The 226,885-nt window shown below is 70.5% G+C and carries 194 protein-coding genes and 3 pseudogenes (1 of these 197 only partly in view); 118 read left to right on the plus strand and 79 right to left on the minus strand.

The genetic code is table 11. From position 1 onward, the window contains the following. Positions 1-1,215, minus strand: the 5' portion of a protein-coding gene (locus ACX114_RS02145; RefSeq protein WP_459294198.1) for a hypothetical protein. Its footprint begins 54 nt before the window's first position; the window shows 1,215 of its 1,269 coding nt (coding positions 1-1,215); it begins with the start codon at positions 1,213-1,215; its stop codon lies off the left edge, out of view. Between the two features lie 180 nt (positions 1,216-1,395). On the opposite strand from ACX114_RS02145, the gene ACX114_RS02150 reads away from it, so the two are divergent. Further along, complete coding sequence (locus tag ACX114_RS02150) at positions 1,396-1,602, plus strand: hypothetical protein (RefSeq protein WP_459294200.1); 207 nt, start codon at positions 1,396-1,398, stop codon at positions 1,600-1,602. Between the two features lie 151 nt (positions 1,603-1,753). Here the strand turns inward: ACX114_RS02150 and ACX114_RS02155 are convergent, their stop codons facing one another. The 3 genes from ACX114_RS02155 to ACX114_RS02165 form a co-directional block, all read right to left on the minus strand. Next, the gene (locus ACX114_RS02155) at positions 1,754-2,332 is read right to left on the minus strand and encodes a hypothetical protein (RefSeq protein ID WP_459294202.1); all 579 of its coding nucleotides are present in this window, start codon (positions 2,330-2,332) and stop codon (positions 1,754-1,756) included. A 231-nt stretch (positions 2,333-2,563) separates the two neighbouring features. Beyond that, positions 2,564-3,262 (minus strand): hypothetical protein, encoded by a 699-nt coding sequence (locus ACX114_RS02160; RefSeq protein WP_459294204.1) that lies wholly within the window; start codon positions 3,260-3,262, stop codon positions 2,564-2,566. 80 nt (positions 3,263-3,342) lie between these two features. Then, positions 3,343-5,838 (minus strand): efflux RND transporter permease subunit, encoded by a 2,496-nt coding sequence (locus tag ACX114_RS02165; protein ID WP_459294206.1) that lies wholly within the window; start codon positions 5,836-5,838, stop codon positions 3,343-3,345. Between the two features lie 378 nt (positions 5,839-6,216). Here ACX114_RS02165 and ACX114_RS02170 point away from each other — a divergent pair, with 378 nt between their 5' ends. Together ACX114_RS02170 and ACX114_RS02175 are read left to right on the plus strand one after the other, a co-directional pair. Then, complete coding sequence (locus tag ACX114_RS02170) at positions 6,217-8,706, plus strand: efflux RND transporter permease subunit (protein WP_459294208.1); 2,490 nt, start codon at positions 6,217-6,219, stop codon at positions 8,704-8,706. 197 nt (positions 8,707-8,903) lie between these two features. Continuing rightward, the gene (locus ACX114_RS02175) at positions 8,904-9,560 is read left to right on the plus strand and encodes a sterol desaturase family protein (RefSeq protein ID WP_459294210.1); all 657 of its coding nucleotides are present in this window, start codon (positions 8,904-8,906) and stop codon (positions 9,558-9,560) included. Here ACX114_RS02175 and ACX114_RS02180 read toward each other — a convergent pair. The 6 genes from ACX114_RS02180 to ACX114_RS02205 all read right to left on the minus strand — a co-directional run bounded on the left by ACX114_RS02180 (position 9,487) and on the right by ACX114_RS02205 (position 15,507). Beyond that, entirely contained in the window at positions 9,487-10,068 is a 582-nt protein-coding gene (locus ACX114_RS02180) for a protein-tyrosine phosphatase family protein (protein ID WP_459294212.1), read from the minus strand. The genes ACX114_RS02175 and ACX114_RS02180 overlap by 74 nt on opposite strands. Positions 10,069-10,085: 17 nt before the next feature. Further along, on the minus strand, positions 10,086-11,084 hold the full coding sequence (locus tag ACX114_RS02185) for a hypothetical protein (RefSeq protein WP_459294214.1): 999 nt from the start codon (positions 11,082-11,084) through the stop codon (positions 10,086-10,088). Beyond that, positions 11,074-12,315, minus strand: coding sequence for a GtrA family protein (locus tag ACX114_RS02190; protein WP_459294216.1), 1,242 nt, complete (start codon positions 12,313-12,315; stop codon positions 11,074-11,076). Before ACX114_RS02190 ends, ACX114_RS02185 begins: the two co-directional genes overlap by 11 nt. Beyond that, positions 12,308-13,243 carry a phosphatase PAP2 family protein gene (locus ACX114_RS02195; protein ID WP_459294218.1) on the minus strand — a complete coding sequence of 312 codons (936 nt, stop codon included), beginning with the start codon at positions 13,241-13,243 and terminating at the stop codon, positions 12,308-12,310. Before ACX114_RS02195 ends, ACX114_RS02190 begins: the two co-directional genes overlap by 8 nt. Further along, complete coding sequence (locus tag ACX114_RS02200; protein ID WP_459294220.1) at positions 13,221-14,555, minus strand: inositol-3-phosphate synthase; 1,335 nt, start codon at positions 14,553-14,555, stop codon at positions 13,221-13,223. The genes ACX114_RS02195 and ACX114_RS02200 overlap by 23 nt, the downstream gene beginning before the upstream one ends. A 430-nt stretch (positions 14,556-14,985) precedes the next feature. Beyond that, positions 14,986-15,507: a pyridoxamine 5'-phosphate oxidase family protein gene (locus ACX114_RS02205; protein ID WP_459294222.1), complete on the minus strand. Its 522-nt coding sequence runs from the start codon at positions 15,505-15,507 to the stop codon at positions 14,986-14,988. 167 nt (positions 15,508-15,674) lie between these two features. Between ACX114_RS02205 and ACX114_RS02210 the strand changes: the two genes are divergently transcribed. Next, complete coding sequence (locus ACX114_RS02210) at positions 15,675-16,169, plus strand: hypothetical protein (RefSeq protein ID WP_459294224.1); 495 nt, start codon at positions 15,675-15,677, stop codon at positions 16,167-16,169. On the opposite strand, the gene ACX114_RS02215 is transcribed toward ACX114_RS02210, so the two are convergent. Beyond that, positions 16,170-17,096, minus strand: a complete 927-nt coding sequence (locus ACX114_RS02215; protein WP_459294226.1) for an aldo/keto reductase — start codon at positions 17,094-17,096, stop codon at positions 16,170-16,172. A 125-nt stretch (positions 17,097-17,221) separates the two neighbouring features. Between ACX114_RS02215 and ACX114_RS02220 the strand changes: the two genes are divergently transcribed. The 10 genes from ACX114_RS02220 to ACX114_RS02265 all read left to right on the plus strand — a co-directional run bounded on the left by ACX114_RS02220 (position 17,222) and on the right by ACX114_RS02265 (position 28,014). Further along, the gene (locus tag ACX114_RS02220) at positions 17,222-18,754 is read left to right on the plus strand and encodes a hypothetical protein (RefSeq protein ID WP_459294228.1); all 1,533 of its coding nucleotides are present in this window, start codon (positions 17,222-17,224) and stop codon (positions 18,752-18,754) included. Positions 18,755-18,787: 33 nt separating this feature from the next. Next, positions 18,788-19,630 carry a GIN domain-containing protein gene (locus tag ACX114_RS02225; RefSeq protein ID WP_459294230.1) on the plus strand — a complete coding sequence of 281 codons (843 nt, stop codon included), beginning with the start codon at positions 18,788-18,790 and terminating at the stop codon, positions 19,628-19,630. A 52-nt stretch (positions 19,631-19,682) separates the two neighbouring features. Continuing rightward, the gene (locus ACX114_RS02230) at positions 19,683-20,690 is read left to right on the plus strand and encodes a zinc-dependent alcohol dehydrogenase family protein (protein ID WP_459294232.1); all 1,008 of its coding nucleotides are present in this window, start codon (positions 19,683-19,685) and stop codon (positions 20,688-20,690) included. 78 nt (positions 20,691-20,768) lie between these two features. Then, positions 20,769-21,395 (plus strand): DUF1360 domain-containing protein, encoded by a 627-nt coding sequence (locus tag ACX114_RS02235; protein ID WP_459294234.1) that lies wholly within the window; start codon positions 20,769-20,771, stop codon positions 21,393-21,395. A gap of 545 nt (positions 21,396-21,940) precedes the next feature. Next, positions 21,941-23,359: a DUF2079 domain-containing protein gene (locus tag ACX114_RS02240; RefSeq protein ID WP_459294236.1), complete on the plus strand. Its 1,419-nt coding sequence runs from the start codon at positions 21,941-21,943 to the stop codon at positions 23,357-23,359. 47 nt (positions 23,360-23,406) lie between these two features. After that, positions 23,407-24,816, plus strand: coding sequence for a S41 family peptidase (locus tag ACX114_RS02245; RefSeq protein ID WP_459294238.1), 1,410 nt, complete (start codon positions 23,407-23,409; stop codon positions 24,814-24,816). A 156-nt stretch (positions 24,817-24,972) separates the two neighbouring features. Next, positions 24,973-25,308: an HPF/RaiA family ribosome-associated protein gene (locus ACX114_RS02250; protein ID WP_459294240.1), complete on the plus strand. Its 336-nt coding sequence runs from the start codon at positions 24,973-24,975 to the stop codon at positions 25,306-25,308. 456 nt (positions 25,309-25,764) lie between these two features. After that, on the plus strand, positions 25,765-26,364 hold the full coding sequence (locus ACX114_RS02255) for a RedB protein (protein WP_459294242.1): 600 nt from the start codon (positions 25,765-25,767) through the stop codon (positions 26,362-26,364). Between the two features lie 138 nt (positions 26,365-26,502). Next, positions 26,503-27,588, plus strand: coding sequence for an aldo/keto reductase (locus ACX114_RS02260; RefSeq protein ID WP_459294244.1), 1,086 nt, complete (start codon positions 26,503-26,505; stop codon positions 27,586-27,588). Between the two features lie 66 nt (positions 27,589-27,654). Beyond that, positions 27,655-28,014, plus strand: coding sequence for a type II toxin-antitoxin system Phd/YefM family antitoxin (locus tag ACX114_RS02265; RefSeq protein WP_459294246.1), 360 nt, complete (start codon positions 27,655-27,657; stop codon positions 28,012-28,014). Here ACX114_RS02265 and ACX114_RS02270 read toward each other — a convergent pair. Next, complete coding sequence (locus ACX114_RS02270; protein WP_459294248.1) at positions 27,938-28,210, minus strand: type II toxin-antitoxin system RelE family toxin; 273 nt, start codon at positions 28,208-28,210, stop codon at positions 27,938-27,940. The two genes, ACX114_RS02265 and ACX114_RS02270, sit on opposite strands and share 77 nt — an antisense overlap. A 267-nt stretch (positions 28,211-28,477) precedes the next feature. On the opposite strand from ACX114_RS02270, the gene ACX114_RS02275 reads away from it, so the two are divergent. The 4 genes from ACX114_RS02275 to ACX114_RS02290 are packed head-to-tail and all read left to right on the plus strand — an operon-like array spanning position 28,478 to position 31,379. Then, positions 28,478-30,169 carry an AgmX/PglI C-terminal domain-containing protein gene (locus ACX114_RS02275; RefSeq protein WP_459294250.1) on the plus strand — a complete coding sequence of 564 codons (1,692 nt, stop codon included), beginning with the start codon at positions 28,478-28,480 and terminating at the stop codon, positions 30,167-30,169. Positions 30,170-30,214: 45 nt separating this feature from the next. Beyond that, positions 30,215-30,565, plus strand: a complete 351-nt coding sequence (locus ACX114_RS02280) for an ArsR/SmtB family transcription factor (protein WP_139919859.1) — start codon at positions 30,215-30,217, stop codon at positions 30,563-30,565. Then, complete coding sequence (locus tag ACX114_RS02285; protein ID WP_459294252.1) at positions 30,562-31,050, plus strand: SRPBCC family protein; 489 nt, start codon at positions 30,562-30,564, stop codon at positions 31,048-31,050. The genes ACX114_RS02280 and ACX114_RS02285 overlap by 4 nt, the downstream gene beginning before the upstream one ends. Positions 31,051-31,058: 8 nt before the next feature. Next, a complete protein-coding gene (locus ACX114_RS02290; protein WP_459294254.1) occupies positions 31,059-31,379 on the plus strand; it encodes a hypothetical protein in 321 nt (106 codons plus the stop codon). On the opposite strand, the gene pdxA is transcribed toward ACX114_RS02290, so the two are convergent. The 4 genes from pdxA to ACX114_RS02310 all read right to left on the minus strand — a co-directional run bounded on the left by pdxA (position 31,300) and on the right by ACX114_RS02310 (position 35,569). After that, the gene (gene pdxA, locus ACX114_RS02295; protein WP_459294256.1) at positions 31,300-32,346 is read right to left on the minus strand and encodes a 4-hydroxythreonine-4-phosphate dehydrogenase PdxA; all 1,047 of its coding nucleotides are present in this window, start codon (positions 32,344-32,346) and stop codon (positions 31,300-31,302) included. The genes ACX114_RS02290 and pdxA overlap by 80 nt on opposite strands. Continuing rightward, the gene (locus tag ACX114_RS02300; RefSeq protein ID WP_459294258.1) at positions 32,343-33,314 is read right to left on the minus strand and encodes a peptidylprolyl isomerase; all 972 of its coding nucleotides are present in this window, start codon (positions 33,312-33,314) and stop codon (positions 32,343-32,345) included. The genes pdxA and ACX114_RS02300 overlap by 4 nt, the downstream gene beginning before the upstream one ends. Before the next feature lie 62 nt (positions 33,315-33,376). Beyond that, on the minus strand, positions 33,377-34,372 hold the full coding sequence (locus ACX114_RS02305) for a peptidylprolyl isomerase (RefSeq protein ID WP_459294260.1): 996 nt from the start codon (positions 34,370-34,372) through the stop codon (positions 33,377-33,379). Between the two features lie 177 nt (positions 34,373-34,549). After that, on the minus strand, positions 34,550-35,569 hold the full coding sequence (locus tag ACX114_RS02310) for an alpha/beta fold hydrolase (protein ID WP_459294262.1): 1,020 nt from the start codon (positions 35,567-35,569) through the stop codon (positions 34,550-34,552). A 151-nt stretch (positions 35,570-35,720) separates the two neighbouring features. Here ACX114_RS02310 and ACX114_RS02315 point away from each other — a divergent pair, with 151 nt between their 5' ends. The 3 genes from ACX114_RS02315 to ACX114_RS02325 all read left to right on the plus strand — a co-directional run bounded on the left by ACX114_RS02315 (position 35,721) and on the right by ACX114_RS02325 (position 36,936). Further along, positions 35,721-36,032, plus strand: coding sequence for a CBS domain-containing protein (locus ACX114_RS02315; RefSeq protein WP_459300043.1), 312 nt, complete (start codon positions 35,721-35,723; stop codon positions 36,030-36,032). 70 nt (positions 36,033-36,102) lie between these two features. After that, the gene (locus ACX114_RS02320) at positions 36,103-36,342 is read left to right on the plus strand and encodes a GIY-YIG nuclease family protein (RefSeq protein WP_459300045.1); all 240 of its coding nucleotides are present in this window, start codon (positions 36,103-36,105) and stop codon (positions 36,340-36,342) included. Positions 36,343-36,531: 189 nt separating this feature from the next. After that, positions 36,532-36,936 (plus strand): hypothetical protein, encoded by a 405-nt coding sequence (locus ACX114_RS02325; RefSeq protein WP_459294264.1) that lies wholly within the window; start codon positions 36,532-36,534, stop codon positions 36,934-36,936. Positions 36,937-36,947: 11 nt separating this feature from the next. Here ACX114_RS02325 and ACX114_RS02330 read toward each other — a convergent pair whose 3' ends face one another. Then, entirely contained in the window at positions 36,948-37,253 is a 306-nt protein-coding gene (locus ACX114_RS02330) for a hypothetical protein (RefSeq protein ID WP_459294266.1), read from the minus strand. Between the two features lie 92 nt (positions 37,254-37,345). Here ACX114_RS02330 and ACX114_RS02335 point away from each other — a divergent pair, with 92 nt between their 5' ends. Next, positions 37,346-37,627, plus strand: a complete 282-nt coding sequence (locus tag ACX114_RS02335; protein ID WP_459294268.1) for a hypothetical protein — start codon at positions 37,346-37,348, stop codon at positions 37,625-37,627. A gap of 11 nt (positions 37,628-37,638) precedes the next feature. Then, entirely contained in the window at positions 37,639-38,124 is a 486-nt protein-coding gene (locus ACX114_RS02340; RefSeq protein ID WP_459294270.1) for a hypothetical protein, read from the plus strand. Positions 38,125-38,145: 21 nt separating this feature from the next. Here ACX114_RS02340 and ACX114_RS02345 read toward each other — a convergent pair whose 3' ends face one another. After that, on the minus strand, positions 38,146-38,838 hold the full coding sequence (locus ACX114_RS02345) for a radical SAM protein (protein ID WP_459294272.1): 693 nt from the start codon (positions 38,836-38,838) through the stop codon (positions 38,146-38,148). 44 nt (positions 38,839-38,882) lie between these two features. Then, positions 38,883-39,713 carry an NAD(+) diphosphatase gene (nudC, locus tag ACX114_RS02350; RefSeq protein ID WP_459294274.1) on the minus strand — a complete coding sequence of 277 codons (831 nt, stop codon included), beginning with the start codon at positions 39,711-39,713 and terminating at the stop codon, positions 38,883-38,885. A gap of 93 nt (positions 39,714-39,806) precedes the next feature. Here nudC and ACX114_RS02355 point away from each other — a divergent pair, with 93 nt between their 5' ends. Then, entirely contained in the window at positions 39,807-40,031 is a 225-nt protein-coding gene (locus ACX114_RS02355) for a hypothetical protein (protein WP_459294276.1), read from the plus strand. 8 nt (positions 40,032-40,039) lie between these two features. On the opposite strand, the gene ACX114_RS02360 is transcribed toward ACX114_RS02355, so the two are convergent. Next, positions 40,040-40,504: an FKBP-type peptidyl-prolyl cis-trans isomerase gene (locus ACX114_RS02360; protein WP_459294278.1), complete on the minus strand. Its 465-nt coding sequence runs from the start codon at positions 40,502-40,504 to the stop codon at positions 40,040-40,042. A gap of 132 nt (positions 40,505-40,636) precedes the next feature. Here ACX114_RS02360 and ACX114_RS02365 point away from each other — a divergent pair, with 132 nt between their 5' ends. After that, entirely contained in the window at positions 40,637-41,848 is a 1,212-nt protein-coding gene (locus ACX114_RS02365) for an MFS transporter (protein ID WP_459294280.1), read from the plus strand. 4 nt (positions 41,849-41,852) lie between these two features. Here ACX114_RS02365 and ACX114_RS02370 read toward each other — a convergent pair whose 3' ends face one another. The 3 genes from ACX114_RS02370 to ACX114_RS02380 form a co-directional block, all read right to left on the minus strand. Then, positions 41,853-42,290 (minus strand): GNAT family N-acetyltransferase, encoded by a 438-nt coding sequence (locus ACX114_RS02370; protein WP_459294282.1) that lies wholly within the window; start codon positions 42,288-42,290, stop codon positions 41,853-41,855. Positions 42,291-42,304: 14 nt separating this feature from the next. Then, positions 42,305-45,172: a TonB-dependent receptor domain-containing protein gene (locus ACX114_RS02375; RefSeq protein ID WP_459294284.1), complete on the minus strand. Its 2,868-nt coding sequence runs from the start codon at positions 45,170-45,172 to the stop codon at positions 42,305-42,307. A gap of 85 nt (positions 45,173-45,257) precedes the next feature. After that, positions 45,258-45,701 (minus strand): HIT family protein, encoded by a 444-nt coding sequence (locus ACX114_RS02380; RefSeq protein WP_459294286.1) that lies wholly within the window; start codon positions 45,699-45,701, stop codon positions 45,258-45,260. Positions 45,702-45,853: 152 nt separating this feature from the next. On the opposite strand from ACX114_RS02380, the gene ACX114_RS02385 reads away from it, so the two are divergent. From ACX114_RS02385 to ACX114_RS02425, 9 genes are all read left to right on the plus strand, one after another. After that, positions 45,854-47,521 carry a carboxypeptidase-like regulatory domain-containing protein gene (locus tag ACX114_RS02385; protein WP_459294288.1) on the plus strand — a complete coding sequence of 556 codons (1,668 nt, stop codon included), beginning with the start codon at positions 45,854-45,856 and terminating at the stop codon, positions 47,519-47,521. Between the two features lie 198 nt (positions 47,522-47,719). Then, complete coding sequence (locus ACX114_RS02390) at positions 47,720-49,570, plus strand: Ig-like domain-containing protein (protein ID WP_459294290.1); 1,851 nt, start codon at positions 47,720-47,722, stop codon at positions 49,568-49,570. A gap of 176 nt (positions 49,571-49,746) precedes the next feature. Then, positions 49,747-50,217 (plus strand): response regulator, encoded by a 471-nt coding sequence (locus tag ACX114_RS02395; RefSeq protein WP_014393311.1) that lies wholly within the window; start codon positions 49,747-49,749, stop codon positions 50,215-50,217. 120 nt (positions 50,218-50,337) lie between these two features. Further along, on the plus strand, positions 50,338-54,153 hold the full coding sequence (locus ACX114_RS02400; RefSeq protein WP_459294293.1) for an nSTAND1 domain-containing NTPase: 3,816 nt from the start codon (positions 50,338-50,340) through the stop codon (positions 54,151-54,153). Between the two features lie 186 nt (positions 54,154-54,339). Then, positions 54,340-55,305: an ADYC domain-containing protein gene (locus tag ACX114_RS02405; protein WP_459294295.1), complete on the plus strand. Its 966-nt coding sequence runs from the start codon at positions 54,340-54,342 to the stop codon at positions 55,303-55,305. Between the two features lie 256 nt (positions 55,306-55,561). Beyond that, positions 55,562-57,436, plus strand: a complete 1,875-nt coding sequence (locus ACX114_RS02410; RefSeq protein ID WP_459294297.1) for a hypothetical protein — start codon at positions 55,562-55,564, stop codon at positions 57,434-57,436. 314 nt (positions 57,437-57,750) lie between these two features. Then, entirely contained in the window at positions 57,751-58,971 is a 1,221-nt protein-coding gene (locus ACX114_RS02415) for an efflux RND transporter periplasmic adaptor subunit (RefSeq protein WP_459294299.1), read from the plus strand. Between the two features lie 45 nt (positions 58,972-59,016). Then, positions 59,017-62,202 (plus strand): efflux RND transporter permease subunit, encoded by a 3,186-nt coding sequence (locus tag ACX114_RS02420; RefSeq protein ID WP_459294301.1) that lies wholly within the window; start codon positions 59,017-59,019, stop codon positions 62,200-62,202. A gap of 72 nt (positions 62,203-62,274) precedes the next feature. Next, positions 62,275-64,236, plus strand: coding sequence for a 4-alpha-glucanotransferase (locus tag ACX114_RS02425; RefSeq protein ID WP_459294303.1), 1,962 nt, complete (start codon positions 62,275-62,277; stop codon positions 64,234-64,236). Positions 64,237-64,717: 481 nt separating this feature from the next. Here the strand turns inward: ACX114_RS02425 and ACX114_RS02430 are convergent, their stop codons facing one another. Then, on the minus strand, positions 64,718-65,833 hold the full coding sequence (locus ACX114_RS02430; RefSeq protein WP_459294305.1) for a putative glycolipid-binding domain-containing protein: 1,116 nt from the start codon (positions 65,831-65,833) through the stop codon (positions 64,718-64,720). 50 nt (positions 65,834-65,883) lie between these two features. Here ACX114_RS02430 and ACX114_RS02435 point away from each other — a divergent pair, with 50 nt between their 5' ends. Then, on the plus strand, positions 65,884-66,747 hold the full coding sequence (locus ACX114_RS02435) for a helix-turn-helix domain-containing protein (RefSeq protein ID WP_459294307.1): 864 nt from the start codon (positions 65,884-65,886) through the stop codon (positions 66,745-66,747). Positions 66,748-66,823: 76 nt separating this feature from the next. After that, positions 66,824-67,231 carry a hypothetical protein gene (locus tag ACX114_RS02440; RefSeq protein WP_459294309.1) on the plus strand — a complete coding sequence of 136 codons (408 nt, stop codon included), beginning with the start codon at positions 66,824-66,826 and terminating at the stop codon, positions 67,229-67,231. 16 nt (positions 67,232-67,247) lie between these two features. On the opposite strand, the gene ACX114_RS02445 is transcribed toward ACX114_RS02440, so the two are convergent. Further along, positions 67,248-67,919, minus strand: coding sequence for an AMIN-like domain-containing (lipo)protein (locus ACX114_RS02445; RefSeq protein WP_459294311.1), 672 nt, complete (start codon positions 67,917-67,919; stop codon positions 67,248-67,250). A gap of 162 nt (positions 67,920-68,081) precedes the next feature. Here ACX114_RS02445 and ACX114_RS02450 point away from each other — a divergent pair, with 162 nt between their 5' ends. The 7 genes and pseudogenes from ACX114_RS02450 (at position 68,082) to ACX114_RS02480 (ending at position 81,494) form a co-directional block, all read left to right on the plus strand. Beyond that, positions 68,082-69,377, plus strand: a complete 1,296-nt coding sequence (locus tag ACX114_RS02450) for a pyridoxal phosphate-dependent aminotransferase (protein WP_459294313.1) — start codon at positions 68,082-68,084, stop codon at positions 69,375-69,377. A gap of 68 nt (positions 69,378-69,445) precedes the next feature. Then, on the plus strand, positions 69,446-70,732 hold the full coding sequence (locus ACX114_RS02455) for an NTP/NDP exchange transporter (protein ID WP_459294315.1): 1,287 nt from the start codon (positions 69,446-69,448) through the stop codon (positions 70,730-70,732). After that, positions 70,729-71,895, plus strand: coding sequence for an NAD-dependent epimerase/dehydratase family protein (locus ACX114_RS02460; RefSeq protein WP_459294317.1), 1,167 nt, complete (start codon positions 70,729-70,731; stop codon positions 71,893-71,895). The genes ACX114_RS02455 and ACX114_RS02460 overlap by 4 nt, the downstream gene beginning before the upstream one ends. A gap of 124 nt (positions 71,896-72,019) precedes the next feature. After that, positions 72,020-73,378: an NAD(P)/FAD-dependent oxidoreductase gene (locus ACX114_RS02465; RefSeq protein WP_459300047.1), complete on the plus strand. Its 1,359-nt coding sequence runs from the start codon at positions 72,020-72,022 to the stop codon at positions 73,376-73,378. A gap of 268 nt (positions 73,379-73,646) precedes the next feature. Continuing rightward, positions 73,647-78,720: pseudogene (locus ACX114_RS02470) on the plus strand (DNA topoisomerase 3). A gap of 248 nt (positions 78,721-78,968) precedes the next feature. Then, on the plus strand, positions 78,969-80,363 hold the full coding sequence (locus ACX114_RS02475) for an MBL fold metallo-hydrolase (protein ID WP_459294319.1): 1,395 nt from the start codon (positions 78,969-78,971) through the stop codon (positions 80,361-80,363). Positions 80,364-80,678: 315 nt separating this feature from the next. Continuing rightward, positions 80,679-81,494, plus strand: a complete 816-nt coding sequence (locus ACX114_RS02480; RefSeq protein WP_459294321.1) for a matrixin family metalloprotease — start codon at positions 80,679-80,681, stop codon at positions 81,492-81,494. A gap of 85 nt (positions 81,495-81,579) precedes the next feature. On the opposite strand, the gene ACX114_RS02485 is transcribed toward ACX114_RS02480, so the two are convergent. Further along, positions 81,580-81,957, minus strand: a complete 378-nt coding sequence (locus ACX114_RS02485) for a DUF5335 family protein (RefSeq protein WP_459294323.1) — start codon at positions 81,955-81,957, stop codon at positions 81,580-81,582. Positions 81,958-82,087: 130 nt separating this feature from the next. Continuing rightward, positions 82,088-83,236: an AAA family ATPase gene (locus tag ACX114_RS02490; protein WP_459294325.1), complete on the minus strand. Its 1,149-nt coding sequence runs from the start codon at positions 83,234-83,236 to the stop codon at positions 82,088-82,090. Positions 83,237-83,450: 214 nt separating this feature from the next. Here ACX114_RS02490 and treZ point away from each other — a divergent pair, with 214 nt between their 5' ends. The 4 genes from treZ to ACX114_RS02510 all read left to right on the plus strand — a co-directional run bounded on the left by treZ (position 83,451) and on the right by ACX114_RS02510 (position 88,774). Beyond that, a complete protein-coding gene (gene treZ, locus ACX114_RS02495; RefSeq protein ID WP_459294327.1) occupies positions 83,451-85,295 on the plus strand; it encodes a malto-oligosyltrehalose trehalohydrolase in 1,845 nt (614 codons plus the stop codon). Between the two features lie 150 nt (positions 85,296-85,445). Further along, positions 85,446-86,708, plus strand: a complete 1,263-nt coding sequence (locus ACX114_RS02500) for a discoidin domain-containing protein (RefSeq protein WP_459294329.1) — start codon at positions 85,446-85,448, stop codon at positions 86,706-86,708. A gap of 153 nt (positions 86,709-86,861) precedes the next feature. Continuing rightward, the gene (locus tag ACX114_RS02505) at positions 86,862-88,292 is read left to right on the plus strand and encodes a M20 family metallopeptidase (protein ID WP_459294331.1); all 1,431 of its coding nucleotides are present in this window, start codon (positions 86,862-86,864) and stop codon (positions 88,290-88,292) included. Positions 88,293-88,354: 62 nt separating this feature from the next. Continuing rightward, on the plus strand, positions 88,355-88,774 hold the full coding sequence (locus tag ACX114_RS02510; RefSeq protein WP_459294333.1) for a VOC family protein: 420 nt from the start codon (positions 88,355-88,357) through the stop codon (positions 88,772-88,774). Between the two features lie 138 nt (positions 88,775-88,912). On the opposite strand, the gene ACX114_RS02515 is transcribed toward ACX114_RS02510, so the two are convergent. From ACX114_RS02515 to ACX114_RS02525, 3 genes are all read right to left on the minus strand, one after another. After that, the gene (locus ACX114_RS02515; protein ID WP_459294335.1) at positions 88,913-90,535 is read right to left on the minus strand and encodes a serine/threonine protein kinase; all 1,623 of its coding nucleotides are present in this window, start codon (positions 90,533-90,535) and stop codon (positions 88,913-88,915) included. A gap of 130 nt (positions 90,536-90,665) precedes the next feature. Then, positions 90,666-91,427 (minus strand): ABC transporter permease, encoded by a 762-nt coding sequence (locus tag ACX114_RS02520; protein ID WP_014393340.1) that lies wholly within the window; start codon positions 91,425-91,427, stop codon positions 90,666-90,668. A 27-nt stretch (positions 91,428-91,454) separates the two neighbouring features. After that, on the minus strand, positions 91,455-92,396 hold the full coding sequence (locus ACX114_RS02525) for an ABC transporter ATP-binding protein (RefSeq protein WP_459294336.1): 942 nt from the start codon (positions 92,394-92,396) through the stop codon (positions 91,455-91,457). 190 nt (positions 92,397-92,586) lie between these two features. Between ACX114_RS02525 and ettA the strand changes: the two genes are divergently transcribed. The 3 genes from ettA (at position 92,587) to ACX114_RS02540 (ending at position 95,602) form a co-directional block, all read left to right on the plus strand. Beyond that, positions 92,587-94,266 carry an energy-dependent translational throttle protein EttA gene (gene ettA, locus ACX114_RS02530; RefSeq protein ID WP_459294337.1) on the plus strand — a complete coding sequence of 560 codons (1,680 nt, stop codon included), beginning with the start codon at positions 92,587-92,589 and terminating at the stop codon, positions 94,264-94,266. Positions 94,267-94,453: 187 nt separating this feature from the next. Continuing rightward, positions 94,454-95,275 carry a zinc metalloprotease gene (locus ACX114_RS02535; RefSeq protein ID WP_459294339.1) on the plus strand — a complete coding sequence of 274 codons (822 nt, stop codon included), beginning with the start codon at positions 94,454-94,456 and terminating at the stop codon, positions 95,273-95,275. A gap of 33 nt (positions 95,276-95,308) precedes the next feature. Beyond that, positions 95,309-95,602, plus strand: a complete 294-nt coding sequence (locus ACX114_RS02540; RefSeq protein ID WP_459294341.1) for a hypothetical protein — start codon at positions 95,309-95,311, stop codon at positions 95,600-95,602. Between the two features lie 129 nt (positions 95,603-95,731). Here the strand turns inward: ACX114_RS02540 and ACX114_RS02545 are convergent, their stop codons facing one another. After that, a complete protein-coding gene (locus ACX114_RS02545; protein ID WP_206785754.1) occupies positions 95,732-95,878 on the minus strand; it encodes a hypothetical protein in 147 nt (48 codons plus the stop codon). A gap of 129 nt (positions 95,879-96,007) precedes the next feature. Between ACX114_RS02545 and ACX114_RS02550 the strand changes: the two genes are divergently transcribed. Continuing rightward, positions 96,008-97,168: an ATP-grasp domain-containing protein gene (locus tag ACX114_RS02550; RefSeq protein ID WP_459294343.1), complete on the plus strand. Its 1,161-nt coding sequence runs from the start codon at positions 96,008-96,010 to the stop codon at positions 97,166-97,168. Between the two features lie 15 nt (positions 97,169-97,183). On the opposite strand, the gene ACX114_RS02555 is transcribed toward ACX114_RS02550, so the two are convergent. Continuing rightward, a complete protein-coding gene (locus ACX114_RS02555; protein WP_459294345.1) occupies positions 97,184-97,762 on the minus strand; it encodes a DUF2378 family protein in 579 nt (192 codons plus the stop codon). A 10-nt stretch (positions 97,763-97,772) separates the two neighbouring features. After that, a complete protein-coding gene (locus ACX114_RS02560) occupies positions 97,773-98,546 on the minus strand; it encodes an alpha/beta hydrolase (protein ID WP_459294347.1) in 774 nt (257 codons plus the stop codon). 193 nt (positions 98,547-98,739) lie between these two features. Between ACX114_RS02560 and ACX114_RS02565 the strand changes: the two genes are divergently transcribed. The 3 genes and pseudogenes from ACX114_RS02565 to ACX114_RS02575 form a co-directional block, all read left to right on the plus strand. Continuing rightward, positions 98,740-100,749: a hypothetical protein gene (locus ACX114_RS02565; protein ID WP_459294350.1), complete on the plus strand. Its 2,010-nt coding sequence runs from the start codon at positions 98,740-98,742 to the stop codon at positions 100,747-100,749. A 12-nt stretch (positions 100,750-100,761) separates the two neighbouring features. Further along, positions 100,762-102,456 (plus strand): lamin tail domain-containing protein, encoded by a 1,695-nt coding sequence (locus tag ACX114_RS02570; protein WP_459294352.1) that lies wholly within the window; start codon positions 100,762-100,764, stop codon positions 102,454-102,456. Beyond that, positions 102,453-102,896 (plus strand): annotated as a pseudogene (locus ACX114_RS02575) (thermonuclease family protein); the annotation flags it as partial. The gene ACX114_RS02570 and the pseudogene ACX114_RS02575, both read left to right, overlap by 4 nt. Positions 102,897-102,959: 63 nt before the next feature. Here ACX114_RS02575 and ACX114_RS02580 read toward each other — a convergent pair. Continuing rightward, positions 102,960-103,667: a hypothetical protein gene (locus ACX114_RS02580; RefSeq protein ID WP_459300423.1), complete on the minus strand. Its 708-nt coding sequence runs from the start codon at positions 103,665-103,667 to the stop codon at positions 102,960-102,962. Between the two features lie 396 nt (positions 103,668-104,063). Here ACX114_RS02580 and ACX114_RS02585 point away from each other — a divergent pair, with 396 nt between their 5' ends. After that, positions 104,064-106,328, plus strand: a complete 2,265-nt coding sequence (locus tag ACX114_RS02585; protein WP_459300049.1) for a PAS domain-containing sensor histidine kinase — start codon at positions 104,064-104,066, stop codon at positions 106,326-106,328. Between the two features lie 109 nt (positions 106,329-106,437). Then, positions 106,438-107,256, plus strand: a complete 819-nt coding sequence (locus tag ACX114_RS02590) for a hypothetical protein (RefSeq protein WP_459294354.1) — start codon at positions 106,438-106,440, stop codon at positions 107,254-107,256. 4 nt (positions 107,257-107,260) lie between these two features. On the opposite strand, the gene ACX114_RS02595 is transcribed toward ACX114_RS02590, so the two are convergent. Beyond that, positions 107,261-108,184, minus strand: a complete 924-nt coding sequence (locus ACX114_RS02595; protein ID WP_459294356.1) for a TerC/Alx family metal homeostasis membrane protein — start codon at positions 108,182-108,184, stop codon at positions 107,261-107,263. A 208-nt stretch (positions 108,185-108,392) separates the two neighbouring features. Here ACX114_RS02595 and ACX114_RS02600 point away from each other — a divergent pair, with 208 nt between their 5' ends. From ACX114_RS02600 to ACX114_RS02655, 12 genes are all read left to right on the plus strand, one after another. Continuing rightward, positions 108,393-108,800: an arsenate-mycothiol transferase ArsC gene (locus ACX114_RS02600; RefSeq protein WP_459294358.1), complete on the plus strand. Its 408-nt coding sequence runs from the start codon at positions 108,393-108,395 to the stop codon at positions 108,798-108,800. Positions 108,801-109,046: 246 nt separating this feature from the next. Continuing rightward, entirely contained in the window at positions 109,047-109,952 is a 906-nt protein-coding gene (locus ACX114_RS02605; protein ID WP_459294360.1) for a DUF2135 domain-containing protein, read from the plus strand. A 30-nt stretch (positions 109,953-109,982) separates the two neighbouring features. Then, on the plus strand, positions 109,983-110,795 hold the full coding sequence (locus ACX114_RS02610) for a DUF1175 family protein (protein ID WP_459294362.1): 813 nt from the start codon (positions 109,983-109,985) through the stop codon (positions 110,793-110,795). After that, on the plus strand, positions 110,792-112,402 hold the full coding sequence (locus tag ACX114_RS02615; protein WP_459294364.1) for a hypothetical protein: 1,611 nt from the start codon (positions 110,792-110,794) through the stop codon (positions 112,400-112,402). The genes ACX114_RS02610 and ACX114_RS02615 overlap by 4 nt, the downstream gene beginning before the upstream one ends. Continuing rightward, entirely contained in the window at positions 112,399-117,114 is a 4,716-nt protein-coding gene (locus ACX114_RS02620; RefSeq protein WP_459294366.1) for an alpha-2-macroglobulin family protein, read from the plus strand. The genes ACX114_RS02615 and ACX114_RS02620 overlap by 4 nt, the downstream gene beginning before the upstream one ends. Positions 117,115-117,117: 3 nt before the next feature. Next, positions 117,118-119,367: a hypothetical protein gene (locus ACX114_RS02625; protein WP_459294368.1), complete on the plus strand. Its 2,250-nt coding sequence runs from the start codon at positions 117,118-117,120 to the stop codon at positions 119,365-119,367. 141 nt (positions 119,368-119,508) lie between these two features. Next, positions 119,509-120,540, plus strand: a complete 1,032-nt coding sequence (locus ACX114_RS02630; RefSeq protein ID WP_459294370.1) for a hypothetical protein — start codon at positions 119,509-119,511, stop codon at positions 120,538-120,540. Between the two features lie 130 nt (positions 120,541-120,670). Continuing rightward, positions 120,671-121,354: a DUF4142 domain-containing protein gene (locus ACX114_RS02635; RefSeq protein ID WP_459294372.1), complete on the plus strand. Its 684-nt coding sequence runs from the start codon at positions 120,671-120,673 to the stop codon at positions 121,352-121,354. A gap of 79 nt (positions 121,355-121,433) precedes the next feature. Further along, on the plus strand, positions 121,434-122,405 hold the full coding sequence (locus ACX114_RS02640; RefSeq protein ID WP_459294374.1) for a hypothetical protein: 972 nt from the start codon (positions 121,434-121,436) through the stop codon (positions 122,403-122,405). 15 nt (positions 122,406-122,420) lie between these two features. Continuing rightward, complete coding sequence (locus tag ACX114_RS02645; RefSeq protein ID WP_459300051.1) at positions 122,421-123,170, plus strand: ATP-binding cassette domain-containing protein; 750 nt, start codon at positions 122,421-122,423, stop codon at positions 123,168-123,170. Continuing rightward, the gene (locus ACX114_RS02650) at positions 123,170-124,657 is read left to right on the plus strand and encodes an ABC transporter permease/substrate-binding protein (protein ID WP_459300053.1); all 1,488 of its coding nucleotides are present in this window, start codon (positions 123,170-123,172) and stop codon (positions 124,655-124,657) included. The genes ACX114_RS02645 and ACX114_RS02650 overlap by 1 nt, the downstream gene beginning before the upstream one ends. 31 nt (positions 124,658-124,688) lie before the next feature. After that, the gene (locus ACX114_RS02655) at positions 124,689-125,429 is read left to right on the plus strand and encodes a hypothetical protein (RefSeq protein ID WP_459294376.1); all 741 of its coding nucleotides are present in this window, start codon (positions 124,689-124,691) and stop codon (positions 125,427-125,429) included. 6 nt (positions 125,430-125,435) lie between these two features. On the opposite strand, the gene ACX114_RS02660 is transcribed toward ACX114_RS02655, so the two are convergent. Beyond that, positions 125,436-126,410: a COX15/CtaA family protein gene (locus tag ACX114_RS02660; RefSeq protein ID WP_459294378.1), complete on the minus strand. Its 975-nt coding sequence runs from the start codon at positions 126,408-126,410 to the stop codon at positions 125,436-125,438. Positions 126,411-126,557: 147 nt separating this feature from the next. Here ACX114_RS02660 and ACX114_RS02665 point away from each other — a divergent pair, with 147 nt between their 5' ends. Further along, complete coding sequence (locus ACX114_RS02665; RefSeq protein ID WP_459294380.1) at positions 126,558-127,685, plus strand: hypothetical protein; 1,128 nt, start codon at positions 126,558-126,560, stop codon at positions 127,683-127,685. A 57-nt stretch (positions 127,686-127,742) separates the two neighbouring features. Then, positions 127,743-128,783 carry a pyridoxamine 5'-phosphate oxidase family protein gene (locus tag ACX114_RS02670; RefSeq protein WP_459294382.1) on the plus strand — a complete coding sequence of 347 codons (1,041 nt, stop codon included), beginning with the start codon at positions 127,743-127,745 and terminating at the stop codon, positions 128,781-128,783. A 12-nt stretch (positions 128,784-128,795) separates the two neighbouring features. Here ACX114_RS02670 and ACX114_RS02675 read toward each other — a convergent pair whose 3' ends face one another. Then, entirely contained in the window at positions 128,796-130,202 is a 1,407-nt protein-coding gene (locus tag ACX114_RS02675) for an NAD-dependent succinate-semialdehyde dehydrogenase (protein WP_459294384.1), read from the minus strand. Positions 130,203-130,309: 107 nt separating this feature from the next. Further along, positions 130,310-130,774, minus strand: a complete 465-nt coding sequence (locus tag ACX114_RS02680; RefSeq protein WP_459294386.1) for an SMI1/KNR4 family protein — start codon at positions 130,772-130,774, stop codon at positions 130,310-130,312. A gap of 36 nt (positions 130,775-130,810) precedes the next feature. Between ACX114_RS02680 and ACX114_RS02685 the strand changes: the two genes are divergently transcribed. The 8 genes from ACX114_RS02685 to ACX114_RS02720 all read left to right on the plus strand — a co-directional run bounded on the left by ACX114_RS02685 (position 130,811) and on the right by ACX114_RS02720 (position 140,222). After that, positions 130,811-131,323: a hypothetical protein gene (locus tag ACX114_RS02685; RefSeq protein ID WP_459294388.1), complete on the plus strand. Its 513-nt coding sequence runs from the start codon at positions 130,811-130,813 to the stop codon at positions 131,321-131,323. A 106-nt stretch (positions 131,324-131,429) separates the two neighbouring features. Further along, positions 131,430-131,843 carry an ExbD/TolR family protein gene (locus tag ACX114_RS02690; RefSeq protein WP_459294390.1) on the plus strand — a complete coding sequence of 138 codons (414 nt, stop codon included), beginning with the start codon at positions 131,430-131,432 and terminating at the stop codon, positions 131,841-131,843. An 11-nt stretch (positions 131,844-131,854) separates the two neighbouring features. Continuing rightward, the gene (locus ACX114_RS02695; RefSeq protein WP_459294392.1) at positions 131,855-132,289 is read left to right on the plus strand and encodes an ExbD/TolR family protein; all 435 of its coding nucleotides are present in this window, start codon (positions 131,855-131,857) and stop codon (positions 132,287-132,289) included. Positions 132,290-132,363: 74 nt separating this feature from the next. Beyond that, on the plus strand, positions 132,364-133,092 hold the full coding sequence (locus tag ACX114_RS02700; RefSeq protein ID WP_459294394.1) for a phosphatase PAP2 family protein: 729 nt from the start codon (positions 132,364-132,366) through the stop codon (positions 133,090-133,092). A gap of 115 nt (positions 133,093-133,207) precedes the next feature. Continuing rightward, positions 133,208-134,986 carry a histone deacetylase family protein gene (locus ACX114_RS02705; protein WP_459294396.1) on the plus strand — a complete coding sequence of 593 codons (1,779 nt, stop codon included), beginning with the start codon at positions 133,208-133,210 and terminating at the stop codon, positions 134,984-134,986. Positions 134,987-135,012: 26 nt separating this feature from the next. After that, the gene (locus tag ACX114_RS02710) at positions 135,013-135,681 is read left to right on the plus strand and encodes an acyltransferase (RefSeq protein ID WP_459294398.1); all 669 of its coding nucleotides are present in this window, start codon (positions 135,013-135,015) and stop codon (positions 135,679-135,681) included. Positions 135,682-135,833: 152 nt separating this feature from the next. After that, on the plus strand, positions 135,834-137,930 hold the full coding sequence (locus ACX114_RS02715; RefSeq protein ID WP_459294400.1) for an ATP-binding protein: 2,097 nt from the start codon (positions 135,834-135,836) through the stop codon (positions 137,928-137,930). 207 nt (positions 137,931-138,137) lie between these two features. After that, the gene (locus ACX114_RS02720) at positions 138,138-140,222 is read left to right on the plus strand and encodes a neutral/alkaline ceramidase (protein WP_459294402.1); all 2,085 of its coding nucleotides are present in this window, start codon (positions 138,138-138,140) and stop codon (positions 140,220-140,222) included. Here the strand turns inward: ACX114_RS02720 and ACX114_RS02725 are convergent. Together ACX114_RS02725 and ACX114_RS02730 are read right to left on the minus strand one after the other, a co-directional pair. Beyond that, on the minus strand, positions 140,209-141,408 hold the full coding sequence (locus ACX114_RS02725; RefSeq protein WP_459294404.1) for an aldo/keto reductase: 1,200 nt from the start codon (positions 141,406-141,408) through the stop codon (positions 140,209-140,211). The two genes, ACX114_RS02720 and ACX114_RS02725, sit on opposite strands and share 14 nt — an antisense overlap. Positions 141,409-141,439: 31 nt before the next feature. Continuing rightward, the gene (locus ACX114_RS02730) at positions 141,440-142,276 is read right to left on the minus strand and encodes an SDR family oxidoreductase (RefSeq protein ID WP_459294406.1); all 837 of its coding nucleotides are present in this window, start codon (positions 142,274-142,276) and stop codon (positions 141,440-141,442) included. A 208-nt stretch (positions 142,277-142,484) separates the two neighbouring features. Between ACX114_RS02730 and ACX114_RS02735 the strand changes: the two genes are divergently transcribed. Then, positions 142,485-143,390, plus strand: a complete 906-nt coding sequence (locus ACX114_RS02735; RefSeq protein WP_459294408.1) for a LysR family transcriptional regulator — start codon at positions 142,485-142,487, stop codon at positions 143,388-143,390. Between the two features lie 12 nt (positions 143,391-143,402). On the opposite strand, the gene ACX114_RS02740 is transcribed toward ACX114_RS02735, so the two are convergent. Next, complete coding sequence (locus tag ACX114_RS02740; protein WP_459294410.1) at positions 143,403-144,212, minus strand: cadherin-like beta sandwich domain-containing protein; 810 nt, start codon at positions 144,210-144,212, stop codon at positions 143,403-143,405. Between the two features lie 193 nt (positions 144,213-144,405). Between ACX114_RS02740 and ACX114_RS02745 the strand changes: the two genes are divergently transcribed. Then, on the plus strand, positions 144,406-144,900 hold the full coding sequence (locus tag ACX114_RS02745) for a gluconokinase (RefSeq protein WP_459294412.1): 495 nt from the start codon (positions 144,406-144,408) through the stop codon (positions 144,898-144,900). Positions 144,901-144,903: 3 nt separating this feature from the next. Here ACX114_RS02745 and ACX114_RS02750 read toward each other — a convergent pair whose 3' ends face one another. Next, on the minus strand, positions 144,904-145,530 hold the full coding sequence (locus ACX114_RS02750) for a phenylalanine--tRNA ligase beta subunit-related protein (RefSeq protein ID WP_459294414.1): 627 nt from the start codon (positions 145,528-145,530) through the stop codon (positions 144,904-144,906). A 75-nt stretch (positions 145,531-145,605) separates the two neighbouring features. On the opposite strand from ACX114_RS02750, the gene ACX114_RS02755 reads away from it, so the two are divergent. Both ACX114_RS02755 and ACX114_RS02760 read left to right on the plus strand, forming a co-directional pair. Continuing rightward, a complete protein-coding gene (locus tag ACX114_RS02755; RefSeq protein ID WP_171413103.1) occupies positions 145,606-145,968 on the plus strand; it encodes a cupin domain-containing protein in 363 nt (120 codons plus the stop codon). A gap of 159 nt (positions 145,969-146,127) precedes the next feature. Continuing rightward, a complete protein-coding gene (locus tag ACX114_RS02760; RefSeq protein ID WP_459294416.1) occupies positions 146,128-147,750 on the plus strand; it encodes an ABC-F family ATP-binding cassette domain-containing protein in 1,623 nt (540 codons plus the stop codon). Here ACX114_RS02760 and ACX114_RS02765 read toward each other — a convergent pair. Genes ACX114_RS02765 through ACX114_RS02785 form a run of 5 tightly spaced genes read right to left on the minus strand, consistent with a single transcriptional unit; the run spans position 147,747 to position 152,193 of the window. Beyond that, positions 147,747-148,352 carry a hypothetical protein gene (locus ACX114_RS02765; protein ID WP_459294418.1) on the minus strand — a complete coding sequence of 202 codons (606 nt, stop codon included), beginning with the start codon at positions 148,350-148,352 and terminating at the stop codon, positions 147,747-147,749. The two genes, ACX114_RS02760 and ACX114_RS02765, sit on opposite strands and share 4 nt — an antisense overlap. Next, complete coding sequence (locus ACX114_RS02770; RefSeq protein ID WP_459294420.1) at positions 148,349-148,555, minus strand: hypothetical protein; 207 nt, start codon at positions 148,553-148,555, stop codon at positions 148,349-148,351. Before ACX114_RS02770 ends, ACX114_RS02765 begins: the two co-directional genes overlap by 4 nt. Before the next feature lie 13 nt (positions 148,556-148,568). Then, positions 148,569-150,008 carry an aldehyde dehydrogenase family protein gene (locus ACX114_RS02775; protein ID WP_459294422.1) on the minus strand — a complete coding sequence of 480 codons (1,440 nt, stop codon included), beginning with the start codon at positions 150,006-150,008 and terminating at the stop codon, positions 148,569-148,571. A 27-nt stretch (positions 150,009-150,035) separates the two neighbouring features. Further along, entirely contained in the window at positions 150,036-151,487 is a 1,452-nt protein-coding gene (locus ACX114_RS02780) for an aldehyde dehydrogenase family protein (protein WP_459294424.1), read from the minus strand. Between the two features lie 34 nt (positions 151,488-151,521). After that, positions 151,522-152,193: a TetR family transcriptional regulator gene (locus ACX114_RS02785; protein WP_459294426.1), complete on the minus strand. Its 672-nt coding sequence runs from the start codon at positions 152,191-152,193 to the stop codon at positions 151,522-151,524. A 126-nt stretch (positions 152,194-152,319) separates the two neighbouring features. On the opposite strand from ACX114_RS02785, the gene ACX114_RS02790 reads away from it, so the two are divergent. Together ACX114_RS02790 and ACX114_RS02795 are read left to right on the plus strand one after the other, a co-directional pair. Then, entirely contained in the window at positions 152,320-152,946 is a 627-nt protein-coding gene (locus ACX114_RS02790) for a phospholipase D family protein (protein WP_459300055.1), read from the plus strand. A 46-nt stretch (positions 152,947-152,992) separates the two neighbouring features. After that, positions 152,993-154,390: a sensor histidine kinase gene (locus ACX114_RS02795; protein WP_459294428.1), complete on the plus strand. Its 1,398-nt coding sequence runs from the start codon at positions 152,993-152,995 to the stop codon at positions 154,388-154,390. Positions 154,391-154,406: 16 nt separating this feature from the next. Here the strand turns inward: ACX114_RS02795 and ACX114_RS02800 are convergent, their stop codons facing one another. Further along, entirely contained in the window at positions 154,407-154,781 is a 375-nt protein-coding gene (locus ACX114_RS02800; protein WP_014393392.1) for a helix-turn-helix transcriptional regulator, read from the minus strand. A 423-nt stretch (positions 154,782-155,204) separates the two neighbouring features. Continuing rightward, positions 155,205-156,086: an NAD(P)H-dependent flavin oxidoreductase gene (locus ACX114_RS02805; RefSeq protein WP_459294430.1), complete on the minus strand. Its 882-nt coding sequence runs from the start codon at positions 156,084-156,086 to the stop codon at positions 155,205-155,207. Between the two features lie 239 nt (positions 156,087-156,325). Between ACX114_RS02805 and ACX114_RS02810 the strand changes: the two genes are divergently transcribed. The 3 genes from ACX114_RS02810 to ACX114_RS02820 are packed head-to-tail and all read left to right on the plus strand — an operon-like array spanning position 156,326 to position 161,150. Further along, on the plus strand, positions 156,326-158,344 hold the full coding sequence (locus tag ACX114_RS02810; protein WP_459294432.1) for a HEAT repeat domain-containing protein: 2,019 nt from the start codon (positions 156,326-156,328) through the stop codon (positions 158,342-158,344). A 52-nt stretch (positions 158,345-158,396) separates the two neighbouring features. Continuing rightward, complete coding sequence (locus tag ACX114_RS02815) at positions 158,397-159,359, plus strand: ParA family protein (protein WP_014393395.1); 963 nt, start codon at positions 158,397-158,399, stop codon at positions 159,357-159,359. Positions 159,360-159,368: 9 nt separating this feature from the next. Beyond that, on the plus strand, positions 159,369-161,150 hold the full coding sequence (locus ACX114_RS02820) for a hypothetical protein (protein WP_459294434.1): 1,782 nt from the start codon (positions 159,369-159,371) through the stop codon (positions 161,148-161,150). Between the two features lie 13 nt (positions 161,151-161,163). Here ACX114_RS02820 and ACX114_RS02825 read toward each other — a convergent pair whose 3' ends face one another. From ACX114_RS02825 to ACX114_RS02835, 3 genes are read right to left on the minus strand one after another with little or no spacing between them, the layout of a single operon-like run. Continuing rightward, on the minus strand, positions 161,164-162,150 hold the full coding sequence (locus tag ACX114_RS02825; protein ID WP_459294436.1) for a M48 family metalloprotease: 987 nt from the start codon (positions 162,148-162,150) through the stop codon (positions 161,164-161,166). Next, positions 162,150-162,713 carry an SH3 domain-containing protein gene (locus ACX114_RS02830; protein ID WP_459294438.1) on the minus strand — a complete coding sequence of 188 codons (564 nt, stop codon included), beginning with the start codon at positions 162,711-162,713 and terminating at the stop codon, positions 162,150-162,152. Before ACX114_RS02830 ends, ACX114_RS02825 begins: the two co-directional genes overlap by 1 nt. Positions 162,714-162,740: 27 nt before the next feature. Then, positions 162,741-165,083: a CHASE2 domain-containing protein gene (locus ACX114_RS02835; RefSeq protein ID WP_459294440.1), complete on the minus strand. Its 2,343-nt coding sequence runs from the start codon at positions 165,081-165,083 to the stop codon at positions 162,741-162,743. A gap of 279 nt (positions 165,084-165,362) precedes the next feature. Between ACX114_RS02835 and ACX114_RS02840 the strand changes: the two genes are divergently transcribed. The 3 genes from ACX114_RS02840 (at position 165,363) to ACX114_RS02850 (ending at position 167,964) form a co-directional block, all read left to right on the plus strand. After that, positions 165,363-166,568 carry a hypothetical protein gene (locus ACX114_RS02840; RefSeq protein ID WP_459294442.1) on the plus strand — a complete coding sequence of 402 codons (1,206 nt, stop codon included), beginning with the start codon at positions 165,363-165,365 and terminating at the stop codon, positions 166,566-166,568. After that, positions 166,565-167,335, plus strand: coding sequence for a ferritin-like domain-containing protein (locus tag ACX114_RS02845; RefSeq protein WP_459294444.1), 771 nt, complete (start codon positions 166,565-166,567; stop codon positions 167,333-167,335). The genes ACX114_RS02840 and ACX114_RS02845 overlap by 4 nt, the downstream gene beginning before the upstream one ends. A gap of 98 nt (positions 167,336-167,433) precedes the next feature. Continuing rightward, complete coding sequence (locus ACX114_RS02850; protein WP_459294446.1) at positions 167,434-167,964, plus strand: TspO/MBR family protein; 531 nt, start codon at positions 167,434-167,436, stop codon at positions 167,962-167,964. 23 nt (positions 167,965-167,987) lie between these two features. Here the strand turns inward: ACX114_RS02850 and ACX114_RS02855 are convergent, their stop codons facing one another. Beyond that, complete coding sequence (locus ACX114_RS02855) at positions 167,988-168,161, minus strand: hypothetical protein (protein ID WP_459294447.1); 174 nt, start codon at positions 168,159-168,161, stop codon at positions 167,988-167,990. Between the two features lie 151 nt (positions 168,162-168,312). Next, positions 168,313-170,256, minus strand: a complete 1,944-nt coding sequence (locus ACX114_RS02860; RefSeq protein WP_459294449.1) for a PAS domain-containing sensor histidine kinase — start codon at positions 170,254-170,256, stop codon at positions 168,313-168,315. A gap of 222 nt (positions 170,257-170,478) precedes the next feature. Here ACX114_RS02860 and ACX114_RS02865 point away from each other — a divergent pair, with 222 nt between their 5' ends. Continuing rightward, positions 170,479-171,207, plus strand: coding sequence for an alpha/beta hydrolase (locus tag ACX114_RS02865; protein ID WP_459294451.1), 729 nt, complete (start codon positions 170,479-170,481; stop codon positions 171,205-171,207). Between the two features lie 4 nt (positions 171,208-171,211). Here the strand turns inward: ACX114_RS02865 and ACX114_RS02870 are convergent, their stop codons facing one another. Beyond that, positions 171,212-173,821: a M1 family aminopeptidase gene (locus tag ACX114_RS02870; protein ID WP_459294453.1), complete on the minus strand. Its 2,610-nt coding sequence runs from the start codon at positions 173,819-173,821 to the stop codon at positions 171,212-171,214. Positions 173,822-173,964: 143 nt separating this feature from the next. Between ACX114_RS02870 and ACX114_RS02875 the strand changes: the two genes are divergently transcribed. After that, a complete protein-coding gene (locus ACX114_RS02875; RefSeq protein WP_459294455.1) occupies positions 173,965-174,873 on the plus strand; it encodes a DnaJ domain-containing protein in 909 nt (302 codons plus the stop codon). Here ACX114_RS02875 and ACX114_RS02880 read toward each other — a convergent pair. The 4 genes from ACX114_RS02880 to ACX114_RS02895 form a co-directional block, all read right to left on the minus strand. After that, entirely contained in the window at positions 174,870-175,262 is a 393-nt protein-coding gene (locus ACX114_RS02880) for a DUF488 domain-containing protein (protein ID WP_459294457.1), read from the minus strand. The two genes, ACX114_RS02875 and ACX114_RS02880, sit on opposite strands and share 4 nt — an antisense overlap. Positions 175,263-175,342: 80 nt before the next feature. Then, on the minus strand, positions 175,343-176,314 hold the full coding sequence (locus ACX114_RS02885; protein ID WP_459294459.1) for an endonuclease/exonuclease/phosphatase family protein: 972 nt from the start codon (positions 176,312-176,314) through the stop codon (positions 175,343-175,345). A gap of 150 nt (positions 176,315-176,464) precedes the next feature. After that, complete coding sequence (locus tag ACX114_RS02890; RefSeq protein WP_459294461.1) at positions 176,465-176,863, minus strand: DUF3037 domain-containing protein; 399 nt, start codon at positions 176,861-176,863, stop codon at positions 176,465-176,467. Continuing rightward, entirely contained in the window at positions 176,841-177,623 is a 783-nt protein-coding gene (locus ACX114_RS02895; RefSeq protein ID WP_459294463.1) for a HipA family kinase, read from the minus strand. Before ACX114_RS02895 ends, ACX114_RS02890 begins: the two co-directional genes overlap by 23 nt. Before the next feature lie 151 nt (positions 177,624-177,774). Between ACX114_RS02895 and ACX114_RS02900 the strand changes: the two genes are divergently transcribed. Further along, complete coding sequence (locus ACX114_RS02900; protein WP_459294465.1) at positions 177,775-178,218, plus strand: MarR family winged helix-turn-helix transcriptional regulator; 444 nt, start codon at positions 177,775-177,777, stop codon at positions 178,216-178,218. A gap of 44 nt (positions 178,219-178,262) precedes the next feature. Next, positions 178,263-178,706, plus strand: a complete 444-nt coding sequence (locus ACX114_RS02905; RefSeq protein WP_459294467.1) for an organic hydroperoxide resistance protein — start codon at positions 178,263-178,265, stop codon at positions 178,704-178,706. A gap of 26 nt (positions 178,707-178,732) precedes the next feature. Here the strand turns inward: ACX114_RS02905 and ACX114_RS02910 are convergent, their stop codons facing one another. After that, complete coding sequence (locus tag ACX114_RS02910) at positions 178,733-179,629, minus strand: bestrophin family protein (protein WP_459294469.1); 897 nt, start codon at positions 179,627-179,629, stop codon at positions 178,733-178,735. A 172-nt stretch (positions 179,630-179,801) separates the two neighbouring features. Between ACX114_RS02910 and ACX114_RS02915 the strand changes: the two genes are divergently transcribed. Next, positions 179,802-181,634: a patatin-like phospholipase family protein gene (locus tag ACX114_RS02915; protein WP_459294471.1), complete on the plus strand. Its 1,833-nt coding sequence runs from the start codon at positions 179,802-179,804 to the stop codon at positions 181,632-181,634. A gap of 6 nt (positions 181,635-181,640) precedes the next feature. Here the strand turns inward: ACX114_RS02915 and ACX114_RS02920 are convergent, their stop codons facing one another. From ACX114_RS02920 to sitA6, 4 genes and pseudogenes are all read right to left on the minus strand, one after another. Beyond that, entirely contained in the window at positions 181,641-182,882 is a 1,242-nt protein-coding gene (locus ACX114_RS02920; protein ID WP_459294473.1) for a DUF6068 family protein, read from the minus strand. A gap of 62 nt (positions 182,883-182,944) precedes the next feature. Then, positions 182,945-184,186: a DUF6068 family protein gene (locus tag ACX114_RS02925; RefSeq protein WP_459294475.1), complete on the minus strand. Its 1,242-nt coding sequence runs from the start codon at positions 184,184-184,186 to the stop codon at positions 182,945-182,947. Between the two features lie 36 nt (positions 184,187-184,222). After that, positions 184,223-184,939 (minus strand): SitI6 family double-CXXCG motif immunity protein, encoded by a 717-nt coding sequence (gene sitI6, locus ACX114_RS02930; RefSeq protein WP_459294477.1) that lies wholly within the window; start codon positions 184,937-184,939, stop codon positions 184,223-184,225. Between the two features lie 3 nt (positions 184,940-184,942). Continuing rightward, positions 184,943-185,643: pseudogene (sitA6, locus tag ACX114_RS02935) on the minus strand (SitA6 family polymorphic toxin lipoprotein). A 123-nt stretch (positions 185,644-185,766) separates the two neighbouring features. Between sitA6 and ACX114_RS02940 the strand changes: the two are divergent. After that, entirely contained in the window at positions 185,767-187,788 is a 2,022-nt protein-coding gene (locus ACX114_RS02940; protein WP_459294479.1) for a hypothetical protein, read from the plus strand. Here ACX114_RS02940 and ACX114_RS02945 read toward each other — a convergent pair whose 3' ends face one another. The 3 genes from ACX114_RS02945 to ACX114_RS02955 form a co-directional block, all read right to left on the minus strand. After that, positions 187,789-189,492: an amidohydrolase gene (locus ACX114_RS02945; protein WP_459294481.1), complete on the minus strand. Its 1,704-nt coding sequence runs from the start codon at positions 189,490-189,492 to the stop codon at positions 187,789-187,791. Between the two features lie 108 nt (positions 189,493-189,600). Further along, positions 189,601-190,338, minus strand: a complete 738-nt coding sequence (locus tag ACX114_RS02950) for a hypothetical protein (protein ID WP_459294483.1) — start codon at positions 190,336-190,338, stop codon at positions 189,601-189,603. Positions 190,339-190,371: 33 nt separating this feature from the next. Beyond that, positions 190,372-191,253 carry an AraC family transcriptional regulator gene (locus ACX114_RS02955; protein WP_459294485.1) on the minus strand — a complete coding sequence of 294 codons (882 nt, stop codon included), beginning with the start codon at positions 191,251-191,253 and terminating at the stop codon, positions 190,372-190,374. Positions 191,254-191,348: 95 nt separating this feature from the next. On the opposite strand from ACX114_RS02955, the gene ACX114_RS02960 reads away from it, so the two are divergent. After that, on the plus strand, positions 191,349-191,993 hold the full coding sequence (locus ACX114_RS02960; protein ID WP_459294487.1) for an HAD family hydrolase: 645 nt from the start codon (positions 191,349-191,351) through the stop codon (positions 191,991-191,993). Positions 191,994-192,006: 13 nt separating this feature from the next. On the opposite strand, the gene ACX114_RS02965 is transcribed toward ACX114_RS02960, so the two are convergent. Both ACX114_RS02965 and ACX114_RS02970 read right to left on the minus strand, forming a co-directional pair. Beyond that, on the minus strand, positions 192,007-193,410 hold the full coding sequence (locus tag ACX114_RS02965; protein WP_459294489.1) for an NAD(P)/FAD-dependent oxidoreductase: 1,404 nt from the start codon (positions 193,408-193,410) through the stop codon (positions 192,007-192,009). A gap of 99 nt (positions 193,411-193,509) precedes the next feature. Further along, on the minus strand, positions 193,510-194,283 hold the full coding sequence (locus tag ACX114_RS02970) for a rhomboid family intramembrane serine protease (protein WP_459294491.1): 774 nt from the start codon (positions 194,281-194,283) through the stop codon (positions 193,510-193,512). Between the two features lie 217 nt (positions 194,284-194,500). Here ACX114_RS02970 and ACX114_RS02975 point away from each other — a divergent pair, with 217 nt between their 5' ends. Then, positions 194,501-195,025 carry a hypothetical protein gene (locus ACX114_RS02975; protein ID WP_459294493.1) on the plus strand — a complete coding sequence of 175 codons (525 nt, stop codon included), beginning with the start codon at positions 194,501-194,503 and terminating at the stop codon, positions 195,023-195,025. Positions 195,026-195,066: 41 nt separating this feature from the next. Here the strand turns inward: ACX114_RS02975 and rnz are convergent, their stop codons facing one another. After that, the gene (rnz, locus tag ACX114_RS02980; RefSeq protein ID WP_459294495.1) at positions 195,067-195,990 is read right to left on the minus strand and encodes a ribonuclease Z; all 924 of its coding nucleotides are present in this window, start codon (positions 195,988-195,990) and stop codon (positions 195,067-195,069) included. 129 nt (positions 195,991-196,119) lie between these two features. Here rnz and ACX114_RS02985 point away from each other — a divergent pair, with 129 nt between their 5' ends. Genes ACX114_RS02985 through ACX114_RS03000 form a run of 4 tightly spaced genes read left to right on the plus strand, consistent with a single transcriptional unit; the run spans position 196,120 to position 201,908 of the window. Further along, a complete protein-coding gene (locus tag ACX114_RS02985) occupies positions 196,120-196,821 on the plus strand; it encodes a DUF2293 domain-containing protein (RefSeq protein ID WP_459294497.1) in 702 nt (233 codons plus the stop codon). Positions 196,822-196,879: 58 nt separating this feature from the next. Beyond that, positions 196,880-197,644 carry a TetR/AcrR family transcriptional regulator gene (locus ACX114_RS02990; protein WP_459294499.1) on the plus strand — a complete coding sequence of 255 codons (765 nt, stop codon included), beginning with the start codon at positions 196,880-196,882 and terminating at the stop codon, positions 197,642-197,644. Continuing rightward, positions 197,641-198,747 carry an efflux RND transporter periplasmic adaptor subunit gene (locus ACX114_RS02995; RefSeq protein ID WP_459294501.1) on the plus strand — a complete coding sequence of 369 codons (1,107 nt, stop codon included), beginning with the start codon at positions 197,641-197,643 and terminating at the stop codon, positions 198,745-198,747. Before ACX114_RS02990 ends, ACX114_RS02995 begins: the two co-directional genes overlap by 4 nt. A gap of 41 nt (positions 198,748-198,788) precedes the next feature. Further along, positions 198,789-201,908: an efflux RND transporter permease subunit gene (locus ACX114_RS03000; RefSeq protein ID WP_459294503.1), complete on the plus strand. Its 3,120-nt coding sequence runs from the start codon at positions 198,789-198,791 to the stop codon at positions 201,906-201,908. A gap of 178 nt (positions 201,909-202,086) precedes the next feature. Here ACX114_RS03000 and ACX114_RS03005 read toward each other — a convergent pair whose 3' ends face one another. Then, a complete protein-coding gene (locus ACX114_RS03005) occupies positions 202,087-202,500 on the minus strand; it encodes a hypothetical protein (protein ID WP_014393433.1) in 414 nt (137 codons plus the stop codon). A gap of 203 nt (positions 202,501-202,703) precedes the next feature. Next, positions 202,704-202,910: a cold-shock protein gene (locus tag ACX114_RS03010; protein WP_014393434.1), complete on the minus strand. Its 207-nt coding sequence runs from the start codon at positions 202,908-202,910 to the stop codon at positions 202,704-202,706. A gap of 282 nt (positions 202,911-203,192) precedes the next feature. On the opposite strand from ACX114_RS03010, the gene ACX114_RS03015 reads away from it, so the two are divergent. Beyond that, on the plus strand, positions 203,193-203,741 hold the full coding sequence (locus tag ACX114_RS03015; RefSeq protein WP_459294506.1) for a hypothetical protein: 549 nt from the start codon (positions 203,193-203,195) through the stop codon (positions 203,739-203,741). A gap of 3 nt (positions 203,742-203,744) precedes the next feature. On the opposite strand, the gene ACX114_RS03020 is transcribed toward ACX114_RS03015, so the two are convergent. From ACX114_RS03020 to ACX114_RS03030, 3 genes are all read right to left on the minus strand, one after another. Then, the gene (locus tag ACX114_RS03020; RefSeq protein ID WP_459294508.1) at positions 203,745-205,127 is read right to left on the minus strand and encodes a hypothetical protein; all 1,383 of its coding nucleotides are present in this window, start codon (positions 205,125-205,127) and stop codon (positions 203,745-203,747) included. A 273-nt stretch (positions 205,128-205,400) separates the two neighbouring features. Further along, the gene (locus tag ACX114_RS03025; protein ID WP_459294510.1) at positions 205,401-205,904 is read right to left on the minus strand and encodes a hypothetical protein; all 504 of its coding nucleotides are present in this window, start codon (positions 205,902-205,904) and stop codon (positions 205,401-205,403) included. A 138-nt stretch (positions 205,905-206,042) separates the two neighbouring features. Then, positions 206,043-207,389, minus strand: coding sequence for a short-chain fatty acid transporter (locus ACX114_RS03030; protein ID WP_459294512.1), 1,347 nt, complete (start codon positions 207,387-207,389; stop codon positions 206,043-206,045). A gap of 84 nt (positions 207,390-207,473) precedes the next feature. Here ACX114_RS03030 and ACX114_RS03035 point away from each other — a divergent pair, with 84 nt between their 5' ends. From ACX114_RS03035 to ACX114_RS03070, 8 genes are all read left to right on the plus strand, one after another. Further along, positions 207,474-208,946 (plus strand): ATPase domain-containing protein, encoded by a 1,473-nt coding sequence (locus tag ACX114_RS03035; RefSeq protein WP_459294514.1) that lies wholly within the window; start codon positions 207,474-207,476, stop codon positions 208,944-208,946. A gap of 14 nt (positions 208,947-208,960) precedes the next feature. After that, positions 208,961-209,350, plus strand: coding sequence for a response regulator (locus ACX114_RS03040; protein ID WP_459294516.1), 390 nt, complete (start codon positions 208,961-208,963; stop codon positions 209,348-209,350). A 32-nt stretch (positions 209,351-209,382) separates the two neighbouring features. Next, positions 209,383-210,204: a hypothetical protein gene (locus ACX114_RS03045; RefSeq protein ID WP_459294518.1), complete on the plus strand. Its 822-nt coding sequence runs from the start codon at positions 209,383-209,385 to the stop codon at positions 210,202-210,204. A gap of 128 nt (positions 210,205-210,332) precedes the next feature. Continuing rightward, on the plus strand, positions 210,333-210,746 hold the full coding sequence (locus ACX114_RS03050) for a hypothetical protein (protein ID WP_459294520.1): 414 nt from the start codon (positions 210,333-210,335) through the stop codon (positions 210,744-210,746). Then, positions 210,739-210,996 (plus strand): DUF5985 family protein, encoded by a 258-nt coding sequence (locus ACX114_RS03055; protein WP_459294522.1) that lies wholly within the window; start codon positions 210,739-210,741, stop codon positions 210,994-210,996. Before ACX114_RS03050 ends, ACX114_RS03055 begins: the two co-directional genes overlap by 8 nt. An 11-nt stretch (positions 210,997-211,007) precedes the next feature. Continuing rightward, complete coding sequence (locus ACX114_RS03060) at positions 211,008-211,283, plus strand: DUF5985 family protein (protein WP_459294524.1); 276 nt, start codon at positions 211,008-211,010, stop codon at positions 211,281-211,283. A 12-nt stretch (positions 211,284-211,295) separates the two neighbouring features. Then, entirely contained in the window at positions 211,296-212,249 is a 954-nt protein-coding gene (locus ACX114_RS03065) for an aldo/keto reductase (RefSeq protein ID WP_459294526.1), read from the plus strand. Positions 212,250-212,391: 142 nt separating this feature from the next. Then, positions 212,392-215,277 carry a sensor histidine kinase gene (locus ACX114_RS03070; protein WP_459294528.1) on the plus strand — a complete coding sequence of 962 codons (2,886 nt, stop codon included), beginning with the start codon at positions 212,392-212,394 and terminating at the stop codon, positions 215,275-215,277. A gap of 21 nt (positions 215,278-215,298) precedes the next feature. Here ACX114_RS03070 and ACX114_RS03075 read toward each other — a convergent pair whose 3' ends face one another. Continuing rightward, positions 215,299-215,688 carry a DUF779 domain-containing protein gene (locus ACX114_RS03075; RefSeq protein ID WP_459294530.1) on the minus strand — a complete coding sequence of 130 codons (390 nt, stop codon included), beginning with the start codon at positions 215,686-215,688 and terminating at the stop codon, positions 215,299-215,301. 8 nt (positions 215,689-215,696) lie between these two features. Continuing rightward, positions 215,697-217,223: an aldehyde dehydrogenase gene (adh, locus tag ACX114_RS03080; RefSeq protein ID WP_459294532.1), complete on the minus strand. Its 1,527-nt coding sequence runs from the start codon at positions 217,221-217,223 to the stop codon at positions 215,697-215,699. A gap of 217 nt (positions 217,224-217,440) precedes the next feature. Between adh and ACX114_RS03085 the strand changes: the two genes are divergently transcribed. From ACX114_RS03085 to ACX114_RS03105, 5 genes are all read left to right on the plus strand, one after another. Next, the gene (locus ACX114_RS03085; RefSeq protein ID WP_459294534.1) at positions 217,441-218,118 is read left to right on the plus strand and encodes a phosphoribosyltransferase; all 678 of its coding nucleotides are present in this window, start codon (positions 217,441-217,443) and stop codon (positions 218,116-218,118) included. A 3-nt stretch (positions 218,119-218,121) separates the two neighbouring features. Further along, positions 218,122-218,823, plus strand: a complete 702-nt coding sequence (locus tag ACX114_RS03090) for a dienelactone hydrolase family protein (protein WP_459294536.1) — start codon at positions 218,122-218,124, stop codon at positions 218,821-218,823. Then, the gene (locus ACX114_RS03095; protein ID WP_459294538.1) at positions 218,820-219,764 is read left to right on the plus strand and encodes a ribokinase; all 945 of its coding nucleotides are present in this window, start codon (positions 218,820-218,822) and stop codon (positions 219,762-219,764) included. Before ACX114_RS03090 ends, ACX114_RS03095 begins: the two co-directional genes overlap by 4 nt. A gap of 163 nt (positions 219,765-219,927) precedes the next feature. After that, complete coding sequence (locus tag ACX114_RS03100; protein ID WP_459294540.1) at positions 219,928-221,220, plus strand: AHH domain-containing protein; 1,293 nt, start codon at positions 219,928-219,930, stop codon at positions 221,218-221,220. 9 nt (positions 221,221-221,229) lie between these two features. Then, the gene (locus tag ACX114_RS03105) at positions 221,230-221,832 is read left to right on the plus strand and encodes an imm11 family protein (protein ID WP_459294542.1); all 603 of its coding nucleotides are present in this window, start codon (positions 221,230-221,232) and stop codon (positions 221,830-221,832) included. Between the two features lie 28 nt (positions 221,833-221,860). Here the strand turns inward: ACX114_RS03105 and ACX114_RS03110 are convergent, their stop codons facing one another. Beyond that, positions 221,861-222,322, minus strand: a complete 462-nt coding sequence (locus tag ACX114_RS03110; RefSeq protein ID WP_459294544.1) for a hypothetical protein — start codon at positions 222,320-222,322, stop codon at positions 221,861-221,863. A gap of 699 nt (positions 222,323-223,021) precedes the next feature. Here ACX114_RS03110 and ACX114_RS03115 point away from each other — a divergent pair. After that, positions 223,022-224,881, plus strand: coding sequence for a protein kinase domain-containing protein (locus ACX114_RS03115; RefSeq protein WP_459294546.1), 1,860 nt, complete (start codon positions 223,022-223,024; stop codon positions 224,879-224,881). 74 nt (positions 224,882-224,955) lie between these two features. Then, positions 224,956-226,266: an ABC1 kinase family protein gene (locus ACX114_RS03120; RefSeq protein ID WP_459294548.1), complete on the plus strand. Its 1,311-nt coding sequence runs from the start codon at positions 224,956-224,958 to the stop codon at positions 226,264-226,266. 1 nt (position 226,267) lies between these two features. On the opposite strand, the gene ACX114_RS03125 is transcribed toward ACX114_RS03120, so the two are convergent. Then, on the minus strand, positions 226,268-226,663 hold the full coding sequence (locus tag ACX114_RS03125; protein ID WP_269012947.1) for a response regulator: 396 nt from the start codon (positions 226,661-226,663) through the stop codon (positions 226,268-226,270). Positions 226,664-226,885 lie beyond the last annotated feature (222 nt).

A 226,885-nucleotide genomic window follows, 5' to 3' on the forward strand; every position in this document is an offset into this window, starting at 1 on the left:
CTCGTCCGGATCATCGAAGCTGACCACGCAGAGGGCGCGGCGGTTGCCGGAGCGGCACAGGGCCGTCAGCCGGCACTCGCCGGGGCCCATGTGCAGGGACGCGCGGCCGCTGACGCGGGCGCCATGGTGCTCCAGCTCCAGGGCCTTGCGCTCCGGGCTGGTGGGCGCCAGCTGCTCCTCCGCGGAGTCCTCCAGGGGCACCACGCGCACGGTGCGGCGGTGGTCCCGGGCCACCCAGCTGCCGTCCCGCAGGCGCGCCTCCGCCAGGGAGCCGGGGATGCGAATCTCCCAGCCCTCGGGGAGCGCCACCTGCACGGAGCCCCGCCGGTAGCCGATGGGCGGCCCCACGCCGGGCGACTCCAGGGCGCGGCGGTGGACCTCCTCCGCCACCGTCCCGCCCATGCCCAGGTAGCCGAGCACCTCCTGCCACTCGCGCCACGGGTAGGGGAGCGAGGGGTCCTCGCGCCAGGCCTGCTCCAGCAGCCGGGCCACGTCGCGCAGGCGCTGGCGCTCCTCGTCCAGCAGCGGCGGGCGCCAGACGACGTCCGTCCACAGCCGGCACAGGGCGCGCGTGTAGCGCTCGCGGGCGTCCACGCCGGGGTTCCACCAGGGGAACACGTCCGCGCCCTGGCGCGGGTCTTCATGCGCGGTGCGCAGCCAGCGCTCGTCGCGAGGCCCCATGGGCGTGAGCAGCGCGCCCGGGTGCTGGAAGGTGTGGCCGAAGCGCATGGACAGCGCGAAGCCGGAGTTGCCCAGGTCGCGCATGCGCAGCACCTGGCCCACCGAGTGCTGGAGCCAGCCCAGGAAGTGCTTCTCCACCATGTCCACGTCACCGCCGTGGAAGTAGCCCGTGGCGTCGCCCACGCCGGCGTCCTCGTCGGGCGGGGCCCAGGAGATGCCGTGCAGGTCGCCCAGCCCCTTGAGCAGGTCCACCAGGTAGCGGTGGTAGCCGGGCCCCGCGGCGCTGGTCTCCGCGGAGACGACGACGCGCTCCTGGGTCGTCGCGAGCAGCAACACCTCCGGCGCGGCCGGGTGCAGGCGCAGGTGCAGCACGGGCGCCCCCTGGGGGCCCTCCTCGATGTGGCTGCCCTCCAGCACGCCTTCGGCCACCTGCTGGAACCACGCCTCCACGCGTTGCAGCCAGGGCAGGGACGCCTCCGGGGGGGCGAACAGCGGATCGCTTGCTCCTCGTCGGCCTGCCAGCAACAGCTTCATGCGTTGGACGCTTTCGGTGTGGGTGCGTGCTGCCTGGACCTCTTTGGATAAGCCCCCGGCCGCTCCCTGTCATCCAAGAGAAACGCATTCCGGAGGCCGGGGGGCATGCGGACGGGGGGGCGCCCGGTGGCGCAAAGCCCCCGCCCACCCCAACCTCAGAGGGGAAAGGAGGCGTTCGTCATGAGCAAGAAAGACGTGCTGCACATCCCCTTGGAGGACCTGCCTCCAGCGCGCGAAGCCGGGACGGAAGAGGAGCGGCGTGAGCGCCACGTGCCGTCCACCTTCGACCCGGGTGGCGGTCCCGGCAATGGGCCGGGTGACAACGGGAGCCCGCGCATCATCGAACCGGTGGGCCAGCCCTTCTCGCCAGGCGTCAAGGTGAGCTGATCATCCAGGCCTCGCTGTCTTCATGACCCCGCTGACGCCTTCCGGGCGTCGGCGGGGTCTTGTCGTTCGCGCCGGGCGCCGGCCGCTGGAAACGGCGAAGCGCCCGCGACCGGTGAAGGCCGCGGGCGCTTCCATTCATCCCAGGAAGGGACTAGCGCGTGGTGCCGTTGTTGGGCGCCATCGTGCCGGTGGAGTCCGGCACCGGCGTGGTCATGTTGCCCTTGGCGCCCGAGCTGTTCGGGTCGAGCGTGGCGTCATTGGGCAGGCTGCTGTCGTCCGGGATGGCGCTGTCGTCCGTGTCCATGCCGGAGCCGCCCGTGCCCGGCTCGGTCATCTCGCCGTCGTGCACGCCGGGCTCGGCCTCGCCGGTGCCCGCGCCGCCCGTGGCCGGGTCCAGGGTGCCGTCGTTGGTGGCGGGCGGCAGCGTGGAGTCATCCGTCGTGCCGGAGCCGCCGGTGCTCATGTCCGACGGAGGCAGTGTCGAGTCCTGCGAGGTACTGCCCGTGTCGTAGCCGGAGCCGCCGCTGCTGGGAGGCGGCGTGGTGGTGGTGCCGGAGCCGGAAGTGTCCGTGCCCGTGCCGCTGGAGTCCGTGGGCATGGTGGAGTCGGAGGCCGGCGTCGGCTCGGTGCCGCGCGTCGCGGACTGGTCCGACTTACAGCCCGTGCCGAGCGCAAGCGCGCCCGCGAGAACCGCCGCCACCGTCAGCTGGGTCTTCAGGAACTTCTTCATGTGGATTCCCCCGAGTAGGAGTCTGACTGCTTGAAAGGTCCTGGCTGCCTGCACGACCGAAGGTGAGCAGGCCCCGGGGTGTGTGCAGGGGTGGCTCATCCGCCTGCCTGCTCGGGGGACGGCATGGGCGGACGCAAGGGGAGGGTTGCACGAGACGGACGTGTCCTCCGCGCGCCAGGCCCGCTGGCCCGGAGTGCGAGCCAGCGAGCCGGGCATGGAGGGCCCGGGGACTCAGGGGCTCGGGGGCTGGGTCACGTTGCCGCCACCGAGCGGCGTCACGGAGTTGCTGGACGTGTTGCTGTCCGGCGACAGCGTGGGCTGCGAGCCTGTGATGGCCGGCGGCGTCGTGCCGGTGGCCGGAGGCAGCACCGCGCCCGTGCTGGACATGGTGCCCGTGGGCGTCCCCGGCGTGACGGTGCTGTTGGAGGCGCCCGGCAGCATGGTGCCGGGCGTCGTCGTGGCGGGCGGCATCAGCGCGCCCATGGTGGCGGTGGAGCCCGTGGAGCCCGCCACGGTGGTGCTGGTGCCGGGGGCCAGCACCGCGCCGGTGCCCGTCACGGTGGTGGCCGAGCCGGGCGCCACCACGGTGCCCGCGCCCGTCACGGTGGTGGCGTTGCCAGGGCTGGGCGGCAGGGTGTCCGGCGAGTTGCCGGAGACGAACGGCTGGGCGCTGTACGGCTGCGGAATCACCGCGCCCGTGGACGTGCCGCCGCCGCCCGTCCCCGTGTTCGCGCCGGTGATGTCGCCAATGGGCTGCGTCGTCGGACTGGCCGACGCGCCATTGATGGGGTTGGGGGTGCCCGGCGCGGCCCCCGGGTTCGGCTGGCTGGTGGTGATGGCGCCCGCGGAGTTCGGATCCACCTGCGCGTGCGCGGAGCCCAGCGCCAGGGTGCCCGCCGCCACGCTCATCCAGATCCATTGCTGAGACATCGCTCTCACTCCTTCGCGGGTGTGGGGCCAGACGGACGACGCCTCGGCCTGATGGAAGGGCGTGGGCCGCGAGAGGACCCCTAGCCATCCCTGATGAGTTGCTCACCCATGCGCCGTGGGGGAACCGCACGGTGGCGCCGCTTGCGCTCGGAGAGCACCAGCAACAGCGCCGGGAAGGTCACCAGCATGATGAGCAGGTTCATCCCGAACCCCACGTTGGCCAGGGCGCCAATCGAGTTGAGGCCCGGGTGGTCCGCGAGCAGCAGCGCACCGAAGCCCACCGCACTCGTGAGCAGGCCGCCGCAGATGGCCTTCCCCGTCTCCGAGTACACCCGCACGAAGTCGCTGCGCGGTGACGCGAGCCGCGTGATGAGGTGCACGCCCGCGTCCACCGTCGTCCCGATGAGCACCGGGATGACCAGGATGTTGAGGTAGTTGAACTCCATGTCCAACAGCGGCATCAGCCCCAGCACCGCGAACAGCGACACCACCGTGGGCATCAGGCACAGCAGCGCGGTGCGCAGGCCGCCCAGCGTCATCCACATGGCCAGCAGCACCGTGAGCGTGGAGCCCATCAGGATGAACGGCGCCTCGTGCGACACCAGGTTGAAGATGTCCGCCTGCACCATGGCCTCACCGGCCACCACCGCCGGCCGGCCATCCGGCAGCGTCACCCCTCGAACCTCCTTCGCCATCCGGCGCATGGCCTGTCCGTCGGACTGGTCCGCGGACGGATACACCAGCACGAAGCCGGTGCCCGGGCCGCCGCGCCCCTGGAACTGCTGACGCACGCTGGAGGGCAGGTCCGCCTCCGTGAAGGGCTTCGCCCGCACCTGCCTGCGCAGCTCCGCCAACTGCCCGCGCTGCTCCGGGGTGAGCTGCCCTTCGGGCACGTCCTCCACCAGCTTCCCGATGTCCTTCAGGATGGCCTGCTTCTCCGCCTGCCGCTCCGGCACCAGGCTCGCGAGCGCCGCGACGAAGTCCACCGTGGAGTCCCTGCCCCGCTCCCGCTTGCGCTCCTGGAGCTCCCGGACGACCGCGGCCTCCTCCTCGCGCGAGCGCGTGAGCACCACCAGCGGGACCTGCGAATAGCCGATGAGCTGGTTGACGGCGCGGTCCAGCACGAACGAGTCCAGGCGCTGGTCCTGCAACGAGCCGATGTCGTAGTCGAACCGCAGGCGCGGCAACTGCGTGAGCAGGCCCGCCACGACGAGCGCGGACACGACGGTGAGCAGCCCGCGCCGGTGCGTGATGACGCGGCCCAGCGGCGCCTCCGTCATCTCCGTGGCGTTCGCGCGCGGCCTCCAGCCCCAGCGCGCCCCCAGCCCCAGCACCGCCGGCAGCACCAGCACGTACGCGAGGATGAGCACCAGCATGCCCACGCCCGCGATGACGCCGAACTCGCGGAACGCCGTGAGCTTGGACGTGCCCAGCACGAAGAAGGTGAGCGCCGCCACCAGCGCGGACACCAGCGCCGCGCCGCCCGTGTGCGTGAACGACTCCCGCGTGGCCCGCTCGGAGGTCCAGCCCTCTCCGCGCAGCGTGAGGTAGCGCCCCAGCAGGTGGATGCCGTGCTCCACGCCCAGGCCGCCCAGGATGGCGCCCAGGAAGGCCGTGAGCAGGTTCACGCGGCCATACGCCACGGCCACCAGCCCGTAGGTCCAGGCGAGGCCCGCGCCCACCGGCGCCAGCACCATCCCCACCGCGAGCGCGCTGCGGAAGTGCAGGAACAGGTAGAGCAGCACCAGCACCGTGGCCACCGCGGAGGACACCGCCACGTCGCGGGTGATCTGCGCCTGTTGATCCATCTTCTTCTGGAACGAGCCGGTGATGGCCGTGTGGAAGCCGGGCCCGTACTTCGACAGGTCCTGCTGCCGCAGGACGCCCCGCACCTCGTTGATGATGTTCGTGGAGAAGGTGAGGTCCGCGGACGACACCTCCGGCTTGGCCAGCACCACTACGCGGCGCGCGGCGGGATCCAGGTAGTAGTCGCTGGGGTGGCTGGACAGGCGCGTCACCGCGCCGCCGCCGTACTTCTTCTCCAGGTCGGAGAAGTCCAGCGACGGAGGCGGGGCGTCATCCAGCGGCACGAAGAGCGGGTTGGCGCGCGCCTTCTCCCAGGTGAGGCGCGCGTCGATGCGGCGCTCCACCTCCTTCAGGTCCTCGGGTGACAGGAAGTAGAGCGCGTGGCTGCGGAAGAAGCTGCTGGGCCGGGTGATCTCCACGTAGCGGATGCCCGGCAGCGCCTCCAGCTTCGGCGCCAGGTCCTCCGCGAACTTCTGGAGCTGCGCCGGGTCCCCGTCCTCGCCCACCACCACCACCCACCCCTGGGCGCCGAAGCGCTCCTCCAGCGTGTGGATGGCCTGCACGCTTTCGAACGACCGGGGCAGCAGGTCCACCAGGTTCGCGTTGAGGGTCAGGTGGCGCGCGGACAGAAGCCCCACGACGGACAGCGCGAGCGCGCAGACGAGCGCCGTGAAGGGCCGGCGGTGGTTGTGCGCGGCCAGCGCACCCATCGTGCGCTCCACCCGGTGCATCCACGTGCGCTCCGCTGCTGAAGAAGGGTTCGAGGCCATCGACCATGCCTCCCAGCGGCGCCTGCCTCCTGGCAGGGCCCATGTCGAAGCAAAAGCTGGCCATGCCGCGATCCTCCGACACGGCGGCGCGAGGGGTTGCTCCGCCCGTCCGCCGACACCGGAACGGTGGGGCAAAATGCCTCAATTTTCAGAGGAGAAGCCGTTCCCCTGGCGTGACGCGCGCCGGGGCGGCATACATGGCGCGGCCCAGGCCCGGCTGTCTTTGTTCCCCGGACCGGGCATGCGGCCGGTGGAGGCCCCGGGTCGATGCCTGGACGCACGGTGGCTCGGGGCATATACGCGTGAGCAGCCCGGTTCGTTCGGGCTCAAGGTTGTCCCCGGCCGTCAGGCGCGGGCTTTCAGCAGGAAATCACATCCATGAGTGAGACGCGGTGGTCCGGACGGTTCGAGGCGGCGATGGGCTCCCTGGCGGCCCGCAGCCACCGCAGGCCCTGGGTGGCGCTGTTCGTGATGCTGGTCCTCACGGGCCTGGGCGCCTTCTTCGCGCGCGACCTGCGCCTCAACGCGGACCTGGCGAACCTGCTGCCCAAGTCGTTCCCGTCCGTCCAGGACCTGGAGAAGCTGCGCACGCGCTTCGGCGGCCAGGGCAACGTGGTGGTGGCCGGCATCGGCGCGGAGCCGGAGCAGCTCAAGCAGTTCGTGGATGACATGGCGCCGAAGCTGGCGACGCTGTCGGAGATCCGCTTCGTCAACGCGCAGCGGCCCAGCCAGTTCTTCGACGAGCGCGGCCTCTACTACGTGGACCTGCCGGATCTGAAGACCATCGAGCAGCGCATCGACGCGCGCTTCGCGTGGGAGAAGGAGCAGGCCAACCCGCTCTTCGTTCGCCTGGAAGAAGAGCCGGCCCCGTCGCTGGACTTCAGCGACATCCAGAAGAAGTACACCGGCGGCGCGAACATGCGGCTCGCGGGGCAGGGGAGCACGTACTACCTGGATCCGCAGGAGCGCATGGTGGTGATGCTCCTCAAGGCCAAGGGCTCCTCCGCGGACCTGGGCTACTCCAAGAAGGTCATCACCCAGGTGGAGGACTACCTGGCGAAGCAGGACCTGTCGAAGTACGGCCCCGGCTTCCACACGGCCATCACCGGCACGTTCAAGAAGAAGATCGACCAGCAGGCGGTCATCACCGGCGACCTGGCGCGCGCGTCCTCGCTGGCGCTGGTGCTGCTCTTGGCCTACCTCATCTTCCACTTCCGCAGCGGCCTGTCCGTGGCCCTCACCATGGTGCCGGTGGTCGCGGGCCTGTCGTGGACCTACGGCTTCGTGGGCATCGCGTACGGGCAGGTCAATCTGCTGACCGGCTTCCTCGCGGCGGTGCTGGGCGGCCTGGGCGTGGAGCACGGCATCCACCTGCTGGGGCGGTGGGGCACGCTGCGCTCGGAGGGCATGACGTCCGAGGAGGCGGTGCGGGAGACGTTCAAGCACACGGGCTTCTCCGCGCTCATCTCCGCGCTGGTGGCGGCGCTCACGTTCCTCTCCCTGTCGTGGTCGGAGTTCAGGGCGTTCCACGAGTTCGGTGTCATCGCGGCGGTGGGCATGATGGTGAGCGTGGCGTCGTACCTGCTCATCCTGCCGGCGCTCTTGGGGCTGGTGTCGCGCTGGGGCTGGGTGCCGCGCGAGCACCAGTCGCAGTCCGGGCCCATGGCGATGCTCGCGCGCTTCCTGCCGCGCCGCTACCGCGCGGTGGCCATCGTCATCGGCGTGGCGCTGGTGGGGCTCATCAGCCAGGCGTACCGGGTGAGCTTCAACTACGACTCCACGAAGCTGGATGACGTGTCGCTGCCGAGCGTGCGGTTGGACAAGCGCATCGACCACATCCTGGGCTACTCGGCGACGCCGGTGGTGGTGCTGACGGACTCGGAGTCGATGGAGCGCGAGGTGGTGAAGCAGCTCCAGGCGCGCAAGGAGAAGTTCGGCAAGGACTCCACCATCGACTTCGTGGGCGCGCTGGAGGACCTGGTGCCGCGGCAGCAGGAGGAGAAGTACGCGCTGCTCCAGTCCATCCACAAGAAGCTCCAGCGCATCGACCCGGAGCGCGTGGACAAGGCCCAGCGCGACGACCTGGTGCGCGCGGTGAAGATGACGGCCGCGAAGCCCTTCGTGCGTGAGGACCTGCCGGAGAGCCTGCGCCGCCAGTTCGAGCCCGCGGCCGGCCAGAAGGGCGGCGTGGTGCTCGTCTACGCGAACGTGAGCCTGTCGGACGGCACGGGCACGCGGCGCTTCACCAAGGAGGTCCGCAACCTCCAGATGCCGGACGGCAGCCAGGTGTCCGCGGCGGGCGAGGCGCTCATCCTGGCGGACATCCTGGACATGGTGGCCTCGGAAGGGCCGCGCATCCTGGTGGCCGCGGTGGTCAGCGTCTTCCTGGCCATGTGGCTGACGCTGGGCTCCCTGCGCAACGCGGTCATCTGCATGCTGCCCACGCTGCTCTCCATCGCGGCGCTGGTGGGCCTGATGTCCCTCATGGGCCTGCAGTTCAACTACCTCAACATCGTCGTCATCCCGGTGCTCATCGGAACGACGGTGGACGCGGGCGTGCACCTGATTGAGCGCCTGGGCGAGCCGGGCGCGGACTTCGTCACCGTCTACGCGGAGACGGGCCGGGCCATCACGGGCGGCCTGCTCACCAGCGCCATCGGCTTCCTGGCGCTGGTGTTCGCCAAGCACCCGGGCCTCAACTCCATTGGCGACCTGGCCAACCTGGGCTTCGCGGTGAACATGGTCATCGTGCTGGTGGGCTTCCCGGCGCTGCTCCTGCTGGTGGACCGCTGGCGCAACAAGCACAGCAGCGCCACGTCCACCCCGGCGGCCGGTAGCGACGAGAGCCAGCGCCCCGCAGAGAGCTGATCCGCGAAGAGCAAACGCATGCAGGCAAGAAGGCCCCGGCATCGTCCGCCGGGGCCTTTTTCATTGCGCCCGGAGGGGCCGGGGCCGTTCCGCAAGGCGACACTGCGGAGGGACGAACGGGCATGGGCACCTGGGGGTCCCCGGCCCAATCTTCACCCGGTATGGGGCGCCCATACTTCAGGCATCAATCTGGCCGGATGTTCGAGAACGCTTTCATGGAGGCAGCGTCGAAGCTGCACCCGGCCGTGCCGGTCCTCCTCTACATCCCGCTCACGCTGGGCCTGCTCGTGTGGGGCCTGGCGGGGGGGCGGACGACGGTGGGGCGGGCCCTGCTGTTCATCCCGCTGGGCCTGCTGACGTGGGTCCTCATGGAGTACTGCATCCACCGGTTCTTCTTCCACTGGGAGGGCAAAGGCCCGCTCAGCCAGCGGGTGCATGAGATTGCCCACGGCTACCACCACAAGTACCCGGATGACTCCCAGCGCCTGGTGATGCCGCTCATCGTCACCATTCCGCTGTCCTCCCTCATCGGGGTGTCGCTGTGGTGGGTGGGCCGCCCGGCGGAGATGCTCCCGTACTTCGTGGGCATCGTCTGGGGCTACGTGACCTACGACACCCTCCACTGGGCCACGCACCACCGCACGCCGCGCACGGCCTGGGGCAAGGCGCTGCGCGCGCACCACATGGCGCACCACTTCGCGACGCCGGACCGCAACTTCGGCATCAGCAACCGGTGGATGGACACACTGATGGGGAGCGGCGGACGGCGGGCCCCGCTGCCTACGCAGCCTTCTCCGGAACGCCCGTCCAAGCAGCCACGAAGTCCGCCAGACCGCGCAACTGCCGGTCATTGAGCGTCGCCTGCCAGCGCGCGTGGCGCACCGCCCGGTACGCCTCCGGCGCGTCCCAGCCGCGCGCCACCATCACCGCCAGCCCCATCAGCGGCCCGCGCCCCACGCCGTGCTCGCAGTGCGCGTACAGCACGCCGCCCGCATCCAGCCGGGGCAGCGCCCAGCGCACCCCTTGCGACAGCTGCTCCACGGACGGCGGGTAGCGGTCCGTCACCGGCAGGTTGAGCAGCTCGATGCCCAGCGCCGCCAGCGCCTCGCGGTCGTCACAGCGCTCCGCGCGCAGGTCGATGACGCAGGTGATGCCGCGTTCCTTCAGCTCGCCGTAGCGCGCGCGGGACACGCTGCCGCCCACGTGCAGCCACGGGTTCACCTGGGACACGTTGAGGGCGCGCTTGCCGGGCAGCTTGGTGGTCCACTCCACCCCGCGCGCCACCACCCGCAGCACCTGCTTGCGCACGAACCCCCGGACCCCGGGGACGTGATGCACCGACCGCAGCAACGACTCGCTCACGCTGAAAACCCCTGCGGCTACTCGCCTTCCAACGTCACTTCCATCAGCCCGTCCACCGGCGCCTTGCCCGGGCGCTCCATCACACCCCGCAGCAGGTACGTCACCGGCGAGCCCACCATGGGCCGCACCAGGCCGCTCAGCACGCCCAGGGACTCCACCGGTGCGCTGCGCTGGAGCAGCGACGTGCCCTTGAGCGTCAGCGCCGGCTTGCCGTCGCGGTCGGTGAACTCCGCCTGCCAGGTGCTCTTGTCCTTCTTCCCCGACTGGTTGAGCGTGAAGGACTCCAGGAGCTGGGCGTCCCCCTTGTTCTCCCAGAGGTACACCGGCGCGTAGTCACCGCCCTGGCCCTCGCGCCCCAGCACCACCGCGTAGGGCGGGCCCTTGAGCGCGCGGAAGCGCACCCAGCGCTTCGCCACCTTCGCCGGCGCCACCGTGCTGCGCGAGTGGTCCACGTACCCGCCGCCCTTCAGCGTCACCCCCTCTTCCACGGGGATGCGGAGCTTCATCGTCACGGGGCTGCCGGCCAGCACGACCTCGTGGCGGTAGCGGTCCTTGCCGTTCTCCACCACGGAGCCATCCGGCGACCACGGCTCCGGCTGGCGCGCGTACTCCAGCTCCACCCGGCCGTTGTCCAGGGGCGCGTCCACCGTCAGGCCCTTCTCCGTGACCCGGGCGGTGCAGTCCCCCATCGTCAGCTGGTCCAGGGCCGGGTTGTAGCTCCAGTCATTGGCCCCCACGCGCTTCTGCGGCGCCCAGGCGCGCTTGCCCGGCCGCAGGACCGTGGCGCGGCAGATGCCCGTGCGCGACCCCGGCCCGATGTTCGTCACCGTCAGGTTCACCGTCACGTAGGTGCCGTCGTCCGCGTCCGCCACGAAGGTGAAGCTCTCTCCGTACCGGTCGCTGGAGTCGTAGGCCACCTTCAACACGCCACCACCCGCCGCCGCCACCCCTGGAAGCGAAAGCAGGGCCCCGACGAAGAGGGCCCTCAAGCCGCGGGCGAGCGTGTCACGCCGCATGGGGCCGCTGCTCCAGGAGCTCGTCCGAGGTGTCGTTGAAGACGTAGTCGCGCTGCAGCGGCAGGTTCCACGCGAAGTACACGACGCCGCGCACCACCCACCAGCCCAGCGTGTACGCCAGCTGCGGGTGCAGCGTGAGCAGCGCCACGCCGCCCGCGTTGAGCAGCGCGCTGGTCGCGCTCACCAGCGTGTAGCGCGCCAGTTGCGGCGCCACCGCGCCCTGGCTGCGGAAGGTGATGACCCGGTTGAGGGTGTAGTTCACCACGCCGCCCAGCACGCAGCCGGCCACCGTGGCCCACACCGGGGAGAGGCCTCCCCACTCCACCATGCCCAGCACCGCCACGAAGTCCACCGCCGTGGCGATGGCGCCCGCCGCCGCGTTGAAGCCGAACAGCGCCACGCCCGAGCGCTGCTTCACCGGCTTCTTCGGCGTCAGGGCCCGCACCAGCGTGCGGAAGCGCGACACCGCCGTGACGTTGCTCAGCACGGCCACGAACACCAGGCCCGCCACCGCCAGCCAGTGCATGGGGTGCTTCTCCTGAGGCCAGAACAGCGCCTCCAGGATGGGGGACAGCGCCGTGCCCACGCCCAGGAACAGCACCCGCTCCAGCCGCTGCATCGCGCCGTCGCGCACGCTCACGCCCAGGCCCTCACCCTTGGCGCGCACGTACGGCACCAGCGAGGAGCCCATCAGCGCGCCCAGCGCGGGCAAGAGCACCCAGGTGTCCCGGTAGTACCAGGCCAGGCCCATCAGGATGGCGGAGTCCACGTACCGGTCCAGCACGGAGTCCAGCGCCGCGCCCGCGGGGTTGGCCTCCTTGCGGGTGCGCGCCACGCGGCCGTCCATCACGTCCAGCACGCCCGCCAGGAGGAACAGCCAGCCGCCCAGCGCGAAGCGGCCCGCCGCCACCGCCACGCCGGACGACACGCCCAAAAGGCCCGACAGCATGGACAGCGCGTTGGCCGGAAGGCCCGAGCGCAGGAGCACCGTCCACAGGGGCTGGATGACCCAGAAGAAGTAGTGGCGCAGGAAGAAGCCCACCAGCACCGACTTGCCACGCGTCAGCGTCTCCGCGTCCCGTGGGATGCCCTTGATGGCACAGCGGATACAGAAGAGCACCAGGCCCACGAGGAAGTACGCGACCGCGAACAGCGCGGGCGCGAGCGCGGTCCAGATGCGCGCCGAGGGGGACAGGTCTCCACTCAGCAAGGCCAGCACGTTGTCATGCACGGGTGTTCCCTCCAGACGGCAGGGTCATGGGCGCCACTCCCGGCGCTTCCACGGCCCGTCTTGCGAAGACAGCCCTCACGACGACGAAGGCCACGACCGCCGCGATGCTTCCCGCGAGCACGTCGAGGACGTAGTGGTGCGTGAGATACACGGCGGAAAAAGCGACGAGCAGCGCGAACAGGATGGTGCCCACCCGCCACGCGGGGCCCTTGTGCCACAGGACGAGCACCATCATCAGCGGGTAGGCCGCGTGCAGCGATGGCATGGCCCCGAAGACGTTGGGGTTCTTGGCGTAGAAGTTCGCGAAGTAGTGGATGCCGAAGAAGGCATCGAAGCGCGCGGTGCCCGCGGGGCTTGGCGGCGCCGACAGGTCCGCGAGTCCCGGCCCGTACTTCAGCACGTACCAGGGGGGGGCCGCGGGGTAGATCACGTAGGTGACCACGCCAATGGCGTTCACCACGAAGAAGGCCCAGCAGAGCTGTTCGAACCGCGCGTCCTTCTTGAAGAAGAACCACAGCGCCACGAGGAAGACCTCGTAGAGGTAGGCCGCGTAGGCCCAGCCGCACAAGAGGTCCAACGGGGTGTTGGGGTGGCGCGACCACCACTCGGGCCAGTGCGTGCCGCCCGGGGCGGGGAACAGCAGCTTCTCCAGGTTCCACAGGTCGCCGGTATGGATGGTGCCGCGCAGCCACAGCCACAGCGGCTGGCTGTCCAGGATCATGCCGGTGAGCCACAGCGGGAACGCGCCGCGGAGGAACCGCCGCGGGCCGGCGCCGGCCCAGGCCAGCACCACCAGCAGCAGGTCCGCCGCGACGTGCTCCCACCGGACTCTTCCGGTGGCGACCACCAGCGCGAAGTGGCCCGCCGCCATGACGGTGACGAGCCACTTGAACGCGGAGTCGTTCTTAGCGGGAGAGCGGGAGGTCATCCCCGTAGTAGTCCATCCCCAGGTGCGTGATGGGCTCTTCGCCCGCGACGACGCGCAGCGTGTTCTTCAGCTTGGTCAGCTGGATGAACAGGTCGTGCTCCACCGGCAGGCCCGGGTGGGCCATGGGGCTCTTGAAGTAGAAGGACATCCACTCCTGGATGCCGCGCCACTCCAGCCGCTTGGCCAGGTCCATGAACAGCGCGATGTCCAGGACCAGCGGCGCCGCCAGGATGGAGTCGCGGCAGAGGAAGTTGACCTTGATCTGCATCGGGTAGCCCAGCCACCCGGTGATGTCGATGTTGTCCCAACCCTCCTTCGCGTCGCCGCGGGGCGGGTAGTAGTGGATCGACACCTTGTGCGAGTACTTGTTGTACAGCTCCGGGTACAGGTCCGGCTGCAGGATGGTGTCGAGCACGCTCGACTTGGTCACTTCCTTGGCCTTGAAGGCCGCCGGATCATCCAGCACCTCGCCGTCGCGGTTGCCCAGGATGTTGGTGGAGAACCAACCCTCCAGGCCCAGCATGCGCGCCTTGAGCGCGGGCGCGATGACCGTCTTCATCATCGTCTGGCCGCTCTTGAGGTCACGGCCCGCCACGGGCACGCCCTCCAGCTTCGCCAGCTCCTGCAGCGCGGGCGTGTCCACGGCCGCGTTCGGCGTCCCGTTGGCGAACGGCACGCCTTCCTTGATGGCCGCGTACGTGTAGAGCGCCGTGGGGTTGATGTCCGGGCTGTTCGCGTCCAGCGCCTTCTCGAAGTTGGCCAGCGTCTGGAAGGCCTCCGGCAGCGGGCGGAAGGTCTCCACGCTGCTGCACACCACCATCACGGCGCGCTTGGCGTTGAGCTCCTTCTTGAAGTCCCGGATGTCCTGGCGCAGCGCCTCGATGCTCTCGCGGTGCGTCTTGGTGGCCTTGATGTGGTTCGCCGCGATACGGCGGACGAACTCAGGGTCGTGCACGCCCGGCTTGGGCTTGATGCCCTGGAGGAAGGGCTTCACCTGCTCCAGGTGCTTGTCCGTCAGCACGCCCGAGCGCACGGCCACCTGGTAGGCGTCCTCGCTGATGATGTCCCACGCGCCGAAGACAACGTCGTCCAGCGTGGCCAGCGGCACCAGCTCGTTGAGCTTCACGGTGCGGCCGTCGGTGCGCTTGCCCAGACGGGCCGTGCCCATCTGCGTGAGCGAGCCAATGGGGGCGCCCTTGCCCTGCCGCGCCAGCTCCACACCCGCCATCAGCGTGGTGGAAACCGCGCCCAGGCCCGGGATGAGCACCGCCAGCTTGCCCTCGGGCTTCGCGACCTTCTTCTTGTTCTCCATCGTCCTGATTCCTTCGAATGGCGGGAAATCGCTCCGCCCAATGAGCGTCTCCGAGTCCGTTCCATCCGGCGCCGGCAAAAATGCCGGACGGAAGGTGGAAAATCTCGAAAGCGGATGGTTGATACTCTAAACCGTCTGTCACTTCAACGTGATGTGAGGACGGTGCCCGGCTCGTACCACGGCGGCGGCCGGCTGCATGACTCGGGCCGAGGGTGGGTTACAAGCCAGGACGAACGGCGCTGTCAGAGAAACAGCAACCACGGGACAAAAGTCTCACCCACCACGGCGAGCTCCCTGGGGGCGCACGCCGGGTGGGTTGGGGTGTGACGGTTCTGAGGCTGTCCTGCTTTCACACACCCCCTGACACACGTGTCACGCTTTGAGAGCGTGGGAGCCGCCGGGTTTCCGGCGGCCCCTGTCCGGGGTCCCGTCAGTTGTGGCGGGGGGCGCCCCGGTCGAGCTTCTGGTTGTCGCCCGGGTGGTACTTGTCGCCGGTGAGGACGGCTTTCACGAACCCGACCAGCTGGACCATCTTGCTGTTGGGCGTGTCCCAGTACTCGGCCTTCTCGACGGAGACGCGCAGCAGGGCCAGGTTCGGATCATCCAGCCCCTGGGGGAACCAGGCCTTGAGGGCGGGGTTCCACAGCTCCTTGGCCTTGGCCTTGTCGCGGATCAGCGTGCAGCGGCCGCTGACGGACACGTACCGGTCCCGCGTGGGGTCCGAGTAGGCGAGGCTGACATGGTGGTCCTTCTGCACCTCGTCCACCTTGTGGGTGTGGTCGTTGGTGAAGAACCACAGCTCCCCGTCGAAGTCCTTGTCGTAGGTCCACATCGGCCGGCTGCGCAGGCTGCCGTCGGTGTCCACGGTCGTCATCATCGCGACCTTGATGCCGTGGATGAGCTTGCCCAGGTGCTCCACCACGTCCTGCGGACTCTTCGTCGTCGTCGTCATGTGCTCGCCTCCCTTGGCGGTTGAAGGTAGGCAGCGGTCAGGCGGCGAACATCGTCCGCACCGCCGGGTCGGCACCCCGGCAGCCGGGCGTGTGATAGGGGGCGTGCCGGGCCCACTCGCTTGTTTCGTCCTTCGGAACGAGGCGTGACGGCCGGGAGCGACAAGGGATGCTGAAGACCGCGTGGAACGAGTGGAGCCTGAAGGCGCTGCAACTGGAGACGGCCCTGCTGGCGCTGGAGGAGATTGAGCTGCCGGACGCGATGCAGGCGCTCCAGGACGCCGCCCAGCAGAAGCTGCTGGAGCTGGCGCGGGCGTGGCAGAAGACGCAGCCCGCGAAGGAGCCTCGTCAGTGGACGCGCGAGGAGAAGGCGGGCGGGGCGCCTCGCGACGAGGAGCTGGCGGACCTGGTGAAGGGCTTCCGCGAGGACGGCAAGACCTGGACGCTCCTGCGGCTCACCAGCGACAAGAAGGAAGTGGTGGAGACGGTGGTGTCCGAAGGGCGCGCGTGCATGGCCGCCGGTGGCGAGTACTACCTGGGCCAGTGGGACGCGGAGGAGGGCGTGCTGGAGGTGGGGCGCGACGACGAGGCCGGCGAGCCCGGCACCGGGCTGGTGCTGGAGCCGGGCGGGGAGCTGCGCTACTCGCCGTCTCCCGACCTGTAGTCAGGACTCGAAGAGCTTCACCATCCGGGCGCGGAGCTTTTCGTCCGGCAGCCGTCCGAAGCCCGCCTTCACGTTGTCCTCCAGGTGGGCGGGGTCGGACGTCGCGGGGATGGGGCAGTTCACGGCGGGGTGGCCCAGGATGAACTTGAGGAAGAACTGGGCCCAGCTCGTGCAGTCGAACTCCGAGGCCCAGTCCGGCAGGGGGCGGCCCTTCATCTTCCGGAAGAGGTTGCCCTTGTCGAAGGGCTCCATGACGAGCACGGCCACGCCGTGCTCCTTCGCCGCGGGCAAGAGGCGCGCTTCGGCGTCGCGCATCGCGAGCGAGTAGGGCAGCTGCACGAAGTCCAGCTTGCTGTTCTGGATGTGCTTCTCCAGGTCGTCGAAGGCGCTGCGCAGGTAGTGGGTGACGCCCACGTAGCGGATCTTCTTCGCGGCCTTCATCTCCCGCAGCACGGGCAGGTGCACGTCCACGTCCAGCAGGTTGTGCACCTGCATCAGGTCCATGCGGCCGTGGCCCATCTTCTGGAGGGACGCCTGGATCTGCGCCGCCCCTTCCGCCTTGCCGCGCGTCCAGACCTTGGTAGCGAGGAACGGGGTCTTCTCCTGGCCGGACTGCTTCAGCAGGTCGCCCACGACGGCCTCGGAGCGGCCGTACATGGGGGACGAGTCGATGAGGCGCGCGCCCGAGGCGAAGAACTTCTGGAGGACCTGGGCCAGGGGCGCGCGTTCGTTCGCGGCGCCGCCGACGTCGAAGGTCTGCCAGGTGCCCATGCCAATGACGGGCAGGGCTTCGCCGGAGCTGGGGATGGGGCGGGTGAGCATGCGGGGACTCTGGGCAAGGGCGGAGAGGGACGGCGCGAGCGCGGCGCCGATGCCCGCCACCAGGACCTCGCGGCGGGAAGGGTGGGGAGGACGGGACGGGCGCATGGGGGAAGCGTAGCGGCCGGGGGCGCCGGACACCGGGCTTCGTAAGGGGCGAAGACGGGCAGGTGACAGTTCTGGAGGGGTGCGGTGTTCCCTTCGCCGAATCCCTTTTGAGGAAGGTCCAGGCGATGAAGCGCAAGGTCGCGGTGTGTGTCGGGGTGATGGTCGCGGTGGCGGCGGGAGCGGCCGGGGCCGAGGAGCCGTCAGCACAGGCGCAGCCAGGCGCCGTGGCCACGGCGCCCTCGGGTGATGCGTCCGGAACGGTCCTCGTGCGCGTGGTGGCGGCGCGGACGGAAGGGGCTTCCGCCGCGGAGCCGCGTCCCGCTTCCGCGCGGGAGGAGGCGCCTCCGGAGGCCGCCACTGAACAGAGCGCCACGGCCGTCGCGGTCCCGGTGTCCGCGCTGTCGCCCGCGCCCCTCGTGGAGGCGGCGACGGGCGGTGAGCCCGCGCGGCCCGCCGCGGTGGCGCAGCAGCGCTCGGACACGGAGGAGATCCACGTCCCGGCGGTGCTGATGGCCCTGCCGCACGTGAGCACGGCGGGCACGGCCACGGAGCGGCTGGTGACCACGTTCGCGCTGGGGGCGCTCGCGACGCATGCGAAGCGGGTGGACGGCGCGGCCATGTCCCTGGGCGCGAACTGGGTGGGTGAGGACTTGTCCGGCGTGCAGCTCACGCTCGGGGCCAACGTGGTGCGCGGCACCGCGTCCGGCGCGCAGTTCGCCGTGGGCGGCAACATCGTCACGGGCGAACTGGACGGCCTCCAGGCCTCGGTGGGCCTCAACGTGGTGAAGGGCTCGGCGGTGGCCGGTCAGTTCGCCGTGGGCGGCAACGTGGCCGGCGGCGAGCTGTCTGGCGGCCAGTTCTCCGTGGGCGCGAACATCGCGGGCTCGGGCGGCGTGGGGGGCCAGTTCTCCGTGGGCGCGAACATCGCGACCGCGTCATTCAAAGGCGCGCAGTTCGCGGCGGGCGCGAACATCGCCCAGACGATGTCGGGCCTCCAGGCCTCCTCGGGCCTCAACTACGCGGGCCGGATGGAAGGCGCTCAGTTGTCGCTCCTCAACGTGGGCGGGGACGTGTCCGGCGCGCAGGTGGGGTTGATCAACGTCGCGGGCAAGGTGGACGGTCTCCAGTTGGGGTTGATCAACGTCGCGCGTGAGTCCCAGGGCGAGGCGCTGGGCCTGCTCAGCTTCATCGGCAATGGCCAGGCGAACCTCCAGTTGTGGGCCAGCGACATCGCGTACACCAACGTCGCGGTGAAGTTCGGCGGCCGGCACTTCCACACGCTGCTGACGCTGGGCTTCAACCCGGGCACGGACACGCACCGCCGCCGTTACGTGGGCGGCATGGGCTTTGGCGCGCACATCCCCGCGGGGCCATTGTTCTTCGACCTGGATGTCATTGGCAGCGGCGTCCACACGGACAATCTCTTTCGCGATGGCGACGGCTTGAACGTGCTGGGACAGTTGCGGCTGGTGGCGGGCTGGCAGGTGGCGAAGCGGTTCGCGCTCATCGGCGGCGTCACCGGCAACACGCTCGTGACCTGGGACAACGGGGACCGCTGGGAGGAGCTGGGCATCGGGCCCGAGTGGCGCAGCGTCTCCGACGGGGGACGCACCACCGTGCGTGTGTGGCCGGGCGTCCTGCTGGGCGTGCAGATCTGACGCGGCATTTGATTCGAAGTACGGGAGGGGAACATGTGGAAGCGTTTGGGATGGGCCGCGCTCGCGGCGGGGCTGCTGTCCGGCTGCTACTTCACCGATGAAATCCAGGGCGACGGCAACACCGTTACGGAGTCGCGCGCGGCGACGGACTTCTCCACCGTGGAGAACCGGGGCTCGATGGAGGTGGTGATTCGCGAGGGCGCGGTGCCGGACGTGAAGGTCACGCTGGATGAGAACCTCCAGCGCCAGGTGCGCACCTTCGTGTCATCCGGCAACACGCTGGTCATCGAGACGGACGGCTCGTTCGCGCCCCGGGGGACGGCGCGCGTGGAGATCCTCGTGCCGCGCATGATTGGCGCGACGCAGGATGGCTCCGGCTCCCTGCGCGTGGAGGGCTTCGAGCACGTGAAGGAGGACGTGCGGCTGGTGTCGAGGGGCTCTGGCTCCCTGCGCTTCTGCGGCGGGGTGCGCACGCTGGATGCGAAGCTCAGCGGCTCCGGGAGCATGGAGCTGTGCGCGGCCGGTGAAGGCCTGGCCGAGTGGGTGGACCTGTCGCAGTCCGGCTCCGGCAACCTGAAGTTCGAGGGGGCCGCGAAGCAGGTGCGTGCCCGGGTGGACGGCTCCGGCTTCACGACGCTCGTGGGCGTCACCAACCGGCTCGACGCCTGGCTGGACGGCAGCGGTGGGCTCGGGGCTTCGGGCCTCCAGGCCGTGGACGTGAACATCACGTCGCGGAGCTCGGGCGCCGTCACCGCGTACGTGGACGGGGGCGGGGCGACCGTCGTGCTCGACTCGTCGGGGAACGTGGACATGTATGGCCACGCGCTGTCGACCCAGGTCCGGGCCAACGGCAGCGGCCGGGTCATCTGGCACTGACTAGCTTGTCTTCAACACCCGTGACGCGCGCGGGTGGGGAGGCAGGCGGGCCATGGCGGCGACCATGCGGGCGATGGTGCTCCACGCACCCGGACAGCGCCTGCGGCAGGAGGAGCGGCCCATTCCGGAGCCCGGGCCGGAGCAGGTGCTGTTGAAGGTGCATGCCTGCGCGGTGTGCCGCACGGACCTGCACGTGGTGGACGGAGAGCTGACGCGCCCGAAGCTGCCGCTGGTACCGGGCCACGAAATCGTGGCCACGGTGGTGGCGACGGGCGCGAGGGTGGAGGGCTTCGCCCCCGGGCTGCGGGTGGGCGTGCCGTGGCTGGGGTGGAGCTGCGGGCAGTGCCGCTTCTGCCGCTCCGGCCGGGAGAACCTCTGCGACACCGCGCGCTTCACCGGCTACGACATCGACGGGGGCTTCGCGGAGTACACCGTCGCGGATGCGCGCTTCTGCTTCCCGCTGCCGCCGTCGTACCGCGACGTGGAGGCCGCGCCGCTGATGTGCGCGGGGCTCATCGGCTTTCGAAGCCTGCGCATGGCGGGAGAGGGCCCCAGGTTGGGGCTGTATGGCTTTGGCGCCGCCGCGCACATCCTCATCCAGGTGGCGAGGCACCAGGGGCGCCGCGTGCATGCCTTCACGCGCGAAGGCGACGCGAAGGGCCAGGCGTTCGCGCGGGAGCTGGGTGCGGTATGGGCGGGAGGTTCGGACACGTTGCCGCCGGAGCCGCTGGACGCGGCCATCCTCTTCGCTCCGGTGGGCGCGCTGGTGCCCGCCGCGCTGAAGGCCGTGGACAAGGGTGGGGTGGTGGTGTGCGGCGGCATCCACATGAGTGACATTCCGTCGTTCCCCTATTCGGTGTTGTGGGAGGAGCGTGGGGTGCGCTCGGTGGCGAACCTCACGCGTCAGGACGCGATGGACTTCCTGGCGTTGGCGCCGCGAGTTCCGGTGCGCACGGAGGTCCAGGTGTTTCCACTGAACGCCGCGAATGAAGCGCTCCAGGCCCTGCGCGAAGGCCGCGTGCGAGGGGCCGCGGTCCTGGACATGACGGTGGCGGAGTAGGGCCCGCGCGCCTGGCTGCCCGGATGCTTCGGGTCAGGAGCAATGCACAGCTTTGGCGGCACGGAGGCTGTGCACCCCATGAAAGCGCTTGAGGAGACAGGACCGTTCGCTGGCTACGACTCGGACCACCACCCGCTGGGCTCGTACGCGGCGCTCATCGGGACGTTCAGCACGTCGATGCTCGGCTTCCTGGGATGGATGAACGCCTCCGGGCGGCGGTTGCCGGAGCGCTTGGGGTGGAAGGACCTGGCGTTGTTCGGAGTCGCGACGCACGCGGTGACGCGGCTGGTGGCGCTGGACCGGGTCTTCGGTGTGCTGCGAGCGCCGTTCACGCGCTACGAGTCCGACAGCACGGCGGGCGAGGTGGTGGAGAGCGCGCGAGGCGAAGGTCCCCGACGAGCATTGGGTGAACTGCTGGACTGCCCGTTCTGCCTGACGCCCTGGGTGGCCTCGGGCTTCATGGTGGCCTCGACGGTGCGCCCGAGAGAGACACGCTTCGTGGCCTCCGTCTTCGCGCTCAGCGCGGCGTCCTTCTTCCTGCACCGGGCCTACGAATGGGTGGGCGAAGGGCTGCACCGCACCCGCTCACAGGCGCGCATCCTGGAGAAGCAGCAGAAGAAGGACTCCGACGAGGGCGTGCAGCTCCCCGGTCGAGGGCCGCAGGTCGTCGAACCCGGCCGCGCCCCCATCCCGTCTCCGAGCTGACCTCCGGCGCGATCCTGGCGGAGGCGCGAAGCCCACGGACAACCGTCCATCCACCTGGATGAGAAGGTGAGAACCCCGCGAGGCCTCCCCGCCGGAGGCGGCCCACGAAAACCTGTCCGACAGTCGGACAGGTTCTGCGCCAACGAGGCTGGAGCGCCCGCACCACCCGGGCGGCGGAAACCTGTCGGACAGTCGGACAGGTTTCGGGCCAACGAGGCCGGGGATGCCCGTGGCACCCGGACGGCGGAAACCTGTCGGACAGTCGGACATGTTTTGAGCCGACGAGGCCGAGGGGGCCGTGGCACCCGAACGGCGGAAACCTGTCGGACAGTCGGACAGGTTTTGAGCCGACGAGGCCGGGGGGGCCGTGGCACCCGAACGGCGGAAACCTGTCGGACAGTCGGACAGGTTTCGGAAAACCGTGGCGGTGGCGGCCGTACTCGCGGGGACGGAAACCTGTCGGACAGTCGGACAGGTTTTGGAAAACCGTGTCGGCGGGGGCTGGACTGCGGGGATGTATGGAGTTTGCATGCCGCGCGTCCGCGATGACTGGTCCTGTCCGACAGCGTGAGTGGGGGCTGCTCTTGCTGCCGGGTCTGGTGCTGTTGTGGCTGGGCGTGGTGGTGATTCCGATATGGCTTCAGGCCGCGCGCCTCTGCTTCGCGAGCTACGACCTGGGCATCTACACGCAGGCCCTGGCGCGGCTGTCCTTCTTGGAGCCGAATCCCTGGCTCAGCATCCGGCAGGTCCACGTGTTCGCGGACCACTTCGACCCGGTGCTGTGGCTGGCCCGGCCGCTCGTCACGGTGCTGCCCGCGAAGTGGGCGGGACTCGTGGCGGAAGGGGCCTTCGTCCTGCTGTCACTCGCGCCGCTCGTGTGGCTCCAGGCACGAGGGCTGTTGGACCGGACCTCCACCGCGCTCCTGGGCGCGCTGCTGCTGTTCAACCCGGGGACGACGGCCGCGCTCAGCTTCCCCATCCATCCCACCACGTGGGCCATGCTGCCGTGGACGTGGCTCGCGGTGGCGTATGGCCTCAAGCGCACGGGGTGGATGCTGGGCGCGCTGGTGCTGCTGTTCGCGTGCAAGGAGGAGTTCCCCTTCGTGGGCCTGGTGCTCGCTGGAGGCCTCTGGCTTCGCGGTGAACGGCGGGCCGCGCTGGCGGTGTTCGCGCTGTCCGCGGCGTGGCTCGCGTTCGTGTTCGTGGGGCGCTCGGGGTGGCTGGGGCAGACGGTGGACTACCGCTCGCGGCTGCTGCCGGAACAGGGACAGGCGTGGGGCGCGTACCTGCGTGAGCGGCTGGCTGGAAAGCAGCTCTCGCGCATCGGCACGCTGCTGGTGGCCTTCGTCCCCTTGAGCCTCTGGGCGTGGCGCCGCGAGTGGAGGCCGGATCCGCTGTGGCTGGTGCTGCTCCTGCCCATGCTGGCCATCCGCTTCATGGGCATGGCGTGGCGGTTCCAGTACGGCGCGCCCCTGATGGCCGCCGCCGTGATGCTGTTCCTGCCGCTCCTACGCCAGCACCGCCCACCGGCCTGGGTGCTGGTGACGACGGGGCTCCTGCTCTACACGACCAACGACAACACCGTGCGCTCCGCGTGGCGCACCGCCTTCACACCGGAGGTCTTCCCCGCGCACTGTCCGGCCACGGGCCCGCGCCTCGCGAGCGTCCAGCAGGCACTGGATGTCCTGGCCGCGAATCCGGGCGGCCGGGTGCTGCTGGAGGGCCACCTCGTCGCGGAGGTGGCGGCACGGGACGAGGTCTTCGTGGTGGGCGGCCCGCAGCTCGATGATCTCGTCTACGACCTGGTGCTGGTGGAGAAGCCGCCTCATGGCAGCATCTGGCCGCTGCCGGCCGGACGCATGGAGGAGCTCATCGGCGTGTGGCGCTCGGGGCCGGGCACCCAGGTGCTCATCGACGACGCGCACGTCTTTCTCGCGCGAGGACAATTCACCGCGAGTCGCTGAGGCCCGTGCGCAGGCAATGGCCTCGCGCGCCGTGCCGTAATGGGGGCATGTCTCTTCCCCTGCTCGTGGGCGCCTTGCTGACGGCCGCGGCCCCCTCCCCGTACCTGGACTCGCGGACCACCGGCGCCGCGTATTGCTACGACCCGGAGAGCCCCGTGCTGCACGAGGCCTTCCGCCGCCCGAAGCCCACGCCCGACACGCGCATGGACAGCGCCGCGCTGGCGGAGGACGTGCGCTTCCTGCACCAGCTCCTGCGCACCACATACTCCGGCTGGCCCGAGCTGCTCGCGCACCGCAGCTTTGATCCGGATGCCTTCTTCCAGGACTGGAGCGCGAAGGTGGCCGCGTCCGGGCCCACCGTGTCCTTCCAGGATGGCGTCCTCACGCCCACCATCGCCATCCGCGAGGCGCTGACGGACAACCACTTCGGTCCGTCCGGCCTCTTGGGCCTGCTGCGCGAAGAGCCACGGCTCGCCTTCCGCGAGTACCAGGCCGACGCGCCTCCGGGACTGCAACTCACGTCCTGTGACGCGAACACCGTGGCGGGCGCGCAGGTGGATACGTTGCGGATGGCGCCGGTGCTGAAGCCGGATGGCACTCGGGGGCAGCGGCTCACCGTGTCCGCGCGAGGCGGTGGCGATGCGCGGACGCTCCAGTGCGGCGCCACGTCGGTGCCGCTCACGGTGCGCCCCGTGTCTCCGTCCCGGAAGTTCGAGCCCAAGGACACCTATACGTACGAACCGAAGGGCGACGTGGGCATCATCACGATTCGCGGCTTCTCCGGACCGCCGGACGCGGAGACCGGACTGCGCCAGTTCGTCGCGGACGCGCCGAAGCACCGCAAGCACAAGCTGCTGGTGTTCGACCTGCGCGGCAACGGCGGCGGCAACGACGCCTACGTGTACCAGTGGCTGGACACGATGGTGCGTGGGCCGTGGTTCTCCTCCGGCGAGGTGTGGATGCACGGCGCCTTCTATCCATGCTTCGAATGGAACACGCGCGTGCAGCGGCAGGCCATGGATGGCCGGCTGGACACGCCAGAGGCGAAGGCCGAACGTGAAGCCATCCATGCGAAGTGGCCGGTGAAGCCGGAGCCCTCGCGCCCCGTGTTCGACAACGGCCGCGTGGAGGGCCACGCGAAGACGCCCTTCACGGGGCGCATCGTGGTGCTGGTGGATCGAAACTCCGGGTCCTCGGGGGAGAGCGGCGCGTATGCCCTGCACCGCGCCACGGGCGCACCGATGGTGGGCGAGCGGACCGGAGGCTTCCTCACCTATGGCAACGCGCCGAGCTTCATCCTACCGCGCACGGGTTTCGCGTGGGTGGTGCCCAACAAGCGCAATTATTTCGCCGACCCCGTGGAGGGCGTGGGACACGCCGTGCAGGTGTACCTGGACGCGGAGGACATGGGGCGGCCCGTAGCGGAGCTGCTGCCTCGCTTGCGCAAGCTGCCGTGAGTCAACGTGCCCCATGCAGCGGGGCGCGTGTCCCGTCATGCCCCGTCAAAAGGGGGCCGTTATAGGTGTTTCGTGGGCCGGGGACGTTGGCCGGGCTCATGCAATGCCTTGAATCCACACCGGCTCCAGAGCACGGAGCCCTACCCGAGGCGGACGATGAAGCGCGCACTGCGAATCACCTACCGGGGCATGGAGACGAGCGACACCCTCAACGAGCACATCCGCGACCAGGCGGACAAGCTGGAGCAGTTCTACGACGGCATCACCGGCTGCAACGTGGTGGTGGAGGAACCCCACCGCCACCACGCCCAGGGGCACCACTTCCACGTGCGCGTGGAACTGCATGTGCCGGGCAAGGACATCATCGCGAACCGGGAGCCGGCGGAGCTCGCGGCCCACGCGGATGCCTACCAGGCCGTCACCGACGCCTTCGAGGCCGCGCGGCGCCAGCTGCAACACCACGCGGACCGCCAGCACGCGTACCACCGTTAGTCATTGCAGACTGACCGTGGTGCGCAGGAGCGCCAGACTCCGCGTCCGGCGCGCCCCGGCCCAGCCACAGCCGCTCCACGCGCGCGGCCCGCTCCAGTAAGCCGGAGGGGATGCCCTCCGAGCCCACGCCCGCGAGCAGCTCGGGCCACCGCGCTTCCTTGCGCGGCATGCCCCGGATGACCCGGGGCGCCTCCACGCCCAGGCCCTGGCTGCTCATCGTGGGCAGGGATTCGCGTGGCGTGGCCGGGTTGCCATCCGTGTCGCGCGAGCAGTGCTCCCACGCGGCCGACGGCCTTCGTATGTCCAGGAGGGCAGGGAAGAGGCTTCGCAGGGAACGTCCTGGGAGGCCTGGGAACCCAGGCACCTGACATTGACCCGGCCCTGGAGGGCGCGACGCCGCCGGGGCGTGTGCCGGTAGCGTCACGTGGGACGGACATCTCCCAGGAGTCGCTCGGAATGAAGGGGCCTTCGACCCGGGGCTGGCTGATGCTCGCGGGAGCGCTGTGGGTGGGAGGAATCGGCACGGGCGTCGTGGCGCTGGCCCGGTACTCGATGACACCGGGAGCCGCGCCCGCGACGGCGGTGACGTGGCCCGAGGGAACTCGGCTGAGGCGCCAGGCCGGGCGTCCGGTGCTGGTGATGCTCGCGCATCCGAAGTGCACCTGCACGCGAGCGAGCCTGGCGGAGCTGGCGGAGGTGATGGCGCACGTGGAGGGACGCGCGGACGCCTTCGTCCTGTTCCTGCGTCCGGAGGGACTGGAGGACGGCTGGGAACAGGGAGACCTGTGGCGCACGGCCGCGAGCATCCCGAACGTCACGGTGCTGAGCGACCCGGACGGCCTGGAGGCGAAGCGCTTCGGCGCGACGACCTCCGGGCACGTGGTGCTCTACGGCGCGGACGGGCGCCTGCGTTTCAGCGGAGGCATCACGGTGGCGCGAGGGCACGTGGGTGACAGCCCGGGACGCGAGGCGCTGGCGCGCGTGCTGCGCGAGGACGGCGAGGGCGGCGGCACGCCGGTGTATGGCTGCGCGCTGGAGGAGCGCCGGGAGCGTTGAGGCGCGCGGATGTCCTGCGTTGATCGAATGGGCGCGGGAGCATGTCTGGCGTTGGACGTCCGGGGCCGGAGCGGTTGGCGTGGTGGAGGCGTCTGGGATTGGCTCCGCGCGCTTTTCCATCCGCGAGGAAGACCGCCCATGTCGCTCGACCACTACGTCACCCTGGGCCGTTCTGGCCTGCGCGTCAGTCCCTTCTGCCTGGGCGCCATGACGTTCGGCGAGGACCTGGGTTGGGGCAGCAGCGTGGAGACGTCCAACGCCATCCTGGACCGCTTCATGGAGCGGGGCGGGAACTTCATCGACACGGCGAACGTGTACACGTTCGGGCACGCGGAGAAGATCATCGGGGACCACATCGGGAAGCATCCGGCGAAGCGCGACCGGGTGGTCATCGCCACGAAGTTCTTCGGCAACCTCTTCGAGAGGGATCCGAACGGCGGAGGCGCGGGCCGCAAGTCGGTGATGGCGGCGTGTGATGAGTCGCTGCGCCGGCTCCAGACGGACTACATCGACCTGTACTGGATGCACGCCTGGGACGCGAACACGCCCATCGAGGAGACGATGCGGGCGCTGGACGACCTGGTGCGCTCCGGCAAGGTCCGCTATGTGGGCTTCTCCGACACGCCCGCGTGGAAGGTGGCGCAGGCGCAGTTGACGGCCTTCTTCCGGGGCTGGGCGCCGCTGGTGGCGTTGCAGATCGAGTACTCGCTGCTGGAGCGCACGGTGGAGGGCGAGCTCATCCCGATGGCACGGGAGCTGGGGCTGGGCGTGACGCCGTGGTCGCCGCTGCGCAGCGGGGTGCTGAGCGGCAAGTACACGCGGGAGAACGCGGGCAAGCAGAAGGCGGACCGGGGCGCGTGGGCGGAGGCATCGCTCAACGAGAAGACCTACAAGCTCATCGACGTGCTCCAGCGCGTGGCGAAGGAGCAGAACACCTCGGTGGCGCGAGTGTCGCTGGCCTGGGTGCAGGGCCGGCCGGGCGTGGCCTCCACCATCCTGGGGGCGCGCACGCTGGAGCAGTTGGACAACAACCTGGGCGCGCTGGACGTGAAGCTCACGCCGGAGCAGGTGAAGGCGCTGGATGACGAATCCCAGCCCACGCTCAACTTCCCGGCGGCCTTCCTCCAGGGAGCGCCGTCCTTCATGCACGCCGGCCTGCGCGTGAACGGAGTCCAGGCCCCACCCAGCAACCTGACGCCCAAGGCAGGCGCCCCTCGGTACTGAGGCGGCACGCCGTGTCGGGACGTTCCGTATGATATGTACGGAACGTACGTTTCCCGAGGAACGGCCATGATGGAAGTCAGCATCACCGAAGCGCGCGACGACCTGGCGGAGCTGCTCAACCGGGCGGCCTACGGGAAGGAGCGGCTCGTCCTGACCCGGCACGGCAAGAAGCTGGTCGCGGTGATTCCCTTCGAGGACCTGGAGGCGCTGGAGGCGCTGGAGGACCGGCGGGACATCCAGAAGGCGGACGCCGCGCGCCGGGAGTCCGAGGGCCAGCCGCGCGTCGCGTGGAAGCAGGTGAAGGCGGAGCTGGGGCTCACGAAGAAGGCGAAGAAGGCGAAGAAGACGGCTAGCGGTAGAGCTCCCGCCGGTGGCCCAGCTCGACGATCAGCACCACGAGCCGGCCGTCCTCGACCTGGTAGATGACGCGGTAGTCGCCAATGCGGATCCGCAGATAGTCGCTGCCCTTGAGCTTCTCCGCGCCCACGGGCCGGGGCTCCGTGGCCAGCGCGTCGATCCGCTTCGCGATGCGGCGCTGATGGACGGGATCCACCGCCGCGAGCTGCTTCACGGCGGTCTGGAGGAACTCGACCGTATAGGTGGCGGAGGGCTTCGTGCTCATGCAGGGCGGGTAGGCCCTGACTGTCTACCTCCCCCTCCTGACATGGCGGGTTGGCAGTGGAAAGCCGAACCCTGTCGGCACACCGGCGCACAGTGTGGAGTGCGGGGCCTTACGTTTCGAGCCTCGCGCGGGGGCAAATGGCCGCTGAAGCGTTCACGGGCGGACGCTCGCGGTAGCGCGAACGGGGGTCGTTCCTAACATCGGCCCCCTGGCAGTGAGTCGGTGGTTGGGGCGGTCTGGCGCGGTACGGGCGGCGGGGAGGGTGGCGTGAGCGAGCTACTGACGGGCGATGTGTCTTCGCGGGCGCAGGTGGGCGGTTCGGACTTCTCCCGCGACCCCGAGACCTTCGAAGCCGAGCTGGATGCGTGCCTGGATCGCGCGCTCTCCTCCGAGACCTCCGAAGAAGAAGAGATCATCGTGCCGGAGTCCTTCGCGACCGGCCCGCTGCGCACGCTGCTCGACCTGGCCTCCACCGAGGAGACCTGGCTCCAGTCGCTGCCGCCTCCCTCCAACGACAACGTGGAGCCCCAGCTCACGCTGTCCGCCGAGGCCGCGAACGTCGTCATCCCGGAGTGGCTGCGCGCGGACGAGTCCACGTCCAGCACGCTTCCGGAGAGCTCCTGCGGCGCCGTGACGTCGTGGGACGCCACGCCGCCGCCGTCGCCCGCCTGGGCCACGCCCGGCTCTCCGGCCGAAGCCTACGCGCCGCAGCCGTGGATGCCGTACGCCCCCGTGGCGCCCGAGCCTCCGCCGCCCGTCATCGCCGATGCGTCCACGCGCATCCTCGGCATGAGCCCCATGTCCTTCGTCAGCGCCGTGGCGATGGGCGCGCTCGCCGCGGGCCTCCTTGTCGTCGCGGGCCTGCGGCTCACGTCGAAGGATGAGACGCGGCCCGCACCGCAATCGCAGGTCCTGACTGGCACCGTGGCCGCACCGGGCACGCAGGGCCTCACCCGTGCTCAGCCGGGCGCTGTCGGCGCGCCGGCTGCTCAGGGCTCCGCGACGCCCCAGCCGGGCACCGCCGCCGCGCCGGGCACGCAGGGCTTCGCGGGCGCGCAGCCGGGCGCCATGTCCGCGCAGGGCTTCTCGGGTGCGCAGCCGGGCGCCATGTCCGCGCAGGGCTTCATGGGTGCGCAGCAGGGCGGCCTGCCCGCGCAGGGCTTCTACGGTGTCCCCGGCGCCCAGCCCGCGCAGGACCTCTCGCAGTCCATCGCGGGCGGCGTGAACACCCCCGCTCTGACGGACGCGCAGCGCGCCGCGCAGGCCCTCACTCCGAACACGCCCGTCCTCTCGGGCCCCGCGAGCGCGGGCCTGACCACCGGCCTGCACACGCTGGCCCCGGACTCCACGCCGTCCACGAAGCCCGCTCCGGTGACGCCGAAGAAGGCCCCCGTGGCCCAGCGCGCGGCCACGCTCGAAGCGCCCGAGGACACCGGCGAGGTCCGCGAGATGTCCTTCGGCAGCGAGATCTCCGAGGAGGAGATGGCCCGGGCCCGTCAGGCCGCCGCCGAAGCCGAGGCCGAGGCGGCCGCGCAGCCCGAGTCCGAGATCGACGAGGACTTCGCCCGCGAGCTCGGCTTCACCGACGAGGCGGAGTCCCCGCAGGCCTCCGCCTCGAAGCAGGCCCAGGAGAAGACCGTCTACATCCCGCCGGCCCCGACCTCCGAGCGCGAGCAGCTCGCGCCCTCGGACATCACCAACGTGGTCGTCACGAACCAGCCCGCCATCGCCGCCTGCGTCCAGAACTTCAAGACCGGCACCGCGCTGGAGAACGGCGGCCGCTTCCAGCTGCGCTGGTCCGTGGACACCGCCGGCACCGTCTCCGGCGTGGCCATGGAGACCGAGGCCCTGAAGGGCTCCCCGCTCGCCGGCTGCATCGAGGACCAGGTGCGCGGCTGGAAGTTCCCCGTGCACCGCGTCGCGATGAACGCCCCCGTGCACTACCCCTTCGTCTTCTAGCCCCCTGGACAATCAAAACATTCACGGATATGTATATACATGTCCATGAATGTTGACGTCTTCCAGACCCTGGCCGACCCCACGCGCCGCCGCATCGTCGAGGCGCTGAAGGGCGGCGAGCTGTCGGTGAACGACCTGGTGGCCCGGGTGGACATCCAGCAGTCGGGTGTCTCCCGTCACCTGGGGATCCTCCAGGAGGCGGGCTTCGTCCAGGTCCGCCCCGAGGGCACGAAGCGGCTGTACTCGCTTCGCCCGGAGCCCTTTCAGGAGCTCGATGCCTGGGTCACCGGGTATCGCGGCCTCTGGGAGGCCCGCCTCGACCGGTTCGGTCAGGCGCTCGAGCGAAGACGCAAGGCACGCACGGACGCCCCCAAATCCGAGGAGGAACCCCCATGATCACCGAAACCGGCAACCGCGGCACCGTCACCTTCGATCGCAGCTATCCAGCGACGCTCGACGAGGTCTGGGAGCTGTGGACCACGAAGGATGGCTTCGAGTCCTGGTGGGGCCCCGAGGGCTTCACCGTGAAGGTGCACGAACTGGACGCGCGTCCGGAAGGCCTGCTGCGCTACGACATGATCGCCACCGCGCCGGAGCAGGTCGCCTTCATGAAGCAGGCGGGCATGCCCCTCGCCACCCCCAGCAGCCTCACGTACACGGAGCTGACGCCGAAGACGCGGCTCGCGTACCGGCACGCGGTGGACTTCATCCCGGGCGTCGCGCCGTACAACGTCTCGTCGGTGGTGGAGCTCCAGGTGAGCGGCAACCACGTGCGGATGACCGTGACCATCGACACCATGCACAGCGAGGAGTGGACGAAGCGGACGTCCATGGGCTGGGCGAGCCAGCTCACCAAGCTCGACAAGCGGTTCCAGCGTTAGACTGGCGCATGGCCGCGCGGGAGGACCCAGACCCCATCGAGTTGCACCTGTGTCACCGTTGCCTGATGCGGCTGCCGGTGGACGCGGGCGGGGTGGACCTTCCGCGCCGGGTGCGTGAAGCGCTCAAGGCCCACGGCCTGGCGGACAAGACGCAGCTCATCCCCGCGTCCTGCCTGGGTCACTGCCCCACGGGGAAGGTCACCGTGCTCGTGGTCCCCGACTCCACGGCGCGGGGCACGCACGCGAAGCTCATCGACCCGAAGGAGGACGGCGAGGACCTCGCGAAGCACCTGGCGTCACGACTCGCGTCGAAAGCCGGGCCGCCTTGAGCAGGGCCTCCATCATGGGCACGCAGCTCGCGGTCCCCGTCCCGGCAATCGCATAGGCGGTGCCGTGGTCCGGGGACGTGCGAGGCACCGGCAGGCCCAGCGTCACGTTCACCGTCCGCTCGAAGTCCAGCGCCTTGGCGGGGATGAGCCCCTGGTCGTGGTACATGGCCAGCACCACGTCGTACTTCGCGCCGACCTCGTCGGGCCGGGCGAACAGGCCATCCGCGGGGATGGGGCCGTGCGCATCCACCCGCTTCGCCCGCGCGAGGCGGATGGCGGGACCAATCACCTCCACCTCCTCGCGCCCCAGCATCCCGCCCTCGCCCGCATGCGGGTTGAGCCCCAGCACGGCGATGCGCGGCTTGCGGCCCACCACCGGCTGAAGGCTGCGCGAGAGCAACTGAAGCTGCGCCACCAGCTTCTCCACCGTCAGCAGCTTCGGCAGCGCGGAGATGGGGACGTGGTTCGTCGCCAGCGCGATGCGCACGCGAGGCCCGTCCATCATCATCAACACGTCCACGCCGAACGCGTCCGCCAGGACCTCCGTGTGGCCCATGAACGGGATGCCCGCGCGCGAAATCTCCTCTTTCGACACGGGCGCGGTGCACAGCGCGTCCACCGTCCCGGCGCGCATCGCGTCGATGGCGGCGCGCACGTACGCGTACTGCGCCTTGCCCCCTTCGCGCGTGGGCTTGCCCGGCACGCGGTGCTTCTGCGGAAGGTGCGTGACCTCCACCACCGCGGGCCCTGCCGTGCGGCCCAGGTCCTCCAGGGCCACGCGAGGGAAGCGGCGGAAGAGGGGAAAGCCGTCCAGCGTGGGCCCGTCCCCGAACACCACCGGCACCAGCGCGCGGCGCACCGCGGGCTTCGCCAGCGCCAGGGCCGTCACCTCCGGCCCGATGCCCGACACGTCGCCCAGCGAGATGCCCACGCGGGGCCGCGCGTCCGCCGTGGCCACCGGGCTCACATCTTCACTTCGACGTTGGCCTTCGAGCGCAGCTCCTGGACGTACTGGTCCAGGAACTTCTCCGTCTTGTCGTTGAGGAGCTTGGACTCCAGCTTGGGCTTCATCTCCTCGTAGGAGGCCACGGCGATGTTGCGGCGCTCCTCGACCTTCAGGATGTGCCAGCCGAAGTTGGTGCGGATGGGCTCGCTGACCTCACCCTCCTTGAGGTTGAAGGCGGCCTTCTCGAAGGCGGGCACCATCACGCCGCGCTTGAAGTAGCCCAGGTCGCCGCCGTCCGACGCGCTGGGGCCCTCGCTGCGGGCGCGCGCCAGGGCCGCGAAGTCCATGCCCGGCCGGCGGGCCTCCTGCGCGATGCCCTCCGCCTTCTGCTTCGCGGCGGCCACCTGCTCCGGCGTGGCCTTGGCGTCCACCTGCACCAGGATGTGGCGGGCGTGCACCTCCACGTCCTCGCTCTCCATGCGCGTGTACTGCGTGTACGCGGCCTTCAGGTCCTCCTCGGTGACCTTCACCTTGGGGCCCACCTTCATGCGCAGGAGCTTGTCGCGCACCACGCGCTTGCGGAGCATGTCCTTGTAGCTGGCGAGCGTGAAGCCCTCGTTCTTGAGCAGCTGCTCGAACTGGCTCATGTCGCTGACGTTGTTCTGCTTGAGCACGTCCTGCACCAGCTCATCCACCTCCGCCTCGGTGGTGGTGATGCCCAGCTGCTGGACCTCCGACTCCATCAGCTTCTCGCCGATGAGCGTGTCCAGCGCGGTCTTCATCAGCTGCGCGCGGGCCTCGGCGCGCTTGTGCGGGTCGATTTCGGAGTTCACGCGCTGGAGCTCCGGCGCGGCGCGCTGCTGCACCTCCGACAGCGGGATGATGTCGCGGTTCACCACCGCCGCCACCTTGTCCACCAGCTCCGCGCGGGCGGACGTGCCCCCCGCCAGGAGCATCACCGCCGCCAGGAACGCCACCAGGTTCTTCATCGCAACGACCCTCTTAGACAAAACGCCGGGCAGGCCAACCCACCAGCCCCCGGAAAAGTCCTTCACTTCGCCGCCTGCGGCGCCGGCCGCCCGCGGATGGTCTGCAGCGTGGCCTCGTTCACCACCACCTGGGCCTTGTCGCGAAGGTCCTTCTCGAAGGCCTCCTGCGCCGCCGCCCGCTTGGCCTCCAAGAGGCGCCCTTCCACCTTCGCGCGCACCTCCACCAGCTCCCGCTTCCTTGGCGCCCTGCGCTCCAGCACCTTGAACAGGTGGTAGCCGTACTCCGTGGACACCACGTCCGAAACCTGCCCGACCCCCAGCTTGAATACCACCTCGTCGAAGGCCGGCGGCATCTGTCCCCGGGGGAAGAAGCCCAGGTCGCCCCCCACCTTGGCGTCCGCGCTGAGCGAGTAGCGCCGCGCGAGGTCGGAGAACTTCTTGCCCGCCTTGAGCTGCGCCTGGAGCCGGCGCGCCTCGTCCAGCCCCTTCACCACCATCTGCGCGGCGTGGACCTCCTCCGGCTCCTGGAAGTCCGCCTCGTGCGCCGCGTAGTACGCGCGCAGCTCCTCCTCCGTCACCGCCACGCGCGAGTAGACGTGGTTCGTGAAGAGCTTCTCGATGGTGAGCCGGCTCGCCTCGCGCGCGCGCAGCTCCGCCATGGACAGCTGCCCCTGGGCGAGCACTTCGTTGAAGTTGCCCGCCGGGTAGTCGCCGGACAGCCGCAGCACGCCGCGGTCCACCTCTTCGGGCGTCACGGCGATGTTGTTCTGCTTCGCCGCCTGGAGCAGCAGCATGCGCTTCACGAGCGTGTCCACGAGCGCCCGCTTGAAGGGCTCCACCTCCTCGGGCGTGGGCTCCGGCCCCTCCGTGGTGGCCAGCTCCCGCGCCAGCTCCTGTTCGAAGTCCGTCCGGCTGAGCGACTCGCCGTTCACGGTGGCCACCACCGTGGGGTCCGGCCCCTCCTGGGCCTGCGGCCGGCAGCCCGTCAGCCCCAGCACACCCAGGGCGAGAGCAGCGGACCACGACAGCAGGGAGGCGCGGAAGGAAGCGGGACGCATGCGCTGGGGCCTCGGAGGAGGAGACAGGGGACCTTCCACGGTGGTTCCAGGCCGCCGGGCTTTCAAGCGGGACGTCACGGCCGGGATGGGAAGCGAACGGATGGGCCCATGGGACGGCCTCCCGGGTAGCACGCCGGGAGGGTCCGGACAACCCGCGCTCCCGGGAGGACTCTTCCCCTACAGCGGGGTGGCGTTGGAGGACAGGAAGGCCTCCACCTGGGGAAAGATTTCGTCCGGTGCCTTGCGGCCCAGAATCAGGTCCGCGTGGCCGTAGTCCGCCGCGAAGCCATGGCCGCGACCGGCGACCAGCATCTTCACGGGGCCGCCCAGGTGCTCCTTCGCCCGGGCCACCGCCAGCGGCGGCGCGAGCAGGTCCCGGCTGCCGGCGATGAGCAGGAAGGGAATCTTCACCCCGGCGAGCGGCTCGCGGTAGTCGAAGCTCCCGTCGAACGTCGTGAACTGGCTGGTGGTGATCCACCGGGCGAACTGCCGCCCCACGCCCCCGGCCACGTCCGCGGGCACGTTGGCCAGCGCCCACCGCACCACCTGCGGATCCATGTTGTCCGCCAGCATCATGTACCGGGTGAGCGGCCCCGGCGGCGCCCCGAAGAAGGCGATGCTGGTGACACGCCGGGTGGGGATGACCTTGAGCTTGAGCACGGGCTCCACCCGCTGGACGAACGCCCGCAGGCCCGGCTGCACCGCGAATGTAAAAGGTGCACCCAGGGACACCGCCGCCTTCACCGGCGCCTGGGGGTTTTTCGCCAGGTGGGCGTAGAGCATCAGGCCGCCCTTGGAGTGGCCCACCCAGAGCACTTGCTGGGCACCGGTGGACATCACGGTGCGCAAAGCCGTTCTCACGTCATGCTCGGCCTGGTCGTCGAAGTTCCAGTCCGCGCAGGCCCCGGCCAGGCCCCGGCCGCGCAGCTCGATGACCCAGGTCTCGAACCCCGCCCGCGCCAGGTAGCGCGCCAGGCTGTACTGCTCGTTGAAGTCCATGTGGAAGCGGTTGGCTCCCAGCCCGTGGCACAGCAGGACGGGCTCCGCGAACCGGCGCTCCCCTCGAGGGTGGTAGCGCCCGAGCGCGATGGCCGCTCCGTCGTCCGTGGGCACCCGGTACAGCTCGTCCGGCTTGAACGTGAGGGTCAGCAACCCCTCCTTGCTCCGCTCCACCGCCTTGGTGAAGAGGTCCGCCATCCGGCTCAACCGGGGTGCTGATGCCTGTCGTGATGTCACCCCCTCAGTCTACGCCCTACGCCCGGACGATGCCGGGGTGTCGCGGGCGGACTTTCGTGGGACGGCAGGACAGTTGCAGGGGATGTGCGTCCATCGCGGGGAGGTCGTGGAAATGGGGCAGGGCCGGGGTTTCAGGGAAGCGTTGTCGTCCTTCATCGCCACAGTTTTTCCCACAGACACACTGCTGGGGGCCTTGAAGGTGATGGAGCGGCACCACGTGCAGGTGGTGGGGGTGGTGGGGGCAGGGGGCAGTCTGGTGGGCGTGGTGCACGAAACGCAGGTGCTGGCGGGCTGGCGGACGGATCCGCTGGCGCAGGTGTCGGACGTCATGGCGCGGGTTCGCAAGACGCACGCGGTCCGCAGCCAGAAGCGGCGGCTGGCGCGCCTGCACGGCAAGCGTGGGGGCGGGCAGAAGCTTTTCTGAGGGGCGCGGTCCTGGCGGTAGAGTGGGGCCCGACGTGTCGGAAGCCCCGCCCACCGCCTGGACCGTGTACATGCTGCGCTGCCGGGACGGCACGCTCTACACGGGTGCCACCAACAACCTGGAGCGCCGCCTGGCCACGCATGGCCGGGGCAAGGGCGCCGCGTACACGCGGGCCCGGCTGCCGGTGACGCTGGTGTGGAGTGAGCCCGCCCAGGACCGCGGCGCCGCCCTGCGCCGCGAGGCCGCCATCAAGCGGCTGACGCGCGCGGACAAGCTGCGGCTGTTCGCGCGGCACCCGGGACGGCGTTGACGCACGTGCCCCGGGCTTGTTTGCGCGAGGGGATTGGCTTCACGACGCGGGATGCGCGCCGCGCGACAGTTGGCGCGGCGCCCACGTGTGTTTCATCGCCTGCTGATGAAACGGCCGGGTCCTCCGGGTGGGTGTACGGAACGCCGGGGGCCGAATTAGGGTGTGGCCGTTCCTAGCAGGGGGATGTTCATGTCGCGTTCTCGCTCGTTCGTGTTCGCTTTGCTTGCCTTGGGTCTGGGGAGCGTGGGGTGCGGCGCGCCCAACCACCAGCCCGTCATCACCGCCGGACCGCGCCCGCTGGGCTCGCCGTCCACGCCGGGCGGCCTCAAGTTCGAGGAGGGCACCGTCATCCAGCTCCAACTGGAGGTGACGGACGCGGACAACGACGAGATCTTCTACCGCTGGACGCAGAACCCCTCGAACGCGGGCGGCGTGTTCAGCAACCCCAACATCGCCACGCCCACCTGGACGGCGCCGGCGCCGCCGGAGAACCCCAACCAGCCCATCTACCTCTACGTGGAGGTGGAGGACCACAACGGGGGCGTGCTGCTGGGCCAGTCGCCCCCGCTCTTCATCCTGCCGAAGCAGCAGTAGCGCGCCAGGCTTCAGGCGGCGGTGGCCGCGGGAGGCGGGGAGCCCGGCCCCTGCTTCGCGCGGCTCCGGGCGCGCACGGCGACGAGGATGGCGGCCACCAGGCCCACGCCCGCGCCAATGGCCGCGCCCATCAGCTGCGAGTGCATCAGCGACGTCGTCACGCGGCGCACCACCTCCGGCAGGTTGCACATGGTCTGCGAGGCGAGCGGCGTGCTGTTGTACCACTCGATGTAGGAGGGGGCGACCAGCGACGCGATGAAGGTGCCCAGCAGCGTGCCGGCCAGGATGAAGATGAGGAACGTCTTGAGCGTGGCCATGTTGGGGACCTCCTCGGCGGGTGGGCGGCGGGCCGTCCTTAGTATGCGCACGCCCGCCGCGAAAGGGGCGAAGGCGTGCTAAGGGGGCGGGTGTGCCGCTCCTGCCACTCGCCATCCTGTTCGGGGTCGTCTCGCTCGTGTGCGCGGCCCTCCTGCTGACGCACGCCTTCCGCCGCAGCGTGGGCACGGGCGTCATGGTGCTGCTCATCCCCTGCTACATGCTCGTCTACGCGTTCAGCCAGTTCGAGCATCCGCGCAAGAACCTCATCGTCGCGGGCTTCGTGGCCAGCACCGTGCTGACGGCGGTGTTCCTGGGCATGGGCGCGCACGGCATCGCGGCGGCGATGGCCCGCACGCCGCCCCCCGGCTTCTAGGCGACGCGCGCATGACCGCGAGCCCCACGGGTGCCCGCTGTGGTCAGCATCCGGACGTGGCCGCGGTGGCCCTCTGCGCGCGCTGCGGCGGTTACCTGTGCGGCGCGTGCACGGAGGTGCTGGAGGAGACGGCGTACTGCGAGCCGTGCGCGGAGCGGCGCATCCAGGACACGCGCCCGTCGCGCGCGGTGCGGCTGGCGCTGCTGGCCAACGTCGCGGGCTTCCTGTTCCTCGGGGCGCCCGTGGCGCGGCTCTCGTGGACCCTCCACGGGAGGCTGGGCGGAGTCCTGGAGGTGCTGCTGGAGCTGGCGTGCACGCTGGTGGCGGCGGTGGCGGGCACCGTCATCTCCACGCGGAAGCTGCGGCGCCGCGGAGAATTGGGCGACCGGGGCTTCGCCATCGCGCTGCGCGTGCTGTCCGCGCTGAACCTGCTGGGGCTCCTGGCGTGGGGCGCGCTCACCGCGTTCGTGCTGTCCCTGGGGCCCCCGGGGCGCTGAGGGCCCGGCCCTGGGGCCGCGTCACACGCCGCGCTCGTTCGGGTCCCAGAGGTACTTGTGCATCTGGAGCTGGAAGCGCACCGGCAGCCGGTCCTCGATGATCCACTCCGCCAGTTGGCGCGGGTGGAGCTTGTCGAAGATGGTGGAGAACAGGACGCTGTAGGGCTTCTGCCCCAGCTTGTGCTCCTGCACGAGCGCGCGCGCCCACTCGTAGTCCACGCGTGAGCCGATGACGATCTTCAGCTCGTCGTTGGCGTTCATGGACGTGAGGTTGCGGTAGTCGTTGCGGTCGCACTCGCCGGACGACGGCGTCTTCATGTCCACGATTTTGTGGACGGCCGGGGGCACGAGCCGCACGTCGATGGCGCCGCTCGTCTCCAGCAGCACCTTGAGGCCCGCGTCCAGCAGCGCCTCCATCAGCGGATACACGCCGGGCTGGAGCAGGGGCTCGCCGCCCGTGACCTCCACGGTGGGCGTGTTCCAGGCCAGCGCCTTCTCGACGATGTCGGGAATCTTCATGCGGCTGCCGCCGTGGAAGGCGAACTCGCTGTCGCAGTACGAGCAGCGCAGGTGGCAGCCGGTGAGGCGGATGAAGCCGCACAGCATGCCGGCGTGGGACGACTCGCCCTGGAGGGAGAGATAGAGTTCCTTCACCACGACGGAGTCAGCGGTGGGGACGCGGCGGGGCTCGATGTGCGGGCGTGCGGCAGGCATGGCGTGCGAAGGGGCGCATCAAGCGCACCCTTGGGGGGAGGGGGTCAAGTCCGGCGGGCCTTCACCCGGTCAATGAAGGTGTCGATGAGGTGGCGCGCGATGCTCAGGCGGGGCGGGATGCGCGGCAGGTCGTCCACGCCGAACCAGCGCGCCTCGGCGATCTCCTTGCCGTCCACGACGATGTCGCCGCCCGCGTACTCGGCCATGAAGCCCACCATCAGCGAGCGGCCGAAGGGCCACGGCTGGCTGCCGAAGTAGGTGACGTTCCTGAGGTCCACGCCCACCTCCTCCTTCACCTCGCGCAGCACGGTCTCCTCCAGCGACTCGCCGGGGTCCACGAAGCCGGCCACGGTGCTGAAGAAGGGCTCCGGGAAGGACGCGTTGCGCGCGAGCAGCATCTCGTCACCCCGGGTGATGAGGACGATGACCGCCGGAGCGATGCGCGGATAGAACGGCGTGTGGTCCACCGGGCAGCGTCGCGCGCGTTCGCCGGGCACCAGTTGCGTGGCCGCGCCGCACTTGCCGCAGAAGCGGTGGTTCAGGTCCCACTCGCAGATGGCGAGCGCGCGGCCCGCCACGGCGAAGGTCGCCTCGTCCACCTGCTTGTAGAGCGAGCGGGCGGGCACGAACTTCAGCCCCTCCGGCGGCGCGAAGTCCCCGGGCACGGGCGCCGCGTAGCAGTCCGTGTCGTCGAGCATGCCCAGGAAGTGGGCGCTGGCCGAGGCCTCCGGCAGGGCCGAGCCCCGGGGCAGGTCGAGGCGGCCGTCGTGCTCGGACACGAGCAGGTCCATGCCGCGCGCGGCGAACAGGAGCGCGGTGTCGCGCGGGCGGGCGGGCGGTTCCTGGCCGGGCTGGAAGCGTTTGAGAGGGCTCACGGGGCCACCTTAACGGACGGCGCGGCGGGGCGCCGCGCGCTATGCTCCGGCCGCCCGCTGCACCGGGCACCGCCCGCCTGGGAGCCTTCGACCGTGAACGCCCTCGTCCTTCGCATCGTCTGCGGCCTGCTCTTCGCCGGAATGGTGCTGGGCGTGGTGACCCATCCCCCGCAGGACCTCACGCAGGGGCTGGGCATGATGCTGCCCGCGACGATGCTGCTGGGCGTGGCGCTGAAGGGGCCGAAGGGGCGCTCCACGATTCCGAAGAAGCGCTCGCCTCCGGCGCCACCGGTGTCCGGCGGCACGCCCGGCGTCTGAAGCCAACGTCAGTAGACGTTCATCAACTCCACGTCGAAGACGAGCACGGCGTTGCTGGGGATGACGGGCGCGGAGCCGCGCGAGCCGTAGCCCAGGTCGGAAGGGATGACGAGCTTGCGCTTGCCGCCCACGCGCATGCCGACGAGCCCCTCGTCCCAGCCCTTGATGACGTTGCCATTGCCCACCACGAAGTCGATGGGCTCACCGCGCGCGCGGCTGTTGTCGAACATGGAGCCATCCGGCAGCCAGCCCGCGTAGTGGACGTACACGTAGCTCTTGTTGACGGCCTCCTTGCCGGTGCCCACGACCAGGTCCTGCGTGTAGAGGCCGGACTCGCTCTTGTTCATCGCGGACAGGTCCACGCCCAGGGACTCGGCGTAGGTCACCTTCGCGGGGTCACCCGAGGACGATGAAGCGTCATCACCACAGCCGGCCAGGGCCAGCACCGCGCACAGCAGAAGGGAACGAAGCATGGCCCGCAGCCTGCCGCGCGCGAGCCCCGTGGGGAAGGGGGGCATGCATGGCCTGCCCGCCCGGACGGTGACGGGCGCGCACGTCCTGCTTGAAGCGCGTCCAGGCGGGGCATATCCGTTGCGCCGCCCGCCATGCAGACGCCTTCCGAACCCGCGCCTTCCGCTTCGCTTCGTCCCTCGCTCGTCTGGCTGATGGCGGTGGCCGGCGCCGTCACCGTCGCGAACCTCTATTACAACCAGCCCCTCCTGGGAGACATTGGCCGGACGCTGGGTGCGGACGGGAGCGCCCTGGGACTGGTGCCCACGCTGACGCAGGTGGGCTACGCGGTGGGCATGCTGTTCCTGGTTCCGCTGGGCGACAGCCTGGAGCGCCGCAAGGTCATCCTCCTGCTGTGTGGCTGCGTGGGCGTGGCGCTGGTGGCCGCGGGGCTCGCCCCCAGCCTGCACGTGCTCGTCGCGGCGAGCTTCGCCATTGGCGTCACCACGGTGGTGCCGCAGATGATCATCCCGTTCGCGGCGCAGCTCGCGGCGCCCTCGGAGCGCGGACGCGTGGTGGGCATGGTGATGAGCGGGCTGCTCATCGGCATCCTCCTGTCGCGCACGGCGGCGGGCTTCGTGGGCACGCACCTGGGCTGGCGCACCATGTTCTTCGTGGCCGCGGGGCTGATGGGGGTGACGGGCGTGGTGCTGCGCTTCACGCTGCCCTCGGCGCCGCCGGTGGTCGTCATGCCCTATCCCCAGTTGATGCGGTCGCTCATCCACCTGGCCCGCACGGAGCCCGTGCTGCGGCTGCACGCGCTCTTGGGCGGACTGACCTTCGGCGCGTTCAGCGCCTTCTGGGCCACGCTGGCGCTCTATCTGCGCTCACTGCCCGGGCACTACGACGCGCAGGTGGCGGGCCTCTTCGGCGTGGTGGGCGTGGCGGGCGCGGTCATCGCGCCGCTGGTGGGGCGCTTCGCGGACAGGGGCGCGGGCCGCCGCATCAACGCGCTGGCCATCGCCGTGCTGCTGGCGTCCTTCGGCGTGCTGTGGCTGTGGGGGCACTCGCTGTGGGGCATCGCGCTGGGCGTGGTGCTGCTGGACCTGGGCGCGCAGGCGAACCAGATCGCCAACCAGGCGCGGGTGTACTCGCTGCGGCCCGACGCCCGGAGCCGGCTCAACACCCTCTACATGGTGACGTACTTCGTGGGCGGCGCCGCGGGCGCGTGGGCGGGCATGTCGGCGTGGACGCGCGCGGGCTGGCCGGGCGTGTGCGCCGTGGGCGCGGCGATGTCGCTCACCGCGCTGGTGGCCGTGCTCTGGGGCGCGCGACGCCTGCCGGCGACCCACGCCCCCGCGACCTGAGGCCTCAGAGGTCGCGCTGCATGTGACGGTGGGGGATGCCCACCTCGACGAAGGGCTCGTCGTACACGGCGTAGCCCAGCCGCTCGTAGAAGGGGACGACGGGGGCCCGCGCGTGCAGGTGCACGTGGCCAAACCCGCGCTTGCGCAGTTCGTCCTCCAGCGCGCGCACCAGCTTCGCGCCCAGGCCCTTGCCCTGCAGGGACGGCAGCACCGCCATCTGGAAGAGCCGGCCGCTGCGCGCGTCCTCCGGGTTGAAGAGCACGCAGCCCTGCACGACGCCGCCCGCGTGGGCCACCAGGTGGAGGCTCTCGTTCTCGAAGGGGAACTTCACGTCCTCGCGGGCATGGCCCAGCGGCTCGCGCAGCACGCGGAAGCGCAGCTCCAGCTCGCCCTCGTAGAGCGGGTGGCGCGGGTCGATGAAGTCGAAGCGGAGGTCGGTCATGGCGCGGGAGTCTGTCAGAAGCTGCCGGTGAGCTGGAGGTTGAACGTGCGGCCGTACTGCGGCACGGGGCCGGCGGACACGTCATCGCTCACGACGAAGGCGTAGCGCGAGTCGAGCAGGTTGTTCACGCCCGCGAAGTAGCGCAGCCGGCCGTAGTCGCCGGACACGCCGAAGCCCACGAGCAGCGCCTCCCCGCTGTCCGCGCCGGCGACGCTCGGCACCCGGGCGCTCTGGTAGGTGGCCTGCGTGGCGATGCGCATGTCGCCGTTGCCCACGGGCAGCAGGAAGCGCCCGGAGGCCAGGTGCGCGGGCGCGGCCTCCACCACGTCCTGCGAGGCGTTGCGCAACGTCACGTACGAATAGCTCAGGTCCACCAGCAGCCAGCGCCCCGGCTGCCAGTGCAGCCCTGCCTCCGCGCCCCACGCGAGCGTCTCGCCGGTGTTGTTCGCGTAGACGAGGCACTGGGTGGGCGCGCTCGCGGTGCCGCAGCCGGGCGTGGCCGCGGACTCGGTGTTGAGCGTGATGAGCTGGGAGATGCGGTTGTGGTAGCCCGCGACCGTCAGGCGCAGCTCGTTCGTCAGGTCGTGCGAGTGCTCCACCTCGAAGGTGGTGATGGTCTCCGGGTTCAGCTGCTCCGCGGGGCGCTGGGTGAGGAGGTTGTCCTGGTAGAACAGCTCGTAGACGTTGGGCGCGCGGAACGCGCGGCCGATGACGAGCTTGGTGAGGCCCTGCTCATACGGCCGGCCGATGACCGCGAGCCGGGGCGTGAGCGGCAGCGAGTCCAGGTCGGAGTACTTGTCCACGCGGAAGCCCAGCGACAGGCTCAGGCGCGGGTGCAGGCGCCACTCGTCCAGCGCGTACACGGACACGAGCGAGCGCGTGCGCGTATCCAGCGCCGCGGCCACCGCGGGGCCCACGCTCTTCTGGTCCACGCGCAGCTGGGCCTGGCCCTCCACGCCCACGCTGAGGCGGTTGGATTCGGACAGGACCGCCAGCAGGCGCGCCTCGCCGGTGAGCCAGTCCGCCGCGCCGGAGTCGGTGTTCGTCGCCGAGCTGTCGCCGCCGTCGTAGTTCCAGTGGCCCTTGTAGCGGCTCAGGTCCAGCGCGCCGCGCAGCGACAGGACGAAGCGCTCGGACAGGGGGCGCTCGTACTTGGCCTCGGCGAAGCCGCGCACGTCCTGCACGCGCGTACCCTGCGCGCCCACCACGGTGCCATAGGGCGCGGTGGGCACGTCCTTGCTGCGCCCGTGCAGCCGGGCCACCAGGGACAGGTTGCCCAGGCGCGCGCGCAGCGAACCGGTGCCGGCCCGCTCGCCGTCCAGGCCGGTGACGATGGGGCCCGAGTCCCCCAGGCGCGTGGTGTCCGCGCCATGGGACTTCATGCCCGCGAGGCTGAAGAGGACGGAGCGCTGCGGGTCCTCCCACGACGTGGTGGCGTGCACGAGCGTGGAGCCCAGCGCGCCCACGGCGCCGGTGATCTCCAGCCGCCGGTCCAGGCCCAGCGACTCGCGCGGCACCACGTTGATGACGCCGAAGAACGCGCCCGTGCCGTACAGCGCGCTGCCGGGGCCGCGCACCACTTCGATGCGCTCCACCTCTTCCAGGTCCACGCTGAGGTCGTGCGCCGCGTAGCCCTGGCCGGCCCACACGTCGTTCATCGCGTGGCCGTCCCAGAGGATGAGGATGCGCGTGTTGAGGTCGCCCGGCGGCGAGAAGCCGCGCACGCCCAGGTACGTGTACGTCCGATCGTCGGTGAGGAAGAAGCCGCGCACGCCCGCCAGCGCCTGCGCCAGGGTGCGCCAGCCGAACGCGCGCAGCTCCTCCGGCGTGAGCACGGTGGTGGAGGCAGGGGCCTCGTCCACGGACAAGAGGCGCTTGGACGCGGCGCGCACCGGGGGCGGCTCGTAGCGCAGGGTGGCGTGGACCTTCACCTCCTGGTCGGGGATGACGGTGACCTTCTGGCGCACGGGGCGCACGTCGCGGCTCTCCACCTCCAGCACGTGCTCACCCTGCGGGAGGGTGACGACGGTGGGGGTGAAGCCCGCGGGCCGGCCGTCCACGCGCACGGTGGCGCCGTCGTGGTTGGCGGTGACGACGACGCGTCCGCTGGGCGCCGTCTGCGCGGTCAGCGTGACGGCGAGCGGCAGGGTGCCTTCGGCGGGCACGTCGATGACGTACTGGCCCGGCGCGTGGCCGGGGGCGCGCACGTGCAGCACGCGCTGGCCCGGAGACAGCCGCAGCTTCGCGGGGATTCGGCCCAGCACGGGGCCGGTGGGGCTGTCACGGACCTCCGCGCCCTCGGGAGCGCCGGTGATGTCCACCATGCCGGTGATGAGGGCCAGGTCCAGGTCCACGGGCACCTCCCGGCCCCGGACGAGGGTGACGGTGGCCTCGGTGGGGCGGTAGCCGGACTTCTGGACCAGGACCTTGTGGCGGCCCGGCGACAGCGCGAGCGTCTGCGGCGAGCGGCCCCGGCTGCCCAGGTCCGCTCGGTCCACGAAGACCTCCGCGCCGCGGGGATTGGTGGTGACGCGCACCAGGGCGACCTTGGGACGCAGGCGCTCCAGGGAGCGGCTGACCTCCGAGGCGTCCTCGGCCGGCAGGTCCTCGCCGAGCAGGTCGTTGTAGTAGCGGTACGCCTCGTTGAACTTGCCCAGCGCCTCGAAGCAGCGCGCGATGTTGAAGAGCACGTTGCGGTTGGGGACCAGCCGGTAGCTGGTGAAGTACGAGCGCAGCGCCTCCGTGTAGTTGCCGTGGGAGTACGCGTCGTTGCCCAGCTCGAAGGCGATGTCCGCCTCGTCCGCGTTGTTGTCCGCGAGCGCGGGACCGGCGGTGAGGAGCCAGAGGGACAGCAGCCAGGGGCCGAGGGCGAACGCACGCATGAGGACGCGCGCATTCTCGCCCCGATGCGGTGTCAGGTCCATGACACTGGCCTCGCACGGACGGGCACCACACGCCCGGCGTGGGTCAGCGGGCGAGCGCCGCCGCCAGCCGCCGGGCCGCGGCTTCCAGCGTTTCCGGCGGCAGGTGCTCCGCCGGGACCGCGTCGAAGGCGCCCCGACCCCGGAGGTGGGCCGGGGTGTCCGCGAAGCGGGGGACGAGGTGCAGGTGGAAGTGGCGGAGCACGTCGCCAATGGCGAAGGCGTAGACGTGCTCGGCGCCGAGCACCTCGCGCTGGGCGCGCATCACCCGGGCCGCGAACGGGACCAGCTCGCGCGAGGCCGTCTCGTCCAGGTCATACCAGCCGCGCACGTGCTGATCGCTGGTGAGCACCACCCAGCCCGGGACGGGACTGGGGGACGCCACCCCATGGAGGACGAGCCCGGGCCCCCGCGCGAGCACGCCACCCGGTGGGTGGACCTCTCCTCGAACGATGGCGCAGCCCAGGCAGGGGTCGTTGACGTCTGACATGGCGAGTCATCCTATTTCAGGGCGCTTGGAAGCCCTTGGGTAGAATTCACCCCACCTTGACGGCGTGGGCCCGCGTCGGGGAGTGTCCGATTTCCGCCCTTTTGGGAGCAGCTGGGGCGTGAAAATTCCGTCATAAATTCAAGGTGGGGACGATGAAGAAGCATGTGCTGATGGCCGTGTTGCCGCTGCTGGCTTGGGGGTGCGGTGACGCGACTGACGCGGACAACGATGGTGTCGCGGACGGCATCCGTGATCCGAACAACGTGTCGGTGGTGGTGCCTTCCACGCCGAAGGGCACGGTGTCGGGCCAGGTGCTGAGCACGACGCTGCAGCCCATCGCGGACGTCACGGTCGCGATGACGATTGGCAGCCAGCCGACGGGCAAGTCGGCGACGACGGATGCCAGCGGCAACTTCGTGATGACGGACGTGCCGGCGGGCGCGCAGGTGCTGCTGACGTTCAGCAAGACCGGCTACTCGACGCTGCGCGCGACCTCCACGGTGCCGTCGTCCGCGGGCACGGTGCCCATCAACAACGGCAACGCGAGCTTCGGTCCGGTGACGCTGACGCAGCTGAACGGCTCCATGGCCGTCACCGCGGTGACGCCGCAGGGCCGTCCGGCGGTGGGCGCGAAGGGCGTGCTCGAGGTGGACAAGGCGGGCTCGGTCATCCTGGCCAACTACGACTCCGTCGCCTCCGTGGTGAGCAAGGTCTACGTGGAGGCCACGGCGGACTCCAACGGCATCCTGACCTTCAACGGCATCCCCTCCGGCGTGGAGCTGGCGCGCCTGGGCGGCACGTACAACCTGTGGATCGCGCCGCTGGACACCAACGGTGACGGCGTGGTGGACACGGGCGGTTACACGAAGAGCTACTCGGGTGGCTCCATCGTGGGGACGCAGGTCACGACGCTCGCGCAGCTGAACTACTCGAAGCCGTCGGGCGCGGGTGCGCTGACCATCGAGGGTGGCAACGTGTCCAGCCTGAAGGGCGCCGCGGAGGTGGATCCGCTCCGCAACATGGTGCGTCCTGGCGAGCCCATCTACGTGTACTTCAACCAGCCGGTGCAGCCGGGCTCGGTGTTCGTGCGCCTGACGGACGAGTACGCCAAGGAGTCGCTGCCGGTGACGGCCAATGTGAACGTCGGCGGCTACTCGGCGACCATCAACCCGGGCAACGGCATCGTGCAGGAGGGCAAGGAGTACAACATCTTCGTGCGCGCCGTGGCCGCCGAGGGTGGCAGCAACTACAGCCGCACGGGCTTCTTCTTCGGCGGCGACCAGGCCGCTCCGAGGGCGATCACCATCTCGGAGATCCGGTACCAGGAGATCGAGCGGGCGCCGGCGACTGGCGCGTTCCAGCTCAATACGGGTGAGACCGTGTACGTGACCTTCAGCGCGCCCATCGCGAAGCAGGTCGGCCAGTCCGTCCAGGTCTTCTTCGGTGTCGACATCGACGGCGTCGGCGGCGTGGGTGGCAATTCCATCGGTGAGATTGACAACTACAGCGGCCAGGGCTTCCCCCTGGAGATGGTCGAGCCGACGAAGCCCATCCAGACGCGCACGCCGGCAGAGCTGCCGGTGTTTGGCATCCAGGCGTCCGGGTACAGCACCCGCTATGCCTTCGTCTACGGCGGCTCTACCGCCCTCAACAGCGGCAGCAGCGGCCTGGACCGGGTTCGTATCCGGGTGGCGTTCAGCAACCTGGCGCCCGTCCTGGGCACCAACGACGTCTACGAGTCCATCTGGGGGCAGCCGATCAACGCGGACCTGGAAGCGACGGGCATCATCCAGCAGCCCGCGCCAGCCCTGCCTAATTAGTCCTTGAGCCTGGCTGCGTCAGCCTGACATGGGAGGTTGAGTCCTCCTGGATGCCCCCGTGAAGCCCATGCTTCGCGGGGGCATCTTCGTTTCAAGCTGTCTCCGAGGTGGGATCCTCCCGTCTTGAATGGAGACGTGTCCCCGCGTCGCTGGACGCGCAACATCCCGAGGATGCATACGGATCAGGTCTGCCTCCGGATGGACTCCTTCTTGCTCAGCCGCGTCACCATGAAAAATCTCAGCCTCATCTGGATGGCGATGCTGCTGATGCCCGCGGCATGCATCGAGATTCCTGACCTCGCTGTCCCACCCGAGACGCCTCCAGGCAGTGACGCAGGAACGGGTCCGCAGGAGCAGGAACCGATTGGCATCCAATGGGTGTCACCCATGGAGGGGGCACCAGTCGGAAGCACCGCGAGGCTCCAGGTTCAACTGACGGGAGCCGCACCGGACCGTGTGGAGTTGCTCGTGGATGGCGCCACGGTCGCCAACTTGGAAGCGCCGTTCGTCCTGGATTGGGAAACGCGCTCCATTTCAGAAGGCCCGCATGCGTTCGTCATCCGCGCGCTCCGAGGGGAGCAGGAGTTCTTGAGCGCCCCTCGCCAGTTGGTGGTGGACCGGACGGGACCGCGCATCGTCGCCCGCGTGCCCGTCAATAGTGCCCCAGAGGTTTCAATCCTGGCACCCATTGAAGCCACCTTCTCGGAACCGTTGGACTCGGCCACCGCGAATGGACAGTCGATACAACTCATGACGGAGACCGAGCGCCTGGCGGCGACGGTCTTTCTTTCGGAGGATGGAACAACCTTGACCTTGCGCCCGACTTCGCCGCTACCGGTCAATCAGCAGGTCCGGGTGGTGATCGCTGACACGGTTGTTGATCTCGCCGGAAACAAGCTTGGAGCCGCAGACCGGGACTGGTCTTGGTTCGTGCCCACGTATCTCCACCTGGGGGCTCCTCTCACGGAATCCTCCGGTGAGGCCTATATCGAGAGCACTTCCGTCGGAATGGGAGCGGACCTGAATCCTATTGTCGCCTGGGCGGGGGCCGCAGAAGAGACATACAAGGTCCATGTCCGGCGTTGGACGGGGACCTCGTGGGAGGTCATGGGGACGCCGCTGAGCTCAGGCAGGCTCGTCCATGCCACTCAGTGCACGCTGCAGGTGGATGCGGACGGAAGTCCAACGGTCGCATGGTTCGAGCCCATGGCTGCCAATGATCTCAAGTGGTTCGTTCAGCGCTGGAACGGGCAGTCGTTCGAGCCCGTTGGCACCGCGTTGACGCCCGTCACGCAGACGACCTATGTGCCGGATTGGAAGTTTGCTCAGGGTCCCCACCCGTACCTCACCCTCGCAACCCATGAGACCGGCTCAGGGTGGCATCGCATCTACGTCCGCCAATGGCGTAACGGAGCCTGGGGGCAGTTGGGAGCCGCCATCGAGCTGCGAGCGAACTCGATCGTGGACTCCTTCTTCATCGATGTGGATGGCCAGGGATATCCATTCGTGGTGCTGAGAGAGCAGGTTGGAGGGATTCCCTCGAACACCGCGATGCGGTGGACTGGAACCGCGTGGCAGGACATCGGCTCCACCTTGTCAGGCCGTTCGACGGCCGTGTCGTTCGACGCCAGCAACGCCCCTCTGGTGGCGACATTGGATACAGCCACGGGAAAGCCAAGGACTCTCCTGCAGAAGTGGACGGGAAGCGCCTGGGAGCCGTGGGGGGGAGCGTTGGATGCTCTGCCGGGCGCGGACAGCACGACCGTGACCTCGGTGAAGCTGGACACCCAGGGGCGCCCTGTCGTGGCGCTCCATGGTCTGGTGGGGACGGACGCCAACAGGTCTGGCAAGGGCCAGGTGCGACGGTGGAACGGGACTCAATGGGAGGCACTTGGCGGGATCCTGAGTCCGTCATCCGGCATGATCCCCTACAGCCGCCCGATGCTCGGAATGGTCGCGGACGACGAGCCGCTCCTCACGTGGCTTGAAGGGCCTGCTCCAGTGTTATCGGTGGGAGGGAAGGTCCACGTGTATCGGCTCAACCACTGAGCCCCCACTCCCAGTCCCTCCGCCCACCTACACTGTCATCCGCTGTGTCCCTGTCGCCCGGCCGACATCGGACCTACCCTGGGATACGTCCAGGGAAATCTTGCGAGAACGGGCGCTTTTCGGTGGACGTGTTTAGATTCGATCCGCCCCTCCCCTGCATGCGAGGCCTCTGCTCCATGAAGAACGCGGTCCTGACATCTCCAGAGGGTGAGCCAACCGCGAGCGGTGGGCCCGCTCCCGTGAACTCCGCCAAGCAGCGCGTCCTCGTCGTCGACGACTTCGACGACGCCCGCGAGATGTACGCCGAATACCTGGAGTTCTGCGGGTTTGAGGTGGACACCGCGAAGAACGGCCTGGAGGCCGTGGAGAAGGCCCAGGAGGGGGAGCCGGACATCATCCTCATGGACCTGTCCCTCCCCGTCATGGATGGCTGGGAGGCGACGCGGCGCATCAAGCAGGACACCCGCACCCGCGACATCCCCGTGATGGCCCTCACCGGCCACGTGCTCGCCGGCAACGCCGAGCACGCCCTGTCCGTGGGGGCGGACGAGTTCGTCGCCAAGCCCTGCCTGCCCCAGGACCTGGAGAACAAGATCCGCAACATGCTCAAACCCAGCAAGGCGAAGCCCCGCTCGGGTCAGGAGTAACCCGGGGCTGCCGCCTCGCAGTGTCCATGGGTGGACACTCGGGTGCGGCACCCTGCGCCGGGACGGGCTCCCGCGGGCCCCCCGGTTGACCCCTGGACGCGGGAAACGTAGGCAATCCTGGTGGGCTCTCCCGCCTCGTCCTCTCCACCCGACGCGTGGACTCCTCCCGAGGAGTTCGACGAATACCGCATCGTGCGGCCGCTCGGACGGGGACGCACGGGCCGGGTGTACCTGGCGCACGACACGCTCCTGGAGCGCCCCGTCGCGGTGAAGTTCATCCCGTCGCTGGGCTCCAACGCGCTGGCGCGCTTCCTGGTGGAGGCCCGCGCCGCCGCCCGCATCCAGCATCCCAACGTCGTCACCCTGTACCGGGTGGGGCAGCTGGAGGATCAGCCGTACCTCATCTCGGAGTTCATCCGGGGCGTCAGCCTGGACCGGCTGGCCCGGCCCGTGCCCTGGGAGCGTGCGCTGGGCATCGGGCGGGACCTGGCCCGGGGGCTGGGCGCCGCGCACCGCCGGGGCGTGCTCCACCGCGACATCAAGCCCGGCAACGCCGTCCTCACGGAGAGCGGCGAGGTGAAGCTGCTCGACTTCGGCCTGGCCAAGCTGCTCGACCGCGCCGAGGCCGGTGAGTCCACCCCGCCGCGCGCGCCCCTGCCGCCGCCGGAGCTGCCCGCGGACTGGGACCCCGAGTCCAGCCCCGCGCTGGGGGCCCGCTCGCTGGACGGCGTCTTCCTGCCGTCCCTGCCGCGCGGCGCGCTGGTGGGCACGCCCTACTACATGTCCCCGGAGGCCTGGGCCGGCGAGGAGCTCACCGCTCGCAGCGACGTGTACTCGCTGGGCGTCGTGCTCTACGAGCTGTGCGCGGGCAAGGGCCCCTTCCGCGACGTGCCCTGGCGCGAGCTGTCCGAGGCCGTGCGCACCCGCGACGTGCGCCCCCTCCTGGAGGTGGCCCCGTCGGTGGATCCGGGCTTCGCCGCCGCCATCGACAAGTGCCTCAAGCGCGACCCGGCCCAGCGCCACGCGTCCGCCGCGCAGCTGCTCGACGCGCTGGAGGCGCTGACGCGCGAGGAGCTTCCGGCCGTCATTCCGGAGGGCAATCCCTACCGCGGCCTCCGCGCCTTCGAGGCCGAGCACCGCGGTCTCTTCTTCGGCCGCCGCCGCGAGCAGCGCGCCGTGCTGGAGCGGCTGAAGGCAGAGGCCTTCCTGCTGATGACGGGCGACTCCGGCGTGGGCAAGTCGTCCCTGTGCCTCGCGGGCATCCTCCCCGCCGTGGCGGACGGCGCGCTGGAGGACGGCCGGCGCTGGCGCACCACGCGGCTCGTGCCAGGGCGCAGGCCCGTGTCCGCGCTGGCCGTGGCGCTCGCGCCGGTGCTGGAGGTGGAGGAGGAGCCGCTCGCGGAGACGCTGCGCCAGGACCCCACGTCGCTCGGCCGCAGGCTGCGCGCGAAGCTGGGCACGCAGGGCGGGCTGCTCGTCTACATGGACCAGCTGGAGGAGCTGGTGACGCTGTCTCCGCCCGAGGAGGCCGCGCTCGCGGGCGCCGCGCTGGGGTCGCTCACGGAGGCGGCCGGAGGGCTGCGGCTGCTCGCCACCGGCCGCAGCGATTTCCTCACCCGCCTCACCGCCGTGCCCGGCCTGGGCCCGGAGGTGCCGCACGCGCTGTACCTCCTGCGCGCGCTCACCCCGGAGGAGACGCGCGAGGCCATCGTCGGCCCCGCGCGCGTGAAGGGCGTGCGCTTCGAATCCGAGGCCGTGGTGGACGCGCTCGTCGCCTCCACGGCGGCCTCCGACGGCGGCCTGCCGCTGCTCCAGTTCGCGCTGGCGGAGCTGTGGGACGCGCGCGACGAGTCCCGCGGCGTGATGACCCAGGCGGCGCTGGACTCGCTGGGCGGTGTGTCCGGCGCGCTCGCCCGGCACGCCGACGCCGCGGTGGCCCGCCTGTTGCCCGACCAGCGCTCGGCGGCGCGCGGGGTGATGCTGCGGCTGGTGACGGCGGACGGCACCCGCGCTCGCAAGACGGACCGCGAGCTCGTGGGCGACGACCCTCGCTACCGTGCCGCGCTGGAGGCCCTGGTGCGCGCGCGCCTGCTCGTGGCGCGCGAAGGCGAGGGCGGCACCGCGTACGAACTGGCCCATGAAGCGCTCCTCACCGGCTGGGCCACGCTGGCGCGCTGGCTGGTGGAGGCGGGCGAGCGCCGCGAGGTGCAGGCCCGCCTGGAGGCCGCCGCCGCGCAGTGGGAGCGCCTGGGCCACGCGCGTGAGTCGCTCTGGGGCCCTCGCCAACTGGCGGAGACGGAGCTCCTGGAGCCGTCCGAGCTCACCCAGCGCGAGCAGTCCTTCCTCAGCACCTCGCGCCGCACCGGCGTGCGCAGCCGCCGCCTCAAGGTGGGCCTGACGCTGGGCTTCTTCGTGTCGCTGGGGCTCGTGTACGCGGGCCTCCAGTGGCGCGAGCGCCGCATCCTCGATACGCGCGTGCGCGGTGAGCTGGCCTCGGCTGGTTCCGAGCTGGAGGCCGTGCGCCGCGAACGCGACGCGCTCCAGGCCGAGCGCGCGGAGGCCTTCCAGCTCTACGACACCGGCCACAAGGCGGACGGCGACCGGAGCTGGGCGAAGGTGGCGGGCCACGGCGCCCAGCTGTCGCACCACTTCGACGCCGTGGCGGACCGGCTGGAGCGCGCGCTGGCGCTGGCCCCCACGCGCACCGACGTGCGCGACGCGCTGGCGGACTTCCTCTACGAGCGCGCCCTGTGGGCCGAAAGCGAGCGCGAGCCCGTGCTGCCCGCGCTGCTCCAGCGCCTGCGCCTCTACGACCCTGACGGCGTGCGCTGGAGCCGCTGGAACACGCCCGCGCACCTGTCCCTCCAGGTGGACGCGCCCGGGGCCTCCGCGGAGCTGCGCCCCGTGTCGCGCGAGGCCACGGGGCCGGAGGTCGTGGGCGAGCCCCTGCCTTCCCCGGGCGCGCTCCCGTGGACCGGCCTCACCGTGCCTCCGGGCACCTACCAGCTCACCGTGCGCGCCCCGGGCCACGAGACCTCGGTGCAGCCGCTGCTGCTGACGCGCGGAGAGTCCCGGAGCGTCGTCCTGCCGCTCGTCCGCGAGGGCTCGCTCCCGCCGGGGTTCGTGTACGTGCCCCCGGGCGACGTGCGCTTCGGCAGCGCCGCCGAGTCCAGCGTGCGCGACTTCTTCAACGCCACCCCGCTGCACACCGTGCCCGTGCAGGGCTTCCTCATCGCCCGCCACGAGACGACGTACGCGGACTGGCTCCAGTACCTGTCGGCCCTGTCCCCGGAAGAGCGCGCCGCGCGCCAGCCCCGCGTGGGCACGGGCGGCTACGCCGGAGGCCTGGCGCTGGAGCCGGACGGCAATGGCTGGCGCCTGCGCTTCCAACCCGGCGGCGTGCGCTACACGGCGCGGACGGGCGAGCCCGTGCGGTACGCCCGGCGCTCGCAGCGCACGGAGCAGGACTGGCGCCAGTTCCCCGTGAGCGGCATCAACTTCGCGGACGCGGAGGCCTACGTGACGTGGCTGTCCACGTCCGGCCGGGTGCCGGGGGCGCGGCTGTGCTCGGAGCTGGAGTGGGAGCGCGCCGCGCGCGGCGTGGACGGCCGCGAGTACCCCCACGGCAACCGCCTGGGCCCGGACGAGGCCAACGTGGATGTCACCTACGGCAAGGACCCGGGCGGCTTCGGCCCGGACGTCGTGGGCAGCCACCCCGCGTCCCGCAGCCCCTTCGGCGCGGACGACATGGCCGGCAACGTCTGGGAATGGACCCGCTCGTGGCTGGAGCCCGGCCGCCCCGTGGCCCGGGGGGGCAGCTTCACCTTCAACGTGACGAGCGCGCGGTCCTCCAACCGGGAGCTGCCGGAGGCCTCACTGCGCGACGTCACCGTGGGCCTGCGCGTCTGCGCGGACGCGCCCGTGTCCGGCGGCTGAGCACCACCGGACACTGAAACCCCCGGGAACCGCTGGACTCACCCTGGGGTCTCCACCAACTGGAAGCCACTGGACGCTGCAAGTGCCCGGACGGGCTGCGCGCGGTTGCCGCTCCCAACCCCCGGACTGACCTTGTGCCCTGTAACGCGGTGCGGGTCGGGGTCGGGGCAGGGAAGGGGCATCCAGATGAGGACGTTGCAGCGAGTGGTCGCGGCGTGTCTCGCCGTCGTGGCGGTGGGCTGTGGCACGGAATCGTCGGAGCCCGAGGCTCCCTCCCTGCGCACGCAGGTGGCGGAGATGGTCTCCCCCAATGGGCGCAACCTCAATGGACGCAACCTCAACGGCCGCAACCTGAATAACGGCGAGCTGGGCGGCATGCTGGTGTCCGTGGCGTACGCGGGCGCCACCTCGGCCTCCGGCAAGGCGCTCACCAACGTGCGGCTCCAGGGCTCCGCCTTCGTCGGCCTGGACGGCCCCAACCCCGTGACGGGCACGGGCTTCACCGGCGCCGTCTTCGTCGGCAAGCTGGGTGACGGTTCCACCCTGCCTGTGCGCGTGGACAGCATCACCCAGGGCAGCGGCGGCGACAGCGACCTGTGGTCCTACCAGGTCTCCTACCAGGGCTCGGACGGCAGCTGGCGAGCCGTGTGCCAGGACGCGAACGGCGGGGCGCTCTCCGCCATCGCCGTGGCCAACCGCTGGAACTACCTCCAGGGCGTGGCGGGCGGCGGCGAGAAGATTGAAGACAGCACCGCCTTCACCTTCGCCTGCGAGGGCGCCGCCATCGCGAAGTGCATGCACTTTGGTTACAAGCCCTGGGCCACCGTCAACGGCCAGAGCCTCGCGGGCCACCACCAGGCCTGCACCCGCATGGTGCGCGCGGACTTCTGCGGCGACGGCGCGTCGCACACCACCGACGGCCAGTGGGTCAACCTCTACGACGGTATGGGCATCCAGGCCGACACCGAGTCCTGGAGCGTGGAGGCCGAGTGGAACGAGGCCGGCGCGCGCTGCTTCACCTCCGAGACCCGCGCCCACGAGCCGGTGACGTGCGCGGGCCTCAACCCGATTCCCGACTGCGGCAGCACCAGCCACTTCCAGTCCGGCACCCGCCTCATCAGCGAGTCGCCCTACGGGCTCAGCGGCCTGTAACCTGTCAGGCTACAGCAATCCCAGACCTGTAGCGGATTAGGTTACAAAATCTGGAAGTCGATAATTGTCAGTGTTTCATGTTATGAGAACGCTCCATTCGCCTCCGTGTCGCAAGGACCGGAGGGGCATGGGGCGTTTTCCGCGTTCACGGAGGGGGACGGGACCGGTGTGTCCGGGGTTCCGCGCACGGTGAGGGGAGGGTGCCCCATCGCGAGCCTGTCGTCGCGGTATCCCCGTCGTGAGTGGAGCACACCCCATGAAGCCTGAGCTGTCCCTGCTGTGGAAGCATTCCCGGAAGCGCCTGCCGTTCGCGCTCCTGGCCTCGTCGCTGGCGGTGGGCTGTGGCCAGCCCGCTCCGGAGACGTCCGAAACCCCCGCGCCTTCCGCGCCCCAGGCGGACTCCTCCGCCCAGGCCGTGGACCCGTCCGGCAACCTGGAGGTGGCGCTCGGGACGACCCTGCAGGCGCTGGAGGGGGACGCGGCGCGTCCGGTGGTGGAGTCCCTCTTCGCCATTCCCCAGGGCACGGCCAGCAAGAGCACCGCCACGGTGTTCCAGCTGACGCTGAAGGCGAACCGCGTGGAGAACGAGGCGTTCCGCGGCGGAACGCTGTCCATGGCGGACGGCGAGCAGCAGCTGACGTTCCGCGACGACGGCCAGGGCGGCGACGCGGTGGCGGGGGACCTGCTCTTCACGGCCTCCGGCACGTTCGACTTCGTGGCGCTCCAGGCCCAGCAGCAGCGCATTGCGCAGGCGCAGTCCCAGTCGCAGACGCAGCTGACCACGGCCGTGTTCGAGAACCGCCAGCTGGTGCGCACCGTGCCGGTGACGGCGCTGAGCACGCAGTTCCCGGTGGGCCAGCCCGTGCCCATCCAGCCCATTGGCCTGGCGTCGCTGGTGGATCCGGCGCGCTCGCTCATCATCCGCGCGCCCGCGGTCGTGAACGACGTGACGCGCACGTATGACCCGTGCACCGGCGCGGGCAACCCGACCGGCAAGTGGACGTTCAACTACCTGATGACGGAGATGGCCAACCAGCCCTTCACGGGCGTGGCCCCCTCCACCTTCGTGCGCGAGTGGCTGCGGCAGTGGGAGCAGCCGCGCACCATCAACGGCTTCGTGAACCCGCCGCGCTCGTCCATCGCGGGGAACCTCATCGGTCCCTGGCCGAAGCTGGCCTCCGGTGAGCTGAACCTGGCGAAGTCGCCGTTCAAGCTCATCGCCATCGTGAACCGGCTGGACCTGGCCGGCAGCAACCCGGCCTACGGCGCTGGCAGCGCGGGCGAGGGGCGCTTCATCTTCGCGGCCACCACGGGCTCGGGGTCGAGCTGCTACACGGTGCCCTTCCTGGTCATCCTGGAGTACGGGGTGGACAAGAGCGGCTGCGCGGCCATCAAGACCTACGCGCAGCAGTGGCAGGCCCTGTCCGGGCTGCCGCTGGGCAGCGCGTCGTACAACGCGGCGCTGGAGGCGCTGACGGAGCAGTTCGCCAAGCGCGACCTGTCCCCGCGCAAGCCCAACCGCAGCTCCATCAACCAGGTGCGCACCAACGACGACTGGCTGGCCAGCCCCTGGGAGCTGCGTGAGTTCCGCCTGTGGAACGGCTCCATCAACCCGAACTCGTACTCCACCACGCCGCCGCCGGTGCTGGGGCTGCTCAACAGCCACACCGTGGCGCAGACGCCGGACCGCACGCGGCAGACCACGCTGTTCCCGGCCTACGTGAACGCCAACACCGGGCCCATCATCGCGGGCACGTACTCCGTCCCGCTGCCGTGGGCCGGCGGCACCTTCCGCTCGGGCCGCGCCGTCGTGACGAACCCCGTGGCCACCCCACCGTTCTGGAGCCTGCCTGCGTCCTCCATCCCCAACCGTCAGGCGCGGCACGTCTTCTCGCTCAACACCTGCGACGGCTGCCACGGTGACGAGCTGGGCACGAACTTCACCCACGTGAGCTGGACCGGCGCGCTGTCGCCGTTCCTCAGCGGCGCGCTCACCGTGCCGGACCGCGCGGACGGCATGCCCGTGCGCACCTTCAACGAGGTGCTGGCGCGCCAGACGTTCCTGGACCAGATGGCCAACCAGAGCTGCCTCACCACGGCGTTCGTGACCGCTCCTCCGAGCGTCCACTGAGCGTCGCCTGAAGTTGAAGCAAGCGCGGCCTCCGTTCCCCTCGCGTGGGACGGAGGCCGTCGTCCTTCCAGCCGCCGTCCGCATGCCTCCCCGCCTGTCAGGGGGACGGGCCGGGCGTGTTCTCCAGGTTCACGCCCGGTGGTGGCACGACTTCCCCGGCCGGGGGGGCGGCACCACGTTTACCCGGCCCCGGGGACCGCCCCGGGTGGAACTCCAGGGCCAATGGCCCCTGGGGGCCGGGGAGGCAGGCCGTGGGACGCACCGAAGAGACAACGGGCCTTCGAGCCCGGCGCACGTTTTCACGGTGGGGGGCCGTGCTGGCCGTTGGCTGGCTGGCTGGCGCCTGCGGACAGCGCTCCGAGGAGCCCGCGCCCACCGCGCCGACGGTGGTGTCGCTGGGGCCGGAGAACGTGGTGCGCGTGGAGCCCATGAAGCTGGAGAACGGTCCTGTCATCTCCGGGACGCTCCAGGCCCGGCGGCTGGCGAGCGTCCGCGCGGAGGTGGGCGGCAGCATCCTGGACGTGAAGGCGGACCAGGGGCAGATGGTGAAGGAGGGGCAGCTCCTGGCGCGCGTGGAGGAACACACGCTGCGCGAGCAGGTGCTGGCGGCCAGCTCCAACCTGCGCGTGGCGCGCAACGCCTTGCAGGTGGCGAAGGCGGATGAGCAGCGCAATCAGACCCTCGTCAAACAAGGCGTCATCACCCGCCGCGACTTCGAGCGCACGCAGCTCGCGCGGACTCAGGCGGAGGGACAGTTGGCGCAGGCGCAGGCCCAGCTGAAGCTGGCGCAGGACCAGTTGTCGCGCACGAAGGTCTCCGCCCCCTTCACGGGCGTGGTGAGCGAGCGGCAGGTGAACGCGGGCGACATCGTCCAGCCGGGCGCGCCCCTCTTCGTCGTGGTGGACCCCGCGACGCTGCGGCTGGAGGCCTCCGTGCCCGCGGCGCAGTTGGGCCAGGTGAAGGTGGGCACGCCCGTGGACTTCCGGGTGAATGGCTACGAGGACCGCGCCTTCAAGGGCGAAGTGGAGCGCATCAACCCGGCGGTGGACCCGGCCACGGGGCAGGTGCGCATCTACGTGGGCATCCCCAACAGCGAGCAGACGCTCCTGTCCGGCCTGTTCGCGCTGGGGCGCGTGGCGTCCCAGGCGAAGGAGGCGCTGGCCATCCCGGTGGACGCGCTGGACACGCGCCAGGAGCCGCCCACCGTGCAGCGCATCTCCAACGGCAAGGTGGAGCAGGTGGCGGTGACGACGGGCCTGCGGGACGACGTGGCGCAGACCGTGGAGGTGCGCTCGGGGTTGAAGGCCGGGGACGTGGTGCTGCTCGGCTCCGCGCGCGATTTGACCAACGGCACGCCGGTGAAGCTCACCGCCGCGCCGGAGGGGCCGAAGAAGCAGCAGCCGAGGCCAGCGTCTCCACCCGAAGCCCAGCAGGGCGTGGGCGGCGCGGGCAACGCATCCGGCGGCAGTGCCCCCGCACAGGCTCCGGCGGCGACCGGGACTCCCACGCCTCCGGCCCAGGCACCCGCGAAGTAGCGCCGGGCGTCTCCACTTCTTGAAGCAGCACCGCAGGAGTCGTCCGTGTTCATCTCCGACTTCGCCATCAAGCGCCCCATCATCACCATCACGGCGATGGTGGCGCTCGTCGTGTTCGGCATCGTCGCGCTCATCAACCTGGAGACGGACGAGTTCCCGGACGTTCAGCAGCCGGTCATCAACGTCACCATCGCATACCCAGGCGCATCACCAGACACGGTGGAGCGTGAGATTGTCGAGCCCATCGAGGACGCCATCTTCGCCATCTCCGGCGTGGACGGGAAGAAGACCACGTCCAGCTCCACGGATAGCCTGGCGAACTTCACGGTCTTCTTCGACTTCGAGAAGGACGTGCAGGAGGCGTCCCAGGACATCCGCGACGCCATCTCCAGCAAGCGCGCGGACCTGCCGCAGGAGATGGAGGAGCCCATCCTCACGCGCTTCGACCCGGCGGACCAACCCATCGTGTCGCTGGTGTTGACGTCGAACGCGCTGGACGTGCCCGCGCTGTCGCTCATCGCGGACCCCATGGTGGTGGGCGATCTGCGCTCGGTGCCGGGCGTGGCGCAGGCCACGGTGGTGGGCGGCGTGGACCGGGAGATGACGGTGCAGGTGCGGCCCGCGGCGCTCCAGGCGGCGGGCCTGTCGGTGGCGCAGGTGGTGGCGGCGCTCCAGGCGCAGAACCTGGCGGCGCCGGTGGGCCGGCTCAACACCGAACTGCAGGAGCGCACCATCCGGCTCAAGGGCCGCCTGGAGACGCCGGAGGACTTCGCGCAGGTCCCCATCGCGGAGCGCAACGGGCGCACGCTGCGGCTGGGCGAGGTGGCGGACGTGTTCGCCGGCACCGAGGAGCCGCGCACCCTGTCGCTCTACAACGGCGCGCAGGCGGTGGGCATCGAGGTCATCAAGGCCAAGGGCTACAGCACCACGGAGGTCGCGGACGGCGTGCGCGAGCGGGTGAAGACGCTCCAGCAGCGGCTGCCCGCCAACGCGAAGCTGGAAATCGTCCGCGACGCGGGCACGCGCGTGGAGAACTCCGTCATCAACGTGCAGCAGGCGCTGATTGAGGGCGCGCTGCTCACGGTGCTGGTGGTGTTCCTGTTCCTCAACTCCTGGCGCTCCACGGTGATTACGGGCCTGGCGCTGCCGGTGTCCGTGCTGGCGTCGTTCGTGAGCGTGTGGGCCTTCGGCTTCACGCTCAACACGATGTCGCTGTTGGGCCTGACGCTGGCCATCGGCATCCTCATCGACGACGCCATCGTGGTGCGTGAGAACATCGTGCGGCACGTGGAGATGGGGAAGGACCACTACACGGCGTCACGCGAGGGCACCAATGAGATTGGCCTCGCGGTGGCGGCGACGACGTTCTCCATCGTGGCGGTGTTCGTCCCGGTGGCGTTCATGTACGGCGTGGCGGGGCAGTGGTTCAAACCGTTCGCGCTCACCATCGCGTGCTCGGTGCTGGTGTCGCTGTTCGTGAGCTTCTCGCTGGACCCCATGCTGAGCGCGTACTGGCCCGACCCGCAGGTGGAGAAGGGCGAGCGGCGCAACTTCATCTCGCGCGGGCTGGAGCGCTTCAACCACTGGTTCGACCGGCAGGCGGACCGCTACAAGGGCGTCATCGCGTGGGCGCTGGACCACCGGCTCGCGATGGTGCTGCTGGCGGTGGGCTCGCTGGTGGGCGCGGTGGCGCTTCAGGGCGTCTTTGGCGGCGCGGGCTTCGTGCCGGTGAGCGACCGCGCGGAGATCGAGATGCTGGTGGAGACGCCCGCCGGCTCCAGCCTGGACTACACGCGGCGCAAGGTGGAGGAGGTGTCCCGCCTCACGCGCCAGCACCCGGAGGTCGCGTACACGTACACGACCATCGGCGTGCCGCTGCCGCTGCGCTCGCCAGGCGTGGATCAGGCGCTGGTCTACGTGCGGCTCAAGCCGAAGACGGAGCGCAAGGCGAGCCAGGAGGTGCTGGGCAAGACGCTGCGTCAGGAGTTGCTCGCGGTGGGCGGCGCGAACGTGTCGGTGTTCACCAGCGGCTTTGGCGGGGCCATCAAGTCCATCCAGTTGGAGCTGCGCGGGCCGGAGTCCAAGGGTCTCAACCAGTTCGCGCAGCAGGTGATGAAGGAGGTGAAGCAGGTGCCGGGCGCGGTGGACGTGGGGCTGTCCACGCGCGGTGAGAAGCCGGAGCTGGAGGTGGAGCTGAACCGCGGGGTCGCGGGCCAGCTCAACGTGACGGTGGGGCAGGTGGCGCAGTCCCTGCGGCCGGCCTTCGCGGACCTGGACTCCGGTGACTGGGTGGACCCGATTGGGGAGACTCGCGACGTGATGGTGCGCCTGGCGCCCCAGTTCCGGGAGAACCCGTCGCAGCTGTCACAGCTGCCGCTGGTGGTGGGCACGAGCCCCACGGGCACTCCGGTGACGGTGCCGTTGGGGCAGGTGGCGACCGTGAATCAGACGGTGGGCCCGGCGCAGATCGACCACCTGAACCGCGAGAAGGTCATCAACGTGCAGGCGAACGTGGCGGGGCGGTCGCTGTCGGAGGTGATGAACGACGTCCAGACGCGGCTCAAGTCGGTGCAGGTGCCTCCGGGCTACGAGGTGTCCACGGGCGGCGAGTCCGCGGATCAGCAGGAGGTGTTCGGCCGGGTGTTCCTGGCGCTGGGCGTGGCGGTGATGTTGATGTACCTCATCCTCGTCATCCAGTTCGGCTCGTTCATCGACCCCCTGGCCATCCTGGTGTCGCTGCCACTGTCGTTGATTGGCGTGGTGCTGGCGCTGGTGATTACAGGGGACACGCTGAACATCATGAGCCTCATCGGCGTCATCCTGCTGATGGGCATCGTCGCGAAGAACGCCATCCTTCTCATCGACTTCGCCAAGTGGCAGCACGAGAAGGGCATGCCCTTGCGCGAGGCGTTGATTGAAGCGGGGCGCATCCGCTTGCGGCCCATCATCATGACGACCTTCGCGCTCATCGCGGGCATGGTGCCGGTGGCGCTGGGACACGGCGAGGGTGGTGACTTCCGGGCGCCGCTGGGCCGCGCGGTGATTGGCGGTGTCATCACGTCCACGCTGCTCACGCTGCTGGTGATTCCGACGGTGTACGAAATCCTCACGGACGGTCGCGCGTGGATGACGGGGAAGCTGCGCCGGGTGTTCAAGGCGCGCGGCCAGGCACACGGTCCGGCGCACGGCGGCGGCGAGCCCCGGCCCCAGCCGCAGGCCCGGCAGGACTGACGCGGAGAAGATGATCGCGTCACCCTCAAGGAACGGTTGGCGCATCGGGCGGGGGGCCATAGGGTCGGGAGTGTGGAGCTCCTGTCCCCGCTGCCCGATTCGCACCGCTCGCTCATCACCGAAGCCCTGGACGCACTGGGTGTCACCCGCTGGGTCCTGAGCATCCATGACCCCAGCTTCCCCGGCTTCCCCGGAGAGGACCTGGGGCGCGGCTCGCCGTACTCCGAGGGCGCCGCGCGCTTCCTCGCCTTCGCTCGGGACCTGGGCTTCACCGGCATCCAACTGGGGCCGCAGGGGCAGACCACCTCTTACAACCCGTCGCCGTATGACGGCACGTTGTTCTCACGCAACACGCTGAACGTGGCGCTCGCGCCGCTCACGGATCCGCACGGGCCGTGGGGCGCGTTGCTGTCCCCGGACACCCTGGCGCGGCTCGTCTCCGAGGTGCCCGAGGGCGGTGGGCCGGAGGTCCGGTACTCCTCCGCGTGCCGGGGCCAGGCGCGCGCGCTTCAGGAGGCATGGGACACCTTCCGGCGCGAGCGGGACCGCGTGGACGCTCCCGCGTCCATCCTCGCGCTCATCCGCCGCTTCGCGGACTTCCGCCTGGAGCAGCGCGAGTGGCTGGAGCGGGATGCGCTCTTCGACGTGCTCGCCGCCCGGCATCACACGCCGGATGACTGGCGCGGTTGGGCGGACTCGCTGGAGGGGCGCCTGTTCGCACCGCGTGCCGGTGAGGTGGTGCAGGCGGAGGCGCGCATCCGGGAGTTGCTCATCTCCGAAGCCGATGCCGTGGAGCAGTACGCCTTCCGCCAGTTCCTCGTGCACGAGCAGCACGGGCTCCTGCGGGAGCTCGCGGGGGCTTGGGGGCTCAAGCTGTACGGGGATCTCCAGATTGGTTTTTCGCCCCGGGACACGTGGGCGCGGCAGGGGCTGTTCCTCGGCGCGTACCTCATGGGGGCTCCGCCCAGCCGCACCAACCCGGAGGGTCAGCCGTGGAACTACCCGGTACTGGATCCGGAGCAGTACGTCGCTCCGGACGGTTCGGGCCCCGGGCCGGTGCTGCGCTACATGGACGCGCGGCTGGGCAAGATGCTCTCCGAGTACGACGGGCTGCGCATCGACCATCCGCACGGGCTCGTGTGTCCGTGGGTGTACCGCGCGGGCTCGGCGGATCCGCTGCGCGCGGTGCAGGGTGGGGCGCGCCTGTTCTCCTCGCCGGACCTGCCGGATCACCCGGAGCTGGCGCGCTACTCCATCGTGGCTCCGGAGCAGCTGAACCGCTCGGTGCCTCGCTACGCGGATGGATGGGTGACGGGGCTCACGGAGGAGCAGGTGGCCCGGTACGCCATCCTCTTCGACTCCGTGGTGCGCACGGCGCGGGCGCACGGCCGGGCCCGCGAGGACGTGCTGTGCGAGGTGCTGAGCACGCTCCCGTACGAGCTGTCGCGGGTGGTGGCCCGTGATGGTCTGGGCCGCTTCCGCGTCACGCAGAAGGCGGACCTGAACAACCCGGCGGACGTGTACCGCAGCGAGAACGTGGCCCCCGAGGACTGGGTGATGGTGGGCAACCACGACACGAAGTCGCTCTGGCGGCTGGTCTCCGAGTGGCAGTGGAAGCACGCGCTGCGCGCCCAGGCGGACTACCTCGCGGAGCGGCTGCACCCCGAAGCGGAGGGGCGCGAGGCCTTCGCACGTGAGCTGGCGGAGGATCCGGGGCTGCTCGCGCAGGCGAAGTTCGCGGACCTGTTCGCCAGCCGTGCGCGCAGCGTGATGGTGTTCTTCGCGGACCTGCTGGGCATGCCGGACACGTACAACGCGCCGGGCTCCGTGGACGCGCGCAACTGGTCCCTGCGAATCCCGACGGACTGGGCCGAGCACTACCAACAGCGGTTGCGCGTGGGCGCCGCGCTCAACCTTCCACAGGTGCTCGCCATGGCGCTGCGCGCGGGCGGAGCCGAAGCCCGAGCACGGCACGCGGAGCTGCTGACCCGGCTGGACGAAGCCGCGGCCCGGCTGCGAAGCGGCGCGCGGTGAGTTGCACCTTCCACGCCAGTACCTGAGGTGCTGCACAGCTGCGCGTCGAACATCGACGCGTGGCCAGGCGTTTCCGGGACCTTCTCGCGCCCAAGCTCCGTCTCCCAGCAATGAGAAGGTGAGAACCCTGCTGGGGCGCCCCGCCGGAGGCGCACCGCGGAAACCTGTCCGACAGTCGGACAAGATTTGGACAACCGTGGCCGGGGCGACCGCTTCATTCGCGCTGCGAGAAACCTGTCCGACAGTTGGACCCGCTTGGAGAACTGGGTCCGGGGCTCCCGCTCCACCCGAGTCGAAACCTGTCCGACAGTCGGACAGGTTTTGGAGAACTGGGCCGGCTCTCCGTCGAGAGCGCGTGGCACGGTCCTGTTCGACAGTCGGACAGGTCTTGGGAGCACTGGAACTGGCGGTCCATCGCTCTACCCGGCCGCGGAAACCTGTCCGACAGTCGGACAGGTTTTGGACGCCCGTGGCCAGGGGCTCAGGTGATGCGCCGCATGTCGAAGCGTGACTGGAGCGTCCACTGCCCAGCGGTGTCCTGTACCTCCCCGAGCCAGGTGAAGCGGTCCGGTCCGATGTCGGAGAAGCTCCAGCGGATGGGCTTCCCGTGATGCTCACCCAGGAGCACGAGCCGGTCTCCATCCCGTCCCCCGGACAGCCGGTTGATGGCTCCGCCCGTGGGGCTGACCCAGGTGATCTGCCACTTTTCTCCGGCCCGGTCGAAGGTGCGCACCGTGGTGCCGTAGCGTCTGTTCGCCCCGGGACCTGACTGCGCGGGGGCGCGCCTGGACGGCACGATGAACACGTCCTGCAAAGCTCGTCCCTCCAGCACCCAGTGGAACCACCACTCACCCTGGCTCTCGCGGACGCTCCCGTCCGCGTCATGGTCCTGGATGGTCCCGGTCCAGCCTCCCACCAGCCAGCCGAAGGTGGCCGCCGCGTCGCCCAGCTCGATCGAAGGGCCCGGGCTCACCAGGGCCTCCACGAACGCCTGCGCCGGGGACACAGGGGCGGCGGGCCCTTCCGCGAGCCTGCGCCAGATGCCGGCGTATTCGATGGGCAGCCCATCCGTGTCCACGTCCAGCATCGCGTGGAAGCCGCTCTCCAGGCTCTCGTAGCGGTAGCGCGTGGGCCCTGCTCGCGTGTAGCCCTGCCTCGCGGGCACGACCTCCAACGAAGGAAATCTCACCCACGCCGCGCGGATCTCCGCGCTGGCGCCTTCTCCCAACCGCAGCCGGTTGATGGGCAGCGCGTTGGTGGAGGGGCTCAGGCCCAGGTCCACGTCCGTGCAGCCCTTCAGCTCCTCCGCGGCGCGGCCGTCCCTTCGCCAGTGGCCCTCCCCGTCGTGCTCCAGCGTGAGCGTCTGGTGCTCGCCACGCCACGATTGAGTCACGCTCACCCGGCGCGTGCGCCACGCGCTGTCACAGACGACCGAGTACTCCGCCCTCAGCGGCGCGCCCTGTTCCGCGACCAGAATCAGTCCGGAGAGCTCCGTGCCCTCCTGCCCGCGCCGCACGCGTGCATGCTCGAACCCCAGTTCATCCATCACGCGCCGCCAGATGAGCTCGCGCGTGACTGCCGTTGCCTCCATCGCCATGATTCGGTCACCCCGTTTGGATGTGCGGGGAGAGGATGGAAGGACGGACCGTGGCCGACTTGGGGAAAGTGGACCTGACCACGGTGCGCCGACTGGCCTCTGGCGACGGATGGCGCGTGAGCGAGATCCTCTGCCGCTCCGGCCCCAAGGATCCTGTCTTCGAGGAACAGCACACCTGGGTGTCCGTCTCCGCCGTCCTGTCCGGAAGCTTCACCTACCGCTCCCGGAACGGCCGCGTGCTGCTGACGCCCGGCTCGCTGCTGCTCGGGGAACAGCACACGTCCTTCTGCTGCGGCCACGAGCACGGCGTGGGCGACCGCTGCATCGCCTTCCACTTCAAACCCGAGCTCATGGAAGAGGTGGCCCGTGACCTGTCCGGGGTGACGCGCACCGACTTCCCCCGGCACCGGCTGCCGCCCCTCCAGCGGCTCGCACCACTCATCGCGGACGTCCAGTCGCTGGCCGAGCAGCCGGGCTCGCGAGGAGCGGAGGAGCTGGCGCTGCGGATGGCGGGCGCGGCGCTGAGCGGCATCCACGAGGGCACCACCCGCCCCATCGCCGCCACCGAGGAGCGCCGCATGACGGAAGCGCTCCGGTTGATGGAGACCCGGCTGGTGGAGCCCCTCTCCCTGGACGTGTTCGCGCAAGCGCTGGGCATGGGCCGCCACCACTTCCTGCGCACCTTCCGCAAGGTGGTGGGAGAGAGCCCCTACAGCTACATCCTGGGCCGCCGCCTGACCCTCGCCGCTGAACGTCTGCGGACGGACCGCGAGCGCATCGCGGACATCGCCTACGCGTGTGGATTTGGCGACCTGTCTGAATTTGTCCGCCGCTTCCGTAACCGCTTCGGCGTCACGCCGTCCGCGTACCGCGCCCGTGCTCGACCCGGGTCGAGCGGGACAGAGCGGGTCTAACCAGTCTCCTTGGAAATCCGCGTTCTCGATGCTATCGGGTCTGCGCAATTCTTCATCTGGATGAGGCACGGACCGCGTGGCGAATCATCGTGAGTGGGAGTTCGGAGCGCATCGCGCGTACTTCGAAGAGCCGGACCTGTTGGTGATGAAGTTCAACGGGCCCTCGAAGCTGGAGGACTCGAAGAAGGTGCTGGAGATCTGCCAGGAGGTGTCGAAGAAGGGACCGGTGTTCGTCATCTCCGACGTGTCCAACTCCAGCATCGACAAGGACTCGCGAGAGCTGCTGGTGGCGCAGGCGAAGGCCGAGTGGTTCCGCGGCCACGTCTACCTGGGCACGGGCCCGCTCCAGCGCGCGGGCGCCAAGGCGCTGATGCTCGCGCTCTACTTCACCGGCAAGTGGACGGTGGACGTGGACTTCGCGGACTCGGAGAAGGAAGCGCGCGAGCTCGTCGCGAAGAAGCGCGCCCAGCCTCCCAAGAAGTAGCCGTCTCCCCCGCGCCTCAGTGCCGCACGTCCAGCACGAGGCGCGTGGGGGTCGTCAGCTCCAGCACACGGAACGGGACCTGGCGCGCGGTGCCCAGCACCCACGTCACCTCGCCCTCGAAGTCGCACACGCGCTCCAGCCCCAGCAGGGACGGCAGCGCGGGCTTGAGCGAGCGCTGCGCCACCGTTGCCTGTCCCTGGTCGTCGTGCGCGCGCGCCAGCGTGAAGCGCGCCTCCAGCATGGCCTCTCCCGGCGTCTTCACGTCGTCGCCGGAGCCGCACTGCTGCGCTGACTTCACGTACCCCAACTGGTAGCCCGGCAGGCGCGGCCCGTCGAACTCGAACACCGTGCGGTCGTAGTCCGCGTGTGTCCCCGTGCGCACCGAGCGCAGCGTGATGGCGGGGGGCTCGCCGCGCGGCTTCTGGACCGTCGCCGTGGTCCACGCCGGGCTCTCGGAGTCTGGCGCCGCCTCCGCCGGGGACGCCGGCCTGCCCGCGTCCTGCTTCACGTCCAGCACCTGGTGCACCACCGGGGCGGTGGCGGCCGGTCCCTCGCGCGGCACGGTCTTGGCGGGCGGGGGCACGGCTGGCACGTCCATGGGGACGGTCTGGGGCTCCTGCTTCTGGCAGCCCTGGCCCAGCAGTCCCAACGCCACTCCCACCGCGTACATCCCCTGTCGCAGGCGCATCCGGTTCCTCCCGTCAAACCCCGTCAGCCGGGGACTTCCCGAGTCCTCGCACACCACGTGCCCCAGGACCATGGAAGATGCGCCTTCCCGGCGCCGTTGCGTATAGGGTCCGCCGGGCCGCGTCCCCCCGGCCCCCCTTCGTGCACTGGAGAGATCCGCACCATGGCCATTGACCTGACCTCCCTCCCGCGTCCCTCTCGCGATGACACCACCGTGAGCACCATGGTGCGTGGACTCGTGGGCAGCGAAATCCTCCGCATCGCGGCGGAGATTCGCGAGCTCGTGGCCAAGGGCAACAAGGTGTGCAACCTCACCGTGGGGGACTTCAACCCGAAGGAGTTCCCCATTCCGGACGGCCTGCGCGACCAGATTGGCGCCGCGCTCCAGGGCGGTGAGACGAACTACCCGCCGTCCGACGGCGTGCTGGACCTGCGCCAGGCCGTGCAGCGCTTCTACGAGCGCTCCCTGGGGCTGAAGTACCCGCTGGAGGGCATCACCATCGCGGGCGGCGCGCGCCCCGTCATCTACGCCATCTTCCGCGCGGTGCTCGACCCGGGGGACGTCGTCGTCTACCCGGTGCCGTCGTGGAACAACAACCACTACGCCCACATGCTGGGCGCGAAGAGCGTGGTGGTGACCACGGAGGCGTCCGCGGGCTTCATGCCCACGCTGGCGCAGTTGGAGCCGCACCTGTCCTCCGCGCGCCTGCTGTGCCTGTGCAGCCCGCTCAACCCCACCGGCACGATGATCGACCCGGAGGCCCTGCGCGCCATCTGCCAGCGCATCGTCGAGGAGAACCGCGCGCGCGAGGGCCGGGGCCAGAAGCCGCTCATCCTGATGTACGACCACATCTACTGGGTGCTGAACTTCGGCAAGAAGCACGTCACGCCCGTGGAGCTGGTGCCGGAGATGGCGCCGTACACCGTGTTCGTGGACGGCATCAGCAAGGCCTTCGCCGCCACCGGCGTGCGCGTGGGCTGGGGCGTGGGCGCGCCCACCCTCATCTCCCGCATGCGTGACGTGCTGGGCCACGTGGGCGCCTGGGCTCCCAAGGCCGAACAGCTCGCCACCGCGCGCTACCTGGACGACGTCCCCGCCACCGAGTCCTTCCTGACGGCGATGCGCCAGCGCGTCGACCAGCGCCTGGAGGCCCTCTACAAGGGCTTCCAGCGCATGAAGGACGCGGGCCTGCCGGTGGAGGCCATCGCGCCGCAGGGCGCCATCTACCTCACCGTGCGCTTCAACGTGGTGGGCAGGGACGGCCTCACCACCAATGACGCCATCCGCAAGCGGCTGCTGGAGAAGGCCCGCTTCGCCGTGGTGCCCTTCCAGGCGTTCGGCCTGGCGGAGGACACGGGCTGGTTCCGCCTCTCCGTGGGCGCCACCTCCGTCGCCGAAATCGAGGAGGCGCTGCCCCGCGTGGAGGCCACCGTGCGTGAAATCCTCTCGGCCCGGTAGCCACTTTCCTCCACAGGCTGGCAGGCAGGGAATAGCCTGCCAGCCGTGGCGTTGGGAGCGCCGCCAACATGCTCAAGCGCTTCGTGGACGTCCGTGACGAGGAGGTAGGGGCGGTCCTCGGGGCGTTCGTCTATTTCTTCACGCTGATGTGCGGCTACGCCATCCTGCGGCCCATCCGCAACGAGATGGGCACCGCCGGGGACGTGAAGCACCTGCCCTGGCTCTTCACCGTCACCTTCGTCGTGATGCTGCTGGCGGTGCCGGCCTTCTCCGCGCTGGTGGCGCGCTACCCCCGGCGGGTGGTGGTGCCGCGGGTCTACCGCTTCTTCCTCCTCAACCTGCTGGCCTTCTTCGCGCTGCTCAAATGGGGCGTGGCGAAGGAGGGCGTGGCGCGCGCCTTCTACGTCTGGCTGAGCGTCTACAACCTGTTCGTCGTCTCCATCTTCTGGAGCTTCATGGCGGACGTGTTCGCCAGCGACCAGGGCAAGCGGCTCTTCGGCTTCATCGCCGCGGGTGGCACCACGGGGATGATCGTCGGTCCGTTCCTGGTGGGCAGACTGGCGGAGCCGGTGGGGCCGGTGAACCTCATCCTCGTGTCCGCGGTGATGCTGGAGGTGAGCGCGCAGTGCGTGCGCCGCCTGGGCCACTGGGCGAGGGACGTGCAGCACCAGCCCGCCACGCGCGAGGGGCCGGTGGGCGGCGGGATGCTCGCGGGCTTGAGGCTCCTGGTGACGTCGCCGTTCCTGCTCGCGCTGGGGATGCAGGTGCTGCTGTACGCGGCGACCTCCACCTTCCTGTACTACCAGGAGGTGCAACTCGTCGCGTCCCTGGCGAAGGACGCGGCGTCGCGCACGGCGGCGTTCGCGGACATCGACTTCTGGGTGCAGGTGCTCACGCTGGGAATCCAGACGCTCGTCACCGGGCGGGTCATCTCGCGTCTGGGATTGGGCGTGGCGATGGCGGTGGCGCCGGTGCTGACCCTGGTGGGCTTTGGCGTGCTCGCGTTCGCGCCGGTGCTGGCGGTGCTGATTGCCGTCAAGTCGCTCCGGGGCGCGAGCCATTACGCACTGGAGCGCCCGTCGCGCGAAATCCTGTTCACCACGGTGGACCGCGAGGCCCGCTACAAGTCCAAGAGCTTCATCGACACGGTGGTGTACCGCGGCAGTGACACGCTGAGCGCGTGGCTGCAGGGCGGCCTCACCGCGCTGGGCCTGGGCATGACGGGCCTGTCGCTGGCGGCCGTGCCCGTGGCCGCGCTGTGGCTCGCGGTGGCCCTGTACCTGGCGCGCCAGCAGCGCACGCGCGCCGCTGAGACCCTTCCGCAGACGACCCTTCCTGGAGGAACCACGGCATGAAGCTGACCCGAAGAGGCGTGATTCAAGCAGCGGCCGCGCTGGGCGCGGTGCAGGTGTTGGGCTGTGCGTCGACCCCCAAGGCAGGCCCTGCATCGGGGGACGACAAGGGCGGTGATGCTCCGGGCAAGCCCCTGAACATCCTCATCCTGGGCGGCACCCGGTTCCTGGGCCCCGCGCTGGTGCAGGTGGCGCAGGCGCGTGGCCACACGCTCACGCTCTTCAACCGCGGCAAGTCCAACCCGGGCCTGTTCCCGGACGTGGAGAAGCTCCAGGGCGACCGCGACCCCAACAAGGGCGAAGGCCTGAAGGCGCTGGCGGGCCGCAAGTGGGACGCGGTCATCGACACGTCCGGCTACGTGCCGCGCATCGTGAAGGCGTCCGCGGAGCTGCTCGCGCCCAACGTGGGCCAGTACGTCTTCATCTCCAGCGTGTCCGTCTACAAGGAGATGACGAAGAAGGACCTCAACGAGTCCGACGCCGTGGGCACCATCCCGGATGAGACCACGGAGGAGGTGGGCGAGACGAGCTACGGCCCGCTCAAGGCGCTCTGCGAGAAGGCCGCGGAGACCGCGCTGCCCGGCCGCACGCTCAACATCCGCCCCGGCCTCATCGTGGGCCCGGATGACGGCTCCGACCGCTTCACCTACTGGCCGCTGCGCGTGGCCAAGGGCGGCGAGGTGCTGGCCCCCGGCGACGGCGAGGATCCGGTGCAGATCATCGACGCGCGCGACCTGGCCGCGTTCATCATCCGGAACGTGGAGCGCCGCACCACGGGCATCTTCAACGTCACCGGCCCGGTCCAGCCCATGAACATGAAGGGCATGCTGGAGGACATCCAGAAGACCACCGGGAGCGACGCGCGCTTCACCTGGGTGGACAGCGCGTTCCTGGAGCAGCAGAAGGTGACGGCCTTCGGGGACATGCCCGCGTGGGTGCCGCGCACCGGGCCGGAGAGCGGCATCGGCGCGGTGAGCATCGCCAAAGCGACGCAGGCGGGGCTCGCCACCCGGCCGCTCGCGGACACCGTGCGCGACACGCTGACCTGGTTCCATGCGCTGCCGGCGGACCGCCAGGAGAAGCTGCGCTCGGGCCTGTCCGCGGAACGTGAGAAGGAGGTGCTCGCGGCCTGGCATCAGGCGAAGGGCACCGCGAAGGCGGGCTGAGCCGCCGCGTTCTGACTCCGGATGCCTGGCCGTGGAGCGGCCGGGCATCCGTCCTTGAGCCGGCAGGCAGGCGAGGAACACGCGGTGCTGGCCGGGCGCGTCATGCGTCCGCACCTTGTCCGCCATGGAACGCGACCGGGACAGCAGGCATCACGTGGTCATCGTGGGGGCGGGCTTCGGCGGGCTGGAGGCCGCGAAGGCCCTGGGCAAGGCGGACAACGTGCGGGTGACGGTGGTGGACCGCTACAACCACCACCTCTTCCAGCCGCTGCTCTACCAGGTGGCGACCTCGGTGCTGAACACCGCGGACATCTCCGCGCCCATCCGCAGCGTGCTGCACTCGCGCAACACGGAGGTGCTGCTGGCGGATGCGAAGTCGGTGGACGCGCGCCGCAAGGTGCTCGTCGTGGAGGGCGGGGAGATTCCCTACGACTCGCTGGTGCTGGCCACGGGCGCGTCGCACTCGTACTTCAAGCACCCGGAGTGGGCGGACGTGGCGCCGGGCCTGAAGACGCTGGACGACGCCGTGCGCATCCGCGAGCGCATCCTGACGGCCTTCGAGGCCGCGGAGCGCGAGCCCGACCCTGAGCGCCAGCGCGAGTGGATGACCTTCGTCATCATCGGCGCGGGGCCCACGGGCGTGGAGCTGGCGGGGGCGCTCGCGTACATGACGCGGCACTCGCTGCCGAAGGACTTCCGGCGCATCGACACGCGCCAGGCGCGCGTCGTCCTGTTGGAAGGCCTGCCGCGCGTGCTGAGCGCCTACTCGGAGGACCTGTCGGAGGCCGCGAAGCGCGACCTGGAGAAGCTGCACGTCGAGGTGCGCACCGGGGCCCTGGTGACGGACCTGGACGCGGAGAGCGTCACGTTCGGTGACGAGCGCATCGCCACGCGCACGGTGCTGTGGGGCGCGGGGGTGGCGGCGTCGCCGCTGGTGCGCTCGTTGGAGGTGCCGCTGGACCGCGCGGGGCGGGTGAAGGTGTCTCCGCTGCTCACGGCGCCGGGCCTGGAGGACGTGTATGTGATTGGCGACGTGGCGGCGGTGGAGCAGCACGGCAAGCCCGTGCCGGGCATCGCGCCGGCGGCGATGCAGATGGGGCGGCACGCGGCGAAGACCATCCGCGACCGTCTGGCGAACAAGCCGCTGCGCGCGTTCCGCTACCACGACAAGGGCAGCTTCGCGGTGATTGGCCGCGGCTACGCGGTGGGCGTGCTCTTCGACAAGTGGCGCATGAAGGGGCTGCCCGCGTGGTGCGTCTGGGCGGGCGTGCACATCGCCTACCTCATCGGCTTCCGCAACCGGCTCTTCGTGATGCTGAACTGGGCCTACACGTTCTTCACCCAGGGAGGCCGGAACATGCGGCTCATCACCCACAACGTGTCCAAGCGCATGCCCGCCCTGGCTCCGCCCCGCCAGGCGCCCGCCCTGCCTCCCCCCGCGCGTGCGGAGCTCCCGGCGTCGCAGCCCGCTCCGGTGCACTGAGGCCGGAAGACCTGGGACGTGGTGCGCAAAGTCGCCCCGGTGCCTGCTGGCGCCGGGGCGATTTCCGTTTTGATCGGACCCATCGTTTCTTCTGGCGCGAGCTCCGGGCCCCCTGGTGGGGAGGCGGGCGTGACGGAGCGGGACAGGGGGGCCCTGGCCATGTCAGCCTCTCGCGATAGGGAAGGGTAGGAACGCGCATGGTGGGGGGCCCGACCCCGCGGGTGGGCGTTCAGGGGCGGGGAGGGGACAGGTCATGAGGTGGGATGAGATGGGCGAGTCGCCCGGATGGGACAGGTCGGTGTCGCGGGACGCGAGCGTGGACGGTGGGTCGGCTCGCGGTGGGCGGGGCTCCGTCCTCGCGGTCGTGGCGGAGAAGCCCGCCGTGGCGCGCGACATCGCCCGGGTGCTCGGCGCCACCGAGCGCGGCGAGGGCTTCCTTCGCGGCAACGGCTACGTCGTGACGTGGGCCATTGGCCACCTGGTGGGCCTGGACCCAGCCGCATGAGATTCGCCCCGAGTGGAAGAAGTGGCACCGCTCGCAGCTGCCCATGTTTCCGGGGGACTGGCCGCTGGTGGTGTCGGACTCCACGAAGGGGCAGTTCGAGGTCGTCCGCCGGGTGATGAACGCGCCGGAGGTGTCCGCCGTGGTGTGCGCCACGGACGCCGGGCGCGAGGGCGAGCTCATCTTCCGGTACATCTACGACGCCGCCGGGTGCCGCAAGCCGGTGCGGCGGCTGTGGGTGTCGTCGCTCACCGAGCGCGCCATCCGCGACGGCTTCCAGCACCTCAAGGACGGCAAGGCCTACGCGCCGCTGGCCGCCGCCGCCATGGGGCGCAGCCGCGCGGACTGGCTCGTGGGCATGAACCTGTCTCGCCTCTACACGCTGGCGAGCGGCACCTACGGCAACATGCTGTCCGTGGGGCGCGTGCAGACGCCCACGCTGGCCATGGTGGTGGAGCGCGAGCTGGCCATCCGCGACTTCGTGCCCCGGGACTACCTGGAGGTCGTGGCCACCTTCTCGCCTCGCGGCAAGGGCGCGCCCGTGGGGGCCCGCTACCAGGGCACGTGGTTCCGCTCGGGGCCGGACGGCAAGCCGGTGATTCCGCCGGGCTACGAGTCCGTGCGCGAGGCGCGCCGGCTGGACGCGGACGGCGTGGAGGCGGGCCGTGTCATCGACCGCGTGCGCAGCGGCAACGCGGTGGTGGAGTCGCTGGACGCGGAGACCAAGCGGATGGCTCCGCCGCTGCTCTACGACCTCACGGAGCTCCAGCGCCACGCGAACCGGCTCTACGGCTTCAGCGCGCAGCGCACGTTGGAGGTCGCGCAGGCGCTCTATGAGAAGCACAAGCTCTTGAGCTACCCGCGCACCGCGAGCCGGCACCTGTCGGAGACGGTGGCGGACACGCTGCCGGAGGTGGTGCGCGCCATCGAGGCTCCGTACCGGGAGGACCTGGCGCCGGGCACGGGCGAGCGCCCGCTGGGCAAGCGCTACGTGGACGACTCGAAGGTGACGGACCACCACGCCATCATCCCCACGCCCATGCCGGCGTCCGGCGTGCGGCTGTCTCCGGACGAGCAGCGCCTCTATGACCTGGTGTGCCGGCGCCTGCTCCAGGCGTGGCACGAGGACCACGTCTGGAAGGTGACCACGGTCATCACCGCGGTGACGTCGAAGGGGGACGCGGGGCCGGTGGTCGACCGCTTCCACAGCGCGGGCACGCAGGTGGAGAAGGTGGGCTGGAAGGTCCTGGACGTGGGGGGCGGGCAGAAGGCGCCGCGCCTCAAGTCGGAGGGCAAGAAGGGCGCGGACAAGGACAAGGAGGAGGAGCCGGACGACGAGCCGCAGGACCTGCCTTCGGGGCTCGCGCGCGGACAGGCGCAGACGGTGGAGGACGTGGAGGCGGTGAAGAAGCGCACGCGTCCGCCGCCGCGCTTCACGGAGGCCACGCTCCTGACGGCGATGGAGTCCGCGGGGCGCACGCTGGATGAGAAGGAGTTGGTGGACGCGATGCGCGACACGGGGCTGGGCACGCCCGCCACGCGCGCCGCGACCATCGAGCTGCTGCTCGAGCGCGAGTATCTGACCCGCGAGGGCAAGCGCCTGGTGGCCACGGACAAGGGCATCCACCTCATCCAGGTGGTGCACCCGGACGTGAAGTCCCCCGTGATGACGGGGCAGTGGGAGGCGTGGCTCCAGCGCATCGAGCGCGGGCAGGGCGCACTGGATGCGTTCATGAGCGGCATCGAGGCGTATGTGCGGGAGGTCGTGGGCCAGGCGCCCACGTCGCTGCCGCCCACGCCGGTGGCGGGCCCGGGGCCCCGGAACGAGGCCGCAGGCGCACGCTTCGAAGCCACAAGGCCGCATCCCGCGAAGGCGCCCGCCGAGGAGCTGTTCCGGACCCGTGAGGCCGCGAACGCCACTGTGCAGGCCGCGGCCCGCGCCCACTCCGCGCGCAATGAAGTCGGTGCCTCCGCGAGCATGGCGGGAGATGGCTCCCGCGCCTTCGGCCCTGGCGCAGGAGGCGACGCACGTCACACCGCAGGCACCTCCGCCAGCGGTGCCCACGGTGGCGCGGCCCATTTCGGTGATGCCCGTCACGCGGAAGCTTCCACCCACGGCGCCTCCGGCGGAGCGACCCACTTCGGTGACGCACGTCACGCGGGGGCTTCTGCCCACGGTGCCTCCGGCGGCGCGACCCACCCCGGTGATGCACGTCACACGGGGGCTTCTGCCCACGGTGCCTCCGGCGGCGCGACCCACCCCGGTGATGCACGTCACGCGGGGCTTTCTGCCCACGGCTCCTACGGCGGCGTGGCTCACCTCGGCGATGCCCGTCACGCGGGGGCTTCTGCCCACGGTGCCTCTGGTGGAGCCGACGTTCACGGTTCCTCGCGTTTCGCGACGGGCGCTCCGGGGCACGGCCTTCACGGTGGAGCCGAACAGGCCGCGTCGCCGCGTGTGCAGGACCGGCCTCCCAACATCCCGTCCGCGGAGGTGCGCACCGCCTTCGTGCAGACCTCCTCCGAGGGCTTCGGCCGGGCCAAGCGTCAGCCCCAGACCGTGAACATGGGCAGCACCCGGCCGGAGCGCGTGCACCGCCCTCCCACGCCTCCGGACAAGCTGCGCGGACTCCTCAAGGAGGCCTTCGGCTTCAACGACTTCCGCCCGTACCAGGAAGAGGTCTGCCGCGCGGCCACGTCCGGCGAGGACCTGCTGCTGGTGATGCCCACAGGCGCGGGCAAGTCCCTCTGCTACCAGCTCCCGGGCCTCGCTCGCGCGGGCACCACCGTCGTCGTCAGCCCGCTCATCGCGCTGATGGAGGACCAGGTGCTGCGGCTCCAGTCGCTGGGCTTCGCCGCGGACCGCATCCACTCCGGCCGCGACCGGGCCACCTCCCGGCAGGTCTGCGCCGAGTACCTTGAAGGGCGCCTGGACTTCCTCTTCATCGCCCCGGAGCGCCTGGGCGTCCCCGGCTTCGTGGAGCTGCTCGCCCGCCGCACGCCCTCGCTCATCGCCATCGACGAGGCGCACTGCATCTCGCAGTGGGGCCACGACTTCCGTCCGGACTACCGGCTCCTGGGCTCGCGCCTGCCGCTGTTGCGTCCCGCCCCCGTGGTGGCGCTCACCGCCACCGCCACGCCGGACGTGCAGAAGGACATCGTCCAGCAACTGGGCCTGCGGGGCTCACGCGGCGGCGCCGCGCACACCTTCATCCACGGCTTCCGCCGCACCAACATCGCCATCGAGGTGCGCGAGCTCAATCCGGGCGCCCGCGGCGACGCCATCCTGTCGCTGCTCAAGAACCCGGAGCACCGGCCCGCCATCGTCTACGCGTCCACGCGCAAGCACGCGGAGCAGTACGCGGACCTGCTCGCGCACGACTTCCACACCGCGCCGTACCACGCGGGCCTCCAGCCGTCGGAGCGCGACCGCATCCAGGCCGCCTTCCTCAAGGGACACCTGGAGGTCATCGTCGCCACGACCGCGTTCGGCATGGGCATCGACAAGCCGGACGTGCGCACCGTCATCCACGCGGCGCTGCCCGCGAGCCTGGAGGGCTACTACCAGGAGCTGGGCCGCGCGGGCCGCGACGGCAAGGACTCGCGCGCGGTGCTGCTCCACGCCTTCGTGGACCGGCGCACCCACGAGTTCTTCCACCGCCGCGACTACCCGGACCCCTCCGTCCTGGAACGCATCTACCAGGCCACCTCCAACGAGCTGGAGCCCAAGGCCTCCATCCAGGCCCGCGTGCGCGGCGACCCGGAAATCTTCGACAAGGCCCTGGAGCAACTGTGGATCCACGGCGGCGTGGAGATGACTCCGGACGAGGACGTGCGGCGCGGCCGCGCGGGCTGGGCCGTGGCGTACATCGCGCAGCGCGAGCGCAAGCAGCTCCACCTGGAGCAGATGGGCCGGTACGCGGAGGCGCATGACTGCCGCATGCGCCACCTGGTCGCGCACTTCGGTGACGTGCAGGACTCCGGCGCCGCCTGCGGCCTGTGCGACGTCTGCGCCCCCGAGTCCTGCGAGGTGGTCCGCTTCGAGGAGCCCTCCGCCCTGGAGGCCCACGCGCTGGGCCGCATCCTGGAGGCCCTCCACGCCCGCGACGGCCAGGCCACCGGACGGCTCCACCGGGAGCTCTTCGGGGAGCAGCTCCACCGCCGCGACTTCGAGCGGCTCGTGGGCGGACTGGTGCGCGCGGGGCTGGTGCGCCTGGAGTCGGACTCGTTCGACAAGGACGGCCAGGTCATCCAGTTCCAGCGGCTGGCCCTCACGGACACCGGCCGCCGCGCCCGCGTCATCGCCCCCGGACAGGTCGTGCTCCCCCAGGCGCGCGAGGTGCCCTCCAAGAAGCGCAAGGGCCGCACGGCCGCCGGTGGCACCAAGCGCACGTCCCGCAAGCGCGCCGCCTCCAGCGCGGAGGGCACGTCTCGGGGGCGCGGCAAGAGCCGCCGGGGCGCCTCGGACGACTTCAGCCAGGAGTCCTTCCCCTCCGACGCTCCCCTGGCCCGGAGCGGCTGGAAGGCGCGCGCCACGCCGGAGTCGTCGCCAGGCCGGGGGGCCCGTGCCTCCTGGAACGCGTCCCGCAGCGCGCCGCCGGACTTCGACCTGCCTCCGGCGTCCCCGGCCCTGGTGGCCACCCTCAAGGAGTGGCGCCTCACCGAGGCCCGCAAGCGCAAGGTGCCCGCCTTCCGCATCCTCACCGACCGCGTGCTGGACGCCATCGCCAGCGCAAGGCCCTCCAGCGGGGCGGAGCTGATGTCCATCCACGGCGTGGGCCCGACCCTCGCGGAGCGCTACGGACCGCAGATCCTCTCGCTCGTGTCCCGCCGACGCTGACGGCAGGCGGATCCGCGTGTCACCCGGCGGACAGGGGCGCGTGGATCCGCCCGTCCAGGGCACTCCAAGGGCAGCGGCGTCCGCCTCGAACCGCCTGACAAGGGAACGCCTTTTCCTGGGCCGCAGGCGCGGGGGGCTACCGGCCAGGCGTGAAGCTTGTTTCCCAAGCTTGTAGGCAAAAGTCCGGGTGCCACCTTCTCGTCCACACGCGCAATGGGAGCGGCGTGAGGGGTCCAAGGGGGCGCGCAATGGAGCTGGGTTTCGAGACGATTGGCAACGCCACACTCATCTGTCACGACAACGGACCGGTGCTGGTGACCGACCCCTGGACGGACGGGGACGCGTACTTCGGAAGCTGGACGCTGTCCCACGAGATTCCGGAGGAGCAGCGCCAGTCCATCCTGGACTGCCCCTACGTGTGGCTGTCCCACGGCCACCCGGACCACCTGAGCATGGCGTCGCTGGAGAAGCTCCGTGAGCGCACGCTGCTGGTCCCCAACCACGTCGGCGGCCGCATCCGCGACGACCTGCGCGAGGCGGGCTTCAAGGTCCAGGTGCTCCAGGACCGGCAGTGGACGCGCCTGTCCCCGCGCATCCGCGTGCTGTGCATCCCGGACGTGAACCAGGACGCGGTGCTGCTCGTGGAGGTGGGCGGCCGGCTCATCGTCAACCTCAACGACGCCGGTGACCGCGGCCAGGGCCGCTTCGTGCGCCGGGTCATCAAGGAGTACAGCGAGACGTACCTCCTGGCCCTGTCCGGCTATGGCGACGCGGACATGATGAACTTCTTCACCGAGGACGGGCGCCGCATCCTCCCGTACGCGGCGGCGAAGACGCCCGTGGGACAGACCATCGCGCGCATGGCGGAGACGTACGGCGTGCGCTACTTCGTCCCCTTCAGCTCCATGCACAAGTACCAGCGCTCCGACAGCGTCTGGTGCTCCGAGTACACCACCACGCTGCCGGACTACGCGCGGGGCTTCGCCTCCGACACCTGCGAGATGCTCCCGGCCTTCCTGCGCCACGACTTCACCAACGACTCCTCCGTCTCCATCAACCCGAAGGAGCGCGCCATCAGGCCGGTGGACTCCAAGGAGTTCGGGGACGACTGGAGCGAGCGCCTGGAGGCGGACGAGGTGAAGCAGCTGGAGCAGTACTTCCGCGCCGTCGAGCACCTGGGCACGGTGATGGACTTCCTGCGCTTCCGCGTGGGCGGCCAGGAGCACGTCATCGAGTTCAACAAGCGCCGCTTCCACAAGGGCATCACCTTCGAGGCGCCCCGCAACTCGCTGATGACCGCCGTGAAGTACCAGGTGTTCGACGACCTGCTCATCGGCAACTTCATGAAGACCACCGTGCACGGCGGCTTCGGCAAGGGCAGCCTCTACCCGGACTTCAGCCCCTTCGTGGCCAAGTACGCGGACAACGGCAAGGCCCGCACGGCGGCGGAGCTGCGCAACTACTTCAACGAGTACCGGAGCCGCGACATGGTGGGCTACCTGCGCCACCAGCTGGATGCCCACTGCGTGCGCCCCCTCCAGATTCAGTCCGCGGAGTTGCTGCGCACCCTGCTGCCCCCGGGCTCCAACACCTTCCGCATGGCCAAGGAGACCTACTGGAAGATGCGCCGCGCCATCCTCTAGGGATTCCCTGGAAAGCCCCGGGCGGTCTGACCGGAATCAGGACACCTTGCTGTCGCTTTCCCGGACAGCGAAGGCCGCCTGCGAAAAGCCTAGTCTTTCAGAAGACTTGGGATTGTAAACGTCACGTGAAGTGACGGTTGACGTGGGGAGGGCTGGAGCGGGAGCGCTCCAGCTATCCCCGCGTTTCCTGTTTTTCTCCTGGGAAGGGCCGTTGGCCCGACAGTTGCTCAATGGCCCGGCGCGCGGCGGACAGCGACTGGTGGGAAGACCAGCCGGTGGCCGCGCATCCCTCGAAGCACCCAGGAAGAGTTCCCAATGCTCAAGTTCCGCTCTGTTGCGATGCTGGCTGGCGTGTCCCTGACGCTCGGCGCGTGCGGTGGCCCCGAGTCCGCGCAGGAGTCCGAGGTCAAGCCGACGTGGGAGGAGTTCCAGGCGAACGCCTACCGTGAGCCGTGGGAGGGCGGGAAGATCATCGTCAACGGTGACGAGGCCCTGGAGTCCGAGGAGGAGCTGAAGGCCTACTTCCACAACGTCGTCGAGGCGCAGCTGGGCAAGTCCCAGGACGGCCTGGCCGTGTACTACATCGGCGGCGACATCAAGTGGAACAGCACGCAGAAGCTGAACCTCACGTACTGCATCAGCAACAACTTCGGCACCAACAAGACGAAGATGGTGAACGCGATGGCGAGCGCGACGGCGGCCTGGGAGGCCACCGCGAGCGTCAACTTCACCTACCTGTCCCAGTACGACGCGTCCTGCACCGCGTCCCAGACGGGCGTGCTGTTCGACATCCGTCCGGTGTCGGGCCAGTCCTACGTGGCGCGCGCGTTCTTCCCGAACTCCAGCCGCTCGGGCCGCAACGTGCTGGTGGACAGCAGCGCCTTCGGCAACCTGTCGCCCTGGACCCTGACGGGCATCCTGCGCCACGAGCTGGGCCACACGCTGGGCTTCCGTCACGAGCACACCCGCTCCACGGCGAGCGGCTGCTACGAGGACAGCCAGTGGCGCGCGCTGACCTCCACCTACGACCGTTCCTCCGTCATGCACTACCCGCAGTGCAACGGCACCCAGACGGGCGACCTCGTGCTGACGACCCTGGACAAGCAGGGCGCCCGCGCGCTGTACCCGTGAGCTGAGCTTCACGCTTGAGGGGGCAGGGGCCGGTGGGAGCGTCTTCGCGACGCGCCCGTCGGCCTCGTGCCGTTTCTGGTGGCGGCTAGAAGCGGGCGGAGACCTCGTCGGCCTCCGTGGGGCGCTCGAAGAAGATGAGCGTCTTGCCGCCGCGCTCGCCAATCTCCAGGCACTCCAGCGCGCCCGTGTCTCCGTCCAGCTCCGCGTAGACGTGGTCCGGTTCGAGGATGCGGTGGGTGATGCGCCCGTCCTCGCGGCCCACGATGATCTGCACGGCGCCGGAGTCGCTGCCCTTCCTCTCCAGGGAGATGTCCACCAGGGGCAGGCGGTCGGCGAGCGGCTGGTCGCCCGTCTCCGCGTCAATGGACTCCACGCGCACCCACTGGGTGGCGTCCTGCTTGCTGATGCCGGCGAGGTAGCTCGCCCACTGCTCCCGGGGGATTTCCTGGTTGATGTGTGCCATGGGTCCGCCTCCGCGGCTGTCGTGTGCCTCAACCGTAAGGCGTCTGACTCGCGGGTGAAGGACGGGCCCGGCTGAACGACGCTCCGGGGGCCCCGCGGACCGGGCCCCGGTGCGTCGGTTGCTTCGGCCCTCAGCCGCGCACGGCGTGCACGGCGTCGTCCTTCAACACCAGCCGCACGGTGGCGGCCTTGCCATGGCCGAAGTGCTCGTAGGCGGCCTGCTCCAGCACGGGGGCCAGGGCGGTGCGCAGGCCGCGGGCGCCCGTCTCGCGCTTGAGGGCGCGGGCGACGATCCACTCGCGCACGGCGGGCTCCACGGTGAGCTCCAGGCCTTCATGGGCGAACTCGCGCTCCCAGGTGCGCAGCACGTTGTCCTGGAGGATGTCCCCCAGCGTGGCCGCGTCCAGCGGGTTGAAGGACACCAGCCGGTTGAAGCGGCCAATCAGCTCCGGGATGAAGCCGTAGCGGGAGAACGCGGTGGTGTTCTCCAGGTGCTCCTCCGTGATGCGCGTGGCGATGGACTCCAGGTCCTTCTGGCCGCCCTTGCCGGGCGTGCGGCCAAAGCCCACGCGCTCCACGTGGGTCATGGTCTCCGCCGTGCCCCGGAAGCCGCTGAAGGCTCCGCAGGCGATGAAGGTGATGCAGCCCATGTCCAGGGATTCGGAGCGGATCCGGCTGGTGAAGCCGAAGTCTGGCGGGAAGGTGGCCTGCGCCGCGGAGAGCAGGTGCAGGAGGCTGCGCTGCACGCCGAAGCCGCTCACGTCCTTGGTGGTCTGCTGGCCGGAGAAGCGGCTGTCGGAGCGGCTGGTGGCGAGCTTGTCGAACTCGTCCATGCAGATGACGCCGCAGGCGGCCCACGCCGCGTCGCGCTCCGCGGCTTCATAAAGGCGGGACAGGAGCGTGCTGACGTCGTCGCCCACGTAGCCCGTCTCGGAGAACTGGGTCGCGTCCGCGAGCACGGTGGGCACGCCCAGAATCTCCCGGAACATCAGCTCCACGAGGAACGTCTTGCCGGAGCCGGTGGGCCCCAGGAAGAGGGCGTTCTCGCGGGTGCCGGGCTCGGGCTCCAGCCCCTCCAGGTACAGCCGGCGGATGCGGCGCAGGTGGCGGTAGGCGAGCACGGAGGCGGCGCGGCGGGCCTCGGACTGGCCCCGGTAGCCCAGGTCACCCAGGCGCGCGTCGATCTCCTGCGGCGACAGCACCTCCAGCGCGGCCACGCGCTCCTGGATGGGCGGGCCTTCGGGGAAGGCGGAGGGTTCGACGCCGGAACGGGGAGACATCGCGGTGGGCTCCAGGAGGGCAGGCTCGGCGGCGCCCATCATCCGGGACGGGCCCGGGCGCCACAAGCCATCCCCCCGTGACCCAAGGGCGTGCGCCCCTCCGTCCGCCGGTCCGCACTCGTGGACCCCGAGAGGTCGGCCCGTGAACAGCGGTGGGCCTTGAGGGCGAGGGGTGCTCCCCGGGCCCGCGTCCGCGCATTAACAGGGACACGACATGGCTCAATCGATTGAAGCACGGTCGCAGGCGCCCCGGCTGGGGGCGTGGGCGGAGGGTACCTCGGTGCGCTGGCGCGTCTGGGCGCCCGGCCACAAGGGCGTGGACGTGGTCCTCTACGACGCGGAGGACCGCGTCCTGCGCAAGGTGCCGCTCACCGCCGAGGCGGATGGCTGCTTCGGCGGCGCGCTGCCGGACCTGGCCGAGGGCACGCGCTACAAGCTCAGCGTGGATGGCGGAGACCCCTTCCCCGACCCGTGGTCCCGCTCGCAGCCCCAGGGCGTGCACGGCCCGTCGGAGGTGGTGGGCTCCGACCACGGCTGGACGGACTCGCACTGGAAGGGGCCGGATCCGCGGGCCCTGGTCATCTACGAGGTGCACGTGGGCACCGCCACGCCGGAGGGCACCTTCGAGGCGTTCATCCCGAAGCTCGCCCACCTGCGCGAACTGGGCGTGAACACGCTGGAGCTGCTGCCGGTGGCCAGCTTCCCAGGGACCCGCAACTGGGGCTACGACGGCGTGGACCTCTTCGCGCCGCAGGCCACCTACGGCGGGCCCAAGGGGCTGCGCAAGCTCATCGACGCGGCGCACGCGCACGGGCTCGCGGTGCTCATCGACGCCGTCTACAACCACTTCGGACCGGACGGGAACTACCTGCGCGCGTACTCGCCGCACTACTTCACCGGCAAGCACCACACGCCCTGGGGCGACGCGGTGAACTACGACAGCGAGGGCAGCCGCTTCGTGCGCTCGCTGGTGCTCTCCAACGTGGAGATGTGGATCCGCGACTACCACGCGGACGGCCTGCGCCTGGACGCCGCGCACGCGCTGGTGGACGACGGCCAGCCGCACCTGCTCGCTGAAATCGTGGAGCGCGCCCACGCCGCTGGCTCCGGCCGCCGCGTGGTCGTCATCGCCGAGGACGAGCGCAACGAACGCAAGCTCGTCACGCCCGCGTCCGAGGGCGGCTATGGCCTGGACGGCGTCTGGGCGGATGACCTGCACCACCAACTGCGGCGCGCCTTCGCGGGCGACCACGAGGGCTACTACCAGGACTACACGGGCAGCGCGGAGGACCTGGCCAAGACGCTGCGGCAGGGCTGGTTCTACACGGGCCAGAAGTCGAAGAACCTGGGCCACGCGCGCGGCACGGACCCGAAGGGGCTGGGGCCGTGGCACTTCGTCCACTGCATCCAGAACCATGACCAGGTGGGCAACCGGCCCTTCGGCAACCGCCTGTCGGAGGACGTGTCATCGGCCGCCTACCGCGCCATGAGCACGCTGCTCCTGATGTCGCCCTTCACGCCGCTGCTCTTCATGGGCCAGGAGTGGAACGCGCGCACGCCGTTCCTCTACTTCACGGACCACAACGCGGAGCTGGGCAAGCTCGTCACGGAGGGGCGCCGCAAGGAGTTCGCCGGCTTCTCGCGCTTCAAGGGCGAGGAGGTGCCGGACCCGCAGGCCCGCGACACCTTCACCCGCTCCACGCTGGACTGGGGCGAGCTGGACAACGCGGAGGCCGCGGGCGTGCACACGCTCTACAAGGAGCTCCTGCGCCTGCGCGCCACGGAGCCCGTGCTCACCAGCCGTCAGGGCACGCACGACGCACGCTCGCTGGGCCCGGACGCGTTCGTGCTGGAGCGCCGCGCGGAAGGGGACACGTTCCTCATCATCGTGAACCTGCGGGGCTCGCTGATGCACACGCTGAATCCGCACGCGAGCGCGGGCATCGTGATGTGGAGCGAGAACCCGCGCTACGGCGGCACCGTGGAGGCGTCTCCGCTCACCGGCAACGTGGTGCGCCTGGATGGCCCCTCCGCGGCGGTGGTGAAGCTGCGCGAGTAGCCCGCACGCAAAGGCAGACATGGTTTCACGCGCGGCCCGTCACCCCGGAAGCGGGGGAGGCGGGCCGCCGTGTTTCCGGTCCGTGAAACACACCCAGACAAGGAATGCCCTCGGGGGCGGACCGGTACACGGCCGCCAGGAGGTCACACCTTGTCTCAAGCTCATCCATCGCCGTGGAAGCGGCACCTCACCACCGCGAGCGCGCTCATGCTGCTCGGGTCCGCCACACCGGCGCTCGCCGCGTCGGGCTTCACCGCTGTCACCGCCAGTGGGAATGACGGGAACCTGCCGTCCGCCTCCATCGACGGCAACCTCACCACGCGCTGGTCCAGCGACGGCGTGGGGCAGTGGCTCCGGGGCGACCTGGGCAGCGTGAAGTCGCTGTCCGCGGTGGACATCGCCTGGCACCGGGGCGACGAGCGGACCAACACGTTCGTCCTCGCCACGTCCACGGACGGCGCCACCTGGTCCACGGCCGTGTCCACGAAGTCATCCGGCACCACCGCGAACTTCGAGCGCTACAGCTTCACCGCGCGCAACGCCCGCTACGTGCGCGTCACCGTCAACGGCAACTCCGTCAACACCTGGGCCAGCATCGCGGAGTGGGCCGCCATCACCAGCGCCGCCACGCCCACGGCCGGCAAGGACCGCTTCGGCGTCACCCTGCTCTACCCCTCGAAGTCCGGGGGCGAGGCGTGGACGCTGGCGGACAACGCGCTGGCGGATTCGCGCTTCGACCCGCAGGACACCATCACGCGCAACAGCGACGGCTCCTGGAAGATGAAGGACAAGCAGGTGCGGATGAGCGTCTTCACGTCCACGGGCTACGACGACCGGAAGATTCCCACCTACGACCGGGACGTGCTCGCGAGCCGCGGCTACATGCAGGCGCCGAACGACTGGAAGAACATCGAGATGACCGGCTTCGTGAAGGTCAACGCGGTGGCGGACGTGAAGGACAACTTCGCGTGGTACGCGCGCGGCGGGAAGCACAACGACGACCACTCCGGCTGCGAGGGCAGCAGCTACAAGGCCGGCCTGCACTATGACGGCCGCGCCCGCTGGGAGAAGGAGACCTGGCATGTCTCCTACGAGCAGACGCCCTATGTCACCGCGACGTCCGCGCTGAAGGGCCGCTGGGTGGGCTTCAAGGCCGTCATGCGCAACATCCCCGTCAGCGGCCAGACGGCGGTGAAGCTGGAGCTGTACGTCAACGAGAACGCGGACAAGGTGACTTGGAAGAAGGTCTACGACTACACGGACGCCGGCAGGTGGGGCGGTGATGCCCAGCACTGCGGCGGCGCCGTGCCGGCCGCGCCCATCACGTGGGGTGGCCCCATCGCGGTGTTCCGCTGGGACAACGCGACGGACGTGGACTTCAAGTGGCTGAGTGTTCGCGAAATCCAGCCCTGAACCCCGCGTGAAGACGGGCTCGCACGCGGCCTGACGCAGGACGGCAGGCCGCGCGCCGGGCGGGCGGGGAGGCCCGGGACGGGGTGTCCCGGCCCTCGGGAGGCGGGGCTTTCCATCGACAGGGGGCGCCGGGGTGGGCAGCATGGCGCCGCCATGAACGTCGACCAAGCCCTCGCCTCGTCCGAGCGCATCTGGGAGCAGGAGATCCTCCCGGCGCTGGAGCGCTACATCCGCATCCCCAACAAGTCGCCCGCCTTCGACCCGGACTGGGTGAAGTCCGGCCACATGGAGCAGGCCGTCCAGCTCATCGCGGACTGGTGCCGCGCGCAGGCCACGCACCTGCCCGGGCTGACGGTGGAGGTGGTGCGGCTGAAGACGGCGGACGGCAAGGACCGCACGCCGGTCATCTACATGGAGGTGCCGGGCACGCGCGGTGACGACACCGTGCTGCTGTACGGCCACCTGGACAAGCAGCCGGAGATGACCGGCTGGCGTGAGGGCCTGACGCCGTGGACGCCCAAGCGCGAGGGCGACAAGCTCTTCGGGCGCGGCGGCGCGGATGACGGCTACTCCGCGTTCGCGTCGCTGTCCGCGCTGCGCCTGCTGAAGGAGCAGGGCGTGCCGCACGCGCGCTGCGCCATCGTCATCGAGGCGTGCGAGGAGAGCGGCAGCTACGACCTGCCCGCGTACATCGAGGCGCTGGCGCCGCGCATCGGCAAGCCGTCGCTGGTGGTGTGCCTGGACTCGGGCTGCGCGAACTACGAGCAGCTCTGGATGACCACCAGCCTGCGCGGCATGGTGGCCGGCAACCTGCGCGTGGACATCCTCACGGAGGGCGTGCACTCCGGTGACGCGACGGGCGTGGTGGCGTCTTCCATGCGCATCATGCGGATGCTGCTGTCGCGCGTGGAGGACGAGGCCACGGGCCACATCAAGGTGCAGGCCCTGCACACGGAGATTCCGGAGGGCCGCCGCCAGCAGGCGAAGGCCGCCGCCCAGACGATGGGCGACGAGCTGTTCTCGAAGTTCCCCTGGGTGGAGGGCGCGCGCCCGGTGACGACGGACGGCGTGGAGCTGGTGCTCAACCGCACCTGGCGGCCGGCGCTGGCGCTGACGGGCGTGGAGGGCGTGCCGGCCCTGGCGAGCGCGGGCAACGTGCTGCGCCCCTTCACGACGTGGAAGCTGTCCATGCGCATCCCGCCGCGCGTGGACCCCAAGGCGGCCGCGAAGGCGCTGAAGGAGACGCTGGAGAAGGATCCGCCGTACGGCGCGAAGGTGTCCTTCGAAGGGGACAAGGCGTCGGTGGGCTGGGACGCGCCGCCGCTGGCCGGCTGGCTGTCGAACGCGGTGGAGAACGCGTCCAAGGCGTGCTTCGGCAAGCCCGCGATGGCGATGGGCGAGGGTGGCACCATCCCGTTCATGGGCATGCTGGGCGAGCGCTTCCCGGAGGCGCAGTTCCTCATCACGGGCCTGCTGGGGCCGGGCAGCAACGCGCACGGGCCCAATGAGTTCCTGCACATCCCCACGGGCAAGAAGCTGACCGCCGCGGTGGCGAGCGTCGTCGCCGACCACTTCAAGCGGTAGTGCCTCACCGGAGGGACGGGGCCGCACGCGCCCCGTCCTTCTTTTCCGAGCCGGAGCGTCCCATGCCGAGCAAGCCCCGCCGCACCGGCCACGTTCGTTCGCAGCCCCTCATCGCGGTGCGCGATGTCGAAGCAAGCAGCCGGTGGTACCAGGCGGTGCTCGGCTGCGAGAGCGGGCACGGCGGGCCCGAGTACGAGATGCTGCTGAACAACGGCGAGCTCGTGCTCCAGCTCCACGCGTGGGACCTGGATGAGCACGCGAACCTGATGGGGCCGGACACGGCGCCGCGAGGCCACGGCGTGCTCCTGTGGTTCGAGACCACGGACTTCGACGCATGCGTGGAGGCGGCGCAGGCGCTGAAGGTGGAGTGGGTGGAAGAACCGCACGTGAACCCGAACTCGCGCCGCTGGGAGTTCTGGGCGAAGGACCCGGACGGCTACGTCGTGGTCGTGGCCGCGGAGTCGCGAGCGAAGCGCTCCTGACGCGCGTCACCCGGGGCAGGGCTTGTCGGCGGCACGAAGAGGCGCCGCCGCGCCCCCGTCTTGATGCCAGCGACGACGCGCTGACGCGCGTCACGCGAACAGGATGTGTCCGCCGGACCGGCGGCACGAAGAGGCGCCTCAGCGCCCCGTCTTGATGCCCAGCGTGGACCCGGAGGGCGGCTTCTTCGGCTGGGTCGCCGGCCGTGTCGCCCGCTTCTGGAGCGCCACCGCCACCCCGGGCGCGTCCGCCGCGGACACCTGCCGCGTCACCGGCTCGTAGCCGTTGAGCGCGAGCGTCACCGCCACCGACGGTTCCCCGGGCACCAGCGGCAGCGTCACCGGCGTGACGCCGCGCTCCTCGCCCGCCACCTGCACCGTGGCGCCGGGCGGCTCGCTCGTCACCATCAGGCGCACCGGCTGGGGCGCCGTGTTCTGCGCGGGCGCCTCCGGCGTCGTAGGCCGCGTGGGCGTCTCCGGCGTGCGGCCCTGGACTTCATCGGTGGGCCGCGTGGCCACGACCGGAGGCGGCGTCACCGTCTCGGAGCCACCGCGCACCAGCACCACCGCCGCGCCGCCCATCACCAGCGCCACGCCGCCCACCACGAAGGGCAGCCATGCACGCCGCTTCGGAGGCTCCGGCACCAGGGCCGCGGTGTTCCGCGTCTTCTCCGGCTCCACACGCGTGGGCGGACGGGACGGCGGCCCCACCAGCTTCGACGCGCGCGAGCCGGCCTGCCCCCGCGCACCCGACGTGGGCATCCCGTCCCGCGACGAGTTGGACTGCGCGTCCAGGTCCACGTCCTCGGCCAACTGGTCCAGCTTCGCCGGATCCGCTTCCATGGCGATGCGGTCCGCGTACAGCTCCCGCAGGTACGCCGCCAGGTGCGCGCTGCTGGACGGCAGCCGCAGGTTGAGCGTCCAGTCCTCCAGCGCCAGGCGGAACGCGGCGCAGTCCGCGTAGCGGCCCTCCGGCGTGGGGGCCAGGGCCTTGAGGACAATCTCATCCAGGCCCGGCGGCAGCTTCGGGTTGAGCTGCGACGGCGGCGGCACCTGGCAGTCGCGCACCAGCCGCAGCGTCATCAGGTCCGTGTCGCCCTTGAAGAGGCGCTTGCCCGTGAGCAGCTCCCACATGACGACGCCGAGCGCGAACTGGTCGCTCCGGCCGTCCACCGCCATCCCGTTGGCCTGCTCCGGCGACATGTACGGGTACTTGCCCTTGAGCACGCCCGTCGCCGTCTGCTGACCGCTGGTGGCCGCCTTCGCCACGCCGAAGTCGATGACCTTCACGCCGCCGTCGAACCCGACGAGCACGTTCTGCGGCGACACGTCCCGGTGCACCAGCTTCAGCGGCTGGCCGTGCCCGTCCCGCGCACCGTGCGCGTAGGACAGCCCCGCCGCCGCGTCCGCGATGATGCGCACCACCAGTCCCACCGGCAGCGGGCGCTCCTGCTTGCGCGCGAAGCGGTCCAGCCGGCGCACGTCCTCGCCCTGCACGTACTCCATGGCCAGGCAGTGCCGGCCCTCAATCTCCGAGAGGTCGAGGATGGTGATGAGGTTCGGGTGGGACAGCCGCGCCACCAGCCGCGCCTCGTCCAGGAACATCTCCAGGAACTCTTCGTCCTCGGCGAGGTGCGGCAAGATGAGCTTGAGGACGACCAGGCGCTCGAAGCCCGTCCCGTGCTCGCGGGCGAGGAACACCTGTCCCATTCCGCCCGACGCGATTTTTCGAAGCAGCTCGTATTTCCCGAAGACCACCGCCATGGGTGTCCGGGAGGATACCGCGCTTTCTCACCGGGCGGGAAACAGCCGACTTCCAAAATGACAGAGGCTCTGTCCAGCAGGGAGGGGCCCGCCTTCCTACCCGTGAAGGAGGCAGGCGAGCTACTGACGTCTACGCCTTCATCTTGTAGCCGGAGCGCAGCACCGCGTACGTGACGCCCGTCGCGACCGCCGCTGTCACGGCGAGGATGGCCCCACCCACCAGCGGTGAAAACAGGCTGCTGCCGAGCATGCCGTAGCGAAGCCCCTCCACCATGTAGACCATGGGGTTGAAGAGGCTGATGTGGTTCCACGGCGAGGGCAGCTCGCGCACCGAGTAGAAGACGCCGCCCAGGAACGTGAGCGGCAGCATGACGAAGGTCGGGAAGAAGTTGATCTGCTCGAACTTCTCCGCCCAGACGGCGGCGAGCATGCCCAGCACGCTGAACACGTAGCTGGACAGCAAGAGGAAGTAGAGCGTCGCCAGCGGGTGCTCCAGGCTGAAGCCGGAGAACACCGCCGCGACAATCCACGTGAGCAGGCCCACCACCAGGCCGCGCACCATGGCGCCGCCGATGAAGCCCACCATCAGCTCACCGGGCCCCAGCGGCGCCACCAGCAGGTCCACCACCGTGCCCTGAATCTTGGTGATGAACAGCGACGAGGAGCTGTTGAGGAACGCGTTGTTCGCGATGCCCAGGAACACGAGGCCCGGCACGATGAAGTGCAGGTACGGGTGGCCCTCCACCTCGTGGATGCGGCCGGAAATCGAATAGCCGAAGACGATGAAGTACAGCGTGGTGCTGATGAGGGGCGAGAGGACGGTCTGGCCCGGCACGCGCATGAAGCGCCGGACCTCCTTCGCGAACAGCGTCTGCATCCCGAGGACGTTCATGGGGTGTTTTTCGAAAGAGCGGGGTGTTCAGGCGGCCTGCGAGGGGCGGCCACGGAGGATTTCGATGAGCACGTCTTCCAGGCGCGACCGCCGCGTCTCCACCTCGGCGATGGGCAGCCCGTCCGCGTAGAGCGAGCGGAGCAGCTCACCGGAGGGCGCGCAGTTGTCGCGCTCCACGTAGGTGAGCGTGCGGCCATCGGCGGAGAGGCTCGCGGCGAAGCGCGTGCCCGCGGCGGGCATGGCGGCCTGCGGTTCGGAGAACGTCACGACGAGGCGCTTCTCCCCGAAGCGGCGCAGGAGCGCGGCCTTGTCCTCGGTCATGAGGAGGCGGCCCTCGTTGATGATGCCCACGCGGTCCGCCAGCTCCTCGGCCTCTTCCAGATAGTGCGTGGTGAGGACGATGGTGGTGCCCTCGCTGGCGATCTTCTTCACGTACGTCCACAGGTCGCGGCGCAGCTCCACGTCCACGCCCGCGGTGGGCTCGTCCAGGAACACGAGCTTGGGCTTGTGGACCAGCGCCTTGGCGATGAGCAGCCGGCGCTTCATGCCGCCGGACAGGGCGCGCGTGAGGGAGTCCTTCTTGGCCTGGAGGTTCAGGGCGGTGAGGACCTCATCGATGCGCGCGTCGTCGCGGGGCTGGCCGTAGTAGCCCTGCTGGATGCGCAGGGACTCCGCGACGGAGAAGAACGGGTCGAAGTTGATCTCCTGCGGCACGAGGCCCACCTGGTAGCGGGGCCCGGTGGGGTCCTGGTCCAGGTCCTTGCCGAAGACCTTCATGGTGCCAGCGGACTTCTTCACCAGGCCGCACACACTGCCGATGAGGGTCGTCTTGCCGGCGCCGTTGGGGCCCAGGAGGGCGAAGATTTCACCGGGGCGGATGGTGAGGTCCACGGCGTGAAGCGCGGTGAACTTTCCGTAGGCCTTGGAGAGGCCCTTCAGCTCCAGGGCAGGGGTCGTGGGCTCGGACATGGGGCGCTTCCTCTAACACCTTCGAATTGGGTTCGCTGGTCAGCGAGCAGGCGTTTTCGCTCCTGGACGCGTGACGCGCCCCGTCCAACCGGACACGGCGCTGACGCAGGCGCCTTGAGCCGGATGGGGCTCCCTGCTATCCGCTGGCCCCGCTCACGTCTTTTCGGCGAATCCCAGGAGGCCTTCCGCCATGGCCCAGAATTTCATCTTCACGATGCAGGACCTGCGCAAGGTCAAGAACGGCAAGGACATCCTCAAAGGCATCTACCTGTCCTTCTTCCCGGGCGCGAAGATTGGCGTGATTGGCCCCAACGGCTCCGGCAAGTCCACGCTCCTGCGCATCATGGCGGGCGTGGACACGGAGTTCTTCGGCATCGCGAAGCCGGACCCCACGGTGAAGGTGGGCTACCTGGCGCAGGAGCCGCAGCTCGAAGCGAAGCTGGACGTGAAGGGGAACGTGGAGCTGGGCCTGAAGGAGATCCGTCAGGCGCTGGACCGCTTCAATGAAGTGAGCGCGAAGTTCGCCGAGCCCATGGACGACGCGGCCATGGAGAAGCTGCTCGCCGAGCAGGCGAAGCTCCAGGACTTCATCGACGCGAACAACGGCTGGGAGCTGGACCGCACGCTGGAGATGGCGATGGACGCCCTGCGGCTGCCTCCGGGCGACGCGGACGTGACGAAGCTGTCCGGCGGTGAGAAGCGCCGCGTGGCGCTCTGCCGCATCCTGCTGGAGAAGCCGGACCTGCTGCTCCTGGACGAGCCCACCAACCACCTGGACGCGGAGAGCGTGGCGTGGCTGGAGCAGGCGCTGAAGGCATACACGGGGACCATCGTGTGCATCACGCACGACCGGTACTTCCTGGACAATGTGGCGGAGTGGATTTTGGAGCTGGACCGCGGCGAGGGGGTGCCCTGGAAGGGCAACTACTCCAGCTGGCTGGACCAGAAGCAGAAGCGGCTGGAGCTGGAGGAGAAGTCGGAGAGCCACCGTCAGAAGACGCTCAAGCGCGAGCTGGAGTGGGTGCGCGCGTCTCCGAAGGCCCGTCAGGCGAAGAGCAAGGCGCGCATCGCGGCGTACGAGGATCTGCTCAACCAGTCGCAGGAGAAGCGCGAGCCGACGGGCGAGGTGGTGATTCCGCCGGGCGAGAAGCTGGGCGGTCTGGTGGTGGAGGCGAAGGGGCTGCGCAAGGCGTACGGGGACCGGCTGCTCATCGACGACCTGAACTTCAAGCTGCCGCCGGGTGGCATCGTGGGCGTGATTGGTCCGAACGGCGCGGGCAAGACGACGCTGTTCCGGATGCTGACGGGCGCGGAGAAGCCGGACGCGGGCGAGCTGCGCGTGGGCGAGACCGTGAAGATGGCCTACGTGGACCAGAGCCGCGACGCGCTGAACGGTGAGAATTCGGTGTTCCAGGAGGTGAGCGGTGGCCTGGATCACCTGGACCTGGGCCGCGCGGGCCAGATGCCCAGCCGCGCGTACCTGGCGGGCTTCGCGTTCAAGGGGCAGGACCAGCAGAAGCGGGTGAAGGACCTGTCCGGCGGCGAGCGCAACCGGGTGCACCTGGCGAAGATGCTGAAGGAGGGCGGCAACCTGCTGCTCCTGGACGAGCCCACGAACGACCTGGACGTGGAGACGCTGCGCAGCCTGGAGGACGCGCTGCTCAGCTTCGCGGGCTGCGCGGTGGTCATCAGCCACGACCGCTGGTTCCTGGACCGCATCGCCACGCACATCCTGGCGTTCGAGGGCGACAGCAAGGCGTTCTTCTTCGAGGGCAACTTCGAGGACTACGAAGCGGACAAGAAGAAGCGCCTGGACCCGGACGCGCTGGAGCCGCACCGCATCCGCTACCGCCCGCTGACGAAGAGCTGAGATTGCAGTGTGCCGTGCTCCGCCCTGTGAGTGATTCCGGGGCGGAGGTGTCGTCGGGCCCGGGGTATCCTGGGTTCAAATGACACTTCATTCCATGCTTGTCGGTCATGCCCTGGCGCTCCTGTCCGGAGCGTCCCCCTCAGTCCACTCCGACAGCTGTGCAGCCCCGGAGCCCGCGACTTCCTGGGTGGCGAAGTACTCCGCTTCCTCCTCCGACTGCTCCATGGACTCGACCATCCCCGGCCCTCAGTGGCTGCCGGTGGCGGTGCGGCGCATCCCGGTGGTGGTCCATGTCGTCGCGGACAGTGCTTGCACGAATGGCAATGTCTCGGACGCGCTGGTCCACAGTCAGATCACGGTCCTCAATGAGGACTTCCGCGCGCTGGCTGGCACTCCGGGGGCCGGTGGAGTGGACAGCAAGATTGAGTTCTTCCTGGCCACCGTGGACCCCTTGGGCAACCCAACCACGGGCATCCAGCGCTATTGCAACACGACGTGGTACCAGGACACCGGCAGCTACTGGCTCAGCACCGCGTGGGATCCGACGCGCTACGTGAACATCTACACCAACAGCGCCGGCGGCTCGCGAGGCTACGTGCCCTTCCTCCCCGCGGAGCCCACGGGTGCCGTCGGTCAGCCGCAGGACCGCGTGGTCATCAACTGGCTGGCTTTCGGACGGGTGGGGCCTGTCGTGCCGTACCACAACGGGCGGACCGTCACGCACGAGGTGGGCCACTACCTGGGCCTGTTCCACACGTACTACTCGGGGTGCGGCACGGCTACCGCGCCGGACTGCTACACTACTGGAGACCGCATCTGTGACACCCCGCCCAACGCCACCTCCCACAAGGGATGCACCGCGGGGATCACGAGCTGTGGCGGCGTGCCGGTCCCCATCCAGAACTACATGGAGCTGACGGACGACGCCTGCATGACGGGCTTCAGCGCGGAGCAGGTACAGCGCATGCGCTGCACCCTGGCCACCTATCGCCCGGACCTGGCGCAGTAGCCCCACCGCGTGCCAGGGCATCAGGTGCAGGCGATGAGCGACATCGTTCTGGAGTTCCCGCCCGATTTCGATGACTACGCTTGGGAGGTCGAGGCCAAAGGCTGGCTCCCTGGAGTCGTCGCGGTGATTCAGGGGCGTCGGTACACGCTCACCGTGTACGACCCGGCTCGCTTGTCCCAGGACGTTGAGGATGCGCTGAAGGGCGGCAGGGTGTTCCTTGAACGGAACCTCGTGGTCGTCGCTTCCGTCACGAGGGACCGCATCGCGTCCGCCATCCAGGAAATCGTCCAGACAGGCAGGGTCGGTGACCTGCGGCCCGACGAGTAAGGCCGTTCAGCCGCCGCTCCGGTCACCCCAGCGCTTCTTGAACGTGTCCCTCCGCGCGGCCCACCAGTCGCGCCACTCCTTCACCGCTGCCTCCCTTTCGGCCCGCGGACCCGCGGGCTGGAAGTGGAGTCAGGTGGAGGTCGCGTCCCTCAGGCACATCTCCGCCAGGAAGCGCGTGCGGACGTCTTCGCTCTCCAGCAGGTCGATGAGCTCCGGGATGGTGTGCCTTCCCATCGCTTCGCGCGCCCTTGCGAACGCCTTGGAATCCTCCGCCATGCCGCGAGTGTTCCCGGTGCAGGCCCCCGGCGCGAGTCCCGCTGGTGGACACTGTTCCCCACCGGGCTTCTAGGGGGCGGGCGGGGCCGCTATGGTCCACCCCAGCGGAGGACTCGCCCGCCAGGAGCCATGAACTTCGTCTTCATCTCCCCCCACTTCCCCTCCCAGTACTTCCACTTCGCCACCGCGCTGCGCGAGCGCGGTGTGTCCGTGCTGGGCATTGGCGACACCCCCTACGAGTCCCTCCGCCAGGAGCTTCGCGAGTCCCTTCGCGAATACTTCTTCGTCCCCAGCCTCAACGACTCCGACGCCCTCCTGCGCGCCACCGGCTACCTCACCTGGCGCCACGGCCGCATCGACCGCATCGAGTCCCTCAACGAGTCCTGGCTCGAAGTCGAAGCCCGCCTGCGCGAGGACTTCCACGTCCCGGGCCTCCAGCCCTCGGACATCCTCAAGCTGCGCTCCAAGTCCGGCATGGCCGAGGTCTTCCACGCCTCCGGTGTCCCCCACCCGGACCTCCTGCGCGTGCGCGACGCGGACCAGGTGAAGGAGTTCGCCGCCCGCGTGGGCTACCCGCTCGTGCTCAAGCCCGACGTCGGCGTCGGCGCCGCCCACACCTTCAAGGTCGCCAGCGACGCGGAGGTGGACGCCGCGCTCGCCCACCCGCTGCCCACGTCCTACGTCGCGCAGCCCTTCGTGCGCGGCACCATCGTCACCTACGACGGCATCGTGGACCGCCACGGCGTCATCGTCTTCAACCTCAGCCACGAGTACAGCGACGGCGGCATGGAGACCGTCACCGAACGCCGTGACATCTCCTTCTGGAGCCTCCAGCACATCCCCGCCGCGCTCGACGTGCTGGGCCGCCAGGTCGTCGCCGCGTTCGGCCTGCGCGAGCGCTGGTTCCACCTGGAGTTCTTCCGCCTGCCAGACGGCCGCTTCGTCGTGCTGGAGGCCAACCTCCGCCCGCCCGGCGGCTTCATGACGGACATGATGAACTACACGTGCGACATCGACGTGTACCGGCTCTATGCCCGCGTCGTGACCGGCGACCCGGTGGCGGACTTCCAGGCCATTCCGCGCCACCACGTCTGTCACAGCGCCCGCCGTCACGGCCGCCGCTACAAGCACTCCCACGCGCAGATCGTCGAACGGCTGGGCAAGTCGCTGCTCGTGCACCGCGAGCTGCCGCCCATCTACCACTCGCTCCTGGGTGAAGAGATGTACCTCACGCGCCACCCGGACCTGGAGTCCATGCAGGACGCGGTGCGCTTCATCCAGGCGACGTGAGCGGCGACCCGAGCTTCAGGGTTCCTGGATCCAGGTGAGCGCGTACTCGGTGCGCTCTCCGTCGTCGTACAGCTTCGTCACGCAAGGCGCCTTCGCGCCGCCCGCGGCCAGCAGGGCTTCGAGGAGGGCCTCCACGTAGCCGGGCCCCTTGAGGCTCGAGTTGAAGTGCAGCTCGAAGTGCGCGGGGCCTTTCTCCACGAGCGTCACCTCCGTGTAGTTGTCCGTGCCGCGCAGCACCTCCGGCATCCGCTGCACCATGCGCCGGGGCCCCAGCACGCGCATCACGCCCATCACCGCGCGGCCCAGCAGCGTGGCCCCGTAGCCCTCCACGTGCGCCCGCGCGAGCCGGGCGAAGCCCTCCGCCTTGGGCATGCCCGGGTACACCTCTTCGACGACGATCTCCAGGCACCGTCCCCAGAGCGGCACGGGGTAGAGCGGCAACAGCGGCCGGTCCAGGTCCACGCCCGCCTGGCGCAGCCGTTCACGCAGGCGGGGGGACACCTGGCCCTTCAGACCATGCTGGAGCAGGCCCTCCACGACCTGCACGTAGACCTGCCGCTGTTCAGGCGGCACCGAGCGGGGCCGGCGTGTCACGAGAGGGGACTCACCCGAGCAGCCACTGCATGGCACCTGGCAGCCGGCGCTGCCAGTCCTTCTCGTGGTGCTCGCCGCCGGGCTCCAGCACGAGCGACACCTCGTGGTCGCCGTAGCCCAGGCCCTTGAGGTGCTGGAAGAAGTCGTGCGTGCCCCGGCCGTAGTCCAGGGGGATGCCGCCCGCGTGGATGTACTCGGTGGCGCCCGCGTCCAGGTAGATGCGCGACCAGCGGCGGCTGTGCTCGCGCCACGCGTCGAACAGGCGGCCCTGGCTCCACATCACCGTGGGCGACAGCGCGCCGATGCGCCCGAACACCCGCGGGAACTTCCAGCCCAGGTACAGCGAGATGAGCCCGCCCAGCGACGAACCCATCACGCCGGTCCACTCGCTGCCCTGGCGCGTGCGGTACGTCCGGTCGATGTATGGCTTCAGCTCCTCCACGAGGAAGCGGCCGTAGGCCTCGCCTCGCGCGGACACGCCGTTGCGCGGCTCGTCCCACGGCGAGTACTCCTGGAAGCGGCCGGGGCCCGAGTCCACCGCGACGATGATCCACGGCTCCATCCGCCCTGCCTGGACGTTCTCCTCCGCGACGCGGTTGGCGCACCACGTGTCGAAGACGGCGGACTCCGGATGCGCGAAGACGTTCTGCCCGTCGTGCATGTAGAGCACTGGGAAGCGGTGGTCCTGCCAGGCGTCGTAGGTGTCCGGCGTGTAGATGCGGACGGTGCGGTTGAACCCCTCCTGGGGAGAGGGGAAGTGGCGAAGGATGTGGACGTAGCCCATGCGCTGTTTCTGGGGCCGGACGGGACCGGCCTCGCGAGGATGTCACCGCAGCATAGCCGCACCGCCCCACGCCCACGTGGTGGCCGTGGACCGCCGTCCCTGGCCTGGACGGCGGGTCCGGGGAAGGGATGGACCGCGCGTCGTGCCTTCTCTGTAGGGAAGGGTGGTCCCGCTCGTGCAGAGGGCCCGCCGCGTGCGTTCTGTCCTCATCTGCCTATGGCTGTTCCTGCTGGGTCTGCCTTTCACGGCGCTCGCCGAGACCTATGAGGTAGACCCCGAGGACACGGGAGAGCAGGCGCTGTTCGCGCTGCGGGAGGACGGCGCCATCACGGCGGAGACGCTGTCGGCGCTGCTGGTGCTGCGGCGCTCGGGCGTGGATGTGGCGCATGCGTCGCGCGCCGCGCTCTATGCGTTGCCGGGACTGACGTACGCGCGCGTGGATGGGGTCGCGGCTTCCGGAAGGCTGACGCCAGAGGAGCGGCGACGGCTTGCGCCCTTCCTGACGACCTCAAGGCCAGAGCGGGTGACGGGTGATGCGCGGATGCTGACGGCGTTCGCCGCGTCGGATCCGGTGCTTCCGCCCCTGGCGCTCCAGGTGCGCGTGGCGGGGCCGGAGGGCTGGCGCGTGGGATTGCTCACGTCGCTCACGCGGCGGCGACTGGGCTCGGTGCACCGGGACGCGAACCGGCGCGCACTGGTGGCGGAGGCGCCCGGTGTGTCGGTGGTCGTGCCCAAGTTCCACGGTCAGTGGACGGGCGAGCGGGCTTCCGTGCTGGTGGGCTCGTACCGGCTGGGCTTCGGTCAGCGGCTGACGTTGGACACCACCGGACTGCCCACGCCAGATGGCTTCCTGCCCGATGACACCGTGCGAGTGCCCGGCGACGTGGAGCGCTGGTGCTTCCTGGGAGAAGGCGCCTGTACCCCCGAGGAGCGCGCCGCGGAGGTGACGCCGGACTTCCAGTGGGACGAAGGCTTCCGGGGCGTGGTGGGCACGGTGCGGAGCGCCTCGGGCGTGTCCGTGACGGGCTTCGGTTCGTACCAGTCCCGCTCGTTGATCTCCCATGCCCTCTGCGAGAGCACCGCGTGCAAGGTGCCAGCGGTGTGGCTCGCGGGGACGGGAAGCTCCACGGGACGCGTGGTGTCGCGCACGCTGCCCGGCGTGTTCCACGAGTGGGCGGGAGGCGGCCACGCGGCGATGGCGTGGACCCGGCGGGCACAGGTCGGAGTGACGGCCTGGGGCGCGCGGCCTGTGTGGAGCGTGGAAGGCGCGGTGCTCGATTTCCGCTCCACGGCGGGCTACCCGGCGGGCGGCGCTTTCGGCGCGGTGGGGGTGGATGGAGCGTGGGGGTTGGGGCCCGTGGACCTCTTCGTGGAAGCGGCGCGCACGTTTGATTCCGCGCCGGGCGGAGGCGGTGGCTACGGCGTGCTTCAGCGCACGGTGGTGGCGGACACGTCGAAGGAACTTGAGCTGTCGCTGCGTGCCTATGGGCGCGGCTTCGCCAATCCCTATACGGGCGCGATGTCCGGACCGGATGAACTGGAGGGCTCACGGGCCCGAAATGAAGTGGGCGCGCGCGTGCGCTACCTGCATCGCGTGGTGGGCGCGCTGCGGCTGCGCGGTGAGGTGGATGCATGGACGCTGCCCGCCGACGGCGCGGCGGTGGGCAGTGCCGGCACGGTGAACCTGCGGGCCTCGGCCCGGATGGACTGGCGGGCGCATGCGCTGTTCCAACCGTCGCTGTGGGCCGAGTACCGGGACAAGGACGTCGGCATGGCCGGGGATTGCTTCGACGGCTCGGGCGAGGACCCCTGTTCAGGGTCGCTCCTGCGCATCACGGCCCGGGTGAAGGCGGAGCTTCACGACGCCGTGTCCGTGGCCGCGCAGTACGCGCATGCCCGCGTGGATGATCCGGTGAACCGGGGCGTGCGTGAGGACGCGCATGCGGTGGTGGAGGCGCAGGTGCGGCCGTGCGACGCCGTGAAGCTGCGGGGCCGCGCCGTGTGGAAGGACGAGGACCTGTCGACGCGCCACCGTCTGGAGCAGGCCTTCCGAGCAACGCTCGATGCGAGCTGGACGGTGGACGCCGTGACGACACGGGCCCGGTACGCGTGGGTCGTGGACTTGAAGGACGCGACAGGGGCCCGGACGCCGCCGGATGCGCCCCGGCACCTGTTCGCGCTGGAAGTGGAGACGCGGTTCTGAAGGGAGCGGAGTGTGGCGGCTTGGGCAGTGCGGGGATGGGGCGTGCGGTTGGGATTGGGATGGGTGCTGGGGTGGATGGGGGCGTGCGGACTGCCCATGTGGGAGGAGGAGCCAGCGGCCTGTGATGCGCTGCTGCCGGGGGACCTGATCATCACGGAGTACCTCAACGACCCCGCGGGCGCGGACACGGGGAAAGAGTACGTGGAGCTCCACAACCCCACCGGGGAGACCGTGGACCTGCTGGGCGTCACGCTCTTCACCGCGCGCGACGAGGAGGCGCAGGAGCGGGTCTACACGTTCACCACGGGCCTGCCGGTGGACGCGGGTTCCTTCGTCGTATTGGGCGACGTGCGTGACGGCGCACTGCCCGAGCATGTGGACCAGGCCTATGGGGATGCGCTCGGCGCATTGGGGAACAGCGCGGGGCTGCTGGGTTTGCGGTGCGGGACGCGCGTGCTCGACTCGGTGGTGCTCGAAGCGCCTGCGAAGTCGGGCATGGCCCGGACCCATGACGGCGTGTCGCGCTGGTGCGATGCACCGGGCAGTCCGGGAAGCACGAACGCGCCGTGCCCCGCACTGGTGGATGGCGGAGTGACATCCGGAGCGACGTGTCTGCCACCGGGCGCGGTCTCTCCCCGGGAGGTCCAGTCCCCTCGACCCGGAGAGCTGATCATCACCGAGGTGATGGCCAACCCGCGAGGCGACGACACGGTGGGAGAGTGGCTGGAGGTCCGTGCCACAGTGCCCGTGGACCTCAACGGACTGACGGTGGGGACGGACACGTCCGGTACCCGTCTGGAATCAGAGCGCTGTCTGTCCCTCGCCGCCGGAGAGTCCGCGCTGCTCGCGCGCGGAAGGGAGCCGGAGGTGAACGGCGGTCTGCCGGAACCCCTGGCCACGTTCTCCGTGGACCTGCGCAACGCGGGCGGCGTGGTCGCCATTCGCTCGGGCAGCGTGCTCATCGACAGTGCGCTGTATGGCCCGGCCCAGGACGGCGTGGCCACCCAGATATCCGCGCCGCTCACCACCGATGCGAAGAACAACGACGTCACAGCGTCCTGGTGCGCGGCCACGGAGGCCTACGGTGACAAGGGCAACCTGGGCACGCCGGGACGGACCAACCGCACGTGCACTGGACCGGACGCGGGCATGGCGCAGGCGGGCTGCATCGACCGGACCACGGGACAGCCCCGTGCGCTTCGCGTTCCCACCGTGGGCTCCCTGTTGCTCACCGAACTCATGGCCGACCCCGTCGCCGTCCCGGATGCGCAGGGGGAATGGGTGGAGGTGCTCGTGCTGCGGGACGTGGACCTCAACGGGGTGACGCTCGCCAATGAGTCGGGGAGCTCCGTCCTGGAGTCCCCACTGTGCCTGTCCATGAAGGCCGGAAGCTTCGCGGTCCTCGCGCGCGGCGATGACGCTTCACTCAATGGCGGATTGCCCTCGGTGCTCGGCACGTTCGCGTTCGGCCTGGGCAATGGCGCGGGGGCCCATGTCCTCAAGCTGTCGGCGCAGGGCACCGTCCTGGACTCGGTGGCCTTCACGAACGCCGCGAGCCCCGGCGTGTCGTCGCAGTTGGATGCGCGCGTGCGGGATGCCACCGGCAACGACGCGGCCGGGGCCTTCTGTCCCACGCCCGCCGGTGTGACCTACGGCGCGGGCGACCGGGGCACCCCGGGCCGGGAGAACCGGACGTGCGCGCGATGAGGACGCATGTCCTGGGATGGCTGCTGCTCACCCTCACCCTCCTGTCCGCCTGCGGAGGCGGGGAAGGGGAGTGCGGCCCGAGCACGGGCGTGGTGACGAAGGTCATCGACGGGGACACGGTGGTGCTCCAGGACGGCGAGCGCATCCGCTACCTGCTGGCCGACACGCCGGAGACGACGCAGGGGCACGACGACTGCTTCGGCGAGGAGGCCGCGGCGTTCAATCGCTCGCTCGTGGAGGGCCGCACGGTGCGGCTGCGGGACGGGGAGGCGTGCACGGACCGCTACGGGCGGCGGCTCGCCTACGTGTCCGTGGACGGCGAGGACGTGAACGCGCTGCTCGTGCGGCGCGGCTACGCGTGCACGCTGTTCATCCCGCCGGCCGGTGCCTCCCGGCGCGGCGAGTTCGAGGCCCTGGAGCTGGAGGCCCGGCGCGCCCGCCGGGGCCTGTGGGGCCGCTGCCCGGCGCCGTGTCCTCGGGGACGGCGTCCACCCGCGTCCACCCTACGGCAGCGTGTCCATCACCGCCCGGGCCATCTCCGACTCCAGCGGCCAGGCGGCCGGACGGCGCGACGTGGTGAGGTCCAGCGAGCCGTCCGAGAGCCTCGCCTTGAAGGCGTCCCCCACGAACAGCCGCACCCTGCGCACCCGCTCCCGGAGCACGTCGCCCACGTCAGGCGTCGCGGCCAGCTTGGGCAGCACCTCGCCAGCGCGCTCGACGAGCCACGCCAGGGGCTGGATGTGGGCCTCGTGCTCCAGCACCTCGGCCGTGCCGAACTCCGCCGCCACCTTCGTACCCCAGGCGGTGGACAGCTTGTCGGCCATCGCGGGCAGGTGACGGCGCAGGTGCATGGGCGAGGACTCGGGCATCGACTTCGCGGGCGTGTCCAGCACCGTGGCGTCGTGCAGCGTGAGCGCCTCGATGACGCCGTCCGGGACGAACGTCACGTCCAGGCCTTCCCCGTGCGACCCGTAGCCTCCGGAGGTGATGAGCAGCACGCCTCGGCCCTGGCGGAACTCGCCGTACTCCCGGACGATCCCTGTGATCTCACGCCCGCTGCGCAGGAACACGGTCACCTGCGGCAGGTTCAGTGGCAGGCCCTCGTTGCGGCGGCGCATGAGGATGCTCATCGCCTCCAGCACCTCCCAGACGCTGCGCACGTTGCCCTGGGCCAGCGACTCCAGTGGATCCACCGCCTGGGTCGTGCTCATGACCGGCCCTCGCCCGTCTGGACGTGGACCTGGGTCCACGTCCTCGGGGGCAACCGCCCCGTCGCCAGCGCGTCCTCGCCCTGCCCGCCGGTCCTGCGTTCCACGAATGCCATGGCCTGCTGCCTCCCGTGTGCCTGGGGGGCAGTCTCCCCCATGTCCCTGACGGGGCCCAGCGGTTCACGGAGGCCTCCCATGGCCGCCCGCCACGTCCCCGGGTTCAATCCCAGAGGTGGGCAACCCACCCCACCCCGTCCCGCGGGCCCCATCCATTTCGTGACGCGGGATGTCCATCTTCTCTCCACTCCAGCCATGTCCCGGGAGCAGGGGTACGGTGACCTCCACTCTTCAAACAGCAGGCGGCCTGCCTCGTCCGACCGGTGCCCTTGGAGCGCCGGCATGAACCCCTTCGCCTCCACGACGGACTCGCTCGCGGACCTCGTGGAGTCGCGGCGTGAGGACATCCTCCGGCGCTGGGGGGCACGGTTGGACCCTCACCCGCCGGGCATGTCCGCGGAGCTCCAGGACCGGTTGGAGGGGATGATCAAGCTGGTGGACGCGCTGGTGCTCGTCCTCCGGCAGGGCTCCGTGGAGACCTGGTCCTCGGGGGCGGCCTGGGCCCATGCCCGGGAGCTGGGGCTGAGGCGTTTCCAGGCCGGCGCCCGCGTGGAGACGCTGGTGGAGGAGTACGGCCTCTTGCGCGAGGCCATCCTCGAGGTGCTGGACGCCTCCCACCGGCCGCTGGGCACGGATGAGCTGCGCACGCTGTGGCGCGCGCTGGACCGGAGCCTGACGGAGGCCGTGGCCCACTACGTCCACGAACACGAACAGGCGCTGCGCTCCCGCGAGCGGCGGCTGCAGGAGATCCTCGACCACGCCCCGGCCGCCATCTACGCGAAGGACGCCGCGGGGCGGTACCTGTTCATCAACCGCCCCTTCGAGTTCATCTCCGGCCACGAGCGCGGGTCCGTGTTGGGGCGCTCGGACCTGGACCTGTTCCCCCGGGAGACGGCGGAGCGCTTCCGCTACAACGACCGCCGGGTGATGTCGTCGAAGACGCCGCTCGTCTTCGACGAGGAGGTGCTCCAGCCCGACGGGACGCACCTCTACCACACGATGAAGTTCCCCCTGCCCAGCGTCGTGGAGGGCGAGCCGTGGGCCCTGTGCGGCGTGTCCACGGACATCACCACCACGCGCACGCTGCGCCAGGAACGCGACGAGGCCCGCGAGCAGCTCCACCGCGTGCTCACGCAGCTGCCCGTCGTGCTGTGGGCCTTCGACGCGCAGGGCGTGTTCACCCTCTTCGAGGGCGAGGGCGTGACGTCCACGTCCGTGCCCTCCCGGGTGATGCACGGGCGCTCCGTCTTCGACGTGTTCCGGGACCGGCGCGACGTGCTGGAGGTCATCCTGCGGGCGCTGGCCGGGGAGCGGCTGTCCACGGAGCTGTACCTCATGGGCGTCTGGTTCGAGGTCCGCCTCCTGCCGGTGTTCGACGCGGGCGGGCGCGTGGTGAGCGTGTCGGGCGTGTCGCTGGACATCACCGAGCGGCGCCGGGCGGAGCAGGAGCTGCGTGCGTCGGAGACACGCTACCGGCTGGCCACCCTGGCCACCCGCGACATCATCTGGGACTGGGACCTGGTGACGGATGAGGTCCACTGGAGCGAGTCCGCGCCCCGCGTCCTCCGGCTGGACACGTCCCGGGGGCCGCCCGTCATGGACACGGCCTGGTGGACGGCCAGCCTGCACCCCGACGAGCGCGAGCGGGTGACGCGGGAGCTGCGGGTGGCCATCGACAGCCACGAGGGCCACTGGGAGGCCGAGTACCGGATGCGCCGGGGCGACGGGACGTGGGCCTTCGTCGAGGACCGGGGCCGCGTGGTGAAGGACCTCCAGGGCCGCCCGGTGCGCATGGTGGGCGCCATGCAGGACGTCACCGACCGGCACGAGGCGGAGGCCGAGGCGAAGCGCCGCGCGGAGTTCGAGCAGCTGCTCATCGGCATCGTGGGCCACGACCTGCGCAACCCCATCTCCGCCATCACCATGGCCGCCACGTCGCTGGCGAAGCGCGAGGACGCCGACCCGCGCGACCAGAAGGCCGTGGCCCGCATCCTCTCCAGCGCCGAGCGCGCCCACCGCATGCTGCGCGACGTGCTGGACTTCACCCAGGCCCGGCTGGGCGGCGGCATCCCCATGGACCCGCGCGAGGTGGACCTCCTGGACCTGGTGCGCCAGGTGATGGACGAGGTGCAGCAGGCCCACCCGGACCGGCGCCTGGAGGTGGCCGGGCGGGGAGGGGCCCGGCTGTGGTGCGACCCGGACCGGCTGGCGCAGGTCATCACCAACCTGGTGAACAACGCGCTCGCCTACGGAGACGCCCACTGCCCGGTGCGCGTGTGGCTGCGCGGCCAGCCGGAGGCGGTGACGCTCGCGGTGCGGAACCAGGGGCGTCCCATTCCCCAGCACCTGATGCCGCACCTGTTCGAACCGCTCAAGCGCGCGCAGACCCAGGACGGCCACCGCAACTCCCATGGGCTGGGGCTGGGGCTCTTCATCGTGAAGCACATCGTGGATGCGCATGGCGGCCGGCTGCGCGTGCGCTCCTCCGCTCGGGACGGCACCACCTTCCTCGTGCAGCTGCCCCGCCGGCTGCCCTCCGGGGACTGAAAGGGCGGCCTTTCCGGGGCGCGCTTGCCCTCCAGGGACGGCCCGGGTAGCAAAGGGGCTCCGGCGGCGGGCGGGCCCCGCCCTTCCGGAAGGAGAGCGGAGCAGCGCCATGAACAAGAAGTGGATCCTCGGGCTGGGACTGGGTGTGGGTGGGCTGCTCCTCGTGGGAGGCGGTCTGGTCGCGACGGGGTACTGGGCGGACCGCCAGATGGACGGCACCGGCGTGGCCACGCTGATGAAGTCCCAGGAGCGCGCCCTGAAGACCGCCGAGCTCAACGCCCGCTTCCCCTTCGAGCCGCCTGCCGCGGGCAAGGTGCTGAAGCTGGATGAGGCGCGGCTGGAGACCTACCTCGCGGCGCGCGAGGCGACCCTGCCCGCCTACGACGTGCTCCAGAAGGAGTCCCTGGAGTACGTCCAGTCGTATGGCAAGGAGCTCTCCACCGGAACCCGCAGCGCGAAGCTCCGGGCCGCGGGCGCCTCCCTGCGCATGCTGGGCAAGGCCCAGGCGGCCCTCCTCCTGAACCTGGAGGCGAAGGGCATGTCGCCCCAGGAGTTCGGCGGCCTCACCGCCGTGGTGTATCCGGAGCCCGTGGCCGCCGCGCCGGACGCGGGCGTGGCCATGGTGTCCCAGGCCACCGACCCCGCGAACATCGCGCTCCTGGAGGAGCAGCTCGCCGCCATCGGGCCGCAGCTGGAGGACCCCAAGCTCAGCGAGGCGGAGCGGCTGCAACTGGAGCAGCGCCGCGCCGGGCTGCGCAAGTACATCACCCAGCTGGAGGTGGCCTCCGGCAAGGACGTGAAGGACGCCAACGCCGCCCTCCTGAAGAAGCACGCGGCGCGCATCGCGAAGGCGGCGAACCCCACGTTCGACCAGCTCCTGACGAAGCCCCTGAACCCTGGCGGCACCGCGGGCCTGCCCACGCCCTGAAGCGTCAGGCCTCCACCTGGCGCACGGACCTCCGGTGCGCCAGGCTCGCGCCCACCGCCCCGCCAATCACCACCACGATGATGGCCACGGACAGGAGCGGCGGGATGTGCACCCACTTCTCCACGACCATCTTCACGCCCGCGAACGCCAGCACCCCCGCCAGCCCGTAGTGCAGGTACTTCAACTGCCCCACGGCCCCGGCGATGACGAGGTAGAGCGCGCGCAGCCCCAGGATGGCGAAGGCGTTGGAGCTGTAGAGGATGAACGTGTCGGTGGTGACGGAGAACGCCGCCGGCACCGAGTCCACCGCGAACAGGATGTCCGTCACCTCCAGGCCCACGAGCGCCAGCAGCAGCGGCGTGGCCAGCCTGCGGCCCTGGTGCTTCACCAGGAAGTGCGGCCCCTCCACCTGGTCCGTCACCGGCAGCTTCTTCGCCAGCCACCCCACGACGCGGTTGTCCTCCTGCTTCGACGGGTCCTCGCGGAACACGCGCCACGCGGTGACGAGCAGGATGGCGCCGAAGACGTACGACACCCAGCCCCAGCGCTGCAGCGCCGCCGCCCCCACGAAGATGAACAGGGCGCGGAACACCAGCGCGCCGAAGATGCCCAGGAAGAGCACCTCGTGCTGGTAGCGCTGGGACACGTTCAGGCTGCGGAAGATGACGAGGAAGACGAAGACGTTGTCCAGGCTGAGGCTCTTCTCGATGAGCCACGCCGCCAGGTACTCGTGGCCGCGCTCACTGCCCAGCGTCACCCACACGAAGCCGCAGAAGCCCAGGCCCAGGCCCACCCATGCCAGGCTCCACAGCACCGCCGCGCGGCGCGACTGCCCCCGGCCTCCCCGGTGCGCCAGCAGGTCCACCACCAGCAGCGCCAGGAGCAGCGCCCAGAAGACGACCCAGGCCCAGGAAGGGGTGCTTTGCATGACCCCACCAACCTAGGCATCTCCCCGGCTTCCGCCCGGGTGAAGGGTTTGCGCGGAGTCAAATCCTACCCAGATTGGCCGTCATGACACCCCTTGTCAGGGGGACGTGCGGGGGCAGGGCGAGCGTTGTCCTCTTCCCCGCTCAGGATGTGATACTTCCCAGGAAGCCCAGGAACATCATGATTATCAACACTCCAAAGGCGGTGCGATGAACACGGTCATCTTCGCTTGTACGCACAACGCGGGTCGCTCGCAGATCGCGGCGGCCTTCTTCAACCTGCTGGCGGACCCGGCGAAGGCGCGCGCGATTTCCGCGGGAACGCAGCCGGCCGAGCGTCTGCATCCCGAGGTGCTCGCCACCATGAAGGAGATGGGCGTGGACCTGGGCGATGCGAAGCCGCAGCGCCTGACGCCGGAGCTGGCCAAGAGCGCGCAGATCCTGGTGACGCTGGGCGGGCTGCCGGACGCGCCGGCGGTGGCGGACCAGAAGCGCGAGGACTGGCCCATGGAGGACACGGTGGGCAAGTCCGCGGCGGACGTGGAGAAGATCCGCGACACGACGGCCGCCATGGTGTCGGACTTCGTGAACCGCCACGGCTGGGAGCGCCCGGCGTAGTCGGGTGCCGCAGGCAGGGCCCTTCTGACGCGTGACCGTGGGTGCCCGGGCCCGAAAGGCGGGCGGACGGACGCGCGAGGAGGGGAGGCGAAGGCCGCGACGTCCAACGTCGCGGCGGGGGGGCTTCCCGGGCCATGGCGCCAGCGGGGCCGGGTGGCTTGAAAACGGGTAGGGGCTTGCCGCACGCTGTGTCTCTTCGCGGACACGCGGTTCGCGCACCTCACCTCCAGGCTCGCAGGCTCCACCATGCTCTCCGTCCTTCTCGCCGGGCTGCTCAGCCAGACGGCGCCGTCGGTCTCCGCCCGCCAGCAGGGCGTGCCCATTGGCCGGGGCACCACGGTTCCCAAGGTGGTGTTGAGCGCGCCGTCCGGCGGGTGGACGGTGGACCGGATGCTGCAAATCGAGGGCACGGTGAGCGACGCCTCGGTGGATCCGGTGGTCGTATCCATCAATGGCGACCGCTACCTGATGCGCACGCAAGGCGGGCGCTTCAGCCGCAAGTTCCCCGCGGCCAGCGGGAAGAACATCGTGACGGTGATGGCCACCAACAAGGGGGGCACGGCGCGCGCGCAGGCGACGAGCTACGCGAAGGTGCCCCCGGTGCCGCTCAAGGCCATCCTCACGAGCGACACGGACGGCGTCTACACGGACCTGCACATCTACGAGCCCACGGACGCGAGCAGCGGGGGTGACACGCTGGACGTGTCGTCCATGGCGCACGTGTACTGGGCGAACACGGAGAGCCCGTCCGGCGGCACGTTCTTCCTCAACGAGCAGGGCGGCGACTTCGACCAGCCGGCGTACGGCCCGTACCTCTACATCCACCGCGCGCCGCCCAAGGGCGTGTACCTGGTGGCGACGAACTACTGGCCCAGCGGCGACAAGGCGCACACGGTGGCCACGCTCAACCTGGCGCTCTTTGAAGGCACGCCGGGAGAGGTCCGCCGCCGCGTGCGCATCCCGCTGGCGACGCCGGGCACGACGCGCGTGCTCGCGTGGGTGAACATCCTGGGGGACGGGCAGGCGGAGGTGTACGTGCCGGGCGCGGATCCGAAGCCCAAGGGGAACGGCTGGCCCACGAACCTGGAGGAGGCGGTCAAGGAGCTCCAGAAGAGTGGTGACGGCGGTGGCGAAGGGGAGGGCGATTACTGAAGCGACCGGCGCTCCCGGCTCGGCCCCGCCATGCGCGTCCTGATGCTCACGCTGTTGTTGAACGCTGCTCCCGCTTCGTCCGGGACGGCCCCCGTGCCCGCGCAGGGGCCGGCGACGCGGACCTCGCCGCCGTCCTCCGTGGAGGCTCGGGCGCGGCCTGCCGCGTCCGGCGCGCGGGAAGGCGCGGTCATCGCGGCGGAGCCCGTGGCCGTGGAGCCCCGCGAGCGGCCTGCCGCGTCCATCGCTGCGGAGCCCGTGGCCGCGGAGACGCGCGCGCGGCCTGCCGCGTCCATCGCATCGGAACCCATTGCTCCGGAGACGCGCGCGCGGCTGCTTCGCCGGGAGGTCGCGCAGGTGGCGCTCGCGCAGGTGAAGGCGCCGGACGCCGCGTGGCAGCCGGCGCAGCGCGACTGCGCGGGCCTCATCCGCTACGCGTACCGCACGGCGTACCGGCGCGTGTCCACCGAGCGCCTCTCTTCTCCGCTGTGGAAGGACGCGCGCGGTGGCCCTTCCGACTTCGCGGACGCGGAGACGCTGATCAGCCGCAACTTCGTTCCGCTGGGCCGGAGCGAGGCCGCGCGCGAGCAGCTCCGCACCGGGGACGTGGTGGCCTTCCGCCAGGAGCACGACGCGGGCCCCGTCTTCCACCTGATGCTCGTGGTGCGCCCGGAGGACCGGGCCCACGCACCCGCGCGCGTCGTCTACCACCCCGGTGAGGCTGGAGCGCGCGTGCGCACCGGCGTCCTGGACTCTCTTGCCACCGAGGCGCCGCTGGAGTGGCGCCCCGTGCCGGCCAACGCCGCCTTCCTCGGCTTCTTCCGCTTCAAGGAGTGGATGTCATGACGTCTCCCGTGAGCCCGCCGCCCCCCGCTGGAGGCGGAGGCGGAGGCAAGAAGGGCCCCTCGTCCGCCGTGCGCATCGCGCTCATCGGCGCCGTCGTCGTGGGCGTGGGCGTGGGGGCCTTCGTCATCGGCCGCAAGAGCAGCGGCGGTGGCGGCGGCTCCGGCCCCGCGTTCTCCTCCGGAGAATCCAAGGGCCCGCCGACCGCGGGCGCCACCGTGGAGGGCATGCCGGAGGTGTCCTCCGAGCCCACGAAGATGGAGGTGCCCGGCGCCGCGGCGCTGCCCGCCGTCTGGGTGGACGTGCACTCGCCCGCGAAGGTGCGCGACGCGCTGGCGCGCAACGCGTGGCTGAGGTCGCAGTGGGAGAAGCCGCTGGGCCAGGGCTTCGCGAGCGGCTGGGCCGCGTTCCTGGGCTCCACCGGCACCGACCTCAAGGCGTCCTTCAAGGGCGCGGTGCTGGACGTCATCGTCGGGCAGGTGCTCGACACGCCGTTCCGCACGGTGTGGTTCTCCGGCGACGCGCGCGTGGGCACGCCCGCCATCCTCGTCCCCAAGGCGAACAAGACCGCGCAGGCGGCGTGGGACTCGCTGGACGCGGTGGCGAAGCGCGGAGAGATGGTCGCGGACCGCTGCCCCTCCGGCATGGAGAAGGCACCCGACGGCGGCTTCCACCTGTCGCGCTGGCTCGTCGCCGAGCAGACGATGTGGGCCGCGCGCGCGGCGGACCGGCTGGTGCTGTCGCGCCACCCGGTGGTGGTGCTCCAGGCGCTGTGCACGGCGCTGCCGGAGCTGGAGGGGGAGATGGGCGTGGACGTGGAGGTGGGCTTCGACGCGAACGCCTACGGCCGCGAGGCGCAGCTCTTCACCCACGTGCTCGGCCTGGGCGAGGACACGCGGCTGCAACTGGGTGTGGAGGGCGACCGGCTGGTGGCGAAGGGCATCGCCGGGAAGGTCAGCGGGACGTATGTCTCCACCGGCAAGTCCCTCTCCGACGACCTGCTCAAGCTGGTGCCCGAGGACACGCCGGTGCTGTTCGCGTTCCATCTCATGCTGCCGGAGTCGCTGGAGCCCGCGCAGCTCAAGGCCTTCTGGAAGGGCGAGGGCAAGACCGGGATGCGCACGCGCCAGGTGGCCCTGGCGTGGACGCCGCGCGGCAGCACGTCCATGGAGCCGGAGCTGGCCCTGCTGTGGGGCGATGAGAAGGACGCGGAGGGGCTGTCCGCGCTGTTCTCCGGCGGCGCGCGGACGCTGGTGAGCACCACGCTCTGCAAGCACGTGGTGCTGGCCACGAGCCCGCAGGAGGTCGAGCGCCTCAAGAAGGCGTGCGAAGGCCGCGCGCCCAACATGCTCAACGCCGCGGGCCCGGTGGTCGCGGGGCTGCGCGCGCCCTCCTCGGTGCTGCTGGGCATCAACCTGGGGCGGCTGCTCAGCGGGCTCGCCATGGACGGCTACACGTCCGAGGCGCGCGTGGACCGCTCGTCGCCCATGCCCAAGGCGCTGCCCCCTGAAATCGAAGCGGCCCGTCGCGACCTGGAGGCCCTGCCGTACCTGGGCTTCCGTGGCAACGCGCAGGGCTACGTCATGGCGTCGGAAGGATTTGGGACATGAAGACCTCCGTTCGTTTCGCGGCCCTGGCCGCGCTCCTGCTGTCCGGCGTGGCGCTGGCCAAGCCGCTCTACATCACCGTCCCGCGCTCCTACGGCAGCAGTGAGCCGGTGGCCGTGGACGTCGCCTTCGAGGACAAGGGCCCCGTCGAGCTGCGCGTGCTCCAGCCCGCGAACCTGGACGCGTTCATCCGCGCGCAGGGCGACCTGCGGCGCGCGTACGAGACGCCGCCCACGCTGCTCAACCCGGGCCGGGGCCTGAGCCGTGGCCTCAACGCGGTGCGCTCGCCGGGCATCGTGCTGATGGAGGCGCTGTCGCCCGACTTCCGCCAGGAGGTGGGCACGTCGCTGCCGCCGCCGCCGGGAGAGTCCTCGTCCAGCGAGCCGCTGGCGAAGGTGGCCGAAGGGCCGGAGAAGCTGGTGGGAACGCCGCCGGGCTTCACCGTGGTGCGCAGCCAGTGGCTCAACCTGGACCTGGGCGGCGCGAACCGGGACTTCAACGTGCCGGGCTTCGACACGGGTGACAGCAGCAGCGGCTTCCAGGAGCGCCGCGTGCTGCTCGCGCCGCTGCCCGCGGGCGCCTATGTGCTCCAACTGGTGCAGGGCCGGGTGGAGGGGCAGGTGGTGCTCGTCGTCAGCGACGTCACCGTGCAGCTCAAGCAGACGGACGGCCAGGTGCTGGTGCGCGTGGCGGGACGCGACCAGCAGCCGCGCGCGGGGGCGCAGGTGCAGGTGTACCTGCCCACGGGCAAGGGCCCCACGGGCACCACGGATGGGAAGGGCGAGGTGACGCTGGCGGTGACGGAGCCGCGCATCATCGCGACGGTGACGGCCGGCAAGGACACGGCCATCGTGGACACGGACTTCTACTCCGCGCTGGCGGTGGCGCCGGACGTGTTCATCTACAGCGACCGGCCCATCTACAAGCCGGGCAACGAGGTGAAGTTCCGCGGGCTCGTGCGTCAGCCGGACACGTTCCTCGCGCGGCTCTTCACGCCGAAGAAGCGCGACGTGCGCGTGAAGCTGGTGTCGCAGGAGGGCCGTGAAATCGTCACCCGCGCGGCGGTGGACGAGTTCGGCGCGTTCAACGGCACACTGAAGGTGCCGGACGACCTGGGCACGGGCGTGCTGCGCATCGAGGCGGACCTGGACGAGCACCCCCACCAGGGCGAGGCGCGCGTGCAGGACTACGTGAAGCCCACGTTCTACCTGGAGGTGCAGCCCGCGTCGGAGACGGTGGTGCCCGGCCAGACGGTGAGCGTGACGGTGCGCGCGCGCCGCTACGCGGGCGGCGTGCCCAAGGGCGCGAAGTACGAGGTGTTCCTCTACCGCAGCCTGCTGGACGCGCCCGCGTGGGTGGACGACTCCGGCCGCGGCGGCCAGGGCAGCGCGGTGACGTACGGCACCGCCTCCAGCAACGAGGGCAAGCTGAGCGTGCCGGAGCGGCTGTACTCGTCCGTCGCGGAGCGCCAGGCCACGGACGACCCGTGGTCCTCCGCCAGCGAGTTCAACGCGGAGGGCGAGGCCCAGGTGGAGGTCGCCGTTCCCCCGCTCGGCGCGGGCGAGGACCGGCTGCCGTACCGCTACAGCCTCACCGTGCGCGCGCGGGATGATCAGGAGACGTTCGCCACCGGCACCGCCGCCTTCTTCCTGTCGAAGGTGGAGGTGCTGGGCGTGGCGCGGTTCTCGGACGCGGTGGTGCAGAAGGGCTCGGACGCGCAGTTGTCCGTGCGCGCCACCACGCTGTCCGGCAAGCCCTACGGCGTCACCACGGGCGAGGTGGACTACACGCTGGTCCGCGCGGACGGCAGCGAGAAGGACCTGGGCAAGCAGCCCTTCACCACGCAGCAGGACGGCACGTCCCGCCAGAAGGTGCCCACCACGGACGTGGGCCGGGTGGTCGCGCGCGTGACGGTGAAGGACAAGAAGGGCGAGGCGTGGACGGGCGAGGAGTCGCTGCTCGTCATCGGCGGCGCGGACGAGCCCGTGGCGCAGGTGCCCAACCTCACGCTCGCGTCGCTGTCCGGAACGCTGGAGCCGGGGGACAGCGCGAAGCTGGTGGCGCTGATGCCGGACGCCTGGGGCCAGGGCGGCAAGGACGCGGGGCCCGTGTGGGTGACGCTGACGGGCGCGAGCCTGTACGGCACCTCGGTGGTGCAGTTGAAGGGCCGCACGCTGGTGCATTCGTTCCCGGTGGAGAAGCGCTTCGGCAGCGCGGTGTACGCGTCCGTGGCGTACCCCACCGCGACGGGCCGCTGGGAGGAGCGCACGGTGGCGTTCCGCGTGATTCCGAAGGAGCGCACGCTCACGGTGGCGTTGCAGCCCCGGCGCGCGGAGGCGATGCCGCTCACGGAGCAGGCCATCGACGTGCGCGTCACCGACAGCGACGGCAACGGCGTGTCCGCGCAGTTGTCCGTGGGCGTGGTGGACAAGGCCGTCTACGCCATCCAGTCCGAGTTCCGCCCCGGCGTGCTGGACTTCTTCTATCCGCCGGCGCGCGACAACGTGACGAACTTCTACTCGGCGGAGTTCCAGGGCTACGGCTACGGCGAGCAGTTGGCGCGCAAGATGGCGGGGCTGCCCGACCACGCGTTCGCGTCCATCAAGCCGCCCACGCGCAACGCGAAGGACCTGGAGAAGGACACGGCGCACTGGGACCCGGCGGTGGTGACGGACCGGGACGGGCGCGCGACGGTGCGCTTCAAGCTGCCCTCCAACCAGACGCTGTGGGTGGTGACGGCGGTGGCGGCGGACACGTCCGGCCGCTTCGGTGAGGGCACGGCGGAGTTCGCCACGCGCGGCGGGCTGAACGTCTACGCGGCGCTGCCGCAGTTCCTGCGCGAGGGCGACGAGGCGCTCGCGTCCGTGCGGCTGGCCGCGGGCACGAAGTCCAAGGGCAGCCAGGTGCTGGACGTGCGGTTGCAGCCGGGCGGCGCGCTCCAGGCGGAGGCGCTCCAGCGCAAGGTGGAGCTGGGCGAGGGTGGCGAGCAGGTGGTGCCGGTGACGCTGCGCGCGGGCAAGACGGGCCCGGCGGAGCTCGCGGTGGACGTGGTGGGCGGCAAGGATCCGCTGCGTGACCTGAAGCGCTTCGACGTGGCGCCGGCCGCGGTGGAGGACGCGGTGCAGGTGAGCGCGTGGGGCGGCGGCGCGCTGTCGCTGGAGGCCCCGGAGGCGTCCGCGTTGACACGCGTGGAGCTGGTGCTCCAGCCGTCCACGGTGGACGCGGCGCTCACCAACGTGCGGGAGCTGCTCACGTATCCGTACGGGTGCCTGGAGCAGCTCGTCTCCACGACGGTGCCCAACGTGGCGGTGTACCAGGTGCTCCAGAAGGCGGGGGCGCTGGACAAGTTGGATCCGGACTCGCAGGCGCTGCTGGCGGAGGCGCGCAGCCGCTCCGTGCAGGGCACGGCCCGCATCCTGGGGCTCGCGGTGAAGGGCGGTGGCTTCACCTGGTTCGGCGGCTACAACGAGCCCAGCCTGCCGCTGACGCTCATCGCGCTGGACGGCCTGGCGTACGCGTCCGAGGCGGGGCTGGTGGACCGCGACGACGCGCGCATCCAGGAGAGCGCGAAGTGGCTGGAGGCGCAGGAGGGCCTGTCGCCGGAGTACGACGCGACGCGCGCCTACGTGCTCGCGCGTCTTCAGGGCCCGCGTCAGGCGGCGCGGGTGCGCGCGCTGGTGGAGGCCGCGAAGCCGGGGGATTTGTATCCGCTGGCGCTCGCGGTGCTGGCCGCGGAGAAGGCGGGCGTGATGAAGGAGCCGGGCCTCCAGGGGCGCATCCAGGGGCTGGTGAAGGAGAGCGGCGAGGGCTTCGTGAAGCTCGCGGGGCTCCGGGGCGAGGCGGAGACGTCCGAGGCGTTCTACCGCTTCCCGTTGCGGCGCGTGGGCCTCACCGCCATCACCGCGCACGCGGCGTCGTTCGGGTCGCTGGACGTCACGCGCGCGCGCAAGCGCATCCTGGAGATGCTGAGCGAGCCGGGCCTGTCCACCTTCGACCGGAGCACGGCGCTGTTGCACTCGCTCTGGCTGGTGGAGCGTGACGCGAAGGCGTTCAAGGGCATGGCGCCGCCGGAGGTGAAGGGCGCTTCGGCGCCGGTGAAGTTCTCGGCGCGCGGCATGGGCCTGGTGGCCACGCTGCCGGCGGGGACTCGCACGGTGGACGTGGGCGGCTTCGACGGCGTGGCCACGCTGCGCGCCGCCGCGATGACGCCGCTCAAGAGCGTGCAGCCGCGCGTGAACGGGATGTCCGTGGAGCGCGCGTACTACGTGCTGCGCGAGGGCGGGAAGGTGAAGCTGGAGTCGGGCGCCTCCGTGAACCAGGGCGAGGAGGTCTACGTGGAGCTGACGCTGGACGCGCGCGGGGAGAACCGGGCGCGCTCGGCGTACTACGTGGTGGAGGACGCGGTGCCGGCGGGCTTCGTTCCGCTCCAGGAGGACAAGGTCTTCCGCGGTCCGCCGCACTCGCTGCCGCTGGCTCCGGAGGCGCTCAAGCGCCGGCAGTTGGATCCGTCCCACGCGACGTTCTTCTTCGAGGAGCCGGCGTGGTGGAGCGACAGCCCGCGCACGGTGGGCTACGTGATGCGCGCGCAGTTCGCGGGCACGTTCGCGGCGCCGCCCGCGACCATCGAGGACATGTACTCGGCGCGCATCCGGGGCCGCACGGCGTCGGACGTGTTGAAGGTGGTGCCCTCGAAGACGTCCGTGAGTGACCTGTAGCCCATGGGGTGGGCCGTCGCCGTCGCCGTGCTGTTGTCGGCTTCGCCCACCTTCGTCACGCGGGGCGATGTGACGCCCGAGGCGGACCTGCGCCGTGAGGCCCAGGCCGCCTGGACGTCCCTGGAGGCACAGTACGCGGCGCAGGCGGGAGGCCTTCCGACAAGGGCTCCCGCCACCGTGACGATCCAGAAGGGCACGTCGCTGACTCCCGAGCGCAACGCGCAGGGGCGGCCCGGCGTGGTGGAGCTGCGGCAGAACGCGCCCGGAGTGCTGGACGCGAGGACGCGCACGGCGCTGCGGCACGAGCTGGCGCACCAGTTGCTGTGGTGGGCCTGTCCCGCGTCCAGCGAGGACCGGCTCTTCCACGAAGCCTTCGCGCTGACGGTGAGCGGCGAGCTGCCCGCGTGGCGCGACGGGCCGTACCTGTCGCTGTCGCGCGCGGCGAAGGAGGTCGCGAGCGCGCCAGCGGTGGACACATCGCGAGCGAGGCGGGGACTGGCCCGCATCCTGGGAGAGCACACAGGGTTTCCCGCCGCGCTGACGCGCCGGCTGCGCCAGTGTCATGACGGAGCGCGGTGGGCAGCGCCCCTGACGGTGGAGGAACTGGCGGACGTGGCGGTGCTCGCGCCCGAGCCAGCCACGGTGGTGGTGAGCCGGCACTCGGGAGAAGTGTTGTTCTCGGAGGGAGACGTGCGCCGCGCGGTGCCCTACGGCTCCGCGCTCAAGCCATTCCTATACGCAGCGGGGACGGCTCTTGCCTCGAACTCAGCTGCGCCTCCACTGCTCGCGCCGCGCAGGGGCGTGCAGGAGTGGGCTTGTGGTGCGGGCCTGCCTCCGAAGGTGGATGCGCGGATCGCGCTCCTGCGCTCGTGCAACGGCTGGTTCCTGGACTGGGAGGCCACGGGCCTCGCGCCGAAGGCCTTTGGTGTCTGGGGCCCGGTGCTGTCCTCCGTGGGGCTCACCGGTCTGCCCTCGGACATGACGGAGGCCATCGGGCTTCGCTCCGCGCATGGCCTGTCTCCGTGGGGCATGGCGCAGGCATACCGGCTGCTGGCCGAGGCGCGGCCGGACGTGCTCGCGCTCCTCACCGGCAACGTGGATGAAGGCACGCTCAGCGGCCTCTCCACGTCCAAGGCCCTCAAGGGTGTCGCCACCAAGACGGGCACCGTGCGCGACGCCGCGAGCCGCCCCCAGTTCGGATGGATCGCCGCCGTGGACGCGGACCTCGTCGCCGTCATCGTGCGGCCCGGCAAGATGCCCCGGCACTTCGTGGATGAGCTCCCCGCGCTCCTCGCCCGCGTGCGCCGCCAGGCGGGACTGGACGCCGCGCGCGTGCAGGTGCTCGGCCTGCTGCCCTCCGCGACCGTGGAGGCCCGCTGCGCGGGCTCGGGCTTCTCACTGGACGACGGCGTTCCTCGCGCCGCGCCACCGGACTTCTCGCGCCTGGACGCGCTCACCGCGAAGGGCCCCGCCGTCTGCCTGGGCAGCCCGTGGCGCGTGCGCTTCCCGGACGGCCCCGACGGTGGCCGTGACTACGCGGGCATCTTCTCCTGGTCCACGCCCCCGCCGTACCGACCGCCCCCTGGCGTGCCCACCACGCCCAGCGCGCTCAAGGCCCGGCGCGGCTCCGACTTCGTCTTCCGCACCACGCGCGTGCAGTACACCGCCGGCGTCGTCGCCGCCGAGGACGTCACGCTCCAGGGCGAGGCCCGCGTCGCCCTGGCCCGCGTCGCCGCGCACAACGAGCGCCACGCCGACACCCGCCACCCCGGCCGAGCCCTCTGCGACACCACCCACTGCCAGGCCTTCCGGGGCACCGTGCGCATCCGCCCGGAAGAGACCCGCGCCCTCCAGCTCCCGCCCCTGAAGTGGGACGCCTGGCTCACCTTCTCGCAGGGCGGCGCCACCCCATGGCGCGAAGCCCGCTCCCGCTCCGAGGTGGAGGCCCTGCTGGGCAGGAACCTCGTCTCCCTGCGCTTCGAATCCGGCCGCGTGCGCTACCTGCGCACTGAAGGAACCCCCGCCGCGCCCTACGAGGACGCGCGCTCCCTTCCGTGCGACACGCTGCGCGCCGGCCTGAAGCTCCCCTCCTGTCCCCAGCGCGCCTCCTTCGACGGACCCCAGGTCCTCTTCGAAGGCCAGGGCCGGGGCCACGGCGAAGGCCTGGACGTCGAAGCCGCCAAGGCCAGTCCCGGCCTCTCCAGCGACGCCCTCCTGGAGCGCGCTTACGGCCCCCGGCCGCCCACCCCCTGAGTCTCTCCGCCGTACCCCCCACCCACACCCACCGGGTTTCCCGATACCCACTCGGGAAACCACGAAAAACGTGCTGACACGGGTAGCGAATCACAGCTATTACGTAAGAATACCGTAGCGCTGTTTGGTGTGAGGGGCCCAATGGCGGAAGGGTTGAGCGAGGCGGAGGCCACGCGGCGCGCTTTGGAGGCGTTGCCGGAGGGCCTTCGGGTGCGCTGGGTCCAGGAGGGCCGCGGGGCCTGGGTGCTGGGCTGCCAGGACTCGAGGCCGAACCTGCACGCCCCCCGGGGCGAGGACGTGCTCATCCAGGGCGAGCTGTGGCTGCTGGGCGCGCGCTACGTCGAGGGCGCGGTGCCGCGAGGCGCCCTGCGGGTGTGGCTCCTGGAAGGCCCCGTGCGGCACGTGCTGGCCTCGCGCGTGGCGGTGGGCGGCGAGGACCTGACGCTGGGGCTGGGGCCTCCCGGGGCGCGGGTGCCTTCAGCGCGCGTGGTGTGTCAGCGCGTGGAGTGGCGGCCGTACTCGGTCGCGAACGCGGCGCCGCTGGCGGCGGCCTTCGTGGACCTGTGGCGCGGCCTGGGCCGGGGCTCGCGGCTGGAGCGGCTGGGGCTGGAGGTGGACGGCACGGTGGAGGGCCCCGCGCGCGTGTCCCCCTTCGTGGAGGTGGAGCCGGACCGCAAGAGCAGCCGCCGCTCGTCGACGCGCCACCCGCTGCCCCCCTTCGTGGCGGCCACGGCGGACGTGCTGCGCGACTGCCGCCTGTGGCTGCGCGCGACGGCGCACGCGCTGACCCGCGAGCCGCCCTTCCTGCGCGAGGTGTACCTGCCCTCCCCTTCGTCCGGAGACGGCGAGCCCCTGGCGCTCCAGGCCACGGCCGCGAGCGAATCGTTGAGCGCGCTGCTGGAGCGGCGGCTGCGCTGGGCGGAAGGGTGGCTGTCCCCGTCCGCGCTGCTGGAGCTGGAGGTGTCGCGCACGGTGCCCGAGGGCGTGGGCGCCGGGGCCTGCTGGCTCACCGCGCGCTTCGAGCAGGCGCAGACGGGCGGGATGTCCACCACCGTCACGCTGGTCGACACGCCCAGCTTCTCCTCGGAGGTGCTGGCGCTCCTGCGCGGCTGGGCCCAGGCCACGGCGCAGGTGCGCGGCGCCGTGGTGCGCGGCCTGTTGCACGTGGAGTGACGCGGTCTCATCCCGCGGGCCTCGTGCCCGAGGGTGGGGCGTTCAGCCAGGCGGCCCTGGCGCGTGGCTTCCGCGTTCACACCTTGCTCCCGTCGAATTCATCCGCGGAACGGCGGGGGAGGCAGGGACCATGAGCAAGACGAACTGGAAGGCGCGGGCGGTGACGGCGGCGGTCGTGACGGGGCTGATGGGCTTCTCCGCCCACGCGAATGACGAGGAGAAGCAGCAGAAGCAGGAGATGAAGCAGGGCAAGGCCGTGGGTGAGGCCGCCGCCAAGCGCGTGCAGTACGTGGGCAAGCTGGCCGTCTTCAACAACCGGCAGATCAAGCTGGCGCGGCTCGCGGAGCAGCAGGCCACGGATCCGCAGGTGAAGGAGTTCGCCACCAAGCTGCGCGAGGACCACGAGAACAGCCAGAGCCAGCTGCGCACCTGGGCCGAGCAGAAGAAGATGCAGATCAGCGCGCTCAGCGACAGCGACATCACCTCCGAGGACCAGATGGGCACGGGCGGCTCCGGCGTCCAGGAGGGCTACCAGGAGAAGATGAAGGGCACCGGCGAGAAGCTGGGCAAGGCCATCGACAAGACGAACGAGGAGATGACCAAGCTCCAGGAGAAGCAGGGGCCCGAGTTCGACAAGGCCTTCCTGACGCGCATCGCGGAGGACCAGAAGAAGGGCAAGGACGTCCTCAAGGAGGGCCGCAAGGAGTACAAGAACGACGCCGGCTTCCTGGCGCTCCTGAGCGACACCGAGAGCGTCGTCGCCCGCAACGAGACGAAGGCGAAGGAGCTCGAGAAGCAGATGAAGAAGCAGTAGTGCCCGCGTGTGTAGCGCGGTGGGCGTCGGGCCGACGGGCCGGTTGACTCGGCCGGGTCCGGCGCCTATCCCCTCGCGGATGCGCACGGCACTCGCGGCGATGGGAGTGACATTCGGGGGACTGCTGAGCGCGTGTCTCGCGACCGCGCCGGTGGCCCCCGCGGTCCCCTCCGAGGGCGTGACGCCCGCGGGCCCCTTCGTCGACGACGCGCGTCCCCTCTTCGACGGCTGCGTCCCCGTCCCGGACAGCGCCACGTCGCGCATGTACCGCTGCGGCGCGCTCTCCGTGTGGCTGCACGAACAGCCCGGATTGAGCGAGGCGCAGGCCGTGGACTCCGGCCGAACCCGCGTGCATGCCCGGCTGGGCCCGGGCCTCACGGAAGCCCGGGGTGAGCTGCCGCTCGGAGGACAGCCGCACCCGTCGCTGCGCTTCGAACAGTGCTCCCCGGAGAACACCTGCGCGGTGGGCGGCTACGTCACGGCGGTGACGCCCTCCGCGGGCCACGTGCGGCAACTGGGCTGCGTGGTGCGCGACGACCTCCGCGCGGGGCTGGGCCGGTGCCTGGAGCTGTTCGCGTACCTGGCCACGCGGGGCAACCCGGAGGGCGACACGCTGTCGCCCTCAGCGCTCGTCATGCCGCCCCGGTTTCCGTGGCGGGTGCTGTACCTGCCAGAGGGCTGCGAGGTCGCGGACTCGACGACGCGCGCGGGGAGGATCCGCTGTGCCGCGTCCACCTTCTCCTGGAGCATCTTCCGTCCGGTGGCACCGGGCTCGGGCCAGGTGGAGCGCTGGCGCGACCGGAGCTCGGAGGAACTGCGCGACGCGCTTCCGGGGGCCAGCCCGGTGGAGGTGCGCGACTGCTACGTGGAGGGCCAGGCCACGCGCTGCGTCCGCTTCACCGCGCCCGCCCCGGAGGGTGGAGGTGACGTCCAGGTCTGGACCGGCGGCGTGGACCACCGGGGCTGGGGCCTGTTCGCGGCGTGCAGCCTCCCGGCGAGCGCGGCCTTCCCCTTTCCAACCGCCTGCAACGGCGTGTTCGCTCCGCGCTGAAGGGACGTGGCGTTCGTGTTCCTCCTGGAAGGAGTGTCCAAGCGCTTCGGTGCCGCGCAGGCCCTGCACCCGCTGGACCTGAGTCTGCCCAAGGGCGCCACCACGGTGCTCATCGGCCCCAGCGGCTGCGGGAAGTCCACGCTGCTGCGGCTGCTCAACGGCCTGCTCCGGCCCGACACGGGGCGCGTGCGCTTCGACGGACAGCCCCTGCCGGAGGGCGCGGACGCGCTGCTCGCCGTGCGCCAGCGCGTGGGCTACGCGCTCCAGGGCGGAGGCCTGTTCCCGCACCTCACCGGCGCCCGGAACGTCACGCTGATGGCGCGGCACCTGCGCTGGCCGGAGGCGCGGATCCGCGAGCGGCTGGCACAGCTGATGGACCTGACGCGCTTCCCCGCGGATGCACTGGAGCGCTTCCCGGGCGAGCTCTCCGGAGGTCAGCGGCAGCGCGTGGCGTTGATGCGCGCGCTGATGCTGGACCCGGACGTGCTGCTGCTGGATGAACCGCTGGGCGCGTTGGATCCGCTGGTGCGCCACGACCTCCAGACGGACCTGCGCGGCATCTTCGAGCGGCTGGGCAAGACGGTGGTGCTCGTCACCCACGACCTGGCGGAGGCCGCCTTCCTGGGGGACGGCATCGTGCTGCTGCGCGAGGGCCAGGTGGTGCAGCAGGGCACGCTGGATGACCTGGAGTCGCGTCCCGCGGATCCATTCGTCACACGCTTCATCCAGGCGCAGCGCCCGTTGCCCCTGCGGAGGCCGGGATGATGCGCGCGCTGTCGCTGGCGTGGCTGCTGTTGCTCGCAGTCGCGTGCACGAGCACCGAAGGAGGCGGCGGGCCCCAGGTGCGCGTGGGGTCCAAGAAGTTCACCGAGTCCGTCATCCTCGGGGAGATGGTGACGCAGGTGGCGAAGGACGCGGGCGCGCAAGCCTCGCACCGGCGCGAGCTGGGCGGCACCACGGTGCTGTGGGAGGCGCTGCGCCGGGGCGAGCTGGACGTCTATCCCGAGTACACCGGCACGCTGCGCCAGGAGTTGCTCGTGGGCCGCGCGCTGCCAGACGACGACGCGCTGAGGAAGGCGCTCGCGGACGAAGGCCTGCGGATGAGCGCGCCGCTGGGCTTCAACAACACCTACGCGCTGGGCATGAAGGAAGCGGAGGCCCAGCGGCTGGGCATCCGCCGCATCTCCGACTTGAAGGCGCACCCGGAGCTGCGCGTGGGCTTCAGCAACGAGTTCATGCAGCGGGGCGACGGCTGGCCCGCGCTGCGCGACGCATACGGCCTGCCCCAGCGCGACGTGCGCGGCCTGGACCACGACCTGGCGTACCGGGGCATGGAGAGTGGCGCCATCCAGCTCACGGACCTGTACTCCACGGACGCGGAGATCGCCGCCTACGGCCTGCGCGTGCTGGAGGACGACCGGCACCACTTCCCCGCGTACGACGCCGTGCTCCTCTACCGCGCGGACCTGGAGACGCGTGCGCCCCAGGTGGTCCAGGCGTTGCGCCGGCTGGAGGGCTCGCTGACGGAGGCGAAGATGGTCCAGCTCAACGCCCGCGCGCGGCTGGAGCGTGAGCCGGAAGCACAGGTCGCGGCGGGCTTCCTTCGGTCGACGCTGGGCGTGACGACGGAGGTGCGCACGGACGGGCGGGGTGCGCGCATCTGGCAGCGCACGCGCGAGCACCTGTTCCTCGTGGGGCTGTCGCTGGTGGCGGCCATCGCGCTCGCCATCCCACTGGGCGTGGTGGCCGCGCGCCGTCCACGCCTGGGGCAGGGCGTGCTGGGCCTCTCCAGCGTCATCCAGACGGTGCCGTCGCTGGCGCTGCTGGTGTTCATGATTCCGCTGTTGGGCATCGGCTCGAAGCCGGCCATCGCGGCGCTGTTCCTCTACAGCCTGCTGCCCATCGTGCGGAACACGGCGGCGGGGTTGCAGGGCATCCCATGGGAGGTGCGCGAGTCCGCGGAGGCGCTGGGCCTGCCATCCGGCGCGAGGCTCTGGCGCATCGAGCTGCCGATGGCGGCGGCGTCCATCCTCGCGGGCATCCAGACGGCGGCGGTCATCAACGTGGGCACCGCCACGCTGGGCGCGCTGGTGGGCGCGGGCGGCTACGGTCAGCCCATCCTCACCGGCATCCGCCTGGACGACGTGGGGCTCATCCTGGAGGGCGCGGTGCCGGCGGCGGTGCTCGCGCTCGCGGTCAGCGGCCTCTTCGAAGCGGTGGCGCGCGTGCTGGTGCCCCGGGGGCTGCGGTAGACGTCACCGGGAGTGCTAGACAGTCGTCCTCATGAAGACGACGTCACTGGCGCTGGCCCTGTGTGTGCTGGGGTTCTCCGTGCCCGCCCGGATCCAGGACTCCGATTCCATCGAGAAGTTGAGCGCGGACCTGGACGGTGACGGCAAGAAGGACGCCATCAGCGCCTTCTGGATCCACGTCGAGGGGAAGTTCCACCTGCGCGTGAACCAAGTGAAGACCCAGGATGACAACGGTGGCACGGAGGTGGGGACGCTCTCCACCATCGACCTGGACCGCTCCGACAGGTTCAAGGAGGTCGTCGTCACCACGGGCTTCCTGAAGGACAACTACATCTACCGGTACGACGGCAAGACGCTGACCTTGCTCGGGGTGGTGCGGAACATGGTGAGCGTGCCCGGCGACGGCACCCTCCTGGAGGACGATGACCACGAGTTCTGGGTGCGCCACGACCGGCACGTCTTCAACGCGAAGACGGGCAAGCTGGAGCGGGTGCCGCAGGAGCTCTACGCGGTGAACACGCCCGCGACGGTGGCGCAGTCCTTCGTGCTCACCTACGGCGCCAGGGACAAGGTGCCCGTGGCCACGCTGGCGACGGGGTCGAAGGTGGAGGTGCTGGCGGCGCTGCTCGTGGACGGCCACCACCCGATGCCACGCTACCGGGACTACCGCTACCTCGTGCGCTCCGCGTCCGGACTGCTCGGGTGGGTGCCGTCGAAGGGACTGGATGCGAAGCTTTCGTTCCCTCCTCCCTCGAAGAGAACGAAGCCGTAGGCCGCGCTACACCGGCTCCACGTGGGAGGCGGGCTCGGCGGCGGGCTCCAGGCGCGGCGCGTCCTCCGCGAGCCCCGCCGCGCACAGCCGCACCACGCACATCCACACGCAGTCCGCGAGCAGCAGGTGTACGAGCTGCATCGTCACGGGCGCCAGCAGCACCAGGTTGATGATGCCCGCGCACAGCTGCGCGACGTACACGGCGGTGAGCCACGTGGAGGCGCGCCGCACGTCCGGCGAGGGCCGCAGCCGCGCCACCTGACGGCCGCCGAACACCAGCAGCGCGCCCATGGCCACCGCGATGGCCGGGTGGAACACGCGCAGCCGCAACAGCACGTGCGCCGTCTCCGACAGGTCCTGCTCGAAGCCGTGCGTGAGGCTGGTGGCCGGGAAGAGCGTGTCGCCCAGCGCGGCCACCGCGCCGCTGACGCCCAGCACCAGCATGCCAACGATGCTCCCGCCCAGCAGCGCGCCCACGACGCCCTGGCCCTGGAACACCATGCGCGCGCGGCCCTTGGAGGCCCACACCACCATCGTCTGCGCGCCCACCAGGAGGAAGGTGTTGGTCAGGTGCACGCCCATCCACACCGCGCGGCCCAGGCGCGCGTCCTGCGCCACGTACTTGAGCAGCACGATACCCGCGCCCACCAGGCCCTCGGTGAGCATGAACACCAGCGCCCAGAACGCCGCCTTGCGGCCCGGGTGGCCTTTGGGGAACTCGCGGCGGCCCCAGACGTAGAGGGCGACGGCGAGCAGCGTGGCCAGGCCGCTCGTCACACGGTGGGTGTACTCGATGAGGGTCTGGATGGAGGGCGCGCGGGGCAGCACCTCGCCGTTGCAGACGGGCCAGTGGTCACCGCAGCCCGCGCCGGAGCCGGTGGCGCGCACGAACGCGCCCCAGAGGATGACGCCCAGGGTGTAGAGGAGCACGCCCTGGCTGAACCACTGGAAGCGGCGGGTCGCGGCGGTGGGAAGGGTCATCGTGTCCTCCCACTACCGCATCCGTTCACAGGGAACCACCGAGCGCCCGCGTCCGGCTGCCCGCCGCGCGCCAATGGCTCAACACCTGCGCTTATGGAGCCACCCTCGACAGTCCCCAAGCCCGGGGGAAGTTGTTAGCGTCACCTCGTGCCCCGAGACCGCGAAGCGCCCCCTGCCTCCTCGCCCCCTCACGATGCGGCCGAGCGCCTGCGTCGGCTGGAGGCGGCCATCGAGGAGGGACGTGCGCGCAAGGATGCGGCCCTGGAGGCCTGGGTGCGCCGGATGGGCCGCCTGCCCACCGAGAAGGAGCGCGACCGCTGGGAGCGGGAGTGGGAGCGCGGCGCGGAGCGGGAACGCCAGCGGTGGGAGAAGCAGTGGGAGCGCGAGTCGAAGGACGCCCTGCGCCGCGCGGAACGGCAGGCCAAGCGGGACGCGTACATCGCCCAGCAGCAGGCGCACCGCGAGGCGAAGCGCGCGGAGAAGGCGGCGCGGGAAGAGGCCGCGCGCAACCCGCTGGTGGGCGTGGCGCAGCTCATCGTCGCGCTGGCCTGCGTGGCCACGGCGGTGCGGCCCCCGCATGAGTACTGGTGGCTGGTGTTCGTGGCGCTCGCGTTCTTCAAGGGCGCCGCGAAGCACCTGCGCCCGCGCAACAACCCCCTGCTGACGCGCGTGGAGGAGCCGCCCGCGCCGGTGCTGCCCCAGCAGGTGAAGGCACCGGAGGCGCCGGTGGATCCGCGCCTGACGCGCGTGGACGCCGTCTGCGAGAAGCTGCTCGCGGAGCTGCGGGCGGGGAAGGGCGTGTTGCAGGAGATGGTCCGCTCGCCGGAGCGCACCGTGCAGGACCTGCGCAAGAGCTGCCACGAGCTCATCCGCCGCGAGCGCGAGCTGCGCACGGTGGCGCCGCCGGAGGACGTGCAGCGGCTGGCGGACGAGCGCAAGAAGCTGGAGACGCGCTGGGCCTCGGAGGAGGACGTGGTGGTGCGCGACCGGCTGCGCGCGGCGTTGCAGGTGCTGGATGAGCAGGTGCGCCAGCGCGCGGAGCTGACCAAGGCGGCGGACCGGCTGGAGGCCGAGTTCACGCGGCTCGCGTACACGCTGGAGAACCTCTACGCCCAGGTGCTGCGGGTGCGCTCGGCGGACGCGGCGGACGCGGACGTGGCCGGCGCGGGCCTGCGCCACAGCGTGGAGCAGCTGGGCGCGGAGGTGGACGCCGTGACGTCCGCGCTGGAAGAGGTGCACGGCGCGCCCGTGGATGGCCGGGTGCGCACGCGCTGAATCAGGACTTGGGGTTCTGACTTTGCAAGTCAAAGTCAAGATGGCATGCTTTGGGGCATGGCATCCGTCCTGTCGGTCGAGGCATTGGAGCGCGTGGTGGGCGCGCGTCCGTTCGGCGTCATGTTGAAGTCGCTGGATGCCCTGGATGGGCATTGCGTGCGGCTGCTCGGGGTCTCGTCGTTCGCGGTGCTGGGCTACATCGACGTGGCGGGGCAGGCGCGCATCACGACGGCGGGAGGTCCCCTGGGCTTCGCGCGGGTGGAGGACGCCACGCACCTGCGGCTCGAACTGCCTGGCCCCATTCCGCTCAATCCCACGGTCGGCTGCGGGCTCTTGTTCTTCATCCCCGGGCTGGGGGAGACGCTGCGGGTGAACGGGCGCGCGACCCTGGAGGGGAACACGCTGTGTGTCACGGTGGAGGAGGCGTTCGCGCATTGCGCGAAGGCGCTCATCCGTTCGGGGTTCTGGAAGCCGACGGTGACGGTGGCGCCCACGCCGTTCGGGGACGGCGTCCCAGAGTCATTGGCGGAGCCGGACGTGCGTGACTGGCTGTCTCGGACGCCCTTCGTCGTCCTGGCGTCATGGGATGCGGAGGGGCACGCGGACGTGAGCCCGAAGGGGGATCCCGCCGGATTCCTGCGCATGGCCGGAGGCCGGCTGGCGGTGGCGGACCGGCCCGGTAATCGCCGCACGGACACGTTTCACAACGTGCTTGAGCAGCCCCGGGCGGCGCTGCTCGCGCTGGTGCCGGGCGAGGCTCGGGAGCTGGAGGTCTCTGGCGTCGCGTCCCTCTCCACGGAGCCCGCGTTGCTGGAGTCGATGACGGTCCAGGAGAAGGTGCCGAAGCTCGCCCTGCTGCTGGAGCCCCAGGCGGCGCGCCTGCGCGAGAGCCCATCCATCGTGGCGGCGGGGCTCTGGGATGGCGCCCGTCACGTGCCCGCGACGCAGCTGCCGAGGATGGCGGACGTCTTCATCGACCACGTGAAGCGGAGCCCCCAGCGCGGCGCCGCCGCGACGGCGCTGCGCACGGTGGCTTCGGCGACGAAGGGCTTGATGGGCTGGGCCCTGGACCACGACTACAAGAAGGGCCTCTATTGAGCCGCGAGGGCGTCATTCGCCCGCGTGCTTCGACGGCGGCGGTGCGCCGGACGCGCCGGTGATGCGGACGGTCTTGGCGTTGACGAACTCGCGGATGCCCAGGTCGGCCAGCTCGCGGCCGTGGCCGGAGTGCTTCACGCCGCCGAAGGGCAGGCGCGCGTCGGACGCGACGAGCGCGTTGACGAACACCATGCCGGCCTCGATGCCGTCGATGAGCCGGCGCTGTTCGTCCGCGTCCTGGGTCCACACGCTGGCGCCCAGGCCGAAGGGCGTCGCGTTGGCCAGCTCGATGGCGTGCTCCAGGTCGCGGGCGCGCAGCAGCGTGGCCACGGGGCCGAAGAGCTCGTCATGGAAGGCGGGGGCCTTGGGCGGCGGATCCGCCAGGACGGTGGGCGGGTAGAAGTTGCCGGGGCCCCCCTGGGGCTTGCCGCCCAGCAAGAGCCGGGTGCCGGCCTTCACGCTCTCCTGCACCTGGGCGTGCAGCCCTTCGAGGATGCCGGGCGTGGCGAGCGGGCCCACGTCGGTCTTCGGATCCATGGGGTCACCGACCACCATGGTCTTCATGCGTTCGACGAAGCGGCGTTCGAACTCCTGGGCGATGGGCTCGGCGACGATGAAGCGCTTGGCGGCGATGCAGGACTGGCCGTTGTTGATGAGGCGCGCGGACACGGCGGTGTGCACGGCCTTGTCCAGGTCCGCGCTGGGCATGACGATGAACGGATCGCTTCCGCCCAGCTCCAGGACGACCTTCTTGATGGCACGGCCCGCGGCGGCGCCGACAGCGCGGCCGGCGCCCTCGCTGCCGGTGAGGGTGACGGCCTTCACGCGCGGGTCTTCGATGACGCGGTTCACCTCCGACGTCTCGATGAACAGCGATTGGAAGGCACCTTCAGGGAAGCCGGCGGTGCGGAAGATTTCTTCGAGCGCGATGGCGCACTGGGGCACGTTGCTGGCGTGCTTGAGGAGGCCCACGTTGCCGGCCATGAGGGCGGGGGCGGCGAAGCGCACGACCTGCCAGAAGGGGAAATTCCACGGCATGATGGCGAGCACGGGGCCCAGGGGCTGGTAGCGCACGAAGGCGGTGTCGCCATCCACGTCGATGGGTGTGTCGCGCAGGAGCTTCTCGGCGCGGGTGACGTAGTAGCGGCACGCGGTGGCGCTCTTGATGGACTCGGCCTTGGCGGCCTCCAGGGGCTTGCCCATCTCCTCCGTCATCATGCGGCCGAAGCGGGGGGCCTCGACCTCGAGGATCTCAGCGGCGCGGCGCATCCAGCGAGCGCGGTCGGCGAAGGACGTCTCGCGGTAGGAGCGGAACGTGTCCGCGGCCTTCCGCAGCTTGCGCTCCAGCTCCTCGGACGAGAGCACGTCGAACGTGCGCAGCGTCTTGCCGGTGGTGGGGCTGATGGTGGCGATGGCCATGTGCGGGTGCCTCCAGTGCGAGCGTCACCGGGTGATAACAGGCCACACCCCCGTGACAATGCCTCCGGAGTCCGAGCGTCCAGGGGCGTACGCCGCGCGCTCGCGACTCAGGACTCCAGGACAATGGGAGACAGCGAGTCCGACCGGAGCGCCGAGAGGAAGGTGTCGAGGTCTTCCGCCAGCAAGTGGACGCTGGCCGTGCCCGGTCGGGCCTGGGCGTCCCAGTAGAACACCTGGCCCGTGACGGACAGGCACACCTTGTCCGCGCCTTCCGTTGTCGCGATGGGGAGCAGACCCGGCGGAATGCGCTCCCGGAAGACCTCCAGGTTCCAGTCGAGGTTGCAGGACTCGACGGGGTCGTTGAGCCCGAAGAAGAAGTGGATCCGGCCGAAGGAATTTCCCGGCAGTCCCTGGAGATTGAAGAGGTCGCGTTCGGGCCGACCGCCGTTGGTGGCCAGCAGGAACTCCCGAAGTGGGAATGGAAGCTCGAGCCCTGCGCGCTGCTCGAACGCATCCACGTCCGCGTTACTCAGCAACGGTCCACTCTCGGTCGTCCGCATGACCTTGGCCATGGCCAGGCTCCTCCGGCATCGTGCTGAAGAGGAACCATGACCTATCAGAACGAGTGGCGGCCCCGATTCTCCGTTCCACCTCACAGGTCGAGTTACATCGTGGAGGGCCGCCCGGTGGAGGTGGACGCCTTGAGTGTGCGCACCATGAACTTCGGCCAGCACTGGCGGACACCGGGCATCGTCGAGGTTCGTTATGAAGTCACCTTGCCGGGTGCCTACGCCGTAGCGCTGATCGAACAGGACTGGGGCGATCTGGTGGAGGACTCCCAGCGCTTCCCCGCGCCGGATGATCCATTGGATCAAGCGCTGCGTGCTCTCGGCTGGCCCGAGCCGGCACGAGCGCTGGCGGACCCGGTGACGGCTCCACTGGTCCTCGACTTCTTCGCTCACGAATTGCTGCTGCGCTGGTTCGACGACGGAGTCCCCTCGGGGCCCGGCTTCGTGCTCAACACCGTCGATGCGTTCCGCATGGCCGGTGCCGACGTGTACTTCACAGGCCGGGCAAGGCCCCATGTCCCCGGCGTGCCCTATGCCTATCAGGACGTCTGAGGAACGGCCTCCCGTGACCGAACCATGACCGAACCACCGACCGTCCAAGGCCAACGCATCCTCGGCCCCGTGGTCCCATGGTGTCCGACGCACAGGGAGGTCGTGCATGGGAATGGCCGTGGGCGGCAGGGGCGGAGTGAAGGCCGACATCAACGTCACCCCATTGGTCGACGTGGTGCTGGTGCTGCTGATCATCTTCATGGTCGTGACGCCGCTGTCCCAGGAGGGCAAGGACGTCACCCTGCCCACCGCCGCGCAGGGCGAGCAGCACGAGAAGCCTGAACCCCTGGTCTTCTCCCTCTCCGCCGACAAGGTGCTGTACGTCGGCGACGAAGCCATCCCGGACGCCGCTCGCTTCCAGGAGCGCATCCAGCAGGAGCTGCGCGCCCACCGTGACCGCAAGCTGCTCTTCAAGGCCGATGCGTCACTGACGTGCGGCGACGTGCTCGGCGTCCTGCGACAGTCGGAGAACGCGGGCGCGGAGTTCGTGTCCCTGGGTGTCTCCGTGAAGAAGCCCTGAGGAGGACCGCCATGCACGCAAGACGCCCCGTCGTGGTGAAGCCCCAGTCCGGTCTCCAGTCCGAACCCAACGTCACGCCGTTGGTCGACGTGGTCCTGGTGCTGCTGATCATCTTCATGGTCGTGATGCCGCTGATGCGCGGCGAGTTCGTGCTCCAGCTCCCCTCGGCCGGGGACCCGGGCGCCTACGCCATGTCCTCCGAGGACCTGCCCCCGGGCCTCATCCGGCTCACGGCGGAGGGCGCGCTCCTCATCGACGGCGACCCGGTGAGCGAGGCGGACTACATCCCGCGCCTGCGCGCCTTCCTGGCGGCCCGCCCCAAGGGCCAGCGGGGCCTGTACTTCCAGCCTGACGCCCGTGCCCCCTACACCCGGCTCATCGCCGCCCTCGACGGCGCCAAGGTCGCGGGCGCGGAGCGCCTGGGGCTGACCTTCCCGAAACCCTGAGCACCTGGAGCCTGTCCGACACTCGCCGCGAAAAGCCCGTGGCCAGCCCGCACCCGCTGTCTTAAGTCACGGCCATGTCACGAGGGCCATGGCGGTGGGTGTCGGGTTGGGACGTGATGGTGACGCGGCCCCTGGGGCTGCTGCTGCTCGTGGTCGCGTGCGTCCTGGGCTTCGTCGTCCTGTCGGACGAGGTCCATGAAGGCGACACGCAGGACATCGACGAGCGCATCGTGCGCTCCCTGCGCCGTGACGAAGACCCCGCGATGCCTCGCGGGCCGTGGTGGCTCTCGGAGACCGCTCGCGACGTGACGTCCCTGGGGGGCTTCCCCGTCCTGGCGCTCCTCACCGCGGCCGTGTGCGGCTTCCTCGTGGTGGCCCGCCGCTACCGCACCAGCCTCTTCGTGCTGTCCTCCATCGTTGGCGGGTGGATCCTCAACGCGCTGCTCAAGAACCTGTTCCACCGCCCGCGCCCCTCGGTGGTGCCCCACCTCACCGAGACCATGTCCACCAGCTTCCCCAGCGGCCACGCCATGCTGTCCGCCATCACCTACCTCACGCTGGGCGCGCTCCTGGCCCAGTTCGCGGAACACCGCCGCGTGAAGGTCTACCTCCTCACCGTGGCCCTGGTGCTCTCCGTCCTCGTGGGCTGCACCCGCGTCTACCTGGGCGTGCACTACCCCACGGATGTGCTCGGCGGCTGGGTGGCCGGGCTCGCGTGGGCCCTGTTCGTCACCGTCGCCGCCCGCACCGTGCGCCGCCGCAGCCCTGCCCTGCGGGAGGAGGCCCAGCGCCCCGTGGAATGAGCCTTGCGCCCACGGCCCCCGCGCGTGATGAAGGGGCCACCACCCTTTTCAACCTGCCTCCCGTGTCCCTCGTCCCCGTGAACGCCCGCCACTTCCTGCCAGCCGCGAGGCGCGGATGATTCAAGCGTGGCTCTGGAAGCTGGGCCTGGGGCGCGGCCGGGTGCACGTCTTCTACGACGAGGCCTACCGCCTCCCCCTCTCCGGCATCGAATCCTCCGTGGGCATCGAGCCGCGCGGCACCGACTTCACCACCTGGTACCTGCTGGAGTCCGGCGTGGTGCGCGCCGCGGACGTGCGCCACCCCGTGCCCGTGTCCTACGCGCAGCTCGCGCGCGTGCACGACGCCCGCTACCTGGAGTCCCTCTCCGACCCCGCCACCCTCGCGCGCATCTACGCCACCGACCCGTCGGAGGTCCCCGTGGACGCGCTCCTGGACAGCGTGCGGCTCGTGTGCGGCGGGACGCTGGGCGCGGCCCGGCTGGCGCTCGCGCGGCAGGGGCCCGTGGTCAACATGGCCGGCGGCTTCCACCATGCGCGCCCGGACAAGGGCGGCGGCTTCTGCACCGTCAACGACATCGCCGTGGCGGTGGCGGACCTGCGCGCCTCCGGCTTCGACGGCTCCGTGGCCGTGCTGGACCTGGACGCGCACCCGCCGGACGGCACCGCCGCGTGTCTCGCCGGACAGCCGAAGGTGTGGATCGGCTCCGTGTCCGGCAGCGACTGGGGCGTGCTGCCTCCCGGCGTGGATGAAACCCGCGTGCCGGATGGCTGCGACGACGTCACCTACGTGCAGAAGGTGAAGGACCTGCTCGCGCGGATGCCCGCTTCCGACATCACCTTCGTCATCGCTGGCGGAGACGTGCTGTCCGGGGACCGCTTCGGGCGCGTGGGCATCACGCTCCAGGGCGCGCGCAAGCGCGACGTGGCCATCGCCGCCGCGCTGCGGGGACGGGCCAGCGTGTGGCTGCCCGGCGGCGGCTACCACGCGGAGTCCTGGAAGCTGTTCGCGGGCACCGTGCTGGTGCTCGCGGGCCTGGGCCACCAGCGCATCACCGCGCGCTACGACCCGCTGAGCGCGCGCTTCCAGCGCATCGCGCACCTGTTGGATCCGGAGAAGGCGAACACCGCCGGCAAGGCGCCGCACTGGGAGCCCTTCTCGCTGGAGGACCTGGAGGGCCCGCTGCGGCTGGGGCCGGAGGTCCAGCCGCGCGTCCTGGGCCACTACACCGCGCAGGGCATCGAGTACGCGCTCTTCCGCTACGGCCTGCTGTCGTACGTGGAGCGCCTGGGCTACAGCCGCCTGCGCGTGCAGGTGGCCTCCACCGGCGGCACCGGCGACCGCATCATGGTGCTGGGCCACGCGGGCGGCCGCGAGCACCTGCTGTCGGACTCGGTGCTGGAGAAGCGGGTGCTCCAGGGCGAGACCTTCCTCTTCGCCAACTGGCTGTCCCTGCGCCACCCGCGCGCGCGCTTCAGCGACAAGCGCCCGCAGCTCCCTGGCCAGGAGGTGCCCGGCCTGGGCCTGTCTCGCGAGACGACGGAGGTGCTGCTCGCCATGGCCCAGCGCCTGGGCCTGGCGGGCGTAGCCTTCCGGCCCATGTGGTACCACCTGGCCGTCGTCGCGCGCGGCCGCTTCCACTTCTCCACCGCGGAGCGCCAGGGCCGCTTCGAGGCGCTGATGCGCGACCTGTCCTCGCTGTCGCTCGTGGAGGCCACGCGCGCCGTGGCCGAAGGGCGCGTGCGCCTGGACGGCCAGCCGTACCCGTGGGAGCCGGACGACATGGTCTGCCACCTGTCCCCCGTGTCCCTGGACGCGGAGGCCGTGGCGAAGGAGCGCGAGCGCTGCCACTTCACGGTGGAGCCCGCCGCGGCGCCGGTGCCCGCGTCCGGTTGAAGCCGGGCCCGTGGTAGTCAGGACCCGTGGACCTGGACGCGCAACGACGTGAACAACACAAGCTGCGGCTGTCGTGGATGCCGTGGCTCTACTTCAGCCTCAAGCCGCGCCACCGAGAGTGGGCGGAGGCCTGGCAGCGCGAGGTGCAAGACCGCCTGCGCGCGCTGGAGACGGTTGATATCGCCGAAGGATGTTTCATTGCTCCGGAGGCGCGCATCTTCGCGGAGCCCGGCCGCACCGTGCGCATTGGCCCGGGGTGCAGCATTGGCGCGGACGCCTTCGTGCACGGGCCGGTGGTGCTGGAGGCGCGCGTCAGCCTCAACGCGCGCGTCAGCCTGGATGGCGGCGCGTGTGGCATCCGCATCGGCGAGGGAAGCCGCATCGCCACCGGCGCCACGCTCTACGCCTTCGACCACGGGCTCGCGCCGGATCGCCCCGTGCGAGAGCAGCCCGTCACCTCGAAGGGCATCGTGATCGGCCAGGACGTCTGGGTGGGCGCCAACGCCGGTATCACTGACGGTGTCACCGTGGGCGATCACGCCGTGATTGGCATGGGCGCCGTCGTCACCCGCGACGTGCCTCCGTGGGCCATCGTCGGTGGCGTGCCTGCACGCCTGCTCGGGGATCGCCGTCAACGCCCCCGTTCCGGAATTCCTGGGGGGTGGGAGCCTCCAGATTCCGAGGGAAACCCCTGAGTCCCGGGTGGGTCCATTGACTTTGAAACATTCGAGCGCCCTATGCTTCGGGCCGCGGTGAGACGGAAAGAGGGGACGGGCCCGGACGCACCGGGCGGGTTTCCCTCCCATCCCGATTTCATTCCGTTTCATCCGTGATGAAGGAGGCCGCGGTGGCGCAGGAGCAACGCGAAACGGGGAGCGCCGCTGCTCTGGGGCAGTCATCCGGGGCGAGCGACCTCGTGGACACGCGTCGTTTCCAGCGCGCCGGATCGCTGTTGCGCGAGGCGCTCTTCGAACTGGACGCCGCGGGCCGCCTCGTCCTGGCGACCCCCGCGTGGGAGCGCCTGGTCGGATCTCCCGTGCACGCGTGGCTGGGCCGCTCGCTGGTGGAGCTGTTCCACCCGGAGGACCGGGACCAGGCGCGGGTGCTGCTGCGCACGGCGCTGGCGCGCACGGACGTGCCCTCGCGGCTGGAGCTGCGGCTGTCCGGTGGCACGCAGCCGCGCTGGGTGGAGCTGTCCGCGACGGGCGATCCGGAGCACCTGGGCGGCGTGCTGGGCACGCTGGTGGACGTCACCCCGCGCCGCCTGGCGGAGGAGGCCGCCGCCACGCGTGAGCGCTACCTGGGCGCGATGGTGGAGGTGCAGCGGCAGCTGCTCGCGCCCGAGGCCTCCGGGGATGTGTACAACTCCATCCTGGAGCCGCTGGGCCGCGTCGCGGGCGCCAGCCGCGCCTACGTCTTCGAGTTCCACCGCGACGCCTCCGGCCGGATGCTCCAGTCCCAGCGCGCGGAGTGGTGCGCGCCCGGCATCTCGCGCGAGCTGGACAACCCGGACACGCAGGCGTGGCCCATTGATCAGGCCTTCACGCTGTCCCAGCTGGAGCAGCTCCACCGGGGTGAGGCCGTGCAGGGCTCGCCGGATGACTTCGGCGCGGACAACGCGCCGGTGCTCCTGGCGCAGGGCATCCGTTCGCTGCTGGTGCTGCCCCTGGTGGTGCACGGCGAGCCGTTCGGCTTCATCGGCTTCGACAACTGCGATGACGCGCGGCCCTGGTCGCACGTGGAGGTGAAGCTGCTGTCCGGCGCGGCCGGCGCGCTGTCGCTGGCGCTGGAGCAGCACACCACGGACGCGCTGCGCGTGCGCACGGAGACGGCGCTGCGCCGCACGGAGGCCGGCTTCCACCTGCTCATCGAAGGGTTCCCGGACCCCGTGGTGGTGCACACCACGGACGGCATGCTCCTGTCGGTGAACCCGGCCATGGCCAACTACCTGGGCTACCAGGATCCGGCGGAGCTGCTGGGCCGGCACCTGCTGGGGCTGGTGCGGCGCGAGGACCAGGAGGTCGCGCGCCGCCACCTGGAGGAGGCGCAGGACGGGGCGCTGGCGGCCCGCTCGCACGAGGTGCCGCTGGTGCGCCGCGACGGTCAGGTGGTGAGCGCGGACCTGGTGACGCTGGGCGTGCTCTTCGACGGCGTGCCCGCGCGCGTGACGGTGGCGCGCGACTTCACCGAGCGCAAGCACATGCAGGCGCAGCTCATGCTGGGGGACCGGCTGGCCTCCATGGGCATGCTGGCCGCCGGCATCGCGCATGAATTGAACAACCCGCTCTCCTACGTGCTCTCCAACCTGGAGTTCCTGCACCGCGCGCTGGGCCCCATGCCCCGGCCCCTGGGCGCCGAGGAGCTGCTGGAGTACCAGCAGGTGCTGGACGACGCGCGCGAGGGCTCCGAGCGGATGCGCCAGATCGTCCGCCAGCTCAAGGTCTTCTCCCGCGTGGACGACGCGCACGAGGAGGCGGTGGACCTGCACCGCGTGCTGGACTCCGTGGCGCAGATGGCGGCCAGTGAGATCCGGCCGCGCGCCCGGCTGGTGAAGCAGTACGGCACCGTGCCGACGGTGCGCGCCAACGAGGGCAAGCTGTTCCAGGTGTTCCTCAACCTGGTCATCAACGCCGCGCACGCGATTCCAGAGGGCTTCACGGACGAGCACGAGATCCGTCTCATCACCCGCGTGGACGAGGACGGCCGGGTGCTGGTGGAGGTGCGCGACACGGGCCGGGGCATCGCGCCAGAACTCTTGCGCCGCATCTTCGACCCCTTCTTCACCACCAAGGCGCCGGGCCAGGGCACCGGCCTGGGCTTGTCCATCTGCGACACCATCGTGCGCGCGCTGGGCGGCACCATCACCGCGGAGTCCACGCCGGGCAACGGCGCCACCTTCCGCGTCACCCTGCACGTCGCCGCGCGGCCCGCACGCGTGGCCTGAGCCAGGCCCGCATTCCGCGTCCATGCGGCGGAGCGGGCCGCCCGTCCGCTGCCGCGAAATGGACTGAATCCGCCGCGCTCCCGTGTTCGAGTGTGGAGCGTCGGACGGCCCGCCTCCGCGTGCGCTGCCCTCCCGGGGGCGAAGGCGTCACGCTTCGGACCCGCCGCCGGCGGGGGCCTTCTCTTCCCGAAGGCCGTGGAGGATGCCATGCGCACGCTGAATGCCCGCCTCGCTCCCGTGCTCGGGTTGCTGCTGGGCTGCGTGCTGGCGCTGGGGCCCGGCGCCTCCCGCGCGCAGGAGGGAGCGCCGCCGGCTCCCGTGGAGGCTCCGGCGAACGCGAACGCGTGCGCGGGCTCGGCGAACTTCCTCATCGGCGCGGCGCGCTCGGACATCACCGGCCCCGCGGCGGAGGTGGGGATGATGGGCTACGGGCAGGTGGGCCAGAAGACGGAGGGCATCCACCTGCGGCTGTTCTCGCGGGCGTTCGTCATCGCCTCGCCGTGCAACGGCCGCCGCGTGGCCTTCGTCAGCGCGGACCTGGGCATGGTGTTCCAGGCGGTGAAGCAGCAGGTGGTGGAGCGGCTGCGCTCGAAGCTGGGCGACACGTTCTCCGACGACAACGTGCTGCTCAGCGCCACGCACACGCACTCCGGGCCGGGCGGCTTCAGCCACTACACGTTCTACAACCTGACCACCTTCGGCTTCGTGCCCCAGAACTTCGAGGCCATCGTCTCCGGCATCACGGACTCCATCCTTCGCGCCAACGCACGCCTGGCCGAGGGCTCGCTGCGGCTGTCCTCCGGCGACCTGCACGGCGCCAGCATCAACCGCTCACCGGACGCCTACCTGCGCAACCCGGAGTCCGAGCGCGCCCGCTATCCCGACAACGTGGACACGCGCATGACGCTGCTCCGGATGACGGGGGCGGACGGGCGTGAGCTGGGGCTCATCAACTGGTTCGCGGTGCACGCCACGTCCTTTGGCAACACGAACACGTACATCAGCGGCGACAACAAGGGGATGGCGGCGCACACCTTCGAAGTGGAGAAGGGGGGACGGACGCCCGGCGGCCCGGACACCTTCGTCGCGGCGTTCGCCAACTCGAATGAAGGCGACGTCACGCCCAACATCCTGGGCGGCACGAACGGCGGCGGCGCGAACGACTTCGAGGACGCGGCCCTCTCCGCGAAGAAGCAGTACGACTTCGCCGAGCACCTGTGGTCCACCGCCGGGATGCCGGTGATGGGCGGCGTGGACTACCGGCACACCTACGTGAAGATGGACGCGGTGGACGTCGCGCCCACGTTCGCGGACGGCAGCGCGCACCGCACCTGCCCCGCGGCCATTGGCCTGTCCATGATCGCGGGCGCGGAGGACGGGCCCGGCTTCGGCGCGGAAGGGGCCACGTGCGAGAACGTGCACGACGTGTGGAGCCAGTTCACCTGCGCCGCCGTCACCACGCCCTGCCAGGCGGAGAAGCCCATCGTCCTGGAGATGGGCACCATGAAGCCCTACCCGTGGTCCCCGGAGGTGCTGCCGCTCCAGGTGGTGACGGTGGGGCCGCTGGCGCTGGTGGCGGTGCCCTTCGAGGTGACCACCATGGCGGGCCGCCGGCTGCGCGACACGGTGCGCGCGCAGCTTCAGGGCGCGGGCGTGACGGACGTGGTCATCGCGGGACCGGCCAACGCCTACTCGGGCTACGTGGCCACGCGCGAGGAGTACGCGCGCCAGGACTACGAGGGCGCGTCCACGCACTTCGGCCCGTGGACGCTGGCGGCGTTGCAGCAGTCCTTCTCGGGGCTCGCGGCCAGCCTGCGCGACGGGACGTCCGTTCCACCGGGCCCCACGCCGCGCGACCTGCGCAAGGCGGTGGTGGGGCTGCAGCCCGGCGTGGTGTTCGACGACAAGCTGCTCTGGGTGGACTTCGGCGCCGTCGCGGAGGAGGCGAAGGCGTCCTACGCGCGCGGCGACACGGCGAGCGTCACCTTCTGGGGCGGCCATCCGCGCAACGACCTGAAGCTGGGCGGCACCTTCCTGCGCGTGCAGCGGCGGGAGGCGGATGGCACGTGGCGGGACGTGGCGAACGACGGGGACGGCGCCGCGCTGTACCACTGGCAGCGCGAGTACTGCGTGCCCACGCTCGCGTGCTCACAGGTGCGAATCACGTGGCCCATTCCCAAGGACGCGCAGCCGGGCATGTACCGGCTGGTGCACGAGGGGAACTGGAAGTCCGGCTGGGACGGGCGCATCCACCCGTACTCGGGGAGCTCGCGCCCGTTCACCGTGCGCTGAGCCTCTGGACGACCGGTTGGTTCGTCGAGTCGACCACGTCCATCTGCATCTCGTTCATCCGGCCGCCGTGCACCGTGAGCTGGGAGAAGGCGGTCTCAAGCTCACGAAGCTCCGCGGGCGTCAGCCGGACGTGGCGGGCCCCCAGGTTCTCCTCGAGGTGCGCCGGGTTGCGCGTCCCCGGGATTGGAACGATCCACGGCTTTCGTGACAGCAGCCACGCGAGCGCGAGCTGCGCGGGCGTCGCGCCCTTCTTCGCGGCGACGCCTTGGAGTGCCTCGACGATGGGCGCATTCGCGGCCAGGTTCTCAGGGGTGAAGCGCGTGAAGCCGGAGCGAAGATCGGTCTTCGGGTCGAGCCTCGTGCTCGCGTCGAGCTTCCCGGTCAGGAACCCCATTCCCAAGGGTCCCCACGGAACGAAGCCGATTCCCAGCTCTTCGCACACCGCGAGGACGCCGTTCTTCTCCGCGTCCCGCTCCATGAACGAGTACTCGGTCTGGACGGCCGTGACCGGTTGAACGGCATGCGCTCGGCGAATGGTCCGCGCACTCGCCTCGGAGAGGCCGAAGTGCAGGACCTTGCCCTGGGCAATCAGGTCCTTCACCGCGCCCGCCACGTCCTCGATGGGAACGTTGGGGTCGACGCGGTGCTGGTAGTAGAGGTCGATGCGGTCGGTCTTGAGTCGCCTCAACGAACCCTCGACCACCTTCTGGATGTGCTCGGGCCGGCTGTTCAGTCCCGGAGGGCCCTCGAGGTTGAAGCCGAACTTGGTCGCGATGATGACCTGGTCGCGAAGGGGCGCGAGCGCCTCTCCGACGAGCTCCTCGTTCGTGTAGGGACCGTAGACCTCGGCCGTGTCGAAGAACGTGACGCCCTGCTCATGGGCCGTCCGGATGACCTGGATGCCCTGGCTCCGGTCCGCGGGGGGCCCGTAGTTGGCGCTGATGCTCATGCACCCGTGCCCCAGCTCCGAGACCACCAGGCCTCCCAGCTTCCGCGTCTTCATCGTGCCGCTCCCTCCGCGGAGGTTCGTGTGGGTGCCCCTGGACTGTTCAGATGGCGTGGCGCACGCCCAGGTCCCGGCCACCGCCCCTGCACCGATGAGGGCCGTGTTGGCCAGGAGGTCGCGGCGGCTGAGACCCCGCCGGTCCTTCGTGCCCGCTTCGGGTGGCTGCTCGTTCTTCTTCATGGGGATTCCCTCTGCTCCTCGTGGTTGGACGCTAGAAGTCGCCGTCCGTCGAAACCGACAGGTCCTTGTGCGCCCGCACCTCGGCGAGCCGCGCCTCGAGGTCGGCGGTGATGCCGCTGACCGCATCGCTCCCCGCGAAGAACTGCTTCGGCGGCGTCTCCATCGCGGCCAGCCGCACGAGCGCCTGGCCGAGCTTCGCCGGGTCACCGGACTGGTTGTGGTGGTAGCCCTGCCACTGCGCCTTGACGGCCGCCGGCGCGTCATAGCCCTCGACAGCGAGGTCGCCGAACACGACGGACTGGGGGGCGAGCAGGTCGGTGCGGAAGAAGCCGGGCTCGACGACCGTCACCTGGATGCCGAAGCGCCCTACCTCCTGGGCGACCGACAGCGAGAGTCCCTCGACAGCGAACTTTGTCGCCGCATAGGCGCCCACCGTCGCATAGCCGATGACGCCGGCCATCGAGGACACGTTGAAGATGCGCCCGGAGCGCTGCCGTCGCATGGTGGGAAGCGCCGCTCGCAGCACGTGCAGCACGCCGTAGAAGTTGGTCGCGAACTGCTGCTCGATCTGCTCCGAGGTCAGCGACTCGAGGTTGCCGATGAGGCTGTACCCGGCGTTGTTGACCAGCACGTCGATGCGCCCGAACTTCTCGACCGCGGCGGCGACGGCCTGCCGCGCCTGGTCTTCCTTCGTGACGTCCAGCGGCACGAACGTGAGCCGGTCACCCGCCTGCCCGCCGATGGCGGTCCGCAGCTTCTCCACGTTGCGTGCCGTGGCGACGACGCGGTCCCCCGCTTCCAATGCGGCCCTGACGACTCCTGCCCCGATGCCACTGCTGGCACCCGTGACGAACCAGACCTTGCTCATGAGGATCCTCCGGCGGCCCTGCGCGGCGGGGTGCCGCGCGGAGGGCGAGTGCTTCAAACCGATGGGAAGGAAGTACGCCCCGGCCCCGCACCGGACTAGACGCAAGAAAGCCAATGGGCTCTTAACCCATGGTTAAGAGCCCGTGGATGCCTGGAGGCGCGGGGCCAGGCCGCCGGACTCCCGCCTGGTTTCGCAGAGGACTCGCGCCATGAAGACGGCTCTCCTTCCGCAGTTGCACGTGCTGCTCACCGTGGCGCGCCTGCGCAGCTTCAGTGGGGCCGCGCGCGAGCTGGGGGTCTCCACGCCCGCCGTCAGCAAGGCGGTGCGTGCGCTCGAGGAGCAGCTCCGCGTGGTGCTGCTCACCCGGACGACGCGCAGCGTGGCGTTGACCGAAGCCGGACGGCGCCTCGTGGAGGAGGCAGGCCCCGGGCTCGGGCAGGCCGTGGCGGCCCTCACCCATGTGGCCGCCCAGCCCGGCGAGGCGGTGGGCAGCCTGCGGCTGTCGGCCCCGCCCATGGCCGTGCCCTTCGTCGTGGGCCCGTTGCTGTCCACCTTCCGTGAGCGTCACCCTCGGGTGCAGGTAGAGATCGTCATCGAGCAGCGCTTCGTGGACATCGTGGCGGAGGGCTACGACGCGGGCGTGCGGCTGAGCGAGGCCATCGAACGTGACATGGTGCAGGTGCGCCTCACCGACGCCTTCCGCTTCGTGGTGGTGGGCGCGCCCCGCTACCTCGAACGCCACGGGACGCCCCGGAAGCCCGAGGATCTGCTGCGCCACGAGTGCATCACCTTCCGCTCACACACGACCGGGGCGCTCTATGCCTGGGAGCTGGAGCGAGGCCGAAGGACCTGGCGCGTGCCGGTGCGCGGAGGCGTCGTCACCAACGACGGCGCGATGATGAAATACCTGGCCGAGTCCGGCGCCGGGCTCACGTACGGCTTCGAGCCGGAGATGCAGGAGTCGCTGCGCAGCGGGAAGCTCGTGCGGGTGCTCGAGGCCTACGCGCCCACCGTCCCCGGCTTCTTCCTCTATTACCCCAGCCGTGCGCAGCGCTCCGGGCCGCTGCGCCTCTTGGTCGAGACGGCCCGGGCGCTGGCCGCGAAGGCAGGGTGAGCCTGGCCCGCGTCAGTCGCAGGACCCGTCCGGGTTGCAGCGCTTGTCGCACTTCTTGCAGGACTCGCCGCCCCGGCCGCACTGGTTCTTGTTGGGCGCGGGGATGCAGCTGTTGCCTTCGCAGCAGCCGTTGCAGGTGGACGGGTCGCACTTGCAGAAGCCGTTGATGCACGCGAGCCCTGGACCGCACGCATTGCCCAGGCCGCAGAAGCACTTGCCGCTGTTGCAGCGGCTGGCGTTGATGTCGCAGGCCGGGCCTGTGCCGCAGCCGCAGGTGCCCCGGTCGGTGCAGGTGTCCGCGCGGACGGTATCGCAGACCTCGCACGCGACGCCGCCCACGCCGCAGGTGCGGAACGTGCGGGACGTGCACACGCCGTCGCGGCAGCAGCCGTCCGGGCAGTCCATGCAGAAGGTGCCACCGTTGGAGGCGGTCAGCCGCACGGTGACCTCCACCTCGTAGCCGTCGCGCACGGTGGCGGTGGCCTCGCCGGTGGCGACCGTGGCGTCGTCGCGCAGGCCGTCCACGCGGACGGTGGCCTGGGTGCCGTGGGCCGCGCCGTCCAGGAGCACGCGGAACGTCTCACCGTTCACGAGCGCGCGGCTGGAGTCCTCCGGCAGCAGCGAGGTGGGCACGGAGGCGCCATCCGCGGTGGCGGCGATGCGCAGCCGGGTGAGGTTGAGGGAGGGCTCGAACTCGGTGGTGACGAAGAGCGCGGTGCCGGACGCGGCGGCGGGGTCACGGCAGGCGGCCAGGGACACCAGCGCGAGCAGGCCGCTGCACAGGAGGAGCCGGGCGAGGGTCCGGCCGGGGGTTGCTCCCACGGAAGTCATGATGGCGAGGGAGGGTAATGGTTCCTCCGTCGTGAAGTGGAAGTCATGTTGGACGCGAGGGTGATGGCGTTGGACAGCGGACGCTCACGTCCGGTGTGTCATCCGTCGTGCATCTCGCGTGGCACCCGAGGTGGGAAGGCGTCAGCATGACGAAGCGCGCGAGACCGAGGGAGGCGGCAACGGCATGGTGGTCATCGTCATGGGCGTTTCAGGCACCGGGAAGTCCACCGTGGGCCGGGCGCTCGCGGATCGGCTGGGGTGGACGTTCGTGGACGCGGACGACCTGCACTCGGTGGAGAACCGCCGCAAGATGGCCGCGGGCACGCCGCTGACGGACGTGGACCGGCAGCCCTGGCTGGAGCTGCTGCGCGCGAGGATGGAGAAGGCGCTGGAGGCGGACGAGGACCTGGTGCTGGCGTTCTCCGGCCTCAAGGCCTTCTACCGCGCCAGGCTCACCGTGGACCCCGCGCGCGAGCGCTGGGTGTACCTGCACGCGCCCGCGTCCGTCATCCTCGAGCGGATCCAGAAGCGCGTGGGGCACTTCATGCCGGCGTCGCTGCTCCAGAGTCAGCTGGAGACGATGGAGGTCCCCGACGACGCGTTCACCGTGGACGTGACGCCGCCGCCCAAGGAGATTGTCGACCGCATCGTGACGGGGCTGGGGGTGGAGCCCCGTTAGTCCTCAGCGCACGGTCTCGGCGGTGGCGCCCAGGCGCTCCAACAACTCGCGGTACCAGGTGAAGGCGCGCTCGGTGTGGCCCTTCAGCTCCTTCGTGCCCCACAGCAGCGTGAGCGTGCGGCGCGTATTTCCGTCCGTCTTGGTTCGCTGGGCGTCCTTCACCGCGTTGGCGCACGGGCCCTGCGCGTCGAAGAGGCACAACAGGCCCTCCAGGTCGATGGCCTGCCCGGAGGCGTTGAAGACGTAGCGGTCGCCCTGGATGGCGGTGGAGACGCGGAACGGGGCCTGGGCCTTGTCCAGGTCCACCACGCTGATGGGCAGGCCGCTGTGCAGCGACACGGCGTTGCAGGCGTCCACCGCGGCGTTGATGGTGCCCAGGGTGCCATCGCCGGAGGCGCGCACCAGGTACTCGGACGCGGGCTTGCCCCGGCCCGTGGGCTTGTAGCCGCCGTGGCGGAGCAGGTCGCGCACGGCGCCCCGGACGGCGTCGTCGCTCTGGAGGGGGGCGGCGGCGCCGGGCCTCAGCAGGGCCTGCAGCCAGTCGGGCGCGGGCAGGTCCCCCAGGGGGGCGGGCCAGGAGGACGTGAAGGCGATGAGGTCGAGGAGGGGATGGTTGTCGACGGTCAGCACGGCGGCACTCTACGCCACGCGCTGGTAGGGTAGGGATGGCTGCTGTTCCCTTCGTTCTCCTCCTGGAGCATTCGCATGCCCACGCTCATCCCGAAGCCCATCCGCGTGACGGCGGTGGGCAACAAGCCGAAGCTCATCGACGAGTACGTGGGCCGGGTGAACTCCAAGACGTCCAACATCAGCGTGGCCCACATGCGCAGTCCCGGTGGGTGGGAGGAGCCGGGCCAGACGCCCGAGTTCCGTGAAATCACCCTGGTGCTCGCGGGCACGCTGCGGGTGGAGCACAAGGGCGGGGTGATGGACGTGCACGCCGGCCAGACGGTGGTGTGCGAACCCGGCGAGTGGGTCCGCTACAGCACCCCCGACGAGGAGGGCGCGGAGTACGTGGCCATCTGCACCCCGGCGTTCTCCCCGGGCACGGTGCACCGGGACGCCTGAGCCTCGCGTTTCAAGCCGGGCGGAATCCCGGGCGGGGGCCTGCCTGCCTGGACGCGCGGATGGGACGGAGGCCGTTGGGGGTTCGGAAGCATCCCTCCGGCGGGCGGCTCATGGCATAAGGGCGCGCCGCCTGATTCCCCGGGCCTTTTCGGTACGCACATGATCCGTCTCGACAACATTGGCAAGCAACACGGTCAGCAGATCCTCTTCATCGAGGCGTCGGCCGCGCTCCACAAGGGCGAAAAGGTGGGCCTGGTGGGCCCGAACGGCGCGGGCAAGACGACGCTGTTCCGGATGATGACCGGCCAGGAGTACCCGGACGAGGGACAGGTCTCCATCGACCGCGGCGTCACCATTGGCTACTTCAGCCAGGACGTCGGTGAGATGAACGGCCGCAGCGCGGTGTCCGAGGTCATGGACGGCGCGGGCCCGGTGAGCACCGTCGCGGCGGAGATGAAGCACCTGGAAGCCGCCATGGGGGACCCGGACCAGGCGGACAACATGGAGAAGCTCGTCGAGCGCTACGGCGTCGTGCAGGGCCGCTTCGAGGAGCTGGGCGGCTACGCGCTGGAGGGCCGCGCGCGGGAGATCCTCGCGGACCTGGGCTTCAGCGAGGAGATGATGGACGGCGACGTGGGCAAGCTGTCCGGCGGTTGGAAGATGCGCGTGGCCCTGGCCCGCATCCTCCTGATGCGGCCGGACGCGATGTTCCTGGACGAGCCCTCCAACCACCTGGACCTGGAGTCGCTCATCTGGCTGGAGGGCTTCCTCAAGGGGTACGAGGGCGCGCTCCTGATGACGTCGCACGATCGCGAGTTCATGAACCGCATCGTGACGAAGGTGGTCGAGATCGACGGCGGCTCGCTGACGACGTACTCGGGCAACTACGACTTCTACGAGGGCCAGCGTGCGCAGAACGAGGCGCAGCAGCAGGCGCAGTACGAGCGTCAGCAGGCAATGCTCGCGAAGGAGATCAAGTTCATCGAGCGGTTCAAGGCCCGCGCGTCGCACGCGGCGCAGGTGCAGAGCCGGGTGAAGAAGCTGGAGAAGATCGAGAAGGTGGAGCCGCCCAAGCGCCGCTCCACGGTGCTCTTCGAGTTCCAGCCGCCGCCGCGCTCCGGTGACGACGTGGTGAACCTGAAGAACGTGAGCAAGGGTTACGGCAAGCGGACCATCTACGACGGCCTGGACTTCCTGGTGCGCCGCGCGGAGCGCTGGTGCGTGATGGGCGTGAACGGCGCGGGCAAGTCCACGTTGCTGAAGCTGGTGACGGGCACGACGCAGCCGGATGAAGGCACGGTGGCGCTGGGTGGCAGCGTGAAGATGGGGTACTTCGCGCAGCACGCGATGGACCTGTTGGACGGAGAGAAGACGGTCTTCGAGCAGCTGTCGGACGCGTTCCCGCGTGCGGGGCAGGGCTCGCTGAGGGCGCTGGCGGGCTGCTTCGGCTTCAGCGGCGACGAGGTGGAGAAGAAGTGCCGGGTGCTGTCGGGTGGAGAGAAGGCGCGTCTGGTGATGGCGCAGATGCTCTACGACCCGCCGAACTTCCTGGTGCTGGACGAGCCCACGAACCACCTGGACATGGGCACGAAGGAGATGCTGATCACGGCGCTCTCGCGCTACGAGGGCACGATGCTGTTCGTGTCCCACGACCGGCACTTCCTGGGAGCGCTGTCCAACCGCGTGCTGGAGCTGACGCCGGACGGCATCCACAAGTACGGCGGCGGCTACACCGAGTACGTCGCGCGCACGGGCCAGGAAGCCCCGGGCCTGCGCAGCTAGGAAATCCCAAGTTCTTCGAGGAGGGGCCGAAGGGCTGGCCCCATCCCGTGGCGCTCGCAGACATCACGCAGCCCGGCGACATCCAGGTGTTGCCGGTTGCGCTCCAGAAGCTCCAGGACGTCGGCCTTCGACTTCCATCCTCCCGCGAACAGCTTCAAGGCGATGAGGTGGGGAAGGTCGACGACCCGGAGGCGACTGCCCGGGTTCAAGGCCAACGACGCGGACTGAATGGCCTCTTGCGCAAGCGAGGTGTTGTCCTTCGCTCCGGGCCATGGATTCTGGAAGTTCACGACCTCGATGGTCTCAAAGTCCTCTCCTGAGACACGAAGTACTCCGCCCAGGGGATCCTCCGCATCGGGGTAGCTGAGATCGGTTTCGAAGCCTTCCCTCCGTAGAGCCTCGTCAAGCTGACGAAACCGGGGGAAGGGATTGATGTTGATGGCCAAGTCGAAGTCTTCCGTCTGACGCGGGTAGTAGTGAACGGCCAGGGCAATGGCACCAATCACCGCGGCGGAGATGCCGTGCTGCTCCAGGATGCCGACCACACGCTCGGCGATCTGGAGCGTTCGCTCCTGCCGATTAGGGCTGACTGTGTCGCTCACTTGGGCGCATCCGGGCCGGGCCCATGCGTGCGCGCAGGCGTGATGTAGCGCATCCGCTCCTTGAGGCTCAGTGCGAGCAACACGCGTTCCCGAGGCGTCATCGCGGCCAGTCGTTCGAACTGGGCCCTCCGCGCCGCATCCGCGCTCTTGCTGGGGCGCTGTCCGTAGAGGCCACGAGGCGGCGGTGCGTTGTCGGAGCTCATCGTGCCTACCATCCTATTCGAACAGCTTGCTCGCGAGCCGGGCCAGGCGCTGGGCCTTGCCCCGGTACGGCGGGAAGAACAGGTTCGTGAAGGCCGTGCGGCCCTGCCTCACGACCGCGCGCTCGTGGCTGAAGGCCTTGAAGCCCGCCTCGCCGTGATACGCGCCCAGCCCGCTCTGGCCCACGCCGCCAAACGGCAGGTGCGGGTTCACGTTGTGCAACACCACGTTGTTCACCACGGTGCCGCCCGCGCTCGTCTCCTTCAGCAGGCGCTCCACCGTGGCCTCTTCGTGGCTGAAGACATACATGGCCAGCGGCTTGCCGCCCGCGCGCACCTGCGTCACCACTTCATCGAGTGACTCGAAGCGCAGCACAGGCAACAGTGGCCCGAAGATCTCCTCGTCCATCACCGCCGTCTCCGGCGTCACGTCCGCCAGCACCGTCGGCGCGATGTAGCGCGTCTCCGCGTGCACGCCGCCTCCCGCCACCACCCGCGCGCCTCCCGCCACGGACTCATCCAGCAGCCGGCACACGCGCTTGTACGCGCCGTCATCCACCATCCGGCAGAAGTCTGGCGTCGCGCGCCGCGCCTCCTCCGTCTTTCCGTAGAAGCGCTCCAGCGCGGACTTCATCCCCGTCAGCAGCGCCTCCTCCTTCGACGCGTGCACCCAGACGTGGTCCGGCGCGATGCACGTCTGGCCTGCATTGAGGAACTTCCCCCAGACAATCCGCTCCGCCGCCACGTCCACGTCCGCGGACGCATCCACGATGACCGGCGACTTCCCACCCAGCTCCAGCGTCACCCCCGCCAGGTGCCGCGCCGCTGCCTCCATCACCCTCCGCCCCACGCGCGGCCCGCCCGTGAAGAAGAAGTGGTCGAACGGCAGCCGGAGCAGCGCCTCGCCCACGTCCGCGCCGCCCTCCACCAGCGCCACCTCGTCCTGCGGAAACACGTCCCGCAGCAGCTGCGCCAGGAAGCGCGCCGTGCCCGGCGTCTTCTCGCTGGGCTTGCACAGGACGGCATTGCCCGCCGCCACCGCCGCCACCAGCGGCGACACCAGCAGGTGGAACGGGTAGTTCCAGGGCGCCAGGATGAGCACCACGCCCTTGGGCTCCGGGTGCACCTCGCTCTTCGTGCCCGTGAGCAGGAGCGGCGCGCCCACCTTGCGCGGCTTCATCCACGCCTTCAGGTGCTTCTGAACGTGCGCCAGCTCCAGCAGCACCGGGAGGATTTCCGTCGCCTCCACCTCCGCGGGCGGCTTGCGGAAGTCCTCGTGCAGCGCGTCCGCCAGCTCCTCACGCCGCTCCAGCAGCAGCGCCTTGAGCTTCTCCAGCCGCGCGAGGCGCTCCTTCGGCCCTGTCTTCGCCAGCTCCCAGCGGCGCGCCTGGAGGCGGTCGAACACCGCCTGCAGGTCTCCCGGGACCAGGGCCTCCTCCACTGACACCACGCGCATGCCGGTTCCTCTCTCCCTCCCCGGGACCTACTCCAGCATCCGGGTCGCCTTGGAAGCCCATTCCTGGGTCTTTCCCCGATACGGCGGGAAGAACACCGCGGCCAGCGACTTCATCCACTGAACCATCACCGCCCGCTCATGGCTGAACGTCTTGAAGCCGTAGTGCCCGTGGTAGTTCCCCAGCCCGCTCATTCCCACTCCGCCAAACGGCAGGTTCGGGTTCGCCACGTGGATGAGCACGTTGTTCACCACCACCCCGCCGGACGTCGTGTTCTGGAGCACCTCCTCCACCATCTTGGAGTCCTGCGAGAACACGTACAGCGCCAGCGGCTTCCCGCCTTCGTTGATGTGCGCGTAGACCTCCTCGCGCCGCTCGTACGTCAGCACCGGCAACACCGGCCCGAAGATCTCCGCCTCCATGATGGGCATCTTCGTCGTCACCCCGGACAACACCGTGGGTGACACGTACCGTGACGGCCCGTCCGCCGTGCCGCCCGCCTCCACCTTCGCCCCCGCGGCGACCGTGCGGTCGAGCACCTCCTTGAGGCGCCTCCACGCCGCCGGGTCCACCACCCGGGCGAAGTCCGGGCTCGCCTGACGCTCGGCCTCCGTCGCGCCGTAGAAGCGCGTCAGCACCGCCGTGAAGGCCTCCAGGAAGGCCTGCTGCTTCGACGCCGGCACGTAGATGTAGTCCGGCGCCACGCACGTCTGGCCCGCGTTGACGAACTTGCCCCACGCCAGCGCCTCCGCCGCCGCCTTCACGTTCGCGGACTCGTCGATGATGACCGGCGACTTCCCGCCCAACTCCAGCGTCACGCTGGAGAGGAACTTCGTCGCCGCCGCCATCACCTTGCGGCCGATGTTCGGGTTGCCCGTGAAGAAGAAGTGGTCGAACGGGTGCTGGAGCAGCGCCTCCGCCACCTCCGCGCCGCCCTCGAACACCGCCACCTCGTTCTCCGGGTACACGTCCCGCACCAGCTTCGCCAGGAAGCGCGACGTGTGCGGCGTCTTCTCACTGGGCTTGATCATCACCGCGTTGCCCGCGGCGATGGCCGCGATGAGCGGCGCCGCCACCAACTGGAACGGGTAGTTCCACGGCGAGAGGATGAGCACCACGCCCTTCGCCTCGAAGCGCACGTGGCTGGACGCGCCCTTGAGCGTCAGCGGCGTCGCCACCCGCTTGGGCTTCATCCACGACTTCAGGTGCTTCACCGTGTGGTTCAGCTCCTCCAGCGTCGGGTGGATCTCCGTCAGCTCTACCTCCATCGCCGGCTTGCGGAAGTCCTGGTGGATGGCCTCCGCCAGCTGCTCGCGCCGCGCGATGATGGCCTCGCGCAGCTTGCGCAGCCTCGCGATGCGCTCGGCCGCCGTGCTGCGCGACAGGTTCCAGCGGTTCGCGCGCTGCGACTCGAACACCGCGCGGATGCGGTCCACTTCAACCGAGGCCTGGGGGAGGAGGGACGCGACGGCTTCCAGCATGACGGAGCTCCGTTTCAAGAAATGCGCGAATGGGTCAGCGGGCTTCGAGCCCGCGAAGCAGGGTGGTGATGGCCGCCGTCAGCTCGGCGGAGAAGTCCACGCGCAGCGGCGCCATGTGCGGCAGCGTCAGCACCTCGCGCGCCACGGGCGCGATGTCCGCCATCTGCCTGAGGCCCGTCATCAGCGCGTGCACGTGGCGGATGATCTGGACCGCGGACTCCGGCGTGAGGAAGGGCAGCCGTGCCTGGAGCAGCGCCGCCGTCGTCCCCATGGACACGAGCACGCGCTCCTTGAAGGCCTGCGCCTGCGCCACCGTGACGTTCTGCTCCAGCACCGTCTGCGCCAGCGCCAGAAGCCGCGTGAAGGTCTCTTCACCCTCCAGCGAATGGGCCACCGTGCGCGCCAGCTGGTGGCCCGTCCACGTGCCGTCTTCGGCCAGGCGCCCGTTCAGCTTCGCGAACCACGCGGTGAGCAGGTCGTCCAGGAGCGCCAGGAACAGCGCCTCCTTCGTCGGGAAGTAGAGGAACACCGTCCCCTTCGCCAGGCCCGTGCGCGCCGCGACGTCCGCCATCTTCACCTCGGCGAACGACGTGGCCTCGAACAGCGCCCGCGCCGCGTCCAGCAGCTCCCGCCGCCGCGCTTCCTTGTCCTCGTCCCGCCGCGCCCGCAGCGGCACGACCCGCTTCTCGGCCAGTGCTCCCGCCATGACCCGGAGTTAAATGACCGCTGGTCATCGGGTCAAGCCGGTGCCTGGGTCTCCTTTCACCGCAGGACGTTCGCGAGGGGAGGGGGATGGAATCGTGTAATCCCGTGTGCGACGCTGGGTGACATGATGAGGCCCATCGACGCGGAGCTGCTGTCGGGGAGCGCGCTGTACCAGGAGGTGGTGCTGCGCAAGCTGGCCCATGCGCGCGAGTCGGTGTGGATGGCGACCGCCAACGTGAAGGCCATGTACGTGGAGCGCTCGAAGGGGGCGTTCGTGCCGCTCCTGGAGGTGCTGGATTGGCTGGCCGCCCGGGGCGTGGCGCTGCGGCTCTTGCACGCGGAGCTGCCCAGCCGGCCGTTCCGGGCCGCGTTCGACGCCCGCTCCCGGCTGGTGAAGGGCGGGCTGGAACTGAAGGTGTGCCCCCGCGTCCACTTCAAGGCGGTGGTGGTGGACGGCGCATGGGTCTACCTGGGAAGTGCCAACCTCACCGGCGCGGGCCTGGGCGCCAAGGGCGACGATGTCCGCAACTTCGAGCTGGGTTTCGTGACGGAGGACTTCGACACCATCGACCGGACGACGGCCCTCTTCGAGGCCGTGTGGAGCGGCGCCGAGTGCCGGGGATGCCGGCTTCGCGCGGTGTGTCCTGACCCCATCTTGCCCTCCGGCGGCGGACAGGCGAAGAAACGGGGACGGGACGCGGTGCGTTTGGGGAAGTCCCGCCGGCTGCGACGTCCACGGGAGGACTCGACATGAAGGTGTACTTCGCGCCGCGCCACGCGCCTTGGGGGACCAGCGCGGGGTGACGTCTCCAACCTCCAGTGCGTGGGACGACGCGAGCGCGGATGTCCGGGCCCGAAGGCGGGTCCGGCGGCGCACGTATTGGTGGTGCGCGCTGCTCATCACGCTGGGCTCGCTGGCGCACCCGCTGATCCTGGGCCGCTTCCGGGCGGACTTCCTCGCGGTGCACCTGGGCTGGGCCGTGGCGTTCCTGGCGCTGGGGGCCGCGGTCGGCGCGGGGTGGCTGCGCCCGCCGTTCAGCGGCATCGCCGCGGGCACCGTCAGCCTGACGGCGCTCTCCGTGAGCATCCAGCTCACCGGGGGGCTGTCCAGCCCGCTGTTCCCGTCGTTCTACACGGTGCCCCTCTTCGTCGCCGTCTTCGTCCCGGGCCAGCGGCTGCCGGTGTGGTCCGCCATCGGCGGCACGCTCGCGGCGGTGCTGCTGATGATGTGGCTGGCGCACGTGCCCTGGACGGCGTTCGTCAGCCAGTGCTTCAGCCTCGTCTTCGTGTTCGCGGTGTCCGCGCACGGCGCGGAGGCCTTCCGCAAGCTGCGCGCGGCCGAGCGCAACGCGCACCTGGAGCGCGTGGAGGCCCTGCGCCAATTGGCGGAGAGCGAGTCCCGCCGCGCACGCGTGGAGCGCCAGCGCGCGGAGGTGGAGCGGCTGGTGGTGGTGGGACAGCTGGCCGCGGGCGTGGCCCATGAGGTGAACAACCCGCTCGCGTACGTGAAGTCGAACCTGCACTACCTCCAGGAGGAATGGGCGCGCGGCGCGCCCGAGGACCTGGAGGACATGCGGCGCGTGCTGGACGAGACACAGCAAGGCGTGCTGCGCATCCAGCAGATCGTCACCGACCTGCGCCTGTTCTCGCGCGAGGCCCCGGACGAGCTGGAGTCGTGTGACGTCGCGCAGGCGCTGGCCGAGGCGCAGCGGCTGGCCTCGGTGCGCCTGCGCAGCCTGGGCGTGGTGGACCGCGACGTCGCGCAGGAGCTCTCCCCCGCGCGCGTCACGGCCCGCCACCTGGTGCAGGTGCTGGTGAACCTGCTGCTCAACTCCGCGGACGCGCTGGAGGCCGCGCGCTCCAGCAAGCCCGCGCACGTGATGCTGCGCGCGCGCATGGAGGACGGCCGCGTGCGGGTGGAGGTGGAGGACAACGGGCCCGGCATCCCCGAGGCCGCGCTGCCGCGCCTCTTCGAGCCCTTCTTCACCACGAAGCCGCCCGGTAAGGGCACCGGCCTGGGCCTGGCGCTCTGCCGCGACTACGTGGCGCGCGCGGGCGGCACCCTGGACGCGGAGAACCGCGCCGAAGGCGGTGCTCGCTTCATCCTCCGGTTGCCCGTCGCCGGTACCGCATCCCCCCCTGTGCACCGCGAAGCGCCAGCGCCCGTGGACGCGAACGCGGAGCCCGCGGCCGAGTAGCCCCCTCTTCAGTGCTTCATCGCTCCAGCGCGTGCGCCACCTGACCCAACAGGCGCAGGCGCGGGGAGTCCAGCTTGCGCACGGTGCGCATCAGGCGCCGCACCTCCGGACGCTCGCGGTACTCCGGCGGATCCTCCGCGAGCTGCGGCGCGCCGTCCTCCGTCACCGCCGCCGTCGCGCTCAACCCGAGCAGCACGTCCGACGAGCAGCTCAGCACGAGGCAGAGCTTCCGCAACGTCCGCACGCTGGGCAGCATGTGCCCGCGCTCCAAACGGCCGTACACCTCGGTGGCGATGCCGACGCGCTCGGCGACATCGGCCTGCGTCAGCTCCAGCCGCTGCCGGGCCACTCGCACCGCGTTTCCAATGAGGGTTGCCAGTCGCTGTTCCATGGCGTGCAAAACCTGTCGAAAGAGGAGCTTCTCCCCCCGCTTTTCAGACGGAGAGGTACCGGGGAGAAGTCGCTGCCTTGCGTGACCTCGTGAGACACAGATTACGAGTGGGGTCTGACATCTCCGGGCATGCGGACAGGGCCCGCAAACCCTCGACAATCCGCCGTTTCCGCCGTTCCGGCGCGCGCGTTTGGCAAGGCTTCCCGGGTGTTTTTTCCAGCGCGTCACGCGCGCCGAACCGGGGTGGTAGGCGGGCGCGCTTCCGTCCCTCCCAAGACGTCACGGGAAGGCCTTGAGAGGTCGCCCGACGTGCCAGGTTGCTTCGTGCGATTCGCGACGACTTCGCGGGTCCGGGGAGACCGCGCGCTTCCGGCGAAAGGGGCCGGAAGCGGGGCTCGATACCCGGGCTGCTTCAGTGCTGCTTCAGGATTCGGACGGCAGCGCGGCGCGGGCTTCGGAGTACTCGCGCACCATGCGTTCGACGACGGTCGCGGCGGGCAGCACGTCCTTCACGAAGGCCACGCCCTGGCCCGCGCTCCAGGTGTCCTTCCACGCCTTGCCCTGGCCCGCGCGGAAGCGCTCCAGCGCGCTCTTGATGAAGTTGCCGTGCACGCCGGTGACCTCCTTCGTGTACTCCAGGTCCTCGGGCCCCGCGTCCACCAGTGCCTGCTTGTAGTCGGGCGCGGCGCCCGCTTCTTCCGTGGCCAGGAAGCGCGTGCCCACGTACGCGCCATCCATCCCCAGCGCGAGCGTGGCGGCCAGGTGGCGCCCCGTGGAGAGCGCGCCCGCGAGCACCACCGGCACGCCGAGTTCCGCCTTGAGCCACGGGCCCAGCACCATGGGGCTCAGGTTGCCCGCGTGGCCTCCCGCGCCGCTGCCCACCGCGACGAGCGCGTCCACGCCGGCCTTCACCGCCTTCTCCGCGTGGCGCAGCGAAATCACGTCGCTCCACACCTTGCCGCCGTACGCGTGCACGCGCTCCACGATGGGCGTGGGGTCGCCCAGGCTGGTGATGACCAGCGGCACCTTGCGCTCCACCGTCGCGGCCACGTCCTCCTCCAGGCGCTCGGCCCACTTGAGGATGAGGTTCACGCCGAAGGGCACGTCCTTCGGGAACGTCTGGAGGAAGTCCCGGTACGCCTGCGCGGTGCGGTAGTTGAGCGACGGCACCGCGCCAATGGCGCCCGCGCGTCCGGCGGCCTCCAGGAGCGCCGCGTTGGACACCAGGAACATGGGGGCGGCGATGATGGGATAGCGGATGCCCAACATCTGGGTCACCGCGGTGTCGATGCGCGAAGGGGCCATGCGCCGCATTGGAGCATGCGTGCACGCGAGCGCGAGGCCGAAAAATCGGCCTGGGCGGCGTTGTCAATCACGGCGTGTCCTGGCGGGGGAAAACCCCTGGTGTTTCCGTGGTTTACGTAGCACGTAGGGCTGACATAAGGTGCCCGCCCCGGCGGCGAGCCGGGAAACCGGGGAGTCCCTTCGGTGAAGCGAACCGGGGAGCGCCGCCGAGCGCCTTCGCGGGGAGGCCAGAGCCAGTCGTGAGTGACGAGCGTCCGGACGCGCTGCTCAAGAGCGCACTCGAAAAGATCGTCTACTTCGAGGCCCGTGCGCAGCAGTTGCATGGCGAGCTGGCGTCCGCGCGCGACGAGCTTTCGCACCTGAAGGAGGACCTGGCGGCGGGGCACCAGCGTGAGCTGGACCTGCGCCGGGAGGTGGCGTCGCTGGAGGTGAAGAGTGCCCGCGCCCAGGCCGAGCGCGAGGAGCTGTCCCGGCTCAACCAGGCGCTGCGGCTGGAGCGCGACCAGCTGATGGCGAAGCTGCTGGACGCGAGCCGGATCCACTCGTCCGGCCAGTCGCGCGCGATGGCGGAGGACGATGCCGACGAGCTGGGGTTCGACCTGGCGTCGTTCATCTCCCAGCTGCGCAGCGAGGTGATCCTCCGCGGGGACGTGCCGGCGGTGCGCGCGCCGTTCAACGGGCCCGCGGTGCCGCTGAAGGCCTCCGACCCGAGCGTGCCCTGGACGGAGCGTCCCGCGCCGGCCATTCCGCCCCGGGCTTCGACGATGGCCTCGGCCGCGGTGGATTCGGGGCTGTCGCCGGTGGCGCGCGAGGCGCAGCGGCTGCAGAGCGAAGGCCGGCTGAGGGTGAGCCCGGAGCAGATGGCGGAGCTGTCCGGGCACGCGGGCAGCACCACGGACGAGACGCTGTTCGGGTTCTCCGTGCGGGAGCTGTCGGCGGCGGACGCGGCGGCGCGGGTGCGGGCGGCGGAGCGGCTGAAGGCGCTGGCGCATCCGGCGGCGGCCCCTGCGCTGGCGGCGGCGCTGCACGCGGAGACGGACGCGACGGCGCAGGTGGCGCTGGTGCAGGCGTTCGCGGGGCTGTGCCGGGAGGAGGGCGCGTCGGTGGTGTCGCCGCTCCTGTCGTCGCCGGTGCCGGAGGTGCGCATCGCGGCGTTGAAGGCGCTGCTGGTGCTGGCTCCGAAGGACGCGGCGCCGCACCTGGCGCAGGCGATGAAGGATTCGGACCGCTCGGTGCGCCGGCGCGCGTCGCTCCTGGCCCTGGGGTTGGAGGGGGAGACGGCGCGGCGGCTGGGCGAGGACGCCATCCACGACACGGATCCGGAGGTCCGCGCGCTGGCGGCGCTGGCGCTGGGCGCGGGCCGGGGCGAGAACGCCCGGACGCTGCTGCTGGGCGCGCTGGACGACAGCGAGGCGCGCGTGCGCAAGGCGGCGGCGCAGAGCCTGTCGCGCATCCTGGGCCACGACGTGTCCGCGGTGGTCGCGCTGGATGATGCGCACCGGCGCCGGGAGATCCGCCGGTTGGCGACGCTGCCCGTGAAGCCCGTGCGCGCGACGCTGGAAGTGAAGCCCGTGGAGCCCGTGCGCGTGGCCCCCGTGGTCGCGGAGGCGCAGCCCGCGGCGGCGAATGCCGCGCCGCAAGTGAGTGCCCCGGTCGCGGTGCCTCAGCCCCTCCCTTCGATTCCCGAGCACACCGCCGTGCCGGTGTCGCTCGCGGACATCGCCGCGAACACCTCGCAGTGGACCGCCACGCCGGTGGCCGCCCCCGCGCTCGCCGTCGCCACCGTGGGCGCGGCCCGCTCCGCACCTGCCGTGATGCACGGTGCGGCTCCTGCGCCCGCCCGGGTCGCTAATGGTGGCCCCGTGTCCTTCGCTTCGGGCCCTGCCGCGCCGCCTTCTCGCCCGGTGGCCTCCGTTCCGCCCGCGCCCCCCGCGCCAGTGCCGCAGGCCGCGCCCGCGCAGCCCGCAGTGCGGCGGACGCCCGTGCAGGCCGCGCTGGTCGCCATGGGCGCGCCTCCTCCCGCCCGCGCTCCGGCTCCTTCCGCCCAGCCGCCGGTTCCTCCCAAGCGCGGCCCGTCTCCCGTGGAGGCGCTGTGTGGGGCGATGTTGCAGGAGGTGCGGGTCGCTGTCCGAGGACGCTCGCTCGCCGAGCTGACGTCCGGGCTGTCCGCTCCGGCGGAGCTCGCCCAGGAGGCTGTTGCCCTGCTGGTGGCCCGAGGGGCCATCGTGCGAAGGGGGCACAAATACTTCGCCGCTTGAGGCAAGGTGCAGCAACCCGCCCAGGCCTCACACGTCATCCGAAGGGTCGTTCATGGAAGCGCCGACGTACAGCTCGAAGCAGGTAGCCGAGATGCTCGGCGTGACTCCGAAGTCCATCCCCGCGGAGCTGCGCAAGGACGCCTACGGCCCGGAAGACGTGTGGGAGCTGCGCACGACGCTCAACAAGTTCCCGCCCACCGCGGGCCTGCGCAAACAGCTCTTCCTCAACTTCAAGGGCGGCACCGGCAAGACGTCCCTGTCCACGTCCTACGCGTGGCGCCTGGCGGAGCTGGGTTACGCGGTCCTCCTCATCGACCTGGACAGCCAGGGCCACGCCACCAAGTGCCTGGGCTACGAGGGCGAGGACTTCGAGAAGACGCTGCTGGACGTGCTCGTCCGCAAGACGCCGCTCGCGCAGGTGGTGCAGAAGTCCACCCTGCCCAACCTGGACTTCATCCCGTCCAACCTGAGCATGTCCACGGTGGACCTGGCGCTGATGCCCATGGCCGGCCGTGAGTTCAAGCTGCGCAACGCGCTCAAGGACGTGGAGGCGCAGTACGACTTCATCGTCTTCGACGCGCCGCCGTCCTTCGGCCTGCTCAACCTGAACGCGCTGATGGCCGCGAACGACCTGTTCGTGCCGGTGCTCGCGGACTTCCTGTCCTTCCACGGCCTCAAGCTGCTGTTCGAAACGGTGCAGAGCCTGGAGGAGGACCTGAACCACGTGCTGGACCACGTGTTCATCGTGGTGAACTCCTTCAACGCCACCTTCAAGCTGGCGAAGGAGGCGCTGGAGGCGCTCCAGACGCACTACCCCGAGTACCTGCTGCCCACCATCATCCGGCAGTGCACCAAGTTCGCGCAGGCCTCCAGCGAGGGCCGCCCGGTGTTCGTGGCGGACCCCACGTCCAAGGGCGCCAACGACATCCAGGCCATGCTGGACAACGTGCTGCCGCGCCTGGTGGCCGCGCACGCCGCGGCGGTGAAGGCCGGCACCGCGACGAAAGCCGGCTGAGATTTCCCCATGAAGAAAGCCTTCGAACAGAACGTGTCCCGCGCGAAGCCGCGCCTCCGCCTGGGGGCGCTGACGGGTGCCCTCGACCCGGCCGACCCCACGGGGACCGCCGCCGCCGCCACGCCGGAGCCCGCCGCGCCGGAAGCGCCCGCGCCCGTCGCGGAGTCGCCGGACCTGTCCTCCGAGGTGCGCGCGCGCATCGAGCGCCGCGCCGGCCCGCGCCCCACCGCCGCCGAGGCGATGGAGGCCGCGCTGAACGCCCCGCCCAGGCACGCCGCGCCGCCCCCGGCCGCGCAGGGGCTGCCGGCGGTGACGGCGCCCTCGTTCTCGCCGGTGTCCCACGCGCTGTCCGCGCTGGTGTCCCCGGAGGCCGCGCGCGTGGAGGAGGAGGCTCCGCCCGCGCCGTGGCTGGACTCGGACTCGCAGGAGACCGCGCCCGGCTGGAACGTGGCGCAGGAGAGCGCGCCCGAAGAGTCCGTCTGGGACGCGGACGCCGTGCCGCCGGTGTCGCACCGCGAGGTGGCGGAGGCCGTCGCCGCGTCCGCGTGGAATGTGTCCGTCGCGCAGCAGCGGGAGTCCGTGGTCGAGGCCTTCGGCCGGGAGCCCCTGGGCGCCGAGCCGACCCCCACGCACGTGGAGCCGTCCCCGCCCGCCGCCGCGCGTTGGGATGCACTGACGGCGCGTCCGGCAGCCGCGACGCACGTGGACGCGACGCGCGTGGCGCCCCTGGCCCACTCCGTGACGCACACCGAAGCGCTGCGCGCCGAAGTGGCCCGCATGGAGCCGCCGACCGCGCCGGTGCCGCCCCAGGCTGAAGCCCGCGCGCCCGCCGCGAACCCGGCGCCGCAGGCCGAAGCCGCTCGCGCCGCGCCGGTCACGTTCGCCTCGCCGCCCCCGGCGATGGCGCAGGCGGAAGCCCCCCGCGGAATGCCGGCCACCTTCGCGGGCCCGCCTCCCGGAGTACAGTTCGATGGACGGATGGGCGTTCAGGCCCTCCGCATGCCTTCCGAGGCCGAGCCCATGACGACGTACGCTGCCGTCCAGGCCTCCACCGTCACCACGACCGAGACGGTGGCCCGACAGGAAGCCGCGCCCGCCCCCGTCGAGGTGCAGACGCCCGCGCCTCCCCGCGAGGACGACTCCGAATCCCGCCGCGAGAAGCTCAAGGCCCGCCTCAAGGCCGTGCGCGAGAACCCCCGCCCGGAGCCGCTGCCCGCCACCGTCGCGGAAGCCGGCCAGCGCGCCGTGGAGCGCATCACCCACCTCCAGGCGGAGCTCACCAAGGTCAAGGCGGCCAACCTCACGCTCACCCAGGACCTCGAAGTGGCCCGCCGCCAGGCGGAGAAGGCCACCGAGGAGGCTCGCCTCCGCATGGACGAGGCCCGCCGCCTGTCCGCGGAGATGGAAGGCCGCGTGAAGCTGCTCGCCGACCTGGAGCGCGAGCTGGCCTCCCTGGAAGGCGAGCGCGACGAAGCGCTCCTGTCCCTCCAGGAGTCCCGCCAGGCCCTCCAGGCCGCCGCCAAGGAGCACGAGGCGCTGGAGCAGGTCGTGACCAAGGGCAAGCTGGCCCTGGCCGACAGCCTGGCGGAAGAGGAGCGCCTCGCCGTGGAGCTGGAAGGCGCCAAGGACGAGTCCGCCTCCCTGCGCCGCGCCGTGGAGACGCTCCAGGGCGAGCGCGACGTGCTGGCCCAGCAGGTCGCGTCCCTCACCGCCGAGCGCGCCGAGCTGCTGGAGGCGCGCAAGGCCCTGGAGTCCGTGCACCGCGCCCTGAGCCAGGCCACGGTGCGCTGAAACGCCCCTTCGCCTACTTCGCGTCCTTCGCCACGCCCGTGGGCTTCTTCAGGGGCCCCACGACGGCGAAGGCCGCGGGCAGGTCCGGCCGCTGGAGCGACGCGACGTCCACCCGCGCGAGCGGATCCGCGTTGTTCCGCCGCGCCTCGACGAGCTGGGCAATCTGCTCCTGGCGGTCCTTCGCCTTGGGGTGGTTCGCCAGGATTCCGCCGCCCCCGGTCGTCTTGCCGAGCAACAGCGAGTACTCCCCCGGGTCGTAGCCCGCGGACAGCAGCAGCTCCACCGCGAGCGCGTCCGCCGCCAGCTCCTCGTCCCTGCGGTGGCCCTTGCCGGCGAGCTCCACGGTCCCTTCGACCATCTTCGCCATCAGCCCCGTGTCCGAGTCCAGGTCCAGGCGGCCGTCCGACCGGCTCGCGCCCACCACCTTCGAGGCCACCGTCGACACGACAGCGCCCGCCACCGCGGCGCCCTTGCACGTGCTCACCTTCACGTCGACGTACTGCCGCAGCGCGTGCTTGAGCACGACGTGGGCAATCTCATGCGCCAGCACGCCCGCGAGCTGCGCCTCGTTGTCCACGCCCTGGAGCAGCCGGCGCGTGACGAACACATAGCCACCGGGCGCGGACAGGGCGTTGAAGTTCTCCGCGTCCTTGAGCACGCCGAACGTCCAGCTCAGCTCCGGCCGGGGGGACTGCATCGCCAGGTTGCGGCCCACCGTGTTGACGTAGGTGTTCAGCCTCTCCTCCGCCGCGCCTGACAGCATCAACCCACTGCCCTGGCGGGCCCAGTGGATGGCCAGCGCGCTGCCCAGCGCGTACTCCTCCTGGATGGCCGGCGCGACCTTCAGCTTGTCGCAGGACCCCACCTTCTCCGCCGCGGCCGCCACCCGGTTCGCGTCCTCGCCCAGGTTCGCGGCCCTCAGGCCCTTCGCCACCTGGGTACAGGACGTGAGGCTCAGCCCCAGGCCCACCACCGCCAGCATCCCCATGCGCGAGCGCATCACTTCACCGCCTTCTTCGCCTGGGGGCCCAGCTTCGTGTTGGGCGCCACCACCGGGAACAGCCCGGCCTGCTTCACGTGCGCGTCGATCTCCGCGGGCGTGACCTTGAGGGCCAGGCCCTCCAGCTTCTGGATCTGCGCCACCGCGTCCGCGTAGTCGCCGCCCTTCTCCTTGCCGTACTTCTCCGCGCCCGGGCTCAGCGCCTTCACCGCCGCGCCGCTGGACACGAAGGCGGAGGGGTCGATGCCGCGCGTCTTGCCGTCCTTGGACACCAGCTCCATGTCGGGCGGCTTCGTGGACAGGTTCGTCTGGAACACGTAGCCGGCCTTGCCTCCGGGCTCCGTCACCTGGTGCCACTGCGCGTTCTTCGGGTCCGCGCCCTTCCACGTCACCTGCTGCCCGGGCTGGAGCACGGCCACCACGTCCGCCGTGGGCACCGCGCTCTTGAGCACGCGCGTGTTGCGCGCCTTCACGTAGAGCTTCTCGTCCTTCTTCACCGCCCACGCGGCCGTCGCCGGCACTCCCAGCGCCAGCAGCACGACGCCCCAGGTCCATCGTCTCATCGTCATCCTCCCCAACCTGATACGCCGTCACTTCTCCAGATTCGCGACGCCATCGAATTTCTCCGGGGGCGTCTCCAGATACTCGCGGCAACGCTCCAGCAGCTTCGCCGTGGGCCCGTCCTCCGGCACCTTCGCGGCCTCCGCCTCCAGCACCGCCGCGGCCTCCGCGAAGCGGGCCTCACGGTACAGCGCCAGGGCCTCGTGGTAGCGCGCCACCGTGTGCCGGGTGGACGCGTCCAGCTGGCCCTTGAGCGCGAGCAGCTCATACACGGTGACGGCCTCCGTCTTGCCCGCCACCCGCACCCGGTCCAGCTCGCGCACCTCGATGTGCTCCCGCGCCAGCTCGTACGTGCGCGGGCCAATCATGATGACCGACCCGTAGGCCTTGTTCGCGCCCTCCAGGCGCGCGGCCAGGTTCATGCCGTCGCCAATGGCCGTGTAGCTGAAGAGCTGATCGCTGCCGAAGTTGCCCACGAAGTTCACCGCGCTGTTCACGCCGATGCGCGTGTACACGTCCGGGAACCCCTTCGCGCGGAAGTCCACGCGCAGCGCCTCCACCGCCGCCTTCGCCGCCAGGGCGCCCCGGCACGCGCGCACGGCGTGGTCCTCCTGGGCCATGGGCGCGCCGAAGAGGCACACCACCGCGTCGCCGATGTACTTGTCCAGGCACCCGCCCTCGCGCAGCAGCGCCCCGCTCACCGCCGTGAGGTACGTGTTGAGGATGCGCACCAGCTGGCGCGGGTCCTCCTTGAAGCGCTCGCTGAAGGTGGAGAAGCCGCGGATGTCGCTGAAGAACGCGGTGATCTCCTTGTTCTCCCCATCCAGGCGAGGCAGCTGCCGCGAGCGGATCATCTGCTCCACCAGCTTCGGCTCCATGAAGCGGTGGAACGCCTGCCGGATGAACTGCGTCTCGCGGTTGGCCACCAGGTGGTTGAACGCCAGCGCCGCCACGCTCGCGCCCACGCCCGCCAGCGCGGGCATCGCCATCAGCACGTGCGTGTGCGCTGCCTTGAGCAGCAGGCCCGTGAGCACGTGCAGCCCCAGGATCAGCGCCACCGGCCAGGCCACCTCCAGCGGCGTCCAGCGCGCCATCATCAGCAGCACCGCGGACACCAGCGCCACGAGGAACGTCAGGCCCAGGTCCACGCCCGGGGGCGCGCGGGTGATGAACGTCCCCGACAAGAGCGTGTCCACCACCGTGGCCTGCTTCACCAGCCCGGGCTCCGCGGGGGAGAAGGGCGTGGCCTTGATGTCGTTGAGGCCCACCGCCGTGCCTCCGATGACGACGACCTTGTCCTGGAATGTGCCCGCGGGCACTTCCAGGGGCTCACCCTTGAAGCGGTGGATCCAGTCGTTCAGCACGGCGAAGAGGGTCACCGTCCTGAACCGCTGCTCCAGCGAACCGCCGTAGTCCAGCGCGGCGCTCCCGTTGTCGTCCACGTGCCACGTGCGCTCGCCCAGGCGGAGGGTGCGGCCGGAGAACGTGACCTCCTTCGCGCCCAGCAGGTCCGCCATCATGCGCACCGGCAGCGTCACGTAGGTGTTGGTGCCGTCCGTGTACGCGAAGCGCGTGCGGCGGATGGAGCCGTCCCCATCCGCCTCCATGTCCACCAGTCCCACCCCGTTCACCGCACCCAGGAGGGCGGGCGTCGGAGGCACCGGGTAGCGGGGCTTCGGTGGCGGCGTCGATGGCATCTGCCCGAGCCTGGGCAACGCCTCCCCATCCGTCCGGCGCGCGGGGAAGGCGAGCGCCCGGGCCAGGGCCTCGTCCGTCAGCACGGGCGTGGCCGGGGCCGGTGCGTCCTCGAACTCCTCGGGGAAGGAATCATCCTGTGGAGGGCTGGCGGCGGGCGCGCTCTCGGGAGCGGTCAGCGGCACGGGGGCCTGGAGGTCCGCGCGGGCAATCTTCTTCGCCGACTCGCTGGTCGACATGCCCACGTAGAAGGGGAGGCCGGTCTCACGCAGCACCTGCGCGAAGCCCAGGTCGGTGGACTCGTCGGCCGTCCGCTCGTCCACCACCGCGTCGAACAGCACGGCCCTGGCTCCCTGGGCCTTCAATTCCTGCGCGATGCGCGCCCACAGCGTACGCGTGTACGGCCAGTTGCCGAAGTTGATCCGCAGCTGCGAGTCCTGGCTGATTTCATCCAGGGTGCTCTGGTCGATGGCCACCACGACCACCTGCCCGGACTTCTCCCGGCCCCCCGTGAACCGGACCAGGGCCTCGTCGTAGGCGATGTGCTCCGTGCCCTCGAGGACCTTCGCCTCCTCGCACGCCCACGCGGCGAGTGTGGCCACCAGCGCGATGCCCAGCATCACGCGTCCGTGATGGCGCCAGCGCTCCTGGAGCAACTTCCACGTCTCACCCGCCACGGCCCCTCCCCACGAGGTCGACGGCGTGACGCTACTCCGGGAGACGCCGCCGCGACACGAGCAAGGGCTGGGGAGGCTGGCGCTTTATCCACGAGGATCCGGAGAGCCCCGCGAAGCAGGGGACCTGGCGAGCCGTCGCAGCCCCCGGCGGACGACGGCCGACGCCTGCACGTCTGTTGCCGTTGGCCAAGTCTTCCCAACCTTGAGGCCCATGGGACCCGAGGCGGTGACGGCCATCGCCCGCGTTCAATGCCTGTCCCTGCCTTGAGGAGTCATCCCGTGGCCCTGGACCTGTTCAAAGAAAAAGGCGTCGCCGTGGAGCGCCAGTCCTTCACCTGGAAGGACATGGTGCGGCGGCCCTACAGCAAGATGGATGATGACGCGTTCACCCGGACGCGCGTCATCCTGATGAACGGCATCGAAGCGGATGCCCTGCGCATGAAGCACATCTTCGCGCGGCTCAACCTGGAGCTGCGCCCGCACCTGGCGCTGGTGCGCCGCGCGGAGCACCACCAGCAGACGCTGGTGAACTGGCTCACGCCGCCGGACCAGAAGGTCATCGAAACCACGCTCGGCTTCGAGCAGCTGGCCATTGAAGTCACCGCCAGCGTGGCCATCCACGAGCCCGACCCCTATCTGGCCCAGACGTACCGGTTCGGGATGCTGGAGGACTTCGACCACCTGTACCGCTACTCCGCGCTCTATGACCGGCTGGAGGGCCAGGACCCCAACAACATCACCCAGTCCTATACGGACATCATCCCGGGCCGCCCCACCGCCGTGGAGCACCGCCATCCGCTGGATGACCTGCGCCGTCCCTACGACTGCAAGACCGCGGATCCGCTGTCCAAGCTGCACGCGATGACCATCACCGCGTCCGAGTTCCAGACGCACGACTACTACATGACCGTGGGCCCCACGTTCACGGACCCCGTCGCGCGGCAGCTCTACGCGGAGATCGCCTCCATCGAGGAGCAGCACGTCACCCAGTACGGCTCGCTGATGGACCCCGGCGAGTCCCTGCTGGAGAAGTGGATGCTCCATGAGGCCATGGAGGTCTACAACTACTACTCGTGCCTCGCGTACGAGACGAACCCGCGCATCAAGGAGGTGTGGCAGCGGTTCGTGGACTACGAGCTGGGGCACCTCCACTACGTGATGGACCTGTTCAAGAACCTGGAGAAGCGCGACCCGGCGGAGGTGCTGCCCCGCGCGCTCCCGGAGCCCATCGCGTTCAAGGAGCACCGTGAGTTCGTGCGCAAGGTCCTCTCGCAGGAGGTGGACATGCGCTCGGACGGCACCGAGTACGTGGACAAGTCGCAGCTGCCGCCGGACCACCGCACGCTCGTGTACCAGGCGCAGCTCAACTCGGAAGGGTCGCCCTCGGAGACGGCGGCGGCTGGGTACAAATGGAGGCCGGGCACGGAGCTCGCCGCGAAGGCGGAGCGCATGGGCTCGGTGCTCGAGGGGAGGAGGCTGCAATGAGCAAGGACACCGTCGCCGACGTGGGGATGAACCGCACCGGCATCAAGACGTCTCCCGTGGACAGCAAGGACATCATCGCGGAAGCGGAGCGCGCGCAGCCCAGCAGCCCGGGCGACGCGCAGGCCATCGCGGAGGTGCGCAAGCAGTACATGCGCGAGTCCGGTGACGGCCTGGGCCACGTCCCGCCGCCCTCCAGCCTCAAGGGCGTGGCGAAGACCGCGGTGGACATGCTCAAGGGCGGCAAGCCCACCGTGTTCATCGACAAGCTGGGCGAGCGGCTCGCCTTCGAGCGCAGCGGCGTCCGGCTCTACGAGGGCGCGCTCTCCAAGCTGGAGGTCTTCGGCAGCTGGGAGGGGGGGCCTTCGCGGGAGCTGCTCACGAAGATCCTGGATGACGAACTCAGCCACTTCGCCCTCCTGACGGAGGCCATGGAGAAGCTGGGCGCGGACCCCACGGCGATGACGCCGTCGGCGGACCTCACCGCGGTCATCTCCATGGGCGTGCCCGCGGCCATCTCCGACGCGCGCACCAACCTGCGGCAGGCCATGCAGGCGCTGCTGGTGGCGGAGCTGACGGACAACGCGAGCTGGGAGCTGCTCATCGACCTGGCGCGCGGCCTGGGCCATGACTCGCTCGCGGACCGCTTCCAGCTGGCGCTGGACGCGGAGGCCGAGCACCTGGCGCTCGTGAAGGGCTGGCTGGCGGCGGGCGTGTCCACGGAGGCGCGCGCGCCCATGGACGCCGCGTCCGTCCCCGCGCAGCCCTGAGCGGACGGCCGGGCAGGCAGGCGGATGTGGCAGGCCGTTGTGCGAGGACACAGCTTGTGGGCTCGCACAACGGCTTCGTCACGTCTGGAGGCAACGACATGCAGCTCAGCCAGCTGGGAGGCTCCGAGGGTCTGGAACACAACGCCACGCTCAACCGTGAATCGCTGGTGGCGCTGGGGGCCTTCAGCGCCATCACCGCGGGCGCGGTCTTCCTCAACGCGCGCAGCACCCGCGAGGCCGTGGAGGGCCGCTGGTACAAGCATCTGAAGAAGCCGCCCTACCAGCCGCCGCGCCAGGCCTTCGGGCCGGTGTGGACGGCGCTCTACGGGCTCATCGCCGTCTCCGGCTGGCGCATCTGGGGCTCACCCGCGGGCGCGGAGCGCTCGCGCGCGCTGGGCCTGTGGTTCATGCAACTGGGGCTCAACGCCGCGTGGTCCCACCTGTTCTTCCGCAAGCGCCAGCTCAAGGCCGCGGCGGTGGAGAACTGGGCCCTGCTGGGCAGCATCGCGGCCTACACCGCCGCCGCCAGCCGGGTGGACCGCAAGGCGCCGTGGTTCATGGCGCCGTACCTGGGCTGGGTGTCCTTCGCCAACGTGCTGTCGACCGACATCGCCCGGCGCAATGCCTGACGCCGGGCGTCTCTCCTCGCGCGCTAGTGGCGCAGGCGCGAGGGGGGCGCCGCGTTGTTGAAGGACAGCACCGCGGCGAAGTAGCGCGCCTGGTTCTCCGAGGTGCAGCGCACCTCCTGGATGCGTCCACCGACCTTCACCCGGACCACCCACCCGTCATTGTCCTGGCTGATGGGGGACTCGCTCTTCATCGTCATGTTCTCCATAACTCTCTCCCTCCCGTGCATCCGGGTAGAGCAGGGGGCGTGCCAGGGCCGGGAAGCGTGGGATTCCAGCCCTTTGCATGAGGCCCTCGTCGGGGGCGGAGAGGCGGAGCTGAAGTTCTTTCAGGCGGGCGCCATCGCGGCTTCAGTGGAGGTGGCGATCGGGCCACACCTGCGGGAGGGCGGGCCGCACGGAGGCGATTGTCGGCAGCGCGACGTAGAAGGTCGACCCCCGGCCCGCCACGCTCTCCACCCAGATGCGGCCGCCGTGGCGCTCCACGATGTCGCGGCTGATGTAGAGGCCCAGGCCCAGCCCGCCGTAGGAGCGCGTGGAGGCGTTGCGCGCGCGGAAGTAGCGGTCGAAGAGCTGCTGCTGCTGATCCTCCGGGATGCCAATGCCCGGGTCTGTCACGGACAGCACCGCGACGTCGTCCGTCAGGGACAGCCGCACGCGGATGGTGCCGCCGTCCGGGCTGTACTTGAGCGCGTTCTCCAGCAGGTTGGAGACGACCTGCTCCAGCCTGAACGTGTCGCCGTGGACGGAGATGGGCTCCCGGGGGTGCTCGAAGTCGAAGGTGTGGTTGCCCTTCTGCCCTTCCATGCCGGCGAGCGTGTGCTCCACCAGCAGGTCGAAGCGGGTGGCCTCCGGGTGCAGGGACAGCCGGCCGGCCTCGATGCGCGAGGCATCCAGCAGGTCGTTGATGAGGCCGGTGAGGCGCGTGAGCTGGTGGCGCGCGTGGCGCAGCACGCCGGGGTCCAGGTTCTCGCCGCGCTCCAGGCGGCGCTCCAGCGTGGCCAGGCGCAGGCTCAGGGGCGTCAGCGGCGTCTTCAGCTCGTGGCTCGCGATGGAGAGGAAGTCGTCGCGCACGCGGATGGCCTCCTGGGCCTCGCGGTACAGGTGCGCGCGCTCCTCCTCCGCGCGCCGGCGCTCGGTGATGTCCTCGATGAGGACGCCCACGCCCAGCACGCGGCCATCGGGGGTGCGCACGGGATAGAAGCTGCCCTGGAAGCAGCGCCGGGGGCCGGGGACGCCCAGGTCCTGGTCGGAGGTGGACTCCTGGTTCACCAGCGGCTCGCCGGTGCGCAGCACGTACCGGGGCCCCTGCTCCGCGATGGTGCCCGGCTCGCCGAGCAGCTCCGGCAGCGTGCGGCCCGGGTGGTCCTCCGCCGGGATGCCGTTGATGCGCGCGAGCGTCTCGTTGACGCGCACGTAGCGCAGGTTCGTGTCCAGGAAGCCGATGCCCACCGGCGCGCCGCGGAAGAGCAGGTCCAGCTGGGCCAGGTTCTCCTCGCGCTCGGCCTCCACGTGGCGGCGCTCGGTGATGTCCTCCACGATGCCGACGCCGCCCTCCACGGTGCCGTCCTCCGCGTAGCAGGGGGCGAAGCGGATGCGCACCGGTATCTCCTTGCCGGTGGTGAGCGTGCGGTAGTTGCCTTCGTAGTCGCAGGGGCGGCCGGCCAGTGACTCGCGCACGCAGGTCATGATCTCTTCGTCGCGCAGCGTGAGCAGGTTCAGGCCCACCAGGTTGCGCTTCGACGTGCCGATGAAGCTCGCGAAGAGGTCGTTGCACGCGGTGATGACGGGGTTGCGGTCGAAGTGGAAGATGCCCAGGGGCGCGTTCTCCACGAGCAGCCGGTAGAGCCGGTCCACCGTCTCCTGGTGCGAGGCCACGCCGGAGCGGCCGGAGACGTGCTCCACCGGCTCCTCCAGCGAGTCGATGACCTCATGCAGCCGGCGCAGCGTGAAGACGATGCGCTCATTCCCGTCCAGGCCGGTGGCGCCCACGGTGACCTCCACCTGGAGCTCCACGCCGTCGCGCCGCAGGGCGAAGACGCGCGTGGGCCGCCCGCCGAGTGCCTTGCGGCGCGACAGCAGGTAGCGCGGCAGGCTGAGGCCGTGGAAGTGGTGCAGGCGGGGCGGGAAGAGGTCGGTGACGGGCCTGCCCACGAGCTGCTCGCGGTCCCAGCCCAGCAGCCGCTCCGTCGCCGCGTTGACGTGCAGGATGCGCTCATCCGGGCCGCACGCGATGAAGGGATCCACCGCTGCGTCCAAGACGGCTTCCAGCTCCCGTGCGGCTCCTCCGGCCATGCTTCGCTCCTGGTGGGAACCGGCACGCGTCTTTCCTTCGCGTGGCGGCCCTGCCGGGCGGTGGGGGCTCCCCGGCGTTGGCGGGCGCGCGTCTTGGCGCCCGTGCGCGTTCCCTTTGACTACAGGTACACACTGTGGGCCAAAGCGGCGCGGTGAAGCCGGAGGGCCGGGCGCTGACAGCACCCCTGGAGGCCGGGCGGGCGGGCGGGTACATGGGGGAGCATGCGCGAATCCCGAACCGCCGCCGTGCTGCTCGCCGTGTCGATGCTGGGGATGGGCTGTGCGGGCAGCCGGGGCACGCCTCCGGTGGCGCCGGGCCCGCTCGTCTACAAGAGCGAGGCGGTGGGGGCTCCGAAGCCCGAGGCGCTGCTCGTGGCCCTGCACTTCTCCGGCTCCACGCCCGCGTTCTGGGACGCGCCCATCCAGTCGCTGGGCATCCCGGTGCGCACGCTGTTGCCCCAGGGCCCGAGGCCCCGCCGTGACGGCTTCACGTGGTTCCAGGCCGACCACGAGGAGAAGACGTGGGAGGGGAAGACGGAGGACGTGGAGCGCATGGCGGAGCGGCTCGCGGAGTTGATCCGCGAGGTCCGGGCGGAGCATCCGGAGATCCGCCGCGTGGTGGTGACGGGGTTCTCCTACGGAGGAGACCTGGCGTGGATGCTGGCCATCCGGCACCCGGAGCTGGTGGACGCGGCGATGCCCATGGGGACACGCCTTCTGGGCGACCCGGGGCAGGAGCAGCCCTTGGCGCGGAGGGTGCGGGTGCTCCAGGGAGAGCAGGACGCCATCATCCCCGTGCAGCACACGCGCGACCGGGTCGCGGAGCTGAAGGGCCGGGGCGTCCCCATCGACGTGAAGACCTACCCGGACCTGGGCCACGACGTGTCGCCCGCGTTGCTCGAGGACTGGCGCACGTTCCTGCGCCAGTCGTTGCAGGGGCGGACGGACTGACGGCCTATCGCCGACGCTTGGGCTTCGTGCGACCGCGCTTCGCTGCTTGCTTGCGCACGGGCTTCCGCGCGGGGGCGGCTGGCTGCGCGTTGAGCGTGAGCGTCTCCAGCTTCTCGCGCAGGGTGCGCGTCTCCTGCTTGAGCGCGTCCAGTTCCTCGCGCAGTGACGCGACTTCACGGGCCTGGGGCGCGCCTTCGCGCAGGGCGCGCACGGCCTCGCGGGCGTAGCGGCGGGTGCGTGGATCGCTGAAGGTCGTGCCCTCCAGCGCGGGCAGCAGGCGACGGTCGCCCAGCGTGGAGGCCGCGTCGCAGACCGCCAGTTGCACGCGGAACTGCGGGTCGCGCAGGAGCTGCGCGAACAGGTCCACGGCTTCACGCTTGCGGTTCGCCACCTCCGCCAGCTTCGCCACCGTGCTCACGGCCGCGCGGCGCAGGAACGCGGGCTGGCCATACGCGGTGCGCGCCACGGCCACCGGGAACGCGGCCGGGTCCTGCATCTCCGCGAGCCCGTCCATCGCGCCCGCGCCGATGACGTCCTGGAACGACGGCCTCGCGGTGGCCGCCTCCAGCAGGGGCAGCGCATCCAGCGCCCGCACGCGGCCCAGGGCCCGAGCGGCCTCCGCCTCCACGAAGTAGCTGGCGTCTCCAGCCTCCAGCAACGCACGCAGGCTCCCGGCAGCCTCCACGTCGTGGCGGAACTCACCCAGCGCGGCGACGACGGCGCGGCGCACGCGCGGGTGCTCGGTGGCGACCGCGTCCAGCAGCAGCGCGCGGGCCTCCGGCGTGCGGATGCGGCCCAGCGCCTTCGCGCACGCGGCGCGGGTGGCCCAGAACAGCTTCGCGTCCTTCAGCGCCCGGCCCAGCGCCTCCACCGACCGCAGGCCTCCGTCCTTGCCCAGCGCGTGCGCGGCCTCCGTGCGCGCGCGGGCCTCCGGGGCATTCGCCAGCTCCTCGCGCCACAGCCCCACGGCCTTGTCCACGTCCAGCGTGCCCAGCACGTCGCGGCGCGGATCCACGCGCACCTGCGTGGGCGCGGCGGGGCAGGGCAGGTGGAAGCGGTGCTCCGCGTCCGTGAGCTCCAGCCGGTGGCGCGTGTCCTCGCCGTTCACCGTGACGGCCACCTCCAGCGGCAGGCGGAAGACGGGCGTGCCCGAATCCGTGCGCTGCGTCTGGCGCACGGTGATGCGCAGGCGCGCGTCGTCCGCCTCGTAGCGGACCTCCACCTTCAGCTCCGGGTGGCCGGGGGAGAAGACGTACTGGTCGAAGACCGGATCCAGGTTGTGGCCGGTGGCCTCTTCGAAGGCTCGCGCCAGGTCCACCGTCTCCACCACGCCGTGGCGGTGGGACGCGACGTAGTGGCGCAGGGCGCGCACGAAGAGGTCCTCCCCCACGCGGCGGCGCAGCTCGTGGAGCACCAGCCCGCCCTTCTCGTAGAGGTGGCGGTCGAACAGGTCCATGGGCGCCTGGAACTTCCGGGCGACGATGGGGCGCGCGTAGCGCTCGCGCGTCTCGGAGAGATAGGCCTCCAGGTCGAGCGCCCGGTGATGGTCGGCCTCGTCCCGGTTGTCGCCGCGCTCCTTCCAGAGCACCTCGAAGTAGGTGGCGAAGCCCTCGTTGAGCCAGCCGTGGGGCCAGTCGCGGCAGGTGAGCAGGTCGCCGAACCACTGGTGCGCCAGCTCGTGGGAGATGAGCGGCTCGGCGTTGTAGTCCAGGTGCGCCCGCGCGTCGTGCAGCACGGTGTCCACCAGCGTGGTGGCCGTCGTGTGCTCCATGCCGCCCAGGATGAACTCGGTGACGAACACCTGCGCGTAGCCGCTCCACGGGTAGGGCTCACCGGTGATGGACTCGTACGCGGCGATCATCCGCGGCGTGCGCGCCACGCACCGGAGCGCGTCCTCGCGGCGGCCCTTGGGGAACAGGTAGCGCAGCGGCGTGGTGCCCGCGGTGTCGGTGGCCTCGTCGAACTCGCCCACCACCAGCGTGACGAGGTAGGGCGCGTGCGGCTGCGCCATGCGGTGGTGCTGGGTGCGCCGCTCGCCGCTGGTGACGTCGCTGACGAGCACGCCGTTGGACAGCGACGTCATGTTCGCCGGGAAGGTGGCGATGACCTCCGACGTGGCCTTCTGCGCGGGTGTGTCCAGGCAGGGGAACCAGCATCGCGCGTCGATGTCCTGGCCCTGCGTCCACGCCTGGAGCGGCCGGTCGGGGTAGCCCGCGTCGGGGCCCCAGAAGTAGAGGCCGCGGCGGGGGCGGGCGCGGTAGGTGAGCGCGATGTCGCACGCCTGGCCGGCTTCGAGCGCGCGAGGCAGCTCCACGCGCACGTGCGCACCGGAGTTGGAGAAGGGGACGGAGCGGCCGTCGACGTGGGCCTCCGTGACGTCCAGGTCCACGGCGTCGAAGGTGACGGTGGACACGGTGCGGACGGCGGACACGCGGGTGGTGCAGGTGCCGGTCAGGGCGCGCTGGGCGAAGTCCAGGTCCAGCTCGATGCGCACGTGCTCGGCGCGCACGGGCCGGGGCGCGGCGTAGTGCTCGGTGGCGCCGGGGAGGCTGAACGGATGCGGGTCGGAGGACCCGGCGGCGGCGGCGGGGGCGTGGCGGTGGCAGCAGCGCATGAGGAGGGTGACTCTTCCGCAAGCCCGTCCCGGGGTCGAGCCGCTTCGAACCGGGTCTTGTCGGAATTCCTCGGACCGGGCTCGCGAGGTTGGGAGGGGAACGAATGGGGGCCGGGGCGCGAAGGCCCTAAGATGGGAGGACCGTGCAGGCCGTTCTCTACTTCTCCGACAAGCAGGTCCGCGAGAAGCTCTTCTCGTTCGTGGACGCGGCGCAGGGGCTGCTGCTGGTGGCGGGGGTGCGCCACGGCGCGGCGATGACGCGTCCACCGCAGGCGCGCGAGCCCTTCGCTGCGCTGGAGGACCTGTTCGGAGACGTGCTGTCGCAGGTCATCGTGGCGGACGAGGGCACCACGGAAGGCATGTGGAGGGATCCGCTGGGGGACCTGGGCGACCGGCTCTACCCGGACGACAAGAAGCGCGCCTACGCGGCGGCCACGGGCTACGTGTTGCTGGAGGGCGGCAAGCCACGCGCGGTGGTGCGCAAGCACGCCAGCCCCGCGGAAGACCTCTGGTTCCTCCAGGAGGCCCTGAGCCGCCTGTCGCACGGCATCCCCGCGCCCGACCCGGAGAAGCGCCCCGGCCACCGCCGCCCCGAGCCCGCGCCCCGAGCGCCGCCGCGCTACGGGCCCGTGAGCGACAGCGGAGCGCCGGAAGAACCCGCCGACCCCTGGCGCCGCTCCAGCGCCCGCGAAGATGCGTCCGCACGCGATGGCGCCCGCTCCGGCTCCGCCAGGGCCCGTGACAACAGAGCCTCGGGCGGCGGAGGCCGCCATGGCGCGTCGAGGGCTCGCTCGTGGCAGGCCGACGAAGCGACGCCCCCGCGCGGCAGCCGTGCCGTCGCGCCCGAGCCCGAGACGAAGGACCCCTGGACGGTGCTGGGCATCGAGCGGGGCACTCCCAAGGACGAGGCGCGCAAGGTGTTCCGCACGCTCATCGCGCAGTACCACCCGGACAAGGTGGCCCACCTGGCGCCGGAGTTCCACGCGCTCGCCGAGCGCAAGACGCGCGAAATCCTGGACGCATGGGAGGCGTTGGAGCGCGACGCGGACTAGTGCACCGTGCGGCGCGGCTTCGTTCGCGCGGGGCGCTTCAGCCGGGCCTCCAGGTAGTCCTTCAACACCGTGGCGTTGTTGTGCTCGGTGTCACGGGCACCGTGGAGCAGCGTGATGCGGCCGTGGCGCGCGGCCTCGAGCAGCGGCTCCCACGCGTCGGGGTGCGCGTCCAACTCGCGGATGTACCGGGACCGGAACTCGTCGAAGCGCTCCACGTGGTGGCCGTACCACTGCCGCAGTTCCGTGCTGGGCGCCACGTCGCGGAGCCAACCGTCCAGGTGGAGGTCCGCCTTCTTGCGCCCCCGTGGCCACAGCCGGTCCACCAGGAACCGGGCCCCCGCCCGAGGGCCCGGGCCGTGCTCGTCATAGACGCGCTGGAGTCGAATCATCGTCGCGCTCCCCTACAAGGCACGCTGCCCACGCGACGCGCGCGTGGGGAGCACCCGGCGAGAACGCGGCGGCCGGCTGCTCAGGTCACCAGCACGGGCGCCGGTGCGGCCAGCCGGAATCGCGCGATGAGCGGCACGTGGTCGGACAGGCCGTGGAAGCGGCTGGTCAGGTCTCCAAAGGGCCGCGTCTCCTCCGTGTCCACCCAGCTCACACCGCCACCGGAGAACAGGTGGTCCAGGTGCATGCGCATGTGCATGAAGCCCGCGGTGGGAAAGGCGCGGGACAGGGTTGGGTTGATCTGCCCCACCGCCGCCTGCGCGCACGTCAGGTGCGCATCCCCCGTGAGGTAGCGGAACACCGGCGACGACGGCGGCGAGTTGAAGTCCCCGCACACCACGAAGGGCTCCTCCTTCGCGTGCAGTCCGATGAAGCCCGCGAGCTTCTTCGCTTCGTGGAGCTGGTTGACGCCGCAGCCCATCTTGTCGCGCGTGGCCCAGAACTCGCGGGCGAACGGCGTGGGCAGGCTCAGGTGCGTGTTGAAGACGTGGAACGCGCGCTGGTCCGCGCGGCGGATGACGCGCATGTGCGCGCAGATGCGGCTCTGCTTGCGCTCCTTCAGGCCCTGCACGTGGTGGTGCGTGATGTGCTCCGGCGCCTGCACGTTGTGCTTGTCCACCTGGAGCGTGCGCGTGTTGACGAGCATCGCCAGCCCCGTCGTGTACAGCGACAGCTCCCCCACCTTGTAGTGGTGCGCGCGGAAGTAGAACGCCTCGTAGGGCATGTCCCTCCCCTGGAGGGCGAAGGTCTCCTCCACGCGCTCCATGAAGGCTTCCAGCTGCGTCTCACCCGGACGCGTGGGCCGGTGCACGATGTTGCTGCGCAGCGAGGAGGTCTCCACCTCCTGGAGGCACACGATGTCCGGCAGCGGGTCCAGGGTGGCCAGTGCGGCCGCCACCCGGCGCTTGGGACCGATGGTGCTCGCGAGCCCCCTCAGCATGTGGCCGAAGTAGCGGACGTTGTACGTGACGATGCGCAGCGCTGACGGCTCCATGGTCCGGTCGCTACCTCCCCATGCCTCGCGATGAAAAATGGGAAGCCCTGGGACGAACGTCCAGGCCTCCCCGCTCTCTTCACGATGGGATGCGCCCGCGCCATCCGCGATGTGCTGGCAGGCGGACAGAGTGCCCGCCCGCCTGGCTGCTCACCCGGCGGGCTTCACCCGCACCATCGTGTCCAGCAGGTGCTCCAGCGCGCGGTCCGGGTCGTCACACAAGCCCGCGTGCACCGGGCCCGTCTGGAGCATCGTGCTCCGGGGCGCCACCAGCCAGTGCCAGCGCTCCTTCTGCGGCAGCCGTCCAATGGGCCCCGCGTCCTTCCCGCCCACGCACACGCGGCGGAAGCTCTCCAGGTGGCCCGCGAGCAGCTCCACGTCCGCGTCCGGCGACAGCGCCTTCAGCCGCGCCACGTCCAGTTCCACGCGCGCGCCCAGGTAGCGGTGCTGCACGCAGAAGAGGACGACGCCCACGTTGATGAACTCCTCGCGCTCCACGCGAGGCACCAGCCGGATGATGGCGTAATCAAACGAGCTGGGCGTGGGCACGCGTCGCCTCCTCGATGAACGCCGGCGCCGCTTCCAGCCTGCGCATCAGCCACGTCACGTACGCCGCGCGGTGCTCCGCCGTGGTCGCGAACGCGGGCTCCTGGCCCAGCCACGCCTCCGGAATGGACCCCACGATGCGCTCCACCACCTCCCGCGTCACCCGCGCCTGGAGCAGGTCCCCGGCCTCCGCCAGCCCGTGCGCCCACGGCAAGAGCACGTGGTCCTTGATGGGCGCGAAGCGCGTCTGGCTGCGCTCCTCCCAGCCGTCCCACGAGTGGTGGAAGTACATCGCCGCCCCGTGGTCGATGAGCCAGAGGTTGCGGTGCCACACCAGGAGGTTGGGGTTCTTCGGCGTGCGGTCCACGTTCGTCACGAACGCGTCGAACGCCACGATGGCGGACGCCACCTGCGCCTCCGGCACCGGCACCGCCAGCGGGTCGAACGTCACCGAGCGCGGCAGGTAGTCCAGCGCCAGGTTCAACCCCGCGCTCGACTTGAGCAGCTCGCGGATCTCGCTGTCCGGCTCGTTGCGCCCGAGCGACACGTCCAGCTCCACGAACACCAGCTCCGGCACGCGCAGGCCCAGCACCCGCGCCAGCTCTCCCGAAATCAACTCCGCGATGAGCGCCTTGGCCCCCTGGCCCGCCCCACGGAACTTCACGACATAGAGCCCCGCGTCGTTCGCCTCCACGATGGCGGGCAGCGAGCCCCCCTCGCGCAAGGGCGTCACGTAGCGCGTGGCGGTGACCGTCCTGAGCATCCCTCGTCCTCGACAGTTCCCGGGCACTCCGGGGGTGGCGGCTGTACCACGGCCCTGCCCGACGGGGGAAACACCCTGCGGCTGACGGCGCTTCCCCTCGCGCACCGCCGATTTGATTGCGCGCAATTTAATTGTGCACTACATACTCCCCATGTCGACGGATGACTTCCTCCGGCTGGACCTGCAGCTGTGCTTCCCGCTCTACGCGGCGTCGCGCGCGATGGTGCAGGCCTACACGCCGCTCCTGGCGAAGCTGGGGCTCACCTATCCGCAGTACCTGGTGATGCTGGTGCTCTGGGAGACGGACGGGGTGTCGGTGAAGGAGCTGGGGGAGAAGCTGTACCTGGACTCGGGGACGCTCACGCCGCTGCTCAAGCGTCTGGAGACGCTGGGCTTCGTGCGCCGCGAGCGCTCCCAGGAGGACGCGCGGTCGGTGACGGTGTCGCTCACCGCGCAGGGAAAGGGGCTGCGCCGCAAGGCCGCGTCCATCCCGGAGGCCATTGTCTGCCGCACCGGTTTGACGCTGGAGGAGCTGTCGCGGCTGCGCCGGGACATCCAGCGGCTGTTCGAAAAGGTTTCCTCACGCAGCGCTTGAGACACACGCGGTTTCCAACCACGACGTCACGAAGGAGCACCACCATGGCCCCGGTCCAGATCTCGCCCCTCTACTCCACCACCGCCGTCACCCACGGCGGCCGCAACGGCAAGCTGCTGCTGGACAACAGCCCGCTGAACGGCCTGGAGCTGGCCATGCCGAAGCAGCTGGGCGGCTCCGGCAAGGAGACGGCCACCAACCCCGAGCAGCTCTTCGCCGCGGGCTTCTCCTCCTGCTTCGAGAGCGCGCTGCGCCTGGTCGCGGGCAAGGCCGGCAAGAAGCTGGATGAGAAGGCCGGCGTGAAGGCCACCGTCACCATCGGCAAGACGCCCGAGGGCGGCTTCGGCCTGGCGGTGGAGCTCACGGGCATCCTCCCGGGCATCCCCCGCGAGGAGGCGCAGAAGCTGATGGAGGCGGCCCACCAGGTGTGCCCGTACTCCAACGCCACGCGCGGCAACATCGAGGTGAAGGTCTCCGTCGCGGAGTAGCCCTTCACCCGGCCCCTGTCGCGAGCTCAGGCGGCGGAGTCGTCGCGGGCGCTCGCGGCGGGGGCTGGCAGGAGCGCCAGCAGGTTGTTCTGGATGTTCTGGCAGATGGTATCGAGCGGCAGGTCGTTGTCGTCCGTGCCGAAGGGGTCTTCGATCTCGACGCCAATCTCCTCGATACCAAAGAAGACATACGCGACGACGAACGTGGCCACGACTGTCACCCAGCCAAAGGTGTCCACCAGCGCGAAGGGCAGGGTGAAGCAGTAGAGGATGAGCGCGCGGCGCAGGTGCACCATGTACGCGAAGGGCATGGGCGTGCGGTGGATGCGCTCACAACCTCCCAGGTAGTCGATGAGCAGTTGGACGTTCTGGTCCAGCTGCATCTGGACGTACTCGGGATACAGCCCCTGGCGGCGGCCCTCGTCCAGCACGGCCGTCATCCGGCGCGCCACGTTGAGGGGCACGTGCTGGGCCTTGAGCACCTCCGTCACCTCCCCGGAGGGCAGGGTCTCCGTGTGGGGACCCAACTGCCGCTGCTGGCCTCGCAGCCACCCGGCGGTGGCGAAGGGGAACGCGGCCGTCCAGCGGATGAGCGCGGTGTAGAGCGCCGTCTTGCCCAGGAAGGGCTCCGACGCGCGGATGAGGTTGCGCGTCTCGTTGACGATGCCGCCCCACAGCTTGCGGCCCTCCCAGAAGCGGTCATAGGAGGCGTTGGTGCGGAACACGAGCAGGAGGCTCAGCGAGATGCCGGCCAGCGTGTGTACCGTGGGGGGCACGCCCACGTTGCGCACGTGCTGGTGGAAGCCCACCACGGCCGCGGCCCAGACAACGCACATCAAGACTCGGCCGACGATCTCCTTCACCATCGAACCGCGCAGGTAGTGGAAGTAGCTCCACCAGCGATGCGGGTCATACTCAACCATGTAGGGGATACCCTCCGGGACGGGAGGCGCATGCTAACCGCACCGCGACGCGTCGCGAGCAGTGCTTTGCGAGATTGCGGATGCCGGACGTTTGGGGTGATGGCCGGGCGTCGGGGGCTTCAGCTAAGGAGGAAGACGGTCCGTTCCATCCCTCGTCATGGAGGCGTTCCCCATGCGCCGTCACCTCACGCCCCTGCTGATGTTCCTCGCCGCCACGGCGAGCGGTTGCAGCTTCATGCGCACGGACGTCCTCTTGGACACGCTCAACGCCCCGGACTCGCCGGAGCCGAAGGACATGCCGATCCGCGTGCCGGCGGTGGAGCGCGTGGCGGGGCTGACGCGCGCGCAGTTGACGGACTCCTATGTGGATCCCTCGCGAGCAGGTGCGTGGATGGACGCGCTGGGTGCGTCTCCGGAGGCCGTGCTGGACATGACGGCGTGCCTGGTCCAGCACGCGGGCAACGATTCGGCATCCTGCTATGAGAACGATGGGCGCACGGGCTACGTCGACCGGACGGTGAAGGCGTCGGCGTGGGGCGTGCCGCTGCCGGCGCAATCCCTCTCCACGGCGACGCCGGCCGCGGAGGAGGTGGACGCGGAGCGCTTCCTCGCGAACGCGATGGGGATTGGTCCGTCGCTCGCGGCGTTGCAGCAGTCGCTGGAGGTGCCGCTGACGCGCGAGGTGCTCGCGCAGGGCATCCAGCGGGGCGCGGCGTCCGCGGCGGCGTACGTGCGGGCGCGTTCGTGGCGCCGCGACCTCCAGCGGCCCAGCAACGCGGTGGTGCTGAGCGGCGGCGGAGCCAACGGCGCGTTCAGCGCGGGGGCCATGTGGCGGCTCCTGGGCATCCTGGAGCAGTGCCGGGGCAAGCCCGCGCCGGAGGGGTGCGGCGACGCGCGGATCGATCTGGCGGCGGGGACGAGCACGGGCGCGCTCATCAGCACGCTGGTGGACCTGTTCCACACGCCGGGCCAGGAGGCGAACGCGCGGCGGCTCCTCCTGGGCAACTACACGTGCACGGTGGAGTCGGACCTGTACTGCGTGAACTCCACGTGGCTGTGGAACCTGGCGGAGGACACGCGCGGGCTGGTGAAGTTCGACGGGGTGTACGCGAAGCTGGATCAGTTCATCCAGCCGGAGATGCTGCACAACGGCACGGAGCTGGTGTCGGTGTCCGTGGACTTCCAGACGGGCGACGTGTTCAGCGTGAGCGACCAGGATCCGGCGGACTTCAGGCCGGGTGCGTCGGACAAGATTCGCAAGGGCGGGATGGTGCACGCCATCGTGGCGTCCATCGCGGAGCCGGTGCTGTCGAACCCGGCGGGCATGCTGCCGTCGGCGGCGGGTGACCGCACGGGGACGTACTACGACGGCGGCGTGCGCTCCGGGCTCCCGCTGCTCCAGGCGGTCCAGCGTGGAGCGGAGCGCGTGCTGGTGATTTCGACGGGCGGGATGAACCCGTCCCCGGCCATGGATCCAAAGAACGCGATGAGCGTGCTGATGCGCACCATCGACCTGTTCGTGGCGCAGCCGCGCGTGGCCGAGGTGCAGCAGGCGGAGCTGCTCGCGGTGACGCGCCGGCTGGGCGAGTACAACGTCTGCACGCTGCGCGGTGCTTCGGAGGACTTCTGCCGCCGCAAGGGCGGGGGCTTCCAGCCCCAGATGGCGGGGCCGGGGGCGGGGCAGGCGGTGTGGATGGGCTCGGCGCGCTTCGACCAGGTGGCGAGCAGTTGGCGCAGCGCGTGGATGTTCAAGCCGGAGACGGGGCTGGCGACGGCGAGCGGCTACTCGTTCACGCCGGAGGTGATGCAGCCGCTCTTCGTGGCGGGCGTGGAGTCCATGCAGAAGCGCTGCAAGGAGGTGCTGTCCCTGTTCGACATCCAGGGCACGCTGGCGGCGAAGGAGTGCTCGCGCCAGCTGGTGGAGGTGGCGGACGAGGCGCGCGCGGCGCTCCCGTCCGTGGCGCAGTGCCGCGCGGACAAGCCGGAGCGCCGCTCGTGTGACTGAGGCGCGCTACCTGCCGCCGTCGATGACCCACTTGCCCCAGCCGGCGAGCGCGGTGCCATCCTCGGGCACGCGCTTGCCCTTCGGCGGGGCGCGGTAGACGGCGTCGGCGAGCGGGAGGAAGCGGGCCTCGTCCGCGAGCCCGTTGAGCGCGGCGCCCCAGGGGTCGGCGGCGTAGGTGGTGACCTGCACGCGGCGCTCGGCGCCCTCGCCCGCGGGCGCTTCGAGGACGAAGGCAGGGATGGGGTGCTGGGCGACGGTGAAGGTCTCCCGGCGCGGCGGCGCGGTGCCGGCGGCGACGGGGGGCCACTGCTGCGGCTGGCTGACGGCTTCGCTGACGGCGGCGAGCAGGGCCTCTTCCAGGGGCTGCGGCTCGGCGTCGCGGAAGTCGGCGCAGGGGGCGTCGCCAGTGGGGCCGGTCAGCTCCTTGCGGAGGACGAAGCCGCGCTCGGCGCCCAGGCAGACGCGGCGCACGGAGGACGTTCCGGAGAGGTCCTGGCGCACGTCGTACCAGGTGCCCGGGCCCCAGGGCCGGTCGAGCGCGGGCACGGTCCCCGTGGCGTCGGAGCCCTGGCGGAAGGACACGAGCGTGAGCTGCTGGCTGCCGCTGGCGCCGAAGCCGGAGAGCGTGGTGCTGGCGTCGAGCAGGCCGTGGGTGAGGTACAGCGGGCCGGGCTCATTGGCGTAGAGGCGGTTCTGGAGGGGGCCGTCACTGGGACGGCGGTCGTCCAGGAATCGACGGGCATCCCACGTGCGCCCGGCGGCGGTGGTCTGTTCGGCGGAGCGCTGGCCGCGGTGTTCTTGCTTCCAGGGCTGTGTCTCCTCCATGCGCATGGGCAGCACGCGAGGCTGGGAGAGGCGAGGGTGGGCCAGCGGCTTGCCCTGATCATCCGTGAAGGTGACAGTGAGCCACGCCCAGGGCGCCTGGACGGCGATGACCTCCAGCACGACATGGCCCGCCACGCCCACGCCGGTGTCCGCGCCGGGGCGGCCCCGGTGGGCGGAGAAGGCGTACTCCACGCGGTCGCCCACGCGGGCGCGCTGCCACGGAGAGGGCGTGGTGTCGGTGGCCGTGTCGGGAGTTCCTGCGTCCAGCACGGAGGCCTCGGTCGGAGCAGAGGCATCGGGCTGTTCGGTGGCGATGGTGCCGTCGGAGGGGGAGACGGCACGGGGCTTCATGCTCTCGCAGCCCGTGCTCAAGAGGAGCGCGGAGCACAGCAGGAGGGGAGCGCGGAAGAGGGGGCGTCGCATGGGGCCGCTAGATACACGGAGCGCCGCGCGGATCCGCGTGGACGCTGTCCGCATGCGCGGGTTCAACGTGCGCTGGTCGACAGCTCGGAGGACTCCACCCACGTGCCCCAGCGGAGGAGCCGGCTGTCCGAGTAGAACTTGCGCGGCGCCCCTTCTGGCTGCTCGTAGAGCCCTTCCGAGAGCCGGTCGAAGCGCACCTCCATGGGGAGCCCCCGCAGCACGGGACTCCACGGGTCCGTGGGATAGCTCTTGGAACGCATCCAGTAGGACCCCTCGCCTCGGTTGGCAGGGGCTTCTTCGAAGAAGGCCACCACGGACTCCTGGCCCAGTTGGACCCGCACCTTCCTGGGGAGCGGGGCTCCGTAGTCACGAGGCGGCCAGGTGGGAATGTAGACGGAGTCGTTGACGAGGTTGATCAACGCATTCTCCAGCGAAACGACCTCCGCGCCCTGGAAGTCATCGCATCGGACGTCGTCCCGAGGTTTCTCCCAGACCTTGCGCAGCAGATAGCCCTGTTCCGCGCCCAGACAGACACGCTTCACGCGGACGCTGCTGGTGCTGGAGCCCTCCTGCAACTCGTACCAGGTGCCCGGTCCCCAGGGGTTGCCCATGACGGGAGGGGTTCCCTGGACCGTGCCCGAGCCTCGCTGGAACGACACGAGCGCGAGCGAATGGCCTGCGGACATGCTGAACCCGAACGCGTTGAAGTGCACCTCGATCAACCCGTTGGTGAGATAGAGCGGCCCGGGCGTCGTGGCGTAGAGCCGGTGCTGCGTGGGGCCGTCCCCTGGAGAGTCATCGCGGGAAATCCGTCGGGCGATCCAGTGCTGCCCGGCGGCGAAGGCCCACTGGCGGGTGGTGCTCGTGCTGCCATCCTCGATGGGGTCGGGGGGATTCGTAGGGGCCTGGCCCATGCGCATGGGCAGCACGAAGCCGTGGCTCAGGAACGGATGCGGATGGGGTTGGCGGTCATTCCGGGTCACCCGGATGAAGAGCCAGACCCAGGGGGACCGGACCGCGATGACCTCCACGAAGAGCTGACCCGCCGAAGCGCTGGTCCCCCGTCGCGAACCGATCCGGTCCGCGTAGAAGGCATATTCCACGCGGTCCCCCACGCGCGCGTCCTGCCACGACGTGGGCACCTGATCCGAGCTGCTCCCTGGAGGAACCTCCGTCACGGTACTGAAGCCCCGCGGCCTGGACGTCCCGCAGCCCATGAGCAGGACAAGCGCCCCCATGGCCCACGCGATGAATCCCTGACGGAAAGACTGTCGTTGCATCTGGCGGAGACCCCCGTCTGCCATTGAGCCACGGACTGGCTTTCGGCGCCAGGGGACTTGCTACTCCACGGAGATCTCCCGGTAGACCACGTCACTGGGGCCCAGCCGGTTCACGGTGTCGACGAAGCGCTCGGAGACGACGATGCGGGTCGTGTCTTCCACACCGAAAAGGTCGAGGTCCGTGGGGATGGATGCACCGAGCAGCCAGCGCTCCGGTGGGAGCGAGAAGCCATTGCGCCCGCAGTACTCGCAGGTGGGCACCCGGTCCCGGTCCTGGATGCACGCAGGGTGCAGCTTCACCAGGGAGCGCGCTTCCAGTTCGTACTGCGGCAGTTCCTTCGTGCGGCGGTTCCGCAGCTCCGCCCGGACCGGGATGATGCCTTTCAGGCCCGCCTCTTGAATTGACGCTAGCGTGTCCTCCCTTACAAGCACTTCCCACGAAGGTCTCGCGGTGACAGGACCAAACCGGCCCATTGACGTGCCCACCAGGGGACCGAAACTACAGCCCGGCTCGATAGGAAGCTCCTGTGGCACGTATGGACGTACCAGGGCCGCACGCCGTGCGTACTCCTCCAAAGGCTGGGGCCATCCGCTCGTCAGCGAGTCGTTCTCTGTCAGGTTGGACAGGTCCACCGACGGATAGGCCAACATTCCGCTCCAGGGCGTGCAGCGGGGACAATCGATTCCCGGCAGGCACCACTTGCGCGTGGCCCGGTAGGTCCCGCTCCAGTGGACGTTGTCCAGATCGCGCGGCGTGGACAGCTCGAAGTAGCGCATCCGTCAGTCCTCCACTGGAACGGGCGCGAGGTCCACCAACTGCCAATAGGTCATGGTCAAACCAAAGAGACCGTACTTCTGAATCATCAGGGTTGCGTAGTCGAAATGCATCTCCCGGTTGCCTGTTCGTCCCTGGCCCTCGTTGAAGGTTTGCCAGTCCTGGTTCCAGGGACCTCCATTCGCTCCACGGTGGATGCGTTTGTGCAGGTCCGCATCGATAGCGATGACGTACTGATGGATGTCGATGCCCTTGGTGACGAAGTGTTTCTTGAACGCCTGCGGGAAGATGTGGTGCCGCTCCTTGGGCCGCTTCGCCCACTCCTCCATCGCCTTCTGCCGCTTCACCTCGCTGGGCAGCTTCTCGCGCGGATACCAGCGGAACACCATGACGGGCGTCGCATCGCCCGGTAGACCCTGGGCACTGCCCCATGTCCGCTGGGTCCGCTCCCCGGTGCCACGAACACCGGCGGCGCGAGCGCGCTTCGCGTGCGCACCACCCGGCCCGGTTCCAGGTCCTGGCACCGGAACAGCGCGCAGGTCCCATCCACGCACCAGGGGGCGAGGCATTGGTCCTCGTCCCCCTCCGCGCATTCACTTCCAGTCTCCGCCTCCGCCCACAAGGCCTCCGGCGAGAACGCCGGAGCGGATGACGTCGACGCACAGCTCCAGAGCAGCCCTACGAGCAGCCAGCACAGTCCGCGCATGCCTCTCCCGGAAATGACGCTCCGTGCAGCATGCCAGCGTCGCCACCCCCACCCGGAGTGGAACCCTGTCCCCCTGCGCTGCTAGACCATGGCTGCCGTCACACCGCACCTGGAGCCCCGCGCATGCCTTCGCCCCTGTCCATCCGCCGCGTCGTCCTCTACAAGCACGGCGTCGGCTACTTCGAGCGCCGGGGGAAGGTGACCGGCAGCGAGACCGCGCACCTGGACTTCAAGGCGCGCGACATGAACGACGTGCTCAAGTCCATGACCGTGCTGGACCTGAACGGCGGCTCCGTGTCCGCCGTGAGCTACGACTCCACCAAGCCCCTGGAGCAGCTCCTCTCCGAAGCCACCATCCGCATCCCCGAACACGGCAGCCTCACCGCGCTGCTCGGCCAGGTGAAGGGCGCCCGCGTCTGTGCCCGCGTCGGTGGCGCGCAGGTGGAAGGCGCCATCGTCGGTCTGGAGTCGCTGCCCGTCGTCCAGGGGGAAGCCAGCGTCGTGCGCCCCTTCCTCACGCTGCTCGTCGGCGCGTCGCTGCGCACCTTCGACGTGCTGGAGCTGGGCGAGCTGGAGTTCCTCGACGAGGCCGTGCGCAAGGACCTGGAGTTCTACCTGGCCACCGTCATGTCCTCGTACAAGAAGGACTCCAAGCGGCTGTCCATCCTCACCGCCGGAGAGGGCTCGCGCGAGCTGTTCGTCAGCTACGTGCTGGAGTCCCCCGTGTGGAAGACCAGCTACCGCATCCTCCTGGACGAAGGGCAACCGCCGCTGCTCCAGGGCTGGGCCATGGTGGACAACACCGGTGACGAGGACTGGGTGGACGTGGAGCTGTCCCTCATCGCGGGCCTGCCCGTGTCCTTCGTCCACGACCTCTACAACCCGCGCTACCTGCGCCGCCCCGTCGTGGAGGTCCGCTCGGAGACCGGCGTCGCGCCCGTCATTCCGCAAGAGGCCTACGAGAGCGCCCCCGCCGAGCCCATGATGGAGTCCGTGGACGACGAGTCCTTCGGCTCCTCCGCGGACATGGCGTCTCCCGTCATGCCCGCCATGGCCGCGCCCGCGCCCCGCATGATGCGCAGCAAGGGCGGCCCGATGATTGGCGGCGGCGGACGCGGCGGCATGCGCGAGACGCTGGAGCAGAGCACCGCCGTGACGACGCTCACCAAGGAGGTGGGCGACCTCTTCGAGTACGGCGTGGACCGCCCCGTCACCGTGCACCGCAACCAGAGCGCGCTCGTCCCCATCCTGCACCGCCCGTTCGAGGGCCGCCGCGTGCTGCTCTACAACCGCGCCACGCGTGAGAAGAACCCGATGGCCTGCATCGAGTTCAAGAACACCACCGGCCTCACGCTGGAGGGTGGCCCCGTCACCATCACCGAGGACGAGACCTACGTGGGCGAGGCGATGCTCGACACGCTCAAGCCCGACGACACGCGCTTCGTCCCCTACGCCGTGGAGCTGTCCTGCATCGTGTCCGTGGAGGAGGACCCGGAGGACGGCCCGGTGTTCCGCGCGCGGCTCAATCGCGGCACCCTGGTGGTGGAGTTCTTCCACCTGCGCCGCACCAAGGTCACCGCGCGCAACAAGGCGAAGCGCCCCCAGGTGCTCTTCGTGGAACACCCACGCACCGGCTGGGAGTTGAAGGACACGGTCGCCCCCGCGGAGACCACGGACGGCTTCTGGCGCTTCAAGCGCGAGCTGGCCCCGGGCACCTCCGACACGCTCGTCATCACCGAGCGCACCAAGGGCCACCGCCAGTACTACCTGGGCAACCTGGGGCTGGAGGAGGTGACGTTCTTCCTCGACTCGCGCTACATCGACCCGCGCGTCGCCCAGGCCCTGCGCGACGTGGTGGCCATGCGCGAGAAGCAGTCGAAGGTCGCCCAGGACCTCCAGCGCCTCAACGAGGAGCGGACCCAGCTCTTCAAGGACCAGGAGCGGATCCGCTCCAACATCGACTCGCTCAAGAGCGGCGCGTCCCAGCGCGAGCTGGTGGAGCGCTTCGTCACCAAGCTCAACGCGCAGGAGGACCGGCTGGAGAGCATCGGCCGGGAGCTGGAGCGACTCGAGCAGGAGCGCACCCGCCTTCAGGCGGAGACGAACCAGCGCATCGAGTCGCTCTCCTACGAAGCGGACCTGTAGCTACTTCGCGTCCGCGCGGAACACCTCGCGGCCCGCCACCACCGTCAGCCGGACCTGCCCGGTGAGCAGGTCCGCCGGGGGCGCGTCCACCGGGTCCACCGACAGCGCCACGAAGTCCGCGTCCATGCCCGGCTTCAGCCGGCCGCGCTGCGCTTCCGCGAAGGACGCCCAGGCCGCGCCCGCCGTGAAGCCCTCCAGCGCCTCTTCACCGCTGAGGCGCTGGTCCGGGTGCCACCCACCCGGCGGCTGGCCGCTGGCATCCTGCCGCGTGCGCGCCGCGTACAGCCCCGCGAGCACGTCCGGCCGCTCCACCGGGAAGTCGCTGCCCAGCGCCAGCACGGCGCCCGCGGCCTTCAGCTTCTGCCACGCGTAGGCGTTCTGGATGCGCTCCGCGCCCACGCGCTTCTCCGCCCAGGGCATGTCGCTGGTGGCGTGCGTGGGCTGCACGCTCGCCACGAAGCCGTTCGCGCCCAGCCGCTGGATGTCCTCGGCCGTCATGATCTGCGCGTGCTCCACGCGGGGGCGCGCGTCCTTCGTCCCCGTGGCCGACAGCTCCCGCGACAGCGTGTCCAGCAGCAGCGTGTTGGCGCGGTCGCCAATCGCATGCGTGGCCACCTGGAAGCCGCGGCCCACGAAGGCGTGCACGCGCGAGGCGTACTCCTCCGGGGACAAGAGCAGCAGGCCGCGGTGGCCGGGCTCGTCGCTGTAGGCCGCGCCCAGCGCCGCGCCCCGGCTGCCCAGCGCGCCGTCCAGGGTGAGCTTCACCGCGCGCATCGTCAGGAGCTTGCCCTGGAAGGGGCCGTCCTTCAGGTACTGCACGCGGTCATCCGTCTGCCCATCCGCCATGGCGTAGACGCGCAGGGGCAGGGTGCCCGCCTTGTCCCAGTCCTGGAACAGGCGGAACGTGCGCAGGTCCATGCCCGCGTCGTGCACGCCGGTGAGGCCCACTCGCGCGCAGTGCTCCAGCGCAGCCCGCATGCGTGCCTCGTGCTGCTCCTTCGTGGGCGGCGGCAGCGCCTTCAGCGCCAGGTCCATGGCGTTGTCGATGAGCACGCCGCTGGGGTCGCCCTCCGGCAGCCGTTGGATGCTGCCGCCCTCGGGGTCCTTCGTGTCGCGGGTGATGTTCGCGCGCTTCAGCGCCGCGCCGTTGAGCCACAGCGCGTGCCCGTCGATGCGCCACAGCGCCACGGGCGTGTCCTTCAGGTGCTCGCCCATGTCCGCGACGGTGGGGAAGCGCGGCGTGTCCCAGTCGTTCTGGTCCCAGCCCTGACCCACCAGCCAGTCGCCCTGGTAGGCGGTGGCCGGGGCCTTCTCCAATCGCTGGCGCACCTCCGCCAGCGACGTGGTGCCCTCCAGCCGCACGCCCGCGAGCGCCTGACCCAGGCCCGCCAGGTGGCCGTGCGCATCCGTGAGGCCCGGCACCACCGTCGCGTCGCCCAACTCCACCACGCGCGCGGTGGCGCCCGCGGCGGCGAGCACCTCCTCGCGCGTGCCCACGGCCAGCACCTTGCCGTCCCGCACGGCGAGCGCCTGGGCCTCTGGCTTCGCGGCATCCAGCGTGCGGATGCGTTTGGCCACGTACACCGTGGGCGCGTCCGCGACCGCGTGCTCCGCGGGCGTTCCCTCCGGCACGCGCCGCGAGCAACCCGCGCCCGCACACAGGACCAGCGCCCCCAGCATCCAACCGAGACGTCCTCGCATCATCCGCGCACCCGCCATGACCGTTCGCCCGGGCAGGAAGGTCCCGGGACATCGCGCGCGGCACTCTGACGCACGCCCCGCGCGACGGCCAGTCCCGCGAGCCAGCGGTGCCTAGCGCCCCACGCGCAGCGTGTATGTGTAATCAATGGGCGCGCCGAAGGGCGCCAGGGCCTGCACGCGCACCACGTGCTCGCCCGGGGAGAGCTGGAGCATCAGCCACCACCCGTCCGTCACGCCGCGCTGCTCGCCTCCCACGAGGCACGGGTCTGGAATCTTCCCCACGAGGCTGGGGTCCGCGTCGAAGGTGAACAGGCCGCTGGTGTGACGGTGGCGGCGGGTGTCCACGCGCCGGCCATCCACGGTGACCACCAGGTCCTGCGTGCCGTTGTTGAAGTCGAGGGCGCCCTGGCGCAGGAAGTCCTCCAGCGTCTGGCCCGGCGCCGGTTCGAAGGACGGGTCGGGGCACGGGTAGTCATTGATGATGACCCACAGCGGAACCAGCACGGGCCGGTTCCGGGGCACGCGGCAGGTGCGCTGGTACGTGGTGTCCAGGTCGTACGTGGGCACGAAGAAGACGGGGCCGTCCTGGTCCTCGTCGCAGTCCTGCTCCAGCCGCAGCATGGGGCTGCGGTCCGCCGGCACGCGGAAGTGCCAGCGGTACCACTCCTTCGCCCACGCGGTGATGGGTCGGCCGTGGACGTAGGCTCCCGGCGGGAGCACCACCGCGCCCCGGCCCTGTGCTTCCAGTGCTTCACCGGAAGAGGCGACGGGCTCTTGCGCCGCTTCGTCTGGCATTGCGTCCGGCGCGCAGCCCATGAGCATCGACACCGCGAGGATGTGCTTCAGCATGTGTGGACCCCTCCTTGTGAAGAGGGCTCCAAGCTACGGACGCACGGGCGCGCGGGATTGTACGTGCTTGCGCGGTCCACGCCCCGCGTGCGCCGCGGCCCGATACTCGCCGGGCGTGACGCCCAGGGTGCGGCCGAAGTGCTTGATGAGGTGGCTCTGGTCCGTGAACCCGGCCGCGAGCGCCACCTCCGCCATGGGCAGCGGCCCCGCCAGCAGCTCCTGCGCGAGCCGCAGCCGCAGGGCCCGCTGGAACACCTGCGGCGTCTGGCCGAACTGACGGTGGAACGCGCGCACCAGGTGCCATGGGCTGAGCCCCGCGACACGCGCGAGCATCTCCAGCGACAGGTTGCGCGTGGGGTGGGCCTCCAGCAGCTCCCGCGCCCGCTTCACGCCCCGCGCGCACGCGGTCGCCCGACGCCGGTACGGCAGCCCCGCGTGCCGGCGCAGCAGCGCCACCAGCAATCCCAGCAGCCGCTCCTCGCGCTCCAGCAGGGACACGGCGCCGCCCTTCAGCGCGTCGAAGGTGACGGTGAAGCGCTCCATCAGCGCCGCGTCCTGGAGCATGGGGGACGCGAAGCCGGGCAGGGTGCCCGCGGGCGCTCCCGTCTCCTCCGCCGCGCGGATGAGCAACGCGGGCGGGACGTAGAGGATGCGGTAGGCCCACCCGATGGTGGAGTCGGCGGCGCGGCCCTCGTGCATCTCCCCCGTCGACACGGCGAGGAGGCTGCCCACCGAGGCCAACACCCGCTGCCCCTGAAGGTGCATCGACTGCGCGCCCGCGTCGTAGGCGCACAGGGAGAAGACATCATGCGAGTGTTTCGGAAAGGTCCACCGGGTGTAGGCCGCCCGGTGCAACTCCAGCCCGGGCACCTCCGGGGCTACCCAGAAGCCGTCCTCCTGCTTCGCGCGTCGCATGTCTCCCCCTCGCTGGCGCACCCGTCCAGGGGAGGGAGCGCACGGCGGGTGGAAGCATAGGGACACGCGGCCCCGGAGGGCGTAAGGAACAGCGCGTGAGCACTGTGACCCCTCGCGGCATCTGTTTCGACCTGGACGGCACGCTGGTGGATTCGCTGCCGGACATCATCGACAGCTTCCTCCACGGCTTCACGCACCACGGCCTGCCCGTGCCCTCCGTCGCGGAGGTGCGAGCGCTCATCGGTCAGCCGCTGGAGGACATGTACACGCGCTTCGCGCCCGAGCACGCCACCACGCTCTGCGTGGCCTACCGCGAGCACTACCCGCTCAACTTCCACCGGCGCTCCCGGCCCTTCCCCGGCGTGGAGCGCGTCCTGCGCACGCTGCGCGAGCGGGGCTACCTGCTCGCCGTCGCCACCACCAAGCGCGGCGACATGGCGCGGCGCTTCGTGGACGCGATGGGGCTGGGCGGCCTGCTGCACCACGTGCAGGGCACGGACGGCTTTCCGCACAAGCCCGCGCCGGACGTCATCCACCACGCCCTGAAGGCGCTGGGCACCGGCGGCCTGTGGATGGTGGGCGACACCACGCTGGACCTGCGCGCGGGCCAGGCCGCGGGCCTCAAGACGTACGCCGTCACCTGGGGCACACACGCCCACGAGGAGCTGGCCACCGCCTCTCCGGACGAGCTCCAGCCGGACCTGGAGCGGCTGCTGCACCACCTGCCGCCGCTCGTCTGAGGCGAAGCGGCGCTCAGTGCTGCGTGCGCGGGTGCAGCGCCTGCACCTGGCGCACCTGCTGGCGGCTGTTGAGCGGCAGGGCCGGCAGCGTGAGCTGATCCAACTCCCGCGGACCGATGAGCTGCACCACGTCCTTGCGGAAGAGCAGGTCCAGCGTCCAGCCCATGGCCACGCGCACCTTCGTCTCCAGCCTGGGCAGCTTGAACAGATAGATGGTGCGCCAGAGCACCCACGCGAAGGTACCGGAGAACTTCAGCCCCAGGATGCGCGCAACGCCCGAGCGCTGACCAATCGTGGCCAGCTGCCCCAGCATCTTGTAGCGGAACGCCTTCCCCGGCTGGCCCTTCAGCGCCGCGCACACGTTGCGCGCCACCGTCACGCCCTGGCGGAGCGCGTGCTGCGCGGTGGGAGGGCAGGGCTTGCCTCCGTTGGTGACGTCCGGCACCGACGCGCAGTCGCCCAGCGCCCAGACGCCCGGGAAGCCGGGCACCTCCATGCGCTCGTTCACCTTGAGCCGCCCGCGCTCCTTCTCGCACGGCAGCGTCGACAGCAGGGACGGCGGCGTGACGCCCGCGGTCCACACCACCGTCTTGGTGGGCACCACCGTGCCATCCGGCAGCTCCACGCCCGCCGCCGTCACGTCCTTCACGTGGACACCGGTGCGCACCTCGATGCCGTGCTCGATGAGCTTCTTGCGCGTGTACGCGCCCAGGTCCTCGCCCAGCTCCGGCAGCACCTCCTTGCCGCCGTGCACCAGCATCACGCGCACGTTGGCGTGCTGGATGTTGGGATAGAAGGGCAGGGCGCCGTGGATGAAGTCGTTGATGGCGCCCGCCGTCTCCACGCCCGCGAAGCCGCCGCCCACCACCACGAAGGTGACGATGGCGTTGCGCGCGCCCGTGGTGATGCAGTCCGTGTCCGCCTCCTCCAGCCGGTCGACCAGGCAGTTGCGCAGGAGCATCGCGTCGCCCAGCGTCTTCATGGTCAGCGTGTAGTCGCGCGGGCCCGGCTTGCCGAAGAAGTTCGTCTCCGAGCCCATGGCCAGCACCACGTAGTCGTACTCCAGCGTGTGGCTGTGGCCGTCCAGTCCGCCGTGCGCCACCGTGACCCGCTTCGACTCCAGATCCAGCCCGCTGACGTCGCCCTCCACGAACGTCATGCGCGGCAGCAGCTTGCGCAGCGAGATGACGATGGCGGTCGCGTTCAGGTCGCTCGCCGCCACCTCGTGGAGCATGGGCGTGAAGAGGAAGAAGTTGTCGCGGCTGACGAGCGTCACCTCCACGTCGTCCCGCCTTCCCAACTGCCGCTCCAGGTGCAGCGCCGCGTACATTCCCGCGAAGCCGCCTCCCAGGATGAGCACCCGCTTGCGCGGCGGCGTGTCCACGCAGAGCCCTTCCGACTTCTGGTCCGCCCCCATGCCCGCCTCCTCACGGCGCGAAGAACACCATCCCCCAATCTCGGGGCGCTCCCTCGCATCCGCATCCCGGGCCGGCGGGGGCCTGTCCGCCCGCTCGCCTCAGGGGTGGTTCGGGTGCATCCGGTGCCGCCACGTCGTGCGCTGGGACGTGTAGCGGGGGTTTTCGAAGAGCTTGATCAGCACCATGCCCGCCACGAACCCGCCGATGTGCGCCCACACGGCGACGCCGCCGGACACCTCCGGCCTGAGCGTCATCAACTGCGGCAGGCCGGTGATGACCTGGAGCACGAACCACCACACCAGCACGGCCCACGCGGGGATGGGGAAGACGCGGATGAGGATGAAGATGATGAACAGCATGTTCACGCGCACGCGCGGGTAGAGCACCAGGTACGCGCCCAGCACGCCCGCGATGGCGCCGGACGCGCCCACCGTGGGCACCGGTGACGTGGGGTCCACCGCCACGTGCGCCGCCGCCGCCACCAGTCCGCACACCAGGTAGAAGACGAGGAAGCGCAAGCGCCCCATGCTGTCCTCGATGTTGTTTCCGAAGACCCAGAAGAACAGCACGTTGCCCAGGATGTGCCCCCAACTGCCGTGCAGGAACATGGACGTGAGCGGCGTGAGGCGGTTGATGGACTCGTTGTCCACCACGCACGCGAGCCCGTCCCCCAGCGGCACCGCCTGACCCAGCGGCGCGCGGCCGGTGAGCTCCCCGGGCACCAGGCCCAGCTCGCAGATGCTGGTGGCCAGCGCCACCACGTTGAAGCCCGCCCCCTGGAAGAACACCCAGGTGAGGCCAATGGCCGCGAGCAGGAGGTACGTCATCACCGGGGTGCGCAGGGTCGGGTTGTCGTCGCTGATGGGAATCATGTCCGCCCGCCAGCATGGCCCCGCCACCGGCCCCCCGGACGGCCTCGTGCGCACGGATGTGCGGCGCCGGACGCATCACCGGAAGGCGGCCGGGCTCTATGCCAAATGAAGGTTGCCTGGTGGAGGTGACCCTCTCCCGGAAGGGCCCGGACTTGGCTTCCAGGCCCGCACCGGGCGAAATTCCGCAACCGCCTTCTCTTTCATGGAGTCCGGAGCAATGAATTCCTCGAAATCGTCCCGCGCCTCGGCGCTGTTCGTGGTGTCCGTCCTCGCCCTCGCCTTCAGCAGCGGCTGCGCCGCGCGCCGCCAGCAGTCGTACCTGGAGGACAAGGCGATGGGGCACGTCTACCGAAAGCCCATCGCGGAGGTCTGGCCGGAGGCCCTGGCCCTGATCAAGGAGAAGGGCTTCTCCGTGACGAACACGCAGACCGGCTTCGAGACCACGACGGAGTGGCTGATGACCAGTGCCCCCTCCTCGCTGGGCACCTCCTACGCGCGCTACCTGATTCGCGGCTTCGAGCGCGGGCCCGGCCAGTGCGCCGTGGAGTTCCGCCGCCAGGACCGCTCCGAGTCCCGCGCCGCCGACAACACCGACGGCCGCACCAAGGAAACCGGTGAGTCCTCGGTGGGCGCGGGCGCCTCCCAGATGCGGCGCGACTCCGAGCTGGAGTGGGAGCTGCTCCAGAAGGTGGACCCCGACGCCGCCTCCGCCCTCAAGGCCGAGGCGAAGAAGATCGAGTAGTCCGCCGCACCGCTGCCGGGGCCGCCGCCCGCGCGGAGACGTCAGTCGCGCAGCGGCAGCTCCACGGTGAGGCCGTCGAAGGCCACCTCCACCGGCCCCTTGAACGCCTCACGCGCCTGCGTGAGCAGCCGTCCGGGGTCGGTGTCGTGGCGGCTGGACAGGTGGGTGAGGATGAGCCGCTTCGCCCCCGCGTCCCGCGCCACCTGCGCCGCCTCCCGCGCGGTGGAGTGCCGCGTCTCCAGCGCGCGCGCCTGCTCGTCGTCGGAGAAGGTGGACTCGTGCACCAGCAGGTCCGCGTCCTTCGCCGCCTGCACCAGCGACGGGCACGGCCGCGTGTCTCCGGAAATCACCAGCCGCCGCCCGGACCGGGACTCGCCCAGCACGTCCTCCGGCTTCACCACGCGCCCGTCCGGCAGCGTGACGGACTCGCCCTTCTGCAGCTTGCCGAAGGACGGCCCCTCCGGCACGCCCAGCTCCCGCGCCTTCTCCAGGTGGAACCTCCCCGGACGGCCGTCCTCCGCCAGCACGTAGCCCAGCGCGTGGATGCGGTGGTCCACGCCCACCGCCTGCACGGTGTAGCCATTGCGGCGCACCGTGTCCCCGTCCTTCAGCTCGTGGATCTCCACCGGGAAGGCCAGCGACTCCAGCCCCAGGTGCACGGCCTGGTGCAGCAGCCGCCGCGCCGGGGGCGGCCCGTACAGGTGCATGGGCGCGGTGCGGCCCATCATCCCCAGCGTGCGCAGGAAGCCGATGATTCCCAGGTAGTGGTCGGCGTGGAAGTGCGTGAAGAACGCCGCGTCCACGGTGAAGCCCGTGCCGAAGCGCACCATCTGCCGCTGGGTGCCCTCGCCGCAGTCGAACAGCAGCAGGTCCGCGTGCGCCTTCACCGCCAGGCCGGAGAGGCCGCGATGCAGCGTGGGCTGCGCGGCGGAGGTGCCGAGGAAGGTGAGCCTCAGTAGGGACATGCCAGCGCTTCCCACGTCGAGAGTGGCCTCCTCGCACGCGCGGAGTCTGTCCCGGCGCGCGCGTTCCCGGGGCATTTACCAGGGTGCGAGGGGGCGTGCTATGCAGCCGGCCCTTTCGGACCCGCCCCCATGCCTGATTCCCTGACGGTCGGCCCCACGGCCGACCCCCGCCGAGTGAAAGCCCAGGACGGCCGCCTGCTCACCGTCCCTGACGGCTGGGCCCTCCTTCCCCCCGGCGACGCCGGCCTCACCCGCCGCGTGAAGGCCGCCGGCCCCTCCTGGACCGTGGTGGAGAAGGTGGGCCGCAAGCTCTTCTCCCGGGGCGTGTGGGCGCCGGAGGCCCACATCGTCCACGCGAAGGCCGCCCTGGAGGACGAGCGCGCCACCCCCGCCTACGCGAAGAAGCTGGCCCAGGGCCGTGAGCGCCGCGCCAAGGAGCAGGCCGAGTACGAGGTCGACTTCGCCAACGCCGTCCTGCGCTTCCTCGCCTTCAGCCCCGCGTGGCTCCCCCACGCCAAGCGTCTGGCCGTGATGGTCGCCGGCCACGCCACCCCCGTGGGCAGCGGCACCGTGGCCCGCACGGAGCGCATCCCCATCGAGCGGCGCGCGGAGGCCGCCGTCATCGCCTGGATGCGCCACCAGACCACCGGCTACGACGACATGCGCATCGCGCGCGTGAAGGGCGCCCGCCGCGAGGTGCGCCGCGAGCTGGCGGAGGTGTCCCGCGCCATCCTGGACCTGCACCGCCGGGATGCCCCTCACGCCCCGCCCGCGTGTCCGCTCTGCTCCGCACTCCTGCGCCCTCCGCCGACACGCCCCTCGGATTCCTGACCCGGCGTTCAGCAACGACTGTTTTATTTCTGACCGGCGGGTTAGGAATGCGTCCGCCATGCCCCGCCACGCCGACCCCAAAGCCCGCAGCGCGCTCATCGCGTCCGCGCGGGCGGAGTTCGCGAAGCGGGGCGTGAAGGGCGCGCGCATCAGCGACATCACCGCCGCCAGCGGCCTGTCCAAGGGCGCCTTCTACCTGCACTTCCCTTCGAAGGAGGCCCTCTTCGCGGCGCTGGTGGAGGGCTTCCTGGAGGCGCTGGAGGTGCTGGCCACGAAGCGCATGTCCTGCATGGACCGCTTCCGCGCGGACCACAGCGGCCTGCCGGGCCCCGGGGACGTGGCCGCGCGCTCGGAGCGCTACCGCGACTTCCTGCGCATGGAGGCCGCGCTCGACGTGGAGATGCTGGAGCTCATGTGGGAGCAGCGGGAGCTGGTCACCGCGCTCATCGTGGGCAGCCAGGGCACCGCCTTCGAGTCCGTCATGTGGGACGTGGTGGACCGCGAGGTGGAGAGAATCGCCCGGGAGTTCCACCACCTGCGCGGCCAGCACCCGGACACCCCGGACGTGGACCCCAGCCTCTTCGGCTCCTTCGTCGTGGGCACCTACCTGCTGCTGGCCCGGCGCATGGGCCGGCTGACGCAGAAGCCGGACCTGGCCGCCTGGGCCGTGGGCCTCCAGCGTCTGATGCACGAAGGCTCGCTGCCCCGCGAGGCCGTGCCCGCGACGCCCGCCGCCGTCGCCCGTCCCTCTTCACCGCCTTCCACGCGCCGGCGCCACGCCCGCGCGGACCACCCGCACCGCCCGCCAAGGAAACGCCCGTGAAACCGTCCACGAAGCCCTCCGCCTCCCGCGCCCTCACCGCCCTGGGGATGGCCGCCGCGCTCTCGCTCTCCGGTTGCGACAAGGCGGATGCCGCGGCCGCGCCTCCCGCCGCGGCCGCCGGCCAGGACAAGCCCGCGCCGGCCGTGAAGGTCGTCTCCGCGCGCGGCGTGCAGGCCTCGCAGTCGGAGGAGGTGACGGGCACGCTGTACCCCGCCCAGGGCCTCCAGGTCGGCTTCGAGGTGGGCGGCCGCCTGGAGGCGGTGCGCATCCACAAGGGCCAGGCCGTGAAGAAGGGCGACACGCTCGCCCAGCTCAACTCTGAAATCGTGGACGCGCAGGTGGCCGGCGCGGAGGCCGCCGTCGCCGCCGCGGAGGCCGCCGCCTCCATTGCGAAGGACGCGGCCGAGCGCACGGAGAAGCTCAGCACCGGCGGTGGCGTCAGCGACCAGCAGCACAAGAACGCCGTGGCCGCCGCCGCGCAGGCCCAGGCGCAGGTGATGGCCGCGAAGGCGCAGCTGGCGCAGGCCCGCGCGTCGCGCCGCCGGCACGACCTGAAGGCGCCCTTCGCGGGCACGCTCATCGAGTCCCCGGACCAGACGGGCGCCACCGTGGGGCCGGGCTCGCCCCTGTTCACGCTGGAGCAGTTGGACACGCTCATCTTCCGCACCACCGTGGCGGAAGGCGCGCGCTCGCTGCTCAAGCCGGGCACGAAGGTGCGCGTGGCGGCGCTGGGCAACGGCGCGTCCACCGACGAGGCCGTGGTGCGCACCATCCTGCCCTCCGCGGACCCCACCACCCGCCGCATCCCGGTGGAGATCGCCGTGCCCAACGCGGACGGCCGCTTCGTGGCCCACACCCTGGCGCGCGCCATGCTGAAGCTGGGCGAGACGCAGGAGGCGCAGCTGCTCCCCACCACGGCGCTGTCCTCCTCCAACGGGGACCACGTCCTCGTCGTCAGCGACGGCGCCCTCCAGCGCGTGGACGTGCAGGTGCTGGAGCGCCGCGACCGCGAGGTGGTGGTGCGCGCCGCCGCCGTCCTCCAGCAGGTGGTGGACTACCCCACGCCCTCCCTGACCCCCGGCACCCGCGTCTCCGTGAAGTAGCCGCAAGCCGCCCCTTTTCGCCGAGTGCGTGAGCTCTTCCCATGATTCTCAGTGACGTTTCCATCCGACGGCCGGTGTTCACGGCCATGGTGTCCCTGCTGCTCATCGTGCTGGGCGTGATGGGCCTCAAGCGCCTGGGCACCGACCTCTACCCGGACGTCAGCTTCCCCGTGGTGGTGGTCAACACCCTCTACAAGGGGGCGGGCCCGGGCGAAATCGAGACCCAGGTCATCAAGCCCCTGGAGGACGCGGTCGCCGGCATCAGCGGCGTGGACAAGATCCACTCCTTCAGCCGTGAGAACGTGGGCACCGTGGTGGTGTCCTTCACGCTGGGCACCGCCCTGGACACCGCCGTGCAGGACGTGCGCGACAAGGTGGGCCAGGCCGTCAACAAGCTGCCCACGGACGCGGACGCGCCCATCGTCAGCCGCGTGGACCTGTCCGCCGCGCCCATCCTCACCTACGCCATCTCCGCGGACATGAAGTCCCAGGCGCTGCGCAAGCTGCTGGATGACCGCATCAAGCCCGCGCTCGCGCAGCTGGCCGGCGTGGCGGAGGTGCGCATCACCGGCGGCGACACGCGTGAGATTCAGGTCGACATCGACCTGGACAAGGCCCGCGCGGTGGGCATCGCGCCGTCGCAGGTGTCCCAGCGCATCGCCATGGAGAACCTCAACCTGCCCGCGGGCCGTCTGCAGTTGGGGCCCAACGAGCTGACCGTGCGCGCCATGGGCGAGTTCCGCAGCGTGGAGGACTTGAAGAAGCTGCCCATCGCCCGCAGCAACACCGGCGCGCAGGTGCGCCTGGAGGAGGTCGCCACCGTCACGGACGGCGTCGCCGAGCGCCGCACCACCGCGCGCCTCAACGCCCGCGACGCCGTGGTGCTCGAAATCGTGAAGCAGCCGGGCTCCAACACCGTGAGCGTCAGCGACGCGGTGAAGAAGACGCTCGCGGACATGACGCCGGTGGTGGGGCAGGGCTTCCAGGCCACGCTGCTCATCGACCAGTCGGACCTCATCCGCGCCAACACCCACGAGGTGTGGATCGCCCTCATCTTCGGCGGCCTGATGGCGGTCCTCATCATCCTGATGTTCCTGTTGGACCCGCGCGGCACGTTCATCTCCGCGCTCGCGCTGCCCACGTCCGTCATCGGCACGTTCTTCGTGATGTACGTGCTGGGCTACTCGCTCAACCAGATGACGCTCCTGTCGCTGTCATTGGCCATCGGTCTGCTCATCGACGACGCGGTGGTGGTCCGTGAGGCCATCACCCACCGCCTGGAGAAGGGCGAGGACCCGATGAGCGCCGCGTACAACGGCACCAAGGACGTGGGTCTGGCGGTGCTCGCGACCACGCTGGCCCTGGTGGCGGTGTTCATCCCCGTGGCCTTCATGCCCGGCATCGTGGGTCAGTTCTTCAAGCAGTTCGGCATCACCATCTCCGTGGCGGTGCTCATCTCGCTGTTCATCTCCTTCACGCTGGACCCCATGCTGTCCGCGCGCTTCGCCAAGGCGCACAAGCCCGGAGAGGAGAAGAACGAGCCCGCCGTCTTCCGCGCGCTGCGCCGCTTCCTGGAGGGCACGGAGTCCGCGTACTCGCGCATCCTGGGCTGGGTGCTGCGCCACAAGTGGACCACCGCCGGCCTCACCGTGCTGGCGCTGGTCCTGTCCTTCGGCGCCGCCAGCCGCCTGGGCGTGGAGTTCATGAGCGCGGAGGACCGCTCGCAGCTCATCGTGGAATTGCAGCTGCCGGACTCCGCCAACCTGGCGCAGACCACGGAGCGCGCCGCGGAAGCGGAGGTGCTGCTCAAGAAGATTCCGGAGGTCACGGACATCTACACGACGGTCGGTCCCAACGGAGACGTCTACAAGGCGCGCCTGCGCGTGCTGACCGTGGGCAAGGACCAGCGCACCAAGAGCATCCCCGTCATCAAGGAGGAGGCCCGCGCGCTGCTGGTCCCCAACCTGGTCTCCACCGCCATCACCCTGTCGGACCCGCCGTCCATCGAAGGCCTGGGCGACTGGTTCCCCATCATGGTGCGCGTGGTGGGCCCGGACCTGAAGCGCGTCAACGAGGAGGCCGAGCGCGTCGCCGGCATCCTGCGCACCCTGGGCACCTCCGACGTGCGCGTGGACTCCAACCCGGCCAAGCCGGAGCTCCAGATCCAAATCGACCGCGCGCGCGCCGCGGACATGGACCTGTCCGCCGGGGCGCTCGCCTCGCAGCTGCGGCTGGCCATCGACGGTGACGTGACGGCCAAGCTGCGCGAGGGCACGGACGAGACGGACATCCGCGTGCGCCTGCGCGAGGAGGACCGCGCCACGCCGGAGCGCGTGCGCCAGCTGATGATCGCCACGCCCAAGGGCCTGCACCAGGTGACGGACGTGGCGGAGGTGTCGCTCAAGGACGGCCCCAGCGTCATCGAGCATGAGAACCGCGAGCGCCAGGTGGCCGTCGTATCCCAGCTGGCCAAGGGCGCCGCGCTGGGTGACGTGGCCACGAAGCTCAAGGCCGCCATCGCCCAGAAGCCGCTGCCGCCCGGCTACGCCATCGTCTACGACGGCCAGATGAAGAGCCTGGATGAGCAGAACGACGCGTTCGGCATCGCGTTCGGTCTGGCCTTCGTCTTCATCTACATGGTGCTCGCCAGCCAGTTCGAGTCCTTCAAGCACCCCTTCACCATCATGGTGTCGCTGCCGCTGGCGCTCGTGGGAGCGCTCCTGGGGCTCGTCGTCACGAACTACCACCTGAGCATGGGCGCGATGATTGGCGTCATCCTGCTGATGGGCCTGGTCACGAAGAACGCCATCCTCCTCATCGACGGTGCGCTCCAGCACCTGCGCGAGGGCGACTCCGTGGACGAGGCCCTGCTCAAGGCCGGCCCCCGCCGCCTGCGCCCCATCCTCATGACGAGCGCGGCCATGGCCATTGGCATGGTCCCCACCGCCGTGGGCACGGGCATCGGCTCCGAGTTCCGCGCCCCCATGGCCATCTCCGTCATCGGCGGCGTCATCACCTCCACCTTCCTCACGCTGCTGGTGGTGCCGGTGGTGTTCGCGGCGATGGAGAAGCTGTCCTTCCGCAAGAAGCAGCCCCGCGCGCAGGGGCCGCACGCCTCGCTCCCCGTGGACGCGCCCGCGGCGCACGACCGCGCGGCCTGAGGCGCCTCAAGGCGTGAAACAAGAAGGCGCGGGTGACGGTGTCGTCACCCGCGCCTTTCATTTGAAACAAGGGGGATGAAACAAATCCCGGCCAGGCGTCCTTTCGCGGGAGGCCACCGGCTCCGGGCCTTGCCGGAGACGGGGCGTTCGCGGGCGTCCCTGCCCGGGAGGAGCAGCTCTAGCGAGCGGCCGAGAAGCCTTCGCCGTTGAGCAGGCGAACGCGCGCCTTGGCGAGCTGGTTCTGCGCTTCCTCCAGCGACACACAATCCACGGTGATGTCGTCGTTGGGGGATGCTTCCGACGCCACGCGGGCCGTCTGCAGCCGCGCGATGGTGGAATCCGACACGTGCGCGCACATGGCGCAGCCATTCTTGCGCCCGTGGTCGACGATCTCGGAGAACAGCTTCGCGGATTCCGGCTCCAGCGGGCGAAGACCCCGCATGTCGGCCAGAACCAGGTGCCGCCCTCCGCCGTAGCTGTCCGTGGCCTTCTTGTAGACGGCCACGTACTCCTTCATCTCGTTGGGCCGCATGAAACCGCTCATGCGGGCAGTGATGGTCCGACGGCTGACATCGTTGGTGACTTCGAACATAGGTGCGCCCTCCCTCGCAGGATCAAAGCCTAACAGCACTCTTTCGGACTTTCACCAGCCCCCCCGTCATTCCCGGGGGGGTGTAAGGTTTGAAAGGAATTGCGTGTTATTCCTTCTGGGTAGGTTGTAAAAATGAAGAAGCCCGGCCCGCGTGAGCGGAGCCGGGCTTCCGTGCTCTGTGTTTGACCCAGAGCGGGTTGGGACTAACCCACTGCGCGGACGTTCTGCGCCTGCAGGCCCTTGGGGCCGCGCGTCACCTCGAACTCCACCTTCTGGCCTTCCTGAAGGGTGCGGAAGCCGTCCATGTTGATGGCGCTGTGGTGGCAGAACACGTCCTCACCACCGCCGTCCTGCGTGATGAAGCCAAAGCCCTTCGCATCGTTGAACCACTTCACCGTACCAGTAGCCATGAATCGTCTTCTCTTTGTTGGGTGGGGCGCGGCACCCACCGCCCGGAGCGGTCGGTCCTCTCGAAATGTGAGGGCCTGAGTGCGAACAACAGTCTGCCCGGCGGGGCGGGGTGGGTGGAAGCCCCCTTGCCCAGCAGCCAACAATTCGCGGGGTGGTCTCCCTTCCTACCCATTGTTGGCACAGGCAGGCGGGCGTGGGGCCGGAGCTGCTTTGGCGCCCCGGTGTGGGGGCGTGGCTACCGTTCCGGGCAAGGCCACGACGGCCGGGAGAGGAGTCACGTCATGTACGAGGTCCGAGGCCCCGAGCCCCTGCTGCCCCCTGTTCCTCCGCGCGCGGAGGGCGCCGTGCGCCGCGAGTGGCGCCGGATGAGGGACCACAGCGCGGCGGCGGGCATCCTGTCGCGTCCGCTGTTCGGCCGGCTGCCGTTGCGCCGTTGGGTGTCGCAGGACCTGCACTCGGTGCTGGACTACGTGGGCGGCGCCGCGCTGGTGGCGGTGGGGAGCGCGTCCGGTGACAGCAAGGCGAAGGCGGCCGGCTGGGCGCTGGGCGGGGCCGCGGTGGGCGTGTCGCTGTTCACGGACTACCGGCTGAGCCTCACGAAGCTCATCCCCATCGAGGCGCACGAGCTGGCGGACTACGCCTATGGCCTGGGCGCGGTGCTGGCGCCCTTCGTCTTGGGCTACGCGAAGCGCTCGCCGGTGGCGGCGGCGCTGCACGTGCTGCTGGGCGTGAAGGTGCTGGCCGCGTCGCTCGTCACGGACTACCGCTGCCAGACGGGCATGCACCTGGGCGGAGAGCTGGCCACGGACCCCGAGGGCATCGGGGCCTGAGCTTCAGGGATGCAGCTTGAGCAGGAAGCCGTCCTGCAGCGGCCGTGACGGTTCGTCCTCCGGGACGGACCGGTTGAAGCCGCCGGCGAGCAGCACGCCGCCGGTGGCGTCCACGCTCACGGCCCGGGCCTGGGCCACGGTGCCGGGGCTCGCGAAGCCGCGCACCCAGAGCGACGTGCCCTCTTCCGGCAACAGCTTCGCGACGTACAGGCCCGGAGGCAGGTTGCCTCCGCCCAGGGCGAGGCCGCCGTCATGGCCGCCCGCCACCGTCAGTTGCCCCGCGTCGTCGGTGGCCACCATCGGCGCGCCGGTGGGGAAGGTGCGCGCCCACTGCTGGCCGCCCTGCGCGTCGTAGGCCAGCAGGAAGCCGTCGCGCGAATCCGCGCGGTGGAAGGTCTTCTGGAAGTACAGCCGGCCGCTGAAGCCGCCACCCACGAAGACGCGGTCCGCTCCCACGGCCACGGACACCGCGGTGCCATCCGTGCCGCGCACGTCGCGGCTCCAGACGTGGTCGCCGTCCCGGGTGAGCTTCACCACGAAGGGCGTGTGCTGGCGCACGGTGACGAAGGTCGCTTCGCCAAACGACACCGCGCCGGCATAGCCGCCCACCACGTGCACGTCGCCAAAGACATCCACCGCCACCGCCCGCGCGGAGACCTCGCCCTCGCTGGAAGGCATCCACACGCGGCTCCAGTGCTGCTCACCCCGGGGCCCCACGCGCAGCGCGAAGCCCGCGTGTCTGCCATGGGGCGTGCGCTTCAATCCCTCTCCCAGGTCGCGCGCGCCGGCGAAGTCGCCCACCAGCACCGCGCCGCCGTGGTGGTCGGGCGTGACGCCGTTCACCGCCACCGGCCCCTCACCCGGCAGTGAGCGCACCCAGTCCAGCGCGCCGCCGCTGCCATCCAGCCGGGCCAGGAACGGACCCTCCGGCAGCGTGGCGCCGTCGCGGGTGAAGCCCGCGGACATGCCCGTGAGGAAGATGTTGTCGTTGGCGTCCACCGCCAGGCCGCCCACGCGGGCTCGCGCCTCGTGCTCGGGCGTCCAGCCGCGCGCCCACTTCAGCGTGCCGTTCGATGAATACCGCGCCACCAGCAGGTGTGGCGCCTCCGCGTTGCGATTGAAGGGCAGGGGACCCGCCCCCAGGTCGATGGGTTCTTGATAGGTCGCCGCCACGAGGACGTCCCCGTTGGAGGTCACCACCGCGTGCGGAGCCTGAGGGTCCCCAACCATCAGGGTCCGCGACCACACGTGGGCCTCCACGCCCTCTGAAGCGACCTGTCCACCCACCTCACCGAGCACCGGGATGCGCGGTGCCGTGGCTCGGGCTTCCTCGCACCCCACGAGAAAGAGTCCCCCCACGAACACCGCCATCCGAATCCACGCCACCGCCGCCCCCCGTCCCGGATCCGCCCCACCCAACCCCGACTCCCCCGCCCTTCAACCGCGCCCAGGCCCTACTGCAAGGGCGCGGCCAACGTGTCCCGGCGAAGGTGTCCCCTCGGAGGAGGCCCCGGGGAGCCGGATGCTGGGGCAGGGGTCCTGTCCGTCAGCCGGTAATTCCTGCCGACCGGAGGGAGGGGGGACGGTAAAGAAAGACGCCCGCACGGGTCTCCCCGGCGGGCGTCGATGTATGTGTTATGTTTTGGACCGCGCGAAGGACTACAGCACCTTCACCGGCACTTCCTTGAGCACCTGGTCGCCGCGCATGACGGTCACGGTCCACGCGCCGGCCTTGGGCAGCCGCACGCCGGTCCACTGACGCGCGCGCCAGCCCTCGCCCTTCACCTTCACGTCCTTCGTCTCGCGCACGGTGGTGCCCTGCTTCACCTGCACCGTGAGGTCTTCGATGGAGTCGCCCTGGGGCACCAGGTAGCTCTGCCAAAGCATCACGTTGGTGCCCGCCTTGACGCCCTCGGGGCCCACCTCGGCGGTGCACTCGTACTTGTTGGGGCCGTCCTTGGCCACCTCCGTGCAGAGCTTGGCCTCCACCAGCACGGGACCCTGGCCCTGGCCCTTGTAGAAGTAGTTCCAGGTCTCGCGCACCGCGTCCGCGCTGGGGACCTTCACCGACTCCGCCGCCGGCGCCGCCGCCTCCTGCGCTCCCGCCACAGACGCCACACCCAGCACCGCGCACAGCACGCTTCCGTTGAACAGGCTCTTCATGACTTGGGGTCCCCTCGTTGATGTTGAAGGCGGCCGGCCCACGTCCGGCCCCTTGGTGTGCTTGTCTACCATGAAACATCCCGCGCCATGCCCCGAGTCCCGGATACCGGGCTTTCGCCCCGAGGGTGCCGCGCCGCGCTACCCGAACAGGAAGAAGCCGAGCGTCACCAGCGGCAGGTACGCGAGGAAGGCCACCAGGAGGAAGCCGAGGATGTCCTTGAACTCCAGCCGGGCCACCGCCAGGAGCGGCAGCGCCCAGAAGGGCTGGATGAGGTCGGTGGCCATGTCGCCCCACGCGTACGCCAGCACCACCTTCTCCGGCGCCACGCCCAGCCGTCCCGCCGCATCCAGCAGGTAGGGCGCCTCGATGGCCCACTTGGAGCCGCCGGAGGGCACGAAGTAGTTCACCACGCCGCTGTAGAGGTAGACGATGGCGGGGAAGGTCTGCTGCGTGGACAGCGACACGAAGAGCTCCCCGATGCGGTCCGTGAGCCCCGTGGCCTTGAAGATGCCGTAGATGCCCGCGTACAGCGGGAACTGCAGCACGATGCCGTGCAGCACGCTCGCGGCCTCCTCACTGGCCTTGAGCAGCCGTGCGGGCGTGCCGTGCAGCAGCACCGCCAGCGTGAGGAAGGTGAAGTTCACCACGTTGAGGTTGAGCGCCTTCCAGCCGCCGTGCAGCCACAGGTGCCGCGCGAACCACAAAAGGCCCAGCACGCCGAAGACGGCGTTGAGCAGCCACGCGTGATCCAACCACTCCGCGGGGCTCAGCTTCCCCTGGGGCTTCTGGGGCGGGACGAAGTCACCCAGCTTCTCCAGCACCGCGGGCTCCACGCGCACGGTGCGCTCGGGGGACGGGTGCAGCGCCCACGCGAGCAGCGTGAGCAGCGCCACCGCGGCCAGCGTAAGCCCCACGTTGAAGGGGGAGAAGAGCGTCCGGTCGATGGGGATGACCCCCAGTTGCTTCTCCAGGAAGTGCCCCGGCGTCGCCACCAGCAGCGGCGCGGAGGCGGACAGGCCCGCGTGCCACGTGGCGCCCAGGCCGAAGTAGGCGCACGCCACCAGCAGCCGGTAGTCCACATCTGGACGTCTGCGCGCGATGAAGCGCACCAGCATGGCGCTGGCGACGAGCGACAGGCCCCAGTTGAAGTACGCGAGCGCCATGGACACCGCCGCCATCAGCGCGGTGGCGCTCCGGGGGCTCTTCGGCAGCCGCGCCACCCACTCCAGCAGGGCCTTCACCGGGGCGGTGAGCGCGAGCAGGTAGCCGGTGAACATCACCAGGGCCATCTGCATGGAGAAGGTGAGCAGCTCCCAGAAGCCTCCGCCCCACGCGTCCAGCACCACCGGCGGCGTGGCGCCCACCCAGCCCAGGGCCAGCGCCATGGTGAGCAGGGTGAGCAGCACCGCGATGGCGAAGGCGCTGGGGACGAAGCGCGCGGAGAAGCGTCCCAGGCCTTCGGCGAACCGGACGAGGGTTTCCACGGTGTGAGGGCTCCAGGCGTTCAGGGGGCCCCGGCGTGAAACTCCCAGGGCGACACCCCGGGTTTTACGGTATGAGCGGTCGCCATGTCCCCTAGCGAGCAGCACCCGCCCGCCTTCGAACGCATCGCGACAGGCGTTCCTGGACTGGATCCCATCCTGGGCGGTGGCCTGGTGGCTTCAGGTGTCTACATCGTGGTGGGCGAGCCCGGCGCGGGGAAGACCATCTTCGCCAACCAGCTGTGCTACTCGCAGGCCCGACAGGGCACGCGGTGCCTGTACGTGACGCTCCTGGCGGAGTCGCACTCGCGCATGCTGGCGAACCTGCGCAGCATGGCGTTCTTCGACGCCGCCCAGCTGCCCCAGCGCATCTACTACGTCAGCGGCTTCCGCATGCTGGAGGAGCAGGGGCTGCCGGGCCTGCTGGAGCTCTTGCGCCGGGAGATGCGCAATCACGGCGCGGGCATCCTGGTGCTGGACGGCCTGGTGCAGGCGCAGGAGGCCGCGGGCAGCAGCCGCGACTTCAAGAAGTTCATCCACGAGCTCCAGGTGTCCGCCGGCCTGTCGCGCTTCACCGCGCTGCTGCTCACCAGCAGCGTGGGCCCCACCGTGCACCCGGAATACACCATGGTGGACGGCATCCTGGAGCTGCGCGAGCGCACCGCGGCCATGCGTTCGTGGCGCGAGTTGCAGGTGCGCAAGTTCCGCGGCAGCGCCAGCCTCAACGGCGCGCACCACTTCCGCATCTCCGAGGCGGGCCTGGAGGTCTTCCCCCGCCTGGAGACGATGGTCAGCCGCTCGCAGCCGCCGGACTGGGGCACGCAGCGCGTGAGGTTCGGCGTGCCCACGCTGGACGCCATGATTCCGGAGGGCTTCGCCGCCGCGTCCACCACGCTGGTGATGGGGCCTCCGGGCTGCGGGAAGACCATCCTCGGCGTCAGCCACCTGGCGGAAGGGCTGCGCCTGGGCGAGCCCTGCCTGATGGTGAGCTTCTACGAGGGGCCGGACCGGCTGCTGCACAAGGCGGCCAACGTGGGGCTGTCCCTGGGCAGCGCGGTGAAGGACGGCCGGCTGGTGCTCCAGTGGAACATGCCCGCCGAGTGCAACCTGGACCTGGTGGCGCACACGCTGCTGGAGGACGTGCGCAGACGCGGCGTGAAGCGCCTGTTCGTGGACGGCCTGAGCGCCATGGTGGAGACCACCCATGAGCCGGCGCGCATCAGCCCCTTCTTCGCCGCGCTCACCCAGGAATTGCGACGCCACGGGGTGACGACCGTCTTCACGCTGGAGACGCCGCGCCTCTTCGGCCCGGACATGGATGTCCCCCTGGGCACCGGCCTGTCTGGCGTGGCGGAGAACCTGCTGTTCATGCGCCACCTGGAGCTCAATGGCCGCCTGCGGCGGCTGCTCTCCATCTTCAAGCTGCGGGACGCGGACTACGACCCGACGCTGCGCGAGTTCCTCATCACCAACCAGGGAATCGAGATCCAGCCGCCCTTCCAGCCGTCGCCCGAGTTGCTGCTCACCGGCATCGCCCGCTTCCCGGGCAACCACTCCTGACCTCAAGAGGCTCCGTGGTTCCCGCGACCGAGACAGTGCTGGTGGTGGACGACGAACAGGGCATCCTGGAGGCGCTCGCGGACCTGCTGCGCGAGGAGGGCTACCGCGTGCTCACGGCGTCCCATGGCCGCGAGGCCCTGGAGCGCATGGCGGAGGTGAAGCCGGACCTGGTGCTCACGGACTGGATGATGCCGGTGCTGGACGGCCCCGCGCTCATCGCGCGCATCGAGCAGGACCCGTCGCTGCGCCACATCCCCGTGCTGGGCATGAGCGCCGTGGACGTCAACGGCCTCAAGCGCCTGCACCCGGGCATGGAGTTCCTCCAGAAGCCGTTCGACATCCGGGCCCTGATGAAGCAGGTGCGCCGGGCCCTGGACGCGAACCCCCGCGTCCGGGGAGGGTGAAGCGCACCGCCCGCGTGCCCGGAGGGTCCGCCATGTTCCACCTGCTCAAGCTGGGTCCCGTGCCCCTCTCCGTGGGCACCACCGGCGTCTACCTGTGCATTGGCGAGTCGGGCGACCCGTCCGCCCCCGTCTTCGAACAGACGGACCTCGCCGGCGTGCGCGCCCTCATCGCCGGCCTGGAGCCGTCCCAGGTGTCCTGCGAGCCCGCCCTGGCGGACGCCGCTGGCGAGCTGGGCCTGGCCGTGGCGCCTCCGTCCCCAGCGGCGCTCTCCGCCCGGGCGGCCATCGCCACCTTCCTCGCGTGGGGCCAGATGGGCGTGTCCGGGCTGGGCAGTGACAAGGCGCTGCTCTTCGTCCAGGCCGCCACCGAGTTCTGGGACGCGCAGCCCTGGACGCACTGGGACGACAGCCAGGCCTTCACCGTGGACGTGACAGGCGCGCACGAGCACACCTACGAGGGCTGCGTCTTCCACGGCGAGGACGAGGGCCCCTCGGGCCTGGCCCTCTACCTGTCCCCCGGTTCACTGGGGCGGCTGCTGGAGCTCCAGGTGCACGGCGCGGACAAGGAGGCGCAGGCCCTGCCCGCCATCACCGTGTCACTGGAGGCCCGCCCCACCTACGCGGTGGACGCGCTGTCCGCCGCCGGCCGCGCGCCCCGGCTGCCCCTGCCCGTGAAGGCCGGCCCCCAGGGGCTGTCCGTCCCCTCCAGCCTGGAGTCCCTCATCCTGGTGGCCGCCCTGCGCGCCGTGGCCCGCCTGTCGCCGTCCCAGCCGGAGGCCCTGAGCAGCATGGTGGCCGGCGACGCCCGCATGGACGTCCGCGTCCGCGCCCCCGCCCCTCGCGTCCGCAACTAGGCGGAATCAGAAGCCCCCTGTCGTGACGCACCCTGACCGGCCAGACGGCCGGGCTCGTGTGAGGCTGTGAACAACCGCCCCCACCGAAAAGGTTGATTCACAAAGTATCTGGGTCCATAGGTGGAGACGTGACTGACGCCGGCCTCACACCACGGGTCCAGCGCTTCCTCACGACGCACATCGATTCCATCGAGAAGCTGGAGGTGCTCCTCCTGCTTCGCGCCCGGACGGAGCGGGCGTGGACGGCGCCGGCGGTGGCCCTGGAACTGCGCATCACCGAAGCTTCCGCGGCCCGCCGTATGGCGGAGCTGAAGACGGGAGGGCTGCTTCTCCAGGATGGGGTAGCGGAGGACGCCTACCGCTTCAGCCCCGGCCGCTCGGAGGACGTGCAGGCCACGGCGGAGCTGGCGGCGGCGTACTCGGCGCGCCGGGTGAGTGTGATTTCGTTCATCTTCTCACGCCCCATGGACCGGGTGAGAGGCTTCGCGGACGCGTTCGTGCTCAAGCAGGACCGGGACAAGGACGGCGACGGACATGGCTGAGGCGGTCTACATCCTGTGTGCGTTGACGAGCGCGGCGTGCGCGACGCTGCTGCTGAGGGCCTGGCGGCGCACGCGCGGCAAGCTGCTGCTCTACAGCGGCCTGTGCTTCGCGGTCTTCACGCTGAACAACGTGCTGCTCTTCGTGGACCTGGTGCTCATCCCCGAAGGGGACCTGTCGTTGGCGCGCACCGGTACCTCGCTCGTGGGCGCCGGCGTGCTGCTCTTCGGCCTCATCTGGGACGTGTCCTAGGGGGGGACACCATGTTCAAGATCCTGCTCGATGGCGCGGTGATGATGGCGTACCTGGCGTGCGCCCTCTTCTTCCTGCGCTTCTATCTCCAGTCGAAGGACCGGCTGTTCGCGCTGTTCTCGCTGGCCTTCACGCTGATGGGTGTCCACAACCTGCTGGGCGCGCTGCTGGCGCCCACCCTGGACGCCGAGCGCATCCACTACCTGTACGTCGTCCGCCTGATGGCCTACCTGCTCATCCTGGGAGCCATCTGGGACAAGAACCGCGCGGGGCGTAGCACGCGGTGAGATGCTGTTTTCATGACCACGACATCGCTTCCCCGCTTCACCGCGCGCCGCATGCTCGGACGCACGGGCTTCACCGCGACGGCGGTGGGCATTGGCGACCTGGCGGACCGCACGGTGCCTCGCGAGGAATTGGTCGCCACGCTCGCGCGGGCGCTGGACGCGGGGCTCAACGTCATCGACACGGCGCCCGGCTACGAGGACGGCCTGAGCGAGGAGGTGGTGGGCGAGGCGCTGCGCGGCCGGCGTGAGGGCGTGTTCGTCATCGACAAGGTGGACGAACTGGACGCGCCGGTGGCGCCGCAGGTGGAGGCATCCCTGCGGCGGCTGGGCCTGCCGTCGGTGGACCTGTTCGCGCTGCACGCGGTGAAGTCGCTGGCGCAGTGGGAGGAGCTGGCCCGGCCGGGCGGCGCGCTGGAGCAGTTGGAGGCGTGCGTGGCGAAGGGGCAGGCGCGCTTCAAGGGCATCTCCTGCCACCACCCGGACGCGCTGGTGGCGGCGGTGCGCTCCGGGCGGTGCGACGTGGTGATGTTCCCGCTGGGGCCGTTCGTGGACGCGCGCTACGTGCAGGAGGTGCTGCCCCTGGCGCGGGAGAAGGGCGTGGGCGTGGTGTCCTTCAAGACGTTCGGCGCGGGCAAGCTGCTGGGCGACACGGAGGGCTACGGCCGGCCGCTCCAGGCGCGCCCGCGCGGCAAGGTCAGCTCCGGTGGAGAGGCGCCAGGCACGCCGGTGCTGCCGCACCTGTCGGTGGCGGAGTGCGTGCGGTACACGCTCACGTTGGATCCAGACGTGATGTTGATGGGGATGGGCTTCCCGAACGAACAGGACGCCGCGCTCCAGGCTGCTTCGGCCTTCCGGCCCCTGGACGCCGCGGGGATGCAGGCGGTGCGGGAGCGCGCGCACGCCGCCATCCAGGGGAAGGGGGCGGTGTGGTGGAACCCCCCTTCACCCGACGTGGCGGCGGGCTGAGGCGCGGCGCGCAGGCGGGTTGTCTGCAGGACACTCGCCTGGAATCCGGTGGGCCTGGAGGCTTGTGGCCCCAGGGGGACCGTCATTATCGGAGCGTCCCATTGGTGAGGCGTCATCCCCGTGACGCCGTGGCCCGCGCTCCATGCCCGAACCGTCCATCGAGCCTTCGACCGAGCCTGCCGTCGAGACACCGCCGCCGTCGGCCGTGACGGCGAACGACGCGGCCTCCGTGTCCGCGAGTGGAGACGGGGCCGTCGCACCGAAGCCGGAGTCCATGGAGGTCATGCCGGCCGTCACGCGCGAGGCCAACGTCGTGGAGACGCTCGCGCCCGGAGCCCTGGCGGGTGCGCGCGAGGCGTCCTCCGGGGAGGAGGGCCGCTTCGCGTTCCTGGCCCGCGCGGGCGAGGTGCTGTCGTCATCGCTGGACGAGCCCACGGTGCTGCGCCAGCTGGCGGAGCTGGTGGTGCCGCGACTGGCGGACTGGTGCGCGGTGGACCTGGTCACGCCGTCCCGCACGGTGCGCCGGGCCGCGGCGCACCGTGACCCCGCGCTCGTGCCTTCCGTGTATGCCATCGCCGAGCGCTGGGCCCTCCAGGAGAACGGCTCCTGGGGCGTGGCCCAGGTGTTGGACACCGGCCAGCCCCGCCTCATCCGGGAGGTGCCCGAAGAGGCGTTCCTTGAGATGGCCCGGGGCAACGAGGCCCTGAAAGACACGTGGCACCTGGGCTGCCGCTCCGTGATGCTGGTGCCATTGGTGACGCGGGGGCGGGTGCTGGGATGTCTGTCATTGATGTCCGCCACGGCCGGCCGCTATGGCGAATGCGACCTGGAGCTGGCGCGCGAGCTGGCCCGCCGGGCCGCGCTGTCCCTGGACAACGCGCTCCTGTATGGCGAGGCCCGCCAGGCCCAGGCGCGCACGGCGCGGTTGCAGGCCGTGACGGCGGCCCTGTCCCGCGCGGCCACCGAGGACGCGGTGGCGCAGGTGCTGGCGCGCGAGGTGTGGGAGGCGAGCGGCGCCACGCGCGTCGCGGTGCTGGCGCTGGAGGAGGACGGCCTCATGCGCCCGCTGCGCGTCCTGGGCTACCCGGAAGACGCGCTGGCGTCGTTCAGCCGGCCCGCGAGCGGGGTGGCTCCGGACATCCGGCGCGAAGCGGGGTGGTTCGATTCGCTGGAGCAGTTCATCGCGCGCTACCCGGAGAACGCGGAGCTCGCGCGCCGCCAGGGGCCGGGGGCCCGCGCGGTCGTGCCGCTGTGGGGTGAGACGCGCGTGCGGGGACTGCTGCTGCTCGCGTGGCCCGAGCCGCGCGTCTTCTCCGCATCGGAGCGCGCGTTCCTGGAGGCATTGGCGCACCAGTGCGCGCAGGCGCTGGAGCGGGCCGCGCTCTATGAGGCGCTGCGCGAGCGCACGGAGCGGCTGCGGCAGGCGCTGGTGACGGGCGACATGGGGACGTGGCGCCTGGACCTGGTTCGTGGCCGGGAGCTGCGCGACGCGGCGCTCAATCACATGCTGGGCCTGCCGGCGGTGGACTCGACGATGCCGGTGGGCGACATGCTGGAGCGGTTGCACCCGGAGGACCGGCCACACGTGACGGCGCAGTTCGAGCGCTACCAGCGCGAGGCCCCCGGCTTCTTCGAGCTGGAGGCCCGGGTCATCCACCCCGACGGCGGCGTGCGTTGGCTGCACAGCGTGGGGCAGTCCTTCGCCGGTCCGGACGGGAAGGTGACGGAGCTGACCGGCGCCATGGCGAACGTCACCCGGCGCAAGGAGGCCGAGGAGCGGCTGCAACTGCTGCTGGACGCGAGCCGCGTGCTGGCGCTGCGCCTGGACGACGTGGAGGAGGCGCTGCCGGAAGTTGCGCGGCTGGTGGTGGACCACGTGGCCACCGGCTGTCTGGTGGACCTGGCCGCGCCGGACGGAACCCTGCGGCGGGTGACGGCGGCCCACCGCGTGCCCGAGCAGGACGCCCGGCTCCACGCGGCCCTGGGCGGCACGGACCGGGGGCCCGCGCACCCGGCGCTCCAGTGCTTCCGCTCAGGGGAGGTCTGCTTCCTGTCACGCCTGGACTTCAAGCGCTGCGACGCCGTCTCCACGAGCGATTCGCACCGGGCACTGGTGGACCGCATGGCGCCCACGTCCGTGCTGTCGGTGCCGCTGCGCGCACGGGGCCGCACGCTGGGCGTCATCACGCTGTTCACCGCCGAGCCCCAGCGCACGCTGGTGGCCGCGGACGTGACGATGGCGGAGGAGCTGGCGCTGCGCTTGAGCGTGGCGCTGGAGAACGCGCGCCTGTTCCACGACGCCCAGTCCGCGGTGCGGCTGCGCGACGAGTTCCTCTCCGTGGCGAGCCACGAACTGAAGACGCCGCTCACCAGCCTCATCCTCCAGCACAACCTCATTGGCCGGGCGCTGGAGACCGCGGGCACGCCGGGGCTCGTGACGGGGAGGCTCAACACCGCGCAGCGGCAGGTGTTCCGGCTGACGGCGCTGGTGGACAACCTGCTGGACGTGAGCCGGCTGTCGCTGGGCAAGCTGTCGCTGGAGCGCGCGGAGGTGGACCTGGTGCAGTTGACGCGCGACGCGGTGGAGCGCCTGGAGGACGTGTTCACCCAGGCGCGGTGCCCGCTGAAGCTGGAGCTGCCGCGCACGCTGACGGGCCAGTGGGACGCGCTGCGGTTGGACCAGGTGCTGGTGAACCTGCTCACCAACGCGGCGAAGTACGGCGCGGGCCACCCGGTGTCGGTGCGCGCGGGCGTGGACGCGCAAGACGAGGCCTGGGTGGAGGTGCGCGACGAGGGCATCGGCATCGAAGCGGACGCGCTGCCGCGCCTCTTCGGCCGCTTCGAGCGCGCCGTGAGCGAGCGGCACTACGGCGGCATGGGCCTGGGGCTCTACATCAGCCGCCAGATTGTGGACGCGCTGGGCGGACGCATCGACGTGGACAGCCAGCCGGGGCAGGGCGCCACCTTCACGCTGCGGCTGCCCCGGAGCGCGGCGGAAGCGCGGCCCCCGCCTCCCCCGGAGATGTGAGGGAGGCGAGGAGCGCGGTCTTCAGTGCTGGGGTCCCCGGGGCGGGGGCCCTTCCTGTTCGAGCGCGCGGTACTCGTCGTCCGTGAACAGGCGTGAGCGGATGAGGAAGCGCACGCCTTCGGGGGCTTCGACGGAGAAGCCGCTGCCACGGCCGGGCACCACGTCCACGGTGAGGTGGGTGTGGCGCCAGAGCTCGAACTGCGGACCGGACATGTAGAAGGGCGTGCGGACGATGTCACCCAGGTACACGTCCTCCTGGCCCACGCGGAAGTCGCCGCGCGGGAAGCACATGGGCGCGCTGCCGTCGCAGCAGCCGCCGGACTGGTGGAAGAGGAGCGGACCGTGGAGGCCCTGCATCTTGTGGATGAGGGCCTCGGCGGCCGGCGTGACCTCGACGCGCGGCACGGACATGGGGCGGCCTAGAAGAAGCCCATGGGCTTCGGGTCGTAGCTGACGAGCAGGTTCTTCGTCTGCTGGTAGTGATTGAGCATCATCTTGTGCGTCTCGCGGCCGATGCCGGACTGCTTGTAGCCGCCGAACGCCGCGTGCGCGGGGTACAGGTGGTAGCAGTTCACCCAGACGCGGCCCGCCTGGATGCCACGGCCCATGCGGTACGCGGTGCTGTTGTTACGCGTCCACACGCCGGCGCCCAGGCCGTAGAGCGTGTCATTGGCCAGTGCGAGCGCGTCCTCGGCGTCCTTGAACTTCGCCACCGCGACGACGGGGCCGAAGATCTCCTCCTGGAACACGCGCATCTTGTTGTGGCCCTCGAAGATGGTGGGCTCCACGTAGAAGCCCTCCGCCAGCGCGCCGGACAGCGACTTGCGCCCACCGCCGGTGAGCACCTTCGCGCCCTCCTTCTTGCCGATGTCCAGGTAGCTGAGGATCTTCTCCAGCTGATCATTGGACGCCTGCGCGCCAATCTGCGTGTTGGTGTCCAGGGGGTTGCCCTGCACGATGCGCTTGGTGCGCTCCACCGCCTTGGCGATGAACTCGTCGTAGAAGCGCTCGGCCACGAGCGAGCGGGACGGGCAGGTGCACACCTCGCCCTGGTTGAGGGCGAACATGGCGAAGCCCTCCAGCGCCTTCTGGGCGAAGTCGTCGTCCTTGGCGAAGACGTCCTCGAAGAAGATGTTGGGGGACTTGCCGCCCAGCTCCAGGGTGACGGGGATGATGTTCTCGGAGGCGTACTGCATGATGAGGCGGCCGGTGGTCGTCTCACCCGTGAAGGCGATCTTCGCGATGCGCTTGTTGCTGGCGAGCGGCTTGCCGGCCTCGATGCCGAAGCCGTTCACGATGTTGAGCACGCCGGGCGGAAGCAGGTCGCCCACCAGCTCCGCGAACTTGAGGATGGTGACGGGGGTCTGCTCCGCGGGCTTGAGCACCACGCAGTTGCCCGCGGCCAGCGCGGGGGCCAGCTTCCACGCGGCCATGAGCAGCGGGAAGTTCCACGGGATGATCTGCCCCACGACGCCGAGCGGCTCCGTGAAGTGGTAGGCGACGGTGTTGTCATCCAACTGGCTGAGCGAGCCTTCCTGCGCGCGGATACAACCGGCGAAGTAGCGGAAGTGGTCGATGGCGAGCGGCAGGTCCGCGGCGAGCGTCTCGCGGATGGGCTTGCCGTTGTCCCACGTCTCGGAGACGGCGAGCATCTCCAGGTTCTGCTCCATGCGGTCGGCGATCTTCAGCAGGATGTTGGCCCGCTCGCCGGCGGCGGTGCGGCCCCACGCGTCCTTCGCCTTGTGCGCGGCGTCGAGCGCCTTCTCGATGTCCTCCGCCGTGGAGCGGGGAATCTCGCAGAAGGGGCGGCCGGTGACGGGGCTGATGTTCTCGAAGTACTGGCCCTTCACGGGCGGGACGAACTCACCGCCGATGTAGTTGCCGTAACGGCTCTTGTACTCGACCTTGCTGCCCTTCTGACCCGGAGCTTCATAGACCTTCGACATGGGGACTCCCTGCGTTGGGTTTTGACGCACTCTTGGGGGTTTGACGCGGAACAGACCATAGGCAGGTAACGCTCCGCGTTATGCGCGCGGGACCCGATGTAAATGTTTGTTAATGGTTGATCGCTGAATCAGTCACTCGGGCGTGATGCGAGCGGGCGGGCAGGGTGCCCTTGCTGCCTTTCGGCATGTCTTCCACCTCAAGAGGTGGGGGCACGTCATGCAAATGTTTCGAGACCGCGTCGACGCCGGCCGTGCATTGGGCCAACGGCTCCGCGTCCTGCTCGGCGGAGGCGGTGACCTGTTGGTGTTGGCGCTGCCGCGCGGCGGTGTACCGGTGGGGTTCGAGGTCGCTCGGATCCTCGGGGTGCCACTGGATGTGTTCGTGGTGCGCAAGCTCGGCACGCCGGGGCACGAGGAGCTGGCCATGGGGGCCATCGCCACGGGCGGCGTCACGGTCCTCAACGCGGGCGTCGTGCGAAGGCTGGGCATTCCCCAGTCGGCCATCGCGGCGGCGGCGGAGCGTGAGGCGCGGGAGCTGATCCGCAGGGAGCATCTCTTCCGCGAGGGCAGGCCTCCCGCGCGGATTGAAGGGCGGACGGTGGTCCTGGTGGATGACGGGCTGGCCACGGGCTCCACCATGCGGGCGGCGCTCCGGGCGCTTCGTCAGAAGCATCCCGCGCGCATCGTGGTGGGCGTGCCGGTGGGCGCGCCGGAGACGTGCGCGGAGTTCGAGCGGGAGGCGGACGCGGTCGTCTGCGTCCACACCCCGGCGCCGTTCTTCGCGGTGGGCCAGTGGTTCGAGGACTTCACGCAGACCACCGACGACGAGGTGCGCGAGCTGCTGGCGCGCGCGGCGCACGGCGAAGGGGCTGCCCCGAGTCCGGCGGAGGGTTGAAACATGGCTGAATACAGAATTTCAGAGCACGCGGTCCGGCTGGAGGCGGAGCCCGGCGTGGAGTTGGACGGAACGCTGAGCGTGCCGGAGTCGGTCTCGGGCGTGGTGCTGTTCGCGCACGGCAGTGGCAGCAGCCGCTTCAGTCCGCGCAACCAGTACGTCGCGCGAGTGATGCAGCAGGCGGGGCTGGCGACACTGCTCATGGACCTGCTCACGCAGGAGGAGGAAGAAGCCGAGCGGTGGACGCGGCACCTGCGCTTCGACATCGAATTGCTGGCGGGGAGGCTCGTGGGGGCCGCGCGGTGGCTGGCACGGGTGCCGGGGCTGGGGGGCAAGCCGCTGGGGCTGATCGGTTCGAGCACGGGGGCGGGAGCGGCGCTGGTGGCAGCGGGGCGGATGCCCGAAGCCATCCAGGCGGTGGTGTCCCGGGGCGGCCGTCCGGACCTCGCGGGCGCCGTGCTGCCGGCGGTGCGAGCGCCGACCCTGCTCATCGTGGGTGGGGATGACACGCAAGTGATTGAGCTCAACCAGGAGGCGTTGGAGGCGCTGCGCTCGCACAAGCGGCTGGAGATCGTCCCCGGGGCGACCCATCTCTTCGAGGAGCCGGGGACATTGGAACAGGCGGCGAGGCTGGCCCGGGACTGGTTCCTCCAGCACCTGGCCACGGCCGCGCGGGAGCGTCCGTTCGGCGGGGCTCCACCATGAGCCCGCGCATCGCGGTGGTGGGGGGCGTGGCCACGGACTACCTGGTGCACGGGCCGTCGTTTCCGGAGCCGGGAGGCAGCGCCGAGGGTGACGTCTTCCAGGAGGCGCTCGGAGGAAAGGGGGCCAACGGCGCGGTGGCCGCCGTGAGGTTGGGTGCGCGGGCCTCGCTGGTGGCGCGAGTGGGGTCGGATGGTCGCGGCCTGCGACAGGTGGCGTGGCTGGAGCGGGAAGGCGTCGCGATGGAGGGGGTGGTGCCTGATCCGGATGCGCCCTCAAGCGCGGTGCTGGTGATGGTGGATGGGCGCGGGAGGAAGCAGACCTTCTTCTCGCCGGGCGCCAATCACAGACTGTCCATCCGGGATGTGTTGCGGAGCGCGGAGCGGATCGCGACCGCGAAGGTATTGCTCGTGCAGTTGGAGGTGCCGCTGGGCGCGGTCCAGGCAGCGGTCCGTCTGGCGCGAGCGGCCGGAGTCCGGGTGGTGTTGGATCCCGCGCCAGCCGTGCCGCTGCCGGAGGTGCTGCTGGAGGATGTGCACGTCATCCGGCCCAACGCTGTCGAGGCGCGGGTGCTGACAGGCATCCCGGTGCATGGCCGTGCCTCCGCGCGAAGAGCCGCGAGGAACCTGCTGCTGCGCGGCGTGGGAGCCGCCATCATCGCGGCACCCGGAGGCAGTCTGCTGGTGTCGAGGGAGGAGGAGGCCTGGCTGCCCGACCTGCCAGTGGACACGGTGGATACCACTGGAGCGGGAGATGCGTTCTCCGCTGCGCTCAGTGTCGCCCTGTCCGAAGGCCAGCCGCTGCTCACCGCCGCGCGCTTCGCGCACGCCGCCGCCGCCATCGCGACAACACGGCTGGGAGCGCAGGCGGGATTGCCGTACCGGGATGAAGTGGAGGGCCTGCTCGCGGACGTGGTGCCAGACGTCCAGTTCGCGCCGCCGTAGCGAAGACCTCCGAGACACATCTTCCGCTGTCTCACCCTGTCCTCAGGGCGGAGCGTGGAGCGAACCGTCGCCAGTGTGCTGAGGTGCACCACGGGATTCGTCGAGGCTGTCAGCTCCACCCAGGGCTACGATGCCGCGCTTCAATGTGGCGTTGGGGGGACTCATGAGATGGGTTTCGGTGATCGGGCTGTTGTTCCTTCTGTCGGGATGTGCGACCGCCCGTGTTGTCCATATCGATACCGGGAACGGTCAGCGCAGGGTCCACGAGTCAGTGGCCGCTGAGCCGGTCGAGGTGAATGAGGCCGAGTTCAAGGTTGCGCTCGCGCAGCTCATCCTCGACATGCACATGGACGTTGCCTTCCGCGAGGCTGAAGAGGCGGACGCGCGTGGTTGGGTGCGCTCCAGGACGCTGCTCGCATCCTCGAATGGACTGGTGGATTCTGGTTCGAGGAGTTCTCCTAAGTCGCTGTATGCGCGCATCTGCCCCGAACCGGATGACTGCCTGTCCCTGATGGCTGGGACAGGGCTGACGTTCTCGCGCAAGGACCGGACTCTCATGGCCCTGTCCTTCGCGCTCGATAACGTGTGGGCGAGCGTCGAGGCGGAAGTCGGCAAGATGCTGAACCCGGCCGCACTCAAGGCCATGGTGACCTCGGCGGCCCTGAGCGTTCTTCTCACGATGACCTTGCCTGAGCCCGTCACCAAGGTCATCGCGGTCGCGCTGACGGCAGCGATGGTGGCCTACCTCGGTGTGGTGCCGGTCTGGCGGATGGGTCAAGGCTTCATCCAGTTGTGGGAGGATGCGGGCAAGGCCGTGAGCGTCATCGAGTTGCAAGACATCGGGCACCGGTTCGGGCGGGTGTTGGGAACGAACGGCACGCGCGTCCTCGTGCTGCTGGTCACCGCGGCCCTTGGCGGAAGGAGCGCGATGGCGGCTCAGGGCCCCAGACTGCCGGGCTTCACCCAGGCCGCACGGCGAGGACAGGCCGAGGCGGGATTCCCACTGCGAGCAGCCCTGAACGGTGGCGTGACCTCCATCGCGATGCCCGCCGCTGGAGTGCTCAACGTGGCGCTGGCTCCGGGAGCGGCCGCGGCTCTGGCGATGTACTCGGACAACCGGATTCCGGGCGACGCCGAGGGGCCGGTTCACCACATCTGCACGAACAAGAACCGGGTCTCTGCCGTGTCAGGAGGGCCCTGGACACCCGCGTGCGAGGAAATCTTCGAAAAGGCCGGGATGACGCTTGAGGATGCCGCGAACAAGGTGCGGCTCAAGGGGCATGAAGGGCCTCATCCCGAGCTTTATCACAACCAAGTTGTGAATCGCCTGCAGGCGTCCGTGAGAACTTGCAGGAGCACGGAGGTCTGTCGTGCGAAGTTGCTGAACGAGCTCGCGAAGATTGCGAGTGAGCTGCTTGCGCCGGGTTCGGAGTTGCGTCGCTACATCGTGAAGTAGGAGGACGGAGTGAGGCGGAACTTCTACTGGGTGAATATCGCGGATGTGCCTCAATGGTATGTAGCGACTCCTGTGCCTGCATCAGGCGGCTCATTCAATGAGCCGTGGATGTTCGGAGAAGGCCATCCTCTTCCGGACCCTGGACCCATCAAGGCTCGGGTCAGGAGCCCTGGGCCGAAACGCGCCTTCGTGTTCGCGGGGGTTGAGCGCACGCCGGTCGTCAGCGAGGCGGTCGCGAACGTCTTCAGGCTGCACGCTCCCGGCGACGTTCAACTGTTCCCAGTCCGCGTGGAAGGGGAAGCTGATGGGTATCTTGTCGTCAATGCGGCCAGGACGGTCGATTGCATTGACGAGGCGAAGTGCCGGGAGGGGCAGCACTACGCCGAAGACGACCCTTTTCCTGAATATGCAGGGGAGTACCGGTGGATCAACGGTCTGCGCATCGACCCTGCGAGGACTGACGGCGCGCATGTCTTGCGGCCGAAGCGATTCAGGACGGCATTCATCGTGTCGGAGGAGATCAAGGAGGCACTCGAACAGGTCGGGAACCTGGGGGTCGTGTTCGAGCGCGTGACGACACCCGATGGAGGAGGAGATGAGCAGCAGGCCTGAGTGACTGGAGCTCAGTTCCGGCACGCAGTCACTTCTTGGCCCGCTGTCGCTCCAATGCCCGCTGCACGCGCGCTTCCTTCTCCTGCTTCTTTCGCAGCTTCTGCTGGACCTCGCCCTCGAACGACAGTTGCTCCATGAACGCATCCAGCTCCTGCCGCGACAGGACCGGGCATTTCCAGTCCAGGTCCCGCATGCGCTGCAGGAACGCATCCGGGATCGCGACGCCGTAACGCAGGACGTAGTACGGAAGATCCGTCCGCCAGTGCCAGACGCCATCCGTCAGAGCATGGTGGGGCGCGATGTTCTTCTCGCCCGTGAACCAGTCACTCAGCCGCCCCGAACTGACCGCGAAGACGACGCCCGACGCGAGATAGCGCCCGATCCGACTGCGCTCCGCCTCTGGAATCTTCCCGCGCGCTTCCACGATCGACGGACCCTCGTCGGATCCCGGCTCAAGCTCACGAAAGTCCCCCGCGAATTGGAGCGGCATGCGCCCTTCCTACCAGCGCGAAGCATCTCCGCGCACGGCGGCGACCCCGCGTCCCCACCGCACGCAGCCGCGTCCCGCCAGAAGCCCGGAAACCCCCGCCATCCTCGCAGGACAGTTCATCCCAGGCCGATTTGTCGGCCTCCCGACACAGTTGGATCCGTACGTTCCTCGTGCGCCACAGGGCCTTCCCGGCAGCCGCTGCCAGACGTGCAATCGCGGCTTACTTCGAGACTGAACGAGATGTTTTCCAGCGTGGATGTTCGTGTCGCTGCGCACTGGAAACCCGCACGGCGTACTGTCATCTTGAAGGGACTTTCGCGGCGCGGCAGGACGGTTGAAGGGAAGGCAGGGCGGAAGTCGTCCAAGGTCTTGCGGACCGAACGTATTGGGATGTGCTGGACGGAAAACTGTTCCGTCCCGGGGCTGTAAAAACTCCCCGAAACCGAGGGGTGTCTGCCGATGAGCTGGGACCCAGGCCGCATCCGAGTGTCGCAAAAGCGAAGCGGATCAACCGGTTGGCTCGCCCGACCGCGTGAACCGGAAAACCCCGGCTCCTGGCACACGGCTCGCATCGGCCGCTGACGCTGTCCTCACCCCCACTTCGCATTCCCTGGTTCCCGGTCCCTCGTGCTCGCCCAGTCGCCTCTCATCTGTTCCTGCGGTCAGCCCCACTCGGACGCGGAGGCGTGTCCCACGCTGATGCGCGGGCTGGACCTCAACGGCGGCACGATTCTCTACGCCGGCACGCCGCCGCCGGGACCCGCGGCGTCGCTGCCCGCTCCGCCCACGCCCATGTCGTCTCCCACGCCGGTGGTGCCTTCCCTCGTGGGCCAGGAGTTCGGCCGCTTCCGCGTCGTGCGCGAGCTGGGCCGCGGCGGCATGGGCACCGTGTTCCTCGCGGAGCACACGCTCATCCAGAAGCGCGTGGCCATCAAGGTGCTCCACGCGCACCTGGCCCAGGCCCCGGAGCTCGTCGCGCGCTTCCTCTCCGAAGCCCGCACGCTCACGCTCGTGCAGCACGAGAACGTCGTCACCCTCTACGACCTGGACTCGCGCGACGGGCGCCCGTACCTCGTCATGGAGTACCTGGAGGGGGACAGCCTGGCCAACTTCGCCCGCGGCCCCATGGCCCCGGCGCTGGTGGTGGACCTGATGACGCAGGTGTGTGACGCCCTGGGCGCCGCGCACTCGCACGGCATCGTCCACCGCGACCTGAAGCCCGCCAACGTCTTCCTCGTCCCCAGCCCCAGCGGCAAGCAGCGCGTGAAGCTGCTCGACTTCGGCATCGCCAAGCTCCTGTCCCGCCCCGCCGGGGAGATGACCACCGAGGTGGGCGTCCTCCTGGGTACGCCGGAGTTCATGGCCCCCGAGCAGTGCGGCGACGGCATCGTGGACGCGCGCAGCGACCTCTACGCGGCCGGCGTGCTCGCGTACCTGCTGCTCACCGGCCAGGTGCCCTTCTACGGCCGCACCGCCGCCGAAATCCTGGTGGGCCACCTGCAGAAGGACCCCGTCCCGCCGCACGAGCTGAACCCCGCCGTGCCGGAGGCCCTGTCGAAGGTGCTGCTGCGCGCGCTGGCCAAGCGGCCCGAGCACCGCTTCGCCTCCGCCGCGGAGCTGAAGACGGCCCTGGAGGCGTCGCTCGCGCCGCCGCCCGCGCCCACCGCCCCGCCGCTCACCGCGCTCCTGCGCGGCCAGGGCACGCAGGCCCCCGTGGAGCTCAAGGGCGAGTGGGTGGGCCGCTCCGGCCTCTTCTTCCAGTCATCCGCCCCGCCTCCCGCGCTCCTGTCGGACGTGTCGCTGGTGCTGCGGCTGCCTGGCGGCGAGCTGCCGTGCACCGCGCAGGTGGTGCGCCACGTCACCGCCGAGCAGGCCCAGGCGTGGAACATGTCCCCGGGCTTCGGTGTCCAGCTGCGCGACGCGAGCCCCGCCTTCCAGGCCCAGCTGGCCCAGCTTCGCAACGCCGCGCGCGCGACGTCCGCGCAGAGCGCCGCCACCGCCGCCATCCCCACGCCCGAGGACGCGCAGGCGGAGGCGGTCCTCCAGGGGTTCCGCCGGCGGCTCGCCGGGGACCCGTACGCCGTGCTGGAGCTGCCGCGCGACGCCACGCTGGAGGCCGTGCGCACCGCGGCCCAGCGCGCTCGCGGGGCGCTGGAGCTGCTCAAGGCCCGCCCGCTGTCGGAGGGCCAGCGCGCCCAGGTGGACCGCGCGCTGGAGCGCGTGTCCGGAGCGCTCCATACGCTGGGGCACGTGGAGCGGCGCGTGGAGTACGACGCCACGCTGGGCAACGTGGAGGGCATCGAGCGGTGCCTCGCAGCGGGCCTCACCGCCACCATGCTGGAGCAGTGCCGCCGCCGCTTCCTCGCGGGCAACACCGGCCGCGAGGGCCGCGCCGCCGTCCACCGGCTGTCCGGTGACGCGCTCGCGTCCGTGGGCCGGCTGGAGGAGGCGCTCGCCGCCTACGAGCTGGCGGTCCGCGCGGACCCGTTGGATTTGGAGGGGCTCAAGCGCTGGCGCTTCCTCCGGGCCCGGGTGCGGGGCTCGGCCGCTCCCCGGTAGAGGAGCCGGGCTCGCATCCATCCCGGGGGCGTCTTGCGTATGGGAGAGCAGACCCCGTTAACTCCTCCTCTCCCATGGCTTCCGAACCCGACGACAAGCTGCCGCCCCAGGGGCGCTTCAACCGCCTGCGCAAGCTGGCGGGCCTCTCCATGCACGTGGGCTCGGAGGTGCTCAAGGCGGGCGCCAAACAGCTGTCCGGGAGCAGCCCCACGGACCTGCTCAGCCTGGGCACCGCGGAGAAGCTGGTGGCCACGCTGGGGGAGATGAAGGGCGCGGCCATGAAGCTGGGCCAGGCCCTCTCCATGGACCCGGACCTGCTCACCCCGGAGGTGCGGCAGATGATGGCCAAGCTGCAGAACCAGGCCCCCGCCATGTCCTACGCGCAGGTGTCGCGCGTGGTGCAGGAGGAGCTGGGCGCGCCGCCGGAGGCGCTGTTCAAGGAGTTCTCCCCGGACGCGCTCGCCGCCGCGTCCCTGGGCCAGGTGCACCGTGCGGTGCTGCATGACGGCCGCCCCGTCGCCGTGAAGGTGCAGTACCCCGGCATCGACGTGTCCATGGGCCACGACATGGACAACCTGGGGCTTGTCGTGAAGACGGTGTCCAAGACGTCGCGGATGATGGACGGCACCGCCTACTTCCAGGAGTTCCGCGACGAGCTCATGCTGGAGCTGGACTACCGCCGCGAGGCGAAGCTCGCGCAGGGCTTCGCGAAGAGCGTGGCGCGGCTGCCGGACCTGTACGTGCCCCAGGTCATCGAGGAGCGCAGCGCCCGCCGCGTGCTCACGCTGGAGCTGTTGGAGGGCCAGACGCTCAAGGACTGGGTGACGACGTCGCCGGACGCTGGCGAGCGCTTCCGCGTCGCGCGCCAGCTCATCCGCGCCACCTACGGGCCCTTCCTGGACGCGGGCGAAATCCACGCCGACCCGCACCCCGGCAACTTCATGGTGATGCCGGACGGGCGCATGGGGCTGTTGGACTTCGGCTCCATCAAGCGCTTCAGCCCGGGCTTCGTCGCGTCCAACCGCCGCATGTTCCAGCAGGCGCTGCGGCTGGAGACGCTGGACGTGCTGGGCCTGTGCCGGGAGGTGGGCTTCTCCGTGGAGCTGCCGGAGGCGGAGGCGGAGGCGCTCCTGCGCGAGGTGCTCCACATCGCCGGGCGGCCCATGCGCACGGCGCCGTATGACTACGGCACCTGCGACATCAACCGCGACATGCGCAACCACTTCACGCGCAACGCCGCGCGCATGATGCGCATCCGGCCGCCCCCGGAGGCGATGATGTTCTTCCGCGCCACCGGTGGCCTGGCGCAGAACCTGCGCCTCGTGAGCGCGCAGGGCGACTTCCGGCAGGTGTTCCTGGAGGTCGGCGCGCTCGTGGGCGAGTAGGTCAGGTGCCCGCGGCGACGCGCGGGCGCTTGTGCAGCCGTTCCAGCTTGCGCGCCAGGTCCGCGCCCTGCGTGCTCTTGGACAGGTAGCCGTCCGCGCCCGCCGCCAGCGCCAGCGCGCGCAGCTTCGACTCGTCGGAGGCGGAGTAGAGGACGAAGCGGGTGTTCTCCGGCGCCTGCTGCCGGGCCAGCGTCAGCACCTTGTCGCCGCTCAGCGCGGGGATGTTCACGTCCAGGAGCACCAGGTCCGGCGCCGTGGTGCGCACCAGGTTGGAGACCCCCAGGGACGAACGGTGCGTCCGCACCTCGAAGTTGTACGAGGACAATGAGCGCTCGGTCAGCGCGAGCTGGTCCGGGTCATCGTCCACGATGAGGACGCGAATCTTGGTCTCCGACATGGTGGCTCCCCCTGGAACCGACAGTTGGGTGCCCCGGTCGGCAGGATGCCGCCCCAAGGAAGACAGTGGACCCGGGCACTTCCCGAGTATGACCCACCCCCCTCCCTTCTGGCCACCCTCCCTGGAATTTTCTGGAAACTTCCGATTGAAACCACCTGTCTCACCCCGCCGGGTGGGCGACCTGGAGGCTCGTCCCTAGCCTTGGAATGGACGAGCGCCACG

The sequence above is a fragment of the Corallococcus sp. M7 genome, assembly GCF_054512695.1.

Excerpts from the sequence above, each read along its gene's own strand:
- ACX114_RS02150 (WP_459294200.1), top strand. The coding sequence starts at position 1,396 with ATGAGCAAGAAAGACGTGCTGCACATCCCCTTGGAGGACCTGCCTCCA.
- ACX114_RS02155 (WP_459294202.1), bottom strand. The coding sequence starts at position 2,332 with ATGAAGAAGTTCCTGAAGACCCAGCTGACGGTGGCGGCGGTTCTCGCG.
- ACX114_RS02160 (WP_459294204.1), bottom strand. The coding sequence starts at position 3,262 with ATGTCTCAGCAATGGATCTGGATGAGCGTGGCGGCGGGCACCCTGGCG.
- ACX114_RS02165 (WP_459294206.1), bottom strand. The coding sequence starts at position 5,838 with ATGGCCTCGAACCCTTCTTCAGCAGCGGAGCGCACGTGGATGCACCGG.
- ACX114_RS02170 (WP_459294208.1), top strand. The coding sequence starts at position 6,217 with ATGAGTGAGACGCGGTGGTCCGGACGGTTCGAGGCGGCGATGGGCTCC.
- ACX114_RS02175 (WP_459294210.1), top strand. The coding sequence starts at position 8,904 with ATGTTCGAGAACGCTTTCATGGAGGCAGCGTCGAAGCTGCACCCGGCC.
- ACX114_RS02185 (WP_459294214.1), bottom strand. The coding sequence starts at position 11,084 with ATGCGGCGTGACACGCTCGCCCGCGGCTTGAGGGCCCTCTTCGTCGGG.
- ACX114_RS02195 (WP_459294218.1), bottom strand. The coding sequence starts at position 13,243 with ATGACCTCCCGCTCTCCCGCTAAGAACGACTCCGCGTTCAAGTGGCTC.
- ACX114_RS02200 (WP_459294220.1), bottom strand. The coding sequence starts at position 14,555 with ATGGAGAACAAGAAGAAGGTCGCGAAGCCCGAGGGCAAGCTGGCGGTG.
- ACX114_RS02205 (WP_459294222.1), bottom strand. The coding sequence starts at position 15,507 with ATGACGACGACGACGAAGAGTCCGCAGGACGTGGTGGAGCACCTGGGC.
- ACX114_RS02210 (WP_459294224.1), top strand. The coding sequence starts at position 15,675 with ATGCTGAAGACCGCGTGGAACGAGTGGAGCCTGAAGGCGCTGCAACTG.
- ACX114_RS02215 (WP_459294226.1), bottom strand. The coding sequence starts at position 17,096 with ATGCGCCCGTCCCGTCCTCCCCACCCTTCCCGCCGCGAGGTCCTGGTG.
- ACX114_RS02220 (WP_459294228.1), top strand. The coding sequence starts at position 17,222 with ATGAAGCGCAAGGTCGCGGTGTGTGTCGGGGTGATGGTCGCGGTGGCG.
- ACX114_RS02225 (WP_459294230.1), top strand. The coding sequence starts at position 18,788 with ATGTGGAAGCGTTTGGGATGGGCCGCGCTCGCGGCGGGGCTGCTGTCC.
- ACX114_RS02230 (WP_459294232.1), top strand. The coding sequence starts at position 19,683 with ATGGCGGCGACCATGCGGGCGATGGTGCTCCACGCACCCGGACAGCGC.
- ACX114_RS02235 (WP_459294234.1), top strand. The coding sequence starts at position 20,769 with ATGAAAGCGCTTGAGGAGACAGGACCGTTCGCTGGCTACGACTCGGAC.
- ACX114_RS02240 (WP_459294236.1), top strand. The coding sequence starts at position 21,941 with ATGACTGGTCCTGTCCGACAGCGTGAGTGGGGGCTGCTCTTGCTGCCG.
- ACX114_RS02245 (WP_459294238.1), top strand. The coding sequence starts at position 23,407 with ATGTCTCTTCCCCTGCTCGTGGGCGCCTTGCTGACGGCCGCGGCCCCC.
- ACX114_RS02250 (WP_459294240.1), top strand. The coding sequence starts at position 24,973 with ATGAAGCGCGCACTGCGAATCACCTACCGGGGCATGGAGACGAGCGAC.
- ACX114_RS02255 (WP_459294242.1), top strand. The coding sequence starts at position 25,765 with ATGAAGGGGCCTTCGACCCGGGGCTGGCTGATGCTCGCGGGAGCGCTG.
- ACX114_RS02260 (WP_459294244.1), top strand. The coding sequence starts at position 26,503 with ATGTCGCTCGACCACTACGTCACCCTGGGCCGTTCTGGCCTGCGCGTC.
- ACX114_RS02265 (WP_459294246.1), top strand. The coding sequence starts at position 27,655 with ATGATGGAAGTCAGCATCACCGAAGCGCGCGACGACCTGGCGGAGCTG.
- ACX114_RS02270 (WP_459294248.1), bottom strand. The coding sequence starts at position 28,210 with ATGAGCACGAAGCCCTCCGCCACCTATACGGTCGAGTTCCTCCAGACC.
- ACX114_RS02280 (WP_139919859.1), top strand. The coding sequence starts at position 30,215 with ATGAATGTTGACGTCTTCCAGACCCTGGCCGACCCCACGCGCCGCCGC.
- ACX114_RS02285 (WP_459294252.1), top strand. The coding sequence starts at position 30,562 with ATGATCACCGAAACCGGCAACCGCGGCACCGTCACCTTCGATCGCAGC.
- ACX114_RS02290 (WP_459294254.1), top strand. The coding sequence starts at position 31,059 with ATGGCCGCGCGGGAGGACCCAGACCCCATCGAGTTGCACCTGTGTCAC.
- ACX114_RS02300 (WP_459294258.1), bottom strand. The coding sequence starts at position 33,314 with ATGAAGAACCTGGTGGCGTTCCTGGCGGCGGTGATGCTCCTGGCGGGG.
- ACX114_RS02305 (WP_459294260.1), bottom strand. The coding sequence starts at position 34,372 with ATGCGTCCCGCTTCCTTCCGCGCCTCCCTGCTGTCGTGGTCCGCTGCT.
- ACX114_RS02310 (WP_459294262.1), bottom strand. The coding sequence starts at position 35,569 with ATGGCGGACCTCTTCACCAAGGCGGTGGAGCGGAGCAAGGAGGGGTTG.
- ACX114_RS02315 (WP_459300043.1), top strand. The coding sequence starts at position 35,721 with ATGGGGCAGGGCCGGGGTTTCAGGGAAGCGTTGTCGTCCTTCATCGCC.
- ACX114_RS02320 (WP_459300045.1), top strand. The coding sequence starts at position 36,103 with ATGCTGCGCTGCCGGGACGGCACGCTCTACACGGGTGCCACCAACAAC.
- ACX114_RS02325 (WP_459294264.1), top strand. The coding sequence starts at position 36,532 with ATGTCGCGTTCTCGCTCGTTCGTGTTCGCTTTGCTTGCCTTGGGTCTG.
- ACX114_RS02330 (WP_459294266.1), bottom strand. The coding sequence starts at position 37,253 with ATGGCCACGCTCAAGACGTTCCTCATCTTCATCCTGGCCGGCACGCTG.
- ACX114_RS02340 (WP_459294270.1), top strand. The coding sequence starts at position 37,639 with ATGACCGCGAGCCCCACGGGTGCCCGCTGTGGTCAGCATCCGGACGTG.
- ACX114_RS02345 (WP_459294272.1), bottom strand. The coding sequence starts at position 38,838 with ATGCCTGCCGCACGCCCGCACATCGAGCCCCGCCGCGTCCCCACCGCT.
- ACX114_RS02360 (WP_459294278.1), bottom strand. The coding sequence starts at position 40,504 with ATGCTTCGTTCCCTTCTGCTGTGCGCGGTGCTGGCCCTGGCCGGCTGT.
- ACX114_RS02365 (WP_459294280.1), top strand. The coding sequence starts at position 40,637 with ATGCAGACGCCTTCCGAACCCGCGCCTTCCGCTTCGCTTCGTCCCTCG.
- ACX114_RS02370 (WP_459294282.1), bottom strand. The coding sequence starts at position 42,290 with ATGACCGACCTCCGCTTCGACTTCATCGACCCGCGCCACCCGCTCTAC.
- ACX114_RS02375 (WP_459294284.1), bottom strand. The coding sequence starts at position 45,172 with ATGCGTGCGTTCGCCCTCGGCCCCTGGCTGCTGTCCCTCTGGCTCCTC.
- ACX114_RS02380 (WP_459294286.1), bottom strand. The coding sequence starts at position 45,701 with ATGTCAGACGTCAACGACCCCTGCCTGGGCTGCGCCATCGTTCGAGGA.
- ACX114_RS02385 (WP_459294288.1), top strand. The coding sequence starts at position 45,854 with ATGAAGAAGCATGTGCTGATGGCCGTGTTGCCGCTGCTGGCTTGGGGG.
- ACX114_RS02390 (WP_459294290.1), top strand. The coding sequence starts at position 47,720 with ATGGACTCCTTCTTGCTCAGCCGCGTCACCATGAAAAATCTCAGCCTC.
- ACX114_RS02395 (WP_014393311.1), top strand. The coding sequence starts at position 49,747 with ATGAAGAACGCGGTCCTGACATCTCCAGAGGGTGAGCCAACCGCGAGC.
- ACX114_RS02405 (WP_459294295.1), top strand. The coding sequence starts at position 54,340 with ATGAGGACGTTGCAGCGAGTGGTCGCGGCGTGTCTCGCCGTCGTGGCG.
- ACX114_RS02410 (WP_459294297.1), top strand. The coding sequence starts at position 55,562 with ATGAAGCCTGAGCTGTCCCTGCTGTGGAAGCATTCCCGGAAGCGCCTG.
- ACX114_RS02430 (WP_459294305.1), bottom strand. The coding sequence starts at position 65,833 with ATGGCGATGGAGGCAACGGCAGTCACGCGCGAGCTCATCTGGCGGCGC.
- ACX114_RS02445 (WP_459294311.1), bottom strand. The coding sequence starts at position 67,919 with ATGCGCCTGCGACAGGGGATGTACGCGGTGGGAGTGGCGTTGGGACTG.
- ACX114_RS02450 (WP_459294313.1), top strand. The coding sequence starts at position 68,082 with ATGGCCATTGACCTGACCTCCCTCCCGCGTCCCTCTCGCGATGACACC.
- ACX114_RS02455 (WP_459294315.1), top strand. The coding sequence starts at position 69,446 with ATGCTCAAGCGCTTCGTGGACGTCCGTGACGAGGAGGTAGGGGCGGTC.
- ACX114_RS02460 (WP_459294317.1), top strand. The coding sequence starts at position 70,729 with ATGAAGCTGACCCGAAGAGGCGTGATTCAAGCAGCGGCCGCGCTGGGC.
- ACX114_RS02465 (WP_459300047.1), top strand. The coding sequence starts at position 72,020 with ATGGAACGCGACCGGGACAGCAGGCATCACGTGGTCATCGTGGGGGCG.
- ACX114_RS02475 (WP_459294319.1), top strand. The coding sequence starts at position 78,969 with ATGGAGCTGGGTTTCGAGACGATTGGCAACGCCACACTCATCTGTCAC.
- ACX114_RS02480 (WP_459294321.1), top strand. The coding sequence starts at position 80,679 with ATGCTCAAGTTCCGCTCTGTTGCGATGCTGGCTGGCGTGTCCCTGACG.
- ACX114_RS02485 (WP_459294323.1), bottom strand. The coding sequence starts at position 81,957 with ATGGCACACATCAACCAGGAAATCCCCCGGGAGCAGTGGGCGAGCTAC.
- ACX114_RS02490 (WP_459294325.1), bottom strand. The coding sequence starts at position 83,236 with ATGTCTCCCCGTTCCGGCGTCGAACCCTCCGCCTTCCCCGAAGGCCCG.
- treZ (WP_459294327.1), top strand. The coding sequence starts at position 83,451 with ATGGCTCAATCGATTGAAGCACGGTCGCAGGCGCCCCGGCTGGGGGCG.
- ACX114_RS02505 (WP_459294331.1), top strand. The coding sequence starts at position 86,862 with ATGAACGTCGACCAAGCCCTCGCCTCGTCCGAGCGCATCTGGGAGCAG.
- ACX114_RS02510 (WP_459294333.1), top strand. The coding sequence starts at position 88,355 with ATGCCGAGCAAGCCCCGCCGCACCGGCCACGTTCGTTCGCAGCCCCTC.
- ACX114_RS02515 (WP_459294335.1), bottom strand. The coding sequence starts at position 90,535 with ATGGCGGTGGTCTTCGGGAAATACGAGCTGCTTCGAAAAATCGCGTCG.
- ACX114_RS02520 (WP_014393340.1), bottom strand. The coding sequence starts at position 91,427 with ATGAACGTCCTCGGGATGCAGACGCTGTTCGCGAAGGAGGTCCGGCGC.
- ACX114_RS02525 (WP_459294336.1), bottom strand. The coding sequence starts at position 92,396 with ATGTCCGAGCCCACGACCCCTGCCCTGGAGCTGAAGGGCCTCTCCAAG.
- ettA (WP_459294337.1), top strand. The coding sequence starts at position 92,587 with ATGGCCCAGAATTTCATCTTCACGATGCAGGACCTGCGCAAGGTCAAG.
- ACX114_RS02540 (WP_459294341.1), top strand. The coding sequence starts at position 95,309 with ATGAGCGACATCGTTCTGGAGTTCCCGCCCGATTTCGATGACTACGCT.
- ACX114_RS02545 (WP_206785754.1), bottom strand. The coding sequence starts at position 95,878 with ATGGCGGAGGATTCCAAGGCGTTCGCAAGGGCGCGCGAAGCGATGGGA.
- ACX114_RS02550 (WP_459294343.1), top strand. The coding sequence starts at position 96,008 with ATGAACTTCGTCTTCATCTCCCCCCACTTCCCCTCCCAGTACTTCCAC.
- ACX114_RS02560 (WP_459294347.1), bottom strand. The coding sequence starts at position 98,546 with ATGGGCTACGTCCACATCCTTCGCCACTTCCCCTCTCCCCAGGAGGGG.
- ACX114_RS02580 (WP_459300423.1), bottom strand. The coding sequence starts at position 103,667 with ATGAGCACGACCCAGGCGGTGGATCCACTGGAGTCGCTGGCCCAGGGC.
- ACX114_RS02585 (WP_459300049.1), top strand. The coding sequence starts at position 104,064 with ATGAACCCCTTCGCCTCCACGACGGACTCGCTCGCGGACCTCGTGGAG.
- ACX114_RS02590 (WP_459294354.1), top strand. The coding sequence starts at position 106,438 with ATGAACAAGAAGTGGATCCTCGGGCTGGGACTGGGTGTGGGTGGGCTG.
- ACX114_RS02595 (WP_459294356.1), bottom strand. The coding sequence starts at position 108,184 with ATGCAAAGCACCCCTTCCTGGGCCTGGGTCGTCTTCTGGGCGCTGCTC.
- ACX114_RS02600 (WP_459294358.1), top strand. The coding sequence starts at position 108,393 with ATGAACACGGTCATCTTCGCTTGTACGCACAACGCGGGTCGCTCGCAG.
- ACX114_RS02605 (WP_459294360.1), top strand. The coding sequence starts at position 109,047 with ATGCTCTCCGTCCTTCTCGCCGGGCTGCTCAGCCAGACGGCGCCGTCG.
- ACX114_RS02610 (WP_459294362.1), top strand. The coding sequence starts at position 109,983 with ATGCGCGTCCTGATGCTCACGCTGTTGTTGAACGCTGCTCCCGCTTCG.
- ACX114_RS02615 (WP_459294364.1), top strand. The coding sequence starts at position 110,792 with ATGACGTCTCCCGTGAGCCCGCCGCCCCCCGCTGGAGGCGGAGGCGGA.
- ACX114_RS02620 (WP_459294366.1), top strand. The coding sequence starts at position 112,399 with ATGAAGACCTCCGTTCGTTTCGCGGCCCTGGCCGCGCTCCTGCTGTCC.
- ACX114_RS02625 (WP_459294368.1), top strand. The coding sequence starts at position 117,118 with ATGGGGTGGGCCGTCGCCGTCGCCGTGCTGTTGTCGGCTTCGCCCACC.
- ACX114_RS02630 (WP_459294370.1), top strand. The coding sequence starts at position 119,509 with ATGGCGGAAGGGTTGAGCGAGGCGGAGGCCACGCGGCGCGCTTTGGAG.
- ACX114_RS02635 (WP_459294372.1), top strand. The coding sequence starts at position 120,671 with ATGAGCAAGACGAACTGGAAGGCGCGGGCGGTGACGGCGGCGGTCGTG.
- ACX114_RS02640 (WP_459294374.1), top strand. The coding sequence starts at position 121,434 with ATGCGCACGGCACTCGCGGCGATGGGAGTGACATTCGGGGGACTGCTG.
- ACX114_RS02650 (WP_459300053.1), top strand. The coding sequence starts at position 123,170 with ATGCGCGCGCTGTCGCTGGCGTGGCTGCTGTTGCTCGCAGTCGCGTGC.
- ACX114_RS02655 (WP_459294376.1), top strand. The coding sequence starts at position 124,689 with ATGAAGACGACGTCACTGGCGCTGGCCCTGTGTGTGCTGGGGTTCTCC.
- ACX114_RS02660 (WP_459294378.1), bottom strand. The coding sequence starts at position 126,410 with ATGACCCTTCCCACCGCCGCGACCCGCCGCTTCCAGTGGTTCAGCCAG.
- ACX114_RS02670 (WP_459294382.1), top strand. The coding sequence starts at position 127,743 with ATGGCATCCGTCCTGTCGGTCGAGGCATTGGAGCGCGTGGTGGGCGCG.
- ACX114_RS02675 (WP_459294384.1), bottom strand. The coding sequence starts at position 130,202 with ATGGCCATCGCCACCATCAGCCCCACCACCGGCAAGACGCTGCGCACG.
- ACX114_RS02680 (WP_459294386.1), bottom strand. The coding sequence starts at position 130,774 with ATGGCCAAGGTCATGCGGACGACCGAGAGTGGACCGTTGCTGAGTAAC.
- ACX114_RS02685 (WP_459294388.1), top strand. The coding sequence starts at position 130,811 with ATGACCTATCAGAACGAGTGGCGGCCCCGATTCTCCGTTCCACCTCAC.
- ACX114_RS02690 (WP_459294390.1), top strand. The coding sequence starts at position 131,430 with ATGGGAATGGCCGTGGGCGGCAGGGGCGGAGTGAAGGCCGACATCAAC.
- ACX114_RS02695 (WP_459294392.1), top strand. The coding sequence starts at position 131,855 with ATGCACGCAAGACGCCCCGTCGTGGTGAAGCCCCAGTCCGGTCTCCAG.
- ACX114_RS02700 (WP_459294394.1), top strand. The coding sequence starts at position 132,364 with ATGTCACGAGGGCCATGGCGGTGGGTGTCGGGTTGGGACGTGATGGTG.
- ACX114_RS02705 (WP_459294396.1), top strand. The coding sequence starts at position 133,208 with ATGATTCAAGCGTGGCTCTGGAAGCTGGGCCTGGGGCGCGGCCGGGTG.
- ACX114_RS02720 (WP_459294402.1), top strand. The coding sequence starts at position 138,138 with ATGCGCACGCTGAATGCCCGCCTCGCTCCCGTGCTCGGGTTGCTGCTG.
- ACX114_RS02725 (WP_459294404.1), bottom strand. The coding sequence starts at position 141,408 with ATGAAGAAGAACGAGCAGCCACCCGAAGCGGGCACGAAGGACCGGCGG.
- ACX114_RS02730 (WP_459294406.1), bottom strand. The coding sequence starts at position 142,276 with ATGAGCAAGGTCTGGTTCGTCACGGGTGCCAGCAGTGGCATCGGGGCA.
- ACX114_RS02735 (WP_459294408.1), top strand. The coding sequence starts at position 142,485 with ATGAAGACGGCTCTCCTTCCGCAGTTGCACGTGCTGCTCACCGTGGCG.
- ACX114_RS02745 (WP_459294412.1), top strand. The coding sequence starts at position 144,406 with ATGGTGGTCATCGTCATGGGCGTTTCAGGCACCGGGAAGTCCACCGTG.
- ACX114_RS02755 (WP_171413103.1), top strand. The coding sequence starts at position 145,606 with ATGCCCACGCTCATCCCGAAGCCCATCCGCGTGACGGCGGTGGGCAAC.
- ACX114_RS02760 (WP_459294416.1), top strand. The coding sequence starts at position 146,128 with ATGATCCGTCTCGACAACATTGGCAAGCAACACGGTCAGCAGATCCTC.
- ACX114_RS02770 (WP_459294420.1), bottom strand. The coding sequence starts at position 148,555 with ATGAGCTCCGACAACGCACCGCCGCCTCGTGGCCTCTACGGACAGCGC.
- ACX114_RS02775 (WP_459294422.1), bottom strand. The coding sequence starts at position 150,008 with ATGCGCGTGGTGTCAGTGGAGGAGGCCCTGGTCCCGGGAGACCTGCAG.
- ACX114_RS02780 (WP_459294424.1), bottom strand. The coding sequence starts at position 151,487 with ATGCTGGAAGCCGTCGCGTCCCTCCTCCCCCAGGCCTCGGTTGAAGTG.
- ACX114_RS02785 (WP_459294426.1), bottom strand. The coding sequence starts at position 152,193 with ATGGCGGGAGCACTGGCCGAGAAGCGGGTCGTGCCGCTGCGGGCGCGG.
- ACX114_RS02790 (WP_459300055.1), top strand. The coding sequence starts at position 152,320 with ATGAGGCCCATCGACGCGGAGCTGCTGTCGGGGAGCGCGCTGTACCAG.
- ACX114_RS02800 (WP_014393392.1), bottom strand. The coding sequence starts at position 154,781 with ATGGAACAGCGACTGGCAACCCTCATTGGAAACGCGGTGCGAGTGGCC.
- ACX114_RS02805 (WP_459294430.1), bottom strand. The coding sequence starts at position 156,086 with ATGGCCCCTTCGCGCATCGACACCGCGGTGACCCAGATGTTGGGCATC.
- ACX114_RS02815 (WP_014393395.1), top strand. The coding sequence starts at position 158,397 with ATGGAAGCGCCGACGTACAGCTCGAAGCAGGTAGCCGAGATGCTCGGC.
- ACX114_RS02820 (WP_459294434.1), top strand. The coding sequence starts at position 159,369 with ATGAAGAAAGCCTTCGAACAGAACGTGTCCCGCGCGAAGCCGCGCCTC.
- ACX114_RS02825 (WP_459294436.1), bottom strand. The coding sequence starts at position 162,150 with ATGCGCTCGCGCATGGGGATGCTGGCGGTGGTGGGCCTGGGGCTGAGC.
- ACX114_RS02830 (WP_459294438.1), bottom strand. The coding sequence starts at position 162,713 with ATGAGACGATGGACCTGGGGCGTCGTGCTGCTGGCGCTGGGAGTGCCG.
- ACX114_RS02845 (WP_459294444.1), top strand. The coding sequence starts at position 166,565 with ATGAGCAAGGACACCGTCGCCGACGTGGGGATGAACCGCACCGGCATC.
- ACX114_RS02850 (WP_459294446.1), top strand. The coding sequence starts at position 167,434 with ATGCAGCTCAGCCAGCTGGGAGGCTCCGAGGGTCTGGAACACAACGCC.
- ACX114_RS02855 (WP_459294447.1), bottom strand. The coding sequence starts at position 168,161 with ATGACGATGAAGAGCGAGTCCCCCATCAGCCAGGACAATGACGGGTGG.
- ACX114_RS02860 (WP_459294449.1), bottom strand. The coding sequence starts at position 170,256 with ATGGCCGGAGGAGCCGCACGGGAGCTGGAAGCCGTCTTGGACGCAGCG.
- ACX114_RS02865 (WP_459294451.1), top strand. The coding sequence starts at position 170,479 with ATGCGCGAATCCCGAACCGCCGCCGTGCTGCTCGCCGTGTCGATGCTG.
- ACX114_RS02870 (WP_459294453.1), bottom strand. The coding sequence starts at position 173,821 with ATGCGCTGCTGCCACCGCCACGCCCCCGCCGCCGCCGCCGGGTCCTCC.
- ACX114_RS02880 (WP_459294457.1), bottom strand. The coding sequence starts at position 175,262 with ATGATTCGACTCCAGCGCGTCTATGACGAGCACGGCCCGGGCCCTCGG.
- ACX114_RS02885 (WP_459294459.1), bottom strand. The coding sequence starts at position 176,314 with ATGGAGCCGTCAGCGCTGCGCATCGTCACGTACAACGTCCGCTACTTC.
- ACX114_RS02895 (WP_459294463.1), bottom strand. The coding sequence starts at position 177,623 with ATGCTCAGGACGGTCACCGCCACGCGCTACGTGACGCCCTTGCGCGAG.
- ACX114_RS02900 (WP_459294465.1), top strand. The coding sequence starts at position 177,775 with ATGTCGACGGATGACTTCCTCCGGCTGGACCTGCAGCTGTGCTTCCCG.
- ACX114_RS02905 (WP_459294467.1), top strand. The coding sequence starts at position 178,263 with ATGGCCCCGGTCCAGATCTCGCCCCTCTACTCCACCACCGCCGTCACC.
- ACX114_RS02910 (WP_459294469.1), bottom strand. The coding sequence starts at position 179,629 with ATGGTTGAGTATGACCCGCATCGCTGGTGGAGCTACTTCCACTACCTG.
- ACX114_RS02915 (WP_459294471.1), top strand. The coding sequence starts at position 179,802 with ATGCGCCGTCACCTCACGCCCCTGCTGATGTTCCTCGCCGCCACGGCG.
- ACX114_RS02920 (WP_459294473.1), bottom strand. The coding sequence starts at position 182,882 with ATGCGACGCCCCCTCTTCCGCGCTCCCCTCCTGCTGTGCTCCGCGCTC.
- ACX114_RS02925 (WP_459294475.1), bottom strand. The coding sequence starts at position 184,186 with ATGGCAGACGGGGGTCTCCGCCAGATGCAACGACAGTCTTTCCGTCAG.
- sitI6 (WP_459294477.1), bottom strand. The coding sequence starts at position 184,939 with ATGCGCTACTTCGAGCTGTCCACGCCGCGCGATCTGGACAACGTCCAC.
- ACX114_RS02940 (WP_459294479.1), top strand. The coding sequence starts at position 185,767 with ATGCCTTCGCCCCTGTCCATCCGCCGCGTCGTCCTCTACAAGCACGGC.
- ACX114_RS02945 (WP_459294481.1), bottom strand. The coding sequence starts at position 189,492 with ATGATGCGAGGACGTCTCGGTTGGATGCTGGGGGCGCTGGTCCTGTGT.
- ACX114_RS02950 (WP_459294483.1), bottom strand. The coding sequence starts at position 190,338 with ATGCTGAAGCACATCCTCGCGGTGTCGATGCTCATGGGCTGCGCGCCG.
- ACX114_RS02955 (WP_459294485.1), bottom strand. The coding sequence starts at position 191,253 with ATGCGACGCGCGAAGCAGGAGGACGGCTTCTGGGTAGCCCCGGAGGTG.
- ACX114_RS02965 (WP_459294489.1), bottom strand. The coding sequence starts at position 193,410 with ATGGGGGCGGACCAGAAGTCGGAAGGGCTCTGCGTGGACACGCCGCCG.
- ACX114_RS02970 (WP_459294491.1), bottom strand. The coding sequence starts at position 194,283 with ATGATTCCCATCAGCGACGACAACCCGACCCTGCGCACCCCGGTGATG.
- ACX114_RS02975 (WP_459294493.1), top strand. The coding sequence starts at position 194,501 with ATGAATTCCTCGAAATCGTCCCGCGCCTCGGCGCTGTTCGTGGTGTCC.
- rnz (WP_459294495.1), bottom strand. The coding sequence starts at position 195,990 with ATGTCCCTACTGAGGCTCACCTTCCTCGGCACCTCCGCCGCGCAGCCC.
- ACX114_RS02985 (WP_459294497.1), top strand. The coding sequence starts at position 196,120 with ATGCCTGATTCCCTGACGGTCGGCCCCACGGCCGACCCCCGCCGAGTG.
- ACX114_RS02990 (WP_459294499.1), top strand. The coding sequence starts at position 196,880 with ATGCCCCGCCACGCCGACCCCAAAGCCCGCAGCGCGCTCATCGCGTCC.
- ACX114_RS03000 (WP_459294503.1), top strand. The coding sequence starts at position 198,789 with ATGATTCTCAGTGACGTTTCCATCCGACGGCCGGTGTTCACGGCCATG.
- ACX114_RS03005 (WP_014393433.1), bottom strand. The coding sequence starts at position 202,500 with ATGTTCGAAGTCACCAACGATGTCAGCCGTCGGACCATCACTGCCCGC.
- ACX114_RS03010 (WP_014393434.1), bottom strand. The coding sequence starts at position 202,910 with ATGGCTACTGGTACGGTGAAGTGGTTCAACGATGCGAAGGGCTTTGGC.
- ACX114_RS03015 (WP_459294506.1), top strand. The coding sequence starts at position 203,193 with ATGTACGAGGTCCGAGGCCCCGAGCCCCTGCTGCCCCCTGTTCCTCCG.
- ACX114_RS03025 (WP_459294510.1), bottom strand. The coding sequence starts at position 205,904 with ATGAAGAGCCTGTTCAACGGAAGCGTGCTGTGCGCGGTGCTGGGTGTG.
- ACX114_RS03035 (WP_459294514.1), top strand. The coding sequence starts at position 207,474 with ATGTCCCCTAGCGAGCAGCACCCGCCCGCCTTCGAACGCATCGCGACA.
- ACX114_RS03045 (WP_459294518.1), top strand. The coding sequence starts at position 209,383 with ATGTTCCACCTGCTCAAGCTGGGTCCCGTGCCCCTCTCCGTGGGCACC.
- ACX114_RS03055 (WP_459294522.1), top strand. The coding sequence starts at position 210,739 with ATGGCTGAGGCGGTCTACATCCTGTGTGCGTTGACGAGCGCGGCGTGC.
- ACX114_RS03060 (WP_459294524.1), top strand. The coding sequence starts at position 211,008 with ATGTTCAAGATCCTGCTCGATGGCGCGGTGATGATGGCGTACCTGGCG.
- ACX114_RS03065 (WP_459294526.1), top strand. The coding sequence starts at position 211,296 with ATGACCACGACATCGCTTCCCCGCTTCACCGCGCGCCGCATGCTCGGA.
- ACX114_RS03070 (WP_459294528.1), top strand. The coding sequence starts at position 212,392 with ATGCCCGAACCGTCCATCGAGCCTTCGACCGAGCCTGCCGTCGAGACA.
- ACX114_RS03075 (WP_459294530.1), bottom strand. The coding sequence starts at position 215,688 with ATGTCCGTGCCGCGCGTCGAGGTCACGCCGGCCGCCGAGGCCCTCATC.
- adh (WP_459294532.1), bottom strand. The coding sequence starts at position 217,223 with ATGTCGAAGGTCTATGAAGCTCCGGGTCAGAAGGGCAGCAAGGTCGAG.
- ACX114_RS03085 (WP_459294534.1), top strand. The coding sequence starts at position 217,441 with ATGCAAATGTTTCGAGACCGCGTCGACGCCGGCCGTGCATTGGGCCAA.
- ACX114_RS03090 (WP_459294536.1), top strand. The coding sequence starts at position 218,122 with ATGGCTGAATACAGAATTTCAGAGCACGCGGTCCGGCTGGAGGCGGAG.
- ACX114_RS03095 (WP_459294538.1), top strand. The coding sequence starts at position 218,820 with ATGAGCCCGCGCATCGCGGTGGTGGGGGGCGTGGCCACGGACTACCTG.
- ACX114_RS03100 (WP_459294540.1), top strand. The coding sequence starts at position 219,928 with ATGAGATGGGTTTCGGTGATCGGGCTGTTGTTCCTTCTGTCGGGATGT.
- ACX114_RS03110 (WP_459294544.1), bottom strand. The coding sequence starts at position 222,322 with ATGCCGCTCCAATTCGCGGGGGACTTTCGTGAGCTTGAGCCGGGATCC.
- ACX114_RS03115 (WP_459294546.1), top strand. The coding sequence starts at position 223,022 with ATGCGCGGGCTGGACCTCAACGGCGGCACGATTCTCTACGCCGGCACG.
- ACX114_RS03120 (WP_459294548.1), top strand. The coding sequence starts at position 224,956 with ATGGCTTCCGAACCCGACGACAAGCTGCCGCCCCAGGGGCGCTTCAAC.
- ACX114_RS03125 (WP_269012947.1), bottom strand. The coding sequence starts at position 226,663 with ATGTCGGAGACCAAGATTCGCGTCCTCATCGTGGACGATGACCCGGAC.